This is a genomic window from Capnocytophaga stomatis (genome assembly GCF_002302635.1).
GTDB lineage: Bacteria > Bacteroidota > Bacteroidia > Flavobacteriales > Flavobacteriaceae > Capnocytophaga > Capnocytophaga stomatis.
The window spans coordinates 1,264,964-1,495,649 of sequence record NZ_CP022387.1 but is presented as its reverse complement, the minus strand read 5'-3'; the positions used below and the strand labels follow the sequence as shown (position 1 = coordinate 1,495,649).

Annotated in this window: 199 protein-coding genes (1 of these 199 only partly in view); 87 read left to right on the top strand and 112 right to left on the bottom strand. The window is 36.0% G+C overall.

What is annotated here, in order from left to right; genetic code table 11:
* Positions 1-65: 65 nt before the first annotated feature.
* Together ruvA and sov are read left to right on the top strand one after the other, a co-directional pair.
* Positions 66-650 (top strand): Holliday junction branch migration protein RuvA, encoded by a 585-nt coding sequence (gene ruvA, locus CGC58_RS06705; protein WP_095896022.1) that lies wholly within the window; start codon positions 66-68, stop codon positions 648-650.
* Between the two features lie 78 nt (positions 651-728).
* Positions 729-7,748: a T9SS outer membrane translocon Sov/SprA gene (sov, locus tag CGC58_RS06700; RefSeq protein ID WP_232748882.1), complete on the top strand. Its 7,020-nt coding sequence runs from the start codon at positions 729-731 to the stop codon at positions 7,746-7,748.
* 528 nt (positions 7,749-8,276) lie between these two features.
* Here the strand turns inward: sov and CGC58_RS06695 are convergent.
* The 4 genes from CGC58_RS06695 to CGC58_RS06680 all read right to left on the bottom strand — a co-directional run bounded on the left by CGC58_RS06695 (position 8,277) and on the right by CGC58_RS06680 (position 13,487).
* Positions 8,277-9,947, bottom strand: a complete 1,671-nt coding sequence (locus tag CGC58_RS06695; RefSeq protein ID WP_198540710.1) for a DUF6909 family protein — start codon at positions 9,945-9,947, stop codon at positions 8,277-8,279.
* 6 nt (positions 9,948-9,953) lie between these two features.
* Positions 9,954-10,721 (bottom strand): DUF6261 family protein, encoded by a 768-nt coding sequence (locus tag CGC58_RS06690; RefSeq protein ID WP_095896019.1) that lies wholly within the window; start codon positions 10,719-10,721, stop codon positions 9,954-9,956.
* A gap of 338 nt (positions 10,722-11,059) precedes the next feature.
* Complete coding sequence (locus CGC58_RS06685) at positions 11,060-12,043, bottom strand: cation diffusion facilitator family transporter (RefSeq protein WP_095896018.1); 984 nt, start codon at positions 12,041-12,043, stop codon at positions 11,060-11,062.
* A 13-nt stretch (positions 12,044-12,056) separates the two neighbouring features.
* Positions 12,057-13,487 (bottom strand): alkaline phosphatase, encoded by a 1,431-nt coding sequence (locus CGC58_RS06680; protein ID WP_095897146.1) that lies wholly within the window; start codon positions 13,485-13,487, stop codon positions 12,057-12,059.
* A gap of 289 nt (positions 13,488-13,776) precedes the next feature.
* Here CGC58_RS06680 and CGC58_RS06675 point away from each other — a divergent pair, with 289 nt between their 5' ends.
* Positions 13,777-14,886, top strand: a complete 1,110-nt coding sequence (locus CGC58_RS06675; RefSeq protein ID WP_095896017.1) for a glycosyltransferase family 4 protein — start codon at positions 13,777-13,779, stop codon at positions 14,884-14,886.
* A gap of 17 nt (positions 14,887-14,903) precedes the next feature.
* On the top strand, positions 14,904-15,950 hold the full coding sequence (locus CGC58_RS06670) for a carbohydrate-binding family 9-like protein (RefSeq protein WP_095896016.1): 1,047 nt from the start codon (positions 14,904-14,906) through the stop codon (positions 15,948-15,950).
* A gap of 36 nt (positions 15,951-15,986) precedes the next feature.
* Here the strand turns inward: CGC58_RS06670 and CGC58_RS06665 are convergent, their stop codons facing one another.
* A complete protein-coding gene (locus CGC58_RS06665; RefSeq protein ID WP_095896015.1) occupies positions 15,987-17,123 on the bottom strand; it encodes a beta-ketoacyl synthase N-terminal-like domain-containing protein in 1,137 nt (378 codons plus the stop codon).
* Positions 17,124-17,574: 451 nt separating this feature from the next.
* On the opposite strand from CGC58_RS06665, the gene CGC58_RS06660 reads away from it, so the two are divergent.
* Positions 17,575-18,111 (top strand): hypothetical protein, encoded by a 537-nt coding sequence (locus CGC58_RS06660; RefSeq protein ID WP_095896014.1) that lies wholly within the window; start codon positions 17,575-17,577, stop codon positions 18,109-18,111.
* Between the two features lie 63 nt (positions 18,112-18,174).
* Here CGC58_RS06660 and fbp read toward each other — a convergent pair whose 3' ends face one another.
* The 14 genes from fbp to CGC58_RS06590 all read right to left on the bottom strand — a co-directional run bounded on the left by fbp (position 18,175) and on the right by CGC58_RS06590 (position 40,074).
* Positions 18,175-19,206 (bottom strand): class 1 fructose-bisphosphatase, encoded by a 1,032-nt coding sequence (fbp, locus tag CGC58_RS06655; RefSeq protein WP_095896013.1) that lies wholly within the window; start codon positions 19,204-19,206, stop codon positions 18,175-18,177.
* 180 nt (positions 19,207-19,386) lie between these two features.
* On the bottom strand, positions 19,387-21,369 hold the full coding sequence (locus CGC58_RS06650; protein ID WP_095896012.1) for a RagB/SusD family nutrient uptake outer membrane protein: 1,983 nt from the start codon (positions 21,367-21,369) through the stop codon (positions 19,387-19,389).
* A gap of 11 nt (positions 21,370-21,380) precedes the next feature.
* Positions 21,381-24,593, bottom strand: coding sequence for a SusC/RagA family TonB-linked outer membrane protein (locus tag CGC58_RS06645; RefSeq protein WP_095896011.1), 3,213 nt, complete (start codon positions 24,591-24,593; stop codon positions 21,381-21,383).
* Positions 24,594-24,906: 313 nt separating this feature from the next.
* Complete coding sequence (locus CGC58_RS06640; protein ID WP_095896010.1) at positions 24,907-27,252, bottom strand: GumC family protein; 2,346 nt, start codon at positions 27,250-27,252, stop codon at positions 24,907-24,909.
* Positions 27,253-27,257: 5 nt separating this feature from the next.
* Entirely contained in the window at positions 27,258-28,028 is a 771-nt protein-coding gene (locus CGC58_RS06635) for a polysaccharide biosynthesis/export family protein (RefSeq protein WP_095896009.1), read from the bottom strand.
* A 181-nt stretch (positions 28,029-28,209) separates the two neighbouring features.
* Entirely contained in the window at positions 28,210-28,599 is a 390-nt protein-coding gene (locus CGC58_RS06630) for an HIT family protein (RefSeq protein WP_095896008.1), read from the bottom strand.
* A 7-nt stretch (positions 28,600-28,606) separates the two neighbouring features.
* Positions 28,607-29,080: a transcription elongation factor GreA gene (gene greA, locus CGC58_RS06625; RefSeq protein ID WP_095897145.1), complete on the bottom strand. Its 474-nt coding sequence runs from the start codon at positions 29,078-29,080 to the stop codon at positions 28,607-28,609.
* 295 nt (positions 29,081-29,375) lie between these two features.
* The gene (locus tag CGC58_RS06620; RefSeq protein ID WP_157909223.1) at positions 29,376-30,806 is read right to left on the bottom strand and encodes a TlpA family protein disulfide reductase; all 1,431 of its coding nucleotides are present in this window, start codon (positions 30,804-30,806) and stop codon (positions 29,376-29,378) included.
* A gap of 8 nt (positions 30,807-30,814) precedes the next feature.
* Positions 30,815-32,158 (bottom strand): RagB/SusD family nutrient uptake outer membrane protein, encoded by a 1,344-nt coding sequence (locus tag CGC58_RS06615; RefSeq protein ID WP_095896006.1) that lies wholly within the window; start codon positions 32,156-32,158, stop codon positions 30,815-30,817.
* Positions 32,159-32,170: 12 nt separating this feature from the next.
* On the bottom strand, positions 32,171-35,461 hold the full coding sequence (locus CGC58_RS06610) for a SusC/RagA family TonB-linked outer membrane protein (protein ID WP_095896005.1): 3,291 nt from the start codon (positions 35,459-35,461) through the stop codon (positions 32,171-32,173).
* 242 nt (positions 35,462-35,703) lie between these two features.
* Positions 35,704-36,180, bottom strand: a complete 477-nt coding sequence (locus CGC58_RS06605) for a hypothetical protein (protein ID WP_095896004.1) — start codon at positions 36,178-36,180, stop codon at positions 35,704-35,706.
* Positions 36,181-36,288: 108 nt separating this feature from the next.
* Complete coding sequence (locus CGC58_RS06600) at positions 36,289-37,392, bottom strand: putative glycoside hydrolase (RefSeq protein ID WP_095896003.1); 1,104 nt, start codon at positions 37,390-37,392, stop codon at positions 36,289-36,291.
* 107 nt (positions 37,393-37,499) lie between these two features.
* The gene (locus tag CGC58_RS06595; RefSeq protein WP_095896002.1) at positions 37,500-38,264 is read right to left on the bottom strand and encodes a DUF6261 family protein; all 765 of its coding nucleotides are present in this window, start codon (positions 38,262-38,264) and stop codon (positions 37,500-37,502) included.
* An 808-nt stretch (positions 38,265-39,072) separates the two neighbouring features.
* On the bottom strand, positions 39,073-40,074 hold the full coding sequence (locus CGC58_RS06590; RefSeq protein WP_095896001.1) for an NAD(P)H-dependent glycerol-3-phosphate dehydrogenase: 1,002 nt from the start codon (positions 40,072-40,074) through the stop codon (positions 39,073-39,075).
* Between the two features lie 336 nt (positions 40,075-40,410).
* On the opposite strand from CGC58_RS06590, the gene CGC58_RS12900 reads away from it, so the two are divergent.
* Complete coding sequence (locus tag CGC58_RS12900; RefSeq protein ID WP_255318120.1) at positions 40,411-40,539, top strand: hypothetical protein; 129 nt, start codon at positions 40,411-40,413, stop codon at positions 40,537-40,539.
* Positions 40,540-40,569: 30 nt separating this feature from the next.
* Positions 40,570-40,713 (top strand): hypothetical protein, encoded by a 144-nt coding sequence (locus tag CGC58_RS12685; protein ID WP_157909222.1) that lies wholly within the window; start codon positions 40,570-40,572, stop codon positions 40,711-40,713.
* 89 nt (positions 40,714-40,802) lie between these two features.
* On the opposite strand, the gene CGC58_RS06585 is transcribed toward CGC58_RS12685, so the two are convergent.
* From CGC58_RS06585 to rpiB, 5 genes are all read right to left on the bottom strand, one after another.
* Positions 40,803-41,993 carry a phosphoglycerate kinase gene (locus tag CGC58_RS06585; RefSeq protein ID WP_095895999.1) on the bottom strand — a complete coding sequence of 397 codons (1,191 nt, stop codon included), beginning with the start codon at positions 41,991-41,993 and terminating at the stop codon, positions 40,803-40,805.
* A 131-nt stretch (positions 41,994-42,124) separates the two neighbouring features.
* Positions 42,125-42,451: a nucleotide pyrophosphohydrolase gene (locus tag CGC58_RS06580; protein ID WP_095895996.1), complete on the bottom strand. Its 327-nt coding sequence runs from the start codon at positions 42,449-42,451 to the stop codon at positions 42,125-42,127.
* 54 nt (positions 42,452-42,505) lie between these two features.
* On the bottom strand, positions 42,506-43,243 hold the full coding sequence (locus CGC58_RS06575; protein WP_095897144.1) for a tRNA threonylcarbamoyladenosine dehydratase: 738 nt from the start codon (positions 43,241-43,243) through the stop codon (positions 42,506-42,508).
* Between the two features lie 2 nt (positions 43,244-43,245).
* Positions 43,246-43,713 (bottom strand): hypothetical protein, encoded by a 468-nt coding sequence (locus tag CGC58_RS06570; protein WP_095895994.1) that lies wholly within the window; start codon positions 43,711-43,713, stop codon positions 43,246-43,248.
* 1 nt (position 43,714) lies between these two features.
* Positions 43,715-44,146, bottom strand: coding sequence for a ribose 5-phosphate isomerase B (gene rpiB, locus CGC58_RS06565; RefSeq protein WP_095895992.1), 432 nt, complete (start codon positions 44,144-44,146; stop codon positions 43,715-43,717).
* Positions 44,147-44,280: 134 nt separating this feature from the next.
* Between rpiB and CGC58_RS06560 the strand changes: the two genes are divergently transcribed.
* Together CGC58_RS06560 and CGC58_RS06555 are read left to right on the top strand one after the other, a co-directional pair.
* Positions 44,281-44,616: an RNA polymerase sigma factor gene (locus tag CGC58_RS06560; protein ID WP_232748801.1), complete on the top strand. Its 336-nt coding sequence runs from the start codon at positions 44,281-44,283 to the stop codon at positions 44,614-44,616.
* 26 nt (positions 44,617-44,642) lie between these two features.
* The gene (locus CGC58_RS06555; protein WP_095895990.1) at positions 44,643-44,939 is read left to right on the top strand and encodes a hypothetical protein; all 297 of its coding nucleotides are present in this window, start codon (positions 44,643-44,645) and stop codon (positions 44,937-44,939) included.
* Between the two features lie 61 nt (positions 44,940-45,000).
* Here the strand turns inward: CGC58_RS06555 and CGC58_RS06550 are convergent, their stop codons facing one another.
* From CGC58_RS06550 to CGC58_RS06495, 12 genes are all read right to left on the bottom strand, one after another.
* Positions 45,001-46,752, bottom strand: coding sequence for a leucine-rich repeat protein (locus CGC58_RS06550; protein WP_095895988.1), 1,752 nt, complete (start codon positions 46,750-46,752; stop codon positions 45,001-45,003).
* Between the two features lie 221 nt (positions 46,753-46,973).
* The gene (locus CGC58_RS06545; protein ID WP_095897142.1) at positions 46,974-48,164 is read right to left on the bottom strand and encodes a glycoside hydrolase family 57 protein; all 1,191 of its coding nucleotides are present in this window, start codon (positions 48,162-48,164) and stop codon (positions 46,974-46,976) included.
* Between the two features lie 89 nt (positions 48,165-48,253).
* On the bottom strand, positions 48,254-49,546 hold the full coding sequence (locus tag CGC58_RS06540; protein ID WP_095895987.1) for a glycosyltransferase family 4 protein: 1,293 nt from the start codon (positions 49,544-49,546) through the stop codon (positions 48,254-48,256).
* 108 nt (positions 49,547-49,654) lie between these two features.
* Positions 49,655-50,674 (bottom strand): PDDEXK nuclease domain-containing protein, encoded by a 1,020-nt coding sequence (locus tag CGC58_RS06535; RefSeq protein WP_095895986.1) that lies wholly within the window; start codon positions 50,672-50,674, stop codon positions 49,655-49,657.
* Between the two features lie 95 nt (positions 50,675-50,769).
* Positions 50,770-51,240 carry a YdeI/OmpD-associated family protein gene (locus tag CGC58_RS06530; RefSeq protein WP_095895984.1) on the bottom strand — a complete coding sequence of 157 codons (471 nt, stop codon included), beginning with the start codon at positions 51,238-51,240 and terminating at the stop codon, positions 50,770-50,772.
* A 137-nt stretch (positions 51,241-51,377) separates the two neighbouring features.
* Complete coding sequence (locus CGC58_RS06525) at positions 51,378-52,148, bottom strand: tetratricopeptide repeat protein (RefSeq protein ID WP_095895982.1); 771 nt, start codon at positions 52,146-52,148, stop codon at positions 51,378-51,380.
* Between the two features lie 116 nt (positions 52,149-52,264).
* A complete protein-coding gene (locus CGC58_RS06520) occupies positions 52,265-52,576 on the bottom strand; it encodes a hypothetical protein (RefSeq protein WP_013996524.1) in 312 nt (103 codons plus the stop codon).
* A 236-nt stretch (positions 52,577-52,812) separates the two neighbouring features.
* Complete coding sequence (locus tag CGC58_RS06515) at positions 52,813-53,133, bottom strand: DUF1493 family protein (protein ID WP_157909221.1); 321 nt, start codon at positions 53,131-53,133, stop codon at positions 52,813-52,815.
* A 64-nt stretch (positions 53,134-53,197) separates the two neighbouring features.
* Positions 53,198-53,452, bottom strand: a complete 255-nt coding sequence (locus tag CGC58_RS06510) for a hypothetical protein (RefSeq protein WP_198540709.1) — start codon at positions 53,450-53,452, stop codon at positions 53,198-53,200.
* Between the two features lie 108 nt (positions 53,453-53,560).
* On the bottom strand, positions 53,561-55,510 hold the full coding sequence (locus CGC58_RS06505) for a glycogen debranching enzyme N-terminal domain-containing protein (RefSeq protein ID WP_095895976.1): 1,950 nt from the start codon (positions 55,508-55,510) through the stop codon (positions 53,561-53,563).
* A 126-nt stretch (positions 55,511-55,636) separates the two neighbouring features.
* On the bottom strand, positions 55,637-55,990 hold the full coding sequence (locus CGC58_RS06500; RefSeq protein WP_095895974.1) for a four helix bundle protein: 354 nt from the start codon (positions 55,988-55,990) through the stop codon (positions 55,637-55,639).
* An 86-nt stretch (positions 55,991-56,076) separates the two neighbouring features.
* Positions 56,077-58,056 carry an alpha amylase C-terminal domain-containing protein gene (locus tag CGC58_RS06495; RefSeq protein WP_095895972.1) on the bottom strand — a complete coding sequence of 660 codons (1,980 nt, stop codon included), beginning with the start codon at positions 58,054-58,056 and terminating at the stop codon, positions 56,077-56,079.
* A gap of 964 nt (positions 58,057-59,020) precedes the next feature.
* Between CGC58_RS06495 and rnr the strand changes: the two genes are divergently transcribed.
* From rnr to CGC58_RS06465, 6 genes are all read left to right on the top strand, one after another.
* Positions 59,021-61,204, top strand: a complete 2,184-nt coding sequence (rnr, locus tag CGC58_RS06490) for a ribonuclease R (RefSeq protein ID WP_095895970.1) — start codon at positions 59,021-59,023, stop codon at positions 61,202-61,204.
* A gap of 96 nt (positions 61,205-61,300) precedes the next feature.
* Complete coding sequence (locus CGC58_RS06485) at positions 61,301-62,614, top strand: Fic family protein (RefSeq protein WP_095895969.1); 1,314 nt, start codon at positions 61,301-61,303, stop codon at positions 62,612-62,614.
* An 80-nt stretch (positions 62,615-62,694) separates the two neighbouring features.
* Positions 62,695-63,207 carry a PH domain-containing protein gene (locus tag CGC58_RS06480; protein WP_095895966.1) on the top strand — a complete coding sequence of 171 codons (513 nt, stop codon included), beginning with the start codon at positions 62,695-62,697 and terminating at the stop codon, positions 63,205-63,207.
* Complete coding sequence (locus tag CGC58_RS06475; RefSeq protein WP_095895964.1) at positions 63,188-64,699, top strand: PH domain-containing protein; 1,512 nt, start codon at positions 63,188-63,190, stop codon at positions 64,697-64,699. The genes CGC58_RS06480 and CGC58_RS06475 overlap by 20 nt, the downstream gene beginning before the upstream one ends.
* Positions 64,700-64,844: 145 nt before the next feature.
* Positions 64,845-65,045 carry a hypothetical protein gene (locus CGC58_RS06470; RefSeq protein ID WP_095895962.1) on the top strand — a complete coding sequence of 67 codons (201 nt, stop codon included), beginning with the start codon at positions 64,845-64,847 and terminating at the stop codon, positions 65,043-65,045.
* A 151-nt stretch (positions 65,046-65,196) separates the two neighbouring features.
* Positions 65,197-65,889, top strand: coding sequence for a LysE family translocator (locus CGC58_RS06465; protein ID WP_095895960.1), 693 nt, complete (start codon positions 65,197-65,199; stop codon positions 65,887-65,889).
* A 65-nt stretch (positions 65,890-65,954) separates the two neighbouring features.
* Here CGC58_RS06465 and CGC58_RS06460 read toward each other — a convergent pair whose 3' ends face one another.
* The 3 genes from CGC58_RS06460 to CGC58_RS06450 form a co-directional block, all read right to left on the bottom strand.
* The gene (locus CGC58_RS06460) at positions 65,955-66,464 is read right to left on the bottom strand and encodes an OmpH family outer membrane protein (protein WP_095895958.1); all 510 of its coding nucleotides are present in this window, start codon (positions 66,462-66,464) and stop codon (positions 65,955-65,957) included.
* A gap of 227 nt (positions 66,465-66,691) precedes the next feature.
* A complete protein-coding gene (locus tag CGC58_RS06455; RefSeq protein WP_095895955.1) occupies positions 66,692-67,522 on the bottom strand; it encodes a class I SAM-dependent methyltransferase in 831 nt (276 codons plus the stop codon).
* 394 nt (positions 67,523-67,916) lie between these two features.
* Complete coding sequence (locus CGC58_RS06450) at positions 67,917-68,246, bottom strand: hypothetical protein (RefSeq protein WP_095895953.1); 330 nt, start codon at positions 68,244-68,246, stop codon at positions 67,917-67,919.
* Between the two features lie 230 nt (positions 68,247-68,476).
* Here CGC58_RS06450 and CGC58_RS06445 point away from each other — a divergent pair, with 230 nt between their 5' ends.
* Entirely contained in the window at positions 68,477-68,995 is a 519-nt protein-coding gene (locus tag CGC58_RS06445) for a mechanosensitive ion channel domain-containing protein (protein WP_095895952.1), read from the top strand.
* Between the two features lie 103 nt (positions 68,996-69,098).
* Here the strand turns inward: CGC58_RS06445 and eptA are convergent, their stop codons facing one another.
* Both eptA and CGC58_RS06435 read right to left on the bottom strand, forming a co-directional pair.
* Entirely contained in the window at positions 69,099-70,628 is a 1,530-nt protein-coding gene (gene eptA, locus CGC58_RS06440) for a phosphoethanolamine--lipid A transferase EptA (RefSeq protein WP_232748800.1), read from the bottom strand.
* Complete coding sequence (locus CGC58_RS06435) at positions 70,606-71,442, bottom strand: phosphatase PAP2 family protein (protein WP_095895950.1); 837 nt, start codon at positions 71,440-71,442, stop codon at positions 70,606-70,608. Before CGC58_RS06435 ends, eptA begins: the two co-directional genes overlap by 23 nt.
* A 269-nt stretch (positions 71,443-71,711) precedes the next feature.
* On the opposite strand from CGC58_RS06435, the gene CGC58_RS06430 reads away from it, so the two are divergent.
* Positions 71,712-72,896: an MFS transporter gene (locus CGC58_RS06430; RefSeq protein ID WP_095895949.1), complete on the top strand. Its 1,185-nt coding sequence runs from the start codon at positions 71,712-71,714 to the stop codon at positions 72,894-72,896.
* 82 nt (positions 72,897-72,978) lie between these two features.
* Here the strand turns inward: CGC58_RS06430 and CGC58_RS06425 are convergent, their stop codons facing one another.
* Positions 72,979-73,863: a hypothetical protein gene (locus CGC58_RS06425; protein WP_157909219.1), complete on the bottom strand. Its 885-nt coding sequence runs from the start codon at positions 73,861-73,863 to the stop codon at positions 72,979-72,981.
* A 347-nt stretch (positions 73,864-74,210) separates the two neighbouring features.
* Between CGC58_RS06425 and CGC58_RS06420 the strand changes: the two genes are divergently transcribed.
* The 5 genes from CGC58_RS06420 to CGC58_RS06400 all read left to right on the top strand — a co-directional run bounded on the left by CGC58_RS06420 (position 74,211) and on the right by CGC58_RS06400 (position 79,052).
* Positions 74,211-75,338, top strand: a complete 1,128-nt coding sequence (locus CGC58_RS06420; RefSeq protein ID WP_095897140.1) for an Mrp/NBP35 family ATP-binding protein — start codon at positions 74,211-74,213, stop codon at positions 75,336-75,338.
* Between the two features lie 23 nt (positions 75,339-75,361).
* Positions 75,362-75,601, top strand: a complete 240-nt coding sequence (locus CGC58_RS06415; RefSeq protein ID WP_095895945.1) for a NifU family protein — start codon at positions 75,362-75,364, stop codon at positions 75,599-75,601.
* Positions 75,602-75,698: 97 nt separating this feature from the next.
* A complete protein-coding gene (locus CGC58_RS06410) occupies positions 75,699-76,574 on the top strand; it encodes a M23 family metallopeptidase (RefSeq protein ID WP_095895944.1) in 876 nt (291 codons plus the stop codon).
* Between the two features lie 79 nt (positions 76,575-76,653).
* Positions 76,654-78,144: a GH3 auxin-responsive promoter family protein gene (locus tag CGC58_RS06405; RefSeq protein WP_095895942.1), complete on the top strand. Its 1,491-nt coding sequence runs from the start codon at positions 76,654-76,656 to the stop codon at positions 78,142-78,144.
* A 176-nt stretch (positions 78,145-78,320) separates the two neighbouring features.
* Entirely contained in the window at positions 78,321-79,052 is a 732-nt protein-coding gene (locus CGC58_RS06400; RefSeq protein WP_095895940.1) for a TlpA family protein disulfide reductase, read from the top strand.
* Positions 79,053-79,687: 635 nt separating this feature from the next.
* On the opposite strand, the gene CGC58_RS06395 is transcribed toward CGC58_RS06400, so the two are convergent.
* From CGC58_RS06395 to CGC58_RS06340, 12 genes are all read right to left on the bottom strand, one after another.
* Complete coding sequence (locus tag CGC58_RS06395) at positions 79,688-83,695, bottom strand: glycoside hydrolase family 2 TIM barrel-domain containing protein (RefSeq protein WP_095895939.1); 4,008 nt, start codon at positions 83,693-83,695, stop codon at positions 79,688-79,690.
* A gap of 107 nt (positions 83,696-83,802) precedes the next feature.
* Positions 83,803-85,149, bottom strand: coding sequence for a M56 family metallopeptidase (locus CGC58_RS06390; RefSeq protein ID WP_232748875.1), 1,347 nt, complete (start codon positions 85,147-85,149; stop codon positions 83,803-83,805).
* Positions 85,149-85,508: a BlaI/MecI/CopY family transcriptional regulator gene (locus CGC58_RS06385; RefSeq protein WP_095895937.1), complete on the bottom strand. Its 360-nt coding sequence runs from the start codon at positions 85,506-85,508 to the stop codon at positions 85,149-85,151. The genes CGC58_RS06390 and CGC58_RS06385 overlap by 1 nt, the downstream gene beginning before the upstream one ends.
* 245 nt (positions 85,509-85,753) lie before the next feature.
* Positions 85,754-86,524, bottom strand: a complete 771-nt coding sequence (locus tag CGC58_RS06380; RefSeq protein WP_095895935.1) for an acyl-[acyl-carrier-protein] thioesterase — start codon at positions 86,522-86,524, stop codon at positions 85,754-85,756.
* Between the two features lie 89 nt (positions 86,525-86,613).
* Entirely contained in the window at positions 86,614-87,225 is a 612-nt protein-coding gene (locus CGC58_RS06375) for a peptidase E (RefSeq protein ID WP_095895933.1), read from the bottom strand.
* Between the two features lie 6 nt (positions 87,226-87,231).
* Positions 87,232-87,600: a VOC family protein gene (locus tag CGC58_RS06370; protein ID WP_095895931.1), complete on the bottom strand. Its 369-nt coding sequence runs from the start codon at positions 87,598-87,600 to the stop codon at positions 87,232-87,234.
* Positions 87,601-87,784: 184 nt separating this feature from the next.
* Positions 87,785-88,597 (bottom strand): AraC family transcriptional regulator, encoded by an 813-nt coding sequence (locus CGC58_RS06365; protein ID WP_095895929.1) that lies wholly within the window; start codon positions 88,595-88,597, stop codon positions 87,785-87,787.
* Between the two features lie 75 nt (positions 88,598-88,672).
* Positions 88,673-90,952 carry a hypothetical protein gene (locus tag CGC58_RS06360; protein ID WP_157909218.1) on the bottom strand — a complete coding sequence of 760 codons (2,280 nt, stop codon included), beginning with the start codon at positions 90,950-90,952 and terminating at the stop codon, positions 88,673-88,675.
* 121 nt (positions 90,953-91,073) lie between these two features.
* Positions 91,074-91,391, bottom strand: a complete 318-nt coding sequence (locus CGC58_RS06355; protein ID WP_095895925.1) for a hypothetical protein — start codon at positions 91,389-91,391, stop codon at positions 91,074-91,076.
* Positions 91,392-91,524: 133 nt separating this feature from the next.
* Positions 91,525-92,556, bottom strand: a complete 1,032-nt coding sequence (locus CGC58_RS06350) for a SusE domain-containing protein (protein ID WP_095895922.1) — start codon at positions 92,554-92,556, stop codon at positions 91,525-91,527.
* A 68-nt stretch (positions 92,557-92,624) separates the two neighbouring features.
* The gene (locus CGC58_RS06345; protein WP_095895919.1) at positions 92,625-94,193 is read right to left on the bottom strand and encodes a RagB/SusD family nutrient uptake outer membrane protein; all 1,569 of its coding nucleotides are present in this window, start codon (positions 94,191-94,193) and stop codon (positions 92,625-92,627) included.
* Positions 94,194-94,215: 22 nt separating this feature from the next.
* The gene (locus CGC58_RS06340; protein WP_095895918.1) at positions 94,216-97,137 is read right to left on the bottom strand and encodes a SusC/RagA family TonB-linked outer membrane protein; all 2,922 of its coding nucleotides are present in this window, start codon (positions 97,135-97,137) and stop codon (positions 94,216-94,218) included.
* A 264-nt stretch (positions 97,138-97,401) separates the two neighbouring features.
* Here CGC58_RS06340 and CGC58_RS06335 point away from each other — a divergent pair, with 264 nt between their 5' ends.
* Entirely contained in the window at positions 97,402-99,264 is a 1,863-nt protein-coding gene (locus CGC58_RS06335) for a M1 family metallopeptidase (protein WP_095895915.1), read from the top strand.
* Between the two features lie 10 nt (positions 99,265-99,274).
* Positions 99,275-99,661 carry a ribonuclease P protein component gene (gene rnpA, locus CGC58_RS06330; RefSeq protein ID WP_095895913.1) on the top strand — a complete coding sequence of 129 codons (387 nt, stop codon included), beginning with the start codon at positions 99,275-99,277 and terminating at the stop codon, positions 99,659-99,661.
* 37 nt (positions 99,662-99,698) lie between these two features.
* Here the strand turns inward: rnpA and CGC58_RS06325 are convergent, their stop codons facing one another.
* Both CGC58_RS06325 and purN read right to left on the bottom strand, forming a co-directional pair.
* On the bottom strand, positions 99,699-100,559 hold the full coding sequence (locus CGC58_RS06325) for an MBL fold metallo-hydrolase (protein WP_095895911.1): 861 nt from the start codon (positions 100,557-100,559) through the stop codon (positions 99,699-99,701).
* A gap of 27 nt (positions 100,560-100,586) precedes the next feature.
* A complete protein-coding gene (gene purN, locus CGC58_RS06320) occupies positions 100,587-101,150 on the bottom strand; it encodes a phosphoribosylglycinamide formyltransferase (protein ID WP_095895910.1) in 564 nt (187 codons plus the stop codon).
* 168 nt (positions 101,151-101,318) lie between these two features.
* On the opposite strand from purN, the gene CGC58_RS06315 reads away from it, so the two are divergent.
* Positions 101,319-101,804, top strand: coding sequence for a hypothetical protein (locus CGC58_RS06315; RefSeq protein WP_095895908.1), 486 nt, complete (start codon positions 101,319-101,321; stop codon positions 101,802-101,804).
* Between the two features lie 32 nt (positions 101,805-101,836).
* On the opposite strand, the gene CGC58_RS06310 is transcribed toward CGC58_RS06315, so the two are convergent.
* From CGC58_RS06310 to CGC58_RS06250, 13 genes are all read right to left on the bottom strand, one after another.
* A complete protein-coding gene (locus CGC58_RS06310; RefSeq protein ID WP_095895906.1) occupies positions 101,837-102,232 on the bottom strand; it encodes a group III truncated hemoglobin in 396 nt (131 codons plus the stop codon).
* A 6-nt stretch (positions 102,233-102,238) separates the two neighbouring features.
* On the bottom strand, positions 102,239-102,589 hold the full coding sequence (locus CGC58_RS06305; protein WP_095895904.1) for a cupin domain-containing protein: 351 nt from the start codon (positions 102,587-102,589) through the stop codon (positions 102,239-102,241).
* A gap of 8 nt (positions 102,590-102,597) precedes the next feature.
* A complete protein-coding gene (locus CGC58_RS06300; RefSeq protein WP_095895903.1) occupies positions 102,598-102,966 on the bottom strand; it encodes a ribosomal maturation YjgA family protein in 369 nt (122 codons plus the stop codon).
* Positions 102,967-103,002: 36 nt separating this feature from the next.
* The gene (locus tag CGC58_RS06295; protein ID WP_095895901.1) at positions 103,003-103,677 is read right to left on the bottom strand and encodes a DUF2461 domain-containing protein; all 675 of its coding nucleotides are present in this window, start codon (positions 103,675-103,677) and stop codon (positions 103,003-103,005) included.
* 66 nt (positions 103,678-103,743) lie between these two features.
* The gene (locus tag CGC58_RS06290; RefSeq protein WP_095895899.1) at positions 103,744-104,421 is read right to left on the bottom strand and encodes a hypothetical protein; all 678 of its coding nucleotides are present in this window, start codon (positions 104,419-104,421) and stop codon (positions 103,744-103,746) included.
* A gap of 381 nt (positions 104,422-104,802) precedes the next feature.
* Positions 104,803-105,666 carry a formylglycine-generating enzyme family protein gene (locus CGC58_RS06285; RefSeq protein WP_232748874.1) on the bottom strand — a complete coding sequence of 288 codons (864 nt, stop codon included), beginning with the start codon at positions 105,664-105,666 and terminating at the stop codon, positions 104,803-104,805.
* A 56-nt stretch (positions 105,667-105,722) separates the two neighbouring features.
* The gene (locus CGC58_RS06280) at positions 105,723-106,310 is read right to left on the bottom strand and encodes a hypothetical protein (protein ID WP_095895895.1); all 588 of its coding nucleotides are present in this window, start codon (positions 106,308-106,310) and stop codon (positions 105,723-105,725) included.
* 108 nt (positions 106,311-106,418) lie between these two features.
* The gene (locus CGC58_RS06275; protein WP_157909217.1) at positions 106,419-107,459 is read right to left on the bottom strand and encodes a hypothetical protein; all 1,041 of its coding nucleotides are present in this window, start codon (positions 107,457-107,459) and stop codon (positions 106,419-106,421) included.
* A gap of 13 nt (positions 107,460-107,472) precedes the next feature.
* A complete protein-coding gene (locus CGC58_RS06270; RefSeq protein ID WP_095895892.1) occupies positions 107,473-109,368 on the bottom strand; it encodes an amidophosphoribosyltransferase in 1,896 nt (631 codons plus the stop codon).
* A 24-nt stretch (positions 109,369-109,392) separates the two neighbouring features.
* Complete coding sequence (locus CGC58_RS06265; protein WP_095895890.1) at positions 109,393-110,391, bottom strand: DNA adenine methylase; 999 nt, start codon at positions 110,389-110,391, stop codon at positions 109,393-109,395.
* Position 110,392: 1 nt separating this feature from the next.
* Positions 110,393-111,250, bottom strand: coding sequence for a hypothetical protein (locus CGC58_RS06260; RefSeq protein ID WP_095895888.1), 858 nt, complete (start codon positions 111,248-111,250; stop codon positions 110,393-110,395).
* Positions 111,251-111,539: 289 nt separating this feature from the next.
* Positions 111,540-112,355 carry a leucine-rich repeat domain-containing protein gene (locus CGC58_RS06255; protein WP_095895886.1) on the bottom strand — a complete coding sequence of 272 codons (816 nt, stop codon included), beginning with the start codon at positions 112,353-112,355 and terminating at the stop codon, positions 111,540-111,542.
* A 19-nt stretch (positions 112,356-112,374) separates the two neighbouring features.
* On the bottom strand, positions 112,375-113,301 hold the full coding sequence (locus tag CGC58_RS06250; protein ID WP_095895884.1) for a PfkB family carbohydrate kinase: 927 nt from the start codon (positions 113,299-113,301) through the stop codon (positions 112,375-112,377).
* Between the two features lie 268 nt (positions 113,302-113,569).
* Between CGC58_RS06250 and CGC58_RS06245 the strand changes: the two genes are divergently transcribed.
* The 4 genes from CGC58_RS06245 to CGC58_RS06230 all read left to right on the top strand — a co-directional run bounded on the left by CGC58_RS06245 (position 113,570) and on the right by CGC58_RS06230 (position 117,157).
* Positions 113,570-114,481: a carboxypeptidase-like regulatory domain-containing protein gene (locus CGC58_RS06245; RefSeq protein ID WP_232748873.1), complete on the top strand. Its 912-nt coding sequence runs from the start codon at positions 113,570-113,572 to the stop codon at positions 114,479-114,481.
* Positions 114,450-115,103, top strand: coding sequence for a DUF6850 family outer membrane beta-barrel protein (locus CGC58_RS06240; protein ID WP_157909216.1), 654 nt, complete (start codon positions 114,450-114,452; stop codon positions 115,101-115,103). Before CGC58_RS06245 ends, CGC58_RS06240 begins: the two co-directional genes overlap by 32 nt.
* Positions 115,104-115,316: 213 nt before the next feature.
* Positions 115,317-116,111 carry an IS5 family transposase gene (locus tag CGC58_RS06235; RefSeq protein WP_095894916.1) on the top strand — a complete coding sequence of 265 codons (795 nt, stop codon included), beginning with the start codon at positions 115,317-115,319 and terminating at the stop codon, positions 116,109-116,111.
* On the top strand, positions 116,093-117,157 hold the full coding sequence (locus CGC58_RS06230; protein WP_232748881.1) for a cytochrome-c peroxidase: 1,065 nt from the start codon (positions 116,093-116,095) through the stop codon (positions 117,155-117,157). The genes CGC58_RS06235 and CGC58_RS06230 overlap by 19 nt, the downstream gene beginning before the upstream one ends.
* Before the next feature lie 10 nt (positions 117,158-117,167).
* Here the strand turns inward: CGC58_RS06230 and CGC58_RS06225 are convergent, their stop codons facing one another.
* Complete coding sequence (locus CGC58_RS06225) at positions 117,168-117,893, bottom strand: YggS family pyridoxal phosphate-dependent enzyme (RefSeq protein ID WP_095895879.1); 726 nt, start codon at positions 117,891-117,893, stop codon at positions 117,168-117,170.
* A gap of 222 nt (positions 117,894-118,115) precedes the next feature.
* On the opposite strand from CGC58_RS06225, the gene trxA reads away from it, so the two are divergent.
* Positions 118,116-118,436, top strand: coding sequence for a thioredoxin (gene trxA, locus CGC58_RS06220; protein ID WP_095895878.1), 321 nt, complete (start codon positions 118,116-118,118; stop codon positions 118,434-118,436).
* Between the two features lie 100 nt (positions 118,437-118,536).
* On the opposite strand, the gene CGC58_RS06215 is transcribed toward trxA, so the two are convergent.
* The 4 genes from CGC58_RS06215 to CGC58_RS06200 all read right to left on the bottom strand — a co-directional run bounded on the left by CGC58_RS06215 (position 118,537) and on the right by CGC58_RS06200 (position 122,987).
* On the bottom strand, positions 118,537-118,854 hold the full coding sequence (locus CGC58_RS06215; protein WP_095895876.1) for an MGMT family protein: 318 nt from the start codon (positions 118,852-118,854) through the stop codon (positions 118,537-118,539).
* Between the two features lie 114 nt (positions 118,855-118,968).
* A complete protein-coding gene (gene rseP / locus CGC58_RS06210; protein WP_095895874.1) occupies positions 118,969-120,297 on the bottom strand; it encodes an RIP metalloprotease RseP in 1,329 nt (442 codons plus the stop codon).
* 81 nt (positions 120,298-120,378) lie between these two features.
* Positions 120,379-121,500: a TlpA family protein disulfide reductase gene (locus CGC58_RS06205; protein ID WP_095895872.1), complete on the bottom strand. Its 1,122-nt coding sequence runs from the start codon at positions 121,498-121,500 to the stop codon at positions 120,379-120,381.
* 128 nt (positions 121,501-121,628) lie between these two features.
* Complete coding sequence (locus CGC58_RS06200) at positions 121,629-122,987, bottom strand: lytic transglycosylase domain-containing protein (protein ID WP_232748872.1); 1,359 nt, start codon at positions 122,985-122,987, stop codon at positions 121,629-121,631.
* Between the two features lie 270 nt (positions 122,988-123,257).
* Between CGC58_RS06200 and CGC58_RS06195 the strand changes: the two genes are divergently transcribed.
* Positions 123,258-125,552, top strand: coding sequence for an NADP-dependent malic enzyme (locus tag CGC58_RS06195; RefSeq protein ID WP_095895868.1), 2,295 nt, complete (start codon positions 123,258-123,260; stop codon positions 125,550-125,552).
* A 66-nt stretch (positions 125,553-125,618) separates the two neighbouring features.
* Here the strand turns inward: CGC58_RS06195 and CGC58_RS06190 are convergent, their stop codons facing one another.
* The 3 genes from CGC58_RS06190 to CGC58_RS06180 are packed head-to-tail and all read right to left on the bottom strand — an operon-like array spanning position 125,619 to position 126,806.
* Entirely contained in the window at positions 125,619-125,876 is a 258-nt protein-coding gene (locus CGC58_RS06190) for a DUF6952 family protein (protein ID WP_095895867.1), read from the bottom strand.
* Positions 125,857-126,168 carry a thioredoxin family protein gene (locus CGC58_RS06185; RefSeq protein WP_095895865.1) on the bottom strand — a complete coding sequence of 104 codons (312 nt, stop codon included), beginning with the start codon at positions 126,166-126,168 and terminating at the stop codon, positions 125,857-125,859. Before CGC58_RS06185 ends, CGC58_RS06190 begins: the two co-directional genes overlap by 20 nt.
* Before the next feature lie 2 nt (positions 126,169-126,170).
* Complete coding sequence (locus CGC58_RS06180; protein ID WP_095895863.1) at positions 126,171-126,806, bottom strand: peroxiredoxin; 636 nt, start codon at positions 126,804-126,806, stop codon at positions 126,171-126,173.
* A gap of 171 nt (positions 126,807-126,977) precedes the next feature.
* Between CGC58_RS06180 and CGC58_RS06175 the strand changes: the two genes are divergently transcribed.
* The 4 genes from CGC58_RS06175 to CGC58_RS06160 all read left to right on the top strand — a co-directional run bounded on the left by CGC58_RS06175 (position 126,978) and on the right by CGC58_RS06160 (position 131,867).
* Positions 126,978-127,565: a DUF502 domain-containing protein gene (locus CGC58_RS06175; protein ID WP_095895861.1), complete on the top strand. Its 588-nt coding sequence runs from the start codon at positions 126,978-126,980 to the stop codon at positions 127,563-127,565.
* 57 nt (positions 127,566-127,622) lie between these two features.
* Entirely contained in the window at positions 127,623-128,801 is a 1,179-nt protein-coding gene (locus tag CGC58_RS06170) for a hypothetical protein (RefSeq protein ID WP_095895859.1), read from the top strand.
* A 38-nt stretch (positions 128,802-128,839) separates the two neighbouring features.
* Positions 128,840-129,910 (top strand): trypsin-like peptidase domain-containing protein, encoded by a 1,071-nt coding sequence (locus CGC58_RS06165; protein WP_095895857.1) that lies wholly within the window; start codon positions 128,840-128,842, stop codon positions 129,908-129,910.
* A gap of 82 nt (positions 129,911-129,992) precedes the next feature.
* The gene (locus CGC58_RS06160; protein WP_095895855.1) at positions 129,993-131,867 is read left to right on the top strand and encodes a sodium:solute symporter family protein; all 1,875 of its coding nucleotides are present in this window, start codon (positions 129,993-129,995) and stop codon (positions 131,865-131,867) included.
* A 44-nt stretch (positions 131,868-131,911) separates the two neighbouring features.
* On the opposite strand, the gene CGC58_RS06155 is transcribed toward CGC58_RS06160, so the two are convergent.
* From CGC58_RS06155 to CGC58_RS06110, 10 genes are all read right to left on the bottom strand, one after another.
* Positions 131,912-132,208, bottom strand: a complete 297-nt coding sequence (locus CGC58_RS06155) for a hypothetical protein (RefSeq protein WP_095895853.1) — start codon at positions 132,206-132,208, stop codon at positions 131,912-131,914.
* 492 nt (positions 132,209-132,700) lie between these two features.
* On the bottom strand, positions 132,701-136,192 hold the full coding sequence (locus CGC58_RS06150) for an efflux RND transporter permease subunit (protein WP_095895851.1): 3,492 nt from the start codon (positions 136,190-136,192) through the stop codon (positions 132,701-132,703).
* 52 nt (positions 136,193-136,244) lie between these two features.
* On the bottom strand, positions 136,245-136,502 hold the full coding sequence (locus tag CGC58_RS06145; protein WP_095893491.1) for a DUF7660 family protein: 258 nt from the start codon (positions 136,500-136,502) through the stop codon (positions 136,245-136,247).
* A gap of 531 nt (positions 136,503-137,033) precedes the next feature.
* Positions 137,034-138,203, bottom strand: a complete 1,170-nt coding sequence (locus tag CGC58_RS06140) for an efflux RND transporter periplasmic adaptor subunit (protein WP_095895849.1) — start codon at positions 138,201-138,203, stop codon at positions 137,034-137,036.
* Between the two features lie 11 nt (positions 138,204-138,214).
* Positions 138,215-139,048, bottom strand: a complete 834-nt coding sequence (locus tag CGC58_RS06135; RefSeq protein ID WP_095897137.1) for a BRO-N domain-containing protein — start codon at positions 139,046-139,048, stop codon at positions 138,215-138,217.
* A gap of 16 nt (positions 139,049-139,064) precedes the next feature.
* A complete protein-coding gene (locus CGC58_RS06130) occupies positions 139,065-139,790 on the bottom strand; it encodes a nitroreductase family protein (protein WP_095895847.1) in 726 nt (241 codons plus the stop codon).
* 21 nt (positions 139,791-139,811) lie between these two features.
* Entirely contained in the window at positions 139,812-140,303 is a 492-nt protein-coding gene (locus tag CGC58_RS06125) for a GNAT family N-acetyltransferase (RefSeq protein WP_095895846.1), read from the bottom strand.
* Between the two features lie 5 nt (positions 140,304-140,308).
* Positions 140,309-141,304 carry a PDDEXK nuclease domain-containing protein gene (locus CGC58_RS06120; RefSeq protein WP_095895845.1) on the bottom strand — a complete coding sequence of 332 codons (996 nt, stop codon included), beginning with the start codon at positions 141,302-141,304 and terminating at the stop codon, positions 140,309-140,311.
* 15 nt (positions 141,305-141,319) lie between these two features.
* Complete coding sequence (locus CGC58_RS06115) at positions 141,320-142,660, bottom strand: TolC family protein (protein WP_095895843.1); 1,341 nt, start codon at positions 142,658-142,660, stop codon at positions 141,320-141,322.
* An 18-nt stretch (positions 142,661-142,678) separates the two neighbouring features.
* The gene (locus tag CGC58_RS06110; protein WP_095895841.1) at positions 142,679-143,278 is read right to left on the bottom strand and encodes a TetR/AcrR family transcriptional regulator; all 600 of its coding nucleotides are present in this window, start codon (positions 143,276-143,278) and stop codon (positions 142,679-142,681) included.
* A 188-nt stretch (positions 143,279-143,466) separates the two neighbouring features.
* Between CGC58_RS06110 and CGC58_RS06105 the strand changes: the two genes are divergently transcribed.
* The 8 genes from CGC58_RS06105 to CGC58_RS06070 all read left to right on the top strand — a co-directional run bounded on the left by CGC58_RS06105 (position 143,467) and on the right by CGC58_RS06070 (position 155,017).
* A complete protein-coding gene (locus tag CGC58_RS06105; protein WP_095895839.1) occupies positions 143,467-144,126 on the top strand; it encodes a carbonic anhydrase in 660 nt (219 codons plus the stop codon).
* A 146-nt stretch (positions 144,127-144,272) separates the two neighbouring features.
* Entirely contained in the window at positions 144,273-146,534 is a 2,262-nt protein-coding gene (locus tag CGC58_RS06100) for an inorganic phosphate transporter (RefSeq protein WP_095895837.1), read from the top strand.
* A gap of 162 nt (positions 146,535-146,696) precedes the next feature.
* Positions 146,697-148,187, top strand: a complete 1,491-nt coding sequence (locus tag CGC58_RS06095) for an NAD(P)H-hydrate dehydratase (protein WP_095895835.1) — start codon at positions 146,697-146,699, stop codon at positions 148,185-148,187.
* 114 nt (positions 148,188-148,301) lie between these two features.
* Positions 148,302-149,456, top strand: coding sequence for a glycosyltransferase family 4 protein (locus CGC58_RS06090; protein WP_095895834.1), 1,155 nt, complete (start codon positions 148,302-148,304; stop codon positions 149,454-149,456).
* A 40-nt stretch (positions 149,457-149,496) separates the two neighbouring features.
* Positions 149,497-152,061 carry a DNA mismatch repair protein MutS gene (gene mutS, locus CGC58_RS06085; protein WP_198540770.1) on the top strand — a complete coding sequence of 855 codons (2,565 nt, stop codon included), beginning with the start codon at positions 149,497-149,499 and terminating at the stop codon, positions 152,059-152,061.
* A gap of 84 nt (positions 152,062-152,145) precedes the next feature.
* Positions 152,146-152,688: a hypothetical protein gene (locus CGC58_RS06080; protein WP_232748871.1), complete on the top strand. Its 543-nt coding sequence runs from the start codon at positions 152,146-152,148 to the stop codon at positions 152,686-152,688.
* A 15-nt stretch (positions 152,689-152,703) separates the two neighbouring features.
* Positions 152,704-153,642, top strand: coding sequence for a beta-1,6-N-acetylglucosaminyltransferase (locus tag CGC58_RS06075; RefSeq protein WP_095895830.1), 939 nt, complete (start codon positions 152,704-152,706; stop codon positions 153,640-153,642).
* Positions 153,626-155,017: an O-antigen ligase family protein gene (locus CGC58_RS06070; RefSeq protein ID WP_157909215.1), complete on the top strand. Its 1,392-nt coding sequence runs from the start codon at positions 153,626-153,628 to the stop codon at positions 155,015-155,017. Before CGC58_RS06075 ends, CGC58_RS06070 begins: the two co-directional genes overlap by 17 nt.
* On the opposite strand, the gene CGC58_RS06065 is transcribed toward CGC58_RS06070, so the two are convergent.
* From CGC58_RS06065 to CGC58_RS06055, 3 genes are read right to left on the bottom strand one after another with little or no spacing between them, the layout of a single operon-like run.
* Positions 155,014-155,982 carry a glycosyltransferase family 2 protein gene (locus CGC58_RS06065; protein WP_095895828.1) on the bottom strand — a complete coding sequence of 323 codons (969 nt, stop codon included), beginning with the start codon at positions 155,980-155,982 and terminating at the stop codon, positions 155,014-155,016. The two genes, CGC58_RS06070 and CGC58_RS06065, sit on opposite strands and share 4 nt — an antisense overlap.
* A 3-nt stretch (positions 155,983-155,985) precedes the next feature.
* Positions 155,986-156,786, bottom strand: coding sequence for a glycosyltransferase family 2 protein (locus CGC58_RS06060; protein ID WP_095895826.1), 801 nt, complete (start codon positions 156,784-156,786; stop codon positions 155,986-155,988).
* Entirely contained in the window at positions 156,783-157,541 is a 759-nt protein-coding gene (locus tag CGC58_RS06055) for a glycosyltransferase family 2 protein (RefSeq protein ID WP_095895824.1), read from the bottom strand. Before CGC58_RS06055 ends, CGC58_RS06060 begins: the two co-directional genes overlap by 4 nt.
* A gap of 320 nt (positions 157,542-157,861) precedes the next feature.
* Between CGC58_RS06055 and CGC58_RS06050 the strand changes: the two genes are divergently transcribed.
* From CGC58_RS06050 to CGC58_RS06030, 5 genes are all read left to right on the top strand, one after another.
* Positions 157,862-159,364, top strand: coding sequence for an MFS transporter (locus tag CGC58_RS06050; protein ID WP_095895822.1), 1,503 nt, complete (start codon positions 157,862-157,864; stop codon positions 159,362-159,364).
* A 193-nt stretch (positions 159,365-159,557) separates the two neighbouring features.
* Positions 159,558-160,190: a beta-phosphoglucomutase gene (gene pgmB, locus CGC58_RS06045; protein WP_095895820.1), complete on the top strand. Its 633-nt coding sequence runs from the start codon at positions 159,558-159,560 to the stop codon at positions 160,188-160,190.
* A gap of 25 nt (positions 160,191-160,215) precedes the next feature.
* A complete protein-coding gene (locus CGC58_RS06040; protein ID WP_095897135.1) occupies positions 160,216-160,710 on the top strand; it encodes an imm68 putative immunity domain-containing protein in 495 nt (164 codons plus the stop codon).
* A 220-nt stretch (positions 160,711-160,930) separates the two neighbouring features.
* Positions 160,931-161,428, top strand: coding sequence for a GNAT family N-acetyltransferase (locus CGC58_RS06035; RefSeq protein WP_095895818.1), 498 nt, complete (start codon positions 160,931-160,933; stop codon positions 161,426-161,428).
* 23 nt (positions 161,429-161,451) lie between these two features.
* A complete protein-coding gene (locus tag CGC58_RS06030; protein ID WP_095895816.1) occupies positions 161,452-161,982 on the top strand; it encodes an HXXEE domain-containing protein in 531 nt (176 codons plus the stop codon).
* Positions 161,983-162,079: 97 nt separating this feature from the next.
* Here the strand turns inward: CGC58_RS06030 and CGC58_RS12815 are convergent, their stop codons facing one another.
* Positions 162,080-162,256, bottom strand: a complete 177-nt coding sequence (locus CGC58_RS12815) for a hypothetical protein (RefSeq protein WP_198540765.1) — start codon at positions 162,254-162,256, stop codon at positions 162,080-162,082.
* A 162-nt stretch (positions 162,257-162,418) separates the two neighbouring features.
* Here CGC58_RS12815 and CGC58_RS06025 point away from each other — a divergent pair, with 162 nt between their 5' ends.
* Positions 162,419-164,725: a glycoside hydrolase family 65 protein gene (locus CGC58_RS06025; protein WP_095895815.1), complete on the top strand. Its 2,307-nt coding sequence runs from the start codon at positions 162,419-162,421 to the stop codon at positions 164,723-164,725.
* A gap of 75 nt (positions 164,726-164,800) precedes the next feature.
* Here CGC58_RS06025 and CGC58_RS06020 read toward each other — a convergent pair whose 3' ends face one another.
* Both CGC58_RS06020 and CGC58_RS06015 read right to left on the bottom strand, forming a co-directional pair.
* Positions 164,801-165,493 carry a zinc metallopeptidase gene (locus tag CGC58_RS06020; RefSeq protein ID WP_095895814.1) on the bottom strand — a complete coding sequence of 231 codons (693 nt, stop codon included), beginning with the start codon at positions 165,491-165,493 and terminating at the stop codon, positions 164,801-164,803.
* Positions 165,494-165,643: 150 nt separating this feature from the next.
* Positions 165,644-166,438: an IS5 family transposase gene (locus tag CGC58_RS06015; RefSeq protein WP_095895812.1), complete on the bottom strand. Its 795-nt coding sequence runs from the start codon at positions 166,436-166,438 to the stop codon at positions 165,644-165,646.
* 121 nt (positions 166,439-166,559) lie between these two features.
* On the opposite strand from CGC58_RS06015, the gene CGC58_RS06010 reads away from it, so the two are divergent.
* Together CGC58_RS06010 and CGC58_RS06005 are read left to right on the top strand one after the other, a co-directional pair.
* Entirely contained in the window at positions 166,560-167,690 is a 1,131-nt protein-coding gene (locus CGC58_RS06010; RefSeq protein WP_095895810.1) for a hypothetical protein, read from the top strand.
* Between the two features lie 14 nt (positions 167,691-167,704).
* The gene (locus CGC58_RS06005; protein WP_095895808.1) at positions 167,705-168,856 is read left to right on the top strand and encodes a hypothetical protein; all 1,152 of its coding nucleotides are present in this window, start codon (positions 167,705-167,707) and stop codon (positions 168,854-168,856) included.
* Between the two features lie 74 nt (positions 168,857-168,930).
* Here the strand turns inward: CGC58_RS06005 and CGC58_RS06000 are convergent, their stop codons facing one another.
* From CGC58_RS06000 to CGC58_RS05985, 4 genes are read right to left on the bottom strand one after another with little or no spacing between them, the layout of a single operon-like run.
* On the bottom strand, positions 168,931-169,710 hold the full coding sequence (locus tag CGC58_RS06000) for a TerC family protein (protein ID WP_095895806.1): 780 nt from the start codon (positions 169,708-169,710) through the stop codon (positions 168,931-168,933).
* Between the two features lie 33 nt (positions 169,711-169,743).
* The gene (locus tag CGC58_RS05995; protein WP_095895804.1) at positions 169,744-170,358 is read right to left on the bottom strand and encodes a thymidine kinase; all 615 of its coding nucleotides are present in this window, start codon (positions 170,356-170,358) and stop codon (positions 169,744-169,746) included.
* Positions 170,359-170,408: 50 nt separating this feature from the next.
* Positions 170,409-171,443, bottom strand: a complete 1,035-nt coding sequence (locus tag CGC58_RS05990; RefSeq protein WP_095895802.1) for a DUF3078 domain-containing protein — start codon at positions 171,441-171,443, stop codon at positions 170,409-170,411.
* Between the two features lie 21 nt (positions 171,444-171,464).
* Positions 171,465-173,237, bottom strand: a complete 1,773-nt coding sequence (locus tag CGC58_RS05985) for a 1-deoxy-D-xylulose-5-phosphate synthase (protein ID WP_095895801.1) — start codon at positions 173,235-173,237, stop codon at positions 171,465-171,467.
* Positions 173,238-173,434: 197 nt separating this feature from the next.
* Between CGC58_RS05985 and CGC58_RS05980 the strand changes: the two genes are divergently transcribed.
* The 10 genes from CGC58_RS05980 (at position 173,435) to CGC58_RS05935 (ending at position 186,295) form a co-directional block, all read left to right on the top strand.
* Positions 173,435-175,081 (top strand): DUF4836 family protein, encoded by a 1,647-nt coding sequence (locus tag CGC58_RS05980; RefSeq protein WP_157909213.1) that lies wholly within the window; start codon positions 173,435-173,437, stop codon positions 175,079-175,081.
* Positions 175,082-175,083: 2 nt separating this feature from the next.
* Positions 175,084-175,716: an ATP-binding cassette domain-containing protein gene (locus CGC58_RS05975; RefSeq protein ID WP_232748869.1), complete on the top strand. Its 633-nt coding sequence runs from the start codon at positions 175,084-175,086 to the stop codon at positions 175,714-175,716.
* A gap of 20 nt (positions 175,717-175,736) precedes the next feature.
* Positions 175,737-176,921, top strand: a complete 1,185-nt coding sequence (locus CGC58_RS05970; RefSeq protein ID WP_095895797.1) for an ABC transporter permease family protein — start codon at positions 175,737-175,739, stop codon at positions 176,919-176,921.
* A gap of 148 nt (positions 176,922-177,069) precedes the next feature.
* The gene (locus CGC58_RS05965; RefSeq protein ID WP_095895796.1) at positions 177,070-179,196 is read left to right on the top strand and encodes a prolyl oligopeptidase family serine peptidase; all 2,127 of its coding nucleotides are present in this window, start codon (positions 177,070-177,072) and stop codon (positions 179,194-179,196) included.
* Positions 179,197-179,536: 340 nt separating this feature from the next.
* Positions 179,537-180,910, top strand: a complete 1,374-nt coding sequence (porK, locus tag CGC58_RS05960; protein WP_095895795.1) for a T9SS ring complex lipoprotein PorK/GldK — start codon at positions 179,537-179,539, stop codon at positions 180,908-180,910.
* Between the two features lie 83 nt (positions 180,911-180,993).
* Complete coding sequence (gene porL / locus CGC58_RS05955) at positions 180,994-181,659, top strand: type IX secretion system motor protein PorL/GldL (RefSeq protein ID WP_095895793.1); 666 nt, start codon at positions 180,994-180,996, stop codon at positions 181,657-181,659.
* A gap of 37 nt (positions 181,660-181,696) precedes the next feature.
* Positions 181,697-183,268 (top strand): type IX secretion system motor protein PorM/GldM, encoded by a 1,572-nt coding sequence (porM, locus tag CGC58_RS05950; protein ID WP_095895791.1) that lies wholly within the window; start codon positions 181,697-181,699, stop codon positions 183,266-183,268.
* A gap of 13 nt (positions 183,269-183,281) precedes the next feature.
* The gene (gene porN / locus CGC58_RS05945; protein ID WP_095895789.1) at positions 183,282-184,181 is read left to right on the top strand and encodes a type IX secretion system ring subunit PorN/GldN; all 900 of its coding nucleotides are present in this window, start codon (positions 183,282-183,284) and stop codon (positions 184,179-184,181) included.
* A gap of 90 nt (positions 184,182-184,271) precedes the next feature.
* Positions 184,272-185,321: an NAD(P)/FAD-dependent oxidoreductase gene (locus CGC58_RS05940; RefSeq protein ID WP_095895787.1), complete on the top strand. Its 1,050-nt coding sequence runs from the start codon at positions 184,272-184,274 to the stop codon at positions 185,319-185,321.
* A 29-nt stretch (positions 185,322-185,350) separates the two neighbouring features.
* A complete protein-coding gene (locus CGC58_RS05935) occupies positions 185,351-186,295 on the top strand; it encodes a 2-hydroxyacid dehydrogenase (RefSeq protein WP_095895785.1) in 945 nt (314 codons plus the stop codon).
* Positions 186,296-186,342: 47 nt separating this feature from the next.
* Here the strand turns inward: CGC58_RS05935 and CGC58_RS05930 are convergent, their stop codons facing one another.
* The gene (locus CGC58_RS05930; RefSeq protein ID WP_095895783.1) at positions 186,343-187,389 is read right to left on the bottom strand and encodes an inorganic phosphate transporter; all 1,047 of its coding nucleotides are present in this window, start codon (positions 187,387-187,389) and stop codon (positions 186,343-186,345) included.
* Positions 187,390-187,439: 50 nt separating this feature from the next.
* Positions 187,440-187,907, bottom strand: coding sequence for a DinB family protein (locus CGC58_RS05925; RefSeq protein WP_095895781.1), 468 nt, complete (start codon positions 187,905-187,907; stop codon positions 187,440-187,442).
* Between the two features lie 182 nt (positions 187,908-188,089).
* On the opposite strand from CGC58_RS05925, the gene queD reads away from it, so the two are divergent.
* From queD to trxB, 12 genes are all read left to right on the top strand, one after another.
* Complete coding sequence (gene queD / locus CGC58_RS05920; RefSeq protein ID WP_095897133.1) at positions 188,090-188,542, top strand: 6-carboxytetrahydropterin synthase QueD; 453 nt, start codon at positions 188,090-188,092, stop codon at positions 188,540-188,542.
* 223 nt (positions 188,543-188,765) lie between these two features.
* A complete protein-coding gene (locus CGC58_RS05915) occupies positions 188,766-189,524 on the top strand; it encodes a UDP-2,3-diacylglucosamine diphosphatase (RefSeq protein WP_095895779.1) in 759 nt (252 codons plus the stop codon).
* Positions 189,525-189,541: 17 nt separating this feature from the next.
* Positions 189,542-190,207, top strand: coding sequence for a spermidine synthase (locus CGC58_RS05910; protein WP_095895777.1), 666 nt, complete (start codon positions 189,542-189,544; stop codon positions 190,205-190,207).
* 109 nt (positions 190,208-190,316) lie between these two features.
* Entirely contained in the window at positions 190,317-190,511 is a 195-nt protein-coding gene (rpsU, locus tag CGC58_RS05905; RefSeq protein ID WP_018278300.1) for a 30S ribosomal protein S21, read from the top strand.
* A gap of 213 nt (positions 190,512-190,724) precedes the next feature.
* Entirely contained in the window at positions 190,725-191,171 is a 447-nt protein-coding gene (locus CGC58_RS05900) for a hypothetical protein (protein ID WP_157909212.1), read from the top strand.
* 34 nt (positions 191,172-191,205) lie between these two features.
* A complete protein-coding gene (gene lepA, locus CGC58_RS05895; RefSeq protein ID WP_095895773.1) occupies positions 191,206-193,002 on the top strand; it encodes a translation elongation factor 4 in 1,797 nt (598 codons plus the stop codon).
* Between the two features lie 116 nt (positions 193,003-193,118).
* Entirely contained in the window at positions 193,119-193,628 is a 510-nt protein-coding gene (locus CGC58_RS05890; protein ID WP_095897132.1) for a type II toxin-antitoxin system antitoxin SocA domain-containing protein, read from the top strand.
* Positions 193,606-195,519 (top strand): cytochrome c oxidase subunit II, encoded by a 1,914-nt coding sequence (locus CGC58_RS05885; RefSeq protein ID WP_095895771.1) that lies wholly within the window; start codon positions 193,606-193,608, stop codon positions 195,517-195,519. The genes CGC58_RS05890 and CGC58_RS05885 overlap by 23 nt, the downstream gene beginning before the upstream one ends.
* A 28-nt stretch (positions 195,520-195,547) precedes the next feature.
* Positions 195,548-196,393: a hypothetical protein gene (locus tag CGC58_RS05880; RefSeq protein ID WP_157909211.1), complete on the top strand. Its 846-nt coding sequence runs from the start codon at positions 195,548-195,550 to the stop codon at positions 196,391-196,393.
* Positions 196,390-196,785: a hypothetical protein gene (locus tag CGC58_RS05875; RefSeq protein WP_157909210.1), complete on the top strand. Its 396-nt coding sequence runs from the start codon at positions 196,390-196,392 to the stop codon at positions 196,783-196,785. The genes CGC58_RS05880 and CGC58_RS05875 overlap by 4 nt, the downstream gene beginning before the upstream one ends.
* A gap of 150 nt (positions 196,786-196,935) precedes the next feature.
* Entirely contained in the window at positions 196,936-197,562 is a 627-nt protein-coding gene (locus CGC58_RS05870) for a hypothetical protein (RefSeq protein WP_095895766.1), read from the top strand.
* A 105-nt stretch (positions 197,563-197,667) separates the two neighbouring features.
* A complete protein-coding gene (gene trxB, locus CGC58_RS05865) occupies positions 197,668-198,615 on the top strand; it encodes a thioredoxin-disulfide reductase (RefSeq protein ID WP_095895764.1) in 948 nt (315 codons plus the stop codon).
* 62 nt (positions 198,616-198,677) lie between these two features.
* On the opposite strand, the gene CGC58_RS05860 is transcribed toward trxB, so the two are convergent.
* Positions 198,678-200,621, bottom strand: a complete 1,944-nt coding sequence (locus CGC58_RS05860; RefSeq protein ID WP_232748868.1) for an LTA synthase family protein — start codon at positions 200,619-200,621, stop codon at positions 198,678-198,680.
* A gap of 383 nt (positions 200,622-201,004) precedes the next feature.
* Between CGC58_RS05860 and CGC58_RS05855 the strand changes: the two genes are divergently transcribed.
* From CGC58_RS05855 to CGC58_RS05835, 5 genes are all read left to right on the top strand, one after another.
* Positions 201,005-201,592, top strand: coding sequence for a peptidoglycan-binding protein LysM (locus CGC58_RS05855; RefSeq protein WP_373309737.1), 588 nt, complete (start codon positions 201,005-201,007; stop codon positions 201,590-201,592).
* Positions 201,593-201,714: 122 nt separating this feature from the next.
* Positions 201,715-202,308 (top strand): ribonuclease HII, encoded by a 594-nt coding sequence (locus CGC58_RS05850; protein ID WP_095897130.1) that lies wholly within the window; start codon positions 201,715-201,717, stop codon positions 202,306-202,308.
* Positions 202,309-202,336: 28 nt separating this feature from the next.
* Positions 202,337-203,386, top strand: coding sequence for an endonuclease/exonuclease/phosphatase family protein (locus CGC58_RS05845; protein ID WP_095895760.1), 1,050 nt, complete (start codon positions 202,337-202,339; stop codon positions 203,384-203,386).
* A 98-nt stretch (positions 203,387-203,484) separates the two neighbouring features.
* Positions 203,485-204,090: a hypothetical protein gene (locus tag CGC58_RS05840; RefSeq protein ID WP_095895758.1), complete on the top strand. Its 606-nt coding sequence runs from the start codon at positions 203,485-203,487 to the stop codon at positions 204,088-204,090.
* Positions 204,091-204,365: 275 nt separating this feature from the next.
* Positions 204,366-205,661, top strand: coding sequence for a Na+/H+ antiporter NhaC family protein (locus CGC58_RS05835; protein WP_095895756.1), 1,296 nt, complete (start codon positions 204,366-204,368; stop codon positions 205,659-205,661).
* A gap of 8 nt (positions 205,662-205,669) precedes the next feature.
* On the opposite strand, the gene CGC58_RS05830 is transcribed toward CGC58_RS05835, so the two are convergent.
* From CGC58_RS05830 to CGC58_RS05820, 3 genes are all read right to left on the bottom strand, one after another.
* Positions 205,670-206,530, bottom strand: coding sequence for a CPBP family intramembrane glutamic endopeptidase (locus CGC58_RS05830; protein WP_095895754.1), 861 nt, complete (start codon positions 206,528-206,530; stop codon positions 205,670-205,672).
* A 60-nt stretch (positions 206,531-206,590) separates the two neighbouring features.
* The gene (gene alaS / locus CGC58_RS05825) at positions 206,591-209,227 is read right to left on the bottom strand and encodes an alanine--tRNA ligase (protein ID WP_095897129.1); all 2,637 of its coding nucleotides are present in this window, start codon (positions 209,225-209,227) and stop codon (positions 206,591-206,593) included.
* 194 nt (positions 209,228-209,421) lie between these two features.
* Positions 209,422-210,471 (bottom strand): glycosyl hydrolase, encoded by a 1,050-nt coding sequence (locus CGC58_RS05820; protein WP_095895753.1) that lies wholly within the window; start codon positions 210,469-210,471, stop codon positions 209,422-209,424.
* 352 nt (positions 210,472-210,823) lie between these two features.
* Here CGC58_RS05820 and CGC58_RS05815 point away from each other — a divergent pair, with 352 nt between their 5' ends.
* Complete coding sequence (locus CGC58_RS05815; protein WP_095895751.1) at positions 210,824-211,147, top strand: hypothetical protein; 324 nt, start codon at positions 210,824-210,826, stop codon at positions 211,145-211,147.
* On the opposite strand, the gene CGC58_RS05810 is transcribed toward CGC58_RS05815, so the two are convergent.
* Entirely contained in the window at positions 211,144-211,938 is a 795-nt protein-coding gene (locus tag CGC58_RS05810) for an IS5 family transposase (protein ID WP_095894635.1), read from the bottom strand. The two genes, CGC58_RS05815 and CGC58_RS05810, sit on opposite strands and share 4 nt — an antisense overlap.
* Positions 211,939-211,987: 49 nt before the next feature.
* Here CGC58_RS05810 and CGC58_RS12680 point away from each other — a divergent pair, with 49 nt between their 5' ends.
* The 8 genes from CGC58_RS12680 to CGC58_RS05770 all read left to right on the top strand — a co-directional run bounded on the left by CGC58_RS12680 (position 211,988) and on the right by CGC58_RS05770 (position 218,130).
* Complete coding sequence (locus tag CGC58_RS12680; protein ID WP_157909209.1) at positions 211,988-212,371, top strand: hypothetical protein; 384 nt, start codon at positions 211,988-211,990, stop codon at positions 212,369-212,371.
* 4 nt (positions 212,372-212,375) lie between these two features.
* Positions 212,376-212,903, top strand: coding sequence for a TlpA family protein disulfide reductase (locus tag CGC58_RS05800; protein ID WP_157909208.1), 528 nt, complete (start codon positions 212,376-212,378; stop codon positions 212,901-212,903).
* An 89-nt stretch (positions 212,904-212,992) separates the two neighbouring features.
* Positions 212,993-213,196 carry a hypothetical protein gene (locus CGC58_RS05795; protein ID WP_095895745.1) on the top strand — a complete coding sequence of 68 codons (204 nt, stop codon included), beginning with the start codon at positions 212,993-212,995 and terminating at the stop codon, positions 213,194-213,196.
* A 247-nt stretch (positions 213,197-213,443) separates the two neighbouring features.
* On the top strand, positions 213,444-215,588 hold the full coding sequence (locus CGC58_RS05790) for a peptidase domain-containing ABC transporter (RefSeq protein WP_095895743.1): 2,145 nt from the start codon (positions 213,444-213,446) through the stop codon (positions 215,586-215,588).
* Between the two features lie 153 nt (positions 215,589-215,741).
* A complete protein-coding gene (locus CGC58_RS05785) occupies positions 215,742-216,719 on the top strand; it encodes a M23 family metallopeptidase (RefSeq protein ID WP_095895741.1) in 978 nt (325 codons plus the stop codon).
* A gap of 3 nt (positions 216,720-216,722) precedes the next feature.
* Positions 216,723-217,052, top strand: a complete 330-nt coding sequence (locus CGC58_RS05780; protein ID WP_095895738.1) for a MerR family transcriptional regulator — start codon at positions 216,723-216,725, stop codon at positions 217,050-217,052.
* 186 nt (positions 217,053-217,238) lie between these two features.
* Positions 217,239-217,685, top strand: coding sequence for a hypothetical protein (locus CGC58_RS05775; RefSeq protein WP_157909207.1), 447 nt, complete (start codon positions 217,239-217,241; stop codon positions 217,683-217,685).
* Positions 217,686-217,764: 79 nt separating this feature from the next.
* A complete protein-coding gene (locus CGC58_RS05770; RefSeq protein WP_095895734.1) occupies positions 217,765-218,130 on the top strand; it encodes an arsenate reductase family protein in 366 nt (121 codons plus the stop codon).
* Here CGC58_RS05770 and CGC58_RS05765 read toward each other — a convergent pair.
* The 8 genes from CGC58_RS05765 to CGC58_RS05730 all read right to left on the bottom strand — a co-directional run.
* On the bottom strand, positions 218,116-219,096 hold the full coding sequence (locus CGC58_RS05765; protein ID WP_095895732.1) for a LuxE/PaaK family acyltransferase: 981 nt from the start codon (positions 219,094-219,096) through the stop codon (positions 218,116-218,118). The genes CGC58_RS05770 and CGC58_RS05765 overlap by 15 nt on opposite strands.
* 110 nt (positions 219,097-219,206) lie before the next feature.
* Positions 219,207-221,420 (bottom strand): glycoside hydrolase family 3 C-terminal domain-containing protein, encoded by a 2,214-nt coding sequence (locus tag CGC58_RS05760; protein ID WP_095895730.1) that lies wholly within the window; start codon positions 221,418-221,420, stop codon positions 219,207-219,209.
* A 159-nt stretch (positions 221,421-221,579) separates the two neighbouring features.
* The gene (locus tag CGC58_RS05755) at positions 221,580-222,284 is read right to left on the bottom strand and encodes an SGNH/GDSL hydrolase family protein (protein WP_095895729.1); all 705 of its coding nucleotides are present in this window, start codon (positions 222,282-222,284) and stop codon (positions 221,580-221,582) included.
* 139 nt (positions 222,285-222,423) lie between these two features.
* A complete protein-coding gene (locus CGC58_RS05750) occupies positions 222,424-223,890 on the bottom strand; it encodes a glycoside hydrolase family 30 protein (protein WP_095895727.1) in 1,467 nt (488 codons plus the stop codon).
* Between the two features lie 4 nt (positions 223,891-223,894).
* On the bottom strand, positions 223,895-225,388 hold the full coding sequence (locus CGC58_RS05745) for a RagB/SusD family nutrient uptake outer membrane protein (RefSeq protein WP_095895725.1): 1,494 nt from the start codon (positions 225,386-225,388) through the stop codon (positions 223,895-223,897).
* A gap of 12 nt (positions 225,389-225,400) precedes the next feature.
* Positions 225,401-228,370, bottom strand: a complete 2,970-nt coding sequence (locus CGC58_RS05740) for a SusC/RagA family TonB-linked outer membrane protein (RefSeq protein WP_095895723.1) — start codon at positions 228,368-228,370, stop codon at positions 225,401-225,403.
* Positions 228,371-228,628: 258 nt separating this feature from the next.
* On the bottom strand, positions 228,629-230,254 hold the full coding sequence (locus tag CGC58_RS05735; protein WP_095895721.1) for a DUF6377 domain-containing protein: 1,626 nt from the start codon (positions 230,252-230,254) through the stop codon (positions 228,629-228,631).
* 18 nt (positions 230,255-230,272) lie between these two features.
* Positions 230,273-230,686 carry the 3' portion of a DNA gyrase/topoisomerase IV subunit A gene (locus tag CGC58_RS05730; RefSeq protein ID WP_095897128.1) on the bottom strand. It continues 2,178 nt past the right edge of the window, so the window shows 414 of its 2,592 coding nt (coding positions 2,179-2,592); the start codon falls outside the window, past its right edge — the gene reads right to left on this strand; the stop codon is at positions 230,273-230,275.

Sequence of the window (230,686 nt, the reverse complement as noted above, 5' to 3'; positions counted from 1 at the left end):
TCTACATAAAAATATATTTCATACCTTAGCGGTTCAGTTTGGCAAGAAAATCAGAATTTATAGAAATGATTACTCAATTACAAGGAAAGCTCGTTGAAAAAAATCTAACCTATGTGGTTATAGATTGTGGCGGGGTGGGGTATTTTGTGAATATTACACTGCACACTTTCTCATCACTCCCTGATAGTGAATCTATTAAGCTATACACGCATTTGCAAATCAAAGAAGATTCCCACACACTTTACGGATTTCTGACCAAAGCGGAACGTGAAGTTTTTGTGCTATTGCTATCAGTTTCAGGGGTTGGAGCAAGTACAGCCCGAACGATGCTTTCTTCACTAACGGCAGCCCACGTACGAAGTGCCATCATAAACGGAGATGTAGTTAGTATTCAATCTGTTAAAGGAATCGGAGCAAAAACGGCTCAACGTATAATTTTAGATTTGAAAGACAAAATGATGAAATTACAAGATTTTGAAGATATTCCTCACAACGAACTGAATACCAACAAGGAAGAAGCTCTCGCAGCATTAGAAGTCTTAGGATTTGCCCGAAAACAAGCCGAAAAAGTGGTAGACAAAATTGTAAAATCAGCTTCGGGAGAAATCTCTGTAGAAGAAATTATAAAGCAATCTCTCAAAAGTTTGTGACAATAAACAATAATCAATTGTACGTCTTTCAGTTAAAACAAAAGATTTATGTATAAAAATCTAAAAAATATAACGCTGATGTTGCTCTTTTTAAGTGCAACAGCTTGGGGACAAGAACCTCAAAAAGACAGTGTTAAAGTCAAAAACAACATACCGAAAATCGGGCTAAAAAAACCCGAGAGTATCATTCATAAGTACACCTACAATCCGCAACTAAACAAGTACGTTTACACAGAAAAGTTGGGCGAGTATGACCTCTCTGTCCCGATGTTTTTGACCGTTAAGGAATATGAAAATTTGATGCTTCGTGAGCAAATGCGAGCTTACTACAAAGAAAAATGGGACGCGGTTGATGACAGCAAAGCAAGCGAAAACAAGAAAAAAGTACAACGCGATTTACTCCCCGATTTGTATGTAAATTCCGACTTTTTTGAGAGTATCTTCGGGGGTAGAAATATTGAAATCATTCCGCAAGGGAGCGTAGGAATTGATTTGGGTTTACGCTACACAAAAAACGACAATCCTGCCATAACACCCCGAAACAGAAGCACTTGGGGGCTTGATTTCGACCAACGTATCAGCCTTGGACTTACTGGAAAAATCGGTACGCGTTTGCAACTCAACGCCCAGTATGACACGCAGGCTTCGTTTGACTTCCAAAACGTTTTTAAATTGGAATACGAACCCAACGAAGACGACATTATTCAGAAAATAGAACTGGGAAATATATCTATGCCAATGTCTAACTCTCTGATTACGGGTTCACAAAGTCTGTTTGGAGTAAAAACCGAATTGAAATTTGGGCGGACGACCATCACAGGCGTATTTTCGGAACAAAAATCAGAGCGAAAAACCGTAACGGCACAAGGAGGCGGAACCGTAACCGAATTTGATTTTACAGCTTTGGATTATGACGAAAACCGAAACTTCTTTCTGGCACAATTCTTCCGTGACCAATATGACAAAGCTCTGGAAAATTACCCTTTCATCAACAGTAAAGTACAAATTACACGTTTGGAAGTTTGGGTAACTAATAGGAATAATCGTACGGGAAATATTCGTAACATATTGGCTTTACAGGATTTAGGAGAGGTTCAACCCGAAAATACACGCATCAACCAAAATGCTCCTTCAGGCTTTTTCTCTTCCACCACAAATAATATGCCTACCAATAGTGCCAATCGCTACGACCCAACACAAATTGGAAAAACTTCTATTCTTACAGAAGCTATTCGTGATGTAGCAACCTTGCAGCAAGGTTTTGGAAGTATTTCAGCTATTGTAAATCAAGGGTATGACTATGCCGTGATTGAAAATGCCCGAAAACTTGAAGAAGGCACTGATTACAAAGTAGATACAAAACTGGGATACATCTCACTTAATATCGCTTTGAGCAGTGATGAAGTCCTTGCTGTGGCGTACCAATACACTTACGGAAGCCAAGTATATCAAGTTGGGGAATTTGCCAATGACGGAATCTCGGCTACGAGTTACAACATTTCAGCAAACAATAATGCTATCACAAATAACTTGTTGGTTCTGAAAATGTTAAAGAGTAATCGATTGAGCGTCAAAGACCCTATATGGGATTTGATGATGAAAAACGTCTATTCTTTAGGAACGGCTCAGTTAGACCCTGAGGATTTCAGAATGAATATCTACTATTCCGACCCATCACCCATCAACTATATTACAAAAGTGTCTGATGTGGGCTGGCCTTCGGGTCTGGAAGACAAGATATTACTAAATTTATTTAACTTCGACCGATTGAACAAATACAACGACCCGCAACCCGGCGGAGACGGATTTTTCGACTTTCTTCCCGGAATTACGGTTGATGAACAGTACGGAAAGATTTTCTTCACCAAAGTAGAACCTTTCGGAGAGTTTTTGCACAAAACATTAGGCGGAGGAGATTATTCTGACCCAAGCACTTACAATGAAAACCAACGAAAATACGTATATCCGAGTTTGTATTCCAATACCAAAACCCAAGCTCAGATGGATGGAAACAAAAACAAATTCCAACTCAAAGGACGATACAAATCGTCGGGAAGAAGAGGAATATCATTAGGAGCGTTTAACGTTCCGCGTGGTTCGGTTACGGTTACTGCTGGCGGACGTATTTTGGTAGAAGGTCTTGATTATTTAGTTGATTATCAATCAGGAATAGTTGAAATTACAAATCCGAGTTTGGAAGCTTCAAATCTGCCAATACAAGTTTCGGTTGAAAATAATCTAATTTTCGGAGGACAAACCACGCGTTTTATGGGGTTGAATATTGAACATAAATTCAATGATAAGTTCATACTCGGAGCCTCGGTAGTGAATCTTCGAGAACGCCCATACACTCAGAAAACAAGCTACGGACAAGAATCGGTAAATAATACCATTTTTGGTTTCGGAGGAACTTACTCAACAGAACTTCCCTTCTTAACCCGTTTGGTAAATCGTATTCCTACCATAAAATCGGACGTAGCTTCAAATCTTTCTTTACGTGGTGAATTCGCTTACCTCATTCCAGGAACACCAAAAGGTGATAATTTCGACGGAGAAACGACCGTTTATTTGGACGATTTTGAATCGGCTCAGACAACCATCGACATACGTTCCCCGTTGGCTTGGAAACTCGCCAGCACCCCGCTGGAATTTGGCTCTGGAAGCGGAACACAACCAAGAACATTGTACGGAAAATCACCCGATGACCCTGAGAACCTCAAAAACGGCTATGGTCGTGCTAAAATGGCTTGGTACACTATCGACCCAATATTCTATTCTACACAAAAACCATCGGACATTAGCAGTGAGGAGATTTCAAAGAACAGCACTCGACGTATTTATATTGAAGAAATCTTCCCAGAGCAACAAGTAGCACAGGGACAAACACTTGTACAAACAACTTTAGACCTTGCATATTATCCGAATGCCAAAGGACAATACAACAACAATCCCGCGTTTGGAGCTGCCAATGCCGATGAAAAATGGGGAGGAATTATGCGTGGAATGACTTATTCCGATTTTCAGGAAAGTAACATTGAATACATCCAATTCTGGATGCTTGACCCCTATACATCAGGAGAATACTCAGGGACAGGAGAATTGGTTTTCAACTTGGGAAATATTTCCGAAGATGTTCTGAAAGACGGACGCAAACAGTACGAAAACGGATTACCGGGACTTTCATCTTCATCAACTGTCAATACTTCTTCTTGGGGGAAAACTCCTGGGGCACAATCACTATTGTATGCCTTTGACGCAAGCAGTGAAAACAGAACCCTGCAAGATGTTGGTTTAGACGGACTTCCAAGCTCACAAGAAGCAAGCATATACAACAATAATACAGATTCACCGAACGACCCTGCTTTGGATAATTACGAATATTATCTGGCTCGCAGTGGTGGTATTCTTAACAGATACTACAATTACAACGGAACGGAAGGTAACTCACCCGTTGCAGTGGGTAATAACGACAGAGGCTCAACAACAGTTCCCGATTATGAGGACATTAACGCCGATTTTACAATGAACACGGCAAATAATTACTATGAGTATCGACTTGCCATAAAACCTAATATTTCACGTAGCGATAAATATGTAAACGATATTCGTACAGTTTCAGTGGAAGCTCCTAACGGAAGAAATATCTCGGCACGCTGGATTCAGTTTAAAATACCTATCGCCGAAGGAAAAATGGTACGTGAAGGATACACATTCCCCGTAAGCCCTAATGATGAGATAGATATCATCAATTCCATAACGCATATGCGAATGTATATGACTGGATTCTCACAGGATATGCTACTGCGATTCGGGACGCTGGACTTAGTGCGTGGTGATTGGCGTTATTATAACTACACCCTGAGTAGTGATTTGGACGACCCGACAGATGATAACACTCATACTGAAATCAATTCCGTAAATCTCATCGAGAATGAAACCCGTACACCCATTCCATACGTGATGCCTCCGGGAGTTTATCGGGAAAGAATCAATACCAATAATACGCTCATAGAACAAAATGAGCAATCCCTGTCATACATTGTTGATAACTTAGAATCCTATGATAGCAGAGCCGTTTACAAGGTAATGAGTATTGATTTGAGGCAATACAAGTACATCAAAATGTTCACACACGCTGAGGCTTACAATAACAAGTCACTGAGTGACGGGCAAATGGTTGCCTTTATACGCATCGGTACGGATTTTAACGAAAACTATTATCAGGTAGAAATCCCTCTTCGAGTAACTCCCGCAGGAACGTCCTCACAGGCACTCGTTTGGCCAAAAGAAAATGAACTAATAGTTCCTATGGAAGTTTTAACCAAGCTCAAAGCTATCGGGCTGAGAAACCAAACCTTAAATAACGCCACGTATTATGATGCAAACCTTAACGTAGTATCGGAAAATACGCCTTACGTCTTTGGTGAAAACCGATATGCAATAAAAGGAAATCCTTCACTGGGAAGCATACGCTCAGTAATGATAGGCGTGAAGAACGTATCAGGACATACTGCCAGCGGTGAATTTTGGTTTAACGAACTGCGAGTAGCCGAGCTTTCTAATTCCGGAGGGTGGGCAATGGTAGGTTCATTAGATGCCAATGCTTCTGAACTACTGAATATCTCAGCCACAGGACGTATGAATACCGTTGGATTTGGTGCTGTTGACCAAGCTCCTAACCAGCGAGCTATTGAAAGCACTAAGGAATATGATGTTATGATGAACATCAATGCGGGCAAACTACTTCCAACCAAGTGGAATATGCAAGTACCCGTTACTCTGAATCATTCACAGAAAGTATCTACACCCGAGTACGACCCCGTTTATCAGGATATACGCTTGGAAGATAGGCTAAGCGTAGCCCAAACTGCTCAGGAACGACAAGCCATCAAAGAACAAGCGGAGAATGTTACTGTGCGACGTGGCGTAAACCTAATCGGGGTGAAGAAAAACTTATCAGAAGGACAAAAAAAGCGATTCTATAACATTGAAAACCTGACACTAAACTATGCTTACAATGAAGTAAACCACAGGGATTACGAGCTAAAATACGAAAACGAGCAAAACGTACGGGCAGGTCTGCTATATAATTATGCTTTTGAAGCGAAGCCGTTAGAGCCTTTCAAGAAAATGAAACGCTTTGAAGGTAAGAAATACTGGCAATGGCTATCCGAGCTAAACCTCAACCTGCTACCCGCAAGCGTAATGTTTTCTTCTAATATCACAAGGTCATTCTCAAAACAACTATTCCGAGATGTGTACTTTGAAGGAGTTGATATTACTCAACAAAAGGCTATGCCTGAACTTCAACAGAGAAACTACCTAATGGACTATCAACTGGGTATCAACTATAACCTGACTCGCTCACTGCGTGTGAATTTCAATGCCACAAATAACAGCATCATACGTAACTACTATACGTATGACGCTAACGGTAATGTTTCTGGAACACGCAGGGATGTAGGTCTGTGGGATAATTTCTGGGATTTGGGAGACCCAGACCATTTCTTCTCCAAGTTCCAAGTAAATTACGAGCTTCCGTTCTCGAAGTTCCCATTCCTGCAATTCATCAAAGCGAACTACACGTACTCAGGCGACTTTGACTGGCAACGCGGTTCGCAAACACTATTACAGCTCGCCAAGCACGATATTAACACCTTACAGAACGCTAACACGCACAATTTTACAGCTAATATGACCTTCGACCAGCTCTATCGCTACATAGGCATTAAGCCAAGTGCAAGGACAGAGAAACAGAAACTATGGAAATCATTGGCAACGATGATTAAAAACATTGGTATCAATTACTCCGAGACCAACGGAAAAACGCTCCCAGGCTACACACAAAGCGTTGGCTTCTTAGGAACTACCAAGCCTTCCTTCGGGTTTATGTTCGGAGACCAGTCCGATGTGCGTTACGAGATGGCTAAAAGAGGATATCTGACCAATTTTGCGGACTTCAATGACCAATTCTTACAGTCCAAAGAAAGAAACCTAACTATCACGGCAAACTTGCAACCTATTCCTGATTTGCAAATCACTCTGAAAGCAGGACGCCAATATACCGACAACTACACGGAAACCTTTGAAGTAAGGAACTTCGTGTACAACAAACTTATTGGCAACCAAGTAGGGAACTTCAACATTTCAACCAACCTACTTGCAACCACTTTCGACAAGGTGGACGAGTACTATTCGGCAGGCTTTGAACGTTTCAAGCAGAACCGCATTACCATAGCACGCCGTTTAGCTACCGAGCGAGGCATCAACCTAAACGATGCTAATAACTTGGACAGCGAAGGGTTCCCCAAAGGTTATGGCAAAACCAGTCAAGCAGTAATGATACCAGCATTTTTGGCTGCTTATTCGGGAGAAAACCCTGATAAAGTATCATTGGGAGCTTTTAGAAACATTCCTATACCTGAATGGAGCATTACATATACAGGGCTGATGCGTTTGGAACCTATCAAAAAGGCTTTCAGAAGGTTTACCTTAGACCATAGTTACCGTGCGAGCTATTCTTTAAGCGAATTCAGAACAAATTTGGAATACGACCCGAATGACCTAAACAAGGTAAATGCAGCAGAAAACTTCCTAACAGAAAAGCTATTTACGAATGTTACCTTAGTGGAACAATTTAACCCGCTTATCAGAGCCAATATGGAAATGAAAAATTCCATTAACGTGCTTGCTGAGCTAACGCGTGACCGTACCGTATCCATCAGCTTGGATAACGATTACTTAACTGAAATCATCGGGAAAGAATATAAATTAGGGCTAGGATATCGTATCAAAGACCTACGGTTTGTTACCAAGATAGGTGGCGTGAAAACCACATTAAAAAGTGACTTAATCCTTAAAGGAACCCTTTCGTACCGTGATGAATTTACCGTAATCAGGAATATGGAAGTATTCAACAATCAGGTAACAGCAGGGCAAACGAACTGGCTGGGGAATTTTTCAGCAGAGTATAACCTCAGTAAGAACCTACTGGCATCTTATTACCTGCAATATAACTTCTCGAAATCGGCTATATCCACTGCGTTCCCGATGACTACAATCAGAACCGGACTATCCGTGCGATATACTTTTAATTAACGAAACGATAAGCTAATTACATAAGCCTATATTACAAAAATTCTCCCTTAGATACTTTTTCTAAGGGAGAATTCTTTTTTACACTTGAAACAATAATCCAGTGCAGCAAGCACTTTATAGATAATTCTTGCAAGCAATTTTAGCGGTACTTGTCAAGCTAAGCGAAGTCAAAGCCTTTTATTTTGGTTATGCTTGCTCAGTCTTCAACTACGCTCAGACTGACATTCAGTAACACTTATCAAGCTGAGCGAAGTCAAAGCCTTTTATTTTGGTTATGCTTGCTTAGTCTTCGACTACGCTCAGACTGACATTCAGTAACACTTATCAAGCTAAGCGAAGTCAAAACCTTTTATTTTGGTTATACTTGCTCAGTCTTCGACTACGCTCAGACTGACATTCAGTAACACTTATCAAGCTGAGCGAAGTCAAAGCCTTTTATTTTGGTTATGCTTGCTCAGTCTTCGACTATACTCAGACTGACATTCAGTACTATTTTTACTTCATTTAGATTAACAAATCACTAATGCCTTACTCACTTGCAAATATTTGCTCTAATATTTTAAGTGTTATCAGGTATGTAGGCTTAACTCCTGTGGTACCCAAACCTCCTGATGCTAATGTACTGCCTGTTTCTAACGGATTATCTGACGCATAGTAAGCATAACGCACCTTTACATCTTCACGTATGCTCTTACGTATCTTCGATGCTGACTGAATAGCTTTCTGGTAGTGAACTCCCTCCATTTCAAGCCCAACAACATTCCAAGTAGAGCGAAGGAAATAGCTAAGTACGTCTTTATTCTGTAATGAAGTCCCGAGTACCGTTATCATAGAACCTTCAAATACTTGTAAACCGTGATTCTCAAAGTCCTGCTTTGAAAGCTCATTCTTAAAAGGATAATTATCTGATGTCCCTTCGAATATGTGTGCCGTAGGAATCATCAAATCTCCTTTGCTTCCTTCTAAAATACCTGCTTTTCCCATTATAGAAACTGAGTCCACGTTCATAAAATAAGTGATTCCATCAATATGAAATGGTTTCAAGAGTTCATCAATAGTTTCATAGGCTTGCTCACCAAAGGCGTAGTCCATCACAAAAAGCACTGGCTTATTTGCTGAACTCACAGCATAGGGTGTATCCTTGAAGTCTATCTTCTCTGTATCGAATATCTGTACATCAATGTTTGTCCCCGAAGCATCAGGAATTGATATCATACCATTCTTGTGAGCGTATTCCTTTACCTTTTTACGAAGTTTCTCGTTCTCAGGATTGCTTAAAAGCTCAAATATTTCCATCGGACTTTTGCCCTTGACTTCCGTTTTCAATGCTTTTTCCGCAAAGATACTATTCATTACACTATGCATATTGGCACTGATAATATGTAACGGGCGTGTTAGTAATCCGTTGGCATATAAGGTTTTCTTAATAGTATCTGCCCAGATTTCTCCGTGCAAATGATGCCCTAACCGTTCGCGAAGTACGGTACTGAATGTAATAACCCTTTTTTTATCTTCCAGTATCTCATCTAATGCTAATTTTCCCAGCCAATACACGATATGAATAAACCGCTCGGGCTGTGAAGGTGTAGCAAAGGAGTGATATACTTCCAGAATTTCTTCAAAAGTACGTCCTAAGATATTCCCGATATGTATGAGGGTTGTTTCGCGTTCTGCTTGCGTAAGTTTGTTCTTACTGAACGCCTGTTCCAGCTTTTCCCAATCACGCGACAGCCCCCCTGTCTCTTCTATCAGTACATTTCTGGCTATTTTATGCGATTCTATAAATAAGAACGTTAAATGTGTTAACGCATCATAGATATCTGACCTTCCGCGTGTAATTTCGATATTCATCTGCTGCTGGTCGATGCGATAGCAATTACGTCTTCTTTTTGGAGGGATAATAGGTTTGAAATGCGACTTCCGATAGCCTTCATCAGAAATCAAGTTAATATACGTGCATTGTTCGATACCCTCAGGCAAGCGGTCAAGTACATAGCTCAGCCCGCTAAGTTCTGCTTTGCTTTCGGCAATAGTACCATATATTTCAGGACGAAGCAGCAACAACGATTCACGTAACGCTTCTCCTGATACGCCCATCGGCTTGTAAAATCCGCGAGCAAAGAGATGACGCATTGTAACATACATACGCTCAATAGCATTTGTGGACTCCTGAGCTCGACTTCTCTCTTTTATCTTCATACTGTCTTATCGTTGTGTTTCATCTGTTTTATCTTCCGTCAAGGTAGGCTTGGCAGTAGGTTGCAAAGTTCGCAGCTTATGGGCATTCATCGTGTCGGTTACTAATTTATTCAAAAGAGTAATAAATGTAGCACTTTCTGATGATTGAAATACAGTGTGGCTACTTACTGCACATTTCGTCAAATACCTATATAGCTTAGTGGCTTCCCTCCTTACCTTCTTGGTATTAATAAGCGTGTTTGTTATCTGGCTTTCAGCACGCCCTTCAATGAGTTTTTGGCACTCTTTGTTTACCTCTGCAAGTGAAGTAATGGTTTGCCTTACGCCCAAGGTATTTACATACTGCTCAAACTCGGGTTTGTTAATATCTTTTAGAAATCCTTCGATAGTTTGTGATTTCTGCCTAAGTGGCAAAGACTGAATCCCAGAGTACGTCCTCATATTTTTGTGAAGTACTGAGGCAGCCTCCTTACGCTCTACAATGGCATTTTTTTGTTCAAACCGAAACGAGGAAAGCAGAAAAACAAGATAATTACACCGTTGCTTATCCAGTTCTGTAATGCGTTTGGTTTCATTACTAAAACGATTCTGACGCGTAGCCTCTGTAAGGTCTTCGTGATGTTTTTGAAGCATATCATATACTTCCTGATCCAAACTCAACTTTTCCAAAGAAGCATTCTGAATCAAATTCAGCACGCTTTTCATAAATTGAGCATACTCATCATTATTCAGTTGCTCAAATTTTACTGACTTTACTTCTAAAAGTGTTTTCATATTCTTGAAATTTAAATGAATTAAGATAGTTTCCACAAAGATAGGAAGATAATTTCAATTAACCAAATTTATTTGCAGATGATATATTTTAATGGTTTCAGATATATAAATTAACAGTCCTGCATTACTGTACTTTAGTTTCAGAATATAAAAACAATATTCCAGCATCTCTGGACGATAATTTTAGAATTTAAAAACAATGATTCACCACTATCTGCATTCCGATTTTTACCTCTTAAAAAAACAATCCAGCACCACTGAAATATAATTTAAACTATTCAAAACTATCATTCAGCGATACTGGAATGCCATTAAAAAAATAAAATACCTAAAATTGATTAACTTTCTTCTCTCAACTTATGCTTTTGCACTTGTGAGATATTCTTTTCATTCCATTCTATCTTTTTTACAAAAGGTTTCTTACGGAAAGCACACTGCATATTGCAAATTTCACACGAGAAAGGCTTGCAATCATCCATATGGAAATTAAATTCAACAGTTCTGTCAGTATTTTTAAGTAGTAATCGGATAACTTTTTCCATTTCCTGATGTGCTTCCTGTAAGGAGTAATAGTATGGAAGGGTAATATGTGCATCAATGTGCAGATGAGCACCAAACTGCTGAACCTTCATATTATGTATGTCAATCCATTCGGCACATCTGTTCGCTTTGAGTACCTCCACGATTTGCAGTAAAAGCAGTTCGTCCCTCTCGTCCATAATACCGCCTAAGGCTTTACGAACGATTTTGTAACCTACCACTATGATATACCCACCAAATAAAAGAGCTACAACGGCATCCAACCAAAGCCAGCCTGTCACATAAACCAGCAGTAAGCTCAGTACTACACCGATGGTAGATATAGTATCGCTCTGCAAATGCTTTCCTGAGCTTATTAGCACTAAGGAATTTTCCCTCTTTCCTTTCCTCCAGGATATATATCCCATTATGTAGTTAATCACGGCGGTAGCTCCCACAATACCGATTCCCCAATCCAGCTGCCGGAGCGATATGCCAGTAAGCAAGGAATGAACCGACTGGATGATGATAAGGAGTCCTGCAATTACTATCAGAACGCCCTCAATGCCTGCTGTGACGAACTCCACCTTCCCGTGCCCGTACGGATGGTCATTATCTCTGGGCTTGGCTGCCAAGTACAGTGAATACAACCCCATAAACGCCGAGACTATATTAACGGTACTTTCCATAGCATCAGAAAACACTGCGTCAGAATTGGTCAATCGCCACGCAATAAGTTTGCCGACAAATAAAGCAACGCCAACAAAGGCTACAAGTCTCTGAAAGGAAAGGGATTTGTGCATTAATCAGTTAAAATCAATATGTTTGCTTCTTGTTGAAGTACTTGCTTTCCATTTCGGCTGCCTCCAACAGGAAGTTGTGCATCTCGTAATTATGTATGAATGGTTTTAGCTTCTCGCTTCCCGGACCGAACATCGCCAGCTCCACATAATCCGACGAGTGATTCATACTTATCCAGCCTACGGAGGTGTGTTCCTTCTGTATCTCTGCCAACAGACGGAAAGGTAGATGCTTGTGATTGTAAAGCCCGTCCTCCTTGCCTTTGTCTAAGTAATATGCTTGCAATGCTTTAGCTTGCTCGTCAGTGAGTTTCATATTCCCGAAGTTCTCTGCCATTATGTCTTTTATGAAGCTCGTTGAGCTTTCTGGGAGTATATTGTTAAGTACCCATTCGTTTGTATGTCTGAAATGTTGCAGATTGTCAAAGTTGTCATTGCAATTCTTACCATAAATCAAACCAGGGTTGGCGTTACCGTGGTCAGTAGTTATAACTACAAGTGTATTTTTGTCCTGTTTTGCAAACTCAATGGCTACGCCCACAGCCTCATCAAATGCAAGCTGGTCAAAAAGCAATGCACCAATGTCATTCCCGTGAGCTGCCCAATCCACTTTACCTCCTTCTACCTGTAACACAAAACCCTCTTTATGGTCTTTCATTAGTTCTATTGCTTTTCTAGTCATCTCTGCTAATGTTGGGCGGTTGTGTAAAGCCTTATCATACTTATAATCCAATGAGTACGGAAGTCCTTGACTATCAAACACGCCTAACAGGGGCTTATTTTTAGGTGCCTTTTGCATCTGTACTTTATCTCTGGCAACGGTAAAACCACTGTTTAGGAACTCTTTGTACAAGTCTCTCTTTTCCTTTCTGTGGTCTGGACTGAAGTAATCGTCACCTCCGCCCATCATTACATCAAATCGTAAGTCCAAGTATTTCTCAGCGATTTCTGGCTGAGCGTTTCTGGCTTTGCTGTTCACACAGAAACCTGCCGGTGTAGCGTGGGTAATCATCACGGTAGTAACACAACCCACTTTCTTTCCGCCTGCTTTAAACTTCTGCAAGATGGGCGTGTACACCTCACCGTTAGCTCCTATGTTAAGCCTGCCGTTCGGGACACGATATCCGCCACCCCAAGACGAACTTGCAGCAGCCGAATCCGTCACCACAGAGTTAAGCGATTGCATATCCATAAGGGCTTTCGTGGCTAAATTTTGTTGGTAAAGGTTTATCCAGTTGGAAGGCTTGCCTAAAATTCTCCGTGAGTACAAATCAGCCATTGCAAGCGTTCCCGAACTCATTCCATCACTTACCATATAGATGATGTTTTTAGCTTTTTTGCCTCTAAATTCCTCTTTAACAGCATTAGCTCTTAAATCAAACGGAGATATTAGCACACCTCCCAGAGTTGCTAACGCTCCTTTTTTGAAAAATGACCTTCTTTTCATACAAATATTTTTTTTGAATAGTTTGTACTTCAATGGTTTATCCACCAAAATACAACTAATTGTTTCTCATTAATTTGACAAATATTTTTTTAAAAAACAGTGAATAACAATTGGTTGCGAAAGGTACGGATTTTTTTAAAGCGAACAAATAAGATTTTGTTAAAAAATTTCATTATGTTTGTAGCTGACTAATCCGAAAATAAATTATAGATAAAAAATTTCGGTTATTTTAACTGAAAAACAATATTATCAGGATTTTTCAGAAAAATTAATATTTAATTTTTTGCCAATGAAAATAGGTTTTGATGCCAAAAGAGCTTTTCACAACAATCGCGGATTGGGAAATTACAGCCGCGACTTGATTCGCATTTTGCAGGAGCAAACTGATTGTGAACTTGTTTTGTTCAACCCGAAAGAAAAAAAGGACAAACGCATAAATTTTACTGAAAAAACAAAAGTAATTACGCCAAAATCATTCTTCTGGAAAAAACTAAAAAGCATTTGGAGAATATTGAAAATTAGCTCGTTATCAAAAAAAGAGAATTTAGATATCTATCACGGACTTTCGGGTGAAATTCCCTTGGGCATTTACAAAAACACCCGAACTATTGTTACCATTCACGATTTGATTTTTCTTCGCTATCCGCATTTATATTCGTTTTTTGACAGGAAAATCCATTTTTGGAAATTCCTATATGCGGCACAAAAATCACATCACATTATTGCAATTAGCGAGCAAACCAAAAGAGATATTGTTAAGTTTTTAAATATTCCTGAAGAAAAAATTTCTGTGGTTTATCAAGGTTGCCACAAGGCTTTTAAGCAATTTTATTCGGAAGAAAAAAAGCAAGAAATCCGCCAAAAATACCATCTTCCGGAAAAATTCGTGTTAAACGTAGGAGCCATAGAACCTCGCAAAAATGCTTTGGAAATTGTAAAAGCCATTAAAGATTTGGATATTTCTTTGGTTTTGATAGGTAAAAAAACGAAGTATTTCGAGAAAATCGAAAAATTTTGCGTTGAGAATAAGATGCAAAATCGGGTTTTTGTTTTGAAAAATGTTTCGATGGAAGATTTGGCGATAATTTATCAGTTGGCGACTGTTTTTTGTTATCCTTCTGTTTTTGAGGGATTTGGAATTCCGATTACTGAAGCCTTATTTTCAAAAGTTCCGGTAATTACCTCTTTGGGAAGTTGTTTTCCTGAGGCAGGCGGGGAACATTCCGTTTATATCAACCTAAACAACGCTTCCGAAGAAATAAAACAAGCCATTTTGGATATTACCACAAATGAAGAGAAACGAAAATTGATGACCGAAAAAGGTTTTGAATATGTTCAGAAATTCACAGATGAATCTGTTTTTGAAGAACTTATGAAAGTATATAAAACGAAAATCTGACCCAAATTATTCATATTATGAAAAGGAAAATTTTTACACTTTTAGTTTTCGCATTTAGTTTGAACATTTTTGCTCAAACCAAACCCGAACCGAAATCGTACATTGCTTATCGGATTAATGAAAAAATAGAAATTGACGGAAAAGACAACGAAACATCTTGGAAATCAGCTGAATTTACAGATAATTTTATTGATATTGAAGGAGAAAAAATTCCGCATTTCAAAACTAATGTAAAAATGCTTTACGATGATGATTATTTCTATTTCTTTGCAAAAATGGAAGACCCACACATTTGGGCAACGCTCAAACAACGAGATACAGTCATTTTTCACAACAATGATTTTGAAATTTTCTTAGACCCTGATAATGACTCACATAATTACTATGAATTTGAAATCAATGCTTTGAATACGGTTTGGGATTTATTCCTCACGAAACCTTACCGCGAAACTAACAAAGTGCTTGACGGTTGGGATATAAACGGATTAAAATCAGCTGTGTATATCAACGGGACGCTTAACAACTCCACTGATATTGACAAATTTTGGAGCGTAGAAGTGGCTATTCCGTGGGCTGCAATGCGGGAGGCACATATGCAAAATAATATTCCAACGAAGAAATTTTGGCGAGTGAACTTCTCACGTGTTCATTGGGATTTTGATTTGGCTAACGGAAAATACGACAAAAAACGAGGAACTGACGGAAAGTACTTGCCCGAATATAACTGGGTTTGGTCACCTCAGTGGAAAATTAGTATGCACGAACCCGAATTATGGGGATATGTGTATTTTTCAGACAAAAAAGTAGGTGAAAAGGACTATTTTGAAGTTCCAAAAGATGAAACCATCAAAAGATATTTGTACGATTTGTATCACTTAAGTAAGTCAAATACAAAAACTGCATTAGCTCAAAAAATCAAGAAAGGAACAACCGTTTTCGGAAAGAAAATAACAGCAACATTCAATGATAATCCACATTTTTGGAATATATCCGTTAAAAGTCCTTTTTCAGGAAAAATACTTGTAATTATGCAAGACGGAAAGTTACAAGAGTTTGAAAAATAGAGAATTATCTCTTTGCAGAATAAATAAGCCTACTTGTTATTTTTCAATAAGTAGGCTTATTGCATTTCCGCCAAATCCTACGGCATTTATCAATATCTTTTTGATTTTCTGAGGGATATTTTTTTGATTTTCAATATAAGGAACTCCGTAAAAGGTTTGATTTTGTAGCATTAAAATTGCCATTTCGAGGCTCAAAGCTCCGCTTGCTCCAAAAGTATGCCCTAATTTCCATTTATTATTGGTCAAAATCGGTATTTTTTCTCCAAAAACCTCACGAATTGCATTAATTTCTGCCAAATCTCCTTTAATTGTTCCCGGAGTATGTGTTACAATTACATCAATTTCTTCCAAACTTGTATTTTCCAAAGCCATTTGCATCGATTTTTGCAAACATTCGCCGTTTGCCGAAAGAGAAACGCTATGAGTTAGTTTTTCAGTGGCAAATCCTAATCCTGTGATGAGTGCTAATCGGTTTGATTTTGCATCTTTTTCCAAACAAAACACACCAGCTCCCTCTCCCAAAACCATTGTGTTTTGCTTTTTGGTCACATCCATAGCTCTGCAAGGAAAATCAGAAGTAAGGTTACTATAAATTTTCAAGGCTTGGGCTTGGGCAATCGTGAATGGAGTTAAAGGAGCTTCACTTCCGCCCACTAAAAAACGATTTTCCATTCCGCTTTTAAGCCAAGCAATTCCGTTTGCCACAGCGTGCAAAGCCGTTGAACAAGTAATGGAATGTGACATTTCAAATCCTGTAGCTTTCAAATCCTGCCCTACCCACGTAGCGATATTTCCGAGTGTGGTTGTGGGAGATGCCAACGTCATACATTTTTGATTTTGAGAGAAGTACGAATAATGTTCTTCAAAAAGAGAAGTCGCCCCACGTGATGAACCAATATTTATCCCAAATTGCACATCTTGCCAGCCAGCTTGAGACACAGCCTTGCGTGAAGCACAAATGGCATACAAAACAGATATATCCAGATTCCTATAACTTTCGGTTGTGTTTTTTAAGTTTTCAACCTCCAAACGGCTACTTTCAGAAAGTTTTGCCATTGGAAGTGAATTATTTACAGAAATATGCGTTTTATTATTTTCGTAGGATTGGGTGATTTCTGCCAAAGAATTCCCTAATGCCGAAACTGACCCCATTCCTGTAATAGCGATTTTCATTTTTCATTAAATTAACGGCAAATGTATGAATTTATAAATTTCCCTGTTTATCAAAAGTAAAAAATCATAAGAGAAAGATGAATTGGTTTTATTTGATGGAAACGAATATGAATAAAATATTTTTGATTTTCAAAAATTAAAGTATTATATTTGTGGCAATTATGTATGCTAGATACGCATCAGAATTATAAAAAATATCTACCAAATCCAAAGATTATAACTAAAATATTAATTCTATGAGCAAGTTTGTTTTATTTCTATTAGTATCTATCGCAGGAATCTTTTTCTTTGTAAAAGATTTAATTAATGGTAATTTTTCGTATAGGAATTTGTTTTGGTTAACTATTATTGTATTTTGCACAATTTCTATGTTTTTCTCCTTGCGTAAGAAACATTTTGGGAAAAGAAAAAAAACAAAAAACACATTAATAGCAGAAGAATAGAATAAATTATGATTGGATTTGAACTTATCAAAGGCAATAATACTTTTAGTGCAGTCATTAAAAACGGAGTTTCTTCGATTATTGTGGATAGGATTATACGTGATAATCGCAACTATTTGGAAGTTAATTTCGGAGGATATGATGTAAAAAACAACACATATCCGCGTTGGTATCGGAAAAAATTATATTTAGGTGATAAGTTTTTAGTAAAAGTCAAAGAAATTACCGAAAACTCTCCAGAAATCACTCAAGAAAATGACCAAGAAGACTATTTTGACCATAACCCAAGCATTGGTATTGAATTATCGCTAAAAGGTGAGGTAATTTCCGCAGTTATTTCAAAAGGAAGTATTCATTTGATTACAACCATCATAAATAATGGCACAAAAAATGAAATTGATTTAGATTTTGTTGCAAAAGATTTCATTAGTAATGAGGTTAAGCCAAAAAAATACTGGTACAGAAATACTTTGCAATTAGGTGATGAGTTTTCTATTGAAATAAAAGAAATGGAAAAAATGACATTGCCTCTCGAAACAGAATAAATCAATAAATTACGAGCAATTGTTCATCGAAAAAGCTGAACAATTGCTCGTGAGTCTTCTTCTTTAATAAACCGGTCTATCTTCGGGATATTTTGCCATAAATTCTTCCGCTTTTTCTACCATATTCACCGAACCACAGAAAAACGGTACGCGTTGGTGCAAAGTGGTTGCTTGGATATCCATAATTCGATTATATCCATCAGAGGCTTTTCCTCCGGCTTGTTCCGTTAAAAACGCAATAGGATTACATTCGTAAAGCAAACGTAGCTTTCCTTGTGGCGTACGTGTTCCCGAAGGATAAATATAAATTCCTCCTTTTAGCATATTTCTATGAAAATCAGAAACTAATGAACCAATATAACGTGAGGTATAAGGACGATTTTCTTCCAACTCTTGGCAATACTTAATGTAATCTTTCACACCTTGCGGAAAATGCACGTAATTTCCCTCATTTATGGAATAGATAGAGCCATCTTTTGGAAATTGCATATTTGGATGAGAGAGGTAATAAGTTCCGATGGAAGGGTCTAATGTAAAGCCATTTACACCTCTACCCGTAGTGTAAACCAACATTGTAGAAAGTCCGTAAACGATGTAACCAGCTGCAACCTGTTGATTTCCCGGCTGAAGAAAATCTTCTAACTGTACAGGAGTTCCTTCCGGAGTGATTCTTCGATAGATTGAAAAAATCGTTCCGACAGTTACATTTACATCGGCATTGCTTGAGCCATCAAGAGGGTCAATAAGAACCACATATTTACTCAAATGACTGTTTTCAGAGGCTTCCACAGGAATAAAAAATTCATTCTCCTCCGAAGCAATTCCGCAAACTACTTCACGCTGTGTCAGGGCTTTAATGAAAATTTCATTAGCGAAAACATCTAATTTTTTTTGAACTTCGCCTTGAATGTTTTCCTCGCCCATATCGCCTAAAATGTCTTCCACCAATCCTGCTTTGTTTACTTCACGATTTACCGCTTTGGAAGCCAATCGAATAGAACTCAAAAGCCTTGTAAGTTCCCCAGTGGAATACTTAAAATCTTTCTGATTTTGGATGATAAACTCACCCATTGTTTGATACGTTTTCTTAGCCATTTCTTTAAGTTTTAATTTTCATTGCCTCAAAGTTAGTGAAAAAGGATGATTAAAACAAAAAGAATTGCATAATTTCTGAGCAGAAAAACATTAGTGTCAATACTAACAAAAAAGCATTAGTATTGACACTAAAATAATTTAAAAATATGAATCCTTCTGATTATTTAAGATGTTATATCTCTACTCAGGAGTTCCGTTTGCAGATACCGGCCAACCCGGATTTTGATAAATTTCAGACGATGATGCATTTCCGTTTGCCGAGGTTAGCAAGAAATTTTCATACGCAATTGGCACCAAATAATGTGCCGGCGTCCAAGTAAAACCATCATAATAAACATTATTTGCCTGAACCACCTGATAAGGACGAACATACATACTTAAAGTTGAAGACGACATATTAGGCTGTGAGTCAGGAAGCGTTTTGAATTTGCTTGTTCCATCGGCATTTTTGTAGAAAGGCTCATTGTGCATTTGAGTCCAAAGATTCATTCCTTCTATTTGGTAATTCTGAACCTGATCCAAAGCTCTCCAGCGTTTCAAATCATCGTAACGCATTCCTTCGGCAATAAATTCACAACGACGCTCACGACGAATATTATACAACGTTGGATCAACTAACTTTCCGGCAGAGTATTTAGCCCAGTCATTCTCTTTGCTTAAATCAGTCGCAGAGATTGTTACGTTAGGGTCTTGTGGAAGACCAGCCCTTGTACGAAGTTGCCCCCAGTAATTAAGTGCAGTTCCATCAAGGTTTCCATTTTTCTCGTAAGATGCTTCTATGTAATTTAAATACGCCTCGGATAATCTATAAACGATGCTTCCTGTTTCTGTTAAATTAGTAGTTTCTAAGTAGTTTGAGTTAACATTAAGTCCCTTTGAAATATTGTATCCCGTTACGGATTTTTGCTCTGAAACAATTAAAAAATCAGGATAATTCGCTATGGTTTCAATCGGAGTCAGTGCAATATAATCGCCTGGAGCACGCATAAATAGCTGCAATCGCTCATCTCGATTTTGTTTAGTTTTTGACAAAGTTTCATCTCCTTGATAGCTTGCATCGGCATAAATAGGTAATCCGTTGATTGTCAAAAATGAATCGACAAAACCACGTGTATATCCTGAACCAGCTCCTAACTTTATGTAATTCATTACTCTATGCCCTCCATTTTGGTCTGCATTGTAGCCTCTCCATAAAAGTACATCAGAATAAGAAGCCATATTCACATCTCCGAACATTTTGAAATACGGATTGCTAAATACTTCTTTTCCAGACAATACGTGATTATTAGGTGTTAATGTTGCTCCATCAGCTACCGCTTTTGCAGAATTTATCGCTTCTGTCAGAAAATAATCTATTTCTGAATCGATATTTATGGAAAAACCTGAAAGATAGGAAGCCTTTGCTCCCGGCCAGTCCGGACCTCCCGGAACGCGAGCAGTCCCTTTATGATATTTAAGCCAAGTTCCTTCATAAAGTGCTACTCTTGAACGTAATAACAATGCAACCTCCTTGCTGATTCTGTTTTTATTTTCAACGGGACTTGGCTTGAGCAAGCTTACCGCTTTGTCCAAATCTTCTAAAATAAATCTTGCTACTTCATTACGAGGACGACGACGTGCCGATTCAATGAGCACTTGTTTGTCTTCTGAAAGTACCGTTTTTATAATCGGATAATCTCCAAAATGCCTCAATTTTTTAAAATATTCGTAAGCTCTTAAGAAATAAGCTTCACCCAAATAATGATTTATGTTGGCTGTATTTCCCTTTATTTTTCCTTCGGCTATTTTAGGTTCTACTTGCTCGAGGAAATAGTTAACACTTCTGATTTTTACAAATGAAAATTCATCTTCATTATCATTTTCGTTTCCTTGCCTATCCTTTGCATTGGCTGAGGGAACACGCCATTCTCCTTTTTTCCATCTCTCAGAGGCATTTCCTCCTGCCTGGTTATCAGTTCCATTATCAATAACAAATGTTCCTGCACCCCAACCTGCGTGCGTAGGAAAATTATAGCAAGCTATCGTGTAAGCTGCCAAATCCGATTCTGTTTCAAAAAATTGTTTCGGAGAAACATCCGATAATGGTTCTCTTTCAAGAAAATCATTGCACGAAATCATTCCCGCCAATACCGCTGTAAATATCGTTTTATGTATTAATCTCATAATTTTATTTTTTAAAAAGTTATACTAAGTCCTGTAGAAATTACACGTGAAAGAGGATAAACCTTTCCAGTACCTCCTAACCGAGCTTCAAGAGCCTCAGGGTCAAACATTTTCGCCAATTTTGTAAATGTGAAAGCATTTTCAACCGATACGAAGATACGCAGTTTATCCACACCGATAGTATTCATAATATCCGGAGAAAATGTATATCCCATTTGAATATTTTTTACACGGAGGTAGGAAGCATCTTGCAACCATCTTGTTTGTGTATGAAAGTTTTTAGAACCTCTTGTAAATGATGGTCTTGGGTAATAAGAATCGACATTGGCTCCCAGTGGATGGTTTGTTCCTTCGGGTCGGAAATAATCCAAATGCTCAGGAAATGCGTGTGCCTGTGCTTTGTAATAGCTGTTAGGACCATTTGCCCCTCTGAAGTGAGGTGTGTTAATATAATAGTCTCTTTTGGCTGTTCCTTGTAAGAATAAGCTAAAATCAATATTTTTATATTTGAAATCAAGCATCAGCCCGTAGTTGTAACGAGGAGTACTGTTACCTATGATTCTCAAATCTCCGTGGTCAGTTAGGGTGTTGGCTCCGTTACTAATTTCGTCTTTGTCATCGAGGTTTTCATACATAATGTCCCCTGCTCTCCAATCGCTTCCTAATCGGTTTTGATTGTGGTCTTTCACCCAATTAGCCATTTCTTCATCAGTTTTTGCAATTCCTCGCGTGGTATAACCCCAAATTTCTCCTATGTATTTCCCAGCGTAGTAAGGAGCAGATAAACTTCCTATTTCATTAGGGTATTTGGTTATCTTTTGTCGGCTATCAGTAAGGTTGAAGACAATTCCGTATGAAAAATCTTCTCCTATGCGGTCTCTCCACGAAATTTGAGCATCAAATCCTTTTGATTCCATATCCGTATTGTTGATTTGCGGAGGCTTGATACCCAGAGTAGGCGGAAGTTGCGGAGCGGGTCCCACCATATTGTATGTCGTTCTTTTAAAAAGTTCGAAAGATAAATTAAGTCTGTTTTGAAAAGCTGAAACATCAATACCGGCATTCCAAGAAGCAACTTTTTCCCAAGTCAATGACGTGGATATTAAATCTGGTGCATAAGCAACATTAGGTTTTTGCCCGTTTAAGAACCAACTTCCTGCAGAAGGTCGTAGCTTCATTTTGGAATAGAATGGATACCAATTATCCGTATTTTGATTACCCAATTCTCCGTAAGAAGCTTTTAGTTTAAATTCAGAAACTTTTCTTCCGAATTCACCTAAACTTGCCCAAAAATTTTCTTTGGCAATGTTCCATCCGGCAGAAGCCGAAACAAAGGTATTCCAACGTTGGTCTTTTAGGAATCGGCTTGTACCATCATAACGGATATTTCCCTCAAACAGATATTTTCCTTTATAATCGTAATTTATCCTACCGAAAAGCCCTGCAGTTGCCCAATGCTGGTAATTTCCGCCAACGTTATCATTTTCACTTCCTGTTGCATCAATTGCAAGTACATCTGTGCTGTAAACTCCTTCACGTGATGCTGACAAAAAGCGTGTTTTTTGCAATTCGGACTGAAAGCCTACCATTCCTTTCAAGAAATGACCGTTGATTTCTTTTTGATAAGAAGTATAGACATTCACGTTATAAAAATCCGTCGTTTTTGTTGATTCATAAATTCGAGAAGCTCCGGGATTGTTAAAATATCCTTCTATGAGTGCTGCGGGAATCGGTCTGCCCTCTTTATCATACCTGTAAATTGGCAACCAAGGAATATGGCTATGTTCGTTGTCCAAACTGTAATTTAGCTCCACGTTGGTAACCCAGTCCTTGATAGGAGTAAACACGAAGGCTAATTGCTGTACCATTATGTCATTTCTGTCTTTAGCTCTCCCGTTTTCAAAGTTAGCCAAATCGTTGTTGTAAATATAATGCCCATTAGGGTCGTATTTAGGTAAAGTTGGCCATTTACGACCTATATTGTGAAAAAACAACCCGTCATATCCTATCAAAAATGAAGACCTTTCATAACCTGTTCGGGTAAATCTTCCATTATAATTCAAGCGTAAATACGGAAGAATTTGAGAAGAAAGCTTCGCATTGAAAGTGTATCTGTCAAAAGTATCCGTATTATATCTGAACAATCCTTCTTGATTGAGTAATCCGGCAGATACGTAATAATTTGTTTTTTCTGTTCCTCCGCGAACGCTGAAATTGTGTTCTGTTGCCGGAGCCCACTCACGATATGCCTCTTTGAACCAATCTACATTTGCCCAGCTCTTAGCTCCTTTGTTCCAATCGCCATTTTCATCATTCCAATCGGTTGCTTCTGTGAGTTTACCCTCTTTATAAAGCTTTATTTTTTCAATAATATCCGGCGTAAAAGTGGGTTCGCTGCCTGAATTCAAATCAGCATCATTCCAATAATATGCAAAACTTTCAGAATCTAACATCCTTGGAATATTTGTCGGGTTGCTAAAGCGGAAATTATTACTGTAATTAATAACCACTCGCCCTTCTCTTCCTGATTTGGTTGTAACCAAAACCACTCCAAAAGGAGCTCTTGAACCATAGATGGAAGAAGAAGCAGCGTCTTTCAAGATAGAAATACTTTCAATATCTTGTGGATTAAGTGCATTGAGGTCTCCTTCCATTCCATCAATGAGTATCAGCGGTTTGGCTGTTGAACCTGAACCAATGGTACCTGCTCCCCTGATATTGAAAGCCAGATTGTTATCTAACTCTCCTCCACCTCTGCCAACATTAAAGTTCATCCCGGAAACTGCACCTTGTAATGCTTGCACTGCACTATTTACAGGGCGAGCCTCAAGAACTTTTGCGTCCACTGAGGCTACTGAACCTGTGAGGTTTTCTTTCTTTTGAGAACCAAACCCCACAACTACAACCTCTTTTAGCTGTTGTGTGTCTTCTTTCAAAACAATATTAATTGTTTGATTTTGAATACCTTTGACAGTTCTTTCCTGAGTTATAAAACCAAGAGAAGTAAATTCGAGTACATCGCCTGCTTTGGCTTGAATCTCAAATTTTCCGTCAAAATCAGTACTTACTCCCCGAGTTGTATTTTTTACCACAACTCCCACACCTGACAAAGGTATTTTACTTTCATCCGTTACGGTTCCTCTTACCAATAACGTCTGTGCAACCGAAAAGTGAAAACACCCCAGTAGCAACAACATAAATAATAATGCTTTTTTTGCTTTCATAATGTTTATTTTTGTTAATTATTTATTGTTACAAAGATAATTAGCTTAAATTATATCTCAAAAAAATACAAGTATTTTAACACTAATAATTTTTAAATATTTTAAATAAGAAATATAAAGAAAATACAATTTAAATCAGATTTTAGAATCGATAATGTTACGAAGGATAAATACATTTTTGAAATGTATTTTGGTAGAAAAAATCCTAATTCGTTGGACTTTACAATTATGAAAAACACCACAAATATAGAATTTTGTGAAAAAACAAAAAAAGCTGGCAAATTGCCAGCTTTTTATTCTTATGATTTGAAACTTATCCTAAAATTCGTTTCCACCAAGGTTTCTTCTGATACTTCTCTTGAAAGTAACCATAACCATAACTATCGTTAGCCTTAGCAGTTGTATCATTCAATAGCACACACATATTAGGAAGTTTGTTTTCCTTATGCAATTTTTGTGCTTTTTGTAGCATTTCCTTAGTTGTTTGATTTTCTCTTACCACATAAACGAACGCATCTGCATTTTTAGCCGTTAGTAAAGTGTCCGCAACCAAATTCACAGGAGCTGTATCAACGATTATATAATCAAATTTTGTTTTTAAGTAATCGAACATCTCTGTAACTTTCGGATTCATAAGTAATTCCGCAGGATTCGGTGGAACTACTTTTGCAGGAATCACGTATAGCTCTTTGAAATCCGGAACCTTAACTATAACCGAATTAATATCTATATCACCAGATGCCAAATAATTAGTAAGTCCTTGAGAAGGTAATTTCAAATACTGACCTATCTTAGGATTACGGATATCCATCTCAATAAGTAAGGTTTTTTTACCAGAAAGAGCAAACGTTCCAGCAAGGTTCATTGCCATAAAGGTTTTTCCTTCTTTTGGCAAACTTGACGTTACAAATATTGATTTGCTTCTGTTTTCTGCAATATTACCAAGGACAAAATCCATATTGGTTCTTATGATACGAAGTGCCTCAGCAAATTCAGAATTACTGTTGGCTTTGATAATTTTCTCATCTGATTTGGTACGAGGAACATCACCCAAGTAAGGGGCAGATAAGTACTTTTCTATATCAGACTTGCTCTTAATCTTATTGTCAAATAAAGTGCTAAGATATATAATAATAAAAGGAATGGCTAAACCAAGAACCAGTGCGGCCAAATAAATTATCTTCTTCTTCGGAGATACCGGAATGTTTGAAGAGAAAGCCCCATCAATCACTTTAGCATTCGGAGCCAAAGCTACTGTTGAAATTTCAGCCTCTTCTCTTTTCTCTAATAAATACAGATACAAAGCATCTTTTACCCCTTGTTGTCTTGTAATTTCCCTAAACTCTCTTTCCAAAGTAGGTACAGAACTAACCCTTCCGCTCAATACTCTTTGTTGTCTGCTGATATCAGACTTTTGAATATTCAGGTTAGATTTCAACAAAACAAGGTTCTCCTTAATTGCCTTTTTCAACGATTTTATTTGCTCGTCCATTTGTTTTATCCTGAAGTTCTCCGGACCCGCATTAACCGCTGATTCATTACGAGATAATACCAATTTGTTGTGTTCATTAATCGCTGCTGACAATGCAGGATCCGCAGTAAGAGCATCTAACATTGGGAAAGTTTTTCCTGTAGTCTCTGTATCAATAAATCCTTTTATTACGTTGTCAATAAGCTCTACTCGAGTATTTATATCTATGTATCTTTTCTCAAATTCACTCGTGTTTTGAGTGTACAAATTCGCTTCAGAAACGATGTCTGTAACTTGATTATCTTTTTTGAACTTCTCAGTAGTTTTCTCTACGGCATCTATTTCTTTAGTCAAGATATCAAGACGTTGTGTTAAGAAATCGGATGTGTTTTCAGAAATAAAACGTCTGTCAGCAATTGCATCTGAATTATAAATATCAACAAGAGTATTCAAATAATCTTTTGCCTTTTCTTTGTTAGAATTTGTTGATGAGAGTTCCAAAACACTCGTATTTTTTCCCATCAGATTCACATTCAATGCCCTTCTGTACGCTTGAGCTGCACCCTCCAAGCCTTCAACCTTCACAGATAGTCCATAATCGGGCTTGCTAAAATGCTTCTCAGATTTGTTTACTACAAACTGCCCTATTTCATTTTTAACTGGCTCCCCGTAGTTATATTTTCCTAACAACTTTCCATCATTGTAAATATTATAAGCAATATCATTTAATCCCTTAATTTCTAAGTCTAAAGGAGTTTCTTTCTCAAATGCTTCTGATAGCTTATCTATTGTAATATTTACCGGAGATTCGTTATACAAATCTGGTTTCGTCTTTCCTAAAGGAAAATAAGAAATGTTCAAATTTAGTTTTTTGACTGCTTTTTCCGATAGAGTTCTGGAACGCAATACTTCTACCTCATTTTCAACATTGTCTTTCACTCCAATATCTAAATCGGAGAGAATCGAAAATTCATTGACTGTTCCACCCTTGTTATCATCCTTAAGCATAATGATAGTTGATGCCTTATAAAGTGGGGTGGCATATCTCAAATATAAGAAAGCAGCAAGCAAAGCCAAAAAACCTCCTGCTACAAACCACTTCCACCGAGAAACGTAGGGAGCGATTTGCTCCATAAGATTAAAATTACCTGACGTTTCTTCTGAGCTTAATTTTACTCTATTATCCATAAAAATTATCTACTTATATTCACTATTAAAGCTACCACAGCTACAAGCACTGAAATAGACGAAATTATTGTAGTTGTATTAGGTCCCACAACTGAAGAATTAACTCTCGTTTTATTAGGTTCTACGTAAACAATATCATTTTGGTTTAGGTAGTAATATTCAGAATTCATAAAATCCGTGGAAGTGATGTCTACCGTTTTATAAACTCGTTGATTATCTTGCTCTCGTATAATCAAGATATTTTTTCTTTTACCATAAATCGTTAAATCTCCGGCAAGACTTAGAGCTTGAAGAAGTGTAATCCTTTCTGATTCTATAGTGTAAGTACCAGGTCGGTTAACTTCACCCTCTATCGTTACCTTAAAGTTGAGAATTCTCAAGTTAATTGTTGCATCCGTTATATAAGGCTTTATGGCATTTGTAAGCAAATCTACAGCCTCTTGTCTTGTAAGCCCTCCTAACTTTATTTTCCCGATAGTTGGATAATGAATGTATCCATCCTTATCTATCAAATAAGTCTGTAACATTGACTGTGACACCCTTGCCCCCATAGAAGGCTGAAGTGTTACCAACCCTCTGTTGAATTCACTCAATAATTCATCACTTTTGGAGTTTACGATAATGCTCAATAAATCATCTGGTTGAAGTCTTGAAACATACGATTTTAAAGTTTCAACTTTGTTATTCTTAGCATTAGTAAAATAAGCTACCTTATCCCTTGACGCACAAGAAAACAATAACAAACTTGCACAAAATAAGATTAATACTCTCTTCATTATTTAGTTTTTATTAAATTTACAATAACAGACTTTTCCAACCTAAATTGATACTATAATTTTATCAAGTAATTATACTTAGGTCAGAATAACCAACGCCAAAAGTATAATATTGACTCCAATTTTCCAAGTTTAAAGCAATTCCTAACAAATTTTTAACACACAAGGTAAAAAAACCATTTTACAAGGCTTTCCTAACTCGCTCAGCGATATCCTTGAACTCATCATCAGTGAGTTTTACTTTCTCATTGAAAGTCATTTCTCCCATTCTACTAATCGGGATGAGATGTACGTGAACGTGAGGCACTTCCAAACCTACAACAGCCATTCCTACTCTGTTGCAAGGGATAGTTTTTTCTAATGCTTTTGCCACCTTTTTAGAAAAAGACATCAATTTCAGATATAAATCATCATCCAAATCGAAGATTTTGTCTATTTCCTTTTTAGGAACACAAAGCGTGTGACCTTTAGCGTTTGGACTAATATCCAAAAAAGCTATAAAATCATCGTTTTCCGTGATTTTATAACAAGGAATTTCTCCGTTTATGATTTTTGTAAAAATTGTTGCCATAAGCTTTCTATCTGGTAATTTCCAAGATTTCCATTTTCAAAATCCCATTCGGAACTTTAATTTCTGCTATTTCCCCGACTTCTTTCCCTAACAATCCCTTACCGATAGGAGAACTTACGGAGATTTTCCCTGACTTTAAATCAGCCTCGCTTTCAGCAACCAAAGTGTACGTCATTTGCATATTGTTGCTCAAATTTTTTATCTTAACTGTGGAAAGCACCAACACTTTTGATGTGTCAAGCTGTGACTCATCAATCAATCTGGCGTTTGCCAAAAGCGTTTCCAATTTGGCTATTTTCATTTCCAAAAGCCCTTGAGCCTCTTTGGCTGCATCATATTCTGCATTTTCAGATAAATCTCCTTTATCTCTTGCTTCAGCGATAGCTTGCGAAGCCTTAGGACGTTCAACATCTTTCAGTTGATTCAGTTCTTCTCTCAACTTTTTTAAACCATCAGCGGTGTAATACGATACGTTACTCATAATTTCTTTATTTTTAAAAAAACGAAAAATCCTCAAGTGGTTTGAGGATTCGCGGGCAAAGATACGAAAAATAAGTTGAAAGCAAAATACAAAAGTCCAATTTTTAGATTCTGCATCGTAAATCGGCAATAAATTGAAAATAAATATTTTAAAATATGTAATCCGATTTGCAAGAAATACGAAAATCTGTTTGTAATTATCTATTTGTTTTACAAAAAAAGAACTCGTTACAGAACTTCTGAAAAATCAAGAATAAGTTCTGTAACGAATTCAAATCAAACCATTGAAAGTTCAATTATAAATACTTCTTCAACTGGTCAAATAACTCCTGTTTATCGCTGGGTCGTTTGGCTGTTTTCTCTTTAATTTTGCCATCTTTCCCAACAATGATATAATGAGGAATTGCTTTCACGAACTGACTTAACTCTTTCTGCAATGTTGCGTTAGCTCTGATGTGTATTCCTTCCAGTTTTAAGTTTTTAATCATCGTTTTCCATTGACTGTCAGCACTATCTTGGTCAATAGAAAGATAAATAGGAACTACTCCCATTTCCTCCAAAGTATGATGATTTTCTTTGGAATATTGCAGTTCTTTACGGCAAGGCACGCACCAAGTTGCCCAGAAATCAATGTACAACACTTTTCCTTGATATTTTGCAAAAAGTTCATCTAAAGTATTGATGTTTTCATAATTTTCTACAAAATTTACAGCAAAACCTTTATCATCATTGTGATATTCAACAACTTTGTTTATATACGGAACCAGCAAATCGGTTAGCTTGCTATTTGGAAATTGCGTTTTAAACTCCTCAAAATTCGCAATCCAATCTTTTTCAAACTTTCCTTGCATTACTCCTTCGTACATTGTGTTTGCCCAAGCATATTCAACCAAATTTTGAGGTAAATTGGCTCTGAAAAAGTCAATTTCTCGGATAAAATAAGGTTTGTCAGAGGATACAAATTGTAATTTTCCCGTATTTTTGATGTCTTGAAGCATTTTGTAACGAGAAAGAAAGGCTGTTTGCCCGTCGTAAGCCGAAAAATCAGGATTCTCGAACGCTTTTTTATATGTTTCTTCCCAAGGATTCAAATAAATGTCGGCAAATTCTTTATTTTTCTCAGGAGTTTGCTCATAAAAAAGTCGGAAAGTAAAGAAAAAATCAGCCGATTTCAGGTCAGCAACTTTCAATTCCAGCAAGTTTTTTAACTTTTCATAAGCCACATCCGAAAGTTGTAATTCACCACGAGCCTTATCCAAAACTTCTTTTCTGCTCTGCAACAATTCGGAATAATACTTGTTTTTGCTATCTAAATCGGTGTGTTTTTCCACATCTACGGTACTGCGAACATCATCAAGTAATCCTAAGTCATTGAATAGCTGGAACATTTTCTCATTTTTGGAATCGTACGTAACTCTCTCCCCCTGAAAGTCCACAACATACTGTTCTTGATTATCAGCAAATAAGTAAGCAGGCGTAAGATGGTTGTATAATAAAATCATTCCTGTTGTTCCCGTTGGAATTTCAGTAGAATAACTTCCATCAGGTTGAATACTGATTTCTTGGCTATTAGCTACAAAATATTTTCCTTCCACAGGCAAGTTAACCAATACTTTGCTATTTGCACTTCCGGAAACTTTCCCTGAAAGCAAATTGCTTTTCTTCTCTGGTGTGCCACAGCCAATTGCCATAGCCAAAGCCAAAAATACGCTTATTTTTTTCATCATAAAATTAATTATTTTTCCCAAGATGGATTAAATTTCAGTACTTGTGCTGGAATGGGCAATACCAATTTTCCGGAATTTGGTTCAGCTTTATATGTTTCTCCTTGAAATTCTTTTACAAGAGTTATGGCAAAATCAGGCTCCAAATTCATCCGTTTTATGTCTAATAACCGAAGATGTGACATAAATGTTTCTCTTCTTCGCTCTTCCAAACAGAATTTAATTAACTCTTTATCTGTATTAAAATCAGCCTCTTGCAAAGGCGTGTGCTCTTTAAGGCGTTTGGCTCGTAGGGTGTTCAAATCGGTAATTGCCAAATCTTTTTTACCTAAACGTGCATAACACTCGGCACGCGTTACGTACATTTCACCTATGGAAGCTCCAGCGTTGGGTCTGATTTTATACGTTACCTTAAACTCTCCATAGCCAGTATAGTAGCGGTAGAAACTGTAATAACGAGAGTCGTTGGTGGTGTTTAAAACCGATTTAAGGTCATCACTCAATCCCCCTTGATACCCTGCTGTTCCTCCGAAATATCGTAAGGAATATTGCCCGAGACGATACTCATCGCCTATCGTTTCTCGGGTAGAATTCACGTAATTTTGCAAAGTTCCGTTGAAATTAATGGCTTTGTTGGCGTATTCTAACGATTTTTCATAATCTCCTTTATAAAGATATACCCTTGATAACAGCGAATAGGCAGACCCCATATTAGGGCGTACAATCGCTTTTGATTTAGTGGGCAAGTTTTTTAAGGCTTTTTCCAAATCGGCAATGATAAAGTCGTACACCTCAGCCACGGTTGCTCTGGGAAAAGTCGTTTGCGTAGCATCGGCAACAGTAACAATGGGGACAGCCAAATCCGAACTTGCCGAAGCAGAATAGGCTTTGGCAAAGATATTTACCAAGTAAAAATAATCCAACGCCCTGTTGTAATACGCCTCCGCTTGTATTTGCGGTTTGTCCGTTTCGGAGTATCTCAAAGAAGAAGCTGCTTGCATCACCTCATTGATGATTTTGTTACAGGTATAGATGTTACTATACGGATTGTTCCAAGCACTCACGGACTGCGTTGGGTTATAAAACCGAAATTCTCCCCAAGAAAACAGTTGAAAACTTTGGCTATCAGGATTTTTTGTGTCTATTTGTACCGAAGAACCATCGTTATACATTTTGTAATCGTCTGCTGTGAGAGCCAAAACTTCTTCGTTGGAAATGGTGTGTATGCCGTTGAGCAATAAATCGTAATCCTCTATGGTATTGGGTATTACGTGTCCTTTGGGTTCAATATCCAAATACTTATCGCAAGAAGCCATCGCTCCTACCAATATGGTTAAAAAGAATATTTTTTTCATCTTGATTCAAATTTAAAAGATTAGATTGATTCCCATTGTATAACTTTTAGGCAATCGTGCCGTTCTAAATCCTAAACCTTGTGTTTCAGGGTCAATTCCTTCGTTGTTTTTAGTCCACATCCAAAGGTTTGCGGCTCTAACGTTAAAGGTCAATTCTTGAATTTTGAGTCCTCCAAGAAGGCTTGTGGGGACTGTGTAGCTCAGCACCACATCTCGCAAACGGATAAAATCAGCAGGAAGCACGTTTTTAGTCGAGCCTTTGATTATGCCACTGTAAAGTGCCGAGCTGAATCTCGGTATGTCTGTAACTGCTTCATCGCCTGGTTTTTGCCAAGTTCTTTCGGCATCCTTATTCATAAGCGTAATGGTATAAGCGGTGGTTGATCCATTATAACTATCTTTCATCATAATATGTCCCCCTTGATAAACGAACAAGAAAGAAAGACCAATGCCTTTGTAAGAAAAGTTATTGTTTACAGAAGCTACGTATTTGGGTACAACCGTTCCGACAGGTTTTAAATCGTCATAATTAAACAATCCCGGAGGATCATAACTGTAATCCACTTTTACGATATTGCCATCTGCTTTGCGGATTTGTCCCTCTCCCGTATCACTAACACCTTCATAATCAAATACATACAATGAATTTGGTTCGCTTCCCTTTATATTGAGAACTTGCCCGGCAAAGCGATATGCTTTACCCTGACTGGTGTCAAAACTCGCCTCGGTAATTTTTGATTTATTGTATCTGAAAAACAACTGTGTTTCCCATAGGGTGTTGGGTGTACGAATGTTTCGTGAAGTCAGCATCACCTCGTAACCGTTATTGATGAGAGAGGCATCGTTCCGATACACTAAATTAGAACCAAACGTAGGGTCAGAATCCACTTTTGCCAAGGCATCTATGGTTCTTTTATAGTAATAATCCAAAACCAATTCCAAACGGTTGTCAAAGAAAGATAAGTCAGTTCCGAAATTTGTGGTTTCAGACCTTTCCCATCGCAAATTATTGACTTTCAGATTCTGAATACCCAACGTAAGAATATTCCCTGCACGATAATCAAAAATCTTTCTGGCTATGTCAAAAGGACCGTATTTATTGGCGATATTTCCGTTAATTCCATAAGAAAGACGCACGTCTGCCCTAATGTTTTTATTTTTAAAAAAGTCTTCTTCTCCTAAACGCCAACGTCCTGCCAATGACCAAAACGGCTTATAACGATATCTTGGGTCAGTTCCGAAGAGGTTGGATTGATCCATACGAATGCTTCCCGATAGTACGTATTTGTTTGTGTACATATATGTAAAGTTTGCATATCCAGCAACATACCTGTTTTGGCTGTATCCAAAACCTTCGGAGAAATTAATACCACCAGAGATAGAGCCGTTGGGGTGATATACGCTATTGATGTCATTGCGTAACCTATCGTAATCAGTAGGGAGGTATAGGTTTGATTTAGGGTCATATCCCAAACGGTCAATCTGTGTTGATTCTGATTTAGTTTCTTGCATTTCTGCTCCTGCAAATAGGTGTATGTTATGTTCTCCGAATGTTTTTTGGTACTCCAATTGCGTACGGAACAAATAGTTTATGGATTCGCCTCTTGACTCCTTAATTCGGTCTCCGTAAGGGACATTCAAAGATCGTGTGTCTCCCGAATAGTACAAGGGAGTTGTATTATTTATCAGGCTCTTCATAAACCACGAATCTGTGGCAGCTATTCGGGTTGTTTTAAAAGCTCCTTTTCTGATCTGTCCCCCTATTTTGGCTGTCAGGTCAGGGGTAATGTCTATATTTAAAAGTCCTTGAACGTGAGCACTCCAATTAGTTTCGTTCAAACTGTACTTCCCAAAATCATTTGCCGGATAGTACGTTTCGTCCAAAAGCCCTGCAGCCACTAATCTTTGAATTTCATAAGGGTCTTTCCCTCCAAAAAGCCCTCCCGAATTAGTTCCGCTACCGTCTGCGGGTCTGAACACCGACAAAGGATTCCCGTTTTCATCAAAGAGACGGTCGTATGAAGCCACTCTAAAAATATCATCACTTGATGATAAGCCAATATTTTCATAATCAATAAGTTTATAAGAATCATCATTCGACGTTAAACTGGTTTGGAAATCCAAATTCACTTTGGGACTGAATTTCAAATTCGAAACAAAATCAAAGATAATCCGCTGTGTTGCATTATTCTTTACATCTTTTAAACTATTGGTGTAGTTTAATGAGCTCCGAAACTTGAATGACTCCGAACCTCCCGAAACAGAAATGTTTTGCTGGTTGGTAATCGGGTTTTGCAAATACAATCGTTCAATATCTTTGGTATTGTCATACAAACGCAATTGAGCCAACTGACTATCAAAGTCTTGCTCGGTTATGTATCCGTATTTTTTAAGTCCGTAGAGATGATACACCCGATTCGTATTCCCTACATAGTAACTCATATACGGGTCATTGGTTTCTAAAAGATGTCGGTAGTTTATTATATTATTATCATTTTCTTTGGCATATTGATGCTCAATATCCACCAATTTCGACGAGGACACCCGATTCAGCATATAGTTTACATCCATTTTGTCCTGAAAGGTAAGGTTGCTGGTATAACGCACTTGTGTTTTTCCGGCTCTTCCTTTTCGGGTGGTAATTACAATTACCCCGTTGGACGATTTCGCTCCGTAGATAGAAGCCGAAGCTGCGTCTTTCAGTAGGGTAATACTCTCTACCTCATAGGGGTTGATGTCTTCCAATCTTCCTCCGTATTGAAATCCGTCCAAAACAATAAGCGGACGCGTATCGCCCGAAAGTGTAGAAATACCACGAATAGAAAACTCCTTAGAACCTGTTGGGTTGTTTGGGTTTGTTGATAAAACCAAAGCCGCCGATAGCCCTTCTATTCCCGAAATGACATCTGCTGTTCCTCTTCTTTCAAAACTCTTGGTATCAATCTTTGTATAAGCAGTTGCTACTTTGGTAGGGTCAACAGTTTGATACCCCGTAACTACCACTTCCTCCATTTCCATCAGGTCTTCTTCCATTACAACCGAAATGAATGAGCCTTTCTTGGTTATTTTTACCTCTTGCGTTTTATAACCAATTGCCGAAAACACAAGCACATCTCCCACATTGGTCGTCAAACCAAAAGTCCCCTCAAAGCCGGTAGAAACCCCTTTTTTAGTTCCTTTGACAACAACATTTACACCAATGATAGGCATACCCTGATGGTCTTTCACCACTCCTTCCACATTTTTTTGAGCCCAACCAAAAGCGGTAAGCAAAAAGAAAAGTAATACAAGTCCTTTTTTCATACGAAGCCAGTTTTTATGTTAAAAAAATAATTATAATTCACTTTTTTATGAAAATGGATATTTATTCAATAAATTTTCATTAATCAAAAGCAATAAATTTTGAATACAAAAGGCAAATGTAACACAAAAATAACAGAAAAAACAAATAATTAACCCTTTTTATTAAAAATATTTTTAAAACCAATTCCTTTTGAAATAAACTAACCTAAATTAGCTTTTACAAGAAATATAAACGGCAATTTCTAAAATTTAACACACAAACCCACTCCCCTTTCGTTGGTAATAAGCTTGAATTCAGGTTGGAATGAATATAAACTACCCCTAACCAAAGAAGAATTATAAATTTCAACAGCCTTTTTTGACTTCTTATTTATATTTGAGTTTATCTTGATAGAAATTCCGGTTAGTACAACTCCAATTCCGGATGAAACCCAATTCGGTTTACCTCCCACCATTAATTTTACCAAATTCCAGCCAATCAAACCACCTCCTGCTAAAGCAATAGGCATATTTATATCATAGTTTTTCTTGGCTTGTTTCATAAGTGCCCAAGCTTCCTGATTGTTTTCCATCAGTGCAATTACATCCTTCATATACAGTCGCTTTCCATCTTGATAGAATCTATTCTCGCCAAATGTTTTTTTAATTTCAATTTCTTGTGAATATGAGAAAGACACTGAGGCAACTGTAACAAGCAAAGCTATTATGATTCTCTTCATAAGGTATAAATTTTGAGGTTAATTCATTTTAAAAATCCTATTTCTGTTTACCAAACAAAGCAAACCAAAATCAATCTGCCTTATCGGGCAAACAGAAATAGCTTAAATTTATTTGCTTAGCTCTTGAATTACTTTCAACTGTTCTTCCGTAATTTCAGGACCATCATAAAAGGAAACTCCTGTGGCTCCGTTTTCTTTGGCAAACAAAATCGCTTGTCTTAACTCGTCTGCCGAAATTGGTGGCACATAAATTCCCGTATGCAATTCGGTATTATTGTTTTTCAAATCCTCAACTCCTTGCCTTGTTGCAAATCCTACCCAATCGGTTTCCTCATTATAGAAGTTATGATATATCATCGGATATACGCGGTCTATATTCCATTTATCCCATCGCTGTCTTACCATATGGTCAGCCATTTCAGGATATGGAAATACAGCTGCTGTAATCTTTTTACCCTTTTTACGAACTATTTCCGAAGCCTCGTTAACCAAATCACGTATTTTATTCAAACGAAATTGCTTCCATTCCATATCAATAGCCGGATTTGAGAATGATTTTGGGTTCTTATGATGTAATTTCTCGAATTCAGAGGTACACGCATCACAGTAACAGAAATCAAATTGCGGTAGTTCTTCTTCCTGAACAAGATTATAATTTGGCAACAGCCCAATCGGGAGATAAATATCAGGAAAACGAATATAATCCAAGTGAACACTCTCTATGCCTTCCACTTCTGCAAGTTCGCTCACCAAATTCAGGATATGCTCTCGCGATTCCTTACGCGTGGGACATAACCACTGATAGTAATCTACATACGGACGGACATCGTGGCACGATTTGCCTTCCCTGCTAACCATATACCATTCAGGATTTTCTAACGCTACTTTATCTCCTGGGCGATTTACAGTCATTATCCAAGCGTGCAGTTTAATTCCTTCGGCTTTTGCAATAGGAACAAGCCATTTGAGTGCCTCTGCATCGGCTTCTGTATTTACTAAAACCTCTGTAATTCCGTGTGTTTTGTATTTCTTAAATTCTTCGTGATAACTGTCAGCAGTCCGTTGCGGATTGTATGTTATCCAAGTTGAAAAGGTGAATGACTTTTCTTCTTTTAAATCAGAAGATTCAACAGGAATACTTTTTTTATCTTCACAACTCCAAACAAGTAAAGACAGTAAAGCAACTGAAAATATTCGTTTTAATTTAAACATAGTATTGTTAATTTAATTGTTTATCGTATCTACAAAAGCCTAATCCTATATTAATATTTATACACAACATTATTAATACAAATAATAAAGAACCCCTTTTTAGTTATCTACATTTCATTTTCCTTATTTTTATCTTCCTTTTTAGCTTCTTTCTTTTTAGTTCGTCTTGCAAGTATTGTATCTGCAAAATATTTACGAGAGTTATTAATAATTACTAATGTATCTTTATAAAAACTATTCTCACGAACCTCAGCAATAGCAGCTACATAGTTTACTAACTTTCTATAATCTTCTAAGATAGCTTTTCTAAGGCTTTTTGTATCATAGTTTTGTCGTTGGGAAATCTCAAAAGAGCGTTTTGCAAATAATTCATCAAAATGAGTATTTGCATTTGACAAACGAATTACAAATTTTTCAATAGAAAGTTCCTTTACGTGATTTTTATAAGCATTACTCTGCAAACGCTCTACCAGATTAGCCAAACGATTTGTCTGAACCTCATAACTGTTACTGTTTATCCCTTTATATTCTGAAACAATCAAATTAAGTGCCTCATAAGCATCTTTTTCATTTGGTTCATTTGTTTTTTGATATGCTTTTAATGCATTACTTAATGCTTTAAATGCAAATCCTCTTTCATAATCAGCTTTTCTAATTTTGGAAGAATCACTACTTCCTCTGATTTGGTCAGATGCAGCATTAAAAGTAGGTAATTGAGACTTCAATGACTCTAACACTCTTTTAAAATCAGCATCGTGCTCTAAATCTAAGTTACTTTTTAAAAAATCATCTAAAAAACGAGTTATCAACTGAGCCAATTCAGCATTATACAACTTAGAAACATCTAAGGCTATTAAATTACTATTTCTCATAACTTATAAATTTAATTTAACTTTGTTTATTTATTTTTATTTATATATAGATTTATATCTTTATCATTCTAAAATATTTTATTTGACACAAAAAGGAGATTTGTTTTTGTTGTTTTAATTTTATAAATCGTAAAACAAATTACCTTTTTAAGCAAATCAACACTCTGTCAATCTGAGCGGAGTCGAAGATTGAGCAACAAAAATGGCTTCGACTACGCTCAGCCTGACAAACTGTATTAAATAAAAACAAGAACATTTATTTGAATTACCTTTTTAGGCAAATCAACACTCTGTCAATCTGAGTGGAGTTGAAGATTGAGCAACAAAAATGGCTTCGACTACGCTCAGCCTGACAAACTGTATTAAATAAAAACAAGAACATTTATTTGAATTACCTTTTTAGGCAAATCAACACTCTGTCAATCTGAGCGGAGTCGAAGATTGAGCAACAAAAAGGGTTTTGACTACGCTCAGCCTGACAGACTGTATTAAATAAAAACAAGAACATCTGTTTGAATTGCCTTTTTAAGCAAATCAACACTCTGTCAATCTGAGCGGAGTCGAAGATTGAACAAAAAAAGGGCTTCGACTACGCTCAGCCTGACAAACTGTATTAAATAAAAACAAGAACATTTATTTGAATTACCTTTTTAAGCAAATTGGAACTCTGTCAATCTGAGCGGAGTCGAAGATTGAGCAACAAAAATGGCTTCGACTACGCTCAGCCTGACAAACTGTATTAAATAAAAACAAGAACATTAATTTAAATTTCCTTTTTAGGTAAAGAAATTACAAAAATCATCAATCATTAATTCAACTCATTTACAAGCTCAGCAAAGACCCTTTTTGCTTTCTTATTTTCATACAAAATCTCATACACTGCATCTAAAATGGGAGTACGACTCTTTCTCGTATGTTTATTATTAATTTCATAAGCACTTTTTACAGCATAATATCCTTCAGCAACCATATTCATCTCCATAATTGCACTCTTTACAGTATAGCCCTTGCCAATCATATTCCCGAATGTCCTGTTCCGACTAAAAAGAGAGTAACTCGTAACTAATAAATCCCCTAAATAAGCTGAGTTATTGATGTTTCGTTTAATTTTATGGATTCTTTTAATGTATCTACGCATTTCGCGTATCGCGTTACTCATCAACACACTTTGGAAATTGTCACCATATCCCAGTCCGTGGGCAATTCCGGCTGCGATAGCGTAAATGTTCTTCAACATTGCGGCATATTCAATCCCGATAACGTCATCTGATATCTTCGTTTTAACAAAATAAGTTTTCATTGCCTCCGCAAAGGTAGCTGCTTTCTCTTGGTCGAAACACGCAATGGTTAAATAGGATAACCTTTCGAGGGCAACTTCTTCAGCGTGGCACGGACCGGCAATCACTCCGATGTTATCGTAAGGCACTTGGTGTAGTTTATGAAAATATTCACCGACAATCAGTCCGCTTTTGGGTTCGATGCCTTTAATGGCAGAGAAAACATTTTTATCCGACAACGAAAGGTTTAATTTTTCAAGCTCCGAACTTAAAAACGCCGACGGAATGGCAAAAACCAAGTAATCGCCATAAGCAACAGCCTCATTGATGTCATCTGTTAGCTTCAACTTATTTATATCAAACTCAACGTCGGTTATGTAATTGGGATTGTGATTTGTTTTCTTGATATGTTCAATTGCCGAACTATTACGCATATACCAACACACCTGCGAAAGGTTGGTAGTTAATATCTTAGTCAATGCCGTTGCCCAACTTCCTCCCCCGATGACCGAAACTTTTAACTCTTTTTCCATAGATAGAAGTCATTTTTAAGGTAGCTAAGTTATGAAAGATTTTTCAATGCACAAAATATGCTTTTAACCATAATTTTTCAGGCAAAAAGGTAAGTCTGCAAGAGCAAAATCCCAGAAAAACAACACAGATAACTTTTTAATTAAAAATATATCATTCTGATTCAAAATATATCGTAAAAAAATTAGATTGAAATTTTTTCAGTTAAATAATTTACTTTTCAATGATATATTATTCTTATCATATTTATCAGAAACAAGAAATATATACAACATATTATTGCTTTTATCAAAAAATATTTATATAATTGCCAAAGAAATCACAAAACTTGAAAATATATGGAGAAAAGAAGAATGTCATTATCAAAATTTATTCTGATGATTGTCTTAGGTATTTTCTTTGCTTATCAAGTGGGATACGCCATCGGAAAATTTGTAGCTAATTATCAAAACTCAATTAGCCAATAATCTTTGTTTAATATTATAAATCAGAATGTTATGGAAAAGAAGAAAAAATGGTCTGTATTTAAAATTATTTTCGTTGTCTTAATTACCATTTTTGCTATTGTTAAAACTGGCGATGCTATTGAGAGATTTATTGAAGGCTGGAATTCAACAGAATGTAATTGCGAGAAGAAGTAAACTAAGACTCAGTAAAAGTAAAAAGATGTTATCCAAAAACACGGATAACATCTTTTCCATTTAAACTATATATATTATGAAAAATTTACTTATTCATAAATTGCCTGAATTCCCGGTAGAACTCTACCTTCAAGGCTCTCAAGCATCGCTCCACCACCTGTAGAAACATAACTTACTTTGTTTTCAAAGCCAAATTGTTTCACAGCAGCCACAGAATCACCTCCACCTACAAGTGAAAACGCTCCGTTTTTGGTAGCTTCAGCAATGAAATTCCCCACTTCAATGGTTCCTTTGGCAAAAGTAGGCATTTCGAACACGCCCACAGGTCCGTTCCACAAAATGGTTTTTGATTTTAAAATAACTTCTTTAAAGTTTGCCAAACTTTTTGGTCCTGCATCAAGTCCTTGCCATCCGTCAGGAATGTTGGTAACATCAACTACTTGTGTTTTAGCATCGTTATTGAAATCGTCAGCAGCAACCACATCTACCGGCAAATGCACCTCAACACCTTTGCTTTTTGCTTTTGCCAAAATATCCAAAGCCAATTGTAATTTATCGTCCTCGCAGATAGAATCACCGATTTTTCCGCCTTGTGCTTTCACGAAAGTGTACGCCATTCCGCCACCGATAATCAAATGGTCTACTTTATCTAAAATATTTTCAATGATGGTGATTTTTGACGAAACTTTTGAACCTCCCAAAATAGCAGTTACGGGTTTTTCGCCAGATTTCATCACTTTGTCGATACTTTCAATCTCTTTGGCGAGCAAATATCCGAAACATTTGTTATTTGGGAAAAATTTTGCCACGATAGTTGTAGAAGCGTGTGCTCGGTGTGCCGTTCCGAAAGCGTCATTTACGTAAATATCTCCCAATTTTGCCAATTTCGCTGAAAAATCTTCATTTCCTTTTTCTTCCTCTGCATAAAAACGTAAATTTTCCAACAAAATTACGCTTCCGCTTGGAGCAGCTGCAACGGCTTTTTCTACGCTTTCGCCTACGCAATCATCAACAAAAATAACAGGTTTTCCTAATTCTTTTGAAACCTCATCAACGATGTGTTTAAGCGAATATTTCTGATTTTTTTCTCCTTTCGGGCGACCTAAATGACTCATCAACACCACGCTACCACCATCTTTTAATATTTTTTCGATAGTTGGTTTGGCAGCTTCGATACGTGTATTGTCGGTTACTTTAAAGTTTTCATCTAAAGGCACGTTGAAATCCACACGGATAAGTGCTTTTTTGTCTTTGAAATTAAAATTGTCAATGGTTTTCATCATAATATGTAATGAATTAAATTATTTTACTTCTTTTCGAGCCTCAAAGTTACGAATTATTTCTGTATTAGGAAATTTTTGAGGTTGAAAAATTTATTTAAAAAAAGCTATCTGATTTCTCAGACAGCCTTTTATTTCAACTTTTCATTGTTATGATGACGGTCGTGGTCACGTTGAGTTTTTTTGTCCATTTTTCGGTCAAAAGCAGCTTGCAAATCAATTCCCGTTTGGTTGGCAAGACAAAGTACCACAAACACTACATCGGCAAGCTCCTCGCCCAAATCCTTATTTTTGTCACTTTCCTTTTCGGATTGTTCACCGTATCTGCGAGCGATAATACGAGCCACCTCCCCTACTTCTTCAGTAAGTTGAGCCATATTAGTCAGTTCGTTAAAATAGCGAACTCCGTGTTCCTTAATCCAGTTATCTACCTGTAATTGAGCGTTTTTTATATCCATTTTAAAAAGAAAATTATAGAATTTATAAAAATTGAAATTAATTTCTTTGGAAAATTAATCAGCAATTTCCGATTCTTTGTTTATCAAATAGTTTATTACTGTGGCAGCAGCGTGCAGCCCGAAAGCAGCAGGCATATAACTAATCGTTCCGTAGAAAGATTTCTTGTAGTTTGTGCCGTCGGTTTGCTGCATTGTGTCTTTCGGAGCAATTTCTGTTGAAAAAACAGCTTTGAATCCTGATGTAATTCCTTCTTTTTTAAGGCGTTTCCGAATATTTTTTGCCAGTGGACAATCACGCGTGTTTTTAATATCCGATACTTTTACCTTGGAAGGGTCTAACACGCCACCGGCTCCCATACAACTAACGAGTTTTACTTTTTTCCGACGAGAAGCAATGATTAAATTCAGCTTTGGCGTAATACTGTCAATGCAATCAAGCACGTAATCAAACTCGGGAGATACTAACTCAAAAGCTCTTTCGGGAGAGAGAAATTCTGTTAGAACGGTGAGTTCCAAATCCGGATTGATATCTTTCAAACGAGAGGCTAAAACCTCAGCTTTGGGTTTGCCCACAGTACTCTGCAAAGCAGGAAGTTGCCTGTTAATATTCGTAATATCAAATACATCGCCATCAACAATGGTCATCTTCCCTACTCCACTTCGGGCGATGAATTCCGCAGCAAACGAGCCTACACCGCCAAGCCCCACAACCAACACATTTGCCGATTTAAGTTTTTCAATCCCTTCCGATTTTACAAGAAGTTCAGTACGCTCCAACCAATTTTTTGCCATTCTTAACATTCTTTGTTAAACTGCTCTTGAAGTTCTCTGTTAAGCTCCAAATCGTTTATTACCCTTTCTTTTGTTGGCTTCAAAGTAATAAAATACAAAAGTAAACACCCTGAAATGAGCAGAAAGTATATGTTTTCAGTAAGCAAAGCAAAAACAATACAAGTAATTGAAGCTGCCTCAATTAAGCCGTATTTCACGATACAAACACCTTGAAAAGTAGCCAATTTTTCAGAGAGTGATTTTTTGTTTCTCACTTCTTCAAGACCTTTTTTGTAGAATACTTTATGACCTAAAAGTACTGCAAAAATAAGTGCCATAGCCACCCAAAAAAAGTGGTTCGAAGAAGGAAAATGATATTGCCAAATTTCCCTATTCAAAAAATAAACAACCACACCAAAAAGCAACTGACCTGTAAGTAATGCCAAATGAATTATAGTCAGAGATTTAAAAAAAAGTGATTTTGAATTCATTTTACATACAAGTTATTTTGTTTACACGATTGGAATGTCTTCCACCCTCAAAATCAGTATTTAAAAATGTTTTAACAATTTCAACAGCTTGCTCAATGGCAGTAAAACGTGCCGGAATACTTATCACATTCGCATCGTTGTGTTGGCGTGCCAATGCTGCGATTTCTTTTGTCCAACACAAAGCACATCGGATTTGCTGATGTTTATTGGCTGTTATGGCAATTCCGTTGCCACTTCCGCAGATTACAATTCCTAAATCTGCATTTTTTGAAGCAACGGCTTGGGCTACCTTATGCCCAAAATCGGGATAATCAACACTGTCAAACGTATCTGTTCCAAAGTTCAGAACTTCAATATTTTGACTTTCTAAGTAAGTAACAATGGCTTTTTTGTAAGCTGGACCTGCGTGGTCATTTCCTATAGCTATTTTCATATCTGATTGTGTTTTTTGAATGGCAAAAATATGAAAAATCAGAAAAATAAAATAGTAACAAAAAAATTATTTTTGCCCAAGATGCAACTCTTTTTGCATTTCTTGCGTCTATACTGAAAAAGAAAAAAACGAATGTGAATATAAAGAAAAATTTATACAACAACGAAAAAGAACTAATTCGGCAGGCTATGAACAATGACCGAATGGCACAAAAGCACATTTTTACAACATACTCGCCAAAAATGCTGGGTGTTTGTCGCCGATATATCAAAGATATTCATCTATCTGAAGATGTGATGATTACAGCATTTTTAAAAGTGTTTTCAAATTTGAAGAATTTTTCTTTTCAAGGAAGTTTTGAAGGTTGGATACGAAGAATCATTACCAACGAATGCATTTCTTTCCTTCGCTCAGAAAAACAACTTTTTTACACCGAAGAAACATATTACTCTGAAGAAATTCACATCTGACATTCCCTTTGCATCTTGAATATGATTTGGGAAAAAGATTTGAACGCAATGGGAGAACTTTTTACGAAGACTTAGGCAACTTTCGCATAGGTGTTGGAGGTTTTATAGGTACACATTTAAAAACAAAAAATTTCTTCCGAAGAAATGATGACCGAGTTTTACAAAAGTACGATTTCAATACCTCTGATTTTGTATACGGTTTAAGTGCTTATTTGGGTTACAAAGGTAATACACTATACTTCAAATATGATTTGAACCCATTATTTGAAAACAATACACCAAAGCAAAACATAGTTTCATTAGGCATACGATTTGACCTTTAATCGTCAAACAAAAAAGAGGAGAATATTGAAAATTCTCCTCTTATTTTTGTGTTTATATGAATTAATTTTCTTCAATGATTTCTTCACTCTTGAAAAATTTACCCCAATCCGACGCATGGTAAGTCTCTTTTGTACCTATTGGAACTTTTAATACTTTTGTCTTTGAGATATTACCAAAAGGATTCCCTTTCAATGTAGGAGGAATCTGTGCTTTAATTTTAACTTCACTTAATTTTGTAGAAGACGCAAAAGCAATATTTCCAATACTTTTCACTTTATCTCCTAATATAACCTTAGTTAATTTTTTCTGTAAAGCAAAATCAAAAGAACCTATCTCTTCAATCCCCTCCATTGTAACGCTTTCAATAATATCTCTATTGTGATTATAAAAAAGTTGATATTTAATCTTTTTCACATTTTTAGGAATTACCATCTCAGCAACAATAGCTGAAGGGTCAACTGCGGTTAAAACACCGTTTTCATCTATTGTAAACAAAGATTTTACAGTCACTGTTACTGCAATGTTTTTGGTTTCATTCTTTAAAATATCTTTCACGGTGATATTGGTAGAACCTTCGCCAACAGCCACAATAGTAAGTACTCCGTTGCTTTCTGTTGCCGTAGCCACCGAGCTGTTACCCGAATTTACTTCATATTGCCCATTTCCTGCAATCGTTACTGTCGTTCTTTCTCCCGCATAAAGTGATAAAGCAGTTTGAGGAAGACTAAAATCTGCTTTTTCAACTGTAACTCTGAAAGTCGTTACCTGATTGGTTTGTTTGTCTTTTACGGTAACGGTAGCTTCTCCCGGTTTTAAACCTGTTACCTTCAGATGATGACCTTGTGTGGCATCAAACCATTGTGACTTAACTTCAACCACATCGGCAGGCTGTGTGCTAATCTCAAACTGATAATCTCCGTTGGCGTTATCAGCTCCCAAAATATTTATAATTTCGTGGTCTTTGTTTTTTACCGATAATTCTTGCTTTTCCATTCGTAATTCTTCCATTACTTTTACGGAAATTTCCTGCACCTCAGCTGTTTGCTCATCAGTAAGTGTGATTGTGGCAGTGCCAGCGGCTTTTGCACTGATTTTTACCTCACCATTAAGAATTTCTGCGGAAGCCACATTTTCTTTATCCGAAGAAATCCCATAAGTTCCTGAACCCGAAGTAATAGCTACATTTTCAGTGACACCCACTTTCAATTCAACTGCATTTTTACCGATGGAAAGTTCAGAAACTGTTACTGCAATTTCTTCGGTTTTGTTTGTTTTAGTATCCGTTACCACAATGGTAGTATTTCCGTTAGACACTGCCGAAATTACAACAGAAGTTGTTCCACTAAGAGTTGCCGTAGCGATAGTTTTATCTTTCGAATCCACAGAATAAGCCCCCGAACCTGATTGGATAGTAACGGTTTTCTGAGTTCCTTTCTTTGCAATAACCGTTTTGCTATCCAAAGCAATTGATTCAAAAACAACTACTTTTACGGAAGCCTGTTTGCTTTGAGCATCTGTTATCATTAGGGTAACCTCTCCCGATTTTTTAGCCTCCACTACTACCTGTGTATTGTTTTTTATGGAAGCAGTGGCTTTGCTCTCATCGGAAGATGTTACTTTGTATCCTCCGTTTCCTTCGGTAATTTCAAGGATTTCGCTGTTGCCTACCGAAAGCGTCAGACTGCTTTTATCTACTTTAATCTCTTTATAAACAGGTTTTTCGATTTCTTTTTTGTCGTCTTTATCACAAGAGACGAAGGTCGTGGTTAGCCCCAAAAGAACCAATCCCAGCATAAAACTTATTTTTTTCATCGTTATAAAATATTAGTTAATTTTTTGAGGGTGCAAATATAGTTATTTAAACTGAATAAAAACAAGTTGATTAGTGCATTTCTAGGTCAAACGAACGAAATTATTTTTAGTTCTTGACTTATACAAAAACTTAGGATAGCTCATCACTTCAAGTGATTTGTGTAATGAACTTGCAAAAAAAAACTGCCGTAGTTTTAACTTACGGCAGTTTTTATAAAAAATTACTTCGCCTCCAAACGCACCTCAAAGTCACTTAGAATGTTCATATAGTTGATAAACGCCTCATACGGAGAATCATACGGGGAGAAATACTTGTGATAGTCCGAAGTGGAGAAAAGTTTTGTCCGCATATGATAAAAATGCTCGCTGGCTTGCAAACGGCTGTAATCGTCTGAAAGTTCGGTGTTTTTCTTCTTCTTAACCAACGACTGAATTTTAAACAACTGATTGAACGCCTCCTGTTGCAATTCGTTTCCGAGCCAAGAGGTGGTGTCGCGTTCTTCGTCCGTCCACGAAATTGGGTAAGGAACGTACAATACATCTTTCGGGCTGTGTTTTTTTACGACTTCTTTCGGAAGAAGAAACTGATAATCATCATCTTCCATCATATTTTTTACGAAATGTTCCAAAAAGTCGAAAATGCCACTTTCTTTGCGATTATAATGACCGATTACGTCGTAATTCATAAACAAATTGACCACTTCGGTTTCTGCCAAACTGTGTTTTACCCACGAGGCGTACTTCTCGGAAGTAAGCGGATATTCACCCCACTGCCTATCGGAAAACTTGATGGCAATATCATCACTTAACTTGCTGTTTTTGAGCAATAAGTTTAGGTTTTCGCTGGTTGGGTTTTGATACACGAAATTCGGACTTTTCCAACCCAACACGTGTTTTGCCCCATCGGTAAGCATTGTTTTAAAGCCGAGTTTTGCTACCCGCTCTCCGATTTTATCCGAATAAATCAAGGACGTATTGCGGAAAGTTACGGGCTTCTTACCGAAAAGACTTTTTACCGTGGCAACGTGGCGTTTCACTTGTTGTTCAAACTCGTCCGAATCCTCTGAAAGAGAAGCCAAAGAATGCGAATAGGTTTCCGCCAAGAATTCCACATTGCCCGTCTCGGCAAGCTCTTGGAACGAACGGATTACCTCAGGGGTGTGCATATTTAATTGGTCGATTGCCGAACCCGAAATCGAGAAAGCCACCTTGAACTTTCCGTTGTATTTCTTAATCAAATCCAACAACAGTGCGTTGGCAGGGAGATAACAATTTTCGGCAAGGTCTTCTAATTCAGAACGATTGGCGTAATTATCAAAATAGTTATGTTTCTTTCCTATATCAAAGAAATGATATTTTCTAAGTCGTTCGGGGTGGTGTATTTGAAAATAAATACAAACTGATTTCTTCATATCGTTATCTGTTTTTATGTTGATATTTCTTGATTCTTTTTTATTTTCTGCCATCTTATAGTTTTTATAATTTACTGATTGGTCATTCTTTACTTACTCACAAGCATCTCATAAATGGTTTTGAGCTTTAAGGAAGCATTTTCCCATTTGAGTTGATTTACCTCGTCGTAGCCTTCCCGCGACATAAATTCGGCGAGCGTAGGGTAGGAGAGAATGCCGTGAATAGCGTCAGCCAGTGCGTCAATGTCCCAATAATCAACTTTAATGGCGTGATTCAATACTTCGGCTACGCCCGACTGTTTTGAAATGATGGTAGGCACGCCCGAACGCATCGCTTCCAAAGGCGAAATCCCGAAAGGCTCCGAAACCGAAGGCATTACATACACATCACTATAACGGAACATCCGTTGCACTTCGCCTCCTTTGAGAAAGCCCGTGAAATGGAATTTTGTTCCGATGCCCAGCTGTGCCACTCGTCGGACAAGCGGATTCATCTTTTCGCCGCTTCCTGCCATTACAAAACGCACATTGGGCGTTCGTTTTAACACCTTTGCGGCGGCTTCAACGAAGTATTCCGGACCTTTTTGCAGCGTGATTCTTCCTAAGAAAGTCACGATTTTCTCTTTAACGCCTCGTTCTTCCTTCTCGGTGGTCTCTGCCGAAAAGTCAACTGCATTGTGCACCGTGATAACCTTCTCCGGATTGATTCCGTACTTCTCAACCACGATGTTGCGCGTCCAGTTACTCACCGTAACCACAATGTCGGCGGCTTCCATTCCTCGTTTTTCGATGTCGTAAACTAATGTATTTCGATTGTGTTCCCCGCCTCTGTCATATTCCGTAGCGTGCACGTGAACGACAAGCGGTTTTCCCGATAGTTTCTTAGCAACAATCCCTGCGCTGTACGTGAGCCAATCGTGGGCGTGAATAACATCAAACTGATGATTCTTTGCCACGGTTCCGGCAACCAAAGCATACCGATAGACTTCCTCCATCAGGTTTGCGCCGTACTTTCCCGAGAATTGGAATTTATTTCTGAAAGAAATTTTCTCCTTACTTTCGCCCGTTTTCAGATAAGCTTCGCGTTCGCGGGCAAAGGTTTCGGGGTCTAAATACGGAACCAGATTCGAGCCGATTTCCATAAAGTTGATGTTCTTCCAGAATTCTTCAATGTTTTCCATATTTTGAAGCATTTCCACATCACTTGCGTTTATGATGTCGGCAACGGAACTATCTTCATCGCCTCCTGCTTTTGGCATCACGAACAAAACATTTACATCGTGCTTTGCCAAGCCTTTGGCGATTCCGTAGCAGGCTGTGCCAAGTCCTCCACTGATGTGGGGCGGAAACTCCCAACCGAACATTAGTACTTTTACACTCATATCATTCTTACTTATTTGGTGTTTCTATTTAAAATTCTATTGATTTTGCTAATTTTTTCTATTTTCAAGCTGAATTAAGCTGTTTTTCTTGTTTATGATGAAAGATTTTTATTGTACTTCATCAGGTTTTTCATCTTCTTCATTTATTTCAAAATTTTCAATTTCTTTACGTATTTCATCTAAAAGTTGTTTTTCTGTTGGCAAATACAATTGGTATTTACTTGTTATAATATGCTTTTGATTCTCAGGAAGAGTATATTTTACCACAGCGTCATTTTTGTCGGCACAAAGTAAAATGCCAATAGTTGGGTTTTCGTGGCTGAGTTTCTGTGTGCGGTCATAATAATTGACGTACATCTGTAACTGCCCTATATCCTGATGGGTAAGTTTATCGGTTTTGATTTCGATAATCACAAAACTTTGTAACAAACGATTGTAAAACACTAAATCTACGAAAAACTCATCTCCCTCAATATGAATGCGTTTTTGCCGAGCTACAAACGAAAACCCATTGCCCAATTCCAACAAAAACTCCTGTAAATGAGAAAGCATTTTAGTTTCTAAATCCTTTTCATAATAGGTACTTTGTTGTTTCAAACCCAAAAATTCCAAAACCATAGGGTCTTTGATTATTTCCTTTGGGTCAGAAGGTTGCCTTTCATTTCGAGCAACGGCAAGCACGCTTTCTTTATCGTTCGAAAGCAAAAGTCTTTCGTACAAAGAAGCGTTTATTTGTCGTTCCAACTGCCGAGAAGTCCAATTATTTTTTGTTGTTTCGGCGATGTAAAACTCTCGTTTATGTTGGTCATCTATTCGCATAAGTATCTTATACTGAGTCCAATTCAATTGTGAATGCAGTGCGTTCACAATTGGGAAAGTTTTGTAAAATTGCCTATATAAGTTCAGTTGTCGAAATGAACAAAGACTCCCGAAGTCGGGTTCTAACTTGGCAGAAAGCTCCTTAATGAGGTAACTTCCGTAATCTGCTCGTTTTTTACCTTGCTGTTCTTCCTCAAAAATACGTTTACCAATATGCCAATACATCAGCGTACGTGCGTTATTGACTGAGCGTACCGCCTTTTCACGAGCCTGTAAAATAATATCTTTTATATCGGTAAATAGCTTCATTGTTTAATTTTACTGTTTTTTTACTTGTGAATATATGAAAATAAAAACTTTTAATTACAAAAAAGAACTACAATTGCGATTTTTCCAATTTATTGTCAATCCTTTATTTTTTCACTACTTATTCTGTTAATTATCTCCACAATTCGGTTTGCTTTTTCATCTTCATTTTTAGACTGATAAATCCAATCAATTAGTTTTTTTCTTTTTGTTTCAGAATAGCTCAAAAATGTTTCCCAAAGATGTTTTTCATCTTGTAAACACATTTTGAGTTCGTTAACAATTTCTGACGGAACGTTATCTTCATACAACACAATATGCACATCATCACCTGCTTGTTTCTTTATCTTCTTTCTGATTTGAGCATTCAGTGGCAAAAACAAATTTCCGTTTCCCATCGATTGTAAATTGTACTTTTCGATAGAATGTCCATCAATAGTGCCGAAAACTCGTACCCAACCAAAAGGGGCGTTTTTGTTGGGTTTGATTTCAGGAAGCCGAACGAACGTCCAACCGCCTTTGCCCTCAAATTTTTCAATACGATAGATTTTATCAGTTAATAACTTCATTGTTTTTTATTGTAAGTAGGAGCAAAATATATTTTGCCCTTACAATGTGGCGGATATTTCTATGTATTAGTAATCAATAGGTCATCTATATAACTTCAACTTTTCTTAAACTTTAACAAAGTTACAGAACTTCATAATTACCATCGTACTTGATAAGGATATTTTTCATAAACTACGTTGTCTTCATTTATGGTATACCCTTGTTTTGCGTAATCTTTGGCTTTTTCATAAGGTTCAACAGCTTTTTCGGATTGTCCCAAACGTAAAAAACAAACCGCTTTATAATACCAAACATCTGAAAATTGAGGGTATTGTTCAAGAGCTTTGTCAAAAAAGATGATTGCCTCATCAAATTTTTCCAATTCAAACTTACAAATCCCAAAATAAAATAAATCCAAGTAATGAGCCGTTTTGAATTTTTGTTCCTGCTCTGAAATATCCTGTTCAAATAATCTTTCTGCTTTTTCGAATTCGTTAAGTTGCAAGTAGGATAAAGCTATGTAAAACCGATATGTATGATCCATTTCATACTGATTACCAAGTAAAAGAATTGATTTCTCAAAATCATCAATTGCTTCCTTATACGACTTCGAAAAAATACATTTGATAAAACCCCGATAAGGCAACCAACGCTTCGGATTATAAATAACTGCCTTGTCCAAATAAGACATTCCGACTTCGTACTTTTGTGCCTTGAAATAGGGCATTGCCTTCTGTTGCCACAAATAAGCAATAGTACTATCTCTTTGAAGTCCTAAATCCAAACAGTCTTGCCATTGCTTCATCTGATAATTGTAGTTGTATTTCATCGCACAATCGTTCAAATAGGTTTTAATAATCTCTTCTTGATGTTGTTGCGAAAAACAATGGTATGACAACAATACAAAGAACATCAGATATTTATTCATAAATTTATTTTTAACATCAATAAACAGACATTATTTATTGTGAATGTTAGTACGTATCGCATACGCACCTGTAACCGAACGGATATTTATACGCTTACTCCCTGCAATCTTACCACCTATCGTTTATCCTCAAAACCAAACTCTCGCCAACGTTCTTGCGGTTCGCCCATTTTGATGTATTTTTTCAAAAAGGCATATACCTCTTCCGTTTCGGCAATATGTTTTTCTAACTCGGCGGTTTTTTCTTTGAGTTGAGCTTTAAGTTTTTCCTGTTCTACATTGACCTCCGCTGCTTTTTGGTAGGCAGTGTTTAGTTTGTCACGCATTTGAGCGGTAACACCCACAGGCAAATTTTCACCTCGTTCGGTGAGGGCTTTTACTAACAGTTGTGCCGATGTGATGATTTCGGCAAATGACCTTTTTCTCATCTTAATTTGTTTTTATATTATAAAAATAGTTATTCTTGTTGATTTTTTAATAAAACAGATGTAGAATTAAAATCTTCATCAGTAGAATTTTTATATTCTAATGAAGAATTAAATAATTTATCAGAATAATCATAATATTCATTAGTAGAAATATTTTCTTCATCAGAAGATTTTGTTTCTTCACGTGTAGAAGTATTTTCTTCTTATAAAGATAAAGATTCTACGTATTATCTGTTTTATTCTTTATTTATTTTTTTGTTTATAATTCCTTTTTTTAAATCAAAAATAGTTAGTGTTTTTTTCTTTTTTGAAAACCCGAACAATTTACGAAAGAACAGAGAAACGGAATCAGCCTCCACATTAAAATACTCATAAACAGGAAACTCACTTACATCAACCTGAAACATTTCAGCATAACGAGTAATAAAATCAACTGCCTCATCACCGTAAATTCCTAAATCTTCCTCCAATCGAAAATTATCATCGGCTTCCGTTACTTGTCGGTTAGTAATCTCAAAAATGAGAGCATACAATTTATTATAATCAGTATTTACCACAAAACTTATTTCATTTTTTGTTTTTTTTTATACAAATATTCTGACGAAACACATTCCATCTTTACTATCTGTAAAAATAAACATACTTATCAACATCTCTAAAAAACTTCTTTATAGTCATTTTTTTGTCTATCAACCAATTTCCGTCAATGTCCTTTATATGTATATGTGTTTCGTGATTTCCTGCCCATACTGCCCAATGTTTTGTAAGAGGATGAATTTCTAAAAGTTTATTAATAAGTACTTCCATTGATATATTCTCAGGAAATTCAGAAAATATATTATGTTTATACATATCATCTGCCATACATACACTCATCCTGTCAGATTCTATTTCAATCATTTTTTTACTTATAAAAAGATTTCTCATATATTTATGTTTGCTAATTTTTAAAAATCTTTTTCTCTAAAACGCAGATTACTTTTACTACAACTCATAACTCATTGTCAGCTGTTTGGCTCGAAGGATTTCGGCTACATTTCGGGCTTTGGAAATGCAACCTCGCGAACGAAATGGCGGATTTCCATCGTAAATAGCCGAAATGGTACTTACACCGTGTCCGCTTAATTCTTCCTCAAAATCAGCTAAAATTGCTTCTGCATCAGGGATATAGGTTTTTCCATAAATTTTTAAATGAGCTTCTATATAAAATCCTATAAACCAAGGATGTACCGACCCGTTAAATGTAGCTCGGTCACGGTCGTACACGTTGCCAATACTTACGCTTTCGTAACTTTTATTTTTAGGTGATAACGAACGCAATCCTCGTGGTGTGAGCAATTCTTGTCTGACAATGTCCAAAACGCGTTTCTTACTTCGCTCATCCAAAGGAGAATACGCCAACGCACAAGTTATCAACTGATTGGGGCGAACATCACGATTTTGATGAGCATAATTCACATAATCTGCCAAGTATTTTTTGTCAGCAATCCAAAAGGTTTGATTGAAATTTTCAGCAATCATCGTAGGTAAATCGCTCCATTCTTTCAGAAAATCTTTATCCTTTGAGGCTTCTGCCAAAGCCAATGCGTAACATACGGCGTTGTACCACAAAGCATTAACCTCCACCACGTAACCATTTCGCGGAACAATCGCACCGCCGTCAAACTGAGCATCAACCCACGTAAGCGGACGGCTAATATCTTCCGACCAAATGAGTCCGTTGCTGTCCATTCGTATGGTTTTGTGTTGCCCATTTCGATAGGTTTCCAAAATGGTTTGCATCATTTCGCCAAATTCTTTCCAAAGCTGTTTTGCCGTTTTTTTGGTGTATTTTTCGTACTGCTGAATCGTCCAGAAAAACCACAAAGACGTATCGGCATCATACTGAGGATGAGCTACGTGCGTGCTTATCGTCTTTTCAAAAAGCCCGTTAGAGAAATATTTTTTGGTTGATGTAAGTACGTCTTCAAACGTTTTTTGAGTATTTTCCGCCAAGGCAATTCCCGGCAAGGCGATGAACGTGTCACGCGTGTTGCTGTTATACCAATGATAGCCTTCTTTTACGCGAATTTCACCCGCTTTTTGAATCAAAAACTGCGAGGCAGAGTAGTGGAGGCATTCCTCAAAGGAATTTCGTTCACGTCGCTGATTGATAAGTCGGGTGAATTTTTGTTTGAGTTGCTTGCTGTTATTTTCCTCCGTACTTGCCGAAAATACAACACTTTCGCCTTTTTTGATGCTCAACTCGAAATAGCCGAGCGTAAGCAAATCTTCCGTATAATCGTATCCGCGTTCTTTTTCTTTCTTATAGAAAATATTGTAATTCCAATTCGGATTATATTCAAAATCAGATTCTTGGCTTAATTGTAAATGCAAATATGGGAAATCGGGATAAAGTTTGGCTTTGATTCCTCCATCAATTTTTTCAATGTTTTTATTTGCCAAATCGTTGGCTTTACTAAGCGAATGAATGTCCCGAAATGCTAATAACGGATTCAACCTCAACTTAGTAGGGGAGTGGGCTTCGAGCAAAGTGTAACGAACCAAAACCTGAGGTTCATTATGTACCATCAAGATTTCCTTTTTGAGCGTTACGCCTCCCACCTGATAAATGACCGTAAAGGCTTTTTCGTAGGAAACGTCCACGATATATTTGTGTCCGCGAGGTTCGTAAGTTTCGGGATATTGATGCACCGCAAAATTGAATTCGCGTCCGTGCTGAATGATGGTTTCATCGAGCGAAGAGAGCAAAACGTGATTCAATCCTCTGCAATTTTCAAGCGGAACGACTAAAAGTCCGTGATATTTTCGGGTGTTGCAAAACACAAGGGTAGAGGAGCTGTATCCGCCCCCGCGATTGGTGCCAAGAAGCTCTCTGTCAAGAGAATACTCCAAGTTGATTAATTCTTTCTTTTTGAATGTTAAATAACTCATATTATTTTAGTTTTTTAAAGAACAAATTACAATGAACAGTGAACAATTTTTGTCGATGAACAATTTTTATAATGAACATTTTATTTGAATAACTATTCATTGTTAATTGTTATTTGCTACTCATTGTTAATTGTTATTTATTGTTCGCTTAATAGTTTTTATACTTGATATTAGTAATTTTAAAATCTCTTTTAAATCCGTTGAAACAGAATCAAATTCTGTAACGTTTATATAATCAGATTTATACAAAAGTTCTATCCAATACTCTGTTTCATTCGCTTCTTTCAATGCAATATGCAGTTTGTGAATGAAATCCCTTTTACTTTCAGCATATTCAGCCTCTCTTACCAATGCTCCACTTCGTAATAATTGTTTGGTTATGATGAATTCTTTTCGATTATCTACCAATAATTTCGTAAGTTTGACAATCCGTAAAGAGAAATCAAAAGTTTTTATTTTTAATGTATTTTCTTTCTTCATACCTTACAATGAACAGTTTACAATGAATAATGAACAATTTTTATAATGAACATTGTTAATTGTCATCCATTGTTCATTGTTAATTATTATTTATTCACTTTCAAAACAATAGCCAACCTTGACGGAATGTACAAACTAATCAGATTCTTTTTGTATTTGTACTGCGTAAAATGCTCGACATTTTCATCGATACGATTTTGCCCTCCAAAGTTCGGATTGTCCGAATTTAAAACATAGGTGTATTTTCCTGCTTCTACCTCAAACTCATAATTATTAAACGACTCGGACGGATTGAAATTGAACACAAACAAAAATCCGCTTCGTTCAAAAGCTAAAATCTGACGTTCATTGTCGCGAACCAAAATAGTTGGCATTTCTTTGAGCAATTGATTTTCTCTCACGAAATGAATCATCGCCTTATCAAAGTTATTCAAATACTTGAATTTCAGATTTTCATCATCAAGCAAACTCCACAAACGACGAGCGTGGTCGTAACTCCAATCATTTCCTTCACGCGGAAAATCAATCCATTCGGGATGTCCCCATTCGTTACCCATAAACGCCAAATATCCGTTTCCAGCTGTGGTAATGGTTACCAAACGAATCATCTTATGAAGTGCAATGGCTCTGTCAATTACCAAATTTTGGTCAAAAACGCTCATTCCCGTGTAGATTTCCTTGTCTGCCAAACGGAAAAAAATCGTTTTGTCACCCACCAAAGCTTGGTCGTGGCTTTCGGCATAACTTACAGTTTTTTCTTCGGCTCGTTTGTTGGTTAATTCGTAATAGATATCACCCACGTGCCAATCTTCGTCCTTGTAATCTTCCAAAAGTTTTATCCAATAATCAGGCACGCCCATATGCATTTTGTAATCAAATCCCATTCCGCCACCTTCGATAGGAAATGCCAAACCCGGGATTCCACTCATTTCTTCGGCAACTGTGATGGCTTTCGGATATATTTCGTGAATAACCTGATTTGCTAACGTCAGATATGTTATCGCATCAACATCTTGATTTCCATCGTAATATAAAGAATATTCCGTGAAGGCTTTTCCCAATCCGTGGTCGAAATAAATCATACTGGTTACGCCATCAAATCGGAAGCCGTCAAACTGAAATTCTTCCAACCAATATTTACAATTAGAAAGCAGAAAATTAAGCACTTGTGGTTTTCCGTAATCGAACAAACGCGAATCCCACTGTGGATGTTTTCCCCGCTCTCCCGAATGGAAATACAGATAATCCGTGCCGTCAAAAAAGCCCAATCCTTCCGACTCGTTGCTCACCGAATGTGAATGCACAATATCCAAAATGACTTTTATTCCCAATCCGTGAGCCGTGTCTATCAACTCTTTAAGTTCTTCGGGCGTTCCGAAACGGGAACTCACCGCGAAAAAATTCGCCACCTGATAACCGAACGAACCGTAATACGGATGTTCCTGAATTGCCATCAGTTGAATGGTATTGTAGCCCAACTCTGCGATGCGAGGCAGTACAAACAATCGGAATTCGGTAAAAGTTGCCACTTTCCGAAGCTCGGAAGCCATCCCGATGTGTGCCTCGTAAATCAAAGGCGGTTCATTGTTGTCGGGACGCGAATTCTTCCACTCGTAAACCATTTCGGGCTGCCAAACTTGAGCGGTGAAAACTTTAGTGTATTCGTCCTGAACCACTCTTCGAGCGTGCGAAGGAAGCCTTTCCGCTCCGCCACCTTGCCATTCTACGTACAATTTGTACAAATCGCCGTGCGAAAGTTCCGATTTCGGCAAACGAATTTCCCAATTTTCATTGTCTATCTTCTGAAAAGCATATTTTTCGTTGGTCTGCCAATCGTTATTATTGCAAAGCAGATATATTTTCGTTGCATTTGGAGCCCATTCGCGTAAAATCCACTGATTTTCTGATAGATGCAATCCGTAAAACAAATGAGAATTCAAATTATCGGACAAACGAACGCAATCTCCTCGCATTACTTTTTGAGTTTGCAGAAAATGTGCGTGACGAGCCTGAATTTCATCAGCAAATTTTTGTAATAGCGTATCTGTTTTTAAAATAGAAAACATAGAAGTCGTGATTTTAACATAATAAAAAATAACAACAGATTGATTATTATGCTTTTAAAGTCTCAGTTTTTTGAAAATTTTAACTTAAAATTTTCATATTTTTTCGAGGTTAAAGTTAAGATATTTTTTTGAAAAAAACTAATGATTACATTCAAAAAAATATTTTTTTAATTAAAGAAGAAAGAATTTTTCATTAGAAATAAAAAAATTGCCAAAAAACAACATTCTTTCTAAAACAATAATTTACTATTTATGAGATATTTAATGTCCGAAAATATATTTATGAAATTCATCAATCATATTCCTAATTTTTAAAAAAGCTGACTAACCAAAAATGAAAAAAAATATTTCTGCTGATTGAAACGAGAAAGCGTTTTTAAATTTCTTCATTTTGTAAAGGTGATTTGATAGCTATCAACACCTTTGTAAATAACTTTTATTAACTTATTGAAAATAAATTAAGTTGAAAAATATTAAATTGTAGATAACTTTTAAAGTAAAAATCGGATAAAAAACTTGCTTTTTTCAGCAGGTTGTACATACAAACACAAAAAAGAAAAAAGCAAATTTATTTTTTGTGAAAATATGCATACTTATTCAACAGTTATCAACAATTTTAAAGCGTAAAACTTATCAAAAAGAAGCTGTTTATTTATAAAATAAGATATTAACAATAAAAATAAAATCACTGATTTTCAAATTTTTATATAATTAAGAATTGTTAATAACTAATGGTAATTTGTCAATTCTTAAAAAAGCAAATTTTTAAAATTCTATTTTTTAATAATTTCAACAGAGTAATAATAATAACCCTCTTCTTTTGTTTCAAAAAAAATTTTATTCTTTAAATTTAATTGTTCATAATTTAAAAAATTCGTTTTTTTTAATTTTTGGAATAAAATCAAAAAAATATTGGTTTTTCAATTTTTTTTCTTATTTTTCGGACTTTATATAAATAAAGATTATGTCAAAACGAAAAAAAAAATTGGTAAAAATTAAAAAACACGAACTTACAAAAGGTATTTTTTCCGTGTTGGAAGCCAACCAAAAAGAATCGTTCAATTACAAACAGATTGCGGCAAAGTTAAACATTTCTGACGCTTCAGGGCGAGATATGCTCATAAAAAAATTGGTTCAGCTTAAAGAAAAAAAGAGAATCTTGGAGCCAGAACGTGGCAAATACAAAGCCATTCCGTTCCAGAATTACTATAAAGGAGTGGTAGATGTTACCTCACGAGGAAATGCCTATGTAGCTGTTGATGAGTTAGATGAAGATATTTTTGTACCGTCAAATTTACTGAATAAAGCCTTGCACGGCGATTTGGTGGAAGTGTACGTTTTTCCACGTTTCAGAAATGGAAAAAAATTGGAAGGTGAGGTTACTAAAGTGTTGGAACGCAATAAAGTACGTTTTGTGGGTGTGGTGCAAATGCAGAAGAATTTCGCTTTTGTGTTGCCGACCGACCACCGAATGTACACCGATATTTTCGTGTCGAAAAACGATATCAACGGAGCAGAAAATGGCGATAAAGTCATCGTGCGTATTGAAAAATGGGAAGGGAAATCCAATTCACCTTTCGGGGTGATTGAGCAAATCCTTGGAAAACCCGGGGAGCAAACCACCGAGATGCATTCCATTTTGGCGGAATATGGCTTGCCGTACGCCTTTCCGGAAGAAGTTGAAGCCTTTGCTAAGCAGTTGGATACTTCCATCACTGCGGAAGAAATCGCCAAACGCAGAGATATGCGCGATGTGCTGACTTTCACCATCGACCCGAAAGATGCCAAGGATTTTGACGATGCCCTTTCGTTTGAAATTCTCGAAAACGGAAATTACGAAATCGGGGTGCATATCGCCGACGTGTCGCACTATGTTCAGGAGGGAACGATTTTGGACGAAGAAGCCTATAACCGAGCTACTTCCGTGTATTTGGTGGATAGGGTAGTGCCGATGCTCCCCGAAGTACTGTCGAATTTTGCGTGTTCGTTGCGTCCGAATGAGGAAAAGTACACCTTTTCAGCCGTTTTTGAAATGAACAAAAAAGCTGAAATTTTAAATACTTGGCTCGGAAGAACGGTTATCAAATCAGACCATCGATTAACGTACGAAGAAGCACAGGAAATTATTGAGACAGAAGGCAATAGGGAAGAGGCAATAGGCAATAGTGGTACAGAATCTAATGCCTATTCCCTATTGCCTATTCCCTTAGAAAATACCATTTTAATCTTCAATGATTTGGCTAAAAAACTGCGTACCAAACGAATGCGATTAGGAGCTATCTCTTTTGATAAAATCGAAGTGAAATTCCATTTGGATGAAAACGACAATCCAACGCACGTTTATTTCAAAGAAAGCAAAGATGCTAATAAACTTATTGAGGAATTTATGTTGTTGGCAAACCGAAAAGTAGCCGAATTTGTTGCCAAACAGAAGAAAACTTTTGTCTATCGTGTTCACGATGAGCCCGATGACGAAAAATTGATGCAGCTTAACGGGGTGATTTCTCGTTTCGGTTATGGCATCAATATGAAGGACAAGAAAAGTATTACGCACTCGCTGAATTCCCTTTTGGAGGAAGTAAAAGGCAAAAAGGAACAGAATTTGGTGGATACGCTTGCTATTCGTTCTATGGCAAAAGCCTCATATTCAACGGATAATATTGGTCATTATGGTTTGGCGTTTGATTTCTATACGCATTTTACTTCGCCTATTCGTCGTTATCCTGATGTGATGGTACACCGATTGTTGCAGAAATATTTAGATAATCAACCTTCTGAAAAACAGGAACTTTACGAAACTAAATGTAAACATTCTTCACAGATGGAGAATTTGGCTTCGTCTGCCGAGCGTGATTCGATTAAGTATATGCAGGTGAAATATATGGAAAATCATAAGAATCAGCATTTTGCGGGTGTTATTTCGGGCGTTACCGAATGGGGAATTTATGTGGAAATTGTGGAAAACAAATGCGAAGGTTTGGTCAGAACCCGTGATATTAAGGACGATTATTATATTTTCGATGAGAAACAATACGCTTTAGTAGGGGAGGTGACTAAAAATATGTATCAGCTTGGAGATGAAGTAGTTGTACGCGTTAAAAATACTGATTTACTCAAAAAACAATTGGATTTTGAGTTGGTGCAGTAAGTTTTTTGACTAAGGAATTAATTAATAATAAAAATTGCGAGATTTTACGATAATCTCTCAATTTTTATTATTTTTGTGCTTTATTAAAGGCAGATTATGTTAGAGAAACCACCTTTTTTTGATGTAGAAAACACAGATATAGAAACAATCTATTTAATGTTAAAGTCTGAAAATGAAGATATTTTACAAAAAATACAAGACGATTATCTGTATTGGGACAAAGTAAAATATAAAAAGACAAATTTACCGGCTGAAAAACTTTGGGAGCTTGTCAAGAGACATCGTTTTATCAAGTCGAAATTTGTAAAATTTGGAAATTATCAATTTTCGTATGTTATTACTGATTATATCCAAAAAAAATTACATTTTTTCGATATGTATTTTGGTGGAATATTGGGTAGTAACATAGGCATAGCCTATACTGATAAAAATAAATTTATTATTTCTTCGCTTATTGAAGAATCTATTTCAAGTAGCCAAATGGAGGGAGCTAATACCACCCGACAAAAAGCAAAGGAAATGATTCAGCAACAGAAAAAACCAAAAAATAAATCTGAACAGATGATTTTTAATAACTTTTTGGCTATGAAGTATATCGTTTCCAATAAGGAACAAGAAATTTCATTAGAAAATTTTTTGTACCTGCATAAGTTGTTAACAAACGATACATTAGATAATGAATTGTATGAAGGAAAATTAAGAGATACTAATGATATTTATGTGGTCAATTATTCTAACTCAGAAGTAGTTCATACACCTCCTTTTTTTACAGAAATTCCTAATTTACTTGATGATTTGTTTACTTTTTTTAATAAAGACGATAAAAATTTCATTCATCCTATTTTGAAGGCTTGTATTTTGCATTTTATGTTAGGGTGGATTCATCCTTTTGTGGATGGAAACGGACGAACCGCAAGAGCTATTTTCTATTGGTATATGCTAAAAAAAGGATATTGGCTTACAGAATATCTCACCATCTCAAAGGTAATAAAAAATACGAAAAATCAATATGAAAAGGCATACTTATATACCGAAATAGATAATAATGATTTAAGTTATTTTATAACTTATCATATAAAGGCAATGGAAAAGTCTTTTGAGGAATTGAAGCAATATATTGCTAAAAAACAGAGACAAGTGATGCAATCTGCTCAATTTTTGAAAATAGGTGGTGTTAATGAGCGAATGGCAGAAATTTTAAAAATATTCAATGATGATTCAGACAGAATAATGACTATCAAAGAAGTAGAATCAAGATTTCAGGTTTCTAATTACACTGCACGAACTGATTTAAAACTTTTGTCTGAAATGGGATTTTTAACAGTTATTCAAGTTAATAAAAAGAAACAAAATTTTATTAAATCAGATAATTTTGATTTGATTCTCAAAGAATTATTATCTAAAAAATAAATAATAAAAATTGCGAGATTTTGCGATAATCTCGCAATTTTTAGTGTTTTCGTTTTTTATATTTACCAAATATTTTATTTATGAATGATTTAGTGACTATTAACCAAATTCCTGATTATGAGCAAATACCATTAACCAATCTACATTCCGACTATAAAAAAATAGCTCAAATGAATGCTCTTATTGCTTCAGGAATTGGATTGGTACTTCTGTTAGCAATTTTTGTTATTTTTGATGCGGTTGAAAAGTATTACGCTATTATTGGTATTCTTCTCATTTTTGTATTTTTAATTTTTTATATTTCAATAAGTTATAAATATAAAAAATATGCTTTTCGTCAGCACGATGCTATTTATAAATCTGGTATTGTTTTTCAGGTAACACACATAATTCCTTATGTTCGTTTGCAACACATTACTATCAAGCAGGGTTGGTATGCTAAACGCTTGGGAATGGCTACTTTATGTCTGTATACGGCTTCTTCCAATGGTGATATTTCTATCCCTGGATTGTCTTTACAGGAAGCTGAACGCTGGAAGGGTTTTTTGTTAAATCGTATTGAAACTACTGAAAATGAGTATGATGAATTATGATTTTTCAATTCCGAATAAACTTTCACAAAAGGCTTTTTGGTTGGCTTTGGTGAAAGCTTTTTGGAGTAATTTCAAAATCTTTTGGGGAGTTTTCGCCATATTTCTTTTTAAAAAGGGGAATAATTCTGATGATAAATTTCAATTTTTCTTAATTTTTTCAGCTATATTTTTAGTAATCAGTATTTTAATATTCATTTTTCAATATATAAAATACAAGTATTTTTCTTATCAAATTATTGATAATGAACTGATTATTCGTGAAGGTTGGTTAAGTAAATCGGAAACGGTGGTAAAGTTTGACAAAATTCACGAAGTACATCTAAATCAGAAGTTTATACATAAAATAGTAGGATTATACAAATTAGATATAGACACGGCAGGAAGCGATAAAGTGGAAATTTCTATCGATGGAATAGATTATCATAAAGCATTGGTTATCAAAGATATTTTAACAGAAAAAGAAACCATTTCTGAAATTCGGGAAGAAATTTCTTTGACAGAAAACACAAAGCCCAAAGAAGAATTTACTCCTCTGAAAATAAGTATTTTAACTTTGTTTAAAATCGGGATTACGCAAAATTATTTTTATACACTTTCGTTGATGTTTGCTTTTTCGTATCAGATAATTGATTTCATAACCGATACATTTTACGAAAAACGTTCCGATTTTGTTAATCAAATATCTGAGTTTTCAAATACAATTTCAACCATATTTTTTTGGATTTTTTTCTTATTTATTTTGATACTTTTCGTCATCATTTTTAATTTAATTCGTACATTATTAACGTATTATAATTATGAAATACAAATTAAAAATAACCGACTATTAGCTTCCTACGGACTTATAAATTCGCACATTGTGGCAGTTCCGCCGAAAAAAGTGCAAATGATTCATTTTCAGCAGAATTATTTTCAAAAGTTGATGAATTTGTTTGAAATGCGAATTTCACAAATTGATTCTTCTGAAAATAAAGAAAAAAAGACGCAAGGTTTACTAATTCCTGGAATTAATTATTTGGAAATGAGTAAATTATTTCAATTTGTGTATAATAAAGATTTTGAAGAATTGAAAGAATTTCATCGTCCGAGTTTTCGGAAAGTTGTTATCCGAGCGATGTATTTGTTTTTTGCTTTTTTGATGATTATTTTTACAATGTATTTTATTGATATATTGCGATTTACGTGGATTCCTACGCTTTTATTTTTCGTTGTTTTGTCACTCATTTATATTTCATACCGAAACGAAAAACTTTTCTTGAAAGATGATTTTATCATACTTAAAAGCGGTATTTGGGATTTGACAACCACCTATTTGCAAGTAAACAAAATACAAGAAGTAAAAATAAAACAATCGTATTTTCAAAAACGTAGAAGATTGGTTTCCATTAGGTTATCAACGGCATCGGAAAGTTTACGACTTAATTTTTATGACGAAAAATTACTTAAAAATTTGGTAAATGAATCTGTTTATAAAATTGAGTTCGTTATTTAAAAATATATGAATCAGAATTTTATAGTTTTTTTTTTCAGAAATATGTATAAAAATTTTGTTATTTGAATTTTTTTGTTATAATTTTGCGAGTGTATCGTCATTTTAGATATATTCACTTGAATTTCAATAATTAATTTTTACCATTATGGAAACAAGAAATGAGTTGATAAGAAAGAAATTTGGATTGTCTTTTTTGATATTCTACTTGGCTACCTTTTTGATTTGGTTCATTTTTCCAGACCAATTGGTGGGGAATATCTATGTTTTGATGACATATTTGATAGGAAATTTGATTTTTCTTTATGTTTTGTATAAATACAAACGGAGTTTGAATAAAGTTGAATAATTGGAAATGGAATAGGGGAGAAGCTACAAAGTTTTTCCCTTATTTTTTTGCTTTTTATTCTTTTTTCTTTATTTTTGTTAGTTGTTTTAATTAAAGTGTTTATATTTCTGATTTTCAGAAAAATAATTTCAATTTTTTCAAAAGAAATAAAATGTTTGCAGATGTATTACTTGCCTTGCCTTTAGGAGTTTTATTGGCTTTTACTATTGGTCCTGTTTTCTTCGTTTTGCTTGAAACAGCTATTACTAAGGGATTTAGGGCTGCGATAGCCTTTGATGGAGGCGTAGTTTTGGCAGATGTTGTTTTCATTTTAATAGTTTATTTCACAACCAGTAGCATACTTCAGAAGGTAAAAGATGACCCGCTTTTGTTCATTGTTGGCGGAATAATTATGATTTCCTACGGAATTATTTCTTTCATAAAACTTAAAAAGGATTTTAATAAGAAGGTAAATATTGAGGAAGATGAAGTTCTTTCTGCTAAAAAAGTTAATTACTTGGCACTTTTTGTAAAAGGATTTTTACTCAATTTCATAAACATCGGTGTATTAGGTTTTTGGCTGGGAATCATTATTGTTTTCGCTCCACAATTGGATATGAATACTAACAGAATTATAGTTTTCTTTTCGTCGATTGTGATTATTTATTTTTTGGTTGATGTGATAAAAATACTTATAGCCAAACAATTGAAAAATAAACTCACCGCTTTTCATATTTATAAAATAAAACGAACGATAAGCATTATTCTTTTAATTTTTGGTATATTTTTATTGGCACAAGGTATTTTTCCTGAAGGAAAAGAAAAATTGAATGAAATTTTTACTGAAAATCCTGAATTGAATTAGAAAATAACCGAATTGGTAAAAAGAAAAGCCCAAAGAATAAAATCTTCGGGCTTTTTAAATTTATATTATTTTTTGTAGTTCTCGTTTAAGTGCTTAATTACTTCGTTGGTAATGTCTTTTTTATCATCTCCGTACAGAACGCTTCCTCCGTCATTAGCTCCCAAAATGAAATTATATCCTTTTTGTTTGCCGTATTCTTTCACTGATTTTTTTACTTTATTGAGCAAAGAATCCATTTGAGTTTGGCTTTCCATTTGGATTTTTTGTTCTTCTTGTTGTAAATGTTGTTGCAAGATTTGACTTTTTTGCATCAATTCGTTGTATCTTTTTTGAGCTACATTTTGTGGTAAATTTCTTGCCTCTACATCAAATGCTTTTGCCTCTGCTTGAAATGCCTGTGAAATACTATCACGTTTTTTTTCATATTTGCTGATTTGTTCTTTCAGTTTGCTTTCAATATCTTTTTTTTCTTGATATTCGTTAAGTAGTTTGCTATTGTCAACAAACGCAATTTTATTTTGTTGGCACGACACCAATCCGAAAAGGACAAAACCTCCAATGATTATTTTTTTCATCTTTATAAATCTGTTAAGTACTGAGGGCAAAAGTAAGAAAGTTTTGTTTCAAAATCAAAAAGTGAAATATCTTTATTTATTTTGTATTATCAAATTTTTTTATTGTTTAGTTTGAAAATATAAAAATACTTTATAAAAATCGGCTTTCAGAAATGCCTTAAATTTCAATTTTCAAAAATTTTCCGTATAGATTTATATTTTCTATTGAGATAGTGTAAAAAATGGGCTTAAAAATCATTTTTTACTTTTCGGAGCACGTAAATATGCGAAGAAAACTCTTTTTTTCGCATTCCGTACAGGTTTGAACGCATTCCATTTATGATTCCTTTAATAAAATTCTTTTTTCCGGTTTTGTACTGTTCGGAAAGTATCGATACATAAAAAGCATCGAAAAGCATTGGTTTTATTTCTAAAAGTTGAAATCCTTTTTGGGTAAAAATTTTCCGAATGCTTGTTTTTGAAAAATGCCACAAATGCCGAGGAACGTCATACGCTGCCCAAAATTGTTTATAATGTTTTGCGTCCCACGATTTGTAATTCGGAACGGCAATAATTAGAATTCCGTCTTCTTTTAAAAGTGAATTTATTTTATTGATTTCATTTTCCAAGTCGGGGATATGTTCCAAAACGTGCCAAAGCGTGATAACATCAAATGATTTTTCTTTTAAATTATCGTAGTTTTTAAGCAGATTGATTTGTTTTTTTTCGGCTACTTTTCTTGCTTTTTCATTGGGTTCAATTCCTGAAGCATTCCAATTCATTTCATTTTTGCAAGCCAAAACAAAATCACCTGTTCCCGCACCTATGTCCAATAATTCGATTTTTTGTTTTTTATATTTGGAAATGATGCGTATTTTACTCTTCAAATTAATGCCTTTCACAGCTTGATAAACCCTATCGAATAATGTTTTTTTACTATCCGTGTGTGAAATGTAAGCATCACTTTCGTAGTATTTATGTAAGTTTTCGGGAATGGGTTGTGTTTTAAAAAGCTCTAAATTTGAGTCGTAAATTAATTCGAATTCTTCCTGTGAAACGCTATAATCTTTTATTTTCATTATGAAATATGGAATAAACTAAGCAAATATACTATTTATTTATAAAAGCACATTCATTTTCTGTTATTTCTTGTTTTACTATTTGAAAATCAAATTATTAAACATCAATTTTGATTAAAGAAATGAGGTTCCACGTGGAACAAGATGAAGTTCTTTTATTTGTGTAAATATTTCAATTTTCTAAACAGAAACAGTAAATAGTTTTCTGATTACAATGTTTTAAAACTTATTTTTTTGAGAGATTTTCTTTTTAAATTTTGCTTCTGTTATGAAGAATTGTTCCACGTGGAACTTTTAGATTTGGTTTTATTTATAAAAGTTGATGTGTTTTTTTATATTCTTTGAGTGGTTTTTTATAGTTTTATTCTGATGAATGTTTCACGTGGAACATTTATTATTTCTTTTGGTTAAGAAAATTAAATATTTTTCTTTCTTTTAAATAATTTAAATTTCTTTCATTATTGTATGCTTCTTTCTCAAAGATGATATTTCGGTACGCAATTTCCCAGTTTTTGTACTTGCAGAGTTTTATGATAAAATCAATAAAATACCAAATATAAAAGGGAATGATTAGTAACTCTTTTTGCTGTTGTAAATGGATTTGTTCGTGATTTATAAAATAAGGATTTTTAATAAGTTCTTTGTTGACTACAAAAATAAAGGGAAATAAAGTAATTCCAGAGTAACCTCTGGGAACTAAATAACGATTTGTGATAATTATCATTGCTCAAGTTTTGAGACTACAAATAAAATAAAAACTTTTGATATAGCTTAAAAGGAATAAGGAAAATTTTAAAAATGGAATAAGATAATATATTATGATAAACATAAATTTATTATTTTTGCAGTTGAATTTCTATTAAAATATTTTCTTGTTATAAAATATTCGATGGATTGAAGTAATGAGAAATATGAATTTTAACCAGTGAATAAATAATTTTATATATTTAAATTATGATTTTATACACTAATTTTTTTACTATTTACGGAAATCAAATTATTGCAACATTAGTTGCTGTCATTGTTTTTACTGGCGTTCGTTTTACTATTGAAACTATTATCAGAAAATTTTCGAAAAAATCTAATCTTTCAGAAGCACGCACGGTTTTGGTAAAGCGATATTTTGATTATTTTATTTTTATATTGTTTGTTGTGATGCTTATATCTATCTGGGGAATCAAACGGGAACAATTACTTTTGTTTTTTTCTTCAGTGCTTACGGTAATTGGAGTTGCGTTTTTTGCACAATGGTCTATTTTGAGTAATATAACGGCTGGAATTATTGTGTTTTTTTCATTTCCGTTTAAAATTGGTGATAGAATAAAATTTGTGGACAAGGAATTTCCTGTTGAGGGAGAAATAATAAGTATTAAATCATTTTACACATTGGTCAGAAATAGTGAAGGTGAAGAAGTTCTATTGCCTAACAATTTGCTTTTGCAGAAAGGAATTATAATACTTAGCAGTAATTAATTTTTAAAGACAGAGTAGGAGAGAAGTATATTTTTTACACATTGATATGAAAAATCCTTTGCCAAACAGCAAAGGATTTTTTTGTTTTTATATCATAATTTGATTATTCAAAAATGTTCATTTCTTCGTTGTAAACAGGACTGTCGATTCCCAAGAAATTTAGAATGCTATGGAATACGTGATTTTGTGATAAATTCTCAAGTGACTTTAATTTTTTTGAACCTTCGGAAACCCAAACAATAAATGGAATTTCATATTGTTCCTTTGGTGCAATGCTCATCGGAAGTCCGTGCATATACAAGTTTTTCTCTCCTAAAGATTCACCGTGGTCAGAAACATAGAGCATCGTACTTTTGTATTCTTTCAGTTCTTTTAAATTTTCAATTATTTTGTGTAATATGTAGTCCGTGTAAACTATGGTATTATCATACGCATTTAGGAGTTCTTCCTGAGTACAGTTTGCAAGTTCTACGCTATTACACACTGGTTTGAAAATTTCAAATTGTGGCGGATATTTTTTGTTGTATGTAGGTCCGTGGCTTGTGCTGGTGTGCAGTATAATCAATATTTTATCTTTGGTGCTTGATGCAATTTGCTCTTTTAATCCGTTAATAAGAACTTCATCGTAATTGCAACCTTCTCCCTCACAATTTTCCCTTAAGAAACTTCCTGTTTGGTATTTTTCGATATGAATTGGCGGTTCTCCTGAATTAGTGGTTCTCCATACTACTTCAACATTATTTCGATATAAATAATTCGGAAGAATTTCATATAAATCACCTGTGTTTTGATGTTCCAAAATACATTTTACTCCGGCTGTGGTATATGTCGCACACGAAGTAGCTTCAAAGTGAAATACATTTTTAGTTTTTGAAAGCAATGGATTTGTATTTTTTGAATAGCCGTATAAAGAGAAATTCTGACTTCGAGCTGATTCACCAATTACCAAAACTACTACCGATTTCTCATTATCTTTTATTGTAGCATCAGGCAGCAAGATTTCTTTCCGATTTTCTTGATATTTGTGAATGTAAAAAAGTGAAGTATTTACCGCGTACGACCAAGGCATTGCAAGTCCTCCTAATTGCTTTGAATTTTTGTCAATCCAAAGCCAACTGTTCCCATTTGCAAAAGCCAAAGCAATCATAAATACCAAAGTAAGTGATAAAGTGGTGAAAAATTTCTTTACGGTTGGTTTAATTATTTTAGCTTTGATTATGTAAATACTTGGAACAATTCCCAATAAAATAACGTATAAAATCATTTTAAACGAAAAGAAACTGCTCGATTCTTCATAGTTGGTATTTATCACATTACCAATCATACTTTCATCTACGATGATGCTGTACGTGTTGATAAAGTAAACTGCGATTGCATTCAGAATGAAGAAAACTACCAGTAAAAATTTCCCTACTTTTCTGGATAAAAAGAATATCAAGTAGAAAGTAAAAAAGTTTGCAACCAGCATTAAAATCACCAAGCTGATAATAGTTACAACTCCACTGAAACCTTTGTAATCAATATTTTCAAATACAAAATTGAAGAAAGGATAGTGAAATAATAAAAAGTTTAGCAAACTCATTAACAGTGCGAAACGTGTTAAACTCAAGTTATTTTTTAAAATTTTCAACATATGATTTTGTTATTATGAATAAAGAAACGATTAAACTAAATAAGGTTGCGTAAAATACGAATAAACTATTATCTATTATTTTTTTGATTACAACTGTGGAACAACCTAAAAATATCAAAATGAAAATCGGATAGAATTTTTTGTTAGCAATCCAACTCCATATTTTGTATTTTCTATTTATGAGAATTCCTAAAAGTCCTGATGTAAATCCAAGCGTGCTGCCAATGATTACATCAAGCGGATGATGAGCCCCTACGCCTACGCGAGTGAAAGCTATGATTAATCCTAATAAAATTGAAGAAATAAACCATAAATATCTGTAAGTTGATTTTTTGGGAGCGAAAGCAAACATCAATACGGTAATTACGGTGAAAGTGGTTATGGAATGTCCTGAAGGCAAACTTGAATAACCTACTAAAGTTTCTCCGATAATCGTAAAACTTTCATTGTCAAAGATGGTAGCCGGTCGCGGAATGTCAAAAATTTCTTTAAATGTTTTTGAAAAAACAAGAGATATTAACGATGCCGAGAATAATGCTTCCCACATTTTTGGAACGTAAAAAATAAAAACACTCAACAGCGACATAAAAATAAGTGCATCACCAATTTGTGTTAAATTGTTCTGTAAAATAGGAAGTTGAGATAAGTTCGAATTCAGAAAATAAAAAACATTTTTCTGAATATTCACATATCCTGCAACATTTAGTGCATTTTGTAAGTAGAGAAATCCAACAATTGTAATTATTACAAATATGGGCAGAAATAATAAATAGAACGAAACTTTTTTGTAATTATCAGTAACGTAGGTGTTCATTGTGATTGATTTACAGATTTCAAACTGCAAATATACGATTATTGTACAGTTTTGTGTAGAAATGCTGTGAATTGCTTGCTAAGTTTTATTGAAAATCAGATAATTATATTTTAATATTATGTGAAAAATATTCACAAGTAATTGATTTTTAGTAGGATAATTATCTTAAATTGGTTTTGAATTTAATTATTTTATGCTTGATAAAAAAACGAGTTTTTGTTTTTAGGGTTTTTACATTTACTTTTGCACTTTCATTTTTAAAGAAAACAATGGAACAAACACGACCCAAAACAACTTATTCCATCCTTTTTGCTATAGCTATTGCTCACTTACTCAATGATTTACTTCAAGCGGTAATCACGGCAAGTTATCCGCAGTTGCGGGAAGAGTTCGGGCTTACAATGACACAGGTAGGAATCATCACGCTTTGTTATCAGGTTTCGGCTTCCATTTTTCAGCCTTTGGTAGGGAACTTTACTGATAAACGTCCGTTGCCTTATTCGCAAGTTTTCGGGATGTTATTCACTACTTTAGGAATCATAATTTTAGCATATTCAACAAGTTACGCTTGGGTATTAACTGCTGTTTTTCTGGTGGGTACGGGTTCTTCTATTTTTCATCCTGAGTCGTCGCGTGTTGCTTTTTTGGCTTCGGGCGGAAAGAGGAGTCTGGCACAATCTATTTTTCAGTTGGGTGGAAATTCCGGAACAGCAATTGCTCCGCTTCTCATTGCTTGGATTGTTATCCCTAATGGAAAAATATACGTACTTTGGTTTGTGATTTTTGCCGTTTTGGCAATTGTAATTCTCTCATATATAGGTAAATGGAGAAGTAATGTTTTAAAAATATACAGAAAATCAGTTAAAAAGCCGATAGTTATGCCTGACTTAACACCCCGTCAGGTTACGAATTCTGTTGCGATTTTACTGATTTTAATCTTCTCAAAATATTTCTACACTGCCGGAATTACAAATTATTTTCAGTTTTACACGATGCATAAATTTGGTCTGTCAGAGGTTCAAGCACAAGTTTATTTATTTTACTTTTTGGGTGCAGCTGCATTAGGAACATTACTCGGAGGTGTGTTTGGTGATAAATTTGGCAGAAAGTTTGTGATTTGGTTTTCTATCTTAGGTGCTGCACCATTTGCGTTGTTGCTTCCGTATGTAAATCAGCAGTGGACAGCTATTTTAATCGTTATTATCGGTTTGGTAATATCATCGGCTTTTCCTGCGATTTTGGTGTACGTGCAGGAATTACTTCCTAAAAAGATAGGAATGGTTTCCGGGCTTTTTTATGGTTTTGCCTTCGGAATGGGCGGACTTGCTTCGGCTGTTTTAGGAAAAATCATTGATTTAACCGATATTGAGTTTGTTTACAAATTGTGTTCTTTTTTGCCTTTATTAGGTTTGATTGCTTACTTTTTACCCAACTTAAAGAAGAAAGTTAATTAGGTTTTAAAATGCTTCAGCTTGTTAGTTGTTAAATTGTAATAACGAAAATTTATTAAAATTATTTTACTCATTATTTTTTCATTTATTTATATTCTTCTAAAAATTTTGATATTCTTTCGTTAATCTCATAATTTTCGTCAATAATACTATCTAAAACATTGCCATTGAAATATAAAATGCTAAGTGGCTTTTTTTCATCATTAGGTGGCAAAAAGAAAAGAAACTCACCCGTTTTTAAAAAATGCTCATAATCTTTAATAAAATATTTTTTACAAATATTCAACTTTTCTTTTTCATCAACACCAATGTATGAAAAAGTTTTGTCTGTCAAAATATATGGAATAGAATCCAACTTGTTTCCTATGAAAAAATCTTCTCGATTTGAAAAATGGTCTTTTGTTTTATGTATTTTGTAAACGAATCCTTTTTTAGTTTTGAATATAGAAACTTCTGTAATTCCACCAAAATCTCGTGATATTCGATTAAATTCCTTTATAAAAGTTTCGTTTTTAAAATTTTCAAACGGATTTTCTGTCTCTTTTATATCAAAAGAAATATTTTCTTTTCTCAAAAATTGTTTTTCTTTAAAGTAAAGAGCGATTCCTTTGTGTTGATTGCTGATTTTATACTTAAAAATGATACTATTTTCTCCTAAATGGTGATAATCTGAAAGGAATTTGTCGTACTGAGCAGGAAAATATTTTTTGAAAGTATAGAAATAATCAAACCTATCCGAGGGCAAAAAAGCCATTATATCCGAAGTAATCACAACTTCTTTTTCCCCAAGCTGTGTTATATAGAAATAATTTTCATACAGATAGAAATTGTTGTCTTCGAAAACATAAACAGTAACTATATTATCCTTATTATCAGTAAAATGAATACGAATAACCGAATTTTTATTTTCTTTTCTTTGATTGATTTCTGTGATAGCTTTTGACAGAATTTCCTTATTTTTTGTGGTCATAAAGCTCTGTCCTTTAACGAAAAAAGGAAAAAATAGAAGCAGTATAAGAATCTTAATTTTTTTCATTTGTCTGTTTTTTTATCTTAAAAAACACATTACCAATATTTTGAAAATACAAAATTACTGTAATTTTTTATATTTTAAAAGAATTTTATTGCATTGAATATGTTGAATTGATTTTTGATGATATGCAAATTACTTCAATTATTCTTTCTAAAAAAAATCCATTATTTTTAGCTTTTCAAAATAAGATTGTATATTTGCGAAATGGATAATTTGTACTCAATTTAGTGTTTAATTTCTTATTTGTGTTGAGGTTTTATCCGTAGTAAATGATTATAAATAATATGCAAAAGATTGAGAAGAAAAGCGTTTTAGAAGCATTACGCAAAATTACAGTTCCGGGCGAAGGAAAAAATATGGCTGATAGCGGAGCTGTACAAAATATTGTTGTTTTTGGTGATGAAGTAGTTGTGGATGTGGTAATTAACAATCCAAGCTTGCAAGCCAAAAAACGTACTGAAGTTGAAATTATGAAAGCAATTCACAACGAAGTTCACGAAAAAGCCAAAGTGTTCGTGAATGTGAAAGTGATTGCTCCCGAGCGTCCTGAAATAAAAGGCAAACCCATTCCGGGAATTAAAAATATCGTTGCGGTGGCTTCAGGAAAAGGTGGTGTCGGAAAATCAACCGTCACGGCAAACTTAGCAGTTTCATTGGCAAAAATGGGATTTAGTGTTGGTTTGTTGGATGCCGACATTTACGGTCCTTCGATGCCTATAATGTTCGATGTTGCCGATGAAAAACCAATTTCGGTAAACGTAGATGGAAAATCAAAAATGAAACCGATTGAAAATTATGGCGTAAAAGTACTTTCAATAGGTTTTTTTACAAATCCGAATCAGGCTGTAATTTGGCGAGGACCAATGGCTGCAAAGGCATTGAACCAAATGATTTTTGATGCCGATTGGGGTGAATTGGACTTTTTATTGTTAGATTTGCCTCCGGGAACGGGTGATATTCATTTGAGTATTATGCAAGCGATGCCTGTTACGGGAGCCGTAGTGGTTAGTACCCCGCAAAAAATAGCCCTTGCCGATGCTCAAAAAGGAGTAGCAATGTTCCAGCAGGAAACCATCAATGTTCCTGTTTTAGGAATTGTAGAAAATATGGCGTATTTCACTCCTGAAGAATTGCCAAATAACAAATATTACATCTTTGGTAAAGAAGGTGCAAAGCATCTTTCAGAGGATTTGAATGTACCTTTCTTGGGAGAAATTCCGTTGGTGCAAAGTATACGCGAATCGGGTGATGTGGGCAGACCTGCAGCATTGCAGGAAAATACACCACAAGCCGAAGCCTTTGTACAACTTGCCAGAAATGTAGTACAAAGCGTGGCAGAACGCAATAAAAGTCTGCCACCTTCCGAAGCCATCAAAATTACAACAATGGCAGGGTGCAGTAGCAAAAAGTAATAGTATAAAATAATTTGGAAATGATGACATCAGAGACTGTAAGAGAAAACGTTTTGAAAGCCTTAGATGAAATCCGACCATTTTTACAAAGCGATGGGGGAGATATCACCTTAGTTGATATTGAGGACGATAAAATTGTGAAAGTTAAATTGGAAGGAAATTGCATCGGTTGTAGTGTGAATCAACTTACCTTAAAAAGTGGCGTTGAAATGACTATAAAGAAATACGTTCCGCAAATTGAACAAGTTATAAACATTGCGTAGTTTTTTATTATTCAAAAGTTAGTCTTCTGAAGGTTTGTTTTTCAGTTTTCTAACTTTTGATTTTTGATATGTAAACACATCTAAAAATCCTTGAAAAATGAGTTCAGCGAAGGAAACCAAAAAACAGTATATCAAGCGTAAATTACTGAGCAAGTATCGTTTAGTGTTTATGGATGAGGAAACCTTTGAGGAAAAGGCTTCTATGCGTTTGAGTCGGCTTAATATCTTCGTAGTGGGCTCACTTTTTTCATTGTTGGTGATTATTCTCACTACTTTGCTGATTATTTATACTCCTCTGAAACAGTACATTTTAGGATTTTCAGAAGTAAAAAACAAGCAAGAAACCATTAATTTGGTCTTCAAATTGGATTCACTTGAAAACGAAATGAAGAAAAACGAAGTGTATTTAACTTCAATCAAAAAAGTGCTTACAGGCGATATTCACCACGAGCAAATCAAAAAGGATTCTCTTTATGAGGCTTATAAATTTGACCCAAAATCGATTGATTTAAGCCCAAATAAGCAAGATTCTTTATTACGTCAAGAGGTTGCTGAGGAAGACCGCTACAACGTTTTTGAGAAGGCACTTTATCAGAATAAAGAGATTTTGTTGTTTCCGCCTGTTTCGGGAGTGATTTCCAACGAATATCGTCCGCAAACGCGTCATTATGGTATTGATATTGTGGCTCCTGAAGGAACAGCGGTAAAATCGGTTGCTGACGGAACTGTTATTTTCGCTGAATGGACAATAGCTACAGGTAACGTTATCATCATTGAACATAAGGAGAATTTGGTATCTGTTTACAAACATAATGCTTCAATGGTGAAGAAACAAGGCGACCAAGTTCGTGCAGGTGAAGTTATTGCTACTGTTGGTAATACGGGCGAACTTTCCACCGGAGCACATCTTCATTTTGAACTTTGGAGCAACGGTTATCCAATGAATCCGAAAAGTTATATTGAGTTTAAGTAATAATCTGCTGAAAAATAAGAATCAAACATTGTAACTTATTAATCATTAAAACCTTAAATTTTTTCCAACCTTTGAAATTATGTCACTAAAATCGTTTTTAGCCAAAATATTCGCCGCTTCGGTAAGAAAAAAAATCGACCGATGGGCAAATCATCCTATTCAAACGCAAGAAAAAGTATTTCAGGAACTTATCCAAAATGCAAAAAATACTCAATTCGGGAAAGACCATCATTTTCAGGAGATTACCTCGCATTCCGATTTTGTTAAAAACGTTCCCGTTCGTGATTATGAAGCGTTAAAGCCTTACATTGAACGAGTTGTGGCAGGGGAAGAAAACATACTTTGGCAAGGCAAACCGATTTATTTTGCCAAAACTTCGGGAACTACCAGCGGTGCCAAATACATTCCAATCACCAAAGCATCAATGCCTTATCATATCGAAGCCGCTCGCGATGCCATTTTGTGCTACATTCACGAAACTCAAAAAGCCGATTTTGTCAACGGAAAAATGATTTTCTTGCAAGGAAGCCCTATTTTGGAAGAGAAAAACGGCATCAAATTAGGGCGTTTGTCAGGCATTTCGGCACATTATGTTCCCAAATATCTGCAAAAAAACCGAATGCCATCGTGGGAAACCAATTGCATCGACGATTGGGAAACCAAAGTAGATGCTATCGTTGAGGAAACTCGAAATGAAGATATGATGGTTATCAGCGGTATTCCGTCGTGGGTGCAAATGTATTTTGAGAAACTTCGTGAGAAATCGGGCAAGAGCGTGGGCGATTTGTTTAAAAACTTCCATTTATTCATCTACGGAGGCGTAAATTACGAACCCTACCGACAAAAATTCGAGCATCTTATTGGCAGAAAGGTAGATAGTATCGAACTTTTTCCGGCTTCGGAAGGATTTTTCGCTTATCAGGATAGTCAAACCGAAAAGGGAATGCTTCTGCTGCTGAATTCCGGCATTTTTTATGAATTTATCAAGGCAGATGATTTCTTTTCGGAAAATCCGAAAAGGCTCACTATCAAAGATGTAGAAATAGGGGTCAATTACGCAATGATTATTTCCACCAACGCAGGATTATGGGCGTATAACATTGGCGATACGGTGCAATTTACTTCAACCAAGCCGTATCGAGTGGTGGTTTCGGGGCGTATAAAACATTTTATTTCTGCTTTTGGCGAACACGTCATTGCCAAGGAAGTGGAGGAAGCAATCCGCAAAGCCACAGCAGGAACAGACGTTCGCATCACCGAATTTACTGTTGCTCCGCAGGTAAATCCCGCTCCAAACCAATTGCCTTACCACGAATGGTTTATTGAATTTGAAAACGAACCTTCTGATTTAAAATCATTTGCACTTAAAGTAGATGCTTTGATGCAGGAGCAGAATTCGTATTACTTTGATTTGATTCAAGGTAAGGTGCTTCAACCATTGAAAATCACTAAAGTAGCAAAAGATGGTTTTTCCGACTATATGAAATCGTTAGGAAAACTCGGCGGACAAAACAAAGTACAACGCCTTGCCAACGACCGAAAAATAGTGGAAAAATTGAAATTAGAGTAGCAAGAGGAGTGATGTTGTAATTTCAAAAAATTGCTTATAGTTTGTTTCTTTAAAAAAATATTTTTACTTTAGCTCTGTAAATATCTATTATTCTGATTTTTAATTTAATAAATTCTTAAATAAGAATCAGTGATAATAATAAAGTATGAAAACCAATCATAAAATATTCAGAAGTAATGAAAAAATTAACATCACTATTAATCCTTTTTGTTTCAGTTGTTTCGTATTCTCAAACTAAATACTATAGTACAGACGGAAAAAACAGACTTACCGAACATCAAGTAAAACAAGTTATTTCCAATTTGGAAGAGAAAATGACAAAAAGCCTTGGCGTAAAAATTTATGCCTGTTTGGTGGAAGAGAAAACGCAAACCAAGGAAGATTCAATTATTGTTAATGTTTCCTTTGATATGAGTGACAAAAAACACGACGAGCTTTTTAAGTCAACACCTCTTTCTGAACATAAAAATAAAGAATTTCCCAAATTCAGTTTGAACACCTTGACAGGCGTAAAATTTGATTTGGAAAAATTAAAAGGAAAACCTACAATGATAAATTTTTGGTTTACGAGGTGTGCTCCTTGCATCGATGAGATGCCTGTTTTAAATAAAATCAAGGAGAAATACAAAGACGATTTTAATTTTATAGCAATTACCTATGAGAAGAAAGAAATCGTCGAAAATTTCCTAAAGTCACACTCCTTTGATTTTGAACATTTAATTGACGCTAAAGATTTAATAAACGAACTGGGAATAAAGTCGTTTCCTCTAAATTTATTTTTGGATAAAAATGGCGTTTTACAATACGTGGAAGGAGGAATTCCCTATAATTTTATCGATGAAAAAGAAAGGGAAATTGGTGATGGAAACGAATTTATAAAGATTATCGAAAAACTAAAATCACTTTGATTAACGAGAAATTATCCACAACAACCAACCAAGAATCAGTCAAAGTTTCACTTAACAAGTTAATTTATATGATAGTGATGCAAAAAAGTATGATACCTTAAAAGAGAGGATGTTTCTGTCAGGCTGAGCGAAGTCGAAGCCTTATTATTACAGGCTTCGACTTCGCTCAGCCTGACAACCGAAACGATTATCATACTTTTTATAACACGACCATTTATATCAATATGTTAGAGTAATTTTAATACTCCCGATAACTTTTTAGCAAGTAAAATACGAAAACACCTCTATCCCTTTCCTTATAGTTGTTTTTGCTCCTCTTTTAAATAAAAAAATGATATAAACCATTAAATAACAAACACTTAAAAAATATCATTCAAAATGAATTTTATATATCCTATTTTTTTTATTCTGTTATTTATTGCTGTGTATTGGATTCAAAATGTTGTATATGACAGAACGGCAAGAAAAAAACTAAACAAAATAAAAGACTTGGGCTTAAAACTAAATCATACTCTTTATTCGGTAAAATGTGAAACATTCATAAGTGGTAGAGGGGCAGGAGGGGGTCGGCACTAAAGAATACAAAAAAACCTCAGAGAATTTCTGAGGTTTTTGCTTAGTATTTTTAAAGTTTTTTACTCTTCTAAGACTGAAAATTCGGCACCACTGGCGAAATCTTGCCCAAATTGCTCACTAAGTGCCGTAAAGCGAACGTAACGTGCTTTTTGAGTTTTATCAAGCAAAATACGCTGCAAATCGGTACTACGTGGGAAAGTTCCTTTTTTGATTTCCGTCCAGTTTTTGCCGTCGGTACTTACCGAAATGCTGTAATCTTTCACCATTCCGTTCCAACCGCTGGTACGTGGCTGATAGGTAAATCCTTTGATGTTTCGCATTTCGCCCATATCAAAATCCACCCAATGCGGATGTTTCGCCACAGTTACCGAGTACATCGTGTGCCAAATGGTATTGACATCGCCGTCAATCATATTTTGAGCATCGCCTTCGCCCGATTCTTGGCTGCTTGCCGAAATCACTCGCATCGGAACGTTTTCAATTCTGCCGAAAGTCATAGTAACTTTTGAATTCGGATTATCTTCGTACCAAGCTGTGATTGTTCCACCAGAACGAAGCGGGATTGGCAAGCTGTATTTTGAAGGTTTCTTCTGTTTATCAATAGTATAAACGATTTTAGCAAACGGATTTGCTGAGGTAATCATCACATTTCCAATGTTATTTTGTGAAATAGAAAGCGGAACTTCTCCACTTGGACGAACGTTTGCCACTTGGGATAAATCACCTTTCGCAGGACGAATAATGAAACCTGTGTGATGTGATTTTGCCATAACGCGGTCGTGCGGAAGTGGACCTCCTTGACCGCAACTATTTCCACCTAAGCCTGTTACCGCTATATCAAGGTTTAAATATGTATCCTTAGCCTCAGGCAACTCGTGTGGATGCGGAGCTAAAATCAAATCGGTTGGTGTGTACTGCAATGCTGAAACCGACATCGGTTGTGAAGGCACAAAAACCGCTCCATTTCCTTGATTATCAGTAAGCCCTACCCAGCGTACTTCTTCGTGATTGCCCATATCTTGCGTTTTAGGGAAATGTACAAATTCGTCTTTTACTTTGCCGGAAAACTGCTCAATGAAAGCCCCCGTTTTGCGGTCGTTGTAATTGTCGTGTTTTCCTCGTCCGTAATAGGTCAGATTTTCGTATTTCTGCGGAATAGTCATCGTGTAGCCTAATCGCGGAAGCACCAAACTTTCATCGTTGGAAGTGATGGCGGCTTGTAGTTCTACGCTTCCGTCTGGATAAACGGTATATATCTGATTAGTAATAAATTTAAAATCGTTTTTACCAAATTTTTGGTCGGTAAGCTCTTCGATTTTGTTTTTGCCCGAACTGGTGCCTCCGTGAATTTTAGCCGCATTCGGAGCTTGTGAGACGACCGTGAAATACACTGAAACCGAACCATTTTTGTTATGAATCATCTGGTAAGAAATAACCTCGTCCTTTAAGTTATGAAGTCCTTTCTCAAACCATTTTTGGTAAAACCAATTATCGTTATTTACGAAAGCCCGTAACGCATTGATTTTAGGTCCGTTCCCGTTTTCGATAATTACTTCGTTCCCATATTGCAGATTGAAAATAGTTCCTGTTTTTGTGTCAAATTTTGCCGTAAAATCGTTGTTTTTCAATACTTTTAGGTTTCCTTCATCTGAAAGTTGAATTTTCCCGCCTTTGGCTATTTCCAAAACGGAAGGTTTTTGCGAAGGCGATTTCAGCAAAAATTGTTCTTCTGCCTGAACGTAACCTCTTGAAGCCCAAGGTTTATCTTCTTTCAGTTTGAACTGAATTTTCAAAAAATATTCCGAAGTAGGTTTTAAAAGCGATTGATTATAAGGCACTTTCACCGTTTTTCTATTTCGAGCTGGAATGTTGCCAACGGCTAAACTTCCTTTTTCGATTGATTTTCCGTCTTCAAACAAAAACCATTCCACCTCGTAATCCGATAAGTCCTTGAAATAGTTCTTGTTAAAGATTTCAATCTCATTGCCTAAGTTTTTCATTCCAACGTACTGATACACTTTTTTCACCTCGTAATATTGCGGTTTGGGGGTCATATCGGCAAAGATAATCCCGTTCATAACAAACTGGCCGTCATTAGGAAAGTCGCCAAAATCACCTCCGTAAGCAAAGTAGCGTTTACCGTCTTTGGTGTAATTGTACATCGCTTGGTCAATCCAATCCCAAATCGCACCTCCACAAATAAAGTTGCTCGACTCGATGGCTTCCCAATAATCTATCAAATTCCCCACCGCATTTCCCATAGAATGAGCGTATTCCGAAATGTGGAACGGATATTTGATATTGTGCGTTCCTGCCGCAGCTCCTTTCATCCAAGCGATAGACGGATATTGGTTTGAACCCATATCCACAATGTCGTTATTTCGCTCATACTGAACAGGGCGCGATGGGTCGAACTTTTTAAGAGCGTTGTAAGCCGTTACGAAGTTTTCGCCCGGTCCTGCCTCATTTCCGAGCGACCAAATCACAATCGAAGGGCTATTTACCGTAGCGTGAGCCATTTCCATTACCCGTGCCACGTGGGCTTTTTCCCATTCTTTGGGGTGCGAAAGCGATTCTTTTCCGTAGTAATACTGATGCGATTCGATGTTGGCTTCATCTTCCAAATAAATGCCGTATTTATCGCACAAATAGTACCAATACGGGTCGTCAGGGTAGTGTGAATTTCGCACGTGGTTGATGTTGGCTCGTTGCATCAATTTTATTTCGTCTTCCATCTGTTGGCGAGTGATGGCGTGTCCGCGTTCGGGATTGGTTTCGTGCCGATTTACTCCTTTGAATTTGACGGTTTTGCCGTTTACGTAAAAATATCGTCCCGCTTTGCCAAATTCGTCATCTTCGGCTTTGGTGTCTTTAATTTCCACTTTACGGAAGCCCGTGTAGGCGGAAACAGTTTCTATCACGTTGTTTTTCTTGTCTTTAAGCTGAGCCACCAATACATAACGGTACGGAAATTCGCTTGACCATTTTTTAGGATTTTCTAACGGAAATTTGGTTTTTACTACCGATGAATTTTGTGAAGAAACATCAAAGGAAGTCGAAAAAATAGGCTTTCCAACTTCTTTATTTTCATCGGAATAGAGTTTCGTTTCGTAAAGTGAATATTCTATTTTGTAGCCTTGTGCTTGTTTTTTATCCAAATTTCGGATTTCTGCGGAAATATTCAGCTCTCCGTTTTGGTAATTGTTGTCCAAATCAGGAATTACCTGCAAATCACGTATTTGCACTTTCGGTGTAGCAGTTAATGCCACCGAACGGAAAATTCCCGCCAAGCGGAACATATCCTGAGCTTCCAAAAACGAGCCGTCCGAGTTTCGGTACACTTCCACCGCCACCGTATTTTTGCCTTTTTGTAGATATTTAGTAATATTGAAGGCTGCCAAATTTCGTGAATTCTTTGAAAAACCGACGTATTTTCCGTTTATCCACAGATAGAAAAACGAATCCACGCCGTCAAAATTGATAAAAACTTCACGATTTTTCCAATCTTGCGGAATAGTAAAATCTCTGCGGTACGACCCGACTTCGTTTCTATAAACATAAGTTGTCCAAGTAGTTGGCGGAGTTCGCATTACGCCTTTTCGCCAATCGTCCACTTTGCGTTCGTGATAGAAAATTACGGGTTGGTTTACGTAAATCGGTACGCCGTATTTGAGCGTTCCGTCTTTCTGTACGCCGTGAATGTTCCAATTGGATGGCACAGGAATTTCGTCCCACGCAGCCACGTCATAACTGGGTTTAAAAAAATCTTTCGGACGCTCATCGGGTGTTTTTACCCAATGAAATTTCCAATTTCCGTTGAGCGAAAGCCAATATTTGGAATTTTCAGGCAAAACTTTCCGTGCGGACTGCTTATCGGCAAACGAGAGGAAATACGCTTTGGGTTGCTCTTTGTTCAGTGCCAATTCCTCCACCGATTCCCATTCCTTGCCCGTGGGAGCTTGCACATCGCCATAAGCGTAGCCGGGAAGTGGTTGCTGTTGAGCGAAAATAAAATTGGAAACCGCCAATCCTATAATCAAACTTCCTTTGTTAATGTGTTGTATCATAATTTTAGTTGATAAAAAACAATTCGGACAAAGGTAATGAAAAAACTGACGGTTTCCAATGAAAAACAAAACCCGAAATATATTATTTTTCGAGTTTTGTTAGAATTTTACGGTGTTAATTTAAAATTTATCGGATAAATGAATGTTACTGCAACATTCTTACCTTTGTGTTTCCCAGGGATGAGCTGAGGTAATGTTTCTATGAGGCGTTTTGCTTCTTCTTGAAGCACTTTTTCACCACCCTTCATTGATTTTATAGAAACTTTTCCGTCTGTTCCAATACTAAAATGAACATTTACCCTGCCTTGTATAGCGTTTTCAGCAGCCTCTTTCGGATATTTGAAATTACGTGCTATATGTGCATTTAATTCTTTTTTGAAACATTCAAAATTTTCATTTTCAGGAACATTTTCACACTCTTTAAAGCGAGGTGTTTTGTCTACTACCTTGAAAGGCAAAGTGTCATTCACAGCTTGTTTATTTACAAGATTGGCTTCTGATACGGAAGTTTTTGAAAGTACCTCAGGTAAAGCATTTTGTGAGGTATTATTAGTTTTTGATACAGAAATTTTTGGAAACGTTTCCGATAAAGTGTTTTGCGGGGCATTGCCTGCCGAAAGCATCAGCACTGAAACTGCCAATGCAGGGATTGCCAATAAGTATTTTGACATTCCTTTTGTTGATTTTTCTTTTTGTTGTAACATACTTAGTCTTCGTTTGATAAGTTTGGGAGCAAACCAATAGTTGGCAGGTAAATCAACCTTTGCTCCCAAAGCTTGGTTAATAAGTGTTTGATAATAATAGTTTTGAAACTTGGGGAAGGTTAGCCTGTCGGCTTCAAATTCGTGTGCTTCTATCAATCGTTTCTGATAGAAATACAACAACGGATTAAACCAAAAGACAATCTTCATCAGCTCCAAAAACAGCAAATCAAGCGAGTGCCATTGTTTTTGATGCACTTTTTCGTGTTCAATAACGCAAGATTCTTCCGCTTGTTCTTTACTCACATAAATGTTATTCATAAATGTGAAGGCTTGGGTCAAATCCTCTAAAAGGAAAATACGAGTTCCGTTCAGAACCACCCGTTGTGAACGGCTCAATAGGTGGCTCAACCGTATTATTTTTATGATGAAAAGCAATCCGAAGCACAATGCCCCGATGCCGTAAATCACTTCATACCAATTGATAACGCTGGTTTTGGAAGTTTTAGCGATATTTCCTGACGAAACATCGGCATAAGCGATAAATTCTTCCAAACGGATAACTGTTGTAAAATTATCGTTCGCCAAAGGAATCGGGAAAAAAGGCAATACCAATGAAAACACAATTCCCGATAGCAAAAAAAGGCGATTTGTTCTGAAATAAGGTTCGTTCTTGAAAAACGCTTCGTAAAGCAACAGAAACAAAAGCTGTACGAACATCGTTTTAACCGAATAAATCAAAAAGGTTTCCATCACTTTTCATTTTTAAGTTTTTGTAATAGGTCTTCCACATCTTTCAGGTCGATATCTTTCTTTTCAACGAAGAAGGAAAGCATCGACTTAAACGACCCCTGAAAGTAGCCTTCTGCCAAAGCTTTGAGCGATTTGTGGCTGTAAGTTTCTTTGGCAATTATCGGGAAATAGCTGAACCCTCTGCCGTGAGGCTCGTGGTCAACAAATCCTTTATTTTCCAATATCCGAACCACCGTTGATACGGTATTGTATGCAGGTTTGGGGTCGCTCATCTGTGCAATGATGTCATTTACAGTACCTTTGCCCAATTGCCACAATACTTGCATAATTTCTTCTTCGGCTTTGGTGAGTGTTTTCATAAGTTATAAAATATGATGTTTGTGTTTTATGATGCAAATATATAACTAAAAACTTAGTTTACAACTATTTTTTTAGTTTTATTTTGTAAAAAAAAATTTGATTCTGTAAAAATATGAATCAAATTTTTATTTAAGTATTTAAATAACAGTATTTTAAATGTTTTTTGATAGAAAATAATTTCTCGTTAATTCGTATGAAATTTCTGTTATAAATTTCAATTATGAATTTTTTGAAGTCAAAAAGATTAAAAATTATGTCTTTGAGGAAGCCTTTCCGCAATCCATTTTGAGATGAATGCAGGTTTATTTGCCCCTGTTTTCTGTGCATAGAAGTATGATTCCACTTTCTTCTGATTTTCATCAATGAATTTATGTTCACTTACGTAACCTTCCATTTCATCATCAAAAAAGGTTTCGGATAGGAAATTGATGTCGTATTCTTTGATAATGAAGTTTTTATGTTCTTCTAACGGAATCATATCCAAAGCCCATTGCGTGTACTTAACGTTATTAACGTGCGAATTAACGTCCAAATCGCTTGCTTTTACTTTGAATTTGGATGCCAAGTTCATTGATGAAGGCAAGATAACTCTTTCGGTTTTGAAATTCAGTCCGCCATCGGTTCGTGGCATAAAAATATGCTGATTATCAGAAATATCAATCGGTTTTCGTGATTTTATATCAAGTGTTATCCACGTGCTTGAGCATTCGCCAATCTTTTTTTCGTTGTGAAAAAGTTCAAACTCACGAAAGGCGTACACTCCTTGTATGGGCAATGACCACGTTTTGATGGTAATTTGTTCGTTCCACTTGGGATATTCAAACATTTTCAATTTCTGCTGAATTAAAGCCCAAAAAAATCCTTTTTGTATTAATTCTTTGTAACCAAACCCTAAATGCGAGGCGTGTTCTGCCGCGATATCTTGCAACATTCCTAAAACGCCGTACAATCCTAATTGATTGTTTAAATTGATTTGTGTGCTTCGTACTTTATAATTTTCTGTGAAAATTTGCATTTTTGTAGAATTATTTTTCAAATTTTGGACGCAAAGTTAAGGCAAAAATTATAATATCGTGTGATTTTGTTGTACGTCTTTTTGCAAAATTATTTAATTTCTACATTGTTGTTTCGCACTTCAATTGCTTGAGAGTTAGTGATAGGAAGCAAATGTAAAGTGTTTTCGTATTCATTGATGATTGCTTCAGTGGCTTTCACAAACGGAAAATTGGTGTAATGCGGAACGATGTAGAAATCTACCAAATCCAAAGCTGAAAAGTCTTGTAAATCAGGAGCTTGTTTTGGATCATCCATTTTGGTAACATATTCAATATTAGGCGAAAGTATCATCGCTCCCGCCGACTCCCCGACATAGATTTTTCCAGCTAAAACCTGTTCTCTTATGAGTTTGTCAGCTCCCGATTTTCGCAATGCTTGCAGAAGGAAAAAAGTATTTCCGCCTGTGACGTAAATAAAATCGTTATTCTGAAGTTTGTAGGTGATTTCTTCCAAAGTTGCGGTAGAAATTTCCAATTCGTCAATGATAAGTCCCATTTTTTCGAGGGATTTTCTGCCAGCATCAACATAAAATCGAACTTTTTCGGTAAGGCTCGCTGTGGGAATGAAGGTTACTTTCTTTCCTGCCAGATTGGTATCTGCAAATTCTTCAAACAAATGTGAAACATCTTTGAATGAAGAGCATAAAAATATTTTCTTCATAGGATTTTATTTTTCAGAATGTAAACCGATTTTATTGCCTTCAGTGTCCAAAAATAAGGCGAAATATCCCATTTCAGGACTGATTTCCGTTTTTGGTAGCAGGATTTTTCCTCCGCTGGGTTCAATACGCTCTAAAACAGGTTGTAAATCCGTTTCAGTGTTGAAATAAACCATCGTTCCGTTAGCGGAAGGTTGCACGTTTTCGTCTTTTATTAGACAGATGTTGGTACTTTCTTCTTCGGTTAGAAATATTCCCATCAGTGTGCCGTCCATATCCATTTTTTCAATATTTATTCCTAAAACCGAACTGTAAAAAGTTACTGCCCTTTCAAAATCAATCACTGGGATTTCTACTATTGAAATTAAATGTTTCATAAATACTAATTTTATTGTTTTAAAAATGCAAAATTAGCGGGTTTGTCATTATTAAAATTGTACAAATGCGACAAAATAGGTGATTTTATATAAAAAGAATCATTCAGTAAAGAGAAATAATAGATTCTTTTCAAGCTATGAAAAGCAACAAACTGAACTATTTATGGAGTTTTTTTCAGAAAAATCACTCTTGGGCGTACATTATTGAGGCTACTTCCATAGATGTATCTTTCCAAAAGGTTTTTGGACTGATGCCTGTAAACTCTTTAAAATCTCGAATAAAATGAGCTTGGTCGTAATAATTGGCATCGTAGGCGATGTGGTAGAGTTTCTCGGTGGGTTGGTTAAGTAGTTTACGCAGAGCAGTTTGCAATCTGATAATTTTCCCTAACTGCTTGGGACTAAGCCCAATTTGTTGGGTAAACTTACGCTGAAGTTGGCGTTTATTCTCCAATGTTGATGTACTTTCCAGGTGGTTTCCTTTCGTGGCTATAAGCACATCGATGGTATTTTTCACAATATAATCAACAGTTTCTTTTTGGTTAAGTTTCTCAAAAAGAAGTCTTTCGATGATGGCAATACGTTCTTGGGTGTCGCTGGCTTGATTTATTTGCTGAGTGGCATCTTGAGAGAAATCGTCATCAAAAACTTCGTTTAGCGGTAGCACTTTGTCTGTCAATTCTTTAATTGGTTTGTTGATGAGATTGGCAAGACCATAAGGAAGAAACCTTACAGCAAAAGTATCTACATTTCCAGTAGGTTCAAAGAAAAAAGGTTTTATCGGATGTCCCAAAATCATAGCCCGAGGCTGTAGCGTATAACCTTCCTCATCGGTGTATGATTTAACATCATCAGCAAGATGAAAAATCATTTCGATGTATCCGTCGGCAATGGCACGTTGCTTTTCGGGATTGGGTTCGGCGGGAACTTCCAATATCCAATAACATTTTACAAAGTCGGACAAATCAGGGTGTGGAGCAAATGTTTGGTAATTCATTGTGAATATTTGTTTATTGCAAAATTATACGGAAAAAATATAGCCACTTTTGTTAGTAGCTACATTGTTATATTTTTAAAGACTTCCGTTTTCCATTTTTTTCAGCGTTTCCGTTACTGTATCTTTAAGCTCTTGCTCATAGTCTACTTTATTTTTGTTGAGTAACTGAAGTGCTTTTCGTTGCATTTCAATGGCTTTTTCTCGGTTGCCTGTAAAATAAAGCAGGTGTGCATAAGTATCTAAATAATAAGGATTTTCATTTTCAAGTTCCAAAGAAGTTTTTGACCATTGTAAGGCTTTCTCCAGAAGTTTTTTATCCGATTTGTGTTCTTCAACTATTTTCCAAGCAACGTTGTTACAATCATTGGCGAAATTACTTTTGTAATATACCCAATTTTCGTATTCTTTCCTCTTGCTTTGAGAATACATCTTGTCGAGAGAGAGAATGATGTGAGAAGCATCGGCAGAGGTCATCATTTGATAGTATTCTTCAAAAAAGATTAAATATTGTTCAGGATAGAATTCTTCCAAGAATGCCTTAAAATCTTCGTAATCAAACAGGTTATTTTTTCTGCCTTCCACGTACGCTGATTTCACTTCATTACGAAGTTCCGGTGAATCTTCAGCAATTTTATCCAAAACGAATGTAAGATTATAACCTTGAATGTTAATTATTTTTGAATAGGTGTAATCAATTACCTCCATTTTTGACAAATTTTCGTTATAAGTTCGTATTTCGTCATTGAATTTGATTAAATATCGAACAGCATCCAAATCTGCCTTGTTGGTTTTTCTCTCTGTGTTAAATAGTTTTGAGTGATAATCCACACTATAATACAAGTCATACGATTCGTAATTTTTACTTAGCAAAACTGCGAACGGAACCGCCAATTGCTTGTCTTTTTTGTGAGCATCCATTACCTTTTTCCATAGCTTGTCTGTTTGCTCAGGCGTGGTTTTGAATTTGTACAAACTTTTGATGTTTTTCAAATTTTCAAAATAGTAATCCCAATCTTGCGATGCTGTTTGCTCATCGCTATTTTTTTTCTCTTTATAAAGATAAGGGGCAATGGTGCTTGATGTCAAAATTTTGGAGAAAATACCTTCTATTTCTGAGATTGTAGCTTTTTTATTGCCAAAAACATCATCGATTTTCTTTGCCAAAAAAGTACCTTCCAGAACGGAAATGAACGGACTTCCTGTGTAAATATTATTTTTGATATTGCTCGTTGTGATTGGTTCGTGATACAGTATTTCGCCGTTATCATCCAAACAAATAAACTGATTTTCTGTTTTGATATTCTTCTTTTTGAACCATTTCTCGTCCTTTTTGTCCGCAAAATAAAAGTCGGCTACATCGTATTTTGCAAAATCATATTCGGAATAATAGCTCAAATCCGATTCGTATTGTGCAATTAGCTCATCAAATTCTCGTTTAGCTTCTTCGGTATTTTCGGGCTGATAGAAAACAAAAAGTAACTTATTGTGCTTTTTTACAGATTTCAGAGCGTCAGCCAGATTGTTTTTAATATCAAGTTTCACTCTTGTTTCAACAGAAGTACTAAGAGAATCTGATTTGAATTCATCTTCCTCAAAATAAACCAAATGCTCCCAATTTTGAACCTTATCGGTGGAAGTTTTCTTTATGTTTGTTTCGTCATCGTGTCGTGATTTTTTTCCGAAAGAAGTGATGCCTCCGTCATACAAATCGCTTATTTCAATGCTTTGTTGCTTGTCGTCATATTTTCCTACAATTTTCGGGGTAGTTCTGTAAAGTCCTAAAAAACTGAAAAATACATCAACGGAAGAAACGTCCTTTTTGATAGGAAATTTCTCAATTATCACATTTTTTGATTTCTCCGGAATAAGTGTCGATACGGCATTAACCAAGTACAGATTTTCCGTTTTTGGAATTTCAAAAGTGGCTAAGGAATAAATAGTTTCGTGATTTTCGGTACGGATTGCTTCTTTTGTTTCTTCTTTGGAAGAAATCATATTATGCAAATTTTCGTACTTTACTTGCTTGTTTTCATCTTCATACCCGATGTACAAAAACTTCAGTTCAGTATTTTCATAATTTGATTTTAGGTTTATTTTCAACGTTTTTTTATTTCCTTTTTCATTTTCTTTAACTATGAAGTTGGAAATGTTATCGAACATAAAATCAATGCTATTGTCTTTCCCTAATTCGTATTTTCCTGAGAGTAAAACAATATCAAAGGTTTTATCTTCGTTCATTTTCAGGATTAAATCTTCAGTAAGTGATTTGGCATAATACGCTCCCTGAATGTTTTTAGTTTGTGCAATTGCCCCGAAAGACATTACAACACATAATGATGCGAATAACTTTTTCATAAAATGATTTCTTTAGATTGACAAAGCTAAGTAAAAATACATAAACAGCAAAAATTTCCTTAAGAGTTGAAAAATAAAAAAAGAAGTTATGAAACTTCATAACTTCTGAAACAGCACAGTTTTATAATTTTTCCATTTTTAATATCTTAATGATCCGAAAAGGCTTTCCTCCTCTTCCGCAGAGATAATGAAAATCGGTATGCAGATAATGTACTTTTACTTTCAAGCTATTTACCTTGAATTTTTCGTCAAAATTATCCATCGCAAAAGTACTTTCATCTATTTTGATAAGCCAACCGCAACCATCTACTGCGGGGCTTCCCCAATCGGTGATTTCTCCTTGTGCTATAAGTGTATCTTTGGGAAACACTTCGTCTTCTTTCTTGCAGCATCCCGTTACTACCAGCAACAGCAATGCTAATAATGTTATTGGTTTCATACTTTTATGAATTTAAAAATCAATGCCGTAAAGTTACAACATCAAAATATAAAAGTCAATAGGTATAAAACAAAAGCCCGAACAATAGTACTACTGTTCGGGTTTTTATGTTTATTTATAGCTTTCCTTTTTTTTAAAGCTTCTCTAATTTGTATGTTCCTGCTTTGTTTTCTTCGTCAAGCGAAATAGTAATATTGTAATTTCCTGCGTTTGATTTGATATTTTTACCGCCTGAGGAAAGTTTTCCATTTTGTTCGGGAGCAGGTTCAACAGCGGAGTCTGCACCATAGCTTGTATCCCATTTGTTGTTCAATCGGAATTTGATTTGTCCATCTTTAAGAGCTACATTTTCGGCTTTCCAACTGTTAGTGCTTCCTTCATAAGAAAGTTTGATATCAGTGCCCTTATCAGCATCCCAACCATTGGCTCCGTCACCCACAATTCCCCAAGAGTACTCTTCAATGCTGTATGTTTTAGCATCTACATTCAAAAGAATTCTGTATGTACCTGCTGTTACTTTTATGTTGGCACCTCCGTCAGAAAGACTTCCATTGGCACCTCCTAAATTAACGTCCCATTTATTATTTTTACGGAATTTTATCTCTCCATCTTTCAAAGTAACATAAGCTACATATTGAGTATCATCACCTACCAATTTCCAGAAAGATGTATCAGGTCCGTCCCAACCATTAGGTGCGGCACTTCCTACAACACCCCATTCTGTAGGAGCGATAAGGTCTTTGTAAGCAATTACTTTTAGTTTTTTTTCTGTAAAATCTATGTAATAGTTTGAACCTAACTTTCTTTTTACAGCTACTGAAATTTCAGTTTCTTCATTTGCCTTAGCATTGATTTCAGTCACTATTTTGTTCAATTGTGCAACGGTAAATACAGCAGGTGATTCCGAAGCCGTTCTGGCTACTGATTTCTTGCCATTGGTAAATTCAATTTCGTATATTGGTTTGGCTACATTTACATTCAAAGGTGTGCTTTCCCACGAAACTGTTAATGCGGTTTCTTCTTTTTTATCCTTATCTAAAGTAACACTTTCAGCAGAAAGGGTTGTCGTTACCTTTGCGTTACCGTCATAAGTGACTTTTTCTTCTTTTTCGCAGCTTACTAACGTCAGTGTCAGTAAACTCATAAGGTATATTATTTTTTTCATCTTTCTAATCGTTTTTAAGTTCAGGTTCTTCGGGCTTTAAGCTCAAAAAACCTGAACTTTGAATTATTTTAATATCCGGAATTTTGTTTTAAAACTCCGTTTGAACTCAAGATAATGTTTGTTGGTATAGGATACAGATTTCTGTACGTATCTACTCCTGTTCCGTTTGCTACACCTCCTTTAAATGGCCATACATAAGCTGATGAAGTGAAAAGCCCATAGCGGATAAGGTCAGTACGTCTGAATCCTTCCCAGTAAAGCTCTCTTGAACGTTCATCAAGCACATTTTCAGTTGTTAAGCTTGATAAGGCACTTACTCCTGCACGAGTGCGAAGTGCATTTACATATTGCAAAGCATTTGCCTGATTTGTAGCTTTACGGGTAGCAGCTTCGGCATAATTCAAGTAGATTTCACCCAAACGGATAAGTGCCACATCGGTATCCACAAACTGCCCTCCTGGGTCTTTTCCGGGTTTGTTTGTCGAAGTCAAGTTTTTGAATTTCATCACGGCGTATCCTTCTTTAAAGTCCGAAACATTCCCAATTTCGTACTTCTGCCCTTCCGTAAAGAACATTGCCCTCCTGTCTGTCCAACTTGTTGGCGGATTGCCTGTTCCTGAGAATTTTTCAACCAATGCCTTTGTAGTACGAATACCTGCCCAAGCACCTCCACTTACACCAAAATCGGTCAAACTCATTTTCCCTCCAATAGATGCGTGAACCAAGAACGTACTTCCTGCCCACGTTTGCGAATTAACTCCATCAAAATTGGCAGTAAAAATATTTTCATTTTGTGCTCCGTTAGTGTCATTATCCGCTAAGAACAAATGTGAGTAATTGTTATGCAAAGCATATCCTGAATTGATTACTTTTTCGCTATACGTGATACAATCAGCATAACGTTCTGTTCCTGTATATACCTCAGCATTCAAGTACAAACGCGAAAGCAATGCCCAAGCTGCCACTACATCAACACGCCCGTATTCGTTGCTTTTTGCAGGTTTTAATTCGCTTTCAATGGCTTTAAGTTCACTTTCGATAAACTCAAAAACTTCCTTACGAGTGTTTTGCTTGGTAAGTTTTTCCTGAACCTCAGTGAGGATAGGCACATCACCAAACAAATCCATCAAGTGATAATACGCATACGCTCTGATGAAACGTGCTTCGGCTACGCCATATTTTTTCATTTCTTCGTTGGAACTGTTCTCGTTATTGGCAATAAACGCATTAGCAAATGAAACGACTTGTGCTAATCGGTAGTACATTGCCTCGATAATTCCGTTGGAAGAAGACCAATTCATATTGTGAAAATCAGGCACTCCGGGGTCAGACCACGCCACGATAGCATTATCAGTTGGCAATTCCTGCATATAGAACAACAAACGTGTAAACTGTGAAGTTCCCTCATCAATTCCTTGAATGTCAGCTGCTCCGGCAGGCCCTTGTTGCCCAGTCAAAGCCAGTGAGGCATACACCTTTGCCAAAGCCTGCTTGGCATATTCAGGATTGGTTTGTACCGAACTTGAGTTAATGCTATCAGGGTCGATAGATGGGTCTTGGTCGAGGTCTTTCATACAGCCACTCAGCGTTAAAGCCAGCGCAAGACCAAAAATTTTATATGTGCTAAATTTTTTCATCTTCTAAAAATTAATTTTTTGTTTAGAAATTTACATTCATACCCAATAAATAGGTTCTCGGACGTGGATATACGTTGTTGTCAATACCTCCAAATACTTCGGGATCTAAACCTTTATAGTTGGTAAGTGTCAAAACATTTTGTACTGTTCCGTACACGCGAATGCCGTATTTGTCTTTCGGGAAGTTATATCCCAAAGTAACGTTATCAATCTTGAAGAAAGAACCATCGTGCAAGTACATATCACTAAGTAGGGTTTCAGTAGTTCGTTTTGAAAGTAGGGTATCGTAATAGGTTGCAATGGTATTACGAAGGATATTGTCGCTGTAAACTCTATCCAAAGAAGCGTTAGCAGACGACACGTTGTCATACACATAGTTTCCTAAACTGGCACGAGTAGCGATATTCAAATCCCAGTTTTTGTAATTCAAATTGGTGGTAAGCCCCATTGTAACATCAGCATATGGTGATTTGCCCATATAGCGGTCGTCTTCCGTGATTTTGCCGTCGTTATTTCTGTCCACATACGCTCCTTCAATAGGGAATCCCTTATTGTCATATACTTGTTGATATAGGAAGAAAGTGTAAGGTGCGTAACCTTCTTGGTGGCGTTGTACCGTGTTTCCTGTTCCTCCACCGATGCCCCCTACGTTTTGCAAATTCGTAAGGTGTGTAATTTTATTATCGTTGTAAGCAATGTTGTAGCTCAATGTCCAATTAATATCATCAGTGCGGACAGGCACTACGTTTACTAAAAACTCAATACCTTTATTTTCCATATCACCAATGTTGCTTGAAATACGGCTTCCGTAGTTAGTAAACGGAGCTACGTTGCTCTCAGCGATGAGGTCTTTGGTAAGTTTTCGATATACATCAATACTACCCGAAACGCGGTTTTGCCAGAAACCATAGTCAATCCCTGCATTAAGCGTGTTACCTATTTCCCAACGCAGATTTTTATTCAAACTTTCGGGACGGGCAGTTGGTACAAATTGGTTTCCGAACTGATAGTAAGCCCCTTGATTGATACTTCCTACATAACGAGTAAGGAACAGATAGTCGCCCAAACCGTTTACATTACCTACTTCTCCGTATCCTAAACGCAGTTTTAGTTCGTTAACATTTTCGCTTTCTTTTAGGAAAGATTCATTTTTAGCATTCCAAGCCAACGCCACAGAAGGGAAGTAGCCCCAGCGGTCGTCTGGATTTAACTTAGAAGAGGCATCGGCACGAAGCGTTGCAGTGAGCATATAACGATTATCGAAACTGTAATTAGCTCTACCAAAGAAAGATAACAATACATTTCGGCTTTTATCAATCACAGGAATAACTACATTATCTTTTCCTTTGAAAAACTGTGTTTGGTTTGAATCGTTAGTAAATTCAAATTTTTGATATGAATGCCCCGCCATAAACGAAATGGAATGTTTTCCTAAGTCTTTCACGTAGTTAGCGTACGCATCAAAAAGCATATTAACAGCTTTATTTCCGTAGATGGTTGTAACTCCGTTAAAATCGGTTGAAGAGTTTGGCATTTTAGGGTCGGTAATATCTTTTCCGTTACTTTCTGTGATATCAACTCCTGCATTTACGGTTGCTGTAATATCCTTGAAGAAAGGCAATGTATAATCCACTTTAAGATTTGAAATCAAACGCTTCACATCGGCGGTATTGTTTCTCAAATTCAGCAATGCCATTGGATTGACAGGAGCTGTGTTACTTTGTGAACCACTGCTGGCATCAAGCCAAGAAAAATATCCGTCGTATTTATCAGAATTTGTACGAACCGATTGTGTAGGGTCAAATTCAATTGCCGAACCGATAGCACCTTTTTCAGCAAAGCGATTTTTTACGTAAGAACCGGAAACATTCAATTCTGTTTTCAATGAATTATCAAAGAATCGTGGAGTTAATGAAAGTTTGGCAGTTCCACGTTGGAATTTATCTGTTTTCAAAACTCCATCAGCATAAGTGTGCCCCAATGAAAGGCGATACGGAATTGAAGCCAAATTTCCTGAAATACCCACAGTAGTGTTACTTGTCGGGGCTAATTGGTAGATTTCTTTCTGCCAGTTGGTTGAAGCATTCCCTAAAATAGCTTTTTGAGTTGCGGTTCCGGTTTTATTAACCAAATTGCGGAATTCATCAGCTGAAAGTAAATTCACATAGTCAGAAACTTCTGCAATAGAAATACTTGAATTCAAGACAACCTGCGTTTCTTGATTGACTTTTCCTTTTTTGGTAGTAATCATAATCACCCCATTGGCAGCACGTGAACCGTAAATAGCTGTTGACGAAGCATCTTTCAGCACTGTCATACTTTCAATATCATCAGGATTGATATCATTCAAGATGTTTCTGGCTCCTCCGATAGCTCCGTCATTCATCGGAACACCGTCAACCACCACAAGCGGATTGGAATTCAGCGTCAATGACCCCGTACCACGCACACGGATGTTTTGCCCATCACCAGGAGCACCACCACCCGAAGTGATTTGCACACCAGCAACCTTACCTTGCAGCAAATCTCCGGCAGAAAGGTTTTGCCCTTTGTTAAAATCTTTGGTGGTTACCAAATTTACAGACCCTGTAAGGTCTTTCTTTCTGGCAACACCATATCCAATAACTACAACGTCCTCAAGTTGTTGTGTGTCTTCTTGTAAATTAATATCAATAGTTTGGTTTTCGTTTTTTACCAAAACTTCTTGATTTTTAAAGCCAATATAGGAGAATACTAACGTTTGTCCCTTTTCGGCTTTAAGCTCATACATACCGTCAAAATCTGTGGCTGTTCCGTGTGTAGTTCCTTTCACAACGATGCTCACCCCCGGCAGAGGGTCACCCGTAGCCGCATCTTTGACTGTCCCTTTTACGATTTGTTGGGCATATAACCCTACAGAAACGAAAAGAAACAAAAGCAAAGTACATACATTTGATGCTTTCATAAAGAATTTCTTAACAATTAAACAAAATACTATAACAATTCTACTTCTCGGTTGTAAAAATACGACTTTTTTTATTCCGAAAAATTTCCGCTCGAAACAAATCGAAACGAAAACGATGTAGTGTGGATAACTTTTGGCTTTTTTAACGTATTGTGCAGATATTTTTTGAATTGTTAAAGTTGATATTTTGGGTTTAAATTACCTTACTTTTGTACTTCTGATAGAAAAAAGTATCTTTGCGACTCTAATCAAAATTAAATTTCAATGAATAAATACATTTTTGCGGCATTCCTTTTGGGAGCTTTTGTTTTCTCAAATGCTCAAAACAAATCGTATTGGCAACAACAAGCCGATTATGAAATGGAAATTGATATGAATGTTAAGAATTTTCAGTACAAAGGAAAGCAAAAACTCACCTACACAAACAACTCTCCTGATACGCTGAATGTTGTTTTTTATCATTTGTTTCTGAATGCTTTTCAGCCGGGAAGCGAAATGGATGCACGCTTGCAATCCATTCCCGACCCTGACCGCCGAATGGCAACAAACGTAGGCACAAAGGAGAAACCCATTTACGAAAGCCGAATTAAAAATTTAAAACCTGACGAAATAGGCTACATAAAGGTAAAATCACTAACGCAAGACGGAAAATCACTTCGTTACAAAACCGAAGGCACAATTCTGAAAGTGGATTTGGACAAACCCATTTTACCGAATTCAAAAACTGTTTTTGAAATGGATTTTGATGCTCAGGTGCCGGTAATGATTCGTCGCACAGGGAGAAATAGCAACGATGGCGTGGCTCTTTCTATGGCTCAATGGTATCCTAAAATGGCTGCTTATGACACACGAGGCTGGCACGCTAATGAGTACATCGCTCGTGAATTTTACGGTGTATGGGGGAATTTTGATGTAAAAATTACCATTGATAAAAATTATATCCTTGGAGGAACAGGCGTTTTACAAAATAATAATGAAATTGGATTCAGGTATGAAAATGAAGGAGTGAAAGTTTCTAAAAGTAAAGGAAAAACTAAAACGTGGCATTTTGTTGCCAAAAATGTGCACGATTTTACTTGGGCTGCCGACCCTGAATTTCAGCACGACAAAATTGCTTTAAAGGACGGAAAAACATTCCATTTTCTGTACAAGAAACATTCGGAAAATTGGAAAAAAATGCAACCCGTTTTGGTTAAAGTTTTTGACTTCTTCAACACGCTCATTGGGAAGTATCCTTGGGAGCAATATGCTTTCATTCAGGGAGGTGACGGCGGAATGGAATACGCTATGTGTACATTGGTTGCAGGAGGGGAGAAGTATGATTCTGTTTTGGGAACATCAATTCACGAACTTGCTCACGCTTGGTTTCAGCATTTGCTGGCTACCGATGAGGCTTCATATGCTTGGATGGATGAAGGCTTTACTTCATTCATTGAAGATTTGGCAATGCATTTGGTTGTAAATCCTGGCTCGAAAGAACCTCCTTTCCGAGGAGCTTATGAAAGCTATTACAGATTAGTAGCATCAGGATTGGAAGAACCAGCCTCAACACACGCCGACCGTTTTAACACGAATTTTGCTTATTCCGTAATGGCTTATAGCAAAGGAACTTTGTTCTTGACACAGTTAGGTTATATCATTGGTGACCAAAATGTTATAAAATCATTGAAACAATTCTATAAAGATTTTGCATTTAAAAATCCTTCGCCAAATGATTTTATCCGAGTTGCGGAAAAAGTATCAGGAATGCAGTTGCAATGGTTCTTGAATGAATTCATAAGTACTACAAATACTGCCGATTATGCAATTGAAAAAGTAATTTCTAAAGGAAATAAAACAGAAATAACCTTGCGTCGTGTGGGTAGATTGCCTTTACCTGTGGATTTGTTTGTGATTGAAAAAAGTAAAAAGATACATTACTATCACATTCCGTTGCGAATGGCTTTCGGCAAGAAGGAAAATCCTTATAAGTCGTATGAACAGCAAGTGTTGTCGTCTTGGGGCTGGGGGCATTTGACTTATACGTTTGAGGTTGATTTGCCTTTAAGCGAAATAAAATCAGTTGCTATCGACCCTGATAATGTTTCGGTAGATATCAACAAGGAAAATAATATTTTCAACAATTAAAAAACAGAAATTGAAAAACGTAGATTATTCTTTTCCAAAATCGGAAAGGTTACGTAAGTTAAAATACATCCAGCAGTTATTTTCTGAGGGGAAAAGCGTTCAAAGTTATCCCTTGAAGATGATTTATTGCCCTATTGAAAGCGACTTAGAATCTCAATTTCAGGTGCTTGTCAGTGTTCCGAAAAGAGGTTTTAAAAGAGCTGTACATCGCAATCGTATTAAACGCCTTATTCGGGAAAGTTATCGTTTACAGAAACATTTTTTAGGTGAAATTACTTGCGAAAAATATGCTTTGGCGATTATTTTTATAGGAAAAGAAATTCCTGATTATGATTTGATTTTCAGAAAGGTAATGCGTTGTTTCGAAAAGTTTGGAGAAGAAATAAAAACACAATGAAAATAGAAAAGTCCGCTTGAATTAGCGGACTTTTTTCTTATCCAAAAATTTCTTCAAATCGGAATGTTTCATTTAATCTCACACCTACTTCGGTACGTTTTAATGTACAAATTTCGTGATGAGCGTCGTGTTCTAAAAATAAATAATACTCATTTTCAACAGCTTTCTTAAGGAAAATGTCTTTCTCTTCCAACGTAAGCAGCGGACGAGTATCGTATCCCATTACGTACGGCAACGGAATGTGTCCCACAGTTGGCAGCAAATCGGCAACAAAAACAAGTGTTTTTCCTTTGTAACGAATATGCGGAAGCATCTGTTTTTCAGTATGTCCGTCAACAAACAGAATGTCAAAACCTAATTCGCTATTCTCTAAAAAAGTTTTTCCTTGATTATCAATAAAATGCAATTGACCACTTTCCTGCATTGGCAAAATATTTTCTTTAAGGAAAGAAGCCTTTTCACGGGCATTGGGTTGGGTTGCCCATTGCCAATGCTTTTCGTTTGTCCAGAAACGTGCGTTTTTGAAAGCAGGTTCGTAGCCCGTTCGGTCTTTATTCCATTGAATTGAACCTCCGCAATGGTCAAAATGCAAGTGCGTCATAAAAACGTCCGTAATATCATCACGATGGAATCCCGCTTTTTGTAGTGAATCATCTAAATTGGCATTTCCCCAAAGAGCGTAGTACCCGAAAAATTTATCCGATTGTTTATTTCCCATCCCCGTATCAATCAAAATCAGTCTGTTACCATCTTCAATGAGCATACATCGGGCAGACAATTCAATTTGATTGTTGGCATCTGCCGGATTGGTTCTCTGCCAAATAGTTTTAGGAACAACACCAAACATTGCTCCTCCGTCAAGTTTGAAATTTACGGTTTCAATAGGATAAATTTTCATAGTTGTAGTTTTAAATCTGATATGTTTTTATTTTAATAAAGAAGCAATAACTTCAGGAAAGTGTTTGTATTCAAGCTGATGTATTTTTTCGGCGAGAGAATCGGGAGTGTCGTTTTCCGAAACGGTTGTTTTTGCCTGAAAAATAATAGCTCCTTCATCGTAATTTTCATTTACATAATGAATTGTAATGCCGCTTTCTGTTTCTTTATTTTCAATAACTGCCTGATGCACAAAGCTTCCGTACATTCCTTTTCCGCCGTATTTAGGTAATAATGACGGATGAATATTAACAATTTTGTTTGGAAACTTCTCGATGATATTCTCCGGAAACTTCCAAAGGAATCCTGCCAAAATAATCAAATCAGGTTTTTGACTTTTTACGATATCAAGCACCACTTCCGAATGATAAAATGCTTGTCGGTCAAAAACAATAGAAGGAATTTGCAGACGTTTGGCTCTTTCCAAAACTCCGGCTTTGGGATTATTTGAAAGGATTAAACTTACTTCAACTTCGTCATTTTCTTTGAAATAAGTAGCTATTCGTTCGGCATTGCTTCCTGAACCTGAGGCAAAAATTATTATTTTTCTCATAGAATTTTATTAAAAAACAGTAATCAACTTATTTAAACCGATTTGTTTAACATCAAATGTAGTTTACTAAAGCACAAATGTATAAAAAGATATTAACAAAAGGCAAAACTATTCGTAAAATAAGAAGATATTATCTATATTTGCGAGGTTATAAAGAATCGTATTGTTATGCCAAGGATATATTACAGAAATAGAAGGATATACGGTGAACCACTTAAAAATGAGAAGATTACGCTGGATGTATTTGCTAAAATATTAGCAAGTGCTTCTTTCATTCCTGAAGATGCACTACATATTTTCAAACTTCCTCAAAAATATTCTATTCTACCTTGGAAAAAAGACGATAAGGGCTTTAAATACGCCGTTGTATGGAATCAGGATAAGCCTCATAGCACTGCCGAATACGGTGATTTTTACTTGCCCAAAGCAATTGTCTTTTTTGATGTGAAAGACGCTTATTTTCCGTCGGAGTATTTCTTCATTGTGAATATTGATAATCAGTTGGAAATAAGCCACTGCCGAGCGGGAGCAGATACTTCGTGGTATCAGCAGCCTGAATTACGTCGGGAAGTTACAGACCCCAAACTCGTCAAACGCATTGAAAAATCAGTTACAGAATTACAACAAATTTTGGGTATTCTTCCGAAAAAATAACAGAGATTGAACGCCTCTTTCATCTCTTCCCACTAATAATTTTCAGGTCGGTATCGCCATAACATCGTATATTGCCCCACAGCCATTTGATTTGAAGCCTCTTTGGCTCGTTGTGCCACTTCACCCTCAAACATTTTGTCAATAGTTTCGTGCCAAAGGCTTACCCACTGATTAAAATGCTCTTGAGTGATGCCATAATTCAAATTTTTATCCACTTCAATATGCTTAAGTGACGGACTTCCTTTGAATTTTTGAACGCCAAAGAGAATGGTTTCCCAAAAATCGGTTAGTTTTTCCAAGTGAGCAGGCCATTGTTCCTCCGCAATGTGACTGTTAAAAATAGGTCCCAATAGGTCGTGCTTGCGTATTTGAACATAGAATGCTTTTACCAATTTGTTTACATCTTCCCTTGTTTCAATCTCCTTCATACATTTTTATTTTTCAGATTGTTTAACGACTTCTTCAACCCTTGAAATCGTATCTTGCTTGGAAAGAGTCAGACGTACTATACTATCTTCCAGAGCTTTTAAATCGTGAGGAACATTTCCTTCCAATGCGATGATAGCTCCCTTTTTCATTGTATGAACAGTTCCGGCAACACCAAAATCAATGGTTCCTTCCAAAATATGAACTACAATCGGGAACTTCGTTTGATGTTCCTTCATTATTTGTCCTTCGGACATTGCAATACGGATTTCTTTTGAGAAATCAGACTCTAAAACTACTTGCGTATTTATCTTTTCTTGTGAAAAAACAAGATTTTCACTAAATGAACTTAACTTCATAATTTACTTTATTTTGAATTAAATATTTTTAATAGAATACAACCAATTCCGTAACAGATAATATCTTCCCACGAAAAATAATTCCCCATTAGGATATAACCAATACTTCCTCTGGAAAAGCCCAGCAACTCAGCAAGTTTAAAAAACTGCAATATTTCAATGGCAACCGCAAACAGAAACACGCCAACAAGCAATTTATCTTTATTTTTAACTTTGAAGAAAGCTAAAACCAACGCATAAATTAGCATTACAACCAAAATATCTCCTACGTAAGCTCGCAGAAAGTACATTTTTCGCAGTACCGTTGCGATAAGCACCTCTATGACAAACAAAAACACCGCTTGCAGGAAATATTTTTTGTTAAATGTAAGCCTCATATTTATTTTTATATTGATTCTACTTCAACAGATACATTAACTTTCCTGCTCAAAAAGCGATTCTCCGTTGAGGTTCGTAGTCAGTGCTGTAGTCATAAAGTCAAAAAACGGACGCATCGCCTTAAATGCCTGTACGACCTCTTGCCAAAAGTCGGATTTTAGCACCTTTTCCATACAGAAATCGTATTTCAACAGAAATTGTTTCTTCCGGATGTAATGAATCATCGGGTTATTCTTATCGAACTCTTTCGGAGCTGTTTTGAGCTCATCGCCCCAAAGTTTTCCCTCGTAATATTTCCGAATACCTTCGGATTGCATCACCTGATTAAAACCCTCACCGTCAAGTTCTATTTCTTTACGAATACGATATAAATCTTCCTTATTCGGAGCGAAAAAACCTCCGCCTACAAACGTCTCATCAGGTGAAAGATGCAAATAATAACCTCCACGATAATGAGGTTGCTTACGCGGAAAATACAAACCGAAGTGCGTTTTGTAAGGAGTTTTGTCTTTTGAAAAACGAACATCTTTATAAATTCGATACATTTTCATTTCTCCAAGAAAATCACCTTTGGAAACTTCGTCATAAATAGTTCGAAAGAGATTCTCTGCCTTTATTTTAGCATTTTCATACTCGTTTTTATGCTCGGCAAACCACTGTCGGTTATTATTTTGAGAAAGTTCTTTTAAAAAAGAGAATATTTCTTCCATATTTTAAGAATTTTCTTTTATAAATACATTTTGTAATAGATTTTTCTATTACAGAAATGGATATTTTTACTTATTTTTTACTACAATACCTAACGCTTCAAGAGTTTGGTCATTCTGAAATAATATTTTGGCATAAGAAACGAATTCTGTATATATCGGATAAATCTTATCAAAAGCCTCATCACGCATTTCGGTTGCTTTTTGAGCCTGACCAATCTCTTTTTTTTGATTCTCTTTTAATTGAGTAAGTTCAGCAAGTGCATTTTGTTGTGCTTTTAGGTCGTTTTCTTGAATATTGATAGTACTTACCTTTTCCAAAAACTCCGAGTTATTCAATAATTGCCCGTAGAAATTATTTACCTGCTGAAACCACGCCGCATAAGCATTCTTTCTTCCGATGTTCAAGCCTAAGGTGCTTATTGCTTGTACATTTCCTTTGAATAAAATCTTACAGAAAGCTAAATGCCTTTTGTATATTTCATCAATCTCTTCACGTTTTTTATTTACCTTTTCTGTTTCTGCGTATTGCTCACCGTATTCTTTTTTCTGTACTTGTAAGAGTTCTTCCAGCTCATTAATTTTCTCTAAGTATTCATTAAATTTCTCTTCCGTATAACCTAAAGTTTGTAGTTGAGGCAGAATATTAGGTAGTTTTGCATTGGCAAATGCAATTTTCATCTGTAAAATAAGTGTATTTGTAGAAATATACTTACTTTTTGAAGTAGAATTTGTATTGTTTTCCATAATTTATGAATTTTAGGGGTTTATTATTTCAATATTTTAGCAAAAAATCTGTTTTTTACACTTTAGAAATCATTCAGCAAGTTTGATAATCCATTTCTGAGGCTTGATATATGATTTCTGCACATTGATAATCTATTTCTGATTGTTGATATATGATTTCTGTAACTTGATAACTTATTTCTGATACTTGATATATAATTTCTGCAAATTGATAATCCATTTCTGCGAATTGATATGGTATTTATATTTCTTGCTACTTTATATATGCAAAGTGTCAGTACATTATATTCTTATTTAGAAAGATTATGCACAAAGGTACAACAATTTTTGTAAAAGTCAATAGGGGATTATTAATTTGTTTGAGAAGTTATGCAGGAAGAATTATCTCTCCGGAGGAAAAACCACTCGGAATCCTGTGAAAATTTGTCCCAACTCGGTGCAGTTATGTCGTTTTGCGATGCGGATATTCGAAGGCTGTTGGTTGTAATGCCCGCCTCGGGTGACTCTGTTTTCGGGATAATCATTGTTTGTCGGCGTTTTGCTCATTACGGCGAAGAGCAGTTTCCCGATGAGTGACGGTTCTTCTTTGGGAACGCTCGTATTTCCTAATTTATAATCGTACGAGGTGAAAATATCTTCGCACCACTCCGATACATTGCCGTTCATATCATAAATACCCAATTCATTAGGTTGTTTTTTGCCAACAGACTGAAGTTCATCGGTATTTTGCCGATGCCAAGCCACATCGTCAAGGGAATTGCTTCCTGCGTAGGTGTGATTTTTGGTTTTGTTGCCTCCGCGAGCTGCGTATTCCCATTGCTCTTCCGAAGGTAATGTTCCGCCTACCCATTCGGCATAGGCTTTGGCTCCGTGCCAAGAAACCAACACGACGGGATGCTGCTCATAGCCCTTTTGAGCGACGTATTTTTCGTTTACTTTACGGATTTGACACCAACCTTCTTTCAGTTCTATGTAAGGAACATCGCCATTCTTCCGATTTCCTTTTGCATTGAGGAATTCGGCATATTGAGCATTGGTGATTTCGTATTTACTGATTCTGAAACTCTTCACAGTTACCTTATGTTGCGGACGTTCATTGGCTTCTCCTGCTGATTTAGGGCTTCCCATCAGGAAAGAACCTCCTTCTACCACGATTTTATCCTCTTCCGGATAGTTTCCTTTGGTTTGTGCTTTTGTCATTATCGCAAATGAAACAAGAAAAATAAAAAATATTTTGTGATGCATAAATTATTATCGGTTTTTTACGAAAGTGATTGATTAATCAACAAATGAAGATTTTTTTACTTTATAAAATACAATTCATAATCCAAACTATACCCGTGAGGAGCATTATCTTGCCGTAACCAATCGGTAGAATTTTTCATTTTCAATAAAGAATAGCTTTTCTTCTTGTTTAAGGCTCGTACTTTTATGGTTTTGTTTGTGTTGTTTTTGTCCAAAATTTCAAATCCGATGAAATATGTTTTATTTTCTTCCAACTGAATGGGATTTGATGAAAAACTGAATATGATTTCTTTTGTATTGTTATTCAGCGGGAAACTTTGTGGGGAATACAGCATTATTTCCATCGTTTCGGACAAAAGCAGAGGACGAGCAAAAATGATTTCCTCTTCCATTTTTAAATCCGAAGCGTCGCACCAAAATTTCATACCCACCAAATTCATTGTATTCTTCTGATGATAAGTGCTTACAACAGAAATGTTTCTGCTCGCCAATTGGGTGAGGTACTTTTTGCCTTTCAACTCCTTTTTTATTTCATATTTTGGTGGTTGTTGTGCAATGACAATGACTTCCTCCAAAACATTTATTTTCTCCTGTGCCGTTACAAAAAGCGTATGAAATAAAAGAACGAATACATATCGTTTCATAATCAAAAAGATAAGAAGGTTTTATAAAAACTACAAAGACATTATAGCAAAACAATAAAGAACAAGAAAACCTTGTTCTTTATGTTTAACTAAAATATAATTTTATAATTATTTTTCAAATTTAATGGGATTTGCATTCGTATCTAAAACAAAATACTTATTTCCTTCACTAACTAGAAAATAGATATTTACAAAGTCTTTGTTTCTATAATCCACAGAATCTAAACCCTTACCGAAAACTTCTCTTGATGAAGTATGTAAAATGGAGTGTATTCTGTATTTTCTTTGAGGAGCAACAACCCATCCACGAGTTGAGAAATCAACTATCCCTGATAGCTCTTTGTCAGATTGTACGTGATATTGAAATAAAACATCATCATAGAAAGGCTCACTTAAAAGTTCCCCAAATAGTACTTTTTGACCTGAAAGTGTAATTAAGCCTTTTTTATTATCAAAGTCTTCAACGTACAAAAAAGTTTCAGGATGTTCCAACTCCCAAAATTTGACTTTTTGATGAAAAAATGTTTTATTTTTAGCTCTTTTGAATGAAAATCCTTCTAATTCCTTACCATTTTGGTCTATAACAACATCTTTGTTTTCTTGATGTAAAACTGTATAATATAAATTTCCGTGTGGAATAGGTATCATATCTATATTGTCCTCATCACGTTGATGTCTCTTGTATTTTTTTGAATATTCTGTGATAATAGCTAATGCCCCTCCAGAAAGCTCTACTTTAAAACCTAAACTATCCATAGAGATATGTTGTTTCACTGAAACTGGTAAAATATCTCTAGAAGTATATGTTTCTGAAAGAATTCTTGTTGGATTATTCTTTTTTTTAGCTTTTTCTACAGAAAAAGTATAGTCTTTATAAATTATAACTTTATGATTTTTAAGACTAAACTCTAAATGAGGTTGAAAAGTGTTAGGACTTTCCATAATAGGTTTAGTTATCTTTTCTTTTGAAACGACATCCATCAAGCCCCAATCCTTTCCATTGAGGGAGTAAGGAACTAAATTGATAGGATTATATCCTTTTATTTTGCCTACTATTTCATCTTTAATAGTATTTTCAATGTTGGAAAACTGAGCAAACCCTTCCAAGACACTAAATAAGATTGTTAAAGTAAATATGGCTTTTTTCATTCGTACGAGTTTGTTAATACGCTCTATCTTTTTTTCCTTCATAAAAGTTGATAAAAGCTCGGTTTACCACACGGTTTCCGCCATTGGTTGGGTAATCGCCTGTGAAATACCAGTCGCCCAAATTTTGCGGACAAGCCTTATGCAAATTCGCCACTGATTGGAAAATAATTTTTACATCAATCGGATATTCTTTCGGCAATAATAATTCCGTGATTTTATCGGTAATTTCTTCATCAGTGAAAGGAGTGTAAATTTCTTTGACGTAGTTAATCACTTTGTCGTCGCTTAAATTCACTTGGGCGATACATTTTTTATACACCTCGTCCACAATATCGTAAGTACCTCTTTCTCTGTGTAGTTGCAGGGTAGCCTCAAAAGCAATAAGGTCTTCCAAACGAGCCATATCAATGCCGTAACAGTCGGGATAGCGAATTTGCGGAGCGGAAGAAACCACCACAATCTTTTTCGGTTTTAATCGTCCTAAAATGTTCAGAATGCTTTTCTTCAAGGTAGTTCCTCGTACGATACTATCATCAATAATTATCAGATTATCACCCTTTTGCACTGAACCATAGGTAATGTCGTACACGTGAGCCACGAGGTCGTCTCGTGAGCTGTCTTCCGTGATAAATGTGCGGAGCTTGGCGTCTTTAATGGCAACTTTCTCTTTTCGGATTTTTTGCGAAAGAATCTCGGCAAGTTTTTCCGAAGAAATGTTCTTTTCTGCCAAAATCTGTTGGTGTTTCAGCTCATTAAGGTAACTATCAGCCTCTTCCACCAAGCCAAGGTAAGAAGTTTCTGCCGTGTTGGGAATATAGGCAAACACCGTGTTTTTCAAGTCGTTACTTACAGATTGCAACACTTCGGGAAGTAACAAAGCTCCCAATTTTTTGCGTTCCAAATAGATTTCTTTGTCGCTTCCGCGTGAGAAATAAATTCGCTCGAACGAACACGCTTTTCGTGGCAATTGCGGAATGATTTCAGTAATGGAAGTACTTCCGTCTTTTTTGATGATGATGCCCGAACCGGGTTCGAGTTCCTGAATTTGGTCGAATTCCAGATTGAAAGCCGTCTGAATTACAGGACGTTCCGAAGCAATAACCACCACTTCATCGTCTTGGTAATAATACGCCGGACGAATGCCCGCCGGGTCGCGAACCACAAAAGCGTCGCCGTGACCGAGAATACCCGCCATTGCATACCCGCCGTCCCATCTTTGGGCGGATTTGCGTAGAATTTTCGCTACGTCCAATTCTTCGGCAATGCGTTTGGAGGCTTCTACTTTTGAAAGTCCTTCGTCTTTAAACTTGCGGTAAAGGCTTTCTACTTCGGTATCCAAAAAATGCCCGATACGCTCCATAACCGTAACAGTATCAGTGTCTTCTTTGGGGTGCTGACCGAGAGCTACCAAACGCTGGAAGAGTTCTTTGGCATTGGTCATATTAAAATTCCCCGCCACGATTAAGTTACGCGACTGCCAGTTATTTTGTCGCAAAAATGGATGTACGTTTTCGATGCTGTTTTGCCCGAAAGTGCCGTAACGCACGTGCCCCAAATAGACTTCCCCCACATACGGAAGCAGTTTTTTCTGTGCCTGAACATCGTCTTTCAGTTCGGGATATTCTTTCAGTAAAGCACTGATACGCTGATTGATTTGCGTAAAAATATCCTGTATGGGTTGGGGTTCGTTGCTTCGAACGCGACTGATATAGCGTTCGCCGGGTTGCATATCCAGTTTGATACTTGCCAGTCCGGCTCCGTCCTGCCCGCGATTGTGTTGTTTTTCGAGCATCAGATACATTTTGTTGATGCCGTAGAAGGTAGTTCCGTATTTTTGTTTGTAAAAATCCAGTGGTTTTAGCAGTCGCACCATCGCGATGCCGCATTCGTGTTTAATGTTGTCGCTCATTGTTTGTCAGTTAATCTTTTTTGATTAATTTTTATGCAAAATATGCAAATATTCTGTGGTTTGATTTGCTTTATGATTTCTGTTTTCTTCTTTGTCGGCTTTAAAACGTTGGTAATTGGTTGTTACCAAATCGTATTTGCCGTATTTTTCCATAATTTTTTGTATTTCAGATGATGGCATAAGCCCTTCGTTGTTATAACTTAAGAAAATATATTCAAATTCGGCGTGTTTAATCAAATCGTCAAATGAATTTGCAACTTGATTTTTCTTGCAATAATTCGATTTTTCATAACTCCGAAGCCCTGTTTTTCCTTTGGGTACAAATTCATCATATTTGGCTATGGTGTTAAGTAAATGATAATTAGCTCCGTACTCGCGTGCGTTGTAAGGTGGGTCAAGATAAAGAATATCGCCTTGAATTTTTTTGATGAGCGAATTGCTATCTTCATTATAAACCTTATGTTGGTTATGGTTTACGATAAAATCGGCAGGTTCTATCCATAAATCTTTTTGAGCCGATTTTTTGATATGTTTTAAAAAAGCCCCATATACCGAAGCCGTGTTTGCCACCTTATCGGCACTTTCAAGCAGTGATGCTAACAGAAAATAATACTCATTTACAGATATTTCCTGCCTGTTTTTCCATCGTTCAATTTGCTGACGAATGGCATCGATGCGTTTGCCGTTGGCTTCTTTGAAGTACTGCCTTTGTGCCTTCCCATTTTCGGAGTATTCATTAAAGATAAAGCCTTCAACCCCAGTGGTGGAATTCAATTCACAGATGTATTTAAAATAATCTATGTGAGTATGATTTTCAATATAGTTCTTGTTAAGCACATAACTATAATATTCCAAATCATTGGCAATTACTTGTTTTACTTCTTTTTTGAACGAACGCCCCACAATGCCTGTTCCTGCAAACAAATCACAAAAAACCCTATCCGATAAGTCTTGCCCAACCACCGAATAAATCGTCTGTTTGATAAATGCCGAAAGTTTGTATTTTGAGCCGATGTAGTTCATATTAATTGTATAAAAGTATAACAAACGCCTCTGTTTGGTAGGTTTTGATTCCGCCGTTTATGTGTTTGAAATCAAATGTTACCTTTAAAGGGGTTTCCAAATTTATTTCTGAAATAATTTTTCGTATTCTGACAGGCGAAACTTCTTCATCCAAATACACAATGAAAAGACGGGGAGAGGCTCCAAACCTGCCCTCATCTTGATGTTTATAAAGATACTCCGCTACCTTATGCGGATTGTTTATGGCGAAGTTTTTCCAATGGCCTCCAAAATCTTTTTTAAATTCATTAGTAGGACTTTTAGCTACTTTTTGGTCATAACTTTCCCCATTAATAAAGAAATCAACCCCTCTGGTGTGAGATAACGTAGGTATAATATTTTCATTTTTCAGAAAAACCAAGGTTTCTAAAAAATCATTCCTTTCAGTATTTATTTCCTTTATTCGGCGATATCTAACAGCTGCTAACTTTACCTTTTCATCTTTAACCAAACGTGAGGTGTTTTCAGCATTAAGATGTTGAACAAAATTATCAAACTGCCCTTGTGAAAAAGGCCAACCTACATTGCCTAAATTCAGGTTTTTCCACTCGTTAATTAAGATGTTTATGGTTTCTTCACCTTTTAAACCGTTTATAAACTTGGGTTTTTCTTTAAAAAGCGTTCTGATTTTATCCTTTGCATCATCATAATTCCAAATACGTACAATTTCATTAAATAATTCGTCAGATTTTTGTTTGTACAGCTGCCTTATGTCGTATCCGTACAGCTGTAAAAATTCAATGGCGTTGGGTTTGCTACTGAAAATCTTTTTTACGATATCCCTATCAATGGTACGCTTGATGTCTCTGATGTTTCTCATTTCACAAAAGGTTACAAAATTTCTCTTTTCACATCTCTTTTAGCTTTTTGTTTATTACTTCATTACTTGCCAGTTGTTTACAAGTAGAAATCCCCGTATGTTGAAGGATATCTATCCATTACATTTCGGTTTTCTTTTTATTTTGCAAGGGGTTTGAAATAACGCCACAAAAATATAAAATATAGTGTACTAACGAGCTATATTTAGCTATTTTTTTGAATTTCGATGTATAAACAAAAAATCTGAAAGATATATTCTTCCAGATTTTTTTTTAAATGTTTTAAGTACTTTAAGGTAATGCAACAATTTTATCGCTAAATTCAGACCAACTTTCGGCTATTTTATAAGCATTTACACTACTTGCTGGCACGCTAATCCGCCTAACTGTAAATTTACTAAACGTTGTACTTTTAATTACAGGAGGTGTTGTAGCGTTCACAGTCATTGTCGTTAAGCTACCACAGTTTCCAAAAGCATCTCTACCAATGCTTTCAATGCTTTTAGGAAGATTAACCGAAGGAAGATTATAACAATCATAGAAAGCATAATCTCCAATATGAGTTAATGTATTCGGAAAATTAATTGTTATTAATCCGCGACACTCTCGAAAAGCCCCCGTTTCGATATTTTTCACTCCATCTTTGATGGTAACAGTTTTTAGTCCTGAATCATAGAAAGCCTGGTTACCAACACTTTGTATTGTAGAAGGAATGGTTATGGAAACTAAATTATAACACTTGGTAAAAGATTCAAGTCCAAGAGTAGTAACACCATTGGGAATATGAACATTTGTTAGCTGAGTACAATTTTCGAAAGCTCTGTATCTAATATGTTCAACCTTATCAGAAATAACAATAGAGGTGAGTTTTTTGCGGTCTTTAAAGGCTTCTGGTGCAATAGAAGTAACCTCACGGAGCTTTATATCCTTCTGCATATCCACCGAAATGGTTTCGGGATTGAGCCATTTCTCTAATACCTTTCCGTCGGTACTTAATTGGTAATCCGATGAAGGGTACAACGGCTGCTCTTCTGTTGAATCTTTTTTACAAGCTACTGCAAATGCCACAAACAATGACAAAGCTGCATAAATCAAAGTTTTCTTCATATCTATAAAAATTTAAATGTTACGCTATTTTCATTTCAAACTGCGTGAGTTCTTTAAAACGGAAAAGACGCTCACGCATTTCCTCTTTGGAAAGTTCCAGCACACGTTCCGCACCAAATTTTTCCACACAGAACGAAGCCAAATTAGAACCATAAATCACCGCATTTTTGATACTTTCAAAGGAATAATCATCTGCACTGGTTAAAAAGCCCACCATTCCGCCCGCAAACGTATCGCCAGCTCCCGTAGGGTCAAAAACTTCTTCCAAAGGCAGTGCAGGAGCAAAGAAAACAGAATCCTGATGAAACAAAAGTACCCCGTGTTCGCCTTTTTTGATAACCACATATTTTACCCCCATATTCATTATCTTTTGAGCAGCCTTTACCAGCGAATACTCCCCCGTGAGTTGGCGTGCTTCTTGGTCGTTGATGGTAATGACATCTACTTTGTTTATCACCTCAATGAGCAGTTCCCAAGTGTTGTTCATCCAATAGTCCATCGTATCGAGAACTACCAAATTAGGTTTCTTATTCATCTGCCGAAGGATATCAAGCTGTATTTTAGGGTGTAAGTTACCGAGCATAAGTACTTGGGCATCTTTGTATGCTTCGGGAATAACGGGTTTAAAATCCGATAGCACATTCAATTGTGTTTCCAACGTATCGCGTACGTTCATATCGTTATGGTATTTTCCGCTCCAAAAGAAAGATTTTCCTCCTTTAACAATTTCTACCCCCGAAATATCAATATTTCTATCGGTCAGAAGGTTCAAAAAAGGTTGTGGGTAATCCTCTCCTACGATTGAAACAACGGCAGCATTTACCCCAAACTGAGCCGCCGCCACAGCAATGTAATTCGCGGCTCCTCCCATTATTTTATCGGTCTTGGCAAAAGGTGTTTCAATCACGTCAAAGGCTACGGTACCAACGATTAGCAATTTACCCATTTTTATTGAAAAAATTTATAGTTTTTGAAAGTCTTATTTTTTAAGCTACAAAGATAAATATTAATTGAGAATATGCAATTATTTAAGAGGAAGTGCATTTATTGAATTTTAAATGTTTTGCTTGCTTTGGTAAAGAATGAAGGAGACTTTTACAATCAATATTTGTGTGTTGTTGTGAATTGAATGAGTTGTCCTTCTTTTAACAATTTATTTATTTAGATTTATTAAAAATATTTATACATTTGTATCCTAAAAAGAGTGACAAACAGTGCGAAACTATTTATTTCTTTTTGCGGTTTTTATTTTCTATCAAGTACACGGACAGGCGACACTGACCTTAAAGGTTCAGGACTCTCTGCAAAATCCGATTGCTCAAGCACACGTTTTGGCAAATAACAAAGGAAATTTCACCAATTCGGAGGGGATGTGTTCTTTCTCTTTACAAGAAGGCAAATACACAGTAAAAATTTCACATATTTCGTTTGAGAATTATTCCGCAAATATTTCTATAAAAAATGATACTTTGATAGTAATTTCATTGAAGGAAAACAGAGAATTTTTGCAAGAAGTGGTAGTTACAGCGATGGAAAAAAAAGCTCCGACATCTACTTCCGTGATTGACCAAAAGGCTATGAAGCATTTACAACCTTCAAGTTTCGCTGATTTGGTCAGTTTACTGCCAGGGAAAAGTGTCAGTGCTCCCGTGTTGAATCAGGCAAACAAGCTCACTTTACGTGAAACGGGTATTTCGAGCGGTAATTATTCTATTTCATCATTGGGAGTTGCTTTTACGATTGACGATATCCCAATAAATTCAAACTCCAATATGCAAGAAACGGTTGGTTACGAGATGATTGTAACACCTTCCTCAGGTTATGTTGATGCGAAACGAAATGTTGTTCGCTCAGGAATTGATATGCGTTCCATTTCCACTGATGACATTGAAAAAGTGGAAGTCGTAAGAGGAATTGCTCCCGTAAATCAAGGAGATTTGAGCAGTGGATTGGTTCAAATTTCACGAAAAAGAGGAAAAACTAACTGGAACTCAAGAATGAAATCTGACGGATTCAGCAAGTTATTTTACGTTGGTAAAGGTTTTCATTTCAAGAAGCAAAATCTAAGTTTAAATTTAAGTTTGGATTATCTTGATGGGTACAGAAGCTATGCGTTTAACGAATAGAGATTTGAATATCAATTTTATAAAGTTATTCAATAGTCAGAAAAACACTTACGGAATAAAATTAAATTATCTTCGGAATGAGAAAAAGGGTATAGAACCTATACTTTCAGGAAGAGGTAATAACAATAATATTGAAGTAATTTCCAGAAATGAAAACTATCGCCTTGAAAATGATTTTTTTGAGTTGAGCGGACTGTTTTATTCTGGCAGAAAGGCACAGTTGAATTTTTCTCCTTTTGTAAATTATCAGATTTATCGGGAGGAGTATTTTCTCGTTAAGAGCTTTCAACATTTTGATTATATGGGTGTTGGTGCCAAAATTGCGTATATCAACGCTTTGGATGCTAAAAATGTTTTATCCTTCGGTTTGAATATCAATCACCGAAAAAACTTGAAAAAAATGTCCGTGCTAAGAAATGATGATGAAATTTCATTAAGCGAAATGATGAAACATAATTATCACTTTTTAGCTTCTAACTCTACAAAATACGGAGTGAAATTAAAAATAGATCGCTATTTGAGTCCGAAATTTAATATTTTTTTTGGAATTAGCAGTGAAATAGTTACTTTTGAAGGGAAAACAAACTATTTGTACAACATTTCAACAGGAGTTAGTTTTTAAAACTATTTCAGAGGATTATATTTATGAGACGTATTTTTATATTTCTGAGTGTTTTTTCTGCGTTTGCTATCTGTAAGAGCAATGAAAACTTAAACAGATTGCAACAGGAAGAGGATTATATTAAACCTGTCTAAACTTTTTAAGAGGAAAATTAAAAGTTCCAAGAATTTTTAGCATTTTTGTTTTGCATAACAAAATGAAAATCAAGGAACTTTGAGCAAAGATATAATAAAAAAATGGATTATTTCCCATTTGAGTATTGGAAAAAGAGGATTTAAAACAAAATTTGATTTATCATTAATTTTTCTTCTGATAGTCAAACGATTAAAAACAGGTTGCCAGTGGAGGGAACTTCCGGTAGAAGTGTATTTTAAAGACCAAAAAATAAGCTATCAAACAGTCTATTATTATTTCAATAAATGGAGTAAAGATGGTAGTTTTAAGCGAATTTGGCTTAATTTGTTGCTTGAGAATCGGAGAAAATTAGATTTATCAAGCGTCCAACTTGATGGTAGTCATACTCGATGTCGAATGGGAGGGCAATCTGTTGGTTATCAGTTAAGAAAAAAGTCAAAGACCACGAATTCTATCTTTCTGTGTGATAATTTGGGGCAAATTTTAGCAATGGGTAGTCCAAAATCCGGTAATCATCACGATTTGAATGATATAGACTTTGTTTTAAAAGAGATTTTGAATCTTTTGGAGGAAGCGAAAATAGAGCATAAAGGCTTGTTTGTCAATGCAGATGCAGGTTTTGATAGCCGAGACTTAAAAAGTTTTTTACAGGAAAAAGAAATAATACCTAATATCAAACAAAATCCCAGAAATGGACAAAATGAAAATATTTATTTTGACGAAGAATTATATAAAAATCGGTTTAAAATAGAGAGAAGTTTTGCGTGGCTTGATGGTTTTAAAGGATTGATTATAAGATATGAAACCCTAAACACAACTTGGATGGCTATGTTGTATCTAGGGATTATACTAACATTTATTCGAAAAGTTTAAACAAGTTTATTATCATTGAATCTTATAAAAAGCCTATTAATCAATGGCCTAAACCTACTATCGATGATGGAGTGGAGTGGACAGAAATGGCTCCCATTGAAACTGATATGGACTATTACAAAAATCTTGAAAAGCCTGATGTGCAATTGGGTATGATATTGTTTTTTGACCCAAAATTATCAGCTTCTAACCAAATTTCTTGTAGTACTTGCCATCATCCTGAGATGGGCTGGACAACACACACCAAAAAGGCTGTAGGACACGACCACCTCGAAGGAAGCCGCAATACGCAATCAATTCTGAATGTTGCAAGTAAAAATACCTTTTTTTGGGACGGACGAGCATCTTCTTTAGAAGAACAAGCATTAGGACCTATAGGAGCTCATAATGAAATGAATATGAATATTGACTTGTTACCGGGAAAGTTACAAAAAATAGAGAAATACAGGGAGTTGTTTGATAAAGCTTTTCATACGAAAAGAATAAAATCTGAACATATTCTCAAAGCCTTAGCTGCTTTTCAGCGAACGGTGAAAAGCCAAGCCAGTAGAGTAGATAAGTTTATGCAAGGAGATTTTAAATCTCTTACAAATCAAGAAATTAAGGGATTACATATTTTTAGAACTAAAGGACGATGTATGAATTGTCACAACGGACAGTATCTCACTGACGAAAAGTTTCACAACATTGGGTTAACCTATTACAAACGTAAATACGAAGATTTAGGAAGATATAACATCACTAAAAATCCTGATGATGTAGGTCGTTTTTTAACGCCTTCCCTACGAGATTTGCTAAATACGCGCCCTTGGATGCATAACGGATTTTTTGACGATTTGACAGGAATTGTAAATATGTACAACAGTGGTATGCAGGTTGTTAATCCAACTCCTGAAGAAAAAACAAAAGACCCTCTTCACCCTGTGGTTGACCCACTTATGAAGCCTTTAAACCTAACTTCGCAAGAGATAAAAGACTTGGTTGCTTTCTTAGAAGCCCTGAACGGAACGAAATTCAAAATGCCACGTCCTGAGATTCCCCGATAGTCAAGGAATTTTATTGATTTTCATTCCAATAGAAGCTATCAGAATAGATTCGTTTCCCGAAAATATCAGTACCCACACGTACGATAGTCGCTCCTTCTTCGATGGCAATTTCCAAGTCTCCGCTCATTCCCATCGAAAGTTCTTTCATTTCTACATCAGGGAGTTGCAAAGCCGCAATTTCCTGCTGAATTTGTTTTAACAAACGAAAGCATTTCCGAACCTTATCAGCATCCGAACTGAATAGTCCTATCGTCATTAATCCTTTAATTTTGAGTGTGTTGAGTTGAGCTACTTTTTTTACTAATTCTATTGCATTATCAGGGTGTACGCCAAATTTACTTTCTTCTCCTGAAGTATTTATTTGTATAAAAACTTCCATTGTTTTGTTTTCGGAAGACAGACGCTGATGTAATTTTTCAGCCAATTCATATCGGTCGAGAGATTCTACGCAGCTTACATCGTATTTTAGAATGTCTTTTACCTTATTTGTTTGCAAATGCCCGATAAAGTGGTTTGTGTGTTGAGTATCTTTTAAATCATTATATTTTTCTTTAAGCTCTTGCACTCTGTTTTCAGCAATGAGCGTGTAACCTGCATTTAAGGCAATTTTTATTCTTTCAGCAGAAACGGTTTTCGTTGCAAGCAATAATTTTACTTCATTCGGATTTCGATTGCTTTTGGCACAAGCTGAATTTATTCGATTTTGTATAACTTCAAGATTTTTTAAAATGTCCATAATATGTATTCTGCTTTTTTCTTGCCAAAAATATTAATTTTATTCTTTTAATCAAAAAATCATTTTCAAAAACGACTTTAAAAATATTGTTTACTTCAATGCAGATAATTTTTATTATAGAAGATAATAATCGTTATATAACAAAAATTTATAGTAAATGTTGTGTTATACAATATTAATTTAGTATCTTTGTAACCTGATAAATAGTAAAAATTTATAAAAATGGCTTTAGAAATAACAGATGCTACATTTGAAGAAGTAGTTTTGAAAAGTGATAAACCAGTTTTGGTTGATTTTTGGGCAGTTTGGTGTGGTCCTTGCCGTATGTTAGGTCCTGTAATTGAAGAAATTGCTAAAGAATACGAAGGAAAAGTGGTTGTTGGAAAAGTTGATGTTGATAACAATCAGGAGTTTGCCGGTAAATATGGAGTAAGAAATATCCCTACGGTTTTAGTTTTCCAAAACGGAGAAGTTGTGGGAAGACAAGTAGGTGTTGCTCCTAAAAAGACTTACACAGACGCTATTGACGGTTTGTTGTCATAATTTTTGTTCTTTACGTAAGAAGAAATATCGCATATTGCCTTTTGGGTAGTATGCGATATTTTTTATTTTAACGAATTTCTACTTAGCTTTTTGAAAGATTTTAATCCTCCAGTTCGGGAATCCATAAGTGCTTCTCGAAATCAACAACTTGATTATCTTTTACTTCAATGCCTTCATTTTCTAAAAGTTGTTGCATTAGGTTAGTGCCTTCAAAATGAAACTTGCCTGTGAGCATTCCTTTGCGATTTACAACTCGATGAGCCGGAATGCCTTCCTTTCCGTGAGAAGCATTCAAAGCCCAGCCCACCATTCTTGCGGATTTTTTTGCTCCTAAATAGTTGGCAATTAGCCCATATGTGGTTACTTTTCCGTATGGGATTTTCTTTACAACTTCGTACACTTGCTCGAAGAAATCCATTGTTATATATTTTTGAAATTCAGATAACTAAAAAATAAAAGTGATAGGAGCAAATAAAATTCATCAAGAAAAATGTTCCTATCACTTAAAGTTGTTAAAAGTAGTATTCAATGATTATTTAAAAAGCCATTTGTAAATATCATTTCCGTTGGCATACAGCACCAATCCAATCAAAATGAAAAATCCAATCATTTGAGCATATTCCATTACCTTTTCATTTGGCTTTCTGCCTGTAACCATTTCGTAGAGCAAGAAAACAACGTGTCCGCCATCTAAAGCAGGAATAGGCAAAATATTCATAAAAGCCAATATTATGGAAATGAAAGCCGTAGTTGACCAGAAAGTTTTCCAATCCCATTTAGCAGGAAACATATTCCCGATTGCCACAAAACCGCCCACTTCCGTAGCTCCTTTTTTAGTGAAAACAAATTTGAACTGAGCGATATAATCACGCAAAATCCAATATCCGTATGAAAAACCTTCACTTAAAGCGGAAGAGAAGTCGTACTTTTTATGAACGATATCAATTTTTCCTTCTCGTTGTGATGCTACAAACCCGATTTTTCCTTTCCCATCAGGAGTAACTTCAATGTTTTGTGTTTGTCCATCGCGTTCCACCTTGAAAGTAAGTACAGAACCTTGCGGATAAGAGGCTATCGTAGGTGATACATCTGTGTAATATTCAATAGCTTCACCGTTGATTGATAGAATTTTATCTCCTTTTCGGAATCCGGCTTTTTCAGCAGGCGAACCCACTATCACGGAGTCCATAATTGGTTTTATTTTTGGACTGAAAGGAGTCATCTCTCCTCGCAAGTACAACATTTTTCCGATAGAATCAGGCAGTGACAAAAATCGCGTTTGCCCGTCTGAGCCTTTTACCTTCAGGTTGCTCACATCGCGAAGCATCACATAACGATTGATATCAAGCACGTTTTCCAAAGTTTTTCCGTTTACCTCAGTAACGATGTCACCATTTTGAAAGCCGTATGATTTCATTGTTTTACTAACTGCAAAACCTCCTTCAATACCATTTTCTTTTACCTGATTTTCTCCCCAAACGAACAAAATCATCATATAAATCAGGAAACCTAAAATGAGATTAACGGTCACTCCACCAATCATAATGATGAGGCGTTGCCACGTAGGTTTTGAACGAAATTCCCAAGGTTGAGGCGGTTGAGCCATTTGTTCCTTGTCCATACTCTCATCAATCATTCCCGAGATTTTAACATATCCCCCCAAAGGAAGCCACCCGATTCCGTAAACGGTTTCTCCTATTTTCTTTTTGAAAAGAGCAAATTTTACGTCAAAAAACAAAAAGAATTTTTCAACTCGGGTTTTGAAAATTTTGGCAGGAATGAAATGCCCTAATTCGTGTAAAACAATCAATATTGAAAGACTCAGAATAAGCTGAGCCGCTTTAATCAAAAATGTTTCCATTTATAAATTTTAAAATTTTTCGGCAAAAATAAAATAATAATTGAGAATATTAAACTTTTATTTTTGTCACTACGTAATTAACTAATTTATTTTCTCGATAAAATATCTCACAAAATTGCCCGAAGTTTCCTTAGCTTCGATACCCAAATCGGAAAGGTTGCTAATCATCAAATCCGAAAACTGATAATGTACTTGCCAATCAAATACTTCTGCGGTAATGTTTTGCATATTTTTCACATTAACAGGAGTTTCCAGCACATCCGAAAGTTTATACAGAAAATCATTTACAGAAATATTATCCGCCGAAAATTGACTTTCATCTACCAGAAATTTTGGATTTTTTGCTCCCCAATCAATTTGGTCTTTATTCCAATACGCTGAGGTTGAATCAGGTAAGTGAATTTCGAGTATTTTCCCGGCTCGAATTTCTGTTTTTAATGTGTAGCCCAAATCTTGCAAAATTATATTCGCAATTTCTTTTTCTTTCCACGAATGATTAAAGCTTTTTTGGATAAGTAGTTGATATTGTTTGAAATCATCTTTCAATGTTACTTGTTTCCCGCTGACTTTCAGAAGATAAGCAACAATTTGCGACAAAGAACCTTTTACTGAAGTGACATCATTGATTCTCTCAATTATCGGAAAAGAATTTGCAGGAATGTTTACTTCTTGTATTTCAAAATTTTTGTCAAGTGTTACGGTTATTTCTTCTTCATTTTGGTAGGAAGAATATTTCAGAAAGTCGTAAATAGGGCTTGTTTTTTTATTTTTTGAAAGAAAACTTCGAATCATTCTCGGAGTGATGTTGGCAGGATTTCCTTTCCAGAGAATCTCTCCGTTGGCATTGAATAGAATTCCGTAGGGAAGAGCTTTAACATTGTGTTGTTTGAAGTTTTGTCCTTCATAATCAATACTTACGGCAAGCTTTGTCGGATGTCTTTCCAAAAATGAACGCACCACATCCGAACGCTCTTGCGTGAGTGAAACAATGTACAAATCATCACGAAATTGCTCTTGAACAGTATTCAAATAAGTAGAAACGTGAACGCACGGAACGCACCAAGTAGCCCAAAAATCAACAAAAAATAAGGATTTGTCTTTCGGAGTGGCCAATTCGGAATATTCAACCCGCTCCGAAAAAGTCATTTGAGAAAATCCAAACAAATGGACAAATGAAAATATGATTAGAAATATTTTTTTCATAGAAAATTGATTTTATAACCCTGAAGGAATAGCAAAAAGGTTGCCAATTTTTTGATGTCAGCCATTGAAGGTCTTTTATAAATTCAGAAAAGACGCCCAAAAGGACGTCTTTTTTGTAAAAATTCTCTTTATTTATAAATGACTAATTTCTGACCAACGTGGATATTATTTCCTTTAATTTTGTTCCAACGCTTTAAGTTTGAAACAGTAACCCCATTTCGTGAAGCTATTTTTCCCAAAACGTCTCCTTTTTTCACAGTATAAACTATTTTTTTGCCCGAACTTCCTGCGTAATCTCCTTTTACCAATTCGGGAAGAGCTTTTTCTCTTTTGGCATTTTCTTCGTTCAAGTAAGCGTAAATGGTTTCTTCGTTTGCTACAAATTTGCCAATTTCTTCAATGGGTAATCGCAAAGCATAATTTTTTCCCTCTACATAAGGCACAATATCCAATTGATAGGAAGGATTGAAAAACTGTATTTCTTTAACATCCATTCCTGTCAATTCAGCAATATTTTTGAAAGGAACGGCTTGTTTTACTCGTACTGTGTCGGTTACAAAGTAGTGATTTTCACGTCTTTGAGGTCTAAATCCGTGTTCCTTTGCATATTCGAAAATATAAAGTGTAGCTAAGAATGCAGGCACATATCCGGCAGTTTCACGAGGCAAATACGGGCGTAAATTCCAATAATTTTGTTTCCCGTTAGAACGACGCATCGCTTTGGTAACATTGCCCGGACCGGAGTTATAAGCTGCCAAAACCAAATCCCAATCTCCAAAAATTTGATGTAAATAACTCAAATATTTCGCAGCAGCTTTCGTGGAACGAACTGGGTCACTACGCTCATCAACGTAATTACTCACTTCTAATCCGTAGCTTTTTCCTGTAGCGTACATAAATTGCCACAAACCGGTTGCCCCTACGCGTGAACGAGCTTTTGGATTCAAAGCGGATTCTACAATGGCTAAATATTTCATTTCCAGAGGAATCCTGTGGTTGCTCATTTCCTGTTCGAACATCGGGAAATAATAATCGCTCAGGCTCATCAATCTTTCCAATGAAGAACGACGATTTTTCAAAAAAGATTTGATAACACGTTCTAAAATAGGATTGTATTCAATGTTGAAAGGTGTTTTTTGATTGAGTTTCTCCAAACGTTCTTTCAGTACTTCAGTGGATAATTCCTCATATACTACATCGGTAACAGCTTCATTTTGAATTTCTTCACTCATTTGAAAGAATAAATCGGAGTTTGAAAGTTCTTTGAGCCATTTTTTGTCATAGCTTTCGGCTTTCGGGTGGTCTTTCAAAATGTAAATTCCTTCTTTTTTAATGCCTGTGGGCGGAGTTGGCTGTGAATTATTGAAAATTTCGTTGGATTGTTGTTCTATTTTTGAAATGGTATCATTTGGGATATTTGGTTGCACCTGAGCCAACATACTTCCTACCGAAAAGCAAAAAAACATCCCAACACTACATTTCTTCATAAGTTTACACATAAAGTCACAATTATTTCAAGCTACAAAATTCAAAATTAATATTGATATGGGCAAATTTTAGGATGTTAAAAGATGCAAAACCAATGATAAGCAAAATGTTTAACGAATTCAAAATCCTCAAATTGACCTTTATTTTGTTATCTTTTTAACAAAAACAATGCCGAATTTATTCCCATCTCAAGAAAAAACACTAACTTTGCAAGTTCAAATAAAAAGGAAATCAGCATAATTGATTTTTTAAAATTCGATAGAAAACATATGAAAGATTCACGTAAAAAAACTGAAGCATTAGACTATCACGAGTTTCCTCAGCCGGGGAAAATAGCAATTATACCAACTAAAAAGCACGCATCGCAGCACGATTTGTCATTGGCATATTCGCCAGGGGTGGCAGAGCCTTGTTTGGCAATTGCAGAAGATAAAAACAATGTTTACAAGTACACATCAAAAAGTAATTTGGTAGCGGTAATTTCCAACGGAACAGCCGTTTTGGGCTTGGGTGATATCGGTCCGGAAGCCTCTAAACCTGTAATGGAAGGAAAGGGATTGCTTTTTAAAATATTCGCAGATATCGATGTATTTGATATTGAGGTTGATGCAACCGATGTGGATAAATTTGTAGAAACGGTAAAAGCCATTGCTCCTACTTTCGGAGGAATAAATCTGGAAGACATAAAAGCTCCGGAAGCCTTTGAAATTGAGCGTCGATTGAAAGAGGAATTGGACATTCCCGTAATGCACGACGACCAACACGGAACGGCTATCATTTCTGCGGCAGCACTAAAGAACGCTTTGGAAATTGTTAATAAAGACATTAGCAAAGTGAAAATAGTAGTTAGTGGGGCGGGTGCCGCAGCGATTTCTTGCACGCATTTGTATATGGCTTTGGGGGCAGACCCGAAAAACATCGTAATGTGTGACAGTAAGGGAGTTATCCGCAAAGATTCGCCTAATTTGACTGAGCAAAAAGCTGAATTTGCAACCGACCGAGATATTCACACCTTGCAAGAAGCAATGGAAGGAGCCGATGTATTTATCGGGCTTTCAAAAGGGAATGTTGTAAGTCCTGAGATGCTTCTTTCAATGGCTAAAGACGCGATAGTTTTTGCAATGGCGAACCCAACCCCTGAAATTGATTATAATCTGGCAATAAAAACTCGTCAAGATATTATTATGGCAACAGGTCGTTCCGATTTTCCTAATCAGGTAAATAACGTGCTGGGATTCCCGTTTATTTTCCGCGGAGCGTTGGACGTTCGTGCTACTAAAATCAATGAGGAAATGAAACTTGCTGCGGTTTACGCAATTGCCGATTTGGCTAAAAAAACGGTTCCTGAGCAAGTAAATCTTGTTTACGGTGCGGAAAATCTTTCTTTTGGAAGAAATTATATCATTCCGAAACCTTTTGACCCTCGTTTGATTTATGAAATTCCGCCAGCGATAGCGAAAGCAGCAATTGAGTCGGGAGTAGCTCAAAAACCGATTACTAATTGGGAGGCTTACCGAACTGAATTGATGGACAGAATTGGTAACGGAAGCAAGGAAATCAGAATGTTGCAAGACAGAGCTAAACAAAATCCTAAACGAGTGGTTTTCCCAGAGGCAGATCATCTCGAAGTGCTTAAAGCTGCACAGCGTTTGCACGAGGACGGCTTAGCGATTCCTATTCTGTTAGGACGAAAAGATATTATAAAAGAACTAAAAGAAGAAATTGGGCTTACTGCTGATTTACAGATTATTGACCCTAAAAGTGATGAAGAAAAAGCTCGCAGGGAGGAATTCAGCAGAGTTTATTGGGAAAAACATCAACGAAAAGGAGTTATCCGCTTAACAGCCGAAAGAATGATGCGTGAGCGTAGTTATTTCGGGGCGATGATGGTTAATATGGGGCAAGCCGACGCTATGATTACAGGGCGTACACGTTCTTACCCATCGGCAATCCGTCCGATTTTGGAATTGGTTGAGAAAGAAGAAGGTGTTGACAGAATTGCTTCAACCAGCATTATGTTTACAAAACAAGGACCTCTATTCCTGTCCGACGCCACCATTAATGTGAATCCAACCGCTGAAGATTTGGCTAATATCGCCTTAATGACGGCAAAAGCAGTGAAAATGTTTGGTATTCAGCCTTCTGTGGCAATGCTTTCATATTCAAATTTTGGTTCGGCAAACTCTGAAAGTACCAGAAAAGTACGTGAGGCAGTTGCATATTTGCATAAAAATCACCCGGATTTGGTAGTTGATGGAGAAATTCAGGCTGATTTTGCTATCAATCCTGAAAAAATGGCAAGGTCGTTTCCTTTTTCAAAATTGAATAACGGAAAAGGTGCAAACGTGTTGATTTTCCCTAATTTGGAGTCAGCAAATATTACCTACAAAATTATGAAGGAAATCGAGAACTTTGAAACCGTAGGACCTATTACATTAGGACTAACGCAAGCAATTCACGTTACTACGTTGGGCTCAAGCGTTGATGAAATGGTGAATTTGGCAACCCTTGCGGTGGTTGACGCTCAAGAGAGAGAATGCCGTAAAAAGCAAATGGAATGTTAGATAAAGATAAAAGGCAAGAATTGAAAAATTCTTGCCTTTCGTTTTTATAGTTAGTGAAAGAAAAAATTACTTATCTATTGAACCAACCACACGCTTCATAAAGCTGTTGAGAGCTTCTTTTTGTGGAGTTCCCTGCTTAATCATTTTATCTACCTCAATAGCACCATAAAGGTTTGAAAGTAGCTCCCCGATTACGTCCAATTCCTCATCTTTCAAATTTTCACACTCAATTAAGTTTTCAAGTGTTTCGATGGTTTCATTTACGTAATCTTGGTCATTTTCTCCAATAAACTGTACAACGTGCTTAATTAGCGGTAATCTCATCGATAAATTGTTTTAAAGATTCTGCTTTATTTGTTTGTATTTGACCTAACAAAGCTCCGTTTTTGAAGGCAGCAAATGTAGGTAAATTATCCACTTTGGCTAATTGCCTTGATTGCGGATTTTTTTCTGCATCTACATAAATGAATTTTGCAGAAGTATTTTCTGAAGCGTATTTTTTGAATTTAGGCTTCATAATTTTACAATTTCCGCACCATCCGGCACCATATTGTACAAAAGTCAAATCATCGGAAGCTATTAATTCCTGAAGATTATCTTGCGTTAATTCTTCCATAATTAGTGTGATTTTAAGTATTGAGAAACACCGTCTCTGTTGGCGTTCATTGCATCTTTTCCTTCTTCCCAATTCGCAGGGCAAACCTCACCGTGTTTTTGAACGTGAGCGTAAGCATCAACTAAGCGGAGATATTCCTTTACGTTACGTCCTAAAGGCATATCGTTTACACTTTCGTGGAATACTTTTCCATCTTCATCAATCAAATACGTTGCACGATATGTAACATCGTCACCTTCCAAAAGATAGCTTTCAGCCACTTCGTCATAAATTTCTCTTGAATCCAAAATTCCTAAAGCACGAGCCAAATTTCGGTTTGAGTCCGCCAAAATAGGATATGTAACTCCTTCGATACCACCTTGATCTTTAGGAGTGTTTAACCAAGCGAAGTGAACTTCGGCAGTGTCGCACGAAGCACCTATGACGGTCACATTTCTTTTTTCAAACTCAGCTAAAGCTTCTTGAAAAGCGTGTAGCTCTGTTGGGCAAACGAAAGTAAAATCTTTTGGATACCAGAACAAAAGTACTTTCTTTTTGTTATTTACTGCTTCTGCATATACGTTGATTTTGAACGTATCTCCCAAATCGCTCATAGCATTAACATCAAAATTCGGGAATTTTTTACCTACTAAAGACATAATTTTATTTTTTTATTCAAATTCTGGGCTAAGTTACGGATTTTATTGTGATAAGTGCCATAACTTTTATTGAAATCTTTTATAATACAATAGATTTTCTTTATTTATGTGAAGTAGGAGAAGAGTTTTGGCTCTTGCTTCTCAAATTTCGTTATCTTTGCCGAAAAAACTATGAAAATTAACAGCTTTTTTGGTGTGTTTTTACGATATTTTCTGCAAGGAATCCTGATTGTAGGACCTTTAAGCACCACAGTTTGGATTATTTGGTCTATTTTTTCAAGCATTGACAATCTTGTTCCTGATGTTTCAAAAAAATACCCCGGAGTTGTGTTTGTTGTACTCTTCTTAGGAACGACATTAATTGGCTTTATCGGGAGTAAATTCTTCTTAGGCAGGCTGTTAGTAAGTGGTTTGGATTATCTGTTGGAACGTATTCCGGGGATTAAATTCATATATTCATCTATTAAAGATGTGCTGACTTCGTTTGTGGGTGATAACCGAAAATTTAATAATCCTGTTTGGGTAAAAGTGCAAGAGAGTCCTGAAATGTGGCGTATCGGTTTCTTGACGCAGGAAAATATGGATTTTACCAATATGGAAGGAATGGTGAGTGTTTATTTGCCTCATTCTTATGCCGTTTCCGGTTGGGTGATTGTAACTAAAGCCGAAAACATAAAACCAACTGAAGGATTATCGGCTCATAAAGCGATGGAATTTGCATTGAGTGGTGGTATGATTGGCGGTGTAAAAGGTTCTTAAACTTTTGTCATATCTGAAAAAAATATATTACTTTTGCTTTGCAAAAAATAATTTTATATGAGAAATCACGTACCAAAGTATCAAAAACCGATAAAAAGCGTGAATGACCCTATCGTGCAGGTAGATAGCTGGCACGATGCCATTGACGCATTTGACGAAAAAGATTACGAAAAGTCATTGCGTAGTTTATTTCACTATATGAATCCTGAAGTGGCCAAAAAAATTCCTGCTACGGGTGATTTTTCAATAGAATATCCGCAAGGTTCTTCGCGAGTTACTTTCGGATTGAAAAATGGAATATTCTTCATAGAATCTCCTTTTGTGAAGATGACCGAAAATACGAATAAAGTAGCGATGCTTCGGCACGCCAATGAGTTGAATTTTAGTTTTTTAACAGTTCCTCAAATTCACTTGATTGACGAAACTCTTTGGTTCAAATTTGAAACTCCTCTGCACCTTTGTCAGCCTAATAAAATTTATGACGCTTTGCGTGAAATTTGTGTGGCAACTGATGATTTTGATGATGAGTTTATTGAGAAATATGAAGCGGAACGCATACAAGAACCTGTTGTTCAGCAACTTTCAGAAGCTGAAAAAGCAGAGGCTTGGAACCAAATTCAGGCTATTCTCGCAGAATACCGCCGATATATGGATTATTTCGAGGAGAAACGCTGGGACGGAAGTCAATGGGATATCCTTATGTTGAGTCTTTTCCAATTAGGAAATATGCCTTACATTCAAGGAATTTTACGTACTGATTTACAGGAGTATATCCAGAATATAAACAATAACCGCATTGATTTTCACTTCCGTATAGATAAAGGTAAAAACTTCTTCAAGCAACTTTCTGAAAAGTCACAGGACGAAATAATGAAAGATGTATATTACACTTACAACTTGATGGGACTCAAATGGCGTTCTTCAGGTAAATTCTTGCAAGAAGAAGCTCACGGATATGAAGAACAAGTGCGTAAGTATAAGAGTTCCAACGATTACTTCAATATTTGTTATTATCTGTACTATTTGTATTTGTACATTTTGTATCATTATAATTTAGACCAAGAATACCGTAGTTTCATTACAGGTACTCTTGAAAAAGCCTCCGGAGAAACTTATGAACGGGCAGCTGAAATATATTTGGAATCGTTTGAACATCTGCTGAAGGAAACTCTTCCGAAAGGGTTTAAAGTTGAACAAAAAGCCAAGAAAGGATTCTTTGCTCGATTGTTCGGGTAATGAGTTTTTAGTGAGCAGAATAACAAAAAATAAAGATAATGGAACAGCATAAAAAATATATATACAAAGTAATCACTTCGGAAGGAACAGGAAGTGGTTTTGCCGTGAAAGGACACGATTTCTTGATAACAAATTATCACGTTGTTGAAGGAACTAAACAATTAGCGATTGAAGATCAGGAACGTAACCGATACTTAGGCGATGTGATAATGGTAAATCCGCAGTTGGATTTGGCTTTTGTTCGTGTTGAAGGGCTTTCACTTTCCGATTCGTCAATCACGATTGATAACAGTTTGGAAATCACAAATACGCAAAAAATTTTCATCAACGGATTTCCTTTCGGGATGCCTTTTACCATCACAGAAGGAATAATTTCTTCTACGAATCAACCGATGAATAATCGGCACTATATCCAAACAGATGCTGCGGTGAATCCCGGGAATTCAGGCGGACCAATGTTAAATCAGGCAGGCGTTTTGGTTGGTGTAACAACTTCCAAGTTTAACAACGCTGATAATGTTGGTTTCGGAATCCGATTTAATGAAATTATTAAAGAAATTGACGATTTTAATTTTTCGGATAAGCTTTATCGAGTAAAATGCAATTCGTGTGACCATTTTATTGAAACTCCTACGAAATTTTGCCCGCATTGCGGAAATAAAATAGATATTTCTGTTTTTGAAGAATTTGAAAAATCTCCTTTTGAAGAATTTATCGAATCGGCAATTGAGGGAATGGGAGCTAATCCTGTGCTTTGCCGTGCGGGACGTGATAGCTGGGAATTTCATCAAGGTAGTGCATTGATTCGTATGTTTGTTTACCAGCGTAATTATTTGATAGTTACTTCTCCTTTGGTGAAACTTCCGAAACAGAATTTGAAGGCAATTTATGAGTATATGTTATCGCATCCGTATGCTCCATATCACTTTGGCGTATCGGATAGCATTGTTTACATTTCCTACCGCGTACATATGTCGGATGTATTTTCAGATGATGCGGAAAGAATCAAAGGCTACGTTCGTGATATACCGCAATTAGCTGATGATTTGGATAATATGCTTGTAGAAAAGTATGGTTGCGATTTTTCGATTGACGCAAAAGTAAACTAATTTTTAAATTGATTTTAAGTTGAAATATAATGCAGAATTCAGAGTGAACCAGCCTCATTCTGAATTCTAATGTATAAATATTATGAATATTATTGACGTTTTAATTGTTGTTCTTTACATTGTTTTAACTGTTGGTGTTGGTGTTTGGATTTCAAAACGAGCATCAAAGGGATTGGATTCTTACTTTTTAGGAGGAAATTCGATTAAATGGTATTATCTGGGGCTAAGTAACGGTTCGGGAATGTTTGATGTGGCAGGAACGGCTTGGATGGTCGGGATTTTGTTCCTCTACGGAGTGAAAAGCTTTATGTTTATGTGGATTTGGCCTATTTGGAATCAAATCTTCGTGATGGTTTTCCTCGCTGCTTGGATTCGCCGTTCCAATATAATGACGGGCTCGGAGTGGATTTTGACGCGTTTCGGGAACGATAAAGCAGGAAGAGCTTCGCACTTGATTATTGCCATTTTTGCCATTATTACTTCAATCGGATTTATTGCTTATTTTTTTGAAGGAGTTGGTAAATTTATGACCATTATTCTGCCTTGGGATATGACACTGGCTTTCGGAAATACAATAGTACTTACTTCGGAGCAAAGCTATGCCCTTATTGTTATTTTACTTACCACGATTTATACTATCAAAGGCGGAATGTTTTCAGTAGTAGCTACTGAAGTTTTGCAATACGGAATTATGGTGCTTGCCGGAATTTTGATTGCAGGATATGCTTTCTTCACCATCAGCGATGCACAAATTACTTCGATTATTCCCGAAGAATGGAAAAATATCTTTTTTGGTTGGGAGCTTACTCCATTTTGGAACGAAAAGTATCAAGCTTTCAATGATTTGATTGATACGCAAGGATATAAGATGTTCGGAGCCTTTATAGGAATGTCTCTTCTGAAAGGATTTTTCGCCAGCGTTGCAGGTCCTACGCCAAGTTATGATATGCAACGTATCCTTTCTACCCGAAATGTAAAAGAGGCTTCATATATGAGTGGTTTTACAAATCTTATTCTTTTTATTCCCAGATATTTACTTATTGGAGGAATTGTAGTGATAGCATTGGTTCATATTGCTCCAGAAATGTTAGGGGGGAGTTTGACGAATAATGATTTGGAAACTATTTTGCCAAAAGTAGTAAACTTTCATATTCCGGTGGGTATCAAAGGATTGTTGCTTGCTGGTTTATTAGCTGCGTTTATGTCTACTTTTTCGGCTTTTGTAAATTCAGGTCCTGCTTATATCGTTAATGATATTTATAAAAAATATTTCAAGCCTGAGGCTTCTGTAAGGCATTACATCAATGCTTCATATTGGGCATCGTTTGGTATTGTGATTTTGGGAGTGATTATGGGCTTTTTTGCAGAGTCTATTAATTCCATTACATTGTGGATTACCAGTGCTTTGTACGGAGGTTACGTTGCTGCAAACTTTTTGAAATGGGTTTGGTGGCGATTCAACGGATGGGGATATTTCTGGGGAATGCTCGCAGGATTACTCATTGCCACACTTCAATTTATTTTAGACGGAAATAAAGATAATTTTACTGAAGGCACTTGGCTTTATGATTTAGCTCATATTCCACCAATATATTTATTTCCAATATTTTTCATATTTTCATTGATAGGTTGTTTGTTAGGGACATATTTCTCTAAACCTACGGAAATGAGCGTATTGGTAAATTTCTACAAAAATATTCGTCCGTGGGGTTGGTGGCATCCGGTTTATTTACAGCTACGAAAAGAAGACAGTACAGCCAGCAAAAACCACAACTTTTGGAAAGATATGGGCAATTGCGTTATTGGTATCGTGTGGCAATCAAGTCAGATATTAATCCCAATTTTCCTTCTGATTCGCGATTATCCAAAAATGTGGTGGTCAATCGGGGTGTTTGCGGTTACTACTTTAGTGCTGAAATTCACTTGGCTCGATGTTGTCAGAAAATATAAAGATTAATTAAGAAAATTAAAAAGGCGATGTAACACATCGCCTTTTTTGTATTATACTGGTACGCATACATATTTAGCTAAAATTTTTTCCAATTTCTGAATGCTTTCAAGGCAAATCCCATCAAGATTGATATGTTTCTTTGTGCCATTTTCCTTCGTTATTTCAAGTATTTTGTTTTCGATATGAAAGCATCTTATATCATCAAAACTAAATGTTTTACCCCAAAAATTATTTACTTTTATAATGATTCCTCTTCTGTTCCACTCCACAAAGTTACGAAACCAAAACATTTTTGAGTAATTTATAAACATCATCAGAAAAGGAAGTACGTACACTATTTTCTCCATACAGGGTTTTCGATATGTAGAAGTTCATAAAGATTCAAAAGAAGCAGAATAAAACCTATTGCAATTAAAATATTTACAATCATACTGATACTGCTAAAACTTTGCGAATTATAAAAATGAATTTTTCTCATAATATTTTTGGATTTTGAGGAATAAAAACCAAGTGCCAAGTTACAAGTTTCAAAACTTTACACTTTGAACTTTATCCTTATCATTAAACATCCCCGCTCTTCGAGCTGTCCCTTCAAAGGGGCAAAAACAAGTATCAAGTAACAAACTTCAAGTGACAAGTTTCAAAACTTTATCCTTTATACTTTGAACTTTACCCTTATCATTAAACATCCCCACTCTTCGAGCTGCCCCTTCAAAGGGGCAAAAACAAGTATCAAATAACAAACTTCAAGTTACAAGTTACAAAATTTTATCCTTTTAAACTTGTAACTTGCCCCTTGAAACTTTGTACTTTATCCTTGATACTTGTCCCTTGATACTTTATCCTTTTCTTTCCACCAAAATCACTTTTCCGTTTTCGTCTTCTTGATAGACTTTCCCGAATCGATTTGAGAATTTTGAAGTCAGGTAGAACATCACCGGAACAACAATCAGCGTTAGGAAAGTAGAAAACACCAATCCGTAAATTACTGTCCACGCCAATGGTCCCCAGAAGATAACGTTATCTCCTCCGAAGTAAATGTTCGGGTTTAACGAATCAAATAGCGTAAAGAAGTTGATATTAAACCCAATAGCAAGCGGTATCAGCCCGAGCACGGTGGTAATGGCAGTAAGCAAAACAGGACGCAAACGAGCTTTTCCGCCCGATACGATAGCATCGTAAACCGACTGATTATCAATTTTGTCATACACACTCAAGCCCATTTTTTCCTTTTTGCGGTCGATGAGTAGTTGCGTATAATCAAGCAATACCACTCCGTTGTTTACCACAATTCCCGCCAAAGAGATAATTCCCATCATCGTCATCAGAATAACGAAAGGCTGTCCTGTAATAATCAGTCCTAAGAAAACTCCCGTGAAACTCAGTAATATCGTAATGAAAATCAGCGTTGGTTTCACTATTGAATTGAATTGATACACCAAAAGGAATACAATCAATCCCACAGCAATAAGCAACGCTGTTGAAAGGAAAGCCATTTCTTTGTTTTGTTCTTCAATCTGTCCGGTAAAATCGATTTTGATATCCTGCGGAAGGTCGAAGTTTTTCATTTCCTGCTGAATTTGCCTTACGATGGCACTTGCATCACTAAATCCGGGGCTTAAAGCCGAATAAAGCGTTACCACACGGTCGGTTTTGTTGTGTTTTATGGTGCTGAACGACGAAGTGTTTTTGTATTTGGTCACGGAAGAAACGGGAACGTGTCGCCATTCTCCTGTGGTGGCATCTCTGAAAATGATGTGTTGATTGAACAATACATTGGTATTGTAACGGTCTGCCTGATTAAAGCGAACGTAAATATCGTAATCATCGCCTTTTTCCTTGTAAACGCCTGCTTTCTCCCCGAATACGGAACGACGCAATTGGTTGGAAATCTGCCCGACAGAAACACCCAATTCGCCTGCTTTTACGCGGTCGATTTCAACCTCTATGGCAGGTTTATTTTTGTTGACATCTATTTTCAGCTCATCAATCCCTGCAATGTTTTTCTGACCGATAAAATCACGCATACGCTCGGCAGTGGTGATAAGCTCACCGTAGTCCTCGCCCCGAAGTTCGATGTTTATCGGATGTCCGGCAGGCGGTCCGTTTTGGTCTTTTTCAACCGAAATGGAAACCCCGGGGTAAACGCCCCTTAAATCGGATTGAATTTTCGCACGAAGTTCCTCTGAATCTTGTCCTCGACGATATTTAAACTCACGAAGCGTTACCGTCACTTTCCCTCGATTAGGCATTTCAGCCGACGAAGCTCCATCGGTATAAGGATTTCCTGCTCCTTCGCCCACTTGTGCCACTGCCGATTCCACCATAAAGTTGTAATCGCCGTCTTTGTATTGGTCGCTGTTTAAAAGGGCATAGATTCGTTTTTCGATGTCTTGGGTTACGGTGTTGGTCTTTTCAATGTCCGTTCCTTCAGGATATTCGATGTAAACGATGATTTGGTTCGGTTTGTTATCGGGGAAGAAGTTTATGCTCGTACGCCCCGTACCTACCGACCAGCCAAATAACACAAACGAAACGATTAGCAAAGCAAAAGTAGATGCCACCAACAAATACGGATTCTTCCCGCGAAGTGTAAAACGAAGGGTTTTCTCATACATATCCTCCATTCTTGTAAGTACTTTCTTTTGGAAACTATCCGCAAGCCCTTTGATGCAATATTTGTACGCCCATAGTGAAATAATCGTGAAGTAAATCACCGTTCCTAAGCCGCGTACGGCTCCCCCGACCAGTATTATGAACGTTCCGATGACGAAAAGTAATATACTGATCCTTACCAGCTGTTTTACACTGAGTACTTTCTCCTTAATGTCCATAAATTCGGATACTAACATCGAGTTGAAGAAGATTGCCACGAAAAGCGATGACCCCAACACAATGGAAAGCGTCAGTGGGAAGTACATCATAAAATCTCCCATAATTCCAGGCCACATCGCCAAAGGCAAAAACGCTCCTACGGTGGTTAAGGTGGAAATGATAATCGGTACGGCGACCTCCCCGATACCTGCTTTGGCAGCTTCGTATCTGCTCATTCCTTCTTTTTCCATCAATCGGTAAACATTTTCGACCACTACGATTCCGTTATCCACAAGCATTCCCAGTCCCATAATAAGTCCGAAGAGAATCATCGTGTTGAGCGTATAGCCCAAAGCATTGATAATCATAAAGGACATAAACATCGACATCGGTATGGCAAATCCCACAAACAACGCATTGCGGAAACCTAAGAAGAACATCAGTACGCCCACCACAAGGAACACCCCGAAAATCACATTGTTGCTGAGGTCACTTACCATATTTTCAGTCTGTTGTGATTGGTCATTGGCAATGGTTATCGATAAATCTTTCGGAAAATCGCTTCGCATTTCGTTTACTAATTCCTTGATTTTCTCACTTGCCTGAATCATATTCTCTCCCGAACGCTTTTTCACATCAAGCATCACCACTCCCTGACCAAATTCGCGAGCGTAGGTAGTTCTATCCTTATCTCGGAATGATACTTGGGCAATGTCTCCCAAAAAAACGATGCCTTTGTCAGATTTTACAACGAAGTTTTTCAAATCCTCAGGCTTTTCTATCTCTCCCACTAAGCGTATGGTACGTCTTTGCCCAGAGGAAATGAGATTCCCCGCAGACATTGTTACATTCCCTCTGCCGATGGCATTTATCACATCATCAATACTCACTCGCGAAGCCATCATTTTGTACATATCAATGGCTACCTCCACTTCTTTTTCCTGTGCTCCGCGTATGGTTGCCTCTTTTATCTCTGGCAAACTCTCAATTTTCTTCTGCATCTGCTCGGCAAACTCTTTTAGCTTGGCGGTGGGGTAATTTCCTGAAATGTTTACATTCAAAATAGGGATAAACTCCGAAATAGTAATATCAAATACATTAGGCTCCACCTTTGCCCCGTTGAATGTAGGCCAATCTTCGCTTGACACTTCCTTATCCACCTCATCTTTTACCTTTTGCAAAGCACTTTCGATGGTGATTTTCTCGGTGAATTCGAGCGTTATCATTCCGTAATCTTCCTGCGAGGAGGATTGTATTTTTTTCAGGTGACTGACTCCTTTGAGTTTCTCTTCCAACGGGTCAACAATCAGCCTTTCGATGTCCTCGGCGGTATTTCCGGGATAGACAACGCTGATGTAAATCTTCGTGTCCTTAATTTCCGGAAAACTCTCGCGAGGCATATTCATATACGCCAGCATTCCGGCAAGGAAAAAGATAAAAATCATCACGTAAATCGTGAATTTGTTGTCAATTGCCCAAGACGACATCTTGAACTCTTTATCTTTGATATTACTCATAATAGAATATTGGTTTTATTTCTTAACTATGTTGATTATTTCTGCACTTTTCTCATTCATAAATCATTGCTCCTTTAAAAATATCAGCAAAAACGCTCCAGTTCGCGATATTTGCATCAATATCTTGATTGGTATTTGCGTAATACTGCTGAATATCTTCCGTATATCGGCTTAAAGCGTCTAGAAAATCGGGTAAAGTGGTATTTTCCCAATCTTGCGGATTGTGTTCGAGATTATTTTTAAGCATTTCCAAGAATTTTGCAAAATCCTCACGTGTATTCACTTGTATTTGATGAATATTTGGGTTCATATTTTGTATTTATTTTTATGATTACCACTACGGATTTCATTTTTACCGTCCTAAAACCGATTTTTACCAATTCAAAATATATATTTACCACTTATAAACTGATTTTTACCTTCCATAAATCAATTTTTGCTCATTATAAATTGATATTTACCATTTATAAGTGAATATTTATCACTCACAAATGAAAATTTCCCTGAAATAAATGGATTTTTACCAGTCAGAATCCATTTCCTGCTGGTCAGAATCCATTTCTTGTCGGTAAAAACTCATTTCTTTTCAGTCGGAATTTATTTCTATTTGGTTAGACTCCATTTCTTGTTGGTCATAATCCATTTCTTGTTGGTAGAAATTCATTTCTTGTTGGTAGAAATTCATTTCCTTCTGGTAAAAATAGATTTCTTAATGATAAGAACTTATTTCTTGTCGGTCAAAATTGATTTCTTCTTGGTTGAAATCCGTTTCCTACTGATAATAATCGATTCCTTTCACTTCACTACGAAAAAACAACCAAGCTGATACAAAATCTAAGCCTTACAAAGTCGATACGCGTTGTCCTTCTTGCACGCTTCTTGCTCCTTCTCGGATGATTTTATCACCTTTTTTCACGCCTGATAGAATTTCCGTAAATCCGTTTTGCGTTTTTCCGGTGGTAATCACAACACGCTCGGCAACGTACTGATTTTCATCGTTTGTTTTTTGAGCAAGAAACACATATTGCTCGCCTTTGGCGTTTTCCGAAATGATATCCATCGGCAATAAAATGGCTTCTTTGTTTTGATAATCATTCACTTGCAAACGAGCCGTCATATTAGGCTTGATAGCGTTGTTTTTATTAGGCAAACGGATTTCAATCTTAAACGAACGATTCGCCGGATTGATAAAGTTGGAAACTTGACTTACTTTCGTGTCGAGTTGCTCGCCCAAAACCGAGATATCCACCTTGGCTTGCGTACCTTTTTTTACATTAGCCACGTAATGTTCAGGCACTTCCGATTCCAGATACATATTCGACAGGTTCACAAGCCGAAGCACAGGCATTCCGGGAGCTACCACCGTTCCCACGTCGGTTATCACATCGTCAATTACCCCTGAAAACGGAGCGTAAATGTTGGCTTTGGCAACCTGCTTTTGCATTTGCTCCACCGCACTTTGCTGTGTTTCGTAAGCCGATTTGGCTTGTAGGTATTGAATTTCCGACCCGATTTTATTTTCCCATAATCGCGATTGACGCTCAAAGGTAGTTTTTGCCAATTCGGCTTGGATTTTAAGTTGTGATAATTGTTGGGAAATTCCACCATCTTGAATCGATGCCAGAAGTTGTCCTCTTTGTACATTTTGACCTTTTTGCACGTATATTCTCTCCAAAACTCCTCCAAATTCTGCATTTAGGGTGATATTTTGAGTGGTTTTTATCGTTCCTTGCAACTCCAAAAAGTGGTTGAAAAGTGTATCTTTCACTTCCAAAAGCGATACCAACACCTGAGCCGACCCCTCTTCGGGGAATTTGCTGAGAGAAGCATCAAGGGAAGCGATTTGCGTTTCAAGCTCTTTTATTTTTGCAGAAATTTCATCTCTTTTCTGACGGATTTCCGTTTTTGAACCTTTCGCGATGACCTCTTCCACCGACGGATTTTTGGTTTCTCCGCACGATGCCAACAACACCAAAGCGGAAACAATAAGCTGAATGTTAATGTATTTCATTATATCTGATTTTATTTGTTGTTTGAATTATTTTTGTTTTGTAACATTTTTTTTGCACTTGCCGAAGAAACTACTTTTTTGCCTGTTCGGGCTTCAAGCTCTTCTCGAGCAACTTTGGCAACATTACCACCCTGCTGAGCCACAGCGATGTTTTGCTCAAAGGTTTCGGGTTGTGTGGCTTGTGAAATATCTTTGGTAGAGGCTTCGGCTAACATATTTAAAATAAGCTCCGTATTAGTCATATTATCTCGCAAATTTTCTTTTTTCAATCCTTTAAGAACTTTGTATTCTTTGGTGGTTTTGCCTGACCAAGTTTTGGTAATAATATCGGTTAGAGTGGCGAATTGTTGTCCTTCTTTTACACCTCGTTTTTTCCACTCGTCGGTAAGTTCTTTACGAATTTCAATGCTTTTTAGCCGTTGGTTAATCCAATTTTCGGAATACCCAAGTTGGAGATATTGTTGTAAGGCTCGGTCTATGGAAATTTCGGGGTCTTGCATTTCGTCCAAACGTTCGCTACCTACCTGAGCCAACCAAAGTTTAAAAGGTTCGGCTTTGGGTGAGGGTACAGATTGGATAAGCCTTAGTAATTGTTCGGTATCAGCAACATCGGTTTTGTAATATTTCCCGTCAGAAGAAAGCATTTTCAGTTGACTACAATTTGTAGCCAACTCACTTCCTTCTTTTTTTAAACGTGTTTTTAAAACACTCCAATACTTTCTCGGATTGGGACTTTCTGTTAAAACCTCAATCACATCAACGATGGAAAACCACCATTTTTCTTGTTGCTCGTCCCACTGCGAACGCACTTTTTTCTGTTCAAATATTTTTATGTTATTTTCCATTTTCTTTGTCAACTTTTTACACCTGATGATATATCTCTTCAAACGGAACGCGGAATCTTTCGCCCCAAATGCCGCCCTCTTTTCGGATGCCACAAGTGATAATCATATTGATTTCTGTATTGGAAGGAAGTTTCAACGCTTTTTTTACCAATTTGCTATCAAATCCTTCTAACGGACAGGTATCGTATTGTTTTTCAGACATTGCTATCATAAAAGTTTGTACTGCCAATGCACAACTTTTATGCACAACGGTTCGTACTTCGGCTTCGGATACTTGCCTTACTATCGGGCGAAATAGTCCGATGCTCAGCACCATTATTTTGCGAACCCAACCTAACAAACCGAAACATCTGCGATATAAAAAAGGCATTAATTTGCCATAATAGGTTTCTCGGTCTTTTATTCTCTTGGCTTGTCTTTCCGAAGGGCTGTTGCGTTGTACATTGCCTTTTTCAAACTCCAAAATGGCTTTAGCTCTTTCTTTATATAAATCTTGCCGAGTGACGAAAACCACCATTTGCTGAGCCGTTTTTGCAGCACTTTGCGACAAACAAGCTTCGGTTAGTTTCGCCAAAACGGATTTGTCGGTAACGTGATACACCTCCCACAATTGCATATTGGAGCTTGTGGGAGCGAGCTGTGCCAATTCCAAACATTCACGTGCTTTTTCCGTTTCAATGGGTTTGGTTTCGTCATACAGACGCACGGCACGACGGTAATTTAATATTTCTTTTAAGTTCATAATCTTCGTGTAAGTATGTTTTTACTTTTTGAATTTCAATCTGAGAATTTCTCCGGGCAATCCGTCAAAATCTTTGTATTCTTGGTGTTCAAAATGATTGTTTGTTAATATCTTCCTTGAAGGAATGTTTTTAGGATCAATAATAGCAAAAAGTTCCTCTATTTGCGGATGATTTCGGGCAAAATCAATCAATCGTTTGGCGACTTTTCCTGCAAAGCCCTTGCCCCAAAATTCGGGTAAAATCATATAGCCTAATTCGGCTTCTTTGCTATCCGATGCTTCAATCTCTAATTTTGCAAATCCTACAAAAGATTGATTTTCAGGATTTATGATTTTAAAAATTCCAAAATCGGGATGTATTTGGTTTTTCGTCAATTCCTTATCAAAGTCACTTTTCGCTTCCTCTAACGGAATGGCTCGTTCGGTAATCATCTCCATTACACGAATATCGCCTACCAATTGAAAGTAATGCTCAAAATCTTTATCTTCAAATTTACTTAAAATAAAATTCATCGTTTTTACAACAATTTTTCCAATTCTCTTTCTAATTCTTTTTTTTCAGGAAGATATAATTGATATTTGCTTACAAAGAGCTGATTACTAATATTTTCAGTTGCATATTCTACTAAAATATGATCTTTGTATGCTCCTAATACAATGCCTATTGGCTGATTATCTCCCTCTACATTTTCTTCCTTTTGAAAATAATTTAGATATAAATTCATTTGCCCAATGTCTTGGTGATTTACCTCTCCTCTTTTCAAATCTATAAGCACAAAACATTTTAAAATACGATGGTAAAATACCAAATCTACATAAAAATGATTTCCTGAGAGAGAAATTCTGTATTGTCTTTTAACGAAAGTAAATCCTTTTCCTAATTCCATCAAGAAATCTTGTAAATTAGAAATCAATTTACCTTCCAATTCGCTTTCCAAATATTGATGTTGCATCGGAAGATTCAAAAATTCCAAAACATAAGGGTCTTTTAATATATCTTGGGCTTTGTGTATTTCTTGTCCTTTTTCAGCCAATTCCAAGATACCCTTTTTATCTTTACTCAATGCTAAGCGATGAAAAAGCATACTTTTCATTTGCCTTTTAAGTTCCCTTACACTCCAATTGTCTTTTTCTGCCTGAATGGTATAGAATTTAATCGCCAAAGGCTGTTCCGCTTTCAGAATTTCAAAATAATGAGACCAACTCAATTTGTGAGACAATGTCTCACTATTTGGGAAACTTATATATAATTTTCTCATATAAAATAAGTTAGATCTGCTAAATCCTTTCCCATACACAGCAGTTAAGTCTTTTGATAATCGTTCTAAAAGCTCACTTCCATAAGTTGCTTTTTCTTTTCCTTTTTGTTCAAACTCCACAATATATCTACCTATCAACCAATAGGTATGCACCAAAATTGTATTAACAGAAGTAGCCGCTTGTTCTCTTCCTTTTTTAAGTAAGTTTCCTATTTCTGAAACTAAATTAGTATAATTTGTAGGTTCGATATTCATAATTTTTTCGTTTTCTTAATTAACCTGCAACGACTTTAAAACTTCTTTTTTATTTAACAGATTAACCATTGATTGCAGAAATTCTTGTTGGGCAGCATAGAGTTGCAATTGAGCTTGACGCAGGTCGAAACTCGTTGCCAAACCTTCGGTATATTTGATTTGATTTTTGTTTTCGATACGTTTTGCTAAATCCAAATTTTCACGCAAGGTTTGATGTTCTTCTATGGCGAACTGCAAGTCGCTCAACGCTTTATCGTGTTGCATTCGCAATTGTTGTTTGGTTAGATTCAAATCGTTTTTTGACTTTTCTAACTCAATTTGAGAGCGTTGCACCTTACTTGAACGCATAAATGAACTGAAAATCGGGATTTCCAAACTTACGCCAAAAAGAGCACTCCCAAACCATCTTTTGTTTGTATCGAAAAATGAAAATTTGTCGTCAAAAGCATTGTATGCTCCGTTAAGGAAAGCACTCAAACGAGGCAAAGATTGACTTTTTTCGAATTTTACCAACAATTCCTGCGAACGTACACTATTGGAAGCTATTTTAAAATCAATATTCGATTCCAAATTGAAATTTGCTTCATTTTCAATGCTTTCGGCTATGGTTTGTGTTGTGAGTTGCTCCAAATTGTCTTTTAGTTGCACTTGGTCGTCCAAATTTAAACCCAAAGTGATGTTGAGCATTTTTTTGGAAAGCTCATACAAACGCTTGGTATTGTTTAAGTTATTGTTAATGTTTGCTAGTGTAATTTGTAGCTGTTCCACATTTTCTTCTTCGCCCAATCCGTTTTCAAAAATGGCTTTGGTTTCGTTCAAATTTTTCTCCAAAACACGCTTGTTTTCCTCCAAAATTCGGATACTTTCTTCCGAAAGTAGCACATTGGCATAAGCATCAACAACGGTTTTTCGTAGTTCGATGTCGCTTTTCTGTTTGGAAAGTTCTGAAATTTGTAAATATACCTTAGCACTTTGTAAACCAACCAAATAAGAGCCATCGAAAATCAATTGCGAAAGTGTGGCAGAAGCATTTACGTTTTGCTTCGTTCCGAAAGTGGCTTCGGCAAATTCGCCCTTCTGTCCTCCGAAAAATTCCGCAGGAATAAGCGTAACTTGTTGTTTTAAAAAGTGTTGATAATCTACTTTTGCGTTGATTTGAGGCAATCCAGTAGCGGTGGCTTCCCATTTCTTTTTTCGGGCAGCTTCAATGTCTGCTGCGGCATTTTTAGATTTTAGATTGTTTTCAATGGCGAAGGAAACCGCTTCCTCCAATGAAAACCGATATGTTTGAGTTTCTTGCGAAAATCCTGATAGTCCGCAGAAAACTAATAGAATAAAAATAAATTTATGATTCATTGTATTTATTGTGATTTTTTAATCTTTCTTCAAAATTTCTTCCAATATGGCGACACCTTTCGGGGTGGCGATGGCTCGAATGTGATACTCCAAGTAAGTGCCGGAAATGGTTTTTTTGTCGTAATCAGTGAAAAAGAGCAAATTATTGCCCGATTCAATCATAACGTGCAAGTACAATCGCATCGTGAAATCCAAGTTGATGTCTTTTCGGTACATACCCAGCTCAATGCCTGTTTTTAAGTTTTGCAGAATTAGTCCGCCAACTTCCTCCAACTGTTTGTTTTGCATCTCTTTATAGATTTTCGGATAGTACTTTTGCAGTTGTTTTTGAGGCGAATTGTTCACAATTACAGGCTGGCAGGAAAAGAATCGCTCGGTTTCGTAAAGTTGCTCGATGGGATTCTGTTCGCTCGACATAAGTGCTTTGGCTTGTTCGTTTAGTTTTGAACTAACGTACAAAACCACCGTTCGGATAAGGTCAGTTTTGTCCTTAAAATGATTGTAAAGCGTTTTTTTGGAAACGCCTGCCTTTCGGGCAATATCGTCCATCGTAACGGATTTGATTCCCAAGTCAATCAAAAGGTCGCGTGCCACTATGATAAGTTGTTCTTTTGCCATCGTTTTAGTTTTCAGTGCAAAATTAATCAGGAAACTTAAAAAACCAAATTAGTTTCCGTGTTTTTGTGATATTTTTAACTATTCGATTTATTAAAGAAGCTCACGGAAGGTTGATTTTTATGAAAATAATGTGCATTTGTTATTTGTTTTTTTACCTTTGTCGCTAAAGATTTTTTAAAAAGTAATTTATGCCTACGTACCAATGTATCTTTGAGAATAACAAAAAATGGGTGGAGAAGAAAAGAGGGGAAAATGTAAATTTTTTCAAGGAATTGGCTAAAACTCAAAATCCGGATTTTTTGTATATCGGATGTTCCGATAGCCGTGTAACTGCCGAAGAATTAATGGGTTTAGGTCCCGGAGAGGTTTTTGTACATCGTAATATTGCCAATGTTGTTAATACGCTCGATATGAGCTCAACCGCTGTAATTCAGTATGCTGTGGAACATTTGCGGGTAAAACATATCATTGTTTGCGGGCATTATGGTTGCGGAGGAGTAAAAGCAGCGATGCAATCAAAAGACTTTGGGTTATTAAATCCTTGGCTTAGAACCATTCGTGATGTGTATCGCTTGCATCAAACGGAATTGGACAACATCCAAGATGAAGAACTTCGTTATCAGCGTTTGGTGGAACTAAATGTTTTGGAGCAGTGCTTAAATGTTATCAAAATGGCTTGTGTGCAAGAGAGTTATCTTGAAAATAAGTTTCCGACGGTTCACGGTTGGGTTTTTGATTTGAAAACCGGGCGGTTGATTGATTTGAACATTAACTTTGAAGAAGTTCTGAGCGAAGTTCAAAAAATTTATAATTTAACGGGGCAAGAAAAATGTAAGGACAAAAAATAAACTTTCGTTTTTATGAAAGAATGACATTTTATGCCTCTGAAAAAGTGTTTTAAGTAAAATAAAGATAATAAAAAATGGCGATTGTTAACGATTTGATAACACGTATTATTTTCGATTAACGGATATTTGCCTCAAAAAGAATTAGTATGGAACAAGTGTACATCTTTATGCTCTTCGTTTTCTTTGTTCTTGCTGTTGTTGATTTGACAGTGGGGGTAAGCAACGATGCAGTAAACTTTTTAAATTCGGCAGTGGGTTCAAAAGTAGCAACATTGCGAACTATTATGATTATAGCGAGCGTTGGTGTGGCTTTTGGAGCTATTTTTTCCAGTGGAATGATGGAAATTGCCCGAAAGGGAATTTTTAACCCAACGGAATTCTACTTCGATGAAGTAATGGTCATTTTTATGGCGGTTATGCTGGCAGATATATTACTTCTCGACCTTTTCAATACTTTGGGATTACCAACATCAACCACTGTTTCCATTGTATTTGAGTTGCTCGGAGCTGCGGTTTGTTTGGCGATTATCAAAATCAGCACAAACGGGGAATCACTTTCAACACTTGGGCAATACATCAACACGAAAGAAGCAACCAAGATAGTAACAGGTATTTTTACATCAATTGTGATAGCCTTTACGGTAGGTACCATAGTTCAATATTTGGCTCGGTTGGTTTTTTCTTTCCGTTATGAAAAGAGCATCAGGTACGTAGGAGGCGTTTTCGGAGGAGTAGCTCTGACGGCACTTACGTATTTTATTATCTTCAAAGGACTGAAAGGAGTGGCTTTCATCTCGAAAGAAGCAATCAGCTGGATGGATGCAAATATCGTTTATATTTTGCTTGGCTGTTTTGTATTTTATTCGGTGCTCTCTCACGTTTTAATTCAATTGAGAGTCAATATATTCCGAATTGTTATCTTAAGTGGTACGTTTGCGTTGGCTATGGCTTTTGCAGGAAACGACTTGGTTAACTTTATCGGGGTTCCTGTAGCTGCTTGGCAATCTTTTGAATTATGGCAATCTTCAGGGGCTGAGCATAATAGCTTTTTGATGTCAGGCTTGAGTGAAGGAATGACGGCTCCGACATATTTATTGCTTTTGGCAGGGACTATAATGGTTCTTACACTTTGGTTTTCTAAAAAAGCACGCAATGTGATGGAAACAGAAGTAAGCCTTTCACATCAAGGTGACGGAGAGGGAGAAGAAAAATTTGCGTCAAATATGTTATCTCGCCTCATAGTGAGGGTTACTGTATTTATTTCATACGTGGTTAATGCGATTACTCCAAAATCATTGAGTGAAAAGATAGACAAACGTTTTGAAAAACCGGAAGAGGATTCAACAACTCGTAAAGAAGACTTACCTGCTTTTGACTTGGTCCGTGCGGCTATGAATCTTGTTGTTTCAAGTAGCTTGATAGCGATGGGTACTTCTTTAAAACTTCCGTTATCAACAACTTATGTTACGTTTATGGTGGCTATGGGTTCGTCATTGGCTGACAGAGCTTGGGGAAGAGACAGTGCCGTTTACCGTGTAGCGGGAGTAATACGAGTGGTCGGGGGATGGTTTATGACCGCAATAGTTGCATTTTTTGGAGCATTTATTGTCGCGGCAGCTCTGTACTACGGAGAAATTATCGGATTGATTTCACTGATTTCGTTTGTAGGATTCTTGTTATTCCGCAGTGCAGTGAGTTACAAGAAAAGACAAAAAGAAAAAGAAGAAAACAAAAAACCTATGTTTGAACAAGCTGATTTAGCGACCATTAACGGCGTTATTAAAGAAAGTTCAAATTACATAGCAAACACAATTTCGAAAATTGAAACCGTTTACGGAGAAGTTGTTAAGAACTTGGGAACTCAGGATTTAGGTAATCTGACCAAAGATAAGAAAACAACCAAAAAGTTAGAAAAAGAACTTGACGGTTTAAAAGGAAACGTTTTCTATTTCATTAAGTCATTGAATGACAGTTCTGTAGCTTCAAGTAAGTTTTATATAATGATTTTGGATAATTTGCAGGATATGGCACAATCCCTCCACGCCATAACAACACACAGTTATGAACACGTGAATAATAATCATAAAAATCTTAAATTTAATCAGTTAAGAGATTTGAAATGGATTTCGGAAAGCCTTGAAAAACTATTGGAAAATGAAGCAAAACTTTTCAGAGGAGAAAATTATTCAAACCTAAATCATATTTTGCAAGAAGGTATGATTTTGAAGAAAGATGTTTCGAGAATGGTTCAAAAACAAATTGACAGAATCCGAACCTCTGAAACAAGCCCGAAGAATACCAAGTTGTATTTCAACTTGTTGCTCGAAACAAATGCTTTAGTTCGTGCGAATAACAATCTTCTGTTACAATTCAAAGAATTTCAAGAAGAACAAAAGAAAGCAAAATAAAAGCACTAAAATAGAGGAAAAGAACTCCAAATTTCATAAAGAAGTTTGGAGTTTTTCTCTTTTTAAGAATTATTCTTTGTTTTTTTACTTAAAATATATATCTTTGGGGAATTATTAATTAGTAATTTCGGATTTTTAAATCTTTGTTTCATCTGCATATTTATGAAAATTTTATTTACAGAACAAATACAGCAGGCATATAATCAAACTATTAAAAAACAGCGTATAACGCGTAGGAAGCTTATGGAAAGAGCTTCCGAACAGGTTTTTTTGTGGTTGCAGAAGAACACGGATTTAAACAAGAAAGTTATAATTTATGTAGGGTTGGGCAACAATGGCAGTGATGGGCTGGCAGTTGCTCAGATGCTTTCCAAAGCAAAACGAGACGTAGAGGTGTACATCGTTAATTTCAATGAAAACCCAACGGAGGATTTCTTGAAAAATTTGGGCACTCTCGTCCGAAGTAAAAAGGTGAAAATAAACGATTTGTATTCCTGTTCGGAGATTCCTGAAATTTCGCCGGAAGCAATTGTAGTCGATGCAATTTTCGGGGCAGGATTTAACAGATATGTTTCCGATTGGATGCAATGTATTTTTGAAAAAATCAATGAATCAGGAGCTTACGTGGTTAGCATTGATATTCCTTCGGGTTTGTATTTGGACAGAATACCAATGTCGGACGAAGTTTTCGTTAAACCGAACATCGTACTTACGTTCCAAGTTCCTAAACTGATTTTTTTGCTCCCTGAAACCGGAAAATACATTCCTAATTGGGAAATTTTGGATGTTGGTTTGGAAAAGTCTGTTTTAGATGCTATAAATTCTGATTATGAATTTATTACGGAAGAGTGTATGTCTAAAATATACAAACTGAGAAACAAGTTTTCACACAAGGGCTCGTTTGGGCACGCTTTGCTTGTTGGGGGAAGCTACGGAAAGGTAGGAGCTATGGTTCTGAGCGGAACTTCGGTGTTGAGGTCAGGGGCGGGTCTTTTAACGATACTTGCTCCTAAGTGCGGATATGAAATTTTGCAAACTGCTGTTCCTGAGGCAATGGTGATTACATCTGCGGGGAAAAAATATCTTTCCCCTACGGAAATACCTTTCGAGCCTTCTGCAATAGGAATTGGAGTAGGAATGGGAACTCAGCCTCAAACAGCAGAGCTTTTATTTGAATTGTTTGAAAAGTATTCGAATGTTCCGTTTGTAATTGATGCCGATGCATTGAATATTCTTTCTCAAAATCCAAAAGAATTTTCCAAAATTCCTAAAAATTCAATTCTTACGCCGCATCCTATTGAATTAGAAAGACTTATCGGAGTTTGGAAAGATGACTTTGACAAAATAGAGAAAGCGAGAAAATTCGCAAAAAAACATAAAATAATCTTAGTTATTAAAGGAGCTTACACAATGATTACCGACGGAATTCATCTTTGGGTTAATTCAACAGGAAATGCAGGAATGGCAACGGCAGGAAGTGGAGATGTGCTAACCGGAATTTTGTTAGGATTATTATCTCAAGGGTATAGCTCTTTGGAATCCAGTGTTTTAGGTGTGTATTCGCACGGAAAAGCAGGAGATAAAATTGCTTCTGAAAAAGGACAAGAAAACCTCATAGCAAGTGATTTGTGCAGAGAGATAAGGCTGCAATGAGTTTATAATTAGATATTTAAGAAACATAACATTGTGCTGCAATTTTAAAATAAATGTGATTAAAATTGTGGCATTTCGTTTAATTACGTACCTTTGCTCGGTGCAAATATTAATATGAAACAACTTACCCTTTTACAAAGCCCAGAAATAATCGCAATTTGGATTTTTGTGTTGTCCTTTGCGGTTTGTTATCTGGCAATGCCCAGCATCATATACGTTGTAAGACGGAAGAATTTGATGGATAATCCTAACGGCAGAAGTTCTCATTCGCAAAAAACCCCAACGATGGGAGGCATAGCGTTCTATGTTAGCCTGATTTTTACTCTCTTTTTCATCAGTAGTTATGATACTAATTATATGGGGATTAATATAGTTTCGGGGGCGAGTATTATGTTTTTCTTGGGTCTTAAGGATGATTTGACTGGCGTAAACCCGAGTACTAAAATTGTAGGGCAAATTTTAGCTACTTTTATATTATTGCTCTTTGGAACGGAACTGAGGATATATTCTCTGGATGGTTTTCTGTGGTTTGACGAAATTCCGTTTTGGTTTTCATTGTTTTTCAGTTGTTTTGTTGTGATGACCATTGTTAATTCCTTTAATTTGATTGATGGAATTAATGGTTCGGCGGCAATGGTAGGGATTGTTATTTTTGGATGTTTTGGTTATGTTTTTTACCAATCGGAAGACATTTATTATTTCTTATTTTCGATTTTGTGTATTGGCTTTTTGCTGGCTTTTTTAAGATATAATTTATCCTCCAGAAAGAAAATTTTTATGGGAGATACAGGCTCACTGGTTGTGGGCTTCATTATCGGTGTTTTGGCGTTGAAATTTCTTTCCTTACCTTCTTTAGGTTTACAGAAAGCTTATATCAATCCGGCTAACAAAATATGGGTGTTATTGGCTATTGTGTTCATTCCTTTTTTTGATACAACTCGTGTTTTTATAGCGAGAACCATTCGTGATGGTAAGCCGTTTAAAGCCGACCGAAATCATATTCATCACGTAATGATTGATTATATGGGACTCTCACACGGACGGGCAAGTTTTCTGCTGGCAACAATCAATTTGGTGATTTTTCTGGTGGTTATGTTGCTGAATATGATTTTTTCACCAATCTATTTATTTGCTTCAATATTTTTGATTTTCATAGGATTGGTATTAATATTGTTCTACTTTAACAAAAGTTACATAACAAGAAAAAGCAAGCAGAAAATCAGGAAAATACTAAACTCATCAGGATTAAGTAAAAACAATAAAAAATAAAAGTACAGTGGCAAAAAATACAGTAAAAGAAACCCCCTTAATGAAGCAATACAATCAGATTAAAGCAAAATATCCGGATGCTTTACTGCTTTTCAGGGTGGGAGATTTTTACGAAACTTTCGGTGAAGATGCCGTAAAGGCTGCCCAAGTGCTTGATATTGTGCTTACCAACCGAAATAACGGCAGCGAACGTACGGAACTTGCCGGATTTCCGCATCATTCCATCAATAATTACTTACCGAAGTTAGTCAAAGCGGGCTATCGTGTTGCGATTTGCGACCAATTGGAAGACCCCAAAACCGTAAAAGGCATCGTAAAACGAGGTGTTACTGAATTAGTTACCCCTGGAGTGGCTTTAAATGACGACATTCTTCATTCTAAATCAAACAATTTTTTGGCTTCCGTGTGGTTTGGTAAACACACTAACGGAATCAGTTTTTTGGATATTTCTACGGGCGAATTTTTAGTCGCTCAAGGCGATAAAACTAACATTGATAAGTTGTTACAAAACTTCAAGCCGAGCGAAGTTTTAGTAGCTAAAAAGCAAAAAAAAGAATTTACAGAAAGTTTTGGGGAAGATTTCCATCTTTTCTATTTGGAAGATTGGGTGTACAAGGAAGATTACGCTCGTCAGACACTCACTCAGCATTTTCAAACCAATTCCCTGAAAGGATTTGGGGTTGAGGAACTTACTGAAGCTTTACTTGCGGCAGGTTCTGTACTTTACTATCTATCTGAAACACAGCACAACAAGTTGCGACACATCACTTCCATTCAGCGTATTGTGGAAGATGCTTACGTATGGCTTGACAAATTCACCATTCGTAATTTGGAGCTTTATACGGGAACTTCAAGCCAGTCGGTAACGCTTTTGGATGTTATTGATAAGACGATTTCCGCAATGGGAAGCCGAACTTTAAAACGTTGGTTGGCACTTCCGCTGAAGGATATTACCAAGATAAATCAGCGTCACGAAGTGGTTTCGCATTTTATTGGTCATATCGATATACTTCAAAAAATTAAGGAACACATTTCAAAAATAAGTGATATTGAGCGACTTATTTCAAAAGTGGCGACAGGAAAAATTAGTCCTCGGGAAGTTGTTCAGCTTAAAAATTCGTTAGAGATTATTCCTCCGATAAAGGAAATATGTTTGAAATCCGATAATCCTGATTTGAAAATTTTGGGTGATAAATTGCATTTGTGTCAGCAACTTTGTGAGCGTATCAGGCTTACTATCAATGAGGAAGCTCCTGTGAACATTCTCAAAGGCGATGTGGTGGCACAAGGATTTTCTCCCGAATTGGACGAACTTCGTGGGCTTTCCGTTTCAGGAAAAGGCTACTTGGATGAAATGCTCAAACGTGAGACCGAAAAAACAGGGATTTCTTCCTTAAAAATTGATTATAATAACGTTCACGGATATTACATTGAGGTACGTAACACTCACAAAGACAAGGTTCCGCAGGATTGGATTCGCAAACAAACCTTAGTTAATGCCGAGCGTTACATTACTGAAGAGTTAAAAACTTACGAAGCTAAAATTTTAGGAGCAGAAGAGAAAATTTCGCAATTGGAACAAGCTATTTTTGCCGAGTTGATTGCTTGGATAGGGAGTTATATTCCTCAAGTTCAGCAAAATGCAATGCTTATTGGTCAGTTAGATTGCCTTTGCGGATTTGCCTCACTTGCCCTTGAAAATAATTACAATCGCCCTGAAATGGATGAATCGTTTGTTTTGGACATCAAAAACGGAAGGCATCCTGTGATTGAAAAACAATTGCCGGTGGGCGTTCCGTACATTGCTAACGACGTGTATCTTGACCGTGATTCACAGCAAATTATAATGATTACGGGACCTAATATGTCGGGTAAATCGGCGATTTTACGTCAGACGGCACTCATCGTTTTGTTGGCTCAAATCGGGAGTTTTGTTCCGGCAGATTCGGCACGTATCGGCATTGTGGATAAGATTTTTACTCGCGTGGGAGCCAGCGATAATATTTCAATGGGCGAATCGACCTTTATGGTAGAAATGAACGAAGCTGCATTGATTTTGAATAACATATCGGAGCGAAGTTTGGTGCTTTTGGACGAAATCGGGCGAGGGACAAGCACTTACGACGGAATTTCAATCGCTTGGGCAATAGCCGAATATCTGCACGAACATCCGTCGAAGGCAAAAACCTTATTTGCAACGCATTATCACGAACTCAACGAAATGACCGAGAGTTTCGAGCGAATTAAAAATTTCAATGTTTCGGTAAAAGAAACGAAAGATAACGTATTGTTTATCCGAAAGTTAGTTCCGGGTGGTTCGGCACATAGTTTTGGAATCCACGTAGCGAAAATGGCAGGAATGCCTCAGTTTGTTATCCAAAAAGCCAATAAAATGCTTAAAAAATTGGAGAGTTCACACGCTTCGGAAAATACTTCACAAACGTTGAAATCTGCTCAAAAAGAGATGCAACTTAGCTTTTTCAATATGGACGACCCGCTTCTAGAAGAAATTAAATCGGAAATTTTGCAGCTGGATATCAATACTTTAACTCCGGTTGAGGCACTGATGAAGCTTAATGAGCTCAAACGGATGATAGGACAATAGTTGAAAGATTAAAAGTGTTTTGTGAAATATGTAAGTTATGTCATATCATTTTTATTTCACCCAATATGGTTTCCCATATATGGAATGATACTTTTTTTGTTGGTAGCCCCTGTGTTTTTGCCTATTGAGGAAATGAAAAACGCTTGGAAAATGTTAGTTATTGTTTCGGTGGCTGTTCCTACTTTGTTGTATCTCATCTTGCATATGATAAATTGGATAGATTCTCCTTTTGAAGTTCCGATTGAAAAGAGAAAATGGATTCTTTACGCTTATATCTCTCTTCTGATAGTTATTGCATTGAAAATTATTACGATAGATAAATTTCCGATATTGTATTTATATATAATGAACTTGGCAATAGGCTGCTTTGTGATTGTTTTTATGCAATTTTTAAAGTTATTTGGAAGTTTATCGGTAATGCTGGTGGGCGGAATTACGGGTTTTACTGTTTTTTTGAGTGTTTTTTATAATATTGATTTGCTGTATGTTATATCTATTTTGATTTTTGTAGGTGGCTTGGTGGCTTCTTCCAGAATGTACCTAACTCAACAAACTCTTTTGGCTTCTTTCCTGAGCTGGGCTGCCGGTTTTTTGCCACAAGTGATATTGCTTTATCTGGTTCAGTAATGAAAAACTTTGTTTATGCAGAAAAATTATATCATTTTAGCTCATAGAAATCCAAAACAACTTGCTCGTATGATAGATAAACTTGATGATGGGCAGGCTTACTTTTACATACATTTGGATTTAAGAGTGAAAATTGATGATTTTCAGAAAGATATCAATAAACCTAACGTTTTTTTTATTTCGAAGAGAGAGAAGTGTTTTTGGGGGGACTTTTCTATCGTAAAAGCAACGTTAAACTTGATGGAAGCCGTCAAGAATGATAACCGAAAGGGATTTGTTATATTGATGAGCGGACAAGATTATCCTATTAAAAATCAGGTAGAAATTAATAAATTCCTAAGTGTTAATAAAGACTATAATTTTATAGAAATTATACCGATAGAGAAGAAATGGAAAAAGAAAGTGGTAAAGGATAAGATTTTTCACTACCATATTTTGCATTCTTCTAAGCGTAGTGATAGTAACTCGTATGCACCTTTTTTTCATACAAATATAAAGCAAAAAATCCGTATTTTAACTCACTTTCTGAAGGGAAGATTGTCTTTTACGAATTTGAAGAAACTGTTTCAATTACCAGAAAGGAAGCCTATTTTTCCCAAACAATACGCAGGTTCGCAGTGGTGTGCTTTTAATGAGCAAACATTTCAGAAAATGGTTTTCTATCTGCGAGAAAATAAGGAAAACTTAGAGGATTATTATAAGTTTACTTCTTCTCCCGATGAGATTTTTTTTCATTCTGTACTGATGCATTTGCAGGAATCGGATGTGGGAATTAAGATAAAACCTTCAGTTACATATGTAAATTGGGATAGAAAAGGTTGTCAGCTTCCTGTTTTATTTCAATCTACAGATTTACAGGAACTTATTCAACAAGAACAAAAATTATTTGCTCGAAAATTTGATGTAGAAATAGATTCGGAAATTTTTAATTTATTAGATGAAACCAATGGATAAATTTAATCAAGCAATTGAAAAGTCAATAATTCTCAAAAATTGGGTCATATTGGCGGCTGTTCTTCCAATTATAGGAACTTTTTTAATTATATCCTTTGTAGATTTTCCTTGGGATAATGAATTTTATAGGAATTTGTTCATCAATAGTAGCTTCACTTACGGATTGTTTTGTGTGACAGCTTGGATTATTATCAAACATCGTTATCTTTTTCAAAAGGGACGGTGGCTTCGTAATATAGCTATTGTTGTGGCGGCTTGTGTTGTTTTACTTTGGACTTATAAACATAAAATTACTTTCAGATTCGATATCTTGTTACTGTTCATCGCTGGATTATATTCTCTTGTCTATAGGAAATGGAAAAAACCTGATACCGTTATCCTTACTTTTTTTGCTTTTGTAATAATGAAATATTTAGGGATACTTTGGAGCGACAATATAGCATACACTTTAGATATGGTAAAAGAGGAAATGTTGATTTTCTCATTTCTTGTTCCGATTATTTGTCTTGGGTTTCGCGTTAATATAAAAGAGCAATACGCTTTTATAAACATTTGTTTTAAGTTGTTTTTATTCCTTTTGGCTTGTAATTTCATGTTTTACCTAATTTATGTTGATTTTTCTCACAATCAACTATTCAATTTTTTCACTTTTAACAAGGCATACATGAATTTCCTTGAGGTTCTAAGTTGGTCATATTTTAAACATCCGAGTTTTATTTCTTGGATTTTTCTTGTTGTTGGTGGTTTGGGTGCTCTTGTACGAAGGGAAAAACCTAATTTAATTTCTGTTTACGAGATAATATTATATGCTGTTTTACTTTTGTTCTTTGTGTTTATAGTTCAATCAAGAATAGGTATTTTAGGATATTTCATAGCGATTGCTTTGCTTGTATGGTTTCATTTCAGTGATAGGATTTCACCTTTAAAAAAATATATTTTAATGACTTTAGCTGTCATTTTTGCAATAGCGGCAATTGCTTTTTTGACTACAAAGACAAGCTACTTTTCAGATCCGATACGGAACAATACTTTTAATATTGTTTATAATCAGATAATTAATCAAAGTCTACTTTTTGGAGAAGGAACTGCAACACAACGTTTCATAATGAAAGATACAGGGATTTTCCATGTTCACAATGATTTTATTTCTGTTTTTATTGATTTAGGGATTATTGGGCTTGCTTTGTTTGTGTTTTGGATAATAAGTGTTTTAAAAATAAAAGACCGAATTATACAGTATACAATGCTGATATTTCTACTAATTATGAATACTGATGTGTTGTTTTGTTTTTATTTAGGAACTTATATAACTGTTCCTTTCCTATTTTTCATATTTTTTGCGGACGTTAAAACTGTTAGTGCAAAAGATAACTAAGTTTTTTTGTAGGAAATATACAGATTATACAAGCTAGGGACGTTCAAAAATAAAAAAAACTTCCATTTAATAGAGAAAGGTATGTATTCTTTTTCAGAAAGATAAAATCTCTTGATTTCCTTTTGAAGATTTCTAATCATAGAATGATCACTTGCTGTTTTTTTGTGGATAGATATGTTTTTTGCACAAGAGAGTGTTTGTCTCGCTGTTTTTTTAATAAAATATTTCCACCGAGGAAGCTCATTTTTTCTTGTTTTGGCATAGTCATACATCTCCATTAAGGCGGTAAAAAATTCATAGTACATTTGGGTACTTACATTGTTACTTAAGCTATTCGGATAAAATATGTAATAATATAGTACCTCATTAAAAACAACTACTCTACTTGATTTTGAGATGATTCGAAAAATGGTCACATAATCCTCATAAGCCTTTCTATCCGTGGGAAAAGAAACATCACATATTATTTCCTTCTTAAAGAGTTTTCCCCAAGGGTGACTTTGTAATTCCTTATCCTCAAAAATTAAAGAAAGTGCCTCTATTTGCGAGTATATTTTTGTTTGACCATCTGTTTTTATGGGAGCTATTTCGTTATTAAAAACCTTTTGAAAACGACAAATACTTATATCTGCGCTATGTTTCGCTATATTTTCATATAATTTTTCGCAATAATGAGGTGAAACATAATCGTCCCCATCTACAAAACAAATATAATCACCTTTTGATTGTTTTATACCAAAGTTTCTACTAAAGGAGACTCCCTTGTTTTCTTGATGAAAAATATAAATTTTTTTTTCGTTGGCATAATCGGAAAGAATCTGAGAGGTATTGTCTGTACTTCCATCATTGATTATTAAAATTTCAATGTTTTCATAGGTTTGGCAAAGTAGCGAATCAATGCATCTTTTGATGTGCTTTCCTACATTATAAATGGGTACTATAATCGAAATTAATGGACTACTCATACTTTAATTGATTTTCAAAATACCGTTTTTTACTCTGAATGAGTTGCTTAATAAAGCTTTTTGAAGTATTTCTTCATTTGTTTTTAGATTATCCTTTGAGCTAGTTTTGTGATAAAGATGATATTGGATGGCAGCAAATTTGATTTTTTTTCTGTAAACACCTTTTTTTATAAGCCTCGTAACTATTTCTGAGTCTTCACGCCCCCAGCCAACAAAGTTTTCATCATATCCATTTACTGCAATTAAATCTTCACGCCAGAATGCCATATTACAGCCTCTTACACGAACTATTAGGCGTTCTATAGGCTTATTTTTAGGATGACTGAATAGATTATTAAACAAGGGAAAGTAAATGCCGTTGAATTTATTGGAATTTTCTCTGTTTATGAAGCTGAAAAGTAACGACTTGTTTTCAATTATTTTCTCAGTTGTTTTCGCTCCCAGCATAACACGAGAACCCGTTACAAAGCAATTTTTGCAGGCATACTTTTTGTGGTCTTCAATGAATTTAGGATGTAAAATCACATCGCCATCAATTTGAATAATATACTCATATTGAGCTTTTTCTATAGCCTTATTGCGAATAGCTGAAAGCCTAAAGCCGTTGTCCTCGTGCCATATGTGGTGTAAAGGTACAGGAAATAGTTTTTTATATTCATTGATTAATGATTTTGTTTTGTTTCCGGAGCCATCATCTGCAACAATAACTTCATCAGGCAGAATGTTTTGTCTTAAAACACTTTTAAGAACCAGCTCCAGTGCCTCTTCCCAATTGTAAGTAGTTATTATAAGGCTTACTTTCATTTTGTTACTTTATTTTGCTCTTGATATTCGTATACTTTTGCTAATATTACCAATTTTGATTGTGCCTTAAGACAGGCAAATATGAATCCTTTTTTTCCGTCCAGAAATCCTTTTTTGATGAAGTAATATTTTATAAACCAAAAAAATGGAGAAAAAATAAGACCGAAAGTCGTGATTTTTTTATTCTTTTTCCGCTCAATTTCAGCGTCACTGTAAGTGTCTGTTTTTCTTAAAATTGTACTGACGGAATCATTTGCCAAATGGTCAGAAGCCAAATCAGTTCTTCCTCTCGGGATTTTTATTACATCGCCTTTTACCTTTACGGTGGAATGAATTTCATTAGGCCAATAAGCACCTTCTTTTCTGAAAAATCGCAATTTGAAGTCAGGATATGCTGACCGCATCCATTTGTTTATAAAGAAATTTTTAAACGGAATATAAACTCCTCCCAAGTTTGGAGTTTTGATAATGTCGTACAGATATTCTTTTAATTTTGGAGGAACAGTCTCATCAGCGTCAATTACTAAAACCCATTCATTTTCAGCTTGATGAATAGCAAAATTCCGAGCTGGTTCCACATACGTAAAACGCTCGTGATAAATGATTTTACAATTGTATTTCCCTGCAATTTCGATGGTTCTGTCCGTGCTGTACATATCACAAATCACAATTTCATCAAAATCCTTTACAGTTTCCAGAACTGTTTGCAGATGTTTTTCAGCATTATATGTATTGATGACTACGGATATTTTCATTCATTTTTTAATTTACGAATTATTTGATTGTTCTGATTTTAAACAAAGAAGTAAAGAATATTCCCGTATCGCAAAGATATGTTTTTTTGTTGAATAAACGGATTCTTTTGCAAAAGAAAGAGAGTGACAGAAGTAATATAATTTTGTTTTTCTTGAAAAAATTCATACATTTGTCGCAACAATTCACATACTTCTCAAAAATAGTAATCTGCCCATTTGATATTTAAAGTAGGGGAGGTTGCTTCCTATTGAAAAATACGTAATAAATTGCTTTGTTGGCAGTATGCCAATTGGGGTAGTCATATGTAAATGTAATTGAGATGGAAAAACGAAAATTAAGTTTTTGGGAAATATGGAATATGAGTTTTGGTTTTTTGGGTATCCAATTTGGGTTTGCCTTGCAGAATGCCAATACCTCACGGATATTTGAAACATTGGGAGCCAGTGTGGAAAGCATTCCTATCTTGTGGATTGCCGCTCCCGTTACGGGACTGATTATTCAGCCCATTATCGGGTACATCAGCGACCGAACTTGGACACGTCTTGGGCGTCGCCGACCGTACTTTTTAATCGGTGCGATTTTATCTTCTATCGCACTGTGTATTATGCCTAATTCGCCTTCACTCTGGATTGCCGCCGGAACGCTTTGGATGATGGATGCCTCTATCAATATTTCAATGGAGCCTTTTCGAGCTTTTGTTGGCGACAATCTCCCTGACAGCCAAAGAACTACAGGATTTGCAATGCAAAGTTTTTTCATCGGAGTGGGAGCGGTTGTAGGTTCGGCTTTACCGTATATTTACACGAATTACTTCGGAATCAGCAATACGGCTCCTGAAGGGGTTATTCCCGATTCGGTGAAATGGTCGTTCTACGCTGGTGCGATTGTGTTTTTAGTGGCGGTTTGCTGGACGGTTTTCTCCAGTAAAGAATATTCTCCAGAAGAATTGAAATCCTTTGAAAGTGAGAAAAATGAAGAAAAATACACCGAAACGGTTACTTCTGCCGAAAAATCCAACCGATTAACCACCGCAGGAACTATCGCTTTGACAGTTGGGTTGCTTTTGACTTTTGCTCTCTTTCAAATAGAATTAGAAAAAGAATTATTCATACTTTCTTTCGGATTGATAGGTCTGGGAGCTTCCTTCTTGCTGACGGCTTTAGCACATCGTAAAGGATTTTCCGAAAACGGTTTCGTAACCATCACTACCGATATGCTTTATATGCCCAAAACGATGAAACAACTGGCTTGGGTGCAATTTTTCTCGTGGTTTGCTCTCTTTTCAATGTGGATTTACACCACGGCAGCCGTAACGGGGCATATCTACGGAGTTCCCGAAAAGGACACTACATCAGAGCTTTACAATCAGGGAGCGGACTGGGTTTCGGTACTTTTTGCAGTTTATAACGGTGTGGCAGCATTGGTAGCGTTTTTGCTTCCGGTGATGGCAAGGGCAACAAGCCGAAAGGTAACACATCTTATTTGTTTGGTTTTCGGAGGGTTAGGATTGATTTCCATTTATTTCATTTCCGACCCTAATATGCTCATTCTCTCAATGATAGGTGTGGGGATTGCTTGGGCAAGTATTCTTTCGATGCCATACGCGATTCTTTCGGGGGCGTTGCCGTCCAACAAAATGGGATACTATATGGGAGTGTTTAACTTCTTTATTGTACTTCCGCAGATTGTTGCCGCTACGATTTTAGGTTCGGTGGTGAGTAAATTCTTTGATAACCAGCCTATTTATGCTTTGATTATCGGAGGATGTGCAATGATTTTGGCAGGATTTTTAACTCTTCGGGTGAAAGATTCCATAAAGTAGGCAATAGGAATTAGGGGTTAGTGGTTAGGAATCAGTAGTTAGAGATTAAATATTTATCCTTTACACTTATAACTTACAACTTGTAACTTGTAACTTGGTTCTTTATCCTTTACACTTTATCCTTTATCCTTGCAACTTTACACTTGCAACTTGGTTTTTTTATACTTAAAACTTTTAACTTTATACTTAACAAATGAAAGGATATATATTTGATTTAGATGGCGTGATTGTGGATACGGCAAAGTTTCATTTCTTGGCTTGGAAAAAAATTGGGGAAGAATTTGGTTTTCAGCTTACTCACGAGCTTAACGAGCAGCTTAAGGGTGTGAGCCGTGTTGATTCGCTTCAAAAAATATTGAATTGGGCTAGCGTTTCGGTTTCGTCCGAAAAGTTCGATGAGCTTGCCACTCGCAAAAATGCCGATTATCTCACGTATGTGGAAAAGATGAACGAAAACGATATATTACCTGGGGTTAAAGCATTCTTGGAGAAGGCAAAGCAAGAAAATATAAAGATTGCTCTTGGTTCGGCAAGTAAAAATGCCCGTCCGATTTTGCAAAAGCTCGGGATAATTTCGTATTTTGATGCCATTGTGGACGGAAATGATGTTACCAAAGCCAAACCCGACCCCGAAGTTTTCGTAACGGCAGCCAAAAAATTAGGGCTTTCCAACTCGGATTGTGTGGTTTTTGAAGATGCTGAAGCAGGTATTGAAGCGGCTAAACGAGCCGGAATGAAAACCATTGGGATTGGCTCGTCTGAAGTTCTAACGGAAGCTGATGAAGTTTTTTCTGGTTTTGACGAAATATTACGTATGGAAAAATAGAAAGTCCTATTTAAAACTTATAAATATGTATATTACAGGTAAATACTGGAATAACTATATTGGTGATACAGATGATAGTTTGACATTGGTGGATTATCTTCTAGACAAGCAAAAGGAAGAAATTACCTTGAGTGAAATCTTCTCTGATACAGGTTTAGAAAGCTTGGCTTGGGATTTTCGTCAAACAGACACTTTGCTTATCTATACGGATAAACAAGGAATTGAATGTGAGTTTTATTATGCAATTGATTTAATTACTGATTTAGCTGCATTACTTTTGGAATGCAAAAAGAATGGTAGCGTTAATTTGAGCGAACTTTCGGAAGGAAATTTTGATGCTACTTCATTGAATATTAAAATTATATCAACTCAAGAGGAAAATAAACAAATGAATAAAGCTTTGAAAGATTTTGTGGCAGAACCTTTATCATACGATTTGAGTGAAATGTGCCCAGAAGAAGTGATGTTGGAAATAGCAGAAATTTGTGAAGAGTTAAGAAAAGAGCTTTTTGAAGAGTAAATTATCGATAAAAAAAATCCTGTCGATTTAAGTTTTCAATCTGATGATATAACTAACTTGAAATAATTTGTGGTTACAATTCTCCCTTTCAAGGGGGTAGGGGGATGTGATTTTCAGTGCAACATCCTCCGTCCTTCGGATACTTCCTTCAAAGGAGAATTTTAAAGCTCGATAATTTAAATTGAGTTAGTTATATAAAGCAATAAACTATATCTGACCGATGAAAAATGTTGTAAATATACGTCCGATGAATCCGAGTGAGTATCCGCTTTTGGAAGATTTTCTGTATGAAGCTATCTTTCTGCCGGAAGGAGTGGCTCCACCGTCACGGGATATTATTCTTTTGCCTGAATTACAGCTCTATATTGCGGATTTCGGAACTCAAAAAGTTGATATTGCTTTTGTTGCAGAGGTTGAAAAGAAAATTGTTGGTGCGGCGTGGTCGCGTATTGTTAATGATTATGGGCATATTGACGACCAAACACCTTCACTTTCAATTTCGCTTTATTCAGAATATCGAAATCAAGGCATTGGCACAAAATTATTCCAAAAACTGCTTGACCAACTTGCTGAGGAGGGCTACGAAAAAGCTTCATTATCTGTGCAGAAAGCCAATTATGCAGCAAAAATGTATTTGAAAATGGGTTTTTACGTCGCCAAGGAAAATGAGGAAGATTATGTGATGGTGATTGATTTGAATTCGGCAAACACACATTAACAATTGAACGAAATTTGAATAAAATGTCAGAATTACAATTACTTATGGTGTTGCTTCCTGCTGTATTTATGGTGCACGATTTTGAGGAAGTTGTAATGTTCGAGACGTGGCTTTCCAAAAATCGAGATGAATTAAGGCAACGTTTCCCGAGGCTGGAAAAATTCCTGACTCGCAATAATTTTTTTGCATATTCCACAGTCGATTTTGCGGTAGCGGTAGCCCACGAATTTGTGTTGCTTTCAGTTGTTTGTTATTTGTCGGTTTGGTTTGGGAATTACGGTTGGTGGTTTGCCGGATTTATGGCGTTTTTCATTCATTTATGGGTACACATCGTACAATGGTTGGTGTATGGGAAGTATGTCCCGGTGATAATTACCTCCCTACTGTCGCTTCCGTATTGTTTTTACACATTTTGGAAGTTTGTTGAATCAGATATTCTGTCTTTTGAAGAGATGTTTTGGTGGACAGTCGTAGGAATTGTGGTAATGATTATAAGTTTTCCGTTAGCATTCTTTTGGGCATCGAAATTTCATAAGTTTCGTAAAAGAATATAAACTTGACGTAGTGTATTATGCTTAAAAATGAATAAATTTTTAAAGGTTATTACTTAAATACATATTTTATACTTAAGTGTTGATTTTGAGTTTATTGTTATAATTTCACTGGCATTGGAGATGGAGCGTTAAGAAAATCAATGAATGGAGCGTAGAAAATATCCATTGTTTGAGCGTTAGCGAGTTTGGAGATTTTCTGCGAAATGATTTGATTTTTAGCGAAATATCCACAGCCTTGAATTTTTGGTACTTTTGTTTCAAGACAAAAGTACAAATATGAAAATAAATGATGAACTCAATAAATTTTTATATGAATATGTAATTTCTATTTAGAAATTGACAGAAAATAATTCGGGGAAGCGAATTTCTATTTGGAAAACAGCAAAAATGAATATATTTGAAAGGATTTAGATAAAAAGATAAAAAAAAAGAAGATATGAATCAAAATTATATTATTCCTGATGCTTGGTGCATTATTGAGGAAGGATTTGAGAAAGACCGCGTAATGCAGTCCGAGAGTTTGTTCAGTTTGGGCAACGGTGCGATGGGGCAACGAACCACGTTCGAGGAAAAATATTCAGGAAAAACGTTCCAAGGAAGCTATATCGGTGGTGTGTATTATCCTGACAAAACCAAAGTGGGCTGGTGGAAAAACGGCTATCCGGAGTATTTCGCAAAAGTGTTGAACGCTCCGAGTTGGGTGGGTATCAACGTTACGGCAAACGGCGAGGCATTGGATTTGAACACGGCTTCGGTGCGTGATTTCAAACGTGTACTGAATATGAAGGAAGGCGTTTACCTTCGTTCGTTCGTGGCTACCTTGCCTAACGGATTGGAACTGAAAGTGGAGGCAACTCGTTTTCTGTCAATGCAATACGATGAGGTCGGAGTAATCCGCTATGAAGTTACTCCACTAAATACCGATGCTGAAATTAACTTTGAGTCGTATCTGGATTCTTCCATCGAAAATCACGACACGAACTGGGAGGAAAAATTTTGGAATACCCTTGAAGTACAGCACGTAAACAATAAAGGTTTCATCGTGGCGGAAACTAAAAAAACGGCTTTCCGTGTGTGTACTTTTATGGAAAATCAGTTGGAAGTTGGCGGACAAAAAATAGCTTTGAAAGAAGCAAAACAGGAAGAAACCTACGTCGGTTTAGTGTATAATGCAAAGGTAGGAAAAGGGCAAACTGCTCGATTTGAGAAATTTGCAGGATATGTAACTTCTTTCAATCATCCGAAAGAAAAATTGATTGAAGAAACTGAATATTTGCTGCTAAAAATAAGTGCCTTAGGCTTCGATGAATTACTGAAAGACCAAAAAGAAGATTGGGCAGAAATCTGGAAAATGGCAGACATTACCATCGAGGGCGATGTGAAAGCACAGCAAGCGATTCGTTTCAATATCTTCCAATTGAATCAAACGTATTCGGGCAAAGACCCACGTTTAAATATTGGTCCTAAAGGATTTACGGGCGAAAAATACGGAGGAAGCACTTACTGGGATACAGAGGCTTATTGCTTACCTTTCTATATGGCGACCAAAAATGCCGAAGTGGCTCGCAATCTGCTAAAATATCGTTATGACCAACTCGGGAAAGCCATTGAAAATGCGGAAAAATTGGGCTTTAAAAATGGTGCAGCTCTCTACCCGATGGTAACGATGAACGGTGAGGAATGCCACAACGAGTGGGAAATCACTTTTGAAGAAATCCACCGAAACGGAGCCATTGCCTTCGCTATTTACAATTATGTGCGTTACACGGGCGATTTTTCGTACGTACCTGAAATGGGCTTGGAAGTGCTTATCGGAATTGCCCGATTCTGGCATCAGCGAGCTACGTATTCTGCTGAAAAAGAAAAATTTGTAATTCTGGGAGTTACTGGTCCTAACGAATACGAAAACAATATCAATAATAATTTTTACACGAATTACATTGCGGCTTGGTGTATCAAATACGCCAAAGAATGTTTGGATAAAGTAGCGGAACAAGATGCAAAACGCTATGCTGAAATCCTTGAAAAAACGAAACTTTCTGCTGAGGAAGTTTCCAAATGGATGGGAGTTGCCGAAAATATGTACTATCCTTACAGCCAAAAATACAATGTGTACTTGCAACAAGACGGATTTTTAGATAAAGAATTGATAACCGTTGCCGAGTTGGATAAAAAGGAACGTCCTATCAATCAGCATTGGTCGTGGGACAGAATTTTGCGTTCGCCTTACATCAAACAAGCCGATACGCTACAAGGATTCTATTTCTTTGAAGACCAATTTACTAAGGAAGAATTGCAACGCCATTTTGATTTTTACGAGCCGTTCACGGTACACGAATCGTCTCTTTCGCCTTGCGTTCACAGCATTTTAGCGGCTTCACTTGGCAGAATGGAGCAGGCGTACACTTTCTATTTGAGAACTTCTCGTCTTGATTTGGACGACTACAACAAAGAAGTTCACGAAGGGCTTCACATTACCTCAATGGCAGGTACTTGGATGAGCATCGTGGAAGGTTTTGGTGGTTTGCGTATGCGAGACGGAAAGCTACATTTCACACCGCAAATCCCTGACCAATGGGAAGGCTACTCGTTTAAAGTGAATTTCCGAGGACAGATTTTGCAAGTTTCTGTTACTAAAAAACAAGTAAAACTTTCACTGGAAGGAACATCTTTATCAGTGAATATCAACGGAAAAGATGTAACTGTTGAAAACGGAAAAGAAGTTATTGTGAATTTACAATAATAAAAATAGAAAAGGCTACTTGAATAAAGTAGCCTTTTTATTTTACAAAAATTGTATTCTGATTTTTCGTTTTTATTAATCTCTTGAAGAGGTTAAAATTCTGAATGCCCAGTATAATAATGTAGCAAGTGAACCTAATGCGGCTACGAGATAAGTTCTTGCAGCCCATTTTAAAGAGTCCTCAGCACCTGCGTATTCTTGTTGTGAAACCATATTTTTGTTTTTAAGCCACGCCAAAGCTCTGTTACTGGCGTCATATTCAACAGGTAATGTAATGAAACTGAATAAGGTAGCCAATGCTGACATAATAAGTCCGGCGAGTGCCACATAAATCCCGAATTTAGAAGCTGCCATTAGCATCAATCCTCCCATAATTACCCAAGTAGAAAGATTGGAAGAAATACTAACAATAGGCACCAGCTTGGAACGCATTGTAAGCCATTGATAAGCCTGAGCGTGTTGCACTGCGTGTCCGCACTCGTGAGCAGCAACAGCTGCTGCGGCTGCATTACGCTGATTATAAACAGCTTCGCTTAAATTTACGGTTTTGTTCATTGGGTTGTAGTGGTCGGTAAGCATACCGGGAGTGGAAACTACTTTTACATCGTAAATGCCGTGATCGTGTAACATTTTTTCGGCAATTTCAGCCCCTGACATACCGTTACGCAAATGCACTTCTGAATAGTGTTGAAATTTTCGTTTTAGTTGCCAGCTTACTGCCATACTAATCAGCCCGAAAAGACCGAGAACAAGATAATATCCCATCATAATAATTTGTGTTTTTTAGGTTACTCCGTTTTGTGTAGCAAAATCTTTGCCAAATTTGGTGCAAATATATTGTTTTTTATAAGAAACAGACTTTTTTACAGATTTATTTTATGAAATTTTGCCAACAATGATTTTTGACTATAAACTTGTTTAAACTTTTCGAATAAATGTTAGTATAATCCCTAGATACAACATAGCCATCCAAGTTGTGTTTAGGGTTTCATATCTTATAATCAATCCTTTAAAACCATCAAGCCACGCAAAACTTCTCTCTATTTTAAACCGATTTTTATATAATTCTTCGTCAAAATAAATATTTTCATTTTGTCCATTTCTGGGATTTTGTTTGATATTAGGTATTATTTCTTTTTCCTGTAAAAAACTTTTTAAGTCTCGGCTATCAAAACCTGCATCTGCATTGACAAACAAGCCTTTATGCTCTATTTTCGCTTCCTCCAAAAGATTCAAAATCTCTTTTAAAATAAAGTCTATATTATTCAAATCGTGATGATTACCGGATTTTGGACTACCCATTGCTAAAATTTGCCCCAAATTATCACACAGAAAGATAGAATTCGTGGTCTTTGACTTTTTTCTTAACTGATAACCAACAGATTGTCCTCCCATTCGACATCGAGTATGACTACCATCAAGTTGGACGCTTGATAAATCTAATTTTCTCCGATTCTCAAGCAACAAATTAAGCCAAATTCGCTTAAAACTACCATCTTTACTCCATTTATTGAAATAATAATAGACTGTTTGATAGCTTATTTTTTGGTCTTTAAAATACACTTCTACCGGAAGTTCCCTCCACTGGCAACCTGTTTTTAATCGTTTGACTATCAGAAGAAAAATTAATGATAAATCAAATTTTGTTTTAAATCCTCTTTTTCCAATACTCAAATGGGAAATAATCCATTTTTTTATTATATCTTTGCTCAAAGTTCCTTGATTTTCATTTTGTTATGCAAAACAAAAATGCTAAAAATTCTTGGAACTTTTAATTTTCCTCTTAAAAAGTTTAGACAGGTTTTATATTTGCTGACAGTATAAAACATAATGTATGAGAAAGAATATTTTTATTTTTCTGTTACCATTTCTTTGTTTTGCACAAAAGCAGTACAATTATGAGAATATCAAACTTAATTCTCCTTATCTTTTTTATGAGGATAAACGTGAGGAACAAGAAATTATTTTATCACTCATAGATACTTATTTTTCCAAAAATCTTTCCCATCAAGACAAAATAACCTTTTGGAAAAAACCTGAGAATTTGTTTGCATTAAAAAATGATGACTTATATTGGATAGAAAATGAGGCTGATAACGGAAATTACATACCTACAATTTTGTCAATGCTTTATATTGATGAAAAATATCAAATTCGAATAGCTTGGTTGGGAAATACTCCTGAAGATGACAAAATATTGGCTACTTACAATTTTTTGGTAAATAAAGATTATCAGTTCGAAAATATGTTTGATAATCATTTTGATACATTTACAAAAAGAAAAATTAAAAATCTGACATTTTATTACAAAAACTCGAAACTTTTCCGTAAAGAAGATGTGAAAAAAGCTTTGAAATTTAACAAGCAAATGGCGGAGTTTTTTGATCTACCCGAAATTGATTTTTCGTGTTTTATTTTTGATAATTATTTCGAGCAAAAACACTTGAGAGGTTTTGATTTTGATACAGATATGAGGGTAGGAAGTGAAAAAGGAGGTATGGCCTTTCCTTATTTAAAAGTTATTTTCTCGGGCAATGGCACGGCTTATTATCCACACGAAATAGTACACTTGTACACTCGCCAAAAGGCAAAACACAAAAATTCATATCTTGATGAAGGGATAGCTGTCTATTTTGGTGGTTCAGGGGGACTCTATTTCCCTCAAATTATGCGAGAACTATATTCATTTTTGCAACAAACAGATATTGATATTTATCAAATTATTGAAGCAAATGACAATCTATTTGTTAAAACGGATATAGACTTCCATTATGCTTTTGCTGCTTTGTTATGTCATACCATTTTGGAACATTATAGCAAAGAAAAACTTTTCGAACTACTTGGCTCAGGTAATGATAGGGAAGAATTTCTTTGCAAGATTGAAGAAACTTTTAATATACAACCTTCTGAATTTCATAATTTCTTTTTGAAAGAATTGGAGAAATATGTAAAAAGCAAACCATAAAAAACTCTGTAACGATGTTAAAATATTTGAAAATCTTTTTATTAATCCTTTTCCCTGTCTTTTGTTTTGCACAAAAGCAGTACAATTATGAGAATATCAAACTTAATTCTCCTTATCTTTTTTATGAGGATAAACGTGAGGAACAAGAAATTATTTTATCACTCATAGATGCTTATTTTTCCAAAAATCTTTCTTATCAAGATAAAACAACCTTTTGGAAATACAATGGAGAGGAAATAGACGTTAGAGGAGGAGATTTATATTTTATAGAAGAAAAGGCAAAGATGGGAAGTTACACACCCACCATTTTGTCAATGTTATATATTGATGAAAAATATCAAATCCGAGTGGCTTGGATGGGAAATACTCCAGATGATGACAAAATACTGACAACGTATAACTTTTTAGTAAATAAAGATTATCAGTTCGAAAATATATTTGAAAATCAAATAAATACATTTACAAAAAGAAAAATCAGAAATCTAACATTTTATTACAAAAACCCTAAACTTTTCCGTAAAGAAGATGTAAAAAAAGCCTTGAAATTTAACAAGGAAATGGCTGATTTTTTTGAGCTACCCGAAATTGATTTTTCGTATTTTATTTTTGATAATTATTTGGAGCAAAAAATTTTGAGAGGTTTTGATTTTGACACGGATATGAGAATAGGTGAAGCTTATGGAGGCTTAGTTTCCACAGAGCAAAAAGAAATTTTCTCAGGAAATGGCACAGCCTACTATCCACACGAAATGGTACATTTATATACGGCTGAAAAAGTCGAAAACAAAAACCATCTAATAGATGAGGGTATTGCTACCTATTTCGGAGGTACACGAGGGCTAAACTTTTCTGAACTGATGCAAATCTTTTATTCATTTTTAGAAAAAGAAAATGTTGATATCTACACGATGCTTAATAAAGGAGAATTTACTGTCATCAATACAAAAGCTGATTCGTATTACGCTTTCTCGGCTTTATTATGCCACACCATTTTGGAATATTACGGCAAAGAAAAACTTTTCGAGTTACTTGGCTCAGGTAACGATAGGGAAGAATTTCTGTGTAAGATTGAAGAAACGTTTAACATACAACCTTCTGAATTTCATTCGTTCTTTCTAAAAGAGTTGGAAAAATATATCCAACATAACAAATTAGCAAATAGGTAAATATCTGCTGAATAATAAAAAAAGGTTCAGAAACTTAAAACTTCTGAACCTTTTTATTTATATGAAAAACTGCTTTAATTTGATTTTCTACGCATTCGCATATTGAGGAATTCAACTCCTAACGAGAAGGCAATTGCGAAATATAAATATCCTTTCGGAACGGCTCCAACTGCTTGTTCCGCAAGTACCGCACCTGATAAGTGCATACTTTCTGTAATAAGCATAAAACCAATCAAAATCAAAAAGGCAAGTGCCAAAATCTGGATAGAAGGGTTGCGATTCACAAAACTTCCGACAGGGTTTGCAAACAAAATCATAATGCCCACCGAAACAACCACAGCAATAATCATAATGTACAAAGCTCCTTCAAGTCCGTTGGTCATACCCACAGCGGTTAGGATACTATCCACTGAGAAAATTAAGTCAATTACCAGAATTTGAGCGATGATATTGCTAAAGGAAGCACCTCTGGATTTTTCGGCTTCTTTTGAGTCGGTAACGTGGTCAATATGATTCACTTTTGAGTGAATTTCCTTCGTAGATTTGTACAATAGGAAAATCCCCCCGACCAGCAGAATAAGTGCCTGACCGTTAAAATCGGCTTTGAACCAGCCCCAATCAAAACTTATCCAAGGTTCTTTAAGTTGAACCAACAATGAAATACTGAAAAGCAATGCAATACGCATAAACATCGCCAAGAAAAGCCCCAAACGAGTAGCTTTTTTACGTTTTTCTTCAGGAAGTCGTCCTGTTACAATTGAGATAAAAATAACGTTGTCTATCCCAAGAACTATCTCTAAAAAAGTTAGAGTAAGTAATGCTACGATGGCATCGGCTGTAAATAAAAATTCCATATAGATATAAATAATTTTAAATATAAAATAGACTTAAGATTCTGATTTTTTGTGAGTAGCTTCCTGATTTCGGTTTTTCATTGCCTTGAAGAAAACCGCTCTGCTCAGAGGTTCGTAAGTATCCTGTTCTCCAAGCATATACAAGTTTTCATTTTCAGATTTTCTAAAACTAAAGTTTGCTAAATTCCCCGTGCGTGTGCAAACGGCGTGTACTTTGGTTACATATTCAGCAGTTGCCATTAATGCAGGCATCGGACCGAAAGGCTTTCCTTTGTAATCCATATCCAGTCCGGCAACAATTACACGCATTCCTCTGTTTGCTAGGTCATTACAAACATTTACAATTTCATCATCGAAAAATTGAGCTTCATCAATGCCGATAACATCGCAACCATCTGCCAACAATAAAATATTAGTTGCCGCAGGAACTGGAGTTGAGTGAATTTCGGTGGCATTGTGAGAAACTACTTTGTCTTCATCATAACGTGTGTCAAAAGCAGGTTTGAAAATTTCTACTTTTTGTTTTGCGAATTGTGCACGTCGCAGCCTTCGGATGAGTTCTTCCGTTTTTCCGGAAAACATCGAGCCGCAAATGACTTCAATCCAGCCAAATTTTTCTGTATGATTTGTAGTATTTTCTAAAAACATTTTAAGTTGAATGATTTAACAATTAAATTTCAAGAATATGATTCTCGAATTTAAAAAGTGTACGAAAGCCCGATTCCTAAAATTTGTTTTAACTGAGTTCTTGCACCGTACTTGTGTGTTTTTCCGCTAGCATCCTTATACGAATAGAATTTTACGTCGTCATCGTATTTTATATGCAACCCAATTCGAGCTTGAACATAGCTATTAACCTTGAAGTTCAGGTTCGCTTCCCAATCCAAATCAATATTACCGAAATCTTTCAAGTAATCGCCATAGAAATTGAAAACATTTTCCAAACGGATATTGTCAGCGATTTTTTCATTCCATCTTCCTGAAACAGAGAAACCAAGCTCAGTATTTGATTTTTTTCCGGATTTGATTTTTCTTCCATCAGGTGCGTATATGGCTCCTTCAACACCGAAAACGCCTTGGTCTGCCAAATCTTTATCCAAAACCAACGTTGTTTTCATCGTCAAAGGCGACAGAAACAAATTAAACTTGTTTTTGTTGTTAGGAGCATACTCAATCCCCAATCCTAAGTAAACGTACGCAGGAGCTAAAAATTTGGAAATTGCTTTTTCCGTATTAGGATAAGAATAACCATTACTAAATTGAGTAAGGAATTGAAAACGAGCAGTGTAATACCAGAAAGATTGAGCATTTCCTCGGTAACCCAAAGCAGAAATCAATGACAATTTGTCGTCCGTTTTGCGAGGTTCTCTTCCTTTTTGAGCATTCACGCCGTAATTTATTTCCAATTCATTGTCCCAGAAATAAGTTCGCTCGGAATACCGACGACGAAATTTCGCGTTAAGTAATGCCGAAATAGAATTTTCGCCCCCGGCACTCCAGTTGGAAAAAGCTACTTCGCTCAAATTCAGGTTTACTTGGTTGAATTTGAACCATTTTTCTTGAGCTTTGTTAAAACGGGTGAACACAAGTTTCAAGGCTTCTTCGTTTTCTTGCACCTTGATGGTATCTACTTTCGCAGGAAGTTCCACACCCTTTGCACGACGAATCTGTGCAGAGATTGTGGCAACACTCGAAGTAATAGTAATAAGTAATAACAATGTGATTTTTTTCATTTATGTATTGATTTTTAAGGTTCAAATATTTTTATTGTTGTTTTTTACTTTTAGCATTTCACTTACAGATTTATCATCCAAAGCAACCATTTTTTGTAACTCATCAACACTTCCGTGCGAAATGAATTTATCAGGTATTCCTATGATTTTTAATGGTTTGTTGTAATTATTTTTTGATGCGAACTCGGCAACGGCACTTCCTAAACCACCTTTTTCCGAACCTTCTTCAACGGTAAAAATAATTTTATAAGTCACAAAAATAGTATGTAAAAGTGATTCGTCCAAGGGTTTTAAGAAACGTATGTCAAAATGAGCATAATCTTCAGGATTTTTTAACAAATTGATTGCCTTTGTCACATTTTCCGCAATTGTGCCGATGCTCAACACCGCATATTTTGAGCCTTCTTTGAGTTGTTCTGCTGTTCCGATTTCAATTTTTTGAAAAGACTGTTGCCAATCTGTTTCATTGCATCTTCCTCTTGGATAGCGAATTACAAAAGGAAAATTTATGCCAAGTTGTGCCGTGTAAAGCAAATTCCGAAGCTCGGAAGCATTTCGTGGTGAAGCAATTACCAAATTAGGAATGGGACGCAAGAAAGCCATATCAAACACACCGTGATGCGTGGCACCATCTTCTCCCACAAGTCCTGCACGGTCAATGCAAATAATAACAGGAATATTTTGCAAAGCCACATCGTGAATAACTTGGTCATAAGCACGTTGCAGAAATGTAGAATATACCACACAAAACGGAATGAAGCCTTCCAGAGCCAATCCTGCAGAAAATGTAACTGCGTGTTGCTCAGCAATTCCCACATCAAAAACACGCTCAGGAAAAGTCCGTTGCATAAAAGTGAGTGAACTGCCACTGGGCATTGCGGGCGTGATGGCTACAATTTTATTATTTTGTTGAGCTAATTCGTTTAATGTCAGTCCGAAAACATCTTGATATTTGGCTGGGAGAGAACTATCTTCCGAAAATTGCTCGCCCGTGATTTTGTCAAATTTTCTGGGTGCGTGATATGTAATTTGTTCTTTTTCAGCTTTTTCAAGTCCTTTTCCTTTGGTGGTAATTACGTGTAGTAATTTTACGCCCGGTTCATTTTTGAGCAATTCAAACGAATTGATGAGTTCAGTGAGATTATGTCCGTCAATTACTCCTTTGTATTTGATATTCAGGTTGTTGAAAAACGTTTCGTTTTTGCCTTTTTCAGATTTCATTTTGGCAAAATAATTTTTCAGAGCTCCTACCGACGGGTCAATCCCCATTGCGTTGTCATTCAGTATGATAAGAATGTTGGTTGGAGTTGTTCCTGCGTGGTTCATCGCTTCAAACGCCATTCCGCTCACTATGGAAGCATCGCCAATAACTGCGATGTGATTTCGGTGAGAATTTCCTTGTAAAGTGGAAGCCATTGCCATTCCTAAAATTGCTGATATTGAGGTAGATGAATGTCCTGTTCCAAATGTATCGTACGGACTTTCGTCTATTTTTGGGAACCCACTAATTCCTCCCAACTCCCGATTGGTGTGGAATTGTTCTTTTCTGTTTGTCAATATTTTATGAGCATATGTCTGATGCCCTACATCCCAAATAAGTTTATCGTCAGGCGTGTTGAAAACATAATGCAAAGCAATGGTAAGTTCCACCACTCCCAAACTTGCTCCTAAATGTCCTCCTTTGCCCGAAACTACGTCAATGATGAATTCACGCACCTCCCTTGCCAAAAAAGGAAGTTCTTCTTTCGGCATTTTACGTAAGTCATCGGGTGAATTTATGTTCGATAAAAGCATAGGGCAAAGGTATGTAAAATTTGAAAACTGAGGATAAATATTTTTTAATCATTTTATTGATGTTAAAATTTTTAAGAAATGTGAATTTAACAAAAAACAAATGTAAATTTGCATCTGTTATTTTAATTTTCTCTTCAATGTCAAGAGAGTATCTTGTTAATCAATTATCTGAAAATATAATTAAAATTTTGAATTCAATGAAAACACTAAAGAAAATCAAATCATTAGGCTTAATTTTTTTGGGAATTGTAAGCCTGCTACTAACATCTTGTTCAAGCACTCCGGAAGGATTAAAAACAGTTCCTAACGACGCTAATTTTGTGGGAGTTGTTGATGTATATTCTCTCTACAAAAAAGGAGATTTGCAACAAGTTAGAAACTTTGAGGCGTTCAAAATGTTGCAAAAGGAAATTAGAAGCGAAAGCAAAAATATTTCTGATTTCATTGACCAAATTCTCGAAGACCCCACAAAAACAGGTATAAACCTGAAAAAAGATGTGTTTTTTTACAACGTCGGAGACTTCAAGGAAGGTCAAACCGCTTGTATCTCTTTTGAACTCAGCAGCGAAGCGGATTTTTCTAAATTTCTTCAAAAAATATTGGATGAGACCAAAATGGAATTAGAAATAAAAAAATCTGAAAAGTATAGTTATATAAATTATACAACTACGACTATTGCTTGGGATAAAGATAAGGCTTTGATTGTGAGTGATACGAGATATGGAAATCAGGACGAGTCGGAAAAATATGTTTCAAAATTGATGAATTTGCCTGCGAGTGAACAAATCTCAAAAGATTCATCATTTAAAAAATTCTATCAAGATAAAAAAGATGTGAGTTTTTGGTTAGGAATGCAAAAGCTTCAGGAACAAGCTTTTGGAACGAATCTTTTTCAAGAATTAGGTTATGACTTCACGGATTCATATTTGTCTCTCTTTTTGTCGTTTGAAGATAAGTATATCTCCTTGAAAACCAATTTTCAACCTGGTGAAGAATATGCAAAACGCTTGAAAGAATATGATATGTATGGAAAATCTTTCAATAAAGATTTGTTCAAATTCCTACCTAAACAGACGTACATAACATCGGGTATGACAATTAATCCGCAAGGATTTTATAAATATCTGGGAGATTTAAAGCATTTCAGTTTTATTGAAGAACAAATAAATGAAAACAAATTTGGGTTTACTCTCAAAGAAATATTTGATGGTTTGGGCGGAAGTGTCTTGTTCAATCTTTCTGGTTTTGAGAAAATTAAATATACTCGCGAAAAATTTTGGTATGAGTACGAAAACCAAGATGAAAGACAAGAAGGCGAACTTATTGAGGATGAAAGATTGTTTCCGATAATGGGATTGGTTTTGGATTTAAACGGAAGCCAAGCTGTTGAAAAAATACTTCAAGTAGTTGGGGATGAAGTTGAAAAAACAGAAGATTACTATTATTTCTTATTTGATGGAAAATATCCGTTATATTTTACATTTAACGATAAGCTTTTCTTCATTACAAGTAGTGAAAAAGGCATTAAAAGCTTCAAAAACGGAGGATTGCCTTCGGATAATTTGAAAGAAACAGAAATAGCTTCTCAAATTTCAAAGCATTCAGTGTATTATTACTTGAATTTGAATTATGATGAATATCCGGAATTACTCAGAAAAGAACTGAATTTCACGCGAAACGAAGAAGTGTCCAGAATTTGGATTGATATTTTAAAAGAAGCTGAATTTAAACAAATTGATAATTATTCAGGAGAATTAATCATCAGATTTAAGAAGGAAGGTAACAGCTTGAACACCATTTTACAAGGAGTTGACCAAACCAGTAGAAATGTCTTAAAAATCTGAAAATGAACATTGAACTTAATTACATAAAACCTATTTATATGTCAGAAGGAGAAATCACTCCTTCTGATATTTATTTACAGAAACAGGTTTTGTTTGAAAAAGGTAAGAAATATCTCATCAAAGCTCAGTCAGGACACGGAAAAACTTCATTTTTAAATTTTATTTACGGAAGTAGTTTTCATTACGAAGGAAGCATAAAATACGATGGGGTTTTTAGTAAAAAAGACGTTTTTGAACTCAGAAAGAATAAATTGAGTTATGTTTTTCAGGATTATAAACTTTTCCCAAGCCTGACAGCTTATGAGAACATACAACTCAAAAACGACCTTACGCAACACAAAACCGAACACGAAATTAACACTCTGATTGACCGTGTTTTACTATCTCACAAACGAGACACATTAGTACAAAATCTCTCGCTCGGGCAACGCCAACGAATTGCAATTATAAGGGCTTTGTGCCAACCTTTTGATTATTTGCTTTTAGATGAGCCTTTTAGTCACTTAGATAATAAGAATATTGAAATTCTTGCAGAAATCATAAGTCAAGAGCTTCAAAATCAAGGAGCGAGCCTAATTATGACTTCACTTGAGTTAAGTCAGGTTTTTGAATTTGATAGAATCTTGAATTTGTAAAACGTTTATTTTCAGCAAAAATGCTTCTTAAATTACAAAAAAGTACCTTAGTCAAGTCGCAAATTATAGGATATGCCCTCACATTATTTGTTGGGGTGGTTATTGTGTTGATTACCATTCAGTTGTATTTTGACGTACGTCCATTACTTGAGCAACAGTCCGATGTGTTTAAAAATCAAACGGTTGTTATCAGCAAAAATGTATCTATCTTTAAATCAACTAATAAAGATAGAATTTATTTTACAGAAAATGATATTCAAGAGCTTCAAAAACAAGATTTTATAAGCGATGTAGCGGCTTTTAATAATGCGTCGTTTAAAATAGGAGCTTTTACCAAACAAACAAACGAACTTCCCCGATTTTACACAGATTTGTTTTTTGAAAGTATTCCTGACAAATATTTAGATGTACAGCCCGAAGAATGGCAATGGGATGTTTCCCAAGATTTTGTTCCGATAATTATTCCTGAAAATTATTTGAGTTTGTACAATTTTGGATTTGCTGAAAGTCAGGGACTTCCTGTTCTTTCAAAAAATATGATTTCGCAAATTCAGTTTAATATTGAAGTGGAAGGAAACGGAAGAACCAAGCATTTTGAAAGTAAAATTGTTGGGTTTTCTAACAAAATTAATTCGATATTGGTTCCTGATGAATTTTTGCGTTGGGCAAATGTGGAATTTGGTAGGGGAGATGGAGATAAAATTAATCGTTTGCTGATTGATTTTAAAAATCCGTCTGATGAAAGAATTTTACAATTTTTCAATGAAAATAATTATTCTATCAATAAAGATGAATTAGAATTTGGGAAAATGGTGTTTTTCTTCAAAACTGCATTGTTTTTTGTATTTTTTATAGCTTCGATAATTGTTGTTTTGTCTGTTGCGTTTATCTTATTGAGTGTTAATTTGATAATTCAGAAAAATAAAGAATTACTTTTGAATTTGTATCAAATTGGGTATAGCCATTTACGGATAGCTAAATTTTATGGTGTTGTGATTAGTGTAATTACTTTATTATCAGTTGTTTTTGCTGTTTGGGTAAGTAATTCTGTTAGAAAATTATACTTGGCAAAACTCAAAAATTTCTTTGATTTTTCGCTGCAACCCAACGAGATTTACTTCGTAAGTTTTTCGCTTTTGATTTTGTTGATTTTTATATATAACGTTTTGTTAATCAAGAATGTAAAGAAAGCTGTCGGAGCTTGATTATGGCGATAAATCATTTTTCCGTGCTGGCGTGTGGATTTTTATTTTCAGAAAAAAGTTAATATCTTCGGCACGAAAAAAATGTATTCAAGAATATTCTTGAACCAAATTGAAGATGAATTTTAATAAATAAATAGGAGATTTGAATATGCAAAAAAGAATAATTCCTTTAGGAAGTTTGCTTTTGATGGTGGCTTGCCAAAATACGCAACAATCAGAAGCTGTTAAGGTTACATATCCTGAAACTAAAAAAGTCGATACAGTTGATGTGTATTTCGGGACGGAAGTAAAAGACCCTTATCGTTGGTTAGAAGATGACAGAAGCACCGAAACTACCAATTGGGTAAAAGCTCAAAATGAAGTTACTTTCGGGTATTTATCACAAATTCCGTATAAAGAAACGATTAAAAAACGTTTGGAAAAATTATGGAATTATGAAAAAATTGGAGCACCTTTTAAAGAAGGTGATTTTACGTATTACTACAAAAACGACGGATTGCAAAATCAGAGTGTGCTTTACCGCAAGGATAAAGACGGAAAAGAGGAGGTGTTTCTCAATCCGAACGAATTTTCAAAAGACGGAACTACTTCATTAGGAGGAGTTAGCTTTTCTGAAGATGGTTCTTTGGTGGCGTATTTGATTTCCGAAGGAGGAAGCGATTGGCGTAAGCTTATCGTTATGAATGCTTTAACGAAAGAAATTGTAGGCGATACTTTGGTCGATATTAAATTCAGTGGAGCTTCTTGGAACGGAAATGAAGGTTTCTACTATTCAAGCTACGATAAGCCAAAAGGAAGTGAGCTTTCTGCAAAAACCGATACACATAAGTTGTACTATCACAAATTAGGAACTTCGCAAAAAGAAGACAAACTAATTTTTGGCGGAACACCAGAGCAAAAATATCGTTATGTTTCGGGATATGTTTCTGATGATAAGAATTATTTATTCATTTCGGGAGCGAATTCTACTTCTGGTAATAAGTTGTTTGTGAAAGATTTGAAAAACCCAAAATCTGAATTTGTTGCCATTACAGAAGATTTCAACAGTGATACACAAGTAGTAAATAACAAGGGTTCAAAATTGTTTATGGTTACAAATTTGAATGCCCCTAACGAGCGTTTGGTTAGCGTGGATGTTTCTAATCCTAAGCCTGATAATTGGAAAGATGTTATTCCTGAAACTGAGAACGTTCTGTCGGTTTCATTGGCAGGTGATTACCTTTTTGCAAAATACATCGTTGATGCTGTTTCAAAAGTGAAACAATATGATTATGAAGGAAATCTAATTCGTGAAGTGGAATTGCCCGGAGTTGGTTCAGCCGGAGGTTTTTCTGCAAAAGAAGAAGATAAAGAAGTGTATTTTTCGTTCACAAATTACAATACACCGGGGAAAATCTATAAAATGGATTTGAATTCTGGTAAATATGATTTGTATTGGGAACCTAAAATTGATTTGAAGTCAGAAGATTATGAATCTAAGCAAGTTTTCTACACTTCAAAAGACGGTACAAAAGTTCCGATGATTATAACATATAAAAAAGGAATTAAATTAGACGGAACAAATCCTACTATATTATATGGTTATGGAGGATTTAATGTTAGTTTGACTCCATCATTTAGTGTTTCAAACGCAGTTTGGCTTGAAAACGGAGGTGTTTATGCCGTTGCTAATCTTCGAGGAGGAGGTGAATATGGGAAAAAATGGCACGATGCAGGAACAAAAATGCAAAAACAAAACGTGTTTGATGATTTTATTGCAGCAGCGGAATATCTGATTGCTGAAAAATATACGTCTTCAAATCATTTGGCAATTCACGGAGGTTCTAACGGTGGATTGTTGGTCGGAGCAACAATGACGCAACGCCCTGATTTGATGAAAGTAGCGTTGCCGGCAGTTGGTGTGTTGGATATGCTTCGTTACCATACATTTACGGCGGGTGCTGGTTGGGCTTACGATTACGGAACTGCCAATGATAGCAAAGAAATGTTTGAGTATTTGAAAAAATATTCACCAATTCACAATGTAAAAGAAGGAGTTGCATATCCTGCAACGATGGTAACCACAGGTGATCACGATGATCGTGTGGTACCGGCACATAGTTTTAAGTTTGCAGCAGAATTACAAGCTAAGCAATCCGGGAATAATCCTGTTCTTATTCGTATAGAAACCAATGCAGGACACGGAGCCGGAACGCCTATAAGCAAACTAATAGAACAAGCTGCGGATATGCAGTCTTTCATCCTTTGGAACGTAGGTGTTAAAGAGCTGAAATAGCAAAAACATAGAAACAATTGAGAAAAGCAACCGTTATTCGGTTGCTTTTTTCTGTAAAAATTAGTTTTTTTCTTGTGAAAATAAAGCTAAATTTTACTCTTTAAGAAATATTTGTTGTTTGCTTCTGTATTTGTTGATAAAAAGTGCTTTTTTGTTAAAAAATAATTCAGAATATTGGTTTTCAGTGCTAAAAATTTTTAGATATCACAGGGATTAGTATTAAAGAATTCTAAATATAGTGTTAAACTTAATTCGGTAACATTAAATAAAAATGAATAGTTATTGCAGATTTCAAAATAATTATATAGGTTTGCAGCCTGAAATAATGTGAATTTAAACAATGTTTATGGCAAGGAAAATTTTTGTAATGCTACTAATGCTTACTGTAGTTTATGCGTGCGGTCGTGGTGGAGATAACAAAGGAGAACTTGTAGGCGTTAAAGGGAAGAGTTGGAAACAACCAAGACCTTATGGAATGACCCTTATTCCAAGTGGTTCTTTTATTATGGGTAGCTCCGACGACGATAAAGCAGGAAGCTTAAATGCACCTGTCAAAACAGTCAGCGTGGGATCGTTCTATATGGATGAAACAGAAATTACAAACAGTGAATATCGTCAGTTTGTTAATTGGGTGCGTGACTCCATCATCAGGACAAATCTTGCAGAATTAGCTGACGAAACGGGGCAATCTCAAGGGGGAGGAGGCATAGGTGACTATGCTTATCTGGACGCAAATACTGAGAATATGAGTGCTTACGAGCAGTACTTGCAGAACACTTACGGCGATGAGCGTAAACGTAAATTGAACAGAAAAGTAGAGCTAATTTGGGATACTAAGAAGTTTCCTGATGAGTACTATTCAGAGGTAATGGATAAAATGTATCTGCCAGAGGAAGAATCTTATAATGGAAAACGCATTATGGATGTTGAAAAATTTGTTTTCAAGTACCAATGGTTGGATATGGAAAAGGCAGCTCGTGCAAAAGGTAACAGAAAAGATTTCTTCAGAGAAGAGCTGATAAAAGTATATCCTGATACAACAGTTTGGGTTCGTGACTTTAATTATTCTTACAACGAACCAATGCATAATCAATATTTTTGGCACGAAGCTTATGGTGATTATCCTGTAGTTGGGGTTAACTGGATGCAAGCTAAGGCGTTTTGTGAATGGAGAACGTTAAATAAAAATACGTACCAAAAGGCTAAAGGGCAAGATGAAATTAATGCTTTCCGTTTGCCTATTGAGTCTGAATGGGAATATGCTGCCAGAGGAGGACTTGAAGGAGGTACATATCCTTGGGGAGGGCCTTATACTACGGATGATAGAGGTTGTTTCTTGGCTAACTTCAAGCCACTGCGTGGAGATTATGCATCAGATAATTCTTTGTACACAGTAGAAGCAAAATCGTATGAACCAAATGGTTATAATTTGTACAATATGGCTGGTAACGTATCAGAATGGACAAATACATCATACGACCCAAATTCATACGAATATATGTCAACAATGAATCCGAGTGTTATTGATGAGAAAAATAAACGTAAGGTAATTAGAGGAGGTTCTTGGAAAGATGTAGCCTATATGTTGCAAGTTAACACACGTGATTTTGAATATCAAGATTCTGCTCGTAGCTACATTGGTTTCAGAACAGTTCAAGACTTTATGGGAGTTAGTGACGGAGCAAAGAGCAAAGGAGTAAGAGGTTTTAGATAATATAGAAATTGAAATCAATTCCATTTAGTAAAGTTTAGTAAACAAAAATATAATTAAAAATAAACATTTAAATACTTAATCTTATGGCAAAAGGGAATAAAGGAAGAAAAAAAATCTTTAACGCGGTTTACAGTCTTGGAGCATCAGTTGTAATTCTTGGTGCATTGTTTAAGTTGACTCACTGGAGTCTTGGTCCTCTTAACGGAACTGTTCTGTTGGCAGTGGGGTTAATCACAGAGGCAATCATATTTTTCATTGCGGCATTTGAGCCGGTTGAAGAGGAATACGATTGGTCATTGGTTTATCCTGAGTTGGCTGGAGGTATGGCACGTCAAAACATTGCAAAATCAGCTCCTGTTCAAGAAAAAGAGGATAAATTGCTGAAAGAATCTCTTTCTGAGAAATTGGATGGTATTTTAGCAGAAGCTAAGGTTGATGCTAATTTGATGCGTACATTAGGAAAATCAATTGAGAATTTTGCTGGTGCAGCGAAAGAAATTACTCCGGTTGCAAATTCAATGGCTGCAACTCACAAGTATGGAGAAGAACTTTCATTGGCGGCTACTCAGTTGGAATCATTAAATAGTCTTTATAAATTACAATTAGAAAGAACAGAAAATCAAGTTACTGCTCAGGCAGGAGTTGTGGATAACTTAAATTCATTGAATGAGCAAATGTTGTCCTTCAAGAATAACTTGAAATCTTTGAACACAGTTTATGGGGGAATGCTGTCTGCTATGGGAAAATAATTTAGTTTTTTAATTAACAACTTAAAAAAATAATACTATGGCAGGAGGAAAATTAAGTCCCAGACAGAGGATGATTAACCTTATGTATTTGGTCTTTATCGCAATGCTTGCATTGAATATGGGTAAAGAGGTTTTGAATGCATTTGGGTTGGTCAATGAGAAATTTGAAGCGTCAAACGTAAGAGCGAAAGCTACCAATGAGGCAGCGATTGAGGCTTTAGATAATAATGCAAAAGAAAATCCTGATAAATACCAGGCAGATTACAACAAAGCTAAGGAAGTGAAGGAGTTGTCTGACAATTTCTATGAATATATTCAGAAAATCAAGGATGGTTTGAATAATGAAATTGGTCAGCAAGATAAAGCTCCTGCGGAAAGAGATTATCAGGCAATGGATAAATCTCAACACACCGATGATTTGTTCTTCTTGGGGGAAGGATATGCTAAAGATGGAAAAGAATTTGTTCAAAATATAGATGATTACAGAAACAAATTTTTGGCTATCTTGGGAGATAATCCTAAATATGCTTCTTTGGCTGAAAAAATAAAAGCTAATTTTAGCACGGAAGATGTTAAGGATAAAGATGGAGTTAAGAAAAAATGGTTAAATTACAATTTTGAAGGATTTCCTTACATCGCTTCTTTGGCTAAGTTCTCTATGATGCAATCTGATATCAGAACAAATGCTCAAGAATTCTATGGTATGTTGATGGAAGGAAACTTGAAACAACAAGTTTCAATGACTAACTATACAACCTTACTTGAGCAATCAAAAGGAGCTTATTACCAAGGTGAAAAATTTGATGGAGCTATTGTACTCGGAAGAAAAGATGCTACTACGCGTCCGAATTCTGTTGAATTGAAATTAGATGGTCGTCCGTTGTCAGCTTCTGATTACACAATTGAAGATGGTCGTGTGAAATTGAACATAGGTGCAGGAAATGCTGGTGAACACAAAATTACAGGTAGTTTACATTTTGACCAAGATGGTGAAAGAATTTCTGTACCTGTTGAGCAATCGTTCTCTACTATTCCAAAACCGAATTCTGCAGTTATTTCTGCTGATAAGATGAACGTGGTTTATCGAGGAGTATCTAACCCGATTACGATTTCAATGCCTGGAGTGCCAAACAATAAAATATCGGCTTCAGGTGCAGGTTTAAGCAGAAGTGGTAATGGCTGGGTGATGAGCCCTGGAGCTGGTCGTGAGGTAACAATCAATGTTTCAGGAGAAATAGATGGTCAAAAGTTCAGTTCTTCAAGATTGTTCCGAATCAAAAATATTCCTCGTCCATTGGCTTCAATCGGAGGACAAGTGGAAAGCGTGAAATTACCGAAGTCAAACTTAGGAGCGGCAACGATAACAGCTAAATTCGAAGATTTTGATTTTGATTTGAACACGAAAATTACCTCTTTCAAAGTTTCAATTCCTGGGCAACCAACTATTTCCGTACAAGGAAACAGAATGAATGATCAGGTGAGAAATGCTTTGAACAGAGCGAGAAAAGGAGATATAGTAAATATATTTGACATCAAAGCTGCTATTGTAGGAAATTCGGATTACAAAATGCCAACCGTTATTCCTATAAATGTTGAAATAACAAATTAGAAACTGTATTATTATGTTTAACTGGAAAAATATAGGCTTATTAGTTGTTGCAATTTTTACATCTCAAATGTCTTTTGCTCAATTTAACATCTTGAATGCAAAAGAGGTTGAGGAAATTGGACAGAAAAGTGAAGCCCAAATAGAGTCAGATAATGACAAACCATTACCTTATGGATATGTAGATGATAGGGATATCCTTTGGTCTGTGGAGGTCTGGGAAATCATTGACTTAAATGAGAGAATGAATTTTCCGCTTCTATTCCCTACCGATACGATGGACGTTGATAAATACAGACGTTCTTTGTATGATGTTTTGGTAAAGAATATGAAGAATGGAAAGTTAAAAGATACCTATGCTGATTCTTATTTTACAGAGAAAAGAACATATGATCAGCTAAGTAGTGCCCTATCTAAAATTGATACATTATCAGCGGGTTATGATCAGCTAAACGCTGGGGAAGCAATCGACCCGGTGAATATCACTAAGAGAGATTTGACTGCTGGTGATATAGTTCAATATCGCATCAGAGGACTTTGGTACTTCGACAAACGTCAAGGAGAGCTAAAATATAGATTATTGGGAATTGCTCCGGTAGCTCCGGATGTACACTATGTTGATTCTGAGGATGCTCAAAATAGGTTGGTAGAGTTATTTTGGGTGTTTTATCCAAAAGCAAGAGAGATTCTGCACGAGGCGAAAACATTCAACCGAAAAAATAACGCAAGACCAATGTCATTTGATCATTTGTTGAACGCAAGGTTGTTCAGTGCCGTAGTTTACAAGGAGGCGAATGTGTATGGTGATAGAAAAATTAGAGACTATCTGCCTGATAACTCACTTTTCCAGCTCTTGGAATCGGATAAAATTAAAGAATCTGTTCGTGATAAAGAACAAGATATGTGGGCGAACTAATTTAAATTCACAGAAATATCCATAGAACTGTTTTAAAACATAGCTGTTTTAAAACAGTTTTTTTTTGAAAGATTAAACTTTTTAACTTATATGTTTGATTTTATTGTAGTTGGTGCCGGATTAGCAGGTGTTTCTTTTTGCAATGTGTTGGAACAAAACGGTAAATCATTTTGTTTGATTAGCGATAATTCCCAGATAGCAAGTTTGGTTGCAGGAGGTGTTTACAATCCTGTTGTTTTAAAGCGATTTACGGCGGTTTGGAAGGCCAATGAGCAAATGAGTCTGTTGAGTTCTTTTTATGGTGAAATTGAAAAGAAAATCAACAGAAAAATTAATATCTCAATCCCTATTTTAAGAAAGTTTACCTCGGTGGAAGAACAAAATAATTGGTTTTGTGCCTCCGACAAAGATGTGCTTTCTGCGTATTTGAGTCCTGAAATAATTTCGGAAAATAACAAATGTATTCAAGCTCCTTTTGGATTTGGTAAAGTGCTTAATACGGGTAGATTAGATGTAAAAACCTATCTGCAAGAATGCACGAAACGATGGAAAGATGAGAGTGTATTTCACCAAAGAAGGTTTGATTATCAGGAGCTTGAGATAAATTCAAATAAGGTTAGTTATCAAGGCGTCTCTGCTCGAAATTTGGTGTTTTGTGAAGGATATGGCGTTGTGCAAAATCCGTTTTTCAATTATCTCCCGATGAAGCCTTGTAAGGGAGAAACTTTGACATTTTATGCTCCTGATTTACAACTTGATGAGATTGTGAAGAGCGATGGGGTGATTCTGCCCATCGGGGATGATTTTTACAAAATAGGAGCTACATACGAGTGGAACGACCTGAGTGATACGATTACAGAAAAAGCAAAAAATGAGCTTTTGGAGAAACTTAATAAATTGATTTCGTGTAAGTATGAAATTACGGAGCAGGAGGCATCCGTTCGGCCAACGGTATCCGACCGCAGACCATTAGTAGGTAAACATCCTGATTATCAAAATATTTGGATTCTGAATGGTTTGGGTACGCGAGGCGTAATGAACGCTCCTTTTGTTGCAAAAAAACTTTATGAAATGGTTTATGAAAACAAACCAATTGATAAGGAAATGAATGTGGAAAGATATAAAAAGTATAAAGTTTGATTTTTGAAAAGTTTTAAAGTTAAAATGATATGAAAATACTTCATTTGGATACAAATCATCCGTTGATGATTGCCCAACTTGCCGAGAATGGGTTTGAAAATTATGAAGATTATAAAAGTTCCAAGAGCGAAATCGAGTCAAAAATACATTTGTATGATGGCATCATACTCCGAAGTCGTTTTTCAATTGACCGAAGTTTTATAGAAAAAGCTACAAATCTGAAGTTTATAGCAAGAGTAGGAGCAGGATTGGAGAATATTGATTGTGAATTTGCTGAAAGTAAGGGGGTTATGCTGATTTCTTCTCCTGAAGGAAACCGAAATGCTGTGGGAGAACACACATTAGGAATGTTATTGGCGTTACTCAACAAATTCAAAAAAGCAAATACGGAAATTGAAAGAGGAAAATGGTTACGTGAGGAAAATCGTGGTTGGGAATTGGATTACAAAACCGTGGGAATCATTGGTTATGGAAATATGGGAAAATCCTTTGCTAAAAAGCTCAAAGGCTTTGATTGTAAGGTGATTTGTTACGATATAAAACCCAATGTGGGAGATGAAAATGCCACACAAGTTTCATTGGAAGAATTTTTCAGCCAAGCAGAAGTTGTAAGTTTGCATACGCCGCAAAATCCGCTGACAATGAGGATGGTAAATACAGATTTTATTAATAAATTTTCGAATCCGTTTTGGTTTTTGAACACGGCACGAGGTAAAAGCGTGGTTACGGACGATTTGGTAAGTGCTTTAAAATCAGGTGAAATACTTGGTGCGGGATTAGATGTTTTGGAATATGAAAAGTCGTCGTTTGAAGATTTTTTCACAGAAGATAATTTTCCTGAAGCATTTAGATACTTGTTAGAAGCTGACAATGTGATTCTTACACCCCATATTGCCGGTTGGACTATGGAGAGCAAAGAGAAATTAGCTCAAGTTATCGTGGATAAAATTGTTGAAAATTTTAAATCGAAATAAAAATAAGTAAAAAGTGATAAGGTGAGTACGCTTTGTCACTTTTTTGATTAATGATTGTGTATAAATCCGCCCATATCAGCAAGATAAATCAATAAAAGCGATAGCAAAAAAGAGATGATTGGGGCAATCATCCACATCGTGAAAAAGCGTTTTACTTGGGTTTTGTTAAAGATGTTTTTAGTTCCCATTTTTGCAACACCAATTCCTAAAATGGCAGCTACATTCACTTGTACCAGTGATGAGGGAATTCCTTTTGTTACAGAAGCTAAAAGAAGTAAACTTCCTGAAATAAAGGCAATTATAACCGCTTCAAATTTCCCGAAAAGGATTATTTCTTTTCCTGTGTTTTTTACAATTTTATGACCGAACAAAGAACTTCCAATACCAAAACAAGGTGCAACTATTAATGAAGAAAGTATCAAAATAACCATAAAATCATTTTCATTTTGTAGTCCTAACTCATTGATAGTCATTGCTGCAATAGGTCCTGCACCATTAGCAACGTTGTTCGAACCGATGGAGAAAGAAACATAGATTGACATTACAATCAGAATGGTATTCCAAACGGGTTTAAGATTTTCATTTTGAGCTCTTTGCATAGTAAATCCTCTTCTCCGCATTGGTTTGTAGATGTATTTCCCGCATAAATAACTCAAGAAGTACGAAATAACGGGAAGAATAAACCAAGCGGGAATGATTTCATAAAAAAGCTTTCCTGAGTCTAATTTGTTGAAATACAGTGAAGGAGCTGCAAAAGCAAGGACAGCCGCCTGGCTTGTTGACTGAGGAATTCCTGAAATGTTGGCTATCAAAAGTGTTATCGCAACGGAGAGTAAAGCTACTGATACAACAGTGAAAGTCATATAGTTAGCTGGTAAAATGCCATTTCCCATTGTTGTAGCCGTATTCTTACCGGCAACAAAAGCTCCCAAAAAAACCGCAATACCGAAAATACCCGGAATTAAGCTCCTTCGTATAACATTCGCCCCATAACTTGCAGAAAATGCGGGTGCTGTACCACTTCCGCCCATAGTTATGGCAAGAGCCATCGCGATGAGATACGGTATTAGTAATTGGTTATAAATGGGTGACATCTCTTTCTCTTCAAATCTTTAAATAAATGATAAAATGTTGGTTTTGAGTTTTAAAGAAAGTAATTCAATGCAATTACCGAACCTAAATGCATACTTTCGTGAGTGTTGTTAAAGTTGATTGCATCTTCTACGGAATTGAGTTCAAATCCGTAGCTGGTCATATAGGGACTGAATTCTTTAAAAACACCTTTTTCGTAGTCTTTTTGGAGTTGTTCTTGTGTAGAGAGAAGCAATTCTTTCAAATTTTTGATTTCTTCATCTGAAGGAATATGCTCATCAGGAGCGGTTCCTTTTCTGTAAGTATTTATAAATTCATCAGAAACTAAAGGGGTGATTCCGCTGAGTTTGTAGCACAAAAGTTGCTGAGTTACAACGCAATGAGCGATGTTCCAGAAAACGTTATTGCGGAATTTATTCGGGATTTTTGCTAATTTTTCAGGTGATAGATTTTCTAAGTAATTTAAAAGGTTTGAACGTGTGGCTTTATGCAGTTCAAAGGTTTGTTTTGTTAGTAACATAATTTGTTCTAATAGGTTATTGTCGCAAAAATAGGAAAATTTAATGGATAATTGATGTTTTGTAGTGAAAAAGTTTAGAAAAAGAAGAATATTTGTTTTGAGTTATTCTCTTCAAAAAGATGAATATTTTGCTACATTCACCTTTTTTCGCTACTTTTACGGCTTCAAACCGATTTGAAAAAATGACAAAAATACGCATTACCAAAAAATTTGAGTTCGAGGCGGGGCACGCTTTGTATGGTTACGACGGAAAATGTAAAAACCTGCACGGACATAGTTATAAATTGCACGTTACGGTAATTGGCACGCCTATTGATAACCCCAACGACGTAAAACACGGAATGGTGATTGATTTTGGTGATTTGAAACGCATCGTAAAGCGGGAAATTATTGACGAATTCGACCACGCGATGATTTTTAACGCCAATTCGCCGCATTTGGAGTTGGCAAATGAACTCAAAGCCAAAGGACATCACATCATTTTGGTGGATTATCAGCCCACGAGCGAAAATCTGGTGGTAGATTTTGCCGAGCGTATCAAAAAATACCTGCCTGAAAACGTTGCGTTGTTCTCACTTCGTTTGCAAGAAACCGAAAGCTCTTACGCCGAATGGTTTGCTTCGGACAATCCGTAAGAATAGGCATAGGGCAATAGGCATAAGAGAATAGGCAATAGATAGAAGATGTTTGTTAATAGACTATTGCTGTAATGACTTCGGAAATATTTTCTGTTAATGACACAAGCAGAATAACTATTCATTGCTAATTGTTCCTTGCTAATTGTTCCTTGCTAATTGTTCCTTGGTTCTTTGTCCTTGTTCCTTGTTTTTTATCCTTTAAACTTTATCCTTTTAAACTTTGAACATAGAATTACTTTCCGGCAAAAAGATTTATTTCGCTTCTGACAATCATTTGGGAGCACCTGATTTCGTGGCAAGTCGTCCGCGGGAATTGGCTTTTGTGGATTGGCTCGGCAAGATTGAAGCAGATGCAGGAGCGATTTTTCTGCTTGGGGATTTGTTCGATTTTTGGTTCGAATACAAAACCGTAGTTCCGAAGGGATTTGTGCGAACGTTAGGTAAGTTGGCATCGTTGACGGATAAAGGAATCCCAATTTATTTCTTCGTTGGGAATCACGATTTATGGATGGGTGATTATTTTCAAAAAGAATTGAATATCCCTGTTTTTTATAAACCGCTGGAATTTGAATGCAACGGGAAACGCTTTCTCGTGGGGCACGGCGACGGACTCGGACCAGGCGACAAAGGCTTTAAACGAATGAAAAAAGTGTTTACCAATCCGGTGGCAAAATGGCTGTTCCGTTGGTTGCATCCGGATATCGGGGTGCGATTGGCACAATATCTTTCGGTAAAAAATAAACTGATTTCAGGTGATGAAGATGTAAAATTCTTGGGAGAAGACAACGAATGGTTAGTGCAATACTGCAAACGGAAATTGACGCTTAAGCATTACGATTATTTTCTTTTCGGGCATCGGCATTTGCCTATGGAAATTCCGCTTTCCGATACTTCCAAATACATAAACACCGGCGATTGGATACATTATTTCACGTATGCCGTGTTCGACGGAGAGAAAATGAGTCTGGAGAAACTCTAAAATCCACAATTGTTGCGATGCTTAAAAAGCTACTCAGTTATATTATCCCTATCACGGTTCATAAGCAAAAATCCGCAATCAATAAGTCAATTGATGTGGTTCTGCGGGGTGGGCGTTTGGTGTTGGACACTCCCAATACAAATTATTCTTACGGAAGTTTACAACGAATTTTGCGATTGGGTTTGAGGAAGATAGGTTTTTCCGAAGTGCAAAAAATGCAAAACATTTTGGTTCTGGGTTTGGCAGGAGGAAGTGTTGTAAAAACTTTGGTTGATGAGGTTGGCTATACGGGAAAAATAACAGCGGTTGATATTGATGCAGAGATTGTTAATGTTGCGAAAACCTATTTTAATCTTGGCAAAATCAGTAATTTGGAAATTGTTATTGATGATGCTCAGCAGTTTGTGCAAAAAACAAAATCAAAGTATGATTTGATTATCATTGATATTTTTCAAGATGATATGATGCCTGAATTTTTGTTTTCCCAAAAGTTTATAAATCAAGCACTTTCTTTGCTGACTTCCAACGGAAAAATATTGTTCAACACAATGAAAAACAATAAAAAACAAGCTCAAAGGAACGCAGATTTTATCGAATTTTGCCAGCAAACGAATTTTGTAAAAGTAATTTCAAATGTGAAAGGAAGCAATGAACTAATAATCATTTCAAAGGAAGAAAAATAGTTTTCTTGAGGAAATTTCGTGTTTTTAAACTTGATTTTTCGTGTGAAATTTGTGAGTTTCAAAAAAAAAGTGCATATTTGCACCCCAAATGAGAGGAGGTGTATAGATTATGTTAATAATACCAGTAAAAGACGGCGAAAGCATCGACAAAGCGTTAAAACGTTACAAAAGAAAATTTGACAGAACGGGAGTTGTTCGTAAACTTCGTGAGAAACAGCATTTTACAAAAAATTCTGTGAAGAGAAGAAATGAACTACAAAAAGCTCGATACATCCAATATTTGAGAGATCAAGAGGAAGTTTAGTCATTTTAAAGATAAATTAAAATCCGTTTCTAAAACAGAAGCGGATTTTTTTGTACAAGTTTTGCAGATTAGTAAAAGATAGTAAGTTCAAGCAGAGATTTTTCTCTGCTTTTTATTTTTCTTCTTTTTCCTTTGCACTTTTTTCTTATATTTGCCTTTTGCTGAGAAGGTTATTCCTTTCTATAATAATAAACTAATTGAAAAGTAATTATGTTGTCAGAAAAAGAAATATTAAATTTGAAAAAGGAACTGAATTTGTTTTGTCAATTTCCTGATAGACCAGAACTTATTAACTCCTCACGAGAGTTTTTAGAAATATATACACGTTGTATTAATAAACTTAATCAATTGGCATTGGAAAGAAATTCTAAATATCTTGCAAAACAAACAAACGAATTGCCATTTTTTAATAATCAAGAAGTAAAACTTTTTATCTCCCAAAAAAGAAAAGAAGTCTCCTTTCTTGAAATGTTTTTTAAAGGGTTTTATATAATATATTCTTTTTTACTTGTTCGCAATACGTTTCAAAATATACAAAACAAGATGAAAAAAATGCAGTTTCTTACGAAGAGACTTATTGATTTGGTAGAAAACCCTAACTTAGAACAAGCATATACACAAGTTGAAGAAAAAACACCCAAAATCAAAAGTATTTTATAGCAAACTTTATTTATCAAACAGAAATTAGAAATCAATGAAAAACATACGCAATTTTTGCATCATCGCACACATTGACCACGGAAAAAGTACGCTGGCTGACCGCCTTTTGGACTTTACCAAAACCATCACCGAACGCGAAAAACAAGACCAACTCCTTGATAATATGGACTTAGAGCGTGAACGAGGGATTACCATTAAAAGTCACGCCATCCAAATGGAATACGAATACAAAGGCGAAACCTATATTCTGAATCTTATCGATACACCGGGTCACGTGGATTTCTCTTATGAAGTGTCGCGTTCCATTGCTGCTTGCGAAGGAGCATTGCTTATCGTTGATGCGGCACAAAGCATTCAGGCTCAGACCATTTCAAACCTGTATTTGGCTTTGGAAAACGATTTGGAAATTATCCCAATCCTCAATAAAATCGACCTTCCGTCTGCCAATCCCGAAGAAGTGAAAGACGACATCGTGGATTTGCTCGGTTGCGACCCTGACGAAATTATCCCTGCCAGCGGAAAAACAGGCTTGGGCGTGGAAAACATCCTTGAAGCCATCATCGAACGCATTCCTGCTCCGAAAGGCGACCCCGAGGCACCGCTACAAGCCCTGATTTTCGATTCGGTGTACAATCCGTTTCGTGGGGTGGAAACGTATTTCCGTGTGATGAACGGGAAAATTTCCAAAAACGACAAAATCAAATTTATGTCCTCCGACAAGATTTACCACGCCGACGAGGTGGGGACGCTCAAACTCAACCAAGTACCCAAGCCTTTTGTAGGTTGTGGCGATGTGGGCTATCTCATCACGGGGATTAAAGACGCTCGTGAAGTGAAAGTGGGCGATACCATTACGACAGCTCAAAACGGCTGTACCGAAGCCATTGACGGATTTGAAGACGTAAAGCCGATGGTTTTTGCGGGGATTTATCCTGTTGATACTGAGGATTATGAAGAGCTTCGAGCTTCGATGGAGAAACTGCAACTCAATGATGCTTCGTTGGTTTTCACGCCTGAAAGTTCGGCGGCGTTGGGCTTTGGTTTCCGTTGTGGTTTCCTCGGAATGTTGCATTTGGAAATCATTCAAGAGCGGTTGGAACGCGAGTTTGATATGACCGTAATCACGACCGTTCCAAACGTTAGTTATCTGGCTTACACCAAGAAAGATCCTGAAACGCCTATCGTGGTGAACAATCCGTCCGATCTGCCTGAGCCGTCAAAACTCGACCGCGTGGAAGAGCCGTACATCAAGGCTTCGATTATCACCAAGGCGGATTTTGTGGGGCAAGTGATGTCGCTTTGTATCGAAAAACGCGGACAAATCACCAATCAGACCTATCTTACGCCCGAGCGAGTGGAGCTGAATTTTGATATGCCACTGGCGGAAATTGTGTTTGATTTTTACGACCGACTCAAAACAGTATCAAAGGGTTACGCTTCGTTTGATTATTCGCCAATCGGAATGCGTGCCTCGAATTTGGTAAAGGTCGATGTGCTTATTAACGCCAATTCGGTGGACGCTCTTTCTGCCCTGATTCACGCCGATAATGCGTATAATATCGGTAAGAAAATGTGTGAAAAATTGCGTGAACTGATTCCGCGTCAGCAGTTTGACATTCCGATTCAGGCGGCAATCGGAGCGAAAATCATTGCTCGTGAAACCATCAAAGCCCTCCGCAAAGACGTTACGGCAAAATGTTACGGTGGCGACATCTCGCGTAAGCGTAAACTCCTTGAAAAACAGAAGAAAGGAAAGAAACGTATGCGACAAATCGGCAACGTGGAAGTGCCGCAGAGTGCGTTTATGGCCGTGTTGAAGCTGAATGATTAGCGGTATTTTAAAGTGAAAAAATGTTAAATTTTTAATTGAATACGGTTTTTTGGAACAAAAAACGAACAAAATTATATTTTTTATTTATTTTTGTACCAAAGTTAATTTTATTTGAAATGATTAGCCGAGATAAAATTCAGGTCTTTGAGGAAATACTTTGTCATTTAGATGAATGGTATAAAGAACAAAACCCTGGAAAAGAAAACGATTTAAGCATCTTAAAAGTAATGAAGTTGTTGTTTTTTGTGTCAGGAGCAGATTCTGAAAATCATTTGTTTGATGTGTTTGATAAGTTCCAAGCGTGGCAATATGGACACGTTGAGGCTGATATTTACAATATGTATTCCGAAAAAAAAGGTGATTTTAGTGATTTTTCAATTGATAGAAATAAACTGATTTTCAAAGAAAATTATAAACCAAAAGCTAATTCACATTCGGAAAAAATTAAAATAAATCTCGAAAAGATAAAAGTAATAAATTCAGATTTAATTTCTTATGATGCTTTTCGTTTGGTAGACATAAGTCATTCTTACCTTTCTTGGGATATTTATTATAATAAATTGAACAAGCGTTACGAAGATATGGATAAAAAAATGTTGACTTATGAGCCAAAATACTACCGATAAGAAATTTCCTACACAGGAGGCATTAGAAATTGTTGATAAAATTAATACAAAAATAGACCAAATACTCTCAAATCCAGATATTGGATCTGAGAGTATTTATGTTTTGAAATCAGACATTGAAAATATAATAAAGTTACTTTTCAATTCTGTTTTGGAAGGAGAGTTTGTAGGGAATAATAATATAGAAAGCAATGTAAACATTTTAGAAAAAAGAATTTCAGATATAGACATTTTAAAGATAGATAATTTTATTATTGAATCTTCTCCATATACTAAAGAAACAATAGAGTTTATTACTTTTCAGGAGATAATAGAATCTATCCCTTTAATAACAAAAATGTTTTCCATATATCAACTATTTATAGGGGAAATTAAAACTTTATTAAAAAAAGATAAAGATTATATTTATACTCGCTCTGTTGATAAAAAGAATTTTAATAGAGAAGATTATCAATTGTTTTTAATAAGTCTTGACTTGTGTACTTATGATATTCAATTGAGTGAAAAAAAAGATTTTGCCTCAGAAATACAATATATCATCAAACTTATCGAAACCTTTTCTGACAAGTATTCAGAATCAAAAGAAAAAATGCTTAAAAAAGCTAATTTTCTTCTATTTAAATGGCAAAAAAGAGCAGAAATCAACAAACAAAATATCATTCCGATTATTGATGGAAAACAGGTTGATGATACATTTGAAAAAAAAGTGCTTAGCTATGGAGAAGACTGGAGAAATATAGTAGAATATATTAATAATCATTATTTAGATAATAAAAATTATTATTTAAAGAAGTCTTTTTGTGAACTAAATAAGCCTCTATTTGAAAAGTATACTTGTCGAGATATACATCTGTATATTAAATATTATAAAGATATAGATAGAAATCTTCAAAAGTTAGACGAAATCATTGATTTTCTCGCTTCTAAAAAAAGTGAGTCCGATATTTTTTCTATTAATTATGCATATGCTGTTAATAATCGTTTTTCTTTATTTTTAGAAGAATGTTCCGATAAAAATAAAGTGTATGACGAATATCAAGATGTAAAGAAAAAAGTAAAGAAGGAGGATAAAAATTATTTTCCTCAGTATAAATTCATTGAAAAGATTATACTTATAATCAATGAAAAATTAAGCATAGAACAAATATCGCTAGAGGAAATAAAAGATTTAGATCTTTTTATAAAAGAAAAACTAGAACCAGAATATAAAAAATATAAAGTAAATATGGAGTGGTTCTCACAACATAGTAACTTTATATATAGAGTTGTTTATCAAGAATGTATGATAGATAATATTTATGTCTATTCTTCCTTTTTATTACCAACTTCTAATAAAGAAGCCTATGATAAATATGAAATTATAAGTTCAGATTATCAAACACTTAAAACACAAATTGAACCTCTAAAAAAAATAAGTAGTTTATTAAGTGAAACAAAAAAAATAAATGAAGAAATAAAGAAAAGAGATGTAAAAACCATTGAACTAATGGGATTATTTTCGGCTATCATTGCTTTTGTAATGGGCTCAATTCCAGGGTTTCAGTTTGTGCGAAGTATTTGGAGTGCAATTCTATTTTTATTAGTTTTCTCAACAGGTTTAATATCTTTTCTTTTAGTTTTAATTTTAATAACAAGACATAACGGGGGTGTTTTTAAAGAATATCGAACGAAAATAATTGGTTTTTACACAGGGATTTTGGTACTAATTGTTCTTTTCGGCTGGGCTGTAAAACATTGGGAAAAAAATGAGAAAAATAATACAGAGGAGTTGAAACAACATTCAACCATTTTAATTGAAACAAAGAAAGATTCTATAAATTCATTTGAAGAACCTAACAAATCGGAAATCAAGAAAGATAGTGTTTTGGGTAACATAAATAAACAGAAGTAACGAAAAATCGCTTAACAAGATAATTCAGATGTCCAATAAATTATTAGTGTTCAAAAATATGTCTGACTGTTGTTCGCTTAAAATAAAAAAACTACTTCGGTTTTACTATCTAAAAACAAAACGATGGTTAAACAAGGAGTACAAAGAACCTCGACAAAAAATAAATTGGCCAGTATTGGTAGTGGTTGCCGTGCCAATTCTTATTCTCTTGGGTTTTATTTATTTGGTGTCTTTTTTAAGTGTATTTGGAATTAATTTTGAATATTATTTTACTATTGAAGATTGCCTAAAAGCTTTGTATGTAAAGGCTTCGACCCATTTTTATATAGCAAGTTTTGTTTGGGGTCTTATTGGTTTATGCCTCCTTTACATATTCAGATTTTTTATAGAAGAACGCTATAAAAGTAATGAAAAAGAAAAGAATATAAGGGTGACAAATAAGGTAATAATCACAAGAATGAGGTTTATTATTACTCTATTGGGACTATATTTTTTATGTTTTAAAGAAATCGAAAGTTATAAAAATTTCCATCATTTGTTTTTAGCACTACTAATCATACTATACCTATGGTTTTTCCAAGATAAACGGATAGCTTTAATAACTCTTGTCGGTTTTCTTTGTCCTCTATCACTCAAAATCGGTGAAGCTGACGGAATGAAATTACTAAATTCTGCCGATAAAACGACTTTCAACATCATACTCAAAAACAATGACACGATTTTAAAGGAAAAAGATAAAAATCGGTATTTTATATACAAAACCACAAATTATGTTTTTATTATGGACGAGACCTGTAAAAACAATCCCCAAGTGGTAATACGTCCTACCGCTGAAATACAAAAAATGTCCTTTAACCCTATTAAAGAAAAATGATGAAACCAATTCAAAATATGACCCAGCAGGAATTTATTGATTTTTGTATTGACAAAAAACTCAATGGTACTTCCTACCGAAGCTTTCACGATATTTTTGAAAATTACCAAATTGAGGAGCAAACACGTAAAATAGTACTTGAAAAACTTTCAGAAATTGACAAATCTGAAAAGAAGATTTTACTCGAAGTCGAGAAAGCTGCGTATAGACGTTTAGGAATAAAAAGAATTCTTATCGGAGTTGCTATTTTACTGTTTGGAGCATTTCTTTTGTTTCGTTCAATGGAAGCAGGCGTTATTTTTATATTGAATTTGCTTGTAATTCTTGCGGGAATATCATTTATTTTTACTGGGATGCTTAATATTTTAACGGGAATAGTAAAGAAGTATTAGATGATAGATTTATAATTGAAAACACAGAGATTCCGTAAAATATTTATGCGTGTTTGAAAGTTTTCAAAAAAATCTTTTCAATTACAAAACCTCCAAAGCCCCGCAAATAGAAAACAAAAGAGACGGAAAAAATAGAAAAACAAATCAGTTATGAAAAAACCTCCGTATCCGTACACCAAAAGTATGTTCAGGAAACGCCGTCCTTTAAGAACAGCCGTGTTTACCGCAATGTTGCAATGTGTGCATATTTACGAGATTCGGGATACGTCTTACCAATCGTTCAAAAATCCTAAATCGTACGAAGATATCGAGTTGATGACGCTTCTTATCAACGAAATTTATGGAGATAATCTTTCGCAAGACGAGCTTTTCCCTCCCGAAGATGTCATAATAAACCGAATCATCGACTACACCAACGCCCTCACTCAGATTAAAGATGCAATGCGTGAAGAGCTTTGCATTGAAAAGGAATACGTGGAATATTTCACCGAAAAAGCTAAAGCGTGGGACGAGTTGTATGAATCCATTCGGCAAATTGGCGGGGAGGCTTGTTCCATATACGAGGTAATTTGGCAGTATGAATTAGGTAAATTTACGAAAGAAGAATGTGAAGAAAAGGTGCAATTCTTCGTGCATCATAACCCAAGACAGAAAATAACGGGAATCAGACTTCGGCGAATGTTTGTGCAATTGGAAACCCTCTTTTGGGAAACTTTCGAGCATTTCTATGATACGGACATAAACGCTCCTTTCACTGAAGATGAAACTTCGAGCTAAGATTTTCGGAGGAAGCATATTGTCATCACAATAATCGTTGAGCAATATTTGTTTTCTTGTAAAAAATCTGTATTTTTGTAGAGTTAAATTAAAAAAAATAGAATAATGGCTGAGATAGAAAAAGTGAAATGCCTGATAATTGGGTCAGGACCTGCGGGATATACAGCGGCAATTTATGCCTCACGTGCCAATATGCACCCCGTTTTATATCAGGGAGAGCAACCCGGTGGGCAATTAACCACAACGAACGAAGTGGAAAACTTTCCCGGTTATCCTAACGGAATTACAGGCACGGCAATGATGATGGAATTGCAGCAACAGGCTGAACGCTTCGGGACGGAAATACGCAACGGATGGGTAACAAAGGTAGATTTTTCACAAAAGCCTCATAAAGTGTGGATTAATGAAGAAAAAGAAATTCACGCACAAACGGTGATTATTGCCACAGGAGCTTCTGCCAAGTACTTAGGTTTGCCATCGGAGCAACATTATTTGAAAACGGGCGGAGGAGTTTCGGCTTGTGCCGTGTGCGACGGTTTTTTCTACCGAAAGCAAAAAGTAGCTATCGTTGGGGCGGGCGACTCGGCTTGTGAGGAAGCACTTTATCTGTCGAATATCTGTGAGAAAGTAACGATGTTGGTGCGTCGTGATGAGTTCCGAGCTTCTCGAATTATGAAAGAACGCGTGTTGAAGGCTTCTAATATTGAGGTGCTTCTCAATACAGAAACAGAAGAAATCTTGGGCGACGGACAGGTAGTAACTGCCTTAAAAGTACGTAATAACAAAACGGGAGAAATTTCTGAAATTCCGATTACGGGCTTTTTCGTTGCTATCGGGCATAAACCAAATACGGATGTTTTCAAAGAATTCATTGCACTTGATGAGGTAGGATATATCAAAAACGTACCTGGGACATCTTTAACCAATGTGGAGGGAGTGTTCGTAGCCGGTGACGCTGCCGATAGTCGTTATCGTCAGGCAATTACAGCCGCAGGTTCAGGGTGTATGGCTGCCTTGGATGCCGAAAAATATTTAATGACTTTGGAAAGTTAAAAAGATTTGAATTAATATTTTACAAAAAAAAGGGAACATTTTATATGTTCCCTTTTCTGTTTTTAGTTGCCTTCTTTGCCTAATTTTCTTTGTATAATCCGATGCATATAATCTTGCATAAATGCTTGTAAATCTTTGATTCCTTTTTCTATCTCAGGATTGTTTTCTTTTCCTAAAATGTTGTTAGTCAGTCCTTCATCTTCTTTTTTGAAAATACCATTAACGTTTCCGTCTTCATTTAAAATGTAGATATAATTACCTTGCATCATTCGATATACGTGAGCATCAGAAATGTAGGCTCTGGGAGTTTCCTGCTTATCGGAAAACAAACTTCGTCCCCACGAACGGAAAGGCTTGTTGTAGCCCATTAAATCAACTACAGAAGGATAAAGGTCTATCTGTTGGCTAATTTCTGAAGAAATACCTTTTCCAACCAATTCCGGATTTGGACTAAAAAACATAAGAGTAGCTCCGTTTCCTGTGATAGGTTGTTTATACAGAGGATAATACACTTGATTATGATGGTCGTTTGTGAATACGAAAATGGTATTTTTGTACCATTCTTCCTTTTTCGCACTTTCAAAGAATTTTTTTAGGGCGTAATCCGTGTACTGAATACATTGGTGCATTTCCACATTTCCTTTATCGAATTTTCCTTCGTATTTTTCGGGAATTTTGTACGGATGATGCGATGAAACTGTGAAGATTGTCCCCAAAAAAGGCTGTTTTTTCTTGTTGAATTCTTGATTCATAAATTGTAGGAAAGGTTCGTCCCAAATGCCCCAAAAGCCATCAAAATCAGCATCATTGCCATATTCAGTCATTCCGTAGTAGTTATCAAACCCCAAAATATTTGAAAATCCTAAGAATCCCATTGAACCATTGGGTGCGGAATGGAAAAAAGATGTATTGTATCCCATTTCTTTGGCGATAGAAATCACGGATTCAGTGGGTTGTTGCACGTAAGGTGATGAGGTGTAGGCTACTTGAAAGGTGGGAATTCCTGCGTAAACTGAGGACATTCCGTGTATGGATTGCCTTCCGTTAGCGTATGCATTATCAAACACGAACGAATGCTTGGATAAAGAATCTAAAAAAGGTGTGTACGATTTGTAATCGGGGATATTTCTATTCGTATTCATACAGCCTACGTATTCCCTTCCGAAGCTCTCCAGAATAAATATCACAACATTGGGTTTTATTGTCATTTCCCGATGGTAATGTTTGATAGGTTTGATGTTTTCTTGAATGTAATCTTCTGAAACAAAGTTATATTCCTTAAAGCTTTTATTCTTCCCGATGGTTCGGATAAGCGTAAAAGGTGTGTTGAGAATCACATCGGCGTGTGAGGAAATTGTTACGTGTCGGCTTGCGTCCAGAATATTAATAGGACGCGATGAATGTGCCAAGCTTCCGCCTCGAATTCCAGCCAAAACGCCCACGCCTATCACTCCCAAAATTAAAACAGATGACACAAAATAAGGAACGTTGGCAATTTTAACTTCTTGCACTTTTTTCTTTTTATAGAGGAAAATCCATAAAGATATGAGCAGAATAAAAATCAAAACTACGTACCAATACATTCCCCAAAAGGTGAAAAACATCGTGGTTTTGTTCTGTTCATTTTCAACTACGGCAAATGAAGCGGTTGTTAAACGTGATTTGCTGAACGGAAAATAAATCATATCTACAAAATTGGTAGCATAAGCAATTCCGTTTGTTAGGAAATAAATCCAGAATAATATTTTTTGATATGTTTTTGTTGTGTTTATTCGTAAAGGAATGATACTCATTAAAATGAATAACAAGTTTATGTACAAAATAGCCGTTGTGTCAAACTGAATTCCGAGCAGAAATAGTTTTGAAAGCTGACTTATACTGATTTCTCCTATGATTTCTTTGTTAAACAGAAAAAATAAAAGTCGGGCAATGAAGTAGAAAAAATACGCTAAAAATATTCGATAAAAAAATACAGAATATTCATTGGTTCGAATGAATTTACTCATAAGATTTTAATATGATTGTTTTTCAAGAATTATAAAGTTTAATAGGGATGCAAAGGTAAGAAATTAAACAAAAACTCGTAATGAGAAGCTTAAAAGTAAATGAGTTATTAACATTTAAAGCAAAAATTTTAAAAAGCGATAAAATTGTAAATTGAGTATTTTTACAAGTGTTAATTTTGCTTAACGTTTAAGTTTTTATTAACATATCATTGTGTATTAGGGTTTTATATTTGATGAAAATGATTATCTTTGCCCTCGTTAATTTTAAGCAGAAATTATTTCACTGTGTGAAACTATCGTAAGTCTTAAAGAAATTGAATGAGATGATTAATGCAAAGAGGAGGTATCTTTTTACAATTTTGGGGTTGCTTAGTTTTGTTTGTATGTGCTTTACAATCAGCGATGAGCAAATCAAAGAAATTCAAGTTCACAGAAATTTTGTTGTAGAAAAACCTCAGTTGGCAACTGTACTGCCAGCAGAAGAAAATGAAAAAAACATTACTTTAAATCCGCCGTTAATTGGAAAAACATTTATTGGTTTTAAGGAGGCGTTGGCTTACAGAGAGTCCAGAGGTAATTACTTTATTGTGAACGAGTTCGGCTATATGGGGAAATACCAATTTGGTAGGTCGGCATTGCAGTTTTATGGCGTTAAAAATGCTGACGAATTCCTGAAATCGCCCGAACAGCAGGAGCGACTTTTTACACTAAGCGTAAAAAGAAACAAATGGGTGTTGAGAAAAGAGATAAGTAAGTTTGTAGGCAAGCGAATTAATGGCATACAAATTACTGAGTCAGGAATTTTGGCTGCTGCTCATCTTGCAGGAGCTCAGAATGTTAAGAATTATTTTAAAAGCAGAGGAAATTATGCCTTTGCCGATGCTAATGGAACGACTTTGCAGAATTACTTGAAAAATTTTGCGGGCTATGAAGTAGAACATATTATTCCTGAAAAGTTGCCAAGATTTTAACTATTTATTCCCGCTTTAAGAAGCTATCCTAAAAAGGATGGCTTCTTTTTTTTTAATAAAATACGTATATTTGCAACACAAAACGTAGGTTGATAGGCGTATTAATTTTTAAAATTCAGAAAATGCAATTGTTTTACCACACACATAATGAGGCAGGAACAGATGAGGCGGGGAGAGGTTGCCTTGCGGGTCCTGTTACGGCTGCTGCGGTAATTTTGCCCAAGAATTTTAAAAATGATTTATTAACAGACTCTAAGCAACTTACCGAAAAACAGCGGCTGATGCTGAAGCCCGTCATTGAACAAGAAGCAATTTGTTATGCGGTGGCACACGTATTCCCTGCCGAAATAGATGAACTGAACATTTTGCGGGCTTCCATTTTGGCAATGCATAAGGCTTTGGAGCAACTTTCAGAGAAACCTGAATTTATTGCTGTTGATGGTAATAAGTTTGTGAAATTCAGTAATGTTCCGCACGCCTGCGTGATAAAGGGTGATGCCAAAATACAAACAATTGCGGCAGCTTCCATTTTAGCCAAAACGTATCGAGATGCTTATATGAAACAAATTGATGAAGAATTTCCGATGTATCAATGGAAGAAAAATAAAGGATACCCTACCGCAGAACATAGAAAAGCAATTGAAAATTATGGTATTACGCCCTACCACAGAAAGACATTTCAACTATTGCCCTCACAATTGAAGTTAGAATTTTAGAGATTAATCAGCGTTAAAAAATACAGATATGAAAAAATATTACAACTCACTTTTTGTGGCAATTTTTCTATTGATGTCATTAAAAGTACAAGCACAAGAAAAAAAATTTATGGTTAGGACAATCGCTTTTTATAATGTAGAGAACTTGTTCGACACAATTAACGACCCCCGTAAATTTGACGATGACCGCACTCCCGAAGGGGCAGACCGCTGGACATCAAAGATTTATAATGACCACGTTCAGAAAATAGCAAAAGTAATTTCCGAAATAGGAAGTGATGTAACCAAGCAGGCACCTGATGTTGTGGGGTTATGTGAGGTTGAAAATGAGAATGTTATAGTTGATTTGATAAATACAGATTATCTTAAAAAATACAATTATGGCATTGTACATTATGATTCTCCCGATAGTCGTGGAATTGATGTCGCACTGATTTACAAAAAAAACGTATTTAAGCCCGTTTCAACCTCAAAACACCCTTTGAAAATTTATGATGCGGACGGAAAACGAAGATACACACGCGACCAACTTTTAGTAAGCGGAATGTTTGACGGCGAGTTGATGCATTTTATCGTAAATCACTGGCCTTCAAGAAGTGGAGGAGAGGCAGTAAGCCGTCCAAAACGCGAAGCGGCAGCAACGCTGAATAAGAAAATAATTGATTCACTTTTGGCTAAAAATCCTGATGCTAAGATACTTAGTATGGGTGATTTTAACGACGACCCGACAAACACAAGTTTTAAAAAAATACTGAAAACGGAAGGCAAAAAAGAAAAGGTAAAGTCGGGTGGGTTGTACAATCCTATGGAAGAAATGCTGAAAAAAGGCATTGGCTCGCTTGCGTATCAGGACGGTTGGAATTTGTTTGACCAAATTTATTTCACGCAAGAGTTATTAAAAGAAGATAAATCAACCTATCGTTATTGGAAGGCCGCCGTGTTTAACAAATCTTATTTGGCAAATCCTCAGGGGCGTTACAAAGGATATCCCTTCCGGAGTATGTCCAACGGGAATTATACTTGGGGATATTCCGACCATTTCCCTGTGTATCTTTACCTGATTAAAGAGAAAAAGTAAACTAAAAAGAAGTTTGAAAAACATTCCCGTTCTTCAAACTTCTTTTTTTATCAAAATTTAATGTGGTAGGTTGATTTTACAACGAAAAATAGAAAACTATGTTGAAAAGAATTAAATTATCAGATAATCAGGTTTATACAATAAAAATTTCGGAGGAAATTTTTAGCATTGTACAACATCGTGAAAATACTTTTTTTGAGTTCTTCGATATTTTCTTTAATCAACCCAACGACAAGAAATTATTACATTTGGACTTAAACACAATTCCTGTGCTTTGTACGTACTCGTTGGCTACTAATAAATTAAAGGATTTTTTCGTGCGAAGAGAAACTTTGATAAAGCCGAACGAGCGAGAATGTAATCGCATTTTTTTTCATCCGTTTCACTATATGATGGAAAGTTTACGGCAAGGGAAAAATCTTCCGGAGGGTATAGCTTTGATTCAACGAAAATCATTACAGAGTGTTGATTATGAAGTTTTAATAGAGTATTTAAACAGAAAAGACCATTTGAATGAAATTTATCAGTATAATAGTTTGGGAATGGCAGGAAGCACCCAAAAACTACAAACTGAATTGCTAAAATATGTCCGAACAGGTGAGTTTTGGAGTGAATCCAAAGTGAGTTTATTTCCTGAGGTAGCTCCTTATCAAAAAGGTAAACCTATTTTGCACGAGGTAAGCGAATTTGAAAGCGAGAAATAATTCAATTTTGAAATAAAAACCGCCAAACTACGAAAAACTTCATACTATTTTAAAACGATTTTTGCACAATTTTTTATTGAAACAATAGTCATCGTCATCTTGATTTTCTACAATCAAATAATAAATCATCTGTTTTTTTTAAGGAATTTTTCTTTTCCAAAAGAATGTTGTTTGGGAAATTTTTAATATGTCATAGTGGTTTTAGTAGAAAAATATTTTATGATTTGTGAAATAATACATATTTTTGCACGCTAAAATTTTATTTCTGTATTAAAATGTCTTTAAAGAAAGAGTCGGGGATTGTTTCGGTAATTCCGTTACTGGTTTTTGTTATTATCTTCTTGGGGGGAGGAATTTACTTCAATGATTTTTATTCTTTGCCAACAGCTTTGGTGGCTTTGGTGGGGGTTATCGTAGCATTGCTGATTTATAAAGCACCTTTTACGGAAAAGATGGATATCTTTTTTAAAGGAGCTGGAAATCATAATGTGCTGACAATGTGTGTGATTATACTTTTTGCCGGAGCGTTTGCTACTGTGGCAAAAGCCTCTGGAAGTGTGGATAGCATCGTTGGATTAGGAATATCTTATATTTCACCGCAATATTTTCCGGTAGGAATTTTTGTAATAGCTTCATTTTTATCATTTTCAACAGGAACTTCCGTGGGTACAATCACCACATTGGCTCCTGTTGTAATTAGTTTGGCAGAACAAAGTGATTTGAATGCTTCTTTGGTTGGGGCTTGCTTACTTTCGGGGGCGATGTTTGGCGATAATCTTTCTCTGATTTCGGATACGACTATAGTAGCCACACAAACGATGGGCTGCAAGATGGACGAAAAGATGAAGGCCAATGCACGAATTGCCTTTCCGGCAGCGGTATTAACTGTGATAATCCTTCTGTTTTTGGGGAATGCTCAGGCGAAGGAAATTGTTATAGAGACACAGCAAGATGTTAATTATGTTTTGATATTGCCTTATTTGGCGGTCGTTGCCCTGTCTTTGTTAGGTGTAAATGTCTTTGTTTCATTGCTTTTGGGAGTGGTTTTTTCAGGAACGCTCGGAATGATCTACGGAAATTTTGGCTTTTTGGAATTTGTAAATCACACGTATCAAGGTTTTACGGATATGTCCGAAATCTTCCTTTTGTTCTTTTTTACCGGCGGATTGGCTGCATTGGTGGAACATTTCGGAGGAATTCAATTTATGATGAAATTTATCCAAAAACATATCAAATCGCCAAAAACAGCACTACTGGGAATGGGAACTTTGGTTGGCACTACCGATTTTTGTGTGGCAAATAACACAGTTTCAATTCTGATAGTTTCAAAAGTTTCCAGAAAAATAGCCAATCAATTTCATCTTTCGGGCAGAGACGCTGCTTCTGTTTTGGATATTTTTTCGTGTTATGTACAAGGTGTTATTCCGTATGGAGCACAAATTATAGCCTTAATTGAACTCAGCAAAGGAGCGATTAGTTATCCTGAAGTAGCTACTTATGCCATTTACCTGCATTTGTTATTGCTTTCTGCTTTGGTGTATATTTTTATCAGAAAATACAAAAAAGCTTGATTTTGAAATTATTTGAACTCGTATGCCCGGTCTAAAATTTCCAAAAATTCTTTCTTTGAGATTCCTTCTTCTGATTGAAAATCAATATTGATGAGTATGTCATCAAAGTAGTAATCATTATTGGGCTCAAATGAATTGATAATTTCTTTCAAAGAATGCTGTTTTACATTCAAACTGACTAATAATGTTTCGTTGTTTTTCCAGTTTGTTGTGAAATTTTCAGGTTTTTCATCGTCAAAGAAACTTTGTGTTGTGGCGAAAACGCTGTATTTTTCTGTTTTTTCTTCAAAAGGCTCTTGAAAGGCTTCCCATATCAAAGGAAATACAATAATGAATATTAGATTCCAAAGTGAATGAAAACCAACTCCCCAATAAAAATTTAATCGAACACGAATAAAAGAAAGAATAAATCCTCCTATGAGTTGGGAAACAACTAATAACGGAGTAAATAAGAGTGCCAGCCAATTTATTTTGAAATTTGTAATGTGTATTAGTCCGAATAATATTGAGAATGTGTAAACTAAATAAGGGAACAATTTATCCCAACGTTCTCGACTTATAAACCGTGCTTTTAATTTGGTGTAACGTAACAAGTATCTGAATATCAATTCTTCGAAAAATGGAACAATGAAAACTCCCACAACTAATGCAGTTACGAAGGTCATTTTTAAGAACTCAGAGTTGTGCTCTAAGCGTAAAAATAAATCGGCAAGCCACAGAGTAGGAAGTACAATAGTTACAGTGATAATAATTTCAAATAAAAATAGAATGAAGAAAAACTTCACTTTCTGTTTGAAATTCAGTTCCAATTGCTTGTCATTGGGTTTCTTAATGAAATTCAGAAATTCGGTCAATGTAGTTTTAATCATTTTGATTGGGTTTTAACAAAAACACGAGATTTTATCTCGTGTTTTTGTTAAATTTAAACTCTATTTTATGTAGTTTTCAGCTTCTTTTAAAGCCTCATCAATGCCTGCCGGATTTTTACCTCCCGCTGTGGCAAAGAAAGGTTGTCCGCCTCCGCCTCCGTGAATGTATTTGCCCAATTCACGAACCACTTTGCCTGCGTCTAAGCCTTTTTCAGTGGTCAGCTCTTTGGATATGTAGCACAATAACAATGCTTTACCTCCTTCTTGCTCTGAGCCGAACAAAATAAACGCATTCGGCACTTCATTTCCTAACTGGAAGGCAAGGTCTTTCAGGTTTGCAACGTCCAAATTTACTTTTTGTGAGAGAAAAGCAATGCCGTTTATCTCTTTAAATTCGTTTTTAAGATGGTTTTTCAGGTTTTTAGCTTGTTCTTTCTTCAAATTTTCAAGCTCTTTTTGCAAACGAGCGTTCTCTTCTTGCAGATTTTCAACGGCTTTAAGCGGGTCTTGCGTATTTTTTACCAACTGACGAAGTCTGCCCACAATTGCCTCTTGTTCTTTGAAATACGCCAAAGCTGCCTCTTGTGTAATGGCTTCAATTCGGCGAATTCCCGAAGCTACCGCTCCTTCCGACAGAATTTTGAAATACCAAATATCACCCGTGTTTTTCACGTGTGTTCCTCCGCAAAGCTCTTTACTTTCGCCAAACTGAATCATACGCACTTTGTCGCCGTATTTCTCTCCGAAAAGAGCCATCGCACCGGCATCCATCGCTTGTTGAATAGGAATGTTTCGGTGTTCCTGTAAATCTATTTTTTGCTGAATGCGTTCATTTACACGTTTTTCGATTTCTGCAATTTCCTCTTGAGTAAGTTTCTGAAAATGAGAAAAGTCAAAGCGAAGATGTTTTAAATCGACCAATGAACCTTTTTGCTCCACGTGCGTTCCCAATACTTCACGAAGTGCCTGATGCAGAAGATGCGTTGCTGAGTGATTCGCTTGTGTAAAGGCTCTTCCTAACGGATGTACTTCCGCTTTGAAAGGGTCGTTGAGATTATCTGGCAAAGTCTCAGAAATATGGATAATCAGGTTGTTTTCTTTCTTAGTATCAATGATATAGGTAACGTCTCCGTTTGCCGATTGCAACGTACCTTTGTCGCCTGCTTGTCCTCCGCCTTCGGGATAAAACGGCGTTACGTTGAAAACCAATTGATAAAACGTTCCGTCTTTTTGGCTTTCCACTTTGCGATATTTTACCATACGCACGATGGCTTCCAAAGTGTCGTAACCGATGAATTCTTCTTCCTCATCATCACGAAGTATCACCCAATCGTCAGCTTTTACTTGTGCTGCGGCTCGCGAACGTTCTTTTTGTTTTTGGAGATTCTCCTCGAAGCCTTTTTCGTCCAATGTTAATCCTTTTTCGGAAAGAATCAGTGCCGTAAGGTCAATAGGAAATCCATATGTATCATAAAGTTCAAAGGCTTTACTTCCAGAAAGTTGCTTGTTGGTAATGTTGTTTATCATCACGTCGAGCATCAGCAATCCTTGTTCCAAAGTACGCAGGAAAGAGGCTTCTTCTTCCTTGATAACATTTTCCACCAAAACTTGCTGTTTTTCAATCTCGGGGAATACTCCGCCCATTTGCACAGCCAAGGTTTCCACCAATTTATATATGAAAGGCTCTTTTTGATTTAAGAAAGTGAAACCATATCGGATAGCACGACGCAAAATACGACGGATAACGTAACCCGCTCCGTTGTTGGAGGGAAGCTGTCCGTCAGCAATGGCAAACGAAACCGCACGGATGTGGTCGGCAATTACACGAATGGCAATGTTAGTTTGCTCTTCTTCAGCAGAAACATCGTTTCCTTTAACGTATTTATGTTGCGTAATTTCCTCAATTCGTTGGATAAGAGGCATAAAAACATCCGTGTCGTAGTTAGATTGTACGCCTTGCAGCACCATACAAAGTCGTTCGAAGCCCATTCCGGTATCCACGTGTTGAGCAGGTAATTTTTCAAGTGAACCGTCCGCTTTACGGTTGAATTCCATAAATACGTTGTTCCATATTTCGATAACTTGCGGATGGTCTTGATTGACTAAATCACGCCCCGAAATTTTGCTTTTCTCGCTTTCCGAACGCAAATCTACGTGAATTTCAGTACACGGACCGCACGGACCTTGGTCGCCCATTTCCCAGAAATTGTCTTTTTTATTTCCAAGCAAGATACGGTCTTCAGCGATAAGCCCTTTCCAGATGTCAAACGATTCTTGGTCAAAAGGAACATTATCTTCTTTACTTCCTTCAAAAACAGTTACGTACAGATTTTTTTTCGGGATTTTATAAACTTCAGTAAGCAGTTCCCACGCCCACGAAATTGCTTCTTTTTTGAAGTAATCGCCAAATGACCAGTTACCCAACATTTCGAACATTGTGTGGTGGTAAGTATCTTTTCCAACTTCCTCTAAGTCATTGTGTTTCCCTGAAACTCGCAAACACTTTTGAGTATCGGCAATACGCTTGCTTTTGGGCTTTCCGTTGCCTAAAAAATATTCTTTGAACTGGTTCATTCCGGCGTTGGTGAACATCAGTGTGGGGTCGTTTTTGATAACCATAGGAGCAGAAGGAACAATCAAGTGTCCTTTACCCTCGAAAAATTTCAAAAATTGCTTTCTGATTTCTTGTGAAGTCATAAATTTATGTATATTTTTTTGAATATCTTTATTTTCGTGCAAAAATAGAAATTATTTACAAATCATCTTGTTAGATTGCAAAATAATTTTACGAAATACACTTCTTGGTTGATATTGGATAATAATCTGTTTTATAGATAGTTAAAAACCTCAGCAAATAGCTGAGGTTTTCTTTTTTTAATTTATTTGATATTTTATCGACTGATTACGTAAGGTTGGGACATTGCATTTATCCAGAAATCATCACTGCATCTTACGTTCGTTGGTTCTTTTCCTTCGTTAAAAAGATAATCGTACCAAGGCATAAAATAAAGCCAACGTGTGCCGTTTGCCCATTGTTGCTCAATTGAGGCTTGTTTTTTGATGATTGTTCTCCCTGCTATCAAATTTCCGCATTCGCTGAGGCTAATCATTTTCTTCTTGTGTAACTTCTTTATTTGTAGCCAATTATTGTGATTCTGAGATGTATTTTTTCCGTAGAGGTCTTTTCCTATAATATCAACATAATCATCACCTGGATACCACTGAAAATCACGGTCTTTTTGCGTAGTCCAAACCCATATCAGGTTGTGGATTCCTTTGTTCTGAAGATAATTGTATGTGTATTTCCACAAACGGACGTACATTTCTGCACCTTCTTTTCCCCACCAAAACCAAGCTCCAGATGCTTCGTGGAAAGGTCGCCACAAAGCAGGTATGTTTGCAGATTGTAATTTGAGTAATGTACTACAAACTTTATCCAATTGTTCGTGGAAAAAACGACTCTCCCAAGTGTTTGATAGAAAAATATTAGCAATTTTGAACTTGGTGTCCGCTTTGTAAGTGTAAGTTTCAGAGTTTTCAGATGCGGGGACATAAAAATGCCACATAAGAGAAACAATTCCTCCTGCATTTGCCCAGTCTTTTACGGGAGTAATGTCAGAATAATCAATCCAATCCGAGGGAGAATGGTGAATATGAATGAAATCGAAGCAATTCATTGCCGGATATTTTCCAGTGAGTTTGTAAACGTTTTCGGCTTCCTTTGTGTTCCAATTAACGTTAGCCATTGTTGAAGAAAGTATCTTTTTTCCATATACCGAGCGGAGGTATTTGTATAAGGCTTGAGTTTGTTCAGAGGCTTGGTTATCAGAAAGGTTGGGGGCTATTGTTTCTGTGGTTTCATTGCTGATATTTTCTTTAGAACAAGATTTAAAAAGAAATGATAATAACATAATGATGAATAAATAAATTATTAGTCTCATTGTGGAAATTTGTCGCTTTTATATTGGACAAAACTACACAAAAATCTTTAAATATGTTTGATTTTAAGTTGATTGAAAAAATCAAAACAGAAAATATTTCGTTTGAAAACTCGTTTTTTCTATTTATGATAAATATATGATGTTTGCGGTAATATATTTGTAATCAATTTTTTAAGTGTTTGTTTTCGGGGATTTTTCTCGTAAAAAGACTTTCTATTTTCGAAGTTGTAAAAATATTTATGTTAAATAATTTTAAAATTAAATAATAGTTATTATATTTGTCCAATAAAGTTTTTGACTTTAAAAAAGTGAGTTTTTGTATTTATGGGATATTTAACTTGTGATTTTGCGTATGAGTTTGAAAATCAATAGTAATTATGTTAGTACAATAGCATTTATGGCACTTTGCCTTTTTTACTTTTTCTTAACTTGGTTGTCAGAGTTTTTTTTGAATACCCGAGAGTTGTTGTTGTCTTCTCTTTCAGAGCAGCTCACAACAGAGCAAATTGAAAAAGTGTTAGATTTTCAAAACAAGTGGCAATGGGTGGGATATCTTGCTATGCCTGTTCTATTACTTTTAAAAATTAGTGTAGTGGCTCTATTACTTGATATTGGTTGCTTTTTCTTTAACAAAAAACTATCGTACAAGCAACTTTTTGATATCAAACTTGTTTAAACTTTTCGAATAAATGTTAGTATAATCCCTAGATACAACATAGCCATCCAAGTTGTGTTTAGGGTTTCATATCTTATAATCAATCCTTTAAAACCATCAAGCCACGCAAAACTTCTCTCTATTTTAAACCGATTTTTATATAATTCTTCGTCAAAATAAATATTTTCATTTTGTCCATTTCTGGGATTTTGTTTGATATTAGGTATTATTTCTTTTTCCTGTAAAAAACTTTTTAAGTCTCGGCTATCAAAACCTGCATCTGCATTGACAAACAAGCCTTTATGCTCTATTTTCGCTTCCTCCAAAAGATTCAAAATCTCTTTTAAAACAAAGTCTATATTATTCAAATCGTGATGATTACCGGATTTTGGACTACCCATTGCTAAAATTTGCCCCAAATTATCACACAGAAAGATAGAATTCGTGGTCTTTGACTTTTTTCTTAACTGATAACCAACAGATTGTCCTCCCATTCGACATCGAGTATGACTACCATCAAGTTGGACGCTTGATAAATCTAATTTTCTCCGATTCTCAAGCAACAAATTAAGCCAAATTCGCTTAAAACTACCATCTTTACTCCATTTATTGAAATAATAATAGACTGTTTGATAGCTTATTTTTTGGTCTTTAAAATACACTTCTACCGGAAGTTCCCTCCACTGGCAACCTGTTTTTAATCGTTTGACTATCAGAAGAAAAATTAATGATAAATCAAATTTTGTTTTAAATCCTCTTTTTCCAATACTCAAATGGGAAATAATCCATTTTTTTATTATATCTTTGCTCAAAGTTCCTTGATTTTCATTTTGTTATGCAAAACAAAAATGCTAAAAATTCTTGGAACTTTTAATTTTCCTCTTAAAAAGTTTAGACAGGTTTATTGTACTAAGGGCAGAGTTTATATTTCTATTAGTTCCTATCCTAAAAATAGGTTGGTTTTACTTTTTCCAAAAAGATTTTACGTTAGAAGATTTGCAATTTTTTTATCCTCTATCGGCATTGAACATTACAGGGTATCAAGGAATAGATGTTTGGTTTATTTATCCTTTTCAGGTGTTAAATCTTTTTGAGGTTTTATATTGGTGGTTTTTGGCTTACCAGTTAGATAAAATATTTAACGAGCAGAAAGAAAAAGGGCTTAGCATTGTGGCAAGTGGCTATGGTGTAGGGTTGCTTCTGTGGATAGTGGGGGTGATGTTCTTTACATTAAACAATGCGTAAAACTATGAACAAAAAGTCAATTATTAAGAAAGTTATTTCATTGCTGGTTATCTGCTTTTTAGGGGTTATGAGCTACAAGATGTATCAAAAAATGAGTCACAAAAAGCAAGTAGCACAACAGATAGCTATGCTTCCGGCGTTTTCGTTCACTGATTTGGAGGGGAATACGTTCACTAACAGTGACTTAAAGAAAAACCTGGCAACGATTTTTGTGTATTTCAATAGTGAATGTGATTATTGTTTGCACGAAGCTCAAAGCATTCGTGAAAATTTATCACAATTTGATGAAGTACACTTTGTTTTTGTTTCAATTGAACCTATTGAAAACATTAAAAAGTTTGCCCAAGAGCAACAACTTTTAGGCGTTGAAAACGTTACTTTTTTGCAAGATGCCTCGTTTGTGTTTTCACAAAAGTTTGATGCCAACAGCATTCCGTATCTATTAATTTATAATAAAAGTAAAAAGTTGATATACAAACATAAAGGACAAATAAAAGCTGAAACTATTTTGCAAATTTTAGAAGAACAATAACATCGTTTTTAAAAAGAGGAGCAAAAGCCGGCTTGCGGATACTTTTTGAAAATGATATAACTGATTATTAACTAAATATTTTTAAAACAATGAAAAGATTAGAAATTAAACAAATGGAAAATGTGCAAGGGGGAGACCTTCTGGATGGAGCTTGTGCTGCACTTGGCGGTGTAGGAGCAGGAATGGCAGTGAGAACAGCTATGGGAATCTCAATGCTCATACCAGCTTGGGGACAAGCCGTTTTGGCGGCAGGAGCTGTGGCTTGTCTAGGAAGAGCTTGGGACATATGGTAATATTTTAATCGTAGAGGGTTGTCTTATTGATAATCCTCTATTTTAAAAAAAGAGAAAATGAAAAGAAAAATAATTAAAATAGCTCTTATTCTTTATCTGTTATATTTCGGTTATGTAATTATCTTTGGAGATTTAAACACGCATAGTTTAAGCGTAAAGGTGTTTTATATCCTAAGTATGTTTGTTATTTTACTCATACTTGTAAGCATTTTCAGAAATAAAAAATAGAAAAAAGTTATATTTTTGTATGCTCAACCAAAAACAGATTACCAAAACTTTTGTGTTACAACACGACCAAAGTGATTGCGGTGTGGCGTGTTTGCTTTCGCTGATTCGTTATTATGGCGGAAACAATTCATTGGAAAAATTACGTGAAATTAGTGGCACCACACGGCAAGGTACTACACTTTTGGGTTTGTATCAAGCTGCCAATCAGTTGGGCTTTTTAGCCGAAGGAAATGAAGCTGATACGCAAGCCTTGATTGACCACGGCGAACCTGTAATTTTACACGTTGTCATTGAAGAACGTTTACAACATTATGTGATTTGTTATGGCTATCAAAACGGAAAATTTTTAATCGGCGACCCTGCCAAAGGTATTAATGAGCTTTCTCCTAATGAATTGGATAAAATATGGGTTTCTAAAACCTGCTTGACACTTTCGCCTACGGAAACTTTCCAAAAAGAAAAAAACACCAAAAAATCACAACGCAACTGGTTCTATGGGTTAATAAAAGAAGATGTTAAACTTCTTGTTATCAGTTCACTAATTGGTGTAGTGATTGCTGTTTTGGGTTTGGCAATGGCTGTTTTTTCGCAAAAACTCATTGATGACATTCTCCCTGCTAAAAACGTAACGAAACTAATTTCAGGAATTGTACTTTTGGCTATTTTACTCTTGGCTCGAACGGGGATTTCCGTGCTTCGTGAGTATTTTCTACTTCGCCAATCCAAAGATTTTAACAATCGCATTAACAATCAATTTTTTACAAATCTGCTATCTCTTCCTAAACCCTTTTTCGATACACGCAAAATTGGGGAGTTGATAGCTCGTTTGAACGATACACAACGTATTCAACGTGTTATTAAACAACTTGTTGGGAGTTTAGCAATAGATGTTTTGGTAGTGATTATCACGATTGCATTTCTGTTTTACTATTCTTGGGAAATAGGACTTTTATCTGTTTTGACAATGCCAATTTATTTCTATATTATTTATCGTAGCAACAGCAAAATCATTCAATCACAAAAAGAAGTTATGCAAGGTTACGCTCTTACTGAAAGTAACTACATTGCTTCTTTACAAGGGATTACAGATATTAAAGTGAATAATAAACAAACTGTATTTTCAAAACTAAATGCTGTTTTGTTTGGTAGTTTTCAAGATAAAATCTTCCAATTGGGAAAAATAAATATTCTACTTTCGTGGCAATCGGGTGTGGCAAGTATTTTATTTTTAATAGGTGTGTTGATTTACACATCATTACAGGTACTAAACGAAAAAATGCAAGTTGGTGAACTTATGGCTATTATAACAATGGCAGGTTCTTTGCTTCCTTCCGTGTTGAATTTGGCTCTCATAACAATTCCAATTAATGAAGCTAAAATTGCTTTCTTACGAATGTACGAATTTTCGTCAATTGTTCCCGAAAAAAATGAAGGTACTAATATTTCAGATGTCCAACACATTGAGATAAAAAATATTGCTTTTCGATTTGTTGGAAGAAAACAAATTTTATCGGATGTAAACCTACATCTTCAAAAAGGAAAAGTAACAGCCATCATTGGTGAAAGTGGTTGTGGAAAAAGTACTTTAGCACAGATTCTGTTACAATTCTATTTACCCGAAAAGGGAGAGATTATAATCGATAATTGCTTATTACAAGATATTTGTTTGAAAAGTTATCGTGGTTTGATTGGCTTCATTCCACAAGAAATAGCTATTTTCAATGGAAATGTAATAGACAATATTACATTGGGAGAAGAAGTTTCTATTGAAGAAATAAATTTATTTCTTTACAAATATGGTTTTGACACCTATTTCAATGAATTCCCACAGGGATTATTCACTCTTTTAGGCGAAGAGGGAATTAATTTGTCTGGTGGGCAAAAACAACTGATTTCATTCGCTCGAACACTATTTAAAAATCCTAAATTACTTATATTGGATGAATCTACATCTGCTATGGATAGAAATACAGAGCATTTCTTTTTATCTGTTTTGCAAAAAATAAAGTCAGAGAAAATAATATTATTTATATCTCATAGGTTGCATTCTCTTCCTAAAATTGCTGATGAAATTTGCATTCTGGAAAACGGAAAAATTGAGTTCTCTGGTAATCATAATGAATTAATGGAATTCAGTAATTTCTATAGTGATTTTTGGAAATAATTTTTTTACTCTGTAAATGTCTTCAAGTCGGTTAAAAAATCAAACAGAAAATGTTTCGTTTTTCAATTTGTTTGAAAAAATTTTTACCTTTGTAAAATCTGACAGATTTTTTGAGAGAAACTAACTGTCGGATTTTTATCACAACTAAGAGCGATGAAAAAAATTAAATATTATTATGACCCGGAAACACTTTCCTACAAGCGGATTATCAGTAGGAAGCGTACCAAAGTGCGAAACGTCCTTCTTTTTTTGACGGCTTCGGCTCTTTTTGGAGGTATTGCGATGTTTTTGATGGTCAATACACGTTTTTTTTACACTCCGCGAGAGGTTTCCTTACAGCGTGAAATAAAGCAATACGAAACTAATTTCCAGATTTTGAACAAAAAAATGGAACATATGGAAGAGGTTTTGGCAAATATCCAAGAACGAGATAACAATATGTATCGGCTTTATTTTGAGGCAGCTCCGATTCCCGAAGAACAGCGACGCAGTGGCTTTGGTGGTGTGAATCGGTATGAGCATTTGGAAAATTACGATAACTCAAAATTGATTATCAGCACTACAAAACGTTTGGAAATCCTTCAAAAACAATTAGTTGTTCAATCAAAATCGTTAGATGAAATAGCGGATTTGTCCAAAGAAAAGGAAAAGTTCTTGTCGTCAATCCCTGCAATACAACCTGTTGATAATAAGGATTTAACCAGAATGGCTTCAGGATTTGGTTGGCGGAACGATCCCTTCACCAAAGCTCGTAAATTTCATAACGGAATGGATTTTACAGCTCCACAAGGTACGCCTATTTATGCCTCGGGTGACGGAGTCGTATTTCGTGCCGATGATGCTTCTTCGGGTTACGGAAAACACGTACGTATCAATCACGGCTATGGTTACGTGACTTTATATGCTCATTTACACGAATATAAGGTGAAAGTTGGTCAGAAAGTAAAAAGAGGTGACATTATAGGAACGGTGGGAAATACGGGTCGTTCTCAAGCTCCGCACTTGCATTACGAAATCATTAAGGACGGAGAGCATATCAACCCAATTCACTTCTATTACGGAAATTTAACTCCGGATGAATACGCTGAAATGATTCGTGTTTCAACGCAAGAAAATCAATCGATGGATTAATAAATGGAAATTAACTTACCCGAAAAATTATATTACACCATAGGCGAAGTGGCGAAGGCTTTCAATGTAAATACTTCGCTGATACGTTTTTGGGAAAAAGAATTTGAAATTATCAATCCCAAAAAAAATGCCAAAGGAAGCCGAAAATTTTCTTCCGAAGATGTAAAAAAATTGCAATTAATTTACCATTTGGTAAAAGAACAAGGGCATACTTTGGAAGGAGCCAGACAAAAACTTCAAGAAAATACGCAAAAAACATTTTCCAATTACGAAATTGTTGAAAAATTGGAACGCGTCAAGCAAATGTTGATATATTTGAAGGAATCTTTTTAGTGAAGGGTTAATATTTTGTTAATTTTTGGGTTTTAAGGATTTTGCTTTGTATCTTGTCGCCAGAATAATTAAAAATTTTTTAACAGGAAAAACCACAGACAATTGTGAGGAGTCAAACTTTGGATGTGGCTTTTTGTGGCTACAAAGTTGTAATAAAAGAGGGATTTTATAAAATTTTAATTTTAAATGGATATGAAACAAATTATGAAAAATAGTTTGATAGGCATTGGGCTTTATCTGCTAACGGGAATTGTTTTTTATGGTTATCAAGGGTATATGTTACCCACTTTTTTACTATTGATGGCGATGGTTTCTTTTCTGTCTTTTAAAAAGAAGGAGAGAAAGGAAGTGCGTAGCGGGCTTTTCTGGATGAATTTGCCTATACTGTCTTTATTGTTTGTAACATCTTTATTTACAGATAGTTTTGTGATTGCTCTGCCGTATTTGATTTTCACTCCGTTGGTATCAATACTGGTTTATTATGCTATATTTCCAACAAAACGAATTATATTTTTTGGCGGAATTTTAATCTTAATCATTGCCAGTTTTTTCGCTTTCAACCTTATTTCGGGAAATACGGAGGCTTTTGATAGTAGTTATTGGGAAACATATAGCAGACTAGTAAAGCGGTAAGTTTTTGTTTAATAATGTAATAAAATTACCATTATAAAATTTTTATGATGGTAATTTTGTGTTTTTTAAATGTTTGATTATGAATAAAATATATTATCTCAGCACTTGCGACACTTGCAAGCGTATTCTTAAAGAATTAGAACTTCCTAAAGAGTTTGATTTACAAGATATTAAAAAGAATCCGATTTCGGAGGAAGAACTCAGTTTCCTGAAAGACAAGGTAGGAAGCTACGAAAAGCTTTTCAGTAAACGTTCACAACTTTACAAACAACGAAATTTGAAAGACCAAAATTTATCCGAAAGTGATTACAAAAACTTGATTTTGGAACATTACACGTTTTTGGTTCGTCCTGTGATGATTGTTGATAATCAGGTGTTTGTGGGGAATTCTTCAAAAGTGATTTCGGAAGTGAAAGAAAAACTGCAAAGCTTACATAACCAGTAAGTTACAACCTCTTATATCGGCATTGTCAAATCTGCCTAAAATCTCAAAAGAGCCATCGTTGTAAACCTTTCCCAAATCTTGAGTGGCGATAAAACTGCACGAATGCACATTCGCCAAATCAATGACATTTACGCCGCCACTTTTCCCGTTAGGAAGAAAAGACAAGGCATCGTTAGTATCACGAATCAGAACTTTCATCCAAGGAACGGTTTTGAAAATTCCGTTTCCTTTTGAATATCCTTGTGAAAGTAATTCCGTCATACCATATTCAGAATGAATATTTTGCAATCCGAATCCATTACTCAGAATTTGATGCAGTTCCTCTCGGATGAGTTCCTTTCGGCGTCCTTTCATTCCTCCAGTTTCCATTACAATGGTGTTTTTCAAATTAAATTGATGTTTTTCAACCAAATCCAATAAAGCAAAAGAAACGCCAATTAGCAATGTTTTTTGTCCTTTTTTGTCCAAATCTTTAAGAATTTCGGCTAATTTATCCAATTCGTAAAGATAAAATCCACTATTTTTATTTTTTGATTGCTTGATAAGGTCTTCCACCATATAAATTAATGAAGAACCAGACCGTTCCAAATAGGAGGGAAGAAGTGCCAAAATCGCATATTCCGAAGGCTTTCCGTAGAATAATTCAAATCCTTCTCGGAAACTTTTCTCGTAAATGGAAATATCTTTCACAAAATGCTTGGAGGTGACCATTCCTGTCGTTCCGCTGCTTGTAAATGTTTGTTGCTCAGTGTTGTTTCCGCAGAAAACTCGTTTTGATTTGAAGAATTCAATCGGTAAAAAAGGAATATCGTAAACAGAACGCACATTATCAGGATTTTTCTTCAAATAAGAACAAAATTCCTTGTATGTTACATTGTTTTTGAATTGATAATCAAATATTTCTAAAGAAATTTGTTCAAATTCTTCATCTGTTTTGATAGAAAAAATGCGTTCTTCAAGTTTCATTTTTGATTTTGAAAAATAATTCTTTGCAAAGATAAGAGAGTTTTGAATAAAAAATAAAACTGCCCGAAAAACATTTTGTCTTTCAGGCAGCAATTGCGTGTTATAAGAAACTATTGTAAAGAGAAATTTATTTTTGTCCTGATATCTGAAGATGAGCTTCCTATAATAGCTTCAAATTCACCTTTTTCGGCAATCCATTCGTGTTTTTTATCATCGAAGAATGAAAGAGCTTCTTTGTCGATGGTAAATTTGACAATCTTGCTTTCTCCTGCTTTTAAATACACTTTTTCAAAACCTTTGAGTTCTTTGTACGGACGCATCACAGACGATTTTACATCACGGATGTACAACTGAACCACTTCGGCTCCGTCTCTGCTCCCTGTGTTTTTTACAGTTACGGAAAAAGTTATCTTGTCATTGATTGACATTGTTTTCTTATCCGCAGTTACTTTTCCGTATTCAAATGTGGTATAGGAAAGTCCGTGTCCGAAAGCAAACAAAGGCTTTATTTTTTTGGTATCCGCCCAACGATAGCCCACCAATATTCCTTCGCGATAGGTTTCATTTTCCGCTCCGGGGTATTCGCCCAAAGCGTGAGCTCCGTTGTCGTTTAATTTTACGGGGAAAGTAAACGGAAGTTTCCCAGAAGGGTTTACATCACCGCTTAGCACATCAGCCAGAGCGTTACCTGCTTCCGAACCCAAGTACCAATTCTGTACAATTGCTGGAACTTCTTTCACCCAAGGCATTGCCACAGCATTTCCTGAAATCATCACTACAATGAGATTTTTGTTAGCTTTTGCCAAAGCACTAATTACGGCATCTTGCCCGTAAGGCAAACCGTAAGATTTTCGGTCGTTACCCTCGCAATCTTGCCCATCGTGTTTGTTCAACCCGCCGATAAAAATCACATAATCAGAATCTTTGGCTATGTTTACCGCTTCGGCAATGAGTTCAGAGGCGGGTCGGTTATCCGACAGATTTTGGTTGGCACTAACGCCGTCTTGGTCTTTATAATCGTTACTGGCATAACCTCTTGCAAAAATAACTTCCGCTTCCTTACCGATGCGTTGTTTTATCCCATCGAAAGGAAGTATTTCGTGAACAGCTTTTAAAGAAGAACTTCCACCGCCAACGGTCATCACTTTAATTGCATTTTCACCAATGATGGCGATTTTTTTAGCTTTTTTCAAGTTTAAAGGCAATACATTTCCTTCGTTTTTTAGTAAAACGATTCCTTCCTGACCGATTTTTCGAGCTACGGCAAAATGTTCAGGCGAAGCGAACGAACCAAAAGGACGATTTGGAGCCATATTGGTACGGAACACCAAACGCAAGATGTTTCTTACCTTTTCATTGACTACTTCTTCCTTAATTTCTCCTGATTTTAATTTCTTTAAGAAAGGTTGTGCCAAATAGTAATGGTCGTATGCGTTGGCTTTGTTTTCAGTGAGCCCGTCCGTCCAAGTACCGAATTCCATATCCAATCCGTGGTGTGCGGCGTGGTCGGTGTTATTTACCGCTCCCCAGTCGGAAATCACAGCTCCGTCAAAATTCCATTCCTTACGAAGAATATCCACCAAAAGGTATTTATTCTGGCTTGCCCATTGGTCTTTATATTTGTTGTAAGCTCCCATAATTGACCACGTTTTTCCTTCTTGAACGGCAGCTTTGAAGGCAGGAAGATAAATTTCGTACAAAGCACGGTCATTTAGCTTAACATTAACGGTATGACGATTGATTTCTTGATTATTAAGAGCGAAATGCTTAACGCAGGCTGCCACTCCGTTGGACTGAACTCCTTGAATGTAAGGAACAACCATTTTAGAAGCCAAATACGGGTCTTCACCCATATACTCAAAATTGCGTCCGTTTAGCGGCGTACGATAAATGTTAATTCCGGGACCTAAAAGCACGTTTTTATTTCGGTAACGAGCTTCTTCGCCAATTGCCTTTCCGTAGAGCAATCCCATTTCAGGATTCCACGAAGCAGCAAGGCAGGTAAGAGCAGGGAAGGCGGTGCAGGAATCGTTCGTCCAGCCGGCTTGGTTCCACTCGTCCCACAACACTTCGGGACGTATGCCGTGCGGACCGTCAGTCATCCAATTTTCTGGAATTCCCAATCGGGGAACCCCTGGCGAACTGAATTTGGATTGTGCGTGACACATCGCCACCTTTTCTTCCAGCGTCATTCGTGCAAGGGCATCTTCGACACGTTTTTCAATAGACTGGGAATCATCTAAATACACAGGAAGTTTCTCTTGTGCCAAAAGAATTCCCATTGTACAAAAAAGAAAAATGATTTTTATTGCTATTTTTTTCATTATACTGATATTTAATGTATTGTAAAATTTTATTAAAAGGATAACTCTTACCAAATCCGTAAGAGAAGAGCTGGAAAAGGTTTCCCAAGCTCTTGCCCTTACTTCATCGGAACTACTAACCTTAAACTTATGCTAACTATGAAAATATATTCGTTACTTTCATTTGATTAAATAGGGTTTAATTACCTCAGTCCAAAGCTGATAACCTTCGGAGTTGAGATGTAATTGATCTTCTACGAAAATATCTTGTCGTAAATTCCCCTCTGCATCGTACATCACTCTGGTAACGTCAATATAGGTATAATTTTGTTCTCTGGCGTTTGCTTGTAGAAAACTGTTTACCAGCAGCTGGTCTTGTAACTGGTCGGCTTTATGCTCCGATGGTTTGAGCGATACAACAAAAAGCTGTGCGTGTGGATACTCTTTTTTGAGTTTGCTGATGAAAATTCGGAACAAATCAAAACATTTTACCGCCGAAACTCCTTCTTTATGAGCTCCCAAGTCGTTTTCAACATAAAGCAAGATTTTTTTCGGGTCGTACCCTTTGGCTATGACTTTGTAATTATAAACCATATCGCGAAGTGTAGAACCTCCGTACGAACGCCGGATAATCTTCAAAGGAGCAAAATCCTCGTGAATTGTTTTCCAAAGGTTTATGGACGAACTTCCAAGAAAAAGCACATCACACGAACGATTGTTTAATTTTTTGTTTTCCTCTTTGTATTTGTCGATATCGTGTTGATAACGCTTAATCCAAGCTGTTTCATCGGTGTGTTTGAAAGGAATTTTACCTTTGATAGTGATGGTTTGCCCCCAAACAATTACATTTGAGAACAATACAAGCAAAAAGAATATTTTTTTCATTGTTATTCTAGTATTTTTTTTAGTAACATAAGAAGTACGACGCCTCAAAAAGGGGGGCTTTATCAGACTTCAACTTCGCTCAGCCTGACAATAAGGACTATCATCATACTTTTTATTACACGCTCCATTTTTTAACATTTTATTTCCATTTGAAAGACGCCACAGCATTGGCAGGAACGGTGTAAGAAAAATGTTTCTGACCGTCAGTAACAACTACCTGAGTGTCTTGTGCATTTTTGTTAAGCAGCACCAAAGCGTAACTTCCGTCTGTGTTTTGGAAGGAAGTACAGAGTATATTTTGGTCTGTATTTTTCTGATTTTCAATCCGAACCGCATCAGGTTTTATTACCGATGACAAATGCCCGATAACGTAATAATGCGAATTTTTGGTAATGGTTTTATAATCATTTGTAGAAATATCTACCGCCCCAAAGCAAGTTTTACAACCGCCTTCACGATTGGGAGCTCCGTTTTCATCAAGCATTAAATTCCATACAATCACTGCTTTACACCAATTGTTCAACGTTCCGAAACCTATCTGCTCCATATCATCAGCCAAACGGAGAGAAAGGTTACGACCATCATTCCACGTACCGATAGAAGTTTCAGTGAAAATCAATTCTTTATCAGGATATTGATAGTGAATTTTTTCCAATTCGGAATATTGCCCTCCATAATTGTGGTACGCCGCTCCTGTAACATATTTCGAGGCTTCTTCATCGCTGTAAATATGCGTTGGGTAACCTTGCTGCTTGGGCATATTGTCGTAGTTGTAATTATGGTCAAACAGATAAATTTTCGTGTTTAAACCACTGTCTTTTAAGGTTTTGCCAAGAGCTGTTTTGATAAAAGCCAATTGCTCTTCCCAGCCCATAAACATTGAAGCTGAATTTCCTCTGTTAAGCGGTTCATTCTGAATGGTAATGGCGTGTACATCAATGCCGTGGCTTTTCATTGCCTGAATCCATTTCACGAAATATGTAGCGTAATCCTGATAATATTTCGGGTTGAGATGACCGCTTGTCCATTGATTATGAGGTTGTAAATCCTTCAGATTGTTCACTTTCATCCATCGAGGAGGTGTCCAAGGTGAGCCTATAATCTGAATATCAGGGTTTATCTCCAGAATTTCTTTCAGAATTGGGATAATGTACTGTGTTTCTTCTTCTTGCAAGGCGAAATTTTCAATTCCGGGTGTGTCGCAGCAAGTGTATTCACTGAGTGAAAAATCGGAACAACCTATCGGAACACGAACATAACTCTGTCCAAGTCCTTCACTAACTGAAAAAGTTTCTCTTAAGAACGATTTTCTATCTTCTGGGTTCATTTTCAGGAGATTGTAGCAAGTGGAGCCCGTAATCGCCGAACCGAATCCATAAACAGTTTGGTATTTTTTGGAAGGATTTAGCGTGATATTCGCACTGATTTGCGTTTTATTTTCTTTGAGCATAATCTCTTCCCTGTGGAAATTCTTTTCACGATTTCCTGTAGAAACCAAAACCGTAACTTTTTCATTATCAGTTTGCGGTAAATTGGATTTTGGGGCAGTACACGAAGTTACTGCCCAAATTCCAAGAACTATATGTGATAGAGAAATGCGTGTCATTTATTTAGTATCCAGGGTTTTGAGTAAGTTTCGGATTAGCTTCAATCTCGGATTGAGGCACAGGATATAATGTAGTTTGCTCCGTGAAAGGTTTTATAGTCAAACGTTTAGGGTCTCTTGAATTAAGAGAATTCATTATTTCAACTACTTTCCCTGAACGCAAAAGGTCAAACCAACGATGTCCTTCAAAAGCTAATTCCAAACGACGTTCTTTCATAACAGCTGTCATCATTGCTTCAGAAGAAGACGTTATATTTGCAGAAAGAGCAGGTAATTTCACTCTGGCACGTACTTGATTTACTAAGGTAGCTGCACCATTTAAGTCTCCCGTAGCAACCAAAGCTTCAGCTTTTAAAAGTAAGATATCTGCTAAACGTAATTTAATGATACTGTTTAGGTTAGAGCGTAATTTGTACACAAACGGATAATTTTCTTTAGGATAGTAATGGTCGTAAGATACCTCCTCATACACAATGGATTGTGATTTACGAATAACATCGCCTTCAGAGTCAAAATCAGCAATTAAATCGCGTGAAGGAGCTACCCATCTTGCCCAAGAGATTTTATCCTTCGGGTTTAGGTAATTTTTGCCCATAATACCTCCAACCCACATATAAGCCCCTTGATAGGAAATTTCGAAAATAGATTCAGCAGAATTACGAACTTTTACATCATTTTGGGCTTCATTAAGTTGGAAAAGGTCGGCGTAATCAGGCAGTAATGAAAATCCGTCGGCAATGACCGCGTCGCAATGAGTAATAGTTTTAGCATAATTACGAACCGGAATTTCGGCATATACTTTGGCTAAAAGTGCATTAGCTACGGCACGGCTCAACAAAAATTTGTTTGAACTATTAACAGCAGGAGCATTCTGAACGGCTTCTTCCAAGTTTTTGATGATATCGCCATAAACTTCCTGAACGGAATTTCTCTCACGATAGAGTAATTCATTTACTTCATCAAAAGAAGCTATTGAAGGCACATTAACCGCAGGTAATAAAGGTACTTCGCCCCAAAAACGAACCATATCATAGTACATCCACGCACGAAGAATTTGGGCTTCGGCTTTCCACTGTTTGCGTTCCGTGTCGGTAAGAGAAGCATCGGGCACTTTATCAATATTTGCGATGATAATATTTGCACGTGATATGGCAGCTAAATACCCCTTCCAATCCCTTGTAATGTTACCATTGGAAGCATCTTGGATATTTCGTTCAACGGCTGCTACAGGAAAATCGGTTGAGCCTGCATACGCATTATCAGAACGTGTTTCGGAATTTACTTCAAAATCAAGCCCCCAGAATTCTTGTCCGTTATTCTTGATGTAAGTGTACATATTGTCATAGGCGGCTTGCATTTCGGTTTTAGTGGTAAAGTTGGTTGTCCCGGTATTGCCACCCACCGTAACTTGACTGTAATCGGCAAGAGGGTCTTGGTCTAAATTGCAAGCAGTGAGCAATATAACCGATGCAAAAAAAGGTGAGATATATTTTTTCATTGTAATCAAGTTTTAAAATTCTACATTAAGCCCGAAGATAAAAGTTTTCGTTTGTGGATAAGTTCCCCAATCAATACCGAAAATAGGTTGATTCCCTGTAAATTGGTTTACTTCTGGGTCGAAACCTTTGTAGTTGGTAAAAGTCAATAAGTTTTGTGCTGTGAAATAAGGCTGTATTTTTCGAATTCCTAATTTTTCCAAGCTTTGCACCGGTACGTTGTAAGAAAGTGTTACGGATTTTACACGCAAATATGAACCATCTTCCACCCAACGTGACGAAGCGAAGATATTGTTTGTTCCTCTGACAGCTCGAGGAATATCAGTTACTTGACCAGGTGTTCTCCAGCGATTTAGCACCGCAGTTGATTGATTTTTACCATCGTACATACCTTCCATTTCAATGCGAGAAGCGTTGTAAATATCATTTCCGTAAGAGCCTTGTAAGAAGATGTTTAAGCTGAAATTTTTGTAAGTAAAATCATTAGTCAAACCAAAAGTGAAGTCAGGATTTGGGTCGCCGATAAATGTTTTGTCATTTGAGTCAACATTGCCATCGCCATTAACATCACGATAAACGATATCTCCGGTATCAGGGTTTACACCTTCACTTATGCGTCCCCAAAATTGCCCCAAAGGCATTCCTTCTTGCATTCTTACTACGTATTCATTAGTTCTTTCGGAAGTTCGAGCATAATAATATACTTTTTGAAGTGTCAATTTTTCTAATTTATTTCTGTTGAAAGAAATATTGAAAGCGGTATTCCAATTGAAATCTTCTCCTACAAAATTTCGACTATTGATGCCAAATTCAAGCCCTTTGTTGGTCATTTCACCTTCGTTTCTATACACAAACGGATATGGTGAAGTGGCAGGAAGTGGTACGTTCATAAGCAAATCGGTAGTTCTTTTTAAATACGCATCGGCAGTTAAAGCAAGCCGATTGTTGAATAATGCTATGTCAATCCCGATGTTGCTTTGCGTAGTAGTTTCCCAAGTTAAGTCAGGATTTGAAAAGCTTGTAGGGCTTATTGTTACAAGAGCGTTCGTATTGTTGCTGTCCCACCAGTCTTTTCGTGCGATACTGTAGAGCAATAAGTGTCCGTAAGGTCCAATACCTGCTTGGTTACCTACTTGACCCCAACCTCCACGAATTTTTAAATCGGAAAGCCAAGCCACGTCACTCAAGAAATTTTCTTTGGAAAGTCTCCAACCAACTGATATTGAAGGGAAATAACCCCATCGTTTGCCCGGTGCTAATTTTGAAGAACCATCGGCACGGAAATTAGCCGTTAGCAAATATTTTCCGTCATAGTTATAAGAAATTCGTCCTAAATACGACATCATTGCCCATTGTGAAGCATATGTTTTTGTACTATTAGGGTCGATTTTGTTGGCAGCATTCAAGGTTTTAATATCCGAAGAAGCGTAATGAGAGCCTCTTATTTCGCTTTCATCATATTTTGAAGTAGTTCCGGAGGTACCCGCCAATAATGACAATGAGTGTTTTCCGAAATTTTTGTCAAAAGTTAAAAGATTATCGAACGTTAGCAAAGTTACGTTTGAACGAACGTCAGAAGCATTTCCGAAGTTTTGACGTCCCCAAGCTGTTGCCTCTGGGTCAAGCCAACTTGTGTGTTTGTGAGCTAATCTGTCAATAGCAAAAGTTGATTTGAATTTCAAAGCGTCGGTAAAATGAATCGTTGCTGAACCACTTCCAACAAAACGATTGTTATTGGTTGAATTGTCCGCATTACGAGAAATATTCTCAACCGGATGCGTAATATTCACTCCGTAGAAATTGTTATAATATTGTTTTGGATTATCACTCCAAATAGGAGCGTATGTTGGCGTATTTATCACGGAAAGTACTACGCCTGCACGGTTTGAACCTTGTCCGGAGATAATATTGTTTGAAGAATAGTCAGAGTAAGAGACATTTGCTCCTAATGTAAGCCATTTTTTAGTTTTGTTCTCTAAATTCAGACGAACATTATATCTTTCAAAGAATGAACTGCGGATAATTCCGTCATCTTTGGTGTAACCTGCTGAAAGGTAGTAATTTGTTCTTTCGTTGGCATCTGAAACCGAAACTTGGTAATTACGATTGAATCCTGTTCTGTATGTTTCTTTATTCCAATCGGTTACATCAGTCAATCCAGCTGGAATGGTGGCTGCTTTTGTTTCGTCCATCAACTCTTTGTATTGAGCGTAATTGAGAGATTCAATTTTATTGGCAATGTTCGACATACCAATATACGAATTGATTGAAACTTTCGCTTCTCCTCCTTTTCCTTGCTTTGTTGTGATAAGAACAACACCATTGGCAGCACGCGAACCATAAATAGCTGATGATGAGGCGTCTTTCAATATTTGCATATCCTGAATATCGGTAGGAGCAATATTGTTGATGTCCTGCACAGGAACGCCATCTACCACGTAAAGAGGGTCATTTGAAGCACTGATGGAAGTATTTCCACGAATGCGAACTGAAAGTCCTGCACCCGGAGCTCCACTGGGCTGAACTACTTGAACCCCGGCAGCACGCCCTTGAATAGCCTGAGCTGCTGACGTTACAGGACGCTGGTCGATGTCCTTGGTGCTTACCGAAGTGATGGCAGTAGTTACATCGCCTTTTTTCTGAGTACCGTAACCAATGACAACAATTTCGTCCAATTCCTCAGTCTCTTCCTGCATTTTTACATTAACAGTATTTCCTGTTACTCGCACATCAATAGTTTTGAAGCCTATGAATGAAAATTCCAAAGTGGCTCCTTGCGGAATGTCTTTCAATTCAAATTTTCCATTAAAATCTGTTGATGTACCTTTGGTAGTTCCTTTTACGATTACAGAAACCCCCGGAAGAGGCATTCCCGAATCATCGCTTACTGTTCCTGTTACTTGGAGGATGTTCTGTGCTTCAAGCGAAGCTATCCAGCCGAGTAACAATACAAAACTTACTACATATTTTTTTAGTACTTTCATAAATAAAAATATTTAGGTTATTAGCAACTCCTTTCAATGAAAGTTAATCAATTCTTTCACAATCCAAAATTAGTGAAAAAGCAACTCCTAAAAATGTTGTGGAGTATAAAAGTACTGGTTTGAAAATATACTTATTTGTTTTTTAGTGAATTATGCTCTGGAGGATGCCTAAAAAAGTACTAAAAATGAAACAAAAAACAAGTCGAAATTAATTTCATTTCGACTTGTTTATGATTGTTTTCGTTTTGTTTCGATGTTTTATGTTACTTTCCATTGCCCGATGGTTTTTACTTTCTCCTCGAACTCATCGCGTTCGCCTTTGGCTTTATTTCGTACTTTGGTGCGGTAGTTGTAAACGGTTCGTAGGGAGTAACGCAGGAACTCTGCAATTTTGTTGCTGTCCGTAATTCCCAAGCGAATTAAGGCAAAAATCCGTAATTCGGTATTTAGTAATTCACCTTTTTTCGGAATGATTTTTTCTTCTTCCAAAAGTAAATCATTAAATTCTTCGACAAAGGTTGGGTAAATACTCAAAAAGATGGTGTCCAAGTTATTGTATAGTTCTTCTATTTCTTTTTCTTCTACTGTGTTCGATTTTAGGAGTTTTAACAATTCATCAAATTGATTTCGGTTTGCTTTTTTGTACAAAAGTTTACGATAATTTTCAATTTTGTCAATATAAGCCGAACACAAATCAAAAAAATGGGCAATATATTGTTCTTTAATATGGTTTACTTCTTGTAAATTTCTGTTCATTGCCGAAAGGTCAGTATTGAGCTTGGCAAGTTGTTCATTGCTGTAACGCAGTTCTTTACGGATTTTTATAAGTTTTTTTACTTGTTTGTAAACATATACCAAAGCCCCAACCAAAGCCAAGGACAAAATACTAATCAGAACCAGGTACATTTGTAGTGTCTTTTTCTGTTTTCTTTCCTTTTGTTGGTACGCAGTGTTGATAATTGTATAAAATGAAGTTCCTTCTTCGGCTCTGTGGCGTACATTACAGAAAATTGCATCCTCTATTGCCATTTTTATGAACAAATATGCCATATCGAGATTGCCTGTTGCGTAATGAGTTAGGGCGAGACTTTGTAAAGAAGCGTTGTTTTTGATAGCATTCTGAATATCTGTGATGGCAGACATCGAAAAATAAGCTTCTTGCATATCAATATTTCCCTTTTCTTGATGAATTTTGCCTAAAAAGTATGCGATTAAAGCCCTTTCCGGATTTTTATCTGTGGTTTTTTGTAATAAATTTAAAAATTGTCTTTCGGAAAGTTCCTTTTTTTGGGTATAAAAGTTTTTAATGGCACTTTCTATTTCAAATTCGATGCTTTCCGGCGGAAGATTCAGTAAAAGTGAGTCACGATATCGGTCACTTTGATTGAAGTAGTCGATATTATTGGTGCTTTGCCCGTAATGACTGTAAAAAGAATAGTATGAATCGTAATATTCGCACAGCATTTTCTGGCTCAAAACGGACTTATCAATGGACTTTAACAAACCCAACGCCTCAACGTACATTCCTTTGATGGAGAAAAGCCTTGAAAGAAGTATGTTTGCCTCATTTTGTAAAAGAGGTTCATTCAGTGTAGTTGCTATTTTCTTGTTTTTCAATAGATACGCCACAGCGGAATCCACCTTGTACTTCTGATATTCTTCGTATAATTTTAAATTAATATGATAAACCTCAGAAGTTGGCAGTCTCTTATCCAACAATAATTCTTTCAAGGAACTGATTTTAGCTTCTTTCTTGTTTGTGTATATCTTGCTGTTTTCTATGGTGTTAGATAAATAATTTACGATAGAATCTTTGTTTTGCTGTGCGAAAAATCCATCACAACAGAACGTTACAAAGAAAATTAGCAAAATATGTTTTTTCATAGCTATTTCTGTAAAAAATTAAAATTCTAATTCCGTTTGTCCATTGTTTTCGTCGTTATCCTCTATAATTTCCTCATCACCCAAATCCTCTTCAATAATTTCCGGTTCTTCTTCTTGCTCATACGGAAGCGATTCCAAAGCTATAATTTCTTTTACTTTGTCGGTAGTAAGTTGATTTCCAAGAGCTTTGATTCCTTTTATAGCAATAAATTCCTCCAAGTTTACTGATATGTTTTCTTTCTCGGGTTTTCCTCGTTCTTTGGCAAAAATTACCTCTGCCATTGGTCGCCAGTCGGAAGAAATGAACAATAATTGCGATTTTGGATGTTCGGTGATGATTAGTTCTTCTTTGTTTTCGTTTTCAATTACGAAACGCTTTACGAAACAACGTTCCTTTTCTCCGTCATAATAAATTGCTGAAAGAGGTTTTTC

Bases quoted from the DNA above. Each gene is read 5' to 3' on its own strand.
- CGC58_RS05970 (WP_095895797.1), top strand. From the start codon at position 175,737: ATGCTTCTTAAATTACAAAAAAGTACCTTAGTCAAGTCGCAAATTATA.
- CGC58_RS05850 (WP_095897130.1), top strand. From the start codon at position 201,715: ATGCAATTGTTTTACCACACACATAATGAGGCAGGAACAGATGAGGCG.
- CGC58_RS06310 (WP_095895906.1), bottom strand. From the start codon at position 102,232: ATGAAGGAGATTGAAACAAGGGAAGATGTAAACAAATTGGTAAAAGCA.
- CGC58_RS05965 (WP_095895796.1), top strand. From the start codon at position 177,070: ATGCAAAAAAGAATAATTCCTTTAGGAAGTTTGCTTTTGATGGTGGCT.
- CGC58_RS06505 (WP_095895976.1), bottom strand. From the start codon at position 55,510: ATGAGTTATTTAACATTCAAAAAGAAAGAATTAATCAACTTGGAGTAT.
- CGC58_RS06240 (WP_157909216.1), top strand. From the start codon at position 114,450: ATGGGTACAGAAGCTATGCGTTTAACGAATAGAGATTTGAATATCAAT.
- CGC58_RS06540 (WP_095895987.1), bottom strand. From the start codon at position 49,546: ATGAGTGTAAAAGTACTAATGTTCGGTTGGGAGTTTCCGCCCCACATC.
- CGC58_RS06455 (WP_095895955.1), bottom strand. From the start codon at position 67,522: ATGAAAATAAAAGATTATAGCGTTTCACAGGAAGAATTCGAATTAATT.
- CGC58_RS06530 (WP_095895984.1), bottom strand. From the start codon at position 51,240: ATGAAGTTATTAACTGATAAAATCTATCGTATTGAAAAATTTGAGGGC.
- CGC58_RS06580 (WP_095895996.1), bottom strand. From the start codon at position 42,451: ATGGATATAAAAAACGCTCAATTACAGGTAGATAACTGGATTAAGGAA.
- CGC58_RS05820 (WP_095895753.1), bottom strand. From the start codon at position 210,471: ATGAGACTAATAATTTATTTATTCATCATTATGTTATTATCATTTCTT.
- CGC58_RS06055 (WP_095895824.1), bottom strand. From the start codon at position 157,541: ATGAAAATATCCGTAGTCATCAATACATATAATGCTGAAAAACATCTG.
- CGC58_RS06075 (WP_095895830.1), top strand. From the start codon at position 152,704: ATGCAGAAAAATTATATCATTTTAGCTCATAGAAATCCAAAACAACTT.
- CGC58_RS06660 (WP_095896014.1), top strand. From the start codon at position 17,575: ATGATTGGATTTGAACTTATCAAAGGCAATAATACTTTTAGTGCAGTC.
- CGC58_RS06645 (WP_095896011.1), bottom strand. From the start codon at position 24,593: ATGAAAGCAAAAAAAGCATTATTATTTATGTTGTTGCTACTGGGGTGT.
- CGC58_RS06025 (WP_095895815.1), top strand. From the start codon at position 162,419: ATGAATCAAAATTATATTATTCCTGATGCTTGGTGCATTATTGAGGAA.
- pgmB (WP_095895820.1), top strand. From the start codon at position 159,558: ATGAAAGGATATATATTTGATTTAGATGGCGTGATTGTGGATACGGCA.
- CGC58_RS06385 (WP_095895937.1), bottom strand. From the start codon at position 85,508: ATGAAAACACTCACCAAAGCCGAAGAAGAAATTATGCAAGTATTGTGG.
- CGC58_RS06350 (WP_095895922.1), bottom strand. From the start codon at position 92,556: ATGAAAAAAATAATATACCTTATGAGTTTACTGACACTGACGTTAGTA.
- rseP (WP_095895874.1), bottom strand. From the start codon at position 120,297: ATGGAAACATTTTTGATTAAAGCGGCTCAGCTTATTCTGAGTCTTTCA.
- CGC58_RS06485 (WP_095895969.1), top strand. From the start codon at position 61,301: ATGTTAGAGAAACCACCTTTTTTTGATGTAGAAAACACAGATATAGAA.
- CGC58_RS06070 (WP_157909215.1), top strand. From the start codon at position 153,626: ATGAAACCAATGGATAAATTTAATCAAGCAATTGAAAAGTCAATAATT.
- CGC58_RS06545 (WP_095897142.1), bottom strand. From the start codon at position 48,164: ATGAAGAAATCAGTTTGTATTTATTTTCAAATACACCACCCCGAACGA.
- CGC58_RS06195 (WP_095895868.1), top strand. From the start codon at position 123,258: ATGAAAGATTCACGTAAAAAAACTGAAGCATTAGACTATCACGAGTTT.
- CGC58_RS06630 (WP_095896008.1), bottom strand. From the start codon at position 28,599: ATGGCAACAATTTTTACAAAAATCATAAACGGAGAAATTCCTTGTTAT.
- CGC58_RS06445 (WP_095895952.1), top strand. From the start codon at position 68,477: ATGATTTTATACACTAATTTTTTTACTATTTACGGAAATCAAATTATT.
- CGC58_RS06365 (WP_095895929.1), bottom strand. From the start codon at position 88,597: ATGAATTACCAAACATTTGCTCCACACCCTGATTTGTCCGACTTTGTA.
- CGC58_RS05980 (WP_157909213.1), top strand. From the start codon at position 173,435: ATGAAAACACTAAAGAAAATCAAATCATTAGGCTTAATTTTTTTGGGA.
- CGC58_RS06115 (WP_095895843.1), bottom strand. From the start codon at position 142,660: ATGAATCATAAATTTATTTTTATTCTATTAGTTTTCTGCGGACTATCA.
- rpiB (WP_095895992.1), bottom strand. From the start codon at position 44,146: ATGAAAATAGCTATAGGAAATGACCACGCAGGTCCAGCTTACAAAAAA.
- porM (WP_095895791.1), top strand. From the start codon at position 181,697: ATGGCAGGAGGAAAATTAAGTCCCAGACAGAGGATGATTAACCTTATG.
- CGC58_RS05845 (WP_095895760.1), top strand. From the start codon at position 202,337: ATGAAAAAATATTACAACTCACTTTTTGTGGCAATTTTTCTATTGATG.
- CGC58_RS06100 (WP_095895837.1), top strand. From the start codon at position 144,273: ATGGAACAAGTGTACATCTTTATGCTCTTCGTTTTCTTTGTTCTTGCT.
- CGC58_RS06525 (WP_095895982.1), bottom strand. From the start codon at position 52,148: ATGAATAAATATCTGATGTTCTTTGTATTGTTGTCATACCATTGTTTT.
- CGC58_RS06315 (WP_095895908.1), top strand. From the start codon at position 101,319: ATGCCAAGGATATATTACAGAAATAGAAGGATATACGGTGAACCACTT.
- CGC58_RS06145 (WP_095893491.1), bottom strand. From the start codon at position 136,502: ATGAACCCAAATATTCATCAAATACAAGTGAATACACGTGAGGATTTT.
- CGC58_RS06340 (WP_095895918.1), bottom strand. From the start codon at position 97,137: ATGAAAGCATCAAATGTATGTACTTTGCTTTTGTTTCTTTTCGTTTCT.
- CGC58_RS06420 (WP_095897140.1), top strand. From the start codon at position 74,211: ATGCAAAAGATTGAGAAGAAAAGCGTTTTAGAAGCATTACGCAAAATT.
- CGC58_RS06510 (WP_198540709.1), bottom strand. From the start codon at position 53,452: ATGAGTGTATGTATGGCAGATGATATGTATAAACATAATATATTTTCT.
- porL (WP_095895793.1), top strand. From the start codon at position 180,994: ATGGCAAAAGGGAATAAAGGAAGAAAAAAAATCTTTAACGCGGTTTAC.
- CGC58_RS06225 (WP_095895879.1), bottom strand. From the start codon at position 117,893: ATGGACATTTTAAAAAATCTTGAAGTTATACAAAATCGAATAAATTCA.
- CGC58_RS06305 (WP_095895904.1), bottom strand. From the start codon at position 102,589: ATGAAGTTAAGTTCATTTAGTGAAAATCTTGTTTTTTCACAAGAAAAG.
- CGC58_RS06040 (WP_095897135.1), top strand. From the start codon at position 160,216: ATGTATATTACAGGTAAATACTGGAATAACTATATTGGTGATACAGAT.
- CGC58_RS06250 (WP_095895884.1), bottom strand. From the start codon at position 113,301: ATGGGTAAATTGCTAATCGTTGGTACCGTAGCCTTTGACGTGATTGAA.
- CGC58_RS05995 (WP_095895804.1), bottom strand. From the start codon at position 170,358: ATGTTTTTAGAAAATACTACAAATCATACAGAAAAATTTGGCTGGATT.
- CGC58_RS06475 (WP_095895964.1), top strand. From the start codon at position 63,188: ATGAGTATGATGAATTATGATTTTTCAATTCCGAATAAACTTTCACAA.
- CGC58_RS06155 (WP_095895853.1), bottom strand. From the start codon at position 132,208: ATGGAGAAAATAGTGTACGTACTTCCTTTTCTGATGATGTTTATAAAT.
- CGC58_RS06550 (WP_095895988.1), bottom strand. From the start codon at position 46,752: ATGAAAAAAATAAGTTTTATGCTGGGATTGGTTCTTTTGGGGCTAACC.
- CGC58_RS05985 (WP_095895801.1), bottom strand. From the start codon at position 173,237: ATGCTTTTATCGAACATAAATTCACCCGATGACTTACGTAAAATGCCG.
- CGC58_RS06150 (WP_095895851.1), bottom strand. From the start codon at position 136,192: ATGAGTAATATCAAAGATAAAGAGTTCAAGATGTCGTCTTGGGCAATT.
- CGC58_RS06695 (WP_198540710.1), bottom strand. From the start codon at position 9,947: ATGAAGATAAAAGAGAGAAGTCGAGCTCAGGAGTCCACAAATGCTATT.
- CGC58_RS06670 (WP_095896016.1), top strand. From the start codon at position 14,904: ATGAAAAGGAAAATTTTTACACTTTTAGTTTTCGCATTTAGTTTGAAC.
- fbp (WP_095896013.1), bottom strand. From the start codon at position 19,206: ATGGCTAAGAAAACGTATCAAACAATGGGTGAGTTTATCATCCAAAAT.
- CGC58_RS06270 (WP_095895892.1), bottom strand. From the start codon at position 109,368: ATGAGCGACAACATTAAACACGAATGCGGCATCGCGATGGTGCGACTG.
- CGC58_RS05765 (WP_095895732.1), bottom strand. From the start codon at position 219,096: ATGAAACTTGAAGAACGCATTTTTTCTATCAAAACAGATGAAGAATTT.
- CGC58_RS12900 (WP_255318120.1), top strand. From the start codon at position 40,411: ATGGAGAAAAGAAGAATGTCATTATCAAAATTTATTCTGATGATTGTC.
- CGC58_RS06095 (WP_095895835.1), top strand. From the start codon at position 146,697: ATGAAAATTTTATTTACAGAACAAATACAGCAGGCATATAATCAAACT.
- CGC58_RS06175 (WP_095895861.1), top strand. From the start codon at position 126,978: ATGAAAATTAACAGCTTTTTTGGTGTGTTTTTACGATATTTTCTGCAA.
- CGC58_RS06300 (WP_095895903.1), bottom strand. From the start codon at position 102,966: ATGAGGCTTACATTTAACAAAAAATATTTCCTGCAAGCGGTGTTTTTG.
- CGC58_RS06355 (WP_095895925.1), bottom strand. From the start codon at position 91,391: ATGAAACCAATAACATTATTAGCATTGCTGTTGCTGGTAGTAACGGGA.
- CGC58_RS05795 (WP_095895745.1), top strand. From the start codon at position 212,993: ATGAAAAGATTAGAAATTAAACAAATGGAAAATGTGCAAGGGGGAGAC.
- CGC58_RS05815 (WP_095895751.1), top strand. From the start codon at position 210,824: ATGAGTTTGAAAATCAATAGTAATTATGTTAGTACAATAGCATTTATG.
- CGC58_RS06615 (WP_095896006.1), bottom strand. From the start codon at position 32,158: ATGAAAAAAATATTCTTTTTAACCATATTGGTAGGAGCGATGGCTTCT.
- CGC58_RS05745 (WP_095895725.1), bottom strand. From the start codon at position 225,388: ATGAAAAAATATATCTCACCTTTTTTTGCATCGGTTATATTGCTCACT.
- CGC58_RS06415 (WP_095895945.1), top strand. From the start codon at position 75,362: ATGACATCAGAGACTGTAAGAGAAAACGTTTTGAAAGCCTTAGATGAA.
- CGC58_RS06460 (WP_095895958.1), bottom strand. From the start codon at position 66,464: ATGAAAAAAATAATCATTGGAGGTTTTGTCCTTTTCGGATTGGTGTCG.
- porN (WP_095895789.1), top strand. From the start codon at position 183,282: ATGTTTAACTGGAAAAATATAGGCTTATTAGTTGTTGCAATTTTTACA.
- CGC58_RS06020 (WP_095895814.1), bottom strand. From the start codon at position 165,493: ATGATGGGATATTATCTTGTTCTCGGTCTTTTCGGGCTGATTAGTATG.
- CGC58_RS06005 (WP_095895808.1), top strand. From the start codon at position 167,705: ATGTTAAAATATTTGAAAATCTTTTTATTAATCCTTTTCCCTGTCTTT.
- CGC58_RS05885 (WP_095895771.1), top strand. From the start codon at position 193,606: ATGAGCCAAAATACTACCGATAAGAAATTTCCTACACAGGAGGCATTA.
- CGC58_RS06425 (WP_157909219.1), bottom strand. From the start codon at position 73,863: ATGACCACAAAAAATAAGGAAATTCTGTCAAAAGCTATCACAGAAATC.
- eptA (WP_232748800.1), bottom strand. From the start codon at position 70,628: ATGTTGAAAATTTTAAAAAATAACTTGAGTTTAACACGTTTCGCACTG.
- CGC58_RS06265 (WP_095895890.1), bottom strand. From the start codon at position 110,391: ATGAACTACATCGGCTCAAAATACAAACTTTCGGCATTTATCAAACAG.
- CGC58_RS06395 (WP_095895939.1), bottom strand. From the start codon at position 83,695: ATGATACAACACATTAACAAAGGAAGTTTGATTATAGGATTGGCGGTT.
- CGC58_RS06345 (WP_095895919.1), bottom strand. From the start codon at position 94,193: ATGAAAAAATTTAGCACATATAAAATTTTTGGTCTTGCGCTGGCTTTA.
- CGC58_RS05975 (WP_232748869.1), top strand. From the start codon at position 175,084: ATGAACATTGAACTTAATTACATAAAACCTATTTATATGTCAGAAGGA.
- CGC58_RS06060 (WP_095895826.1), bottom strand. From the start codon at position 156,786: ATGAAAGTAAGCCTTATAATAACTACTTACAATTGGGAAGAGGCACTG.
- CGC58_RS06160 (WP_095895855.1), top strand. From the start codon at position 129,993: ATGAATATTATTGACGTTTTAATTGTTGTTCTTTACATTGTTTTAACT.
- CGC58_RS06080 (WP_232748871.1), top strand. From the start codon at position 152,146: ATGATACTTTTTTTGTTGGTAGCCCCTGTGTTTTTGCCTATTGAGGAA.
- CGC58_RS06595 (WP_095896002.1), bottom strand. From the start codon at position 38,264: ATGAGAAATAGTAATTTAATAGCCTTAGATGTTTCTAAGTTGTATAAT.
- CGC58_RS06495 (WP_095895972.1), bottom strand. From the start codon at position 58,056: ATGTTTTCTATTTTAAAAACAGATACGCTATTACAAAAATTTGCTGAT.
- CGC58_RS06585 (WP_095895999.1), bottom strand. From the start codon at position 41,993: ATGAAAACCATTGACAATTTTAATTTCAAAGACAAAAAAGCACTTATC.
- CGC58_RS06065 (WP_095895828.1), bottom strand. From the start codon at position 155,982: ATGAGTAGTCCATTAATTTCGATTATAGTACCCATTTATAATGTAGGA.
- CGC58_RS06120 (WP_095895845.1), bottom strand. From the start codon at position 141,304: ATGAATATCGAACCTACAAATTATACTAATTTAGTTTCAGAAATAGGA.
- mutS (WP_198540770.1), top strand. From the start codon at position 149,497: ATGAAGCAATACAATCAGATTAAAGCAAAATATCCGGATGCTTTACTG.
- CGC58_RS06405 (WP_095895942.1), top strand. From the start codon at position 76,654: ATGTCACTAAAATCGTTTTTAGCCAAAATATTCGCCGCTTCGGTAAGA.
- CGC58_RS05835 (WP_095895756.1), top strand. From the start codon at position 204,366: ATGTCTTTAAAGAAAGAGTCGGGGATTGTTTCGGTAATTCCGTTACTG.
- CGC58_RS06640 (WP_095896010.1), bottom strand. From the start codon at position 27,252: ATGGATAATAGAGTAAAATTAAGCTCAGAAGAAACGTCAGGTAATTTT.
- CGC58_RS05930 (WP_095895783.1), bottom strand. From the start codon at position 187,389: ATGTCACCCATTTATAACCAATTACTAATACCGTATCTCATCGCGATG.
- CGC58_RS06470 (WP_095895962.1), top strand. From the start codon at position 64,845: ATGGAAACAAGAAATGAGTTGATAAGAAAGAAATTTGGATTGTCTTTT.
- CGC58_RS06570 (WP_095895994.1), bottom strand. From the start codon at position 43,713: ATGAATTCAAAATCACTTTTTTTTAAATCTCTGACTATAATTCATTTG.
- CGC58_RS06165 (WP_095895857.1), top strand. From the start codon at position 128,840: ATGGAACAGCATAAAAAATATATATACAAAGTAATCACTTCGGAAGGA.
- CGC58_RS06535 (WP_095895986.1), bottom strand. From the start codon at position 50,674: ATGAAGCTATTTACCGATATAAAAGATATTATTTTACAGGCTCGTGAA.
- CGC58_RS05775 (WP_157909207.1), top strand. From the start codon at position 217,239: ATGGATATGAAACAAATTATGAAAAATAGTTTGATAGGCATTGGGCTT.
- CGC58_RS06130 (WP_095895847.1), bottom strand. From the start codon at position 139,790: ATGAACTTAAAAGAAATATTAAATTACCGTCGTGCCGTGCGTCTGTAT.
- CGC58_RS05830 (WP_095895754.1), bottom strand. From the start codon at position 206,530: ATGATTAAAACTACATTGACCGAATTTCTGAATTTCATTAAGAAACCC.
- lepA (WP_095895773.1), top strand. From the start codon at position 191,206: ATGAAAAACATACGCAATTTTTGCATCATCGCACACATTGACCACGGA.
- CGC58_RS06110 (WP_095895841.1), bottom strand. From the start codon at position 143,278: ATGGCAAAAGAACAACTTATCATAGTGGCACGCGACCTTTTGATTGAC.
- CGC58_RS06050 (WP_095895822.1), top strand. From the start codon at position 157,862: ATGGAAAAACGAAAATTAAGTTTTTGGGAAATATGGAATATGAGTTTT.
- CGC58_RS06680 (WP_095897146.1), bottom strand. From the start codon at position 13,487: ATGAAAAGAAGGTCATTTTTCAAAAAAGGAGCGTTAGCAACTCTGGGA.
- sov (WP_232748882.1), top strand. From the start codon at position 729: ATGTTGCTCTTTTTAAGTGCAACAGCTTGGGGACAAGAACCTCAAAAA.
- CGC58_RS06035 (WP_095895818.1), top strand. From the start codon at position 160,931: ATGAAAAATGTTGTAAATATACGTCCGATGAATCCGAGTGAGTATCCG.
- CGC58_RS05755 (WP_095895729.1), bottom strand. From the start codon at position 222,284: ATGAAAAAAATATTCTTTTTGCTTGTATTGTTCTCAAATGTAATTGTT.
- CGC58_RS06410 (WP_095895944.1), top strand. From the start codon at position 75,699: ATGAGTTCAGCGAAGGAAACCAAAAAACAGTATATCAAGCGTAAATTA.
- CGC58_RS06390 (WP_232748875.1), bottom strand. From the start codon at position 85,149: ATGGAAACCTTTTTGATTTATTCGGTTAAAACGATGTTCGTACAGCTT.
- CGC58_RS06605 (WP_095896004.1), bottom strand. From the start codon at position 36,180: ATGAAGAGAATCATAATAGCTTTGCTTGTTACAGTTGCCTCAGTGTCT.
- CGC58_RS06275 (WP_157909217.1), bottom strand. From the start codon at position 107,459: ATGAAAAAAGCCATATTTACTTTAACAATCTTATTTAGTGTCTTGGAA.
- CGC58_RS06185 (WP_095895865.1), bottom strand. From the start codon at position 126,168: ATGGAAGAATTAACGCAAGATAATCTTCAGGAATTAATAGCTTCCGAT.
- CGC58_RS05800 (WP_157909208.1), top strand. From the start codon at position 212,376: ATGAACAAAAAGTCAATTATTAAGAAAGTTATTTCATTGCTGGTTATC.
- CGC58_RS05880 (WP_157909211.1), top strand. From the start codon at position 195,548: ATGTCCAATAAATTATTAGTGTTCAAAAATATGTCTGACTGTTGTTCG.
- CGC58_RS06190 (WP_095895867.1), bottom strand. From the start codon at position 125,876: ATGAGATTACCGCTAATTAAGCACGTTGTACAGTTTATTGGAGAAAAT.
- CGC58_RS06335 (WP_095895915.1), top strand. From the start codon at position 97,402: ATGAATAAATACATTTTTGCGGCATTCCTTTTGGGAGCTTTTGTTTTC.
- rpsU (WP_018278300.1), top strand. From the start codon at position 190,317: ATGTTAATAATACCAGTAAAAGACGGCGAAAGCATCGACAAAGCGTTA.
- CGC58_RS06180 (WP_095895863.1), bottom strand. From the start codon at position 126,806: ATGTCTTTAGTAGGTAAAAAATTCCCGAATTTTGATGTTAATGCTATG.
- CGC58_RS06480 (WP_095895966.1), top strand. From the start codon at position 62,695: ATGAATGATTTAGTGACTATTAACCAAATTCCTGATTATGAGCAAATA.
- CGC58_RS06600 (WP_095896003.1), bottom strand. From the start codon at position 37,392: ATGTTTAAATTAAAACGAATATTTTCAGTTGCTTTACTGTCTTTACTT.
- greA (WP_095897145.1), bottom strand. From the start codon at position 29,080: ATGAGTAACGTATCGTATTACACCGCTGATGGTTTAAAAAAGTTGAGA.
- CGC58_RS06135 (WP_095897137.1), bottom strand. From the start codon at position 139,048: ATGGAAAATAACATAAAAATATTTGAACAGAAAAAAGTGCGTTCGCAG.
- CGC58_RS06170 (WP_095895859.1), top strand. From the start codon at position 127,623: ATGAGAAATCACGTACCAAAGTATCAAAAACCGATAAAAAGCGTGAAT.
- ruvA (WP_095896022.1), top strand. From the start codon at position 66: ATGATTACTCAATTACAAGGAAAGCTCGTTGAAAAAAATCTAACCTAT.
- trxA (WP_095895878.1), top strand. From the start codon at position 118,116: ATGGCTTTAGAAATAACAGATGCTACATTTGAAGAAGTAGTTTTGAAA.
- CGC58_RS05785 (WP_095895741.1), top strand. From the start codon at position 215,742: ATGAAAAAAATTAAATATTATTATGACCCGGAAACACTTTCCTACAAG.
- CGC58_RS06125 (WP_095895846.1), bottom strand. From the start codon at position 140,303: ATGAATTTTATTTTAAGTAAATTTGAAGATAAAGATTTTGAGCATTAC.
- CGC58_RS06590 (WP_095896001.1), bottom strand. From the start codon at position 40,074: ATGGAAAAAGAGTTAAAAGTTTCGGTCATCGGGGGAGGAAGTTGGGCA.
- CGC58_RS06260 (WP_095895888.1), bottom strand. From the start codon at position 111,250: ATGAGAAACATCAGAGACATCAAGCGTACCATTGATAGGGATATCGTA.
- CGC58_RS06010 (WP_095895810.1), top strand. From the start codon at position 166,560: ATGAGAAAGAATATTTTTATTTTTCTGTTACCATTTCTTTGTTTTGCA.
- queD (WP_095897133.1), top strand. From the start codon at position 188,090: ATGACAAAAATACGCATTACCAAAAAATTTGAGTTCGAGGCGGGGCAC.
- CGC58_RS06255 (WP_095895886.1), bottom strand. From the start codon at position 112,355: ATGAAGAAAACTTTGATTTATGCAGCTTTGTCATTGTTTGTGGCATTT.
- CGC58_RS06650 (WP_095896012.1), bottom strand. From the start codon at position 21,369: ATGAGATTAATACATAAAACGATATTTACAGCGGTATTGGCGGGAATG.
- CGC58_RS05990 (WP_095895802.1), bottom strand. From the start codon at position 171,443: ATGAAAAAAATCACATTGTTATTACTTATTACTATTACTTCGAGTGTT.
- CGC58_RS05740 (WP_095895723.1), bottom strand. From the start codon at position 228,370: ATGAAAGTACTAAAAAAATATGTAGTAAGTTTTGTATTGTTACTCGGC.
- CGC58_RS06140 (WP_095895849.1), bottom strand. From the start codon at position 138,203: ATGAAATACATTAACATTCAGCTTATTGTTTCCGCTTTGGTGTTGTTG.
- CGC58_RS06690 (WP_095896019.1), bottom strand. From the start codon at position 10,721: ATGAAAACACTTTTAGAAGTAAAGTCAGTAAAATTTGAGCAACTGAAT.
- CGC58_RS05735 (WP_095895721.1), bottom strand. From the start codon at position 230,254: ATGAAAAAACATATTTTGCTAATTTTCTTTGTAACGTTCTGTTGTGAT.
- CGC58_RS06000 (WP_095895806.1), bottom strand. From the start codon at position 169,710: ATGGAATTTTTATTTACAGCCGATGCCATCGTAGCATTACTTACTCTA.
- CGC58_RS06575 (WP_095897144.1), bottom strand. From the start codon at position 43,243: ATGGCAAAAAATTGGTTGGAGCGTACTGAACTTCTTGTAAAATCGGAA.
- CGC58_RS05910 (WP_095895777.1), top strand. From the start codon at position 189,542: ATGCTTAAAAAGCTACTCAGTTATATTATCCCTATCACGGTTCATAAG.
- CGC58_RS05780 (WP_095895738.1), top strand. From the start codon at position 216,723: ATGGAAATTAACTTACCCGAAAAATTATATTACACCATAGGCGAAGTG.
- CGC58_RS12685 (WP_157909222.1), top strand. From the start codon at position 40,570: ATGGAAAAGAAGAAAAAATGGTCTGTATTTAAAATTATTTTCGTTGTC.
- CGC58_RS06465 (WP_095895960.1), top strand. From the start codon at position 65,197: ATGTTTGCAGATGTATTACTTGCCTTGCCTTTAGGAGTTTTATTGGCT.
- CGC58_RS05940 (WP_095895787.1), top strand. From the start codon at position 184,272: ATGTTTGATTTTATTGTAGTTGGTGCCGGATTAGCAGGTGTTTCTTTT.
- CGC58_RS05770 (WP_095895734.1), top strand. From the start codon at position 217,765: ATGAATAAAATATATTATCTCAGCACTTGCGACACTTGCAAGCGTATT.
- CGC58_RS06635 (WP_095896009.1), bottom strand. From the start codon at position 28,028: ATGAAGAGAGTATTAATCTTATTTTGTGCAAGTTTGTTATTGTTTTCT.
- CGC58_RS06620 (WP_157909223.1), bottom strand. From the start codon at position 30,806: ATGATGAAAAAAATAAGCGTATTTTTGGCTTTGGCTATGGCAATTGGC.
- purN (WP_095895910.1), bottom strand. From the start codon at position 101,150: ATGAGAAAAATAATAATTTTTGCCTCAGGTTCAGGAAGCAATGCCGAA.
- CGC58_RS05860 (WP_232748868.1), bottom strand. From the start codon at position 200,621: ATGAGTAAATTCATTCGAACCAATGAATATTCTGTATTTTTTTATCGA.
- CGC58_RS05935 (WP_095895785.1), top strand. From the start codon at position 185,351: ATGAAAATACTTCATTTGGATACAAATCATCCGTTGATGATTGCCCAA.
- CGC58_RS06430 (WP_095895949.1), top strand. From the start codon at position 71,712: ATGGAACAAACACGACCCAAAACAACTTATTCCATCCTTTTTGCTATA.
- CGC58_RS05790 (WP_095895743.1), top strand. From the start codon at position 213,444: ATGCTCAACCAAAAACAGATTACCAAAACTTTTGTGTTACAACACGAC.
- rnr (WP_095895970.1), top strand. From the start codon at position 59,021: ATGTCAAAACGAAAAAAAAAATTGGTAAAAATTAAAAAACACGAACTT.
- CGC58_RS06370 (WP_095895931.1), bottom strand. From the start codon at position 87,600: ATGAAACATTTAATTTCAATAGTAGAAATCCCAGTGATTGATTTTGAA.
- CGC58_RS06285 (WP_232748874.1), bottom strand. From the start codon at position 105,666: ATGCATCACAAAATATTTTTTATTTTTCTTGTTTCATTTGCGATAATG.
- CGC58_RS05925 (WP_095895781.1), bottom strand. From the start codon at position 187,907: ATGTTACTAACAAAACAAACCTTTGAACTGCATAAAGCCACACGTTCA.
- CGC58_RS06105 (WP_095895839.1), top strand. From the start codon at position 143,467: ATGCCTACGTACCAATGTATCTTTGAGAATAACAAAAAATGGGTGGAG.
- CGC58_RS05760 (WP_095895730.1), bottom strand. From the start codon at position 221,420: ATGAAAAAAATAGCAATAAAAATCATTTTTCTTTTTTGTACAATGGGA.
- CGC58_RS06215 (WP_095895876.1), bottom strand. From the start codon at position 118,854: ATGGATTTCTTCGAGCAAGTGTACGAAGTTGTAAAGAAAATCCCATAC.
- CGC58_RS06380 (WP_095895935.1), bottom strand. From the start codon at position 86,524: ATGCAAATTTTCACAGAAAATTATAAAGTACGAAGCACACAAATCAAT.
- CGC58_RS06610 (WP_095896005.1), bottom strand. From the start codon at position 35,461: ATGAAAAAAGGACTTGTATTACTTTTCTTTTTGCTTACCGCTTTTGGT.
- CGC58_RS06200 (WP_232748872.1), bottom strand. From the start codon at position 122,987: ATGAAGAAATGTAGTGTTGGGATGTTTTTTTGCTTTTCGGTAGGAAGT.
- CGC58_RS05750 (WP_095895727.1), bottom strand. From the start codon at position 223,890: ATGACACGCATTTCTCTATCACATATAGTTCTTGGAATTTGGGCAGTA.
- CGC58_RS06375 (WP_095895933.1), bottom strand. From the start codon at position 87,225: ATGAAGAAAATATTTTTATGCTCTTCATTCAAAGATGTTTCACATTTG.
- CGC58_RS06325 (WP_095895911.1), bottom strand. From the start codon at position 100,559: ATGAAAATTTATCCTATTGAAACCGTAAATTTCAAACTTGACGGAGGA.
- CGC58_RS05890 (WP_095897132.1), top strand. From the start codon at position 193,119: ATGATTAGCCGAGATAAAATTCAGGTCTTTGAGGAAATACTTTGTCAT.
- CGC58_RS06090 (WP_095895834.1), top strand. From the start codon at position 148,302: ATGAAACAACTTACCCTTTTACAAAGCCCAGAAATAATCGCAATTTGG.
- CGC58_RS06400 (WP_095895940.1), top strand. From the start codon at position 78,321: ATGAAAAAATTAACATCACTATTAATCCTTTTTGTTTCAGTTGTTTCG.
- CGC58_RS06360 (WP_157909218.1), bottom strand. From the start codon at position 90,952: ATGAAAAAGTTATTCGCATCATTATGTGTTGTAATGTCTTTCGGGGCA.
- CGC58_RS06290 (WP_095895899.1), bottom strand. From the start codon at position 104,421: ATGGAAAACAATACAAATTCTACTTCAAAAAGTAAGTATATTTCTACA.
- CGC58_RS06295 (WP_095895901.1), bottom strand. From the start codon at position 103,677: ATGGAAGAAATATTCTCTTTTTTAAAAGAACTTTCTCAAAATAATAAC.
- CGC58_RS05855 (WP_373309737.1), top strand. From the start codon at position 201,005: ATGTGCTTTACAATCAGCGATGAGCAAATCAAAGAAATTCAAGTTCAC.
- CGC58_RS06665 (WP_095896015.1), bottom strand. From the start codon at position 17,123: ATGAAAATCGCTATTACAGGAATGGGGTCAGTTTCGGCATTAGGGAAT.
- CGC58_RS06435 (WP_095895950.1), bottom strand. From the start codon at position 71,442: ATGAACACCTACGTTACTGATAATTACAAAAAAGTTTCGTTCTATTTA.
- CGC58_RS06675 (WP_095896017.1), top strand. From the start codon at position 13,777: ATGAAAATAGGTTTTGATGCCAAAAGAGCTTTTCACAACAATCGCGGA.
- CGC58_RS06450 (WP_095895953.1), bottom strand. From the start codon at position 68,246: ATGATAATTATCACAAATCGTTATTTAGTTCCCAGAGGTTACTCTGGA.
- alaS (WP_095897129.1), bottom strand. From the start codon at position 209,227: ATGACTTCACAAGAAATCAGAAAGCAATTTTTGAAATTTTTCGAGGGT.
- trxB (WP_095895764.1), top strand. From the start codon at position 197,668: ATGGCTGAGATAGAAAAAGTGAAATGCCTGATAATTGGGTCAGGACCT.
- CGC58_RS06500 (WP_095895974.1), bottom strand. From the start codon at position 55,990: ATGAAGAAAGAAAATACATTAAAAATAAAAACTTTTGATTTCTCTTTA.
- CGC58_RS06520 (WP_013996524.1), bottom strand. From the start codon at position 52,576: ATGAGAAAAAGGTCATTTGCCGAAATCATCACATCGGCACAACTGTTA.
- CGC58_RS05870 (WP_095895766.1), top strand. From the start codon at position 196,936: ATGAAAAAACCTCCGTATCCGTACACCAAAAGTATGTTCAGGAAACGC.
- CGC58_RS06030 (WP_095895816.1), top strand. From the start codon at position 161,452: ATGTCAGAATTACAATTACTTATGGTGTTGCTTCCTGCTGTATTTATG.
- porK (WP_095895795.1), top strand. From the start codon at position 179,537: ATGTTTATGGCAAGGAAAATTTTTGTAATGCTACTAATGCTTACTGTA.
- CGC58_RS05840 (WP_095895758.1), top strand. From the start codon at position 203,485: ATGTTGAAAAGAATTAAATTATCAGATAATCAGGTTTATACAATAAAA.
- CGC58_RS06280 (WP_095895895.1), bottom strand. From the start codon at position 106,310: ATGAAACGATATGTATTCGTTCTTTTATTTCATACGCTTTTTGTAACG.
- CGC58_RS05875 (WP_157909210.1), top strand. From the start codon at position 196,390: ATGATGAAACCAATTCAAAATATGACCCAGCAGGAATTTATTGATTTT.
- CGC58_RS06685 (WP_095896018.1), bottom strand. From the start codon at position 12,043: ATGCACAAATCCCTTTCCTTTCAGAGACTTGTAGCCTTTGTTGGCGTT.
- CGC58_RS06205 (WP_095895872.1), bottom strand. From the start codon at position 121,500: ATGAAAAAAATATTTCTAATCATATTTTCATTTGTCCATTTGTTTGGA.